The sequence below is a fragment of the Pseudomonas sp. R45(2017) genome, from assembly GCF_002112305.1.
Lineage (GTDB): Bacteria > Pseudomonadota > Gammaproteobacteria > Pseudomonadales > Pseudomonadaceae > Aquipseudomonas > Aquipseudomonas paraglycinae.
In genome coordinates, this window is the sequence record NZ_NEHH01000005.1 from 57672 (window position 1) to 288357 (window position 230686).

The following is a 230686-nucleotide window of genomic DNA, read 5'->3' on the forward strand; positions in this document are numbered from 1 at the left end:
ATTCCAGGGGTTGGCCCGGGCCTGCTTCAGCGCCTGCAAGCCGGCAGCATTCGCAACCTGGAGATGCCCTTTCGTCGCAACAATGGCCAGGTGTTTACCGGGCTGATTTCCGCCGAGCCCTTCGAGCTCGACACCACACCGGCGCTGGTCGTGGTGGTGCGCGACATTACCCAGCTCAAGGAAACCCAACAGCAACTGCAAACCTCAGAAGAAAAGTTCGCCAAGGCCTTCCACGCCTCGCCAGACGGCCTGCTGTTGTCGCGCCAGAGCGATGGCCTGCTGCTGGAGGTCAACGAAGGTTTCAGTCGTATCACCGGTTTCAACAGCGCGATGTCGGTGGATCGCTCGGCGCTGGACCTGGGAATCTGGGTCAACCTCAACGAACGCAAGCAAATGCTCGACCTGCTGCACCGCGACGGTTTTGTCCGCGATTTCAGCTGCCACATCCGCCGCAGCGACGGGCAGATCCGCCTCTGCGAAGTGTCCAGCCGTCCGCTGCCGATCGGCGACGAAGATTGCATGCTGACCATCGCCCGGGACATCACCGAACGCCACCTGATGCAGGAAAAACTGCAACAGGCTGCGACCGTGTTCGAGAGTACTGCCGAAGGCGTGCTGATCACCGACACCCAGCAACACATCAGCGCCGTGAACCGGGCGTTCACCGAAATCACCGGTTACAGCGAAAGCGAAGCGCTCGGTCACACTCCGCGCCTGCTTGCGTCCGGCCTGCACGACAGCGCGTTCTACGCGGCGATGTGGCATCAATTGACCGACGAAGGCCACTGGCAGGGCGAAATCTCCAACCGGCGCAAAAATGGCGAGCTGTACCCGAGCTGGCTGACCATCAGTGCCGTGCGCAACCGCGACAAGTTCATCACTCACTTCGTTGCGGTGTTCGCCGATATCTCCAGCCTCAAGCACGCCCAGGCCAAGCTCGACTATCAGGCGCATCACGACCCGCTCACCGGCCTGCCAAACCGCACGCTGTTCGAAAGTCGCCTGCTGATGGCACTCAACAGTCAGCAGGAAAACGGCGGTCAGGGCGCAGTGCTGTTCCTCGACCTCGACCGTTTCAAGCACATCAACGACAGCCTCGGTCACCCGGTCGGCGATTTGCTGCTCAAGGGCATCGCCGTGCGCCTCAAGGAGCAACTGCGCGATATCGACACCGTTGCGCGGCTGGGGGGCGACGAATTCATCATTCTGCTACCTGGCCTGCAGCAGCCCGGCGATGCCGACAACATTGCCACCAAACTGCTGAACTGCTTTGGCGCACCGTTCCAGGCCGGTGAGCATGAGTTCTTCATCAGCGCCAGCATCGGCACCAGCCTTTACCCGCGCGACGGCTGCGATGTCGCGACCCTGATCAAGAACGCGGACGCAGCGATGTACCGCTCCAAGGCCAAGGGCCGCAACCGGGTCGAAAGCTACACCCGCGACCTCACCGCGCAGGCCAGCGAGCGTGTGGCGCTGGAGCACGAACTTCGCCGGGCCATTGAGCGCGAGGAGCTGTACCTCTATTACCAACCGAAAATCAGCCTCGACGATCACAGCCTGGTCGGCGCCGAAGCCCTGATCCGCTGGCGTCATCCGAATTTCGGCGATGTGCCGCCTGAGCACTTCATCCCGCTGGCGGAAGAGAACGGGATGATTCTGCAAATCGGCGACTGGGTGCTGGAAACCGCCTGCCGGCAGATGTTCGAGTGGGGCCAGATCTACGAATCCCTCGGCCCGCTGTCGGTGAACCTCGCCGGCGCACAACTGCGCCAGCCGAACCTGCTGGGACGCATCGAGCAACTGCTCAAGGACAACCGCCTGCGACCGGAATTACTGCAACTGGAAATTACCGAAAACTTCATCATGAGCCAGGCTGAAGAAGCGCTGGCGGTGCTGCATCAGCTCAAACACCTGGGCGTGCAACTGGCCATCGACGACTTCGGCACCGGTTATTCCTCGCTGAGTTACCTCAAGCGCCTGCCTCTGGACATCCTCAAGATCGACCAGTCTTTCGTTCGCGGACTGCCCGACGACCCGCACGACGCGGCGATCGTCCGCGCCATCATCGCCCTGGGCCGCAGCATGCAATTCACCGTGATCGCCGAAGGCGTGGAAACCCAGGCCCAGCAACAATTCCTCGCCGCCGAAGGCTGTGAACAGATCCAGGGCTACATCGTCAGCCTGCCGCTGCCACCAGAAGAGTTTGCCGCGACGTTTCTTCGCATAGCCGTATCAGATTTTTCGGATAGCACAGCCGAGAAACCGTCGCTATAATCCGCGGCCTACTGAGGGCCTATAGCTCAGTTGGTTAGAGCAGAGGACTCATAATCCTTTGGTCCACGGTTCAAGTCCGTGTGGGCCCACCAAACATGAAAAAGCCGCGCTTATGTGCGGCTTTTTCGTTTCTGTCTTTCCCGCCACGAGGCCGTCGTCCCATCTCCCTTCAAAGCGTGTGACTTCTGAAAGCGTAAACAGGGCTTGCCTCATGCCCGTCTAAATCGACAACTAACCATTTCGTTACACCATATGTCCTGGCACCCAAAGCCGAGGCTCATCTGATGATTCGAAAAAGGAATTTTTATGGTTGATGTCACTCGCCGTTCGCTGATGGGAATCGCCGCAGCACTTCCCCTGCTCGCGCAGTCATCCTGGGGGCAGGCGCAACGTCAGGATGCACCGGCACCAGTACCCGGCGATGAGGTACTGATCAATTTCAACGAGAGCCCCTGGGGACCGGCGCTCGCCGCCCGACAGGCGATGCAGGAAGGTATTGCACTGTGCGGGCGTTATCCCTACAAGATCCAGTACCGACTCAACGCCCTGTTTGCCCGCCAACAAGGCATACCGGAGGAGTATGTTCAGACTTTCTGCGGCTCCAAACTGGCCTTGCAGCATGCGGTTCACGCCTTCACTCGACAGGGTAGCCTGGTCGTTGCGTCGCCCTCTTATGAAGACCCTGTCGAGGCGGCTCGCGGCAGACAGGTCGCGGTCCACGAGATAGCACTGAATCCTGATCATGCCCATGATCTTCCACACATGCTGGCGGCCGATCCGCAGGCGGGACTGATCTACGTCTGCAATCCGAATAATCCGACCGGTACTGTGACGCCACACGCAGATATCCTGCTCGCGCTGGCGAACAAGCCAAAAGGAACGATTCTGTTGGTGGACGAGGCCTATATCGACTTCTCGAATGCGCCGACCTGCATTCCGCTGGTCAAGGATCATCCCGAACTGATGGTGCTGCGAACTTTCTCGAAAATCTATGGCATGGCAGGCGCCCGTCTGGGTATCGCGATAGCCAACCCCGCCCTGCTGGAGCAACTGGAGGTGTTCGGCAATTACAACGTGCCGGCGGCCCCTTCGCTGTTGGGCGGCATAGCCAGTCTCGAGGACACGCAGTTGCTGCCACAGCGCAAGCACACCAACACGAGGCTGCGTGACGAGACAATCACCTGGCTGACCGCTCGCGGTTTTCGCTGCACGGTGTCGCAGGCCAACTGCTTCATGGTCGACGTGAAACGTTCTGCCAGGGAGGTGGTGCAGGCGTTGGCCGATCGCCGGGTCAAGGTGGGCCGGGTATGGAAAGAGTGGCCGACGTGGATTCGGGTCAGCGTTGGTACGGAAGACGACATGCGACGGTTTCGTGAGGCATTTGCCAGCGTCTGATATCAAGACAGTCCCTATGGAAAACCGCGCGAGTATCGCCCACAAGCTTACCGCCGGCCGAGCCTGTAACATGCGCAACCAAAGATCCGCCCATGGAGACGCCCCTTGTCCGACATCCGCCCACCCGTGCTTGATGAAATTGACCGACAGTTGATCGCGGCCCTGCAAATCAACGCCCGCGAGAGCGTGGCGATGCTGGCCCGGCAATTGGGGATCGCCCGCACGACCGTGACTTCGCGACTCGCGCGGCTGGAAAAGGCCAAGGTCATCACCGGCTATGGCGTGCGTCTGGGCCAGCGTGTGGTGGATGGCGGATTGCAGGCTTACGTCGGAATCAAGGTGCAGCCACGCTCCGGCAAAGAGGTGTTGCGCCGGTTGAGCGCGATGGCTCAGGTGCAGCAATTGTGCGCTGTTAGTGGTGAATTCGATTATGTGGCGTGGCTGCGGACCGATTCGCCGGAGCAGCTCGATCAGCTTCTGGATCAGATCGGCAGCGTAGACGGTGTGGAGAAGACCACGACGTCGATCATCCTCAGCAGCAAGATCGATCGCGGGCATCCAGTTTGACCATAGCTTTCGTCATATCGCAGTACTAACGCTCAAAACGACGACATTCTGCGTCTTATTAACGTGTTCTACGCTCCCTAGAATGGCTGGCATCTTTTCCTATACTCAGACGCGCATCCAGCGTCGGGTCGCCAGCAAGGTCAGCCATGAACAAGAACAATCGCCATCCTGCAGACGGTAAGAAACCGATCACCATTTTCGGTCCGGACTTTCCTTTCGCCTTCGACGACTGGATCGAACACCCGGCCGGCCTGGGTAGCATTCCCGAGCACAACCACGGTGCCGAAGTGGCAATCGTGGGTGCTGGCATCGCCGGTCTGGTGGCGGCTTATGAGCTGATGAAACTCGGCCTGAAACCCGTAGTGTACGAGGCCTCGAAGCTTGGCGGTCGCCTGCGCTCCCAAGCGTTCAACGGCACTGACGGCATCGTCGCCGAGCTCGGCGGTATGCGCTTCCCGGTGTCGTCCACCGCGTTCTATCACTACGTCGACAAGCTCGGCCTCGAAACCAAGCCCTTCCCCAACCCGCTGACGCCGGCCTCCGGCAGCACCGTGATCGACCTGGAAGGCAAAACCCATTACGCACAGAGCCTGAAGGATCTTCCTGCACTGTTCCAGGAAGTGGCTGACGCATGGGCCGACGCTCTGGAGGCCGGTTCGCAGTTCGCCGATATCCAGCAAGCGATTCGCGACCGTGACGTGCCACGCCTCAAGGAGCTGTGGAACACTCTGGTTCCGCTGTGGGACGACCGCACCTTCTACGACTTCGTTGCCACCTCGAAAGCCTTCGCCAAACTGTCGTTCCATCACCGCGAAGTGTTCGGCCAGGTCGGTTTCGGTACCGGTGGCTGGGACTCGGATTTCCCCAACTCGATGCTGGAAATCTTCCGCGTCGTGATGACCAACTGCGACGATCACCAACATCTGGTCGTCGGCGGTGTGGAACAAGTGCCACAAGGTATCTGGCGTCATGCGCCGGAGCGCTGCGTACACTGGCCGCAAGGCACCAGCCTGAAATCGTTGCACCACGGCGCACCGCGCTCCGGGGTGAAGAAAATCGCCCACGCACCTGACGGACGTTTCGCGGTCACCGACAACAACGGCGACACCCGCGAATACGCCGCCGTACTGACCACCTGCCAGAGCTGGCTGCTGACCACCCAGATCGAATGCGACGAAAGCCTGTTCTCGCAGAAGATGTGGATGGCGCTGGACCGCACTCGCTACATGCAATCGTCGAAGACCTTCGTGATGGTCGACCGCCCGTTCTGGAAGGACAAGGACCCGGAAACTGGCCGTGACCTGATGAGCATGACCCTCACAGATCGCCTGACCCGTGGCACCTACCTGTTCGACAACGGCGACGACAAGCCGGGCGTGATCTGCCTGTCGTACTCGTGGATGAGCGATGCGCTGAAGATGCTCCCGCACCCGGTGGAGAAACGCGTGAAACTGGCGCTGGATGCGCTGAAGAAGATCTACCCGAAAGTCGACATCGCCGCGCGGATCATCGGCGATCCGATCACCGTGTCGTGGGAAGCCGACCCGCACTTCCTCGGCGCGTTCAAGGGCGCCCTGCCCGGCCACTATCGCTACAACCAGCGCATGTACGCGCACTTCATGCAGGACGACATGCCGCCGGAGCAGCGCGGGATTTTCATCGCCGGCGACGACGTGTCGTGGACGCCGGCCTGGGTCGAAGGCGCGGTACAGACCTCGCTCAACGCGGTGTGGGGAATCATGAAGCACTTCGGCGGGTCCACACATAAAGAGAACCCCGGCCCGGGTGATGTGTTCAAAGACATCGGCCCGATCGCCCTGCCCGAGTAAGAGGAATCTTCGATGCGTGTAGCCCTTTACCAATGTCCACCGCTGCCACTGGAACCCGCCGCCAACCTTCAGCGCTTGCATCAACTGGCGATGGAGGCCAAAGGCGCCGACCTGCTGGTGGTGCCGGAGATGTTCCTGACCGGCTACAACATCGGCAAGGAGGCGGTTGCGACATTGGCCGAGGTCTATAACGGCGAGTGGGCGCAACAGGTCGGACGAATCGCCAAGGCTGCCGGCCTGGCGATTCTCTACGGTTATCCTGAGCGCACCGCCGAAGGACAGATCTACAACGCTGTGCAGTTGATCGATTCGAACGGCGAGCGCCTGTGCAATTACCGCAAGACGCATCTGTTCGGCGATCTGGACCGTTCGATGTTCAGCCCCGGCGATGGCGAGTTTCCCATCGTCGAGCTCAACGGCTGGAAGCTCGGTTTCCTGATCTGCTACGACCTGGAGTTCCCGGAAAACGCCCGGCGCCTGGCCCTTGAAGGCGCCGAGCTGATTCTGGTGCCGACGGCGAACATGATTCCTTTTGATTTCATTGCCGATGTTTCCGTGCGCTCCCGCGCCTTCGAAAACCAGTGCTACGTGGCTTACGCCAACTACTGCGGCCACGAAGGCGACATTCATTACTGCGGGCAAAGCAGCATTGCCGCGCCGGATGGCAGCCGCATCGCCCAGGCCGGACTGGACGAAGCCTTGATCGTCGGTGAGCTGGATCGTCAGTTGATGGTCGACTCGCGCAACGCCAACCGCTACTTCAACGACCGCCGCCCCGAACTTTACGACGCGCTCAACAAGCGCTAATCCGCTAGCATTGGCACTTCACTGTTCTGGAAGTGCCCATGCCTGCGTCGACTCACCCCCGCCCCCACACCGAAACCCTGGCCAACGGCTTGCGCGTGACCCTGCGCCACACGCCCGGTCTGAAGCGCAGCGCCGCCGCGTTGCGGGTGGCTGCCGGCAGTCATGACGTGCCGTTGGCGTGGCCGGGGCTGGCGCATTTTCTTGAGCATTTGCTGTTTCTCGGCACCGAGCGTTTTCCTGCACAGCAAGGGCTGATGGCCTACGTGCAAGGTCACGGCGGTCAGGTGAATGCCAGCACCCGCGAGCGCACCACCGATTTCTTCTTTGAGTTGCCGCCAACGTCCTTCAGAGGTGGACTGGAGCGTCTGTCGGACATGCTCGCTCATCCGCGTATGAATCCGGACGATCAGTTGCGGGAACGGGAAGTGCTGCAGGCGGAGTTTGTTGCGTGGTCGCAGGATGCTGCGGCTCAGCAGAAAGAGGCGCTGTTTGAGGGATTGTCGGCAGCACATCCTTTGCGCGGCTTTCATGCCGGAAACCGCGACAGTCTGCCGATAGAGCAAGCGGAGTTTCAGCAGGCGTTGAAAGACTTCCATCAGCAGTTTTACCGCACCGGGCAGATGACTCTGAGTCTGGTCGGGCCGCAAAGTGTTGAAGACCTGAGAACGCTGGCAGAACAGTTTGCCGCCGCGCTGACAGCTGGGGATAAAACTTCACAGGCAGCCCCCGTTCGCTTGATGGACACTCCACAGAAAAGTTATCAACAGGTCGGCGAGCGGCACGGCAATCTGCTGTTTGCGTTAGAGGATTTGCCGGAGTCGTCGGCCGAGGCACTGGCGTTTTTCTGTCACTGGTTGAACAGCGCCAAACCCGGTGGGCTGCTCGCTCACTTGCAGCAGCAGGGATTCGCGGAAGACTTACAGGCCTGTGTGCCTTATCAATTTGCTGGGCAGGCTTTTCTACATCTTCAGTTCACTGGGGCATCCGGGTCACTCGACGCCATCCGCGCACAGTTTCTCGACTGGTTGAGCTTCTTCGCAGCGCAGCAGGACTGGCCGGCACTACGCGAGGAATATTCGGCACAGCTTCAACGTCAGCAGCAGGTCAGCGGTGCGTTGCAACTGGCGCGACTCGACAGCGAACAACTCGAAAGCGGCCTCTCCGAATCGGCCGTTGCAGCGCTCAAAGTGATTCTCGGCAAAATCGGCACTGTGGATAACTTCAGCAGTCACTGGCATCTGCCCGCTGCCAATCCGTTCCTGCGCGTAGCCGAACCGCTGGCCAACGCCGGCCTGATCCGCGGCCAAACCAGCGCCCACCGTGGGCTGCGCACGTTCGCTCAGGATCGCTCGCGCAGCCGACGCGAACGTTCGCCGATGCAATTCAGCCAGGCGCTGTCGGATAACGGTGACGAAGGTGCGGTGTATGTTCGCTGGCAGACGGAAGCAGCGGCCACGGCCGAGCTGCAAGCGAAACTGCAACGCAGTCTGCGGGAGATTTCTGACGACGCGCGTCAGGCCGGGGTCGAGTTGTCCTTCAGCGCCGCAGCTGATCAGTGGCTGCTGAAACTCACTGGCCTGCAGGACACGCTGCCCGTTGTCCTGGAGCACGCACTGAAATCTCTGACACAAGTGGGCGCCGATTCCGCGAAAGGCGAGCCGCAACCTGCGCTGATACCGATCCGCCAGCTGCTCAAAGTACTGCCGGAAAAATGCCTGCCAGCGGTAGGCAAATCCGATGACGCCGCCCACCTGTGGACAACTTCCCGCTGGGACGGCCTGGCTTTGAGGCTAAACCAACAAACCCAATCAGCCATGGGCCTGGCCCTGAGTCGCATCCCCGGCATCCCGGACAATCAAATTCCCGCACCGTCGGCAATCAACGCCGGATACCGGTGGAGTCAGATCGACAGCGCGTCCAGCGAACACGCCTTGCTGCTGTTCTGCCCGACCGCCAGCCACGAAATCGCCGACGAAGCCGCGTGGCGCCTGCTCGCGCATCTGTGCCAGACACCGTTCTACCAACGCCTGCGCGTCGAACTGCAACTGGGTTATGCGGTGTTCAGCGGGCTGCGTCAGCTCCACGGCCAGACCGGATTGCTGTTCGGTGTGCAATCGCCCACTGCCACCGCCGCGCAATTGCTCGGTCACATTCAGCAGTTTCTCGATAACCTGCCAGCCCTTGTCGAACGACTCGATGACGCGAGCCTCGCCCGGCAACGCCAGACGCTTGTCGATCAGTTCGATGACAGCGTCCTGTCCGGCAAAGATGCGGCCGAACTCCTGTGGCAGGCCCGCCTCGCCGGCCACTCGTCGGATTATCTGGCCCATCTGCGCAGCGCCATCGCCCAACTGGATCGCCCGGCATTGCTGGCCGCCGCACAACGTCTGATCCGCGCCGAGGGCGGCTGGCACGGCCTCTCCAACGCCGCTTCGCCGGACGCGCCATGGCAAGCGGCAAAATGATCATTACCGGGGCTGCAAGGAGCTTTCTCAAAGATTCACGGGCAAAGCCCCTGAGATTTTGAGTAACATAGCCACCTAACTATTTGGAACATCCCCGCGCTGCCGTGGACTATACCTATGGATAGCGCTATCCCACCCACCTGAAAAAGGAGTCACCCGATGGCTTGGACCAAACCTGCTTACACCGACCTGCGCATCGGCTTCGAAGTCACCATGTACTTCGCCAGCCGCTGAGTCCTGCCTCAAGCAGAACACTGCAGTGCAACGCCTCGGCTCGCCGGGGCGTTTTATTTTCAGCGTTGAAATGATGGAGCGTTCATGTTCGTCCAGATTCTGGGTTCGGCCGCCGGTGGCGGTTTTCCGCAGTGGAACTGCAACTGCGTCAATTGCGCCGGTTTTCGCGACGGCAGCCTGAATGCCCAGGCCCGTACCCAATCGTCCATCGCGATTTCCGATGACGGCGTGAACTGGGTGCTGTGCAACGCCTCGCCGGACATCCGCGCGCAGCTTCAGAGCTTCGCCCCGATGCAGCCGGGCCGTGCCCTGCGTGACACCGGCATCAGCGCGATCATCCTGATGGACAGCCAGATCGACCACACCACCGGCCTGCTCAGCCTGCGCGAAGGCTGCCCGCATCAGGTCTGGTGCACGGACATGGTCCACGAAGACCTGAGCACCGGTTTCCCGCTGTTCACCATGCTCAAGCACTGGAACGGCGGGCTGGACTGGAACCGCATCGAACTTGACCAGAGCTTCACCGTCGCCGCCTGCCCGAACCTGCGCTTCACCCCGCTGCCGTTGCGCAGCGCGGCACCGCCCTACTCGCCGCACCGCTTCGACCCGCACCCAGGCGACAACATCGGCCTGATCGTCGAAGACCTCAGCACCGGCGGCAAGCTGTTCTATGCCCCAGGCCTGGGCAAGGTCGACGCGCCGCTGCTGGAAATCATGTCCGGCAGCGACTGCGTGCTGGTAGACGGGACGATGTGGGACGACGATGAAATGCAGCGCCGTGGCGTCGGCACCCGCACCGGCCGCGAGATGGGCCACCTGGCCCAGACCGGCCCCGGCGGCATGCTCGAAGTGCTGGAACAGCTTCCCGAGCAACGCAAGGTGCTTATCCACATCAACAACACCAACCCGATTCTCGACGAAGACTCGCCGGAACGCGCGGAACTGGTTCGGCGCAATGTTGAAGTGGCGTATGACGGCATGAGCATCGTCCTGTAACGAATGGCCCGGAGAACCGCAATGACCGACACCCCGCTGTCCCCCGCCGAATTCGAAGCGGCCCTGCGCGCCAAGGGCGCCTATTACCACATTCATCACCCGTATCACGTGGCGATGTATGAAGGCCGGGCCACCCGCGAGCAGATCCAGGGCTGGGTCGCCAACCGCTTCTACTATCAGGTGAACATCCCCCTGAAAGACGCGGCGATCCTCGCCAACTGCCCGGATCGCGAGATCCGCCGCGAATGGATTCAGCGCCTGCTCGACCACGACGGCGCGCCCGGCGAAGACGGCGGCATCGAAGCCTGGCTGCGTCTGGGCCAGGCCGTCGGTCTCGATCCGGATCAATTGCGTTCGCAGGAACTGGTGCTGCCCGGCGTGCGTTTCGCCGTCGATGCCTACGTCAACTTCGCCCGCCGCGCCAGTTGGCAGGAAGCTGCCAGCAGCTCGCTGACCGAGCTGTTCGCGCCGCAGATCCACCAGTCGCGTCTCGACAGCTGGCCGCAGCACTACCCGTGGATCGACCCGGCCGGCTACGAATATTTCCGCACCCGTCTCGGTCAGGCCCGGCGCGATGTCGAGCATGGTCTGGCCATCACGCTGGAGCACTACAAGACCCGCGAAGGCCAGGAGCGCATGCTGGAAATTCTCCAGTTCAAACTGGACATCCTTTGGAGCATGCTCGATGCCATGAGCATGGCCTACGAACTGAACCGCCCGCCGTATCACAGCGTCACTGATCAACGGGTCTGGCATAAAGGAATCGCCTTATGAGTTTCGACCGCAGCAAGACCCCGACCTGGCGTCCCGGCTACCGTTTCCAGTACGAACCGGCGCAGAAAGGCCACGTGCTGCTGTACCCGGAAGGCATGATCAAACTCAATGAAAGTGCCGCGCTGATCGGCGGCCTGATCGACGGTGAACGGGATGTCGCGGCGATCATCGCCGAACTCGACAGACAGTTCCCCGGCGTGCCCGAGCTCGGTGACGACATCGAGCAATTCATGGAGGTTGCCCGTGCGCAGCACTGGATCACCCTTGACTGATCTGCCGCCCAAGCCTGAGGTCGGCCTGCCGCTGTGGCTGCTCGCCGAGCTGACTTACCGCTGCCCGCTGCAATGCCCGTACTGCTCCAATCCGCTGGATTTCGCCGAGCAGGGCAAAGAGCTGAGTACCGAGCAATGGATCAAGGTGTTCCGCGAAGCGCGGGAGATGGGCGCGGCGCAACTGGGCTTCTCCGGCGGCGAACCGCTGGTGCGCCAGGACCTCGCCGAGTTGATCCGTGAAGCGCGTCAGTTGGGTTTCTACACCAACCTGATCACCTCCGGCATCGGCCTGACCGAACAGAAGATCAGCGACTTCAAAAAGGCCGGGCTCGATCACATCCAGATCAGTTTCCAGGCCAGCGACGAGCAAGTGAACAACCTGCTGGCCGGCTCGAAAAAAGCCTTCGCGCAGAAACTGGAAATGGCCCGCGCCGTGAAGGCCCACGGCTATCCGATGGTGCTGAACTTCGTCACCCATCGGCACAACATCGACAAGATCGACCGCATCATCGAGCTGTGCATCGCGCTGGAGGCCGACTTCGTCGAACTCGCCACGTGCCAGTTCTACGGTTGGGCGCAACTCAATCGAGTCGGCCTGCTGCCAACCAAAGAGCAACTGGTTCGCGCCGAACGCATCACCAACGAATACCGCGCCAAGCTGGAAGCCGAAGGGCATCCGTGCAAGCTGATTTTCGTAACCCCGGACTATTACGAAGAGCGCCCGAAAGCCTGCATGAATGGCTGGGGCAGTCTGTTTCTGACGGTCACACCAGACGGCACCGCCCTGCCCTGTCATGGCGCCCGACAGCTGCCGGTACAATTTCCCAATGTGCGCGACCACAGCATGCAGCACATCTGGTACGACTCGTTCGGCTTCAACCGCTTCCGCGGCTACGACTGGGTGCCCGAGCCATGCCGCTCCTGTGACGAAAAGGAACAGGACTTCGGCGGCTGCCGCTGCCAGGCCTTCATGCTCACCGGCGACGCGAGCAATGCCGACCCGGTGTGCAGCAAGTCCGAACATCACGGTGTGATCCTCAAGGCCCGCGAAGAAGCTGAGCACGCCACCCAGACCATTGAACAACTGGCCTTTCGCAATGAACGAAACTCGCGCCTCATCGCCAAGGGCTGAGCCTTTCAGCGCCACCGCCGCGGTTGCTGCCGGCGTGGATTTTGCCGAGCTGCAACTTGGCACCCATGGTTTGTTCTGGAATGAATATCGCCCGACAGACGCCGCGTGCCGGATCTGGCACTGGCGCGATGGTGTGGCGAAATGTCTGACGCCTACGGGTTTCAGCGTGCGCAGCCGGGTGTACGAATATGGCGGTGGGGCGTTTTGCCTGACGCCTGACGGGGTGGTTTTCGTCAACGAGGCGGACCAGCAGTTGTACCGACAGACGTTGGACGGCGAGCCCGCGGCATTGACCTCCGGAGATTGCCGATATGGTGATCTGCACTTTGCCAACGGGCAGGTGCTGGCCGTTGAAGAGAACGGTGATCGGCATCGGCTGGTGGCTATCGATCTGGCGAATGGCGACCGCCATAGGCTGATTGAAGGCGCGGATTTTTATGCATCGCCGATCATCAGCCCGGACGGCCAGCGCTTGGCATGGATCGAGTGGAGCCGTCCGCATCAGCCGTGGACATCCACCCGACTGATGCTCGCCGAGCGCTCGGATAGCAGGTTTTCCGTCCCACGCTGTGTGGCGGGTGAAACCCTTGAAGAGTCGATCCAGCAACCGCGTTTTGATGCCAATGGCCGACTGGGCTGTCTGACCGACCGTGGCGGATATTGGCAACCGTGGGTCGAGTCGGCAAATGGTTTGCAACCGTTAGCTAGCGCCGAAGCCGATCACGCGCCAGCCCCATGGCAACTTGGCGGCTGCACCTGGTTGCCCACCGACGAAGCATTCCTGGCAAGTTGGAGCGAAGGCGGTTTCGGTCGTCTGGCGCTCAATGGTGAAGACTTCACCGGCGACTACAGCCGCTTCCGCCATCTGGCTGTCGATGATCAATTCATTTACTGCATTGCCGCTTCACCGATCAGCCCTTCAGCAGTGATCACCATCGATCGCGAATCTCGTGAAGTGAATGTCCTGGCCGGCGGTGTTGCACCGCTGCCCGCCGAGCGCATCAGCCGCCCGCAAACCCTGCGCTACCCAAGCGGTGCGGGTGAAGCACACGGCTTCTTTTACCCGGCCACGAATGGCGATGTGAAACCGCCGTTGGTGGTGTTCATCCACGGCGGCCCCACCTCCGCCTGCTACCCGATGCTTGACCCGCGCATCCAGTACTGGACGCAACGCGGCTTCGCCGTCGCCGATCTCAACTACCGAGGCAGCAGCGGTTATGGCCGGGAGTATCGACAGGCTCTGCACCTGAGCTGGGGCGCAGTGGATGTCGAAGATGCCTGCGCAGTGGTGGCCTATCTGGCCGAACGCGGCATGATCGACGGCGAGTGTGCGTTTATCCGTGGCGGCAGCGCCGGTGGTTACACGACGTTGTGTGCCCTGGCGTTCCATCACGTGTTCCGTGCAGGCGCCAGCCTTTATGGTGTCAGTGACCCGGTCGCCCTGGCCCGCGCGACACACAAGTTCGAAGGCGATTATCTGGACTGGCTGATCGGCGATCCGGAGCAAGATGCCGAACGCTACGCCGCCCGCACGCCGTTGCTGCACGCAGGCAACATTCGCGTACCGGTGATTTTCTTTCAGGGCGAACTGGACGCCGTGGTCGTGCCGCAACAGACCCGCGACATGGTCACGGCTCTGGAGCAAAACGGCATTGAGGTCGAAGCGCATTACTACGCCGATGAACGTCACGGCTTCCGCCGGGCCGCCAACCAGGCCCATGCGCTGGAGCAGGAATGGCGGTTTTACCGGCGGGTGATGGGTTTGACGGACTGACCCTCAGCGCTTGGCGATGATGTACACCGCGTGCACGATCCCCGGGATATAACCGCACAACGTCAGCAGAATGTTCAGCCAGAACGCGCCGCCGAACCCGACTTGCAGAAACACACCCAGTGGCGGCAACAGAATGGCGATGATGATGCGGATAAAGTCCATGGGGCAGCTCCTGATTGGGGGTTGGCTCACCTGAGCCATACAAGCTAATCGACCTGTGCCGTTTGTCAGGGTTCAGTGCAAACCGCAATCTCGCCATCTGATCGCCATTACACGGCCACAAAAAAAACGCCCCACGCCAAAAGAATCAGGCGTGGAGCGTGCGTTATACCGCGAGACGGTTCTTGAATTCGGGTGGGAAACTTCAGACGGCAATCCCTTTGCGGCATTGCAGCTGCGCGGTGCGTACCCGGGAGAAGGCGCGGGCCAGACGCAGGAGCATTTCGTCGATGTTGGCCTTGCTGACGTTGAGCGCCGGGGTGAAGCGCAGGCAGTTGGCCTGTGGGGCGTTGAGCAGCAAGCCTTCATGCAGCGCGGCTTTGACGACGGCCTCGGCGGAGTCTTCCGACAGGGTCAGTCCCCAGAACAGTCCTTGCCCGCGCAACTCGCCGTGTTCATAACGATGGGCCAGACGGGCGAGCCCTTCGCGCAGATGCTGGCCGTTGTCCCGGATTTGTTCGAGGAATGCGCGGTCTTGCACGCTGTCGAGCACCACCAGCCCTGCGGCGGTCATCAGCGCGTTGCCGTGATGAGTGCCGCCCAACTCGCCAGAGTCGAAACAGCAGGCCTTGCCTCGCGCCAGCAGCGCCGCCAGTGGCACGCCACCACCGAGGCCCTTGCCGAGCACGACGATATCGGCGCGCACGCCGTAGGATTGTTCGGCGAGCAAGGTGCCGCAACGGCCGATGCCGGTCTGAACCTCATCGAGAATCAGCAGAATCCCCAACTCACGGCACAAGCGCTCGACACCCTTGAGGTAATGCTCGGTCGCTGGAATCACCCCGGCATCGCTCTGGATCGGTTCGAGCATGATTGCCACCGTCTGTGCATCGACTGCCGCATGCAGCGCTGGCAGGTCGTTGAACGGCACCAGATCGAAACCCGGCAGCAACGGTGCGAAGCGGTTGTGCAGGTTGCAACTGTCCGATGCCGAAATCGTCGCCAGACTACGCCCGTGACAGCCTTGTCTGGCGACAATGATCCGCGAGGCGCCGCCGCGATGCAGCTGGCCCCATTTACGCGCCAGTTTGATCGCCGCTTCACAAGCTTCACTGCCACTGTTGAGCAGGTAGGCCTGATCGCTGGCAGTACTGGCGCACAAGCGCTCGGCGAGGCTGAGCATGCCGCGGTTGTGCAGATTGAAGCCGGGATTGATCAGAGCCTGGGCTTGATTGGCGATGGCCTTGACCAGCGCCGAAGGGCTGTGGCCGAGGCTGTTGGCGCCACCGGCCTGGGAAAAGTCCAGGTAGGCGCGATCATTGCTGTCCCATAGCCAGGAGCCCTGGCCGCGAACGAATACCTGTTGTGGGCGCTCGACGCTGGGCATGAGACGTTCGGCATTCAGGCCATCAGAAACGTCCGATTCCTGGGTTTCAAAAGCCAGGTCATCGAGGCTCGGCGTCTGGCGCCGCAAACTGAACAGATTCATTGAAAAAAACCTCGATCGAGGTTTTTTGAACTGCCTATGCAAACACTTTCAAAACAAACGCTGGTCATTGCGCTTTCCGGCCCTGTAAGCCTTGTGAATGCGGTTAGACTAGGCCTGTTCCTGCCTTCGAGCCATTTCGATTTCCCAGCATTTTCGATAAGTATTACTTATGGATTTCAAACAACTGCGTTATTTCGTCGCGGTCTACGAAGAAGGTCATGTCGGACGCGCCGCCGAGCGCCTGTCGATCTCTCAACCCGCGCTGTCCCAGCAGATTCGCCAGCTGGAGCAGAACCTCGACGTTACCCTGTTCGAGCGCAGCAGCAAACGCCTGTTGCCGACCCTCGCCGCCCACACCTTGTACAACCACGCCTTGCCACTGCTCGACGGCCTGCAGCGGGCGCGTGAGGCGCTGGGCAACTTCAAGGGTCAGGCACTGCGCACATTGGCGATCGGCGTGCTGCAAACCGTGCACACCAGCCTGGTGCCGCAAATGCTGGAGAGAGTGCGCAAGGCCCAGCCGCATCTGGTGGTGCAGATTTATGAACTGACGGGGCTTGAGATCGAGCGGCGACTGCTCAACGGCTCACTGGACATCGGCATCAGCTATCTGCCGCCACGCCAACCGGGTCTGCACGGCGTGATGTTGTACGAAGATGAACTGACGCTGGTCATCCCGGCGGATCATCCGCTGCGGGAATTCAAGAAAGTCTCGATGAGTCAGGCCGCTGAATTGCCGATGTTGTTGCTGGGTGAGGAATTTCAGATCCGCCAGATCTGGCAGGCGCAACTGGCCAGCCTCGGACGACGCCCGCAAGTGCAGGCCGAATTGAACAATATGGTGGGAATTCTCGACAGCCTTCCGCATACCCGTCTGGCGACGGTGCTGCCCGGTCGTTCGCAAAAAGAGTACGACGATCAGGACCTGCTGTGGAAACCATTGAGTGAGCCGCGCGTGCCGTTGAAGGTCGGGCTGGTGTGTCGCGATGTGCAGCGCCAGCAGGCGCCATTGGCCTTGCTGCGAACGTTGCTGGAAGAGGTGATGCAGCGTGAGGACAAACCGCTGAAAGGGGCACCGCCGCTGGACGCGTTGAGCTGAAAACTTTTCTGCGGGCATAAGAAAACCCCGCCGAAGCGGGGCTTTGCAGACTGTTTCCCTGACATCCATTTCACTCCGCCACCCTGGCAGAATCCTACGTGTCCGTGTTGTTGCTTTGCGCTTCCTGCGCGACGTCCATGGAAAGTAGATTAGCTCTGGATCCAATCTACGCCTATGGGAGAACAGCAGCACGTCATGTAAGAGATCGCTTACATGACGTTACATCATCAGAACTGCGCAGCGTCCAGCAGGAACAGCGACTCGCTGCCGGCCTTGACCGACGCGCTCAGCGAGTGAATCCGCGGCAGCAGACGGGCGAAATAGAACCGAGCCGTGCCGAGTTTGCTCGCATAGAAATCGTCCTGCGCCTCTTTGCCCAGCGATGCCTTGGCCATCAGTGCCCACATGTAGGCGTAAGCGGTGTAGCCGAACACTTGCAGGTACTCGACCGACGCCGCGCCGATTTCGTTCGGGTTGGTTTTCGCCCGGTCCAGCAACCACGAGGTCAGCTCGTCGAGGGTGTCGACGGCGTCATTCAGCGGCTTGGTGAACTCGCCCAGATCGGCACTGGCGGTGGCGGTGAAATGGCGGATCTCGTCGGCGAACAGCTTGTAGAACGCGCCGCCGCTGCCGACGATCTTGCGACCCACCAGGTCCAACGCCTGAATGCCGTTGGTGCCTTCGTAGATCTGGGTGATGCGCACATCACGCACCAGTTGTTCCTGACCCCACTCGCGGATGTAGCCGTGGCCGCCGAAGATCTGCTGGCCGTGGACGGTGGTTTCCAGACCCAGATCGGTCAGGAACGCCTTGGCCACTGGCGTCAGCAACGCCACCAGATCTTCCGCACGTTTGCGGGTGGCGGCGTCTTCACTGAACTTGGCGGTATCGAGTTGCATCGCCACGTAAGTGGAGAACGCACGGCCGCCTTCGTTCGAGGCTTTCATGGTCAGCAACATGCGACGCACGTCCGGGTGAACGATGATCGGGTCGGCGACCTTGTCCTTGTTCTGCGCGCCAGTCGGCGAGCGGCTCTGCAGGCGGTCGCGGGCGTATTCGATGGCGTTCTGGTAGGAACGCTCGCCGGTGGCCAGGCCCTGAATGCCGACGCCCAGACGCTCGTAGTTCATCATGGTGAACATCGCGGCCAGGCCCTTGTTCGGCTCGCCGACCAGGTAACCCACCGCTTCGTCGAAGTTCATCACACAGGTGGCCGAGGCCTGGATGCCCATCTTGTGTTCGATCGAACCGCAGTTCGCCGGGTTGCGCGCGCCCAGGCTGCCATCGGCATTGACCATGAACTTCGGCACCAGAAACAGCGAAATGCCCTTCGGCCCAGCCGGTGCGTCCGGCAGTTTGGCCAGCACCAGGTGGATGATGTTTTCAGTCAGGTCGTGCTCACCGCCAGTGATGAAGATCTTGGTGCCGCTGACCTTGTAGGAGCCGTCGGCCTGAGGTTCGGCCTTGGTACGGATGATGCCCAGGTCGGTGCCGGCATGCGGCTCGGTCAGGCACATGGAGCCGGCCCAGACACCGGCGTACATGTTCGGCAGGTAAGCGGCTTTGAGCTCTTCGCTGGCGTGGGCATTGATCGACAGGCACGCGCCGGCGGTCAGCATCGGATACAGACCGAAGGACAGGCTGGCGGAGTTGACCATTTCTTCAACTTGAGCGGAAACAGCTTTTGGCATACCCATGCCGCCGTAAGCCGGATCACCACCAACACCGACCCAGCCGCCTTCGGCATAAGTCTGATAGGCCTGTGGGAAACCGGCCGGCGTGGTGACGGCACCGTCGGCCCAGTGGCAGCCTTCTTCGTCGGCGGCACGGCTCAGGGGCGCGATGCTTTTGCTGGTGACCTTGCCGGCCTCTTCGAGAATGGCTTCAACGGTTTCCGCGTCCACGGTCTCGGCCAGGGCCGGCAGTTCGGCCCAGAGTTTGGCGACTTCGAACACTTCATTGAGGACGAAGCGCATATCGCGCAGCGGCGCTTTGTAGTCAGCCATGGCAAACCTCGCAAAGATCTAAACAGGTGATTCGTGGAAGGGTGTTTTCGTTGAGTTGGAGTGTAACCCAACAACTTTTGCGACACATAGGGTCAGTCGGTGACTGTTTTGTTATTTTTAGTCACTGACAATCAACCATAAAGAAGCCCGCAATCTGCGGGCTCTTTTGTTTAACAGTGGCGTGTTACAGGGAGAACAACTGGGCCGGCAGTTTCATCAGGCAATCGCTGCCCGCCTCGATCGCCGAACGATGCGCCGCGGTGCGCGGCAACAGACGCTTGAAGTAAAACTCGCACGTCGCCAGTTTGCCCTGGCAGAAATCGCCGTCCCCCTCGCCCGACTCCAGCTGCGCCTGGGCAACCAGCGCCATGCGCAGCCACAGGTAGCCGAGAACGATGTAACCGCTGTACATCAGGTAATCCGACGACGCGGCGCCGACTTCATCCGGGTTCTTCATCGCGGCCATACCGACCTTCATGGTTAGGTCGCCCCACTGCTGATTGAGGCCATCGAGCTGCGCGACAAACTCGCCAAGTTGCGGATGCCCGGCGTTGGCCGCGCAGAATTTGTGGACGATCTTGGTGAAGTTGCGCAGCAGCTTGCCCTGACTGCCCAGCACTTTGCGCCCGAGCAGATCCAGCGCCTGAATGCCGTTGGTTCCCTCATAGATCGGCGCGATCCGGCAATCGCGAACCAGTTGTTCCATGCCCCACTCGCGGATAAATCCGTGGCCACCGAACACCTGCATGCCGTGGTTGGTCACTTCCAGCCCGGTGTCGGTCATGAACGCCTTGCAGATCGGGGTCAGGAACGCCAACAGGTCTTCGGCCTCCTGACGCGCCTGGGCGTCCGCGCTCAGGTGCGCGACATCGAGCATCTGCGCGGTGAAATAGGTCAGCGCGCGGTTGCCTTCGTTGAAGGCTTTCATGGTCAGCAGCATGCGCCGCACGTCCGGGTGGACGATGATCGGGTCAGCCGGTTTGTCCGGAGCTTTGGCACCAGTCAGGGCACGCATCTGCAGACGGTCGTTGGCGTATTTGATTGCGCCCTGGAAACTCGCCTCGCCCAGACACAGGCCCTGCATCCCGGTGCCGAGGCGCGCGTGGTTCATCATGGTGAACATGCAGTTCAGGCCCTTGTTCGGCTCGCCGATCAGGAAGCCTTTGGCGTCGTCGAAGTTCAACACACAGGTGGCCGAAGCCTTGATGCCCATCTTGTGTTCGATCGAACCGCAGGAAACGCCGTTGCGCTCGCCCGCCTCACCGGATGTGTCCGGGAGAAATTTCGGCACGATGAACAGCGAAATCCCCTTGGTCCCGGCCGGGGCGTCCGGCAGTTTGGCCAACACCAGATGAATGATGTTGTCACTCATGTCGTGCTCGCCGGCGGAGATGAAAATCTTGCTGCCGGTCACTGCATAACTGCCGTCGGCCTGAGGCACGGCGCGGGTCTTGATGATGCCCAGATCGGTGCCGCAATGGGCTTCGGTCAGGCACATGGTGCCGGTCCACTGGCCCGCCGTGAGTTTGCGCAGATAGGTGTTTTTCTGTTCTTCGGTGCCGTGGGCGTGGATCGCCGACATGGCGCCGTGGGTCAGGCCCGGGTACATGCCCCACGAGGTGTTGCTGGAGGCGACCATTTCGCTGATCACCAGCCCCAGCGAACTCGGCAGGCCCTGGCCACCGTAAGCCGGATCTGCCGCCAGACCGTGCCAGCCACCTTCCACGTATTGTGCGAAGGCCTGCTTGAAGCCTGTAGGCGTTGTCACCACGCCATTATCGAAATGGCAGCCCTCTTCGTCGCCGCTGCGATTGAGCGGTGCCAGAACGTTCTCACAGAACTTCGCGCCCTCGTCGAGGATCGCGTTGATCATGTCCGGGCTGGCGTCGTGGGCGCCGAGGGCCGCGTACTGAGTGTGGAAGTCAAAGACGTGGTCGATCAGAAAGCGCATGTCGCGCAGGGGAGCTTTGTACTCGGGCATGGTGGCTTCTCCTTCAGCAGATTGCTTCAACCTACTGCCGGCCACCCTGCCCCACAATCACTGTCCAGACGCTGAATGCGCCGTCATCACTCAACCTGCGGCGTTGTCCATGCGCACCGCGCCACGGCGGTTCTGACCGAACGCCATCACGCAGTTACGGCCTGCGCCCTTGGCGCTGTAGAGGGCCTGGTCGGCGGATTTCAGCACCTCTTCCGGGGTGCGCTGTTCCAGGCGTTCGGCCACGCCGATGCTGACGGTGACCGACACGCTGGACGCGCCCGACCCCGAGCGACGCTGACGGCCCTGCTGATCATCCTGCGGGCGGCTTTCCTGATTTCGCAGCTGAATGTTGTAGGACGCAATCGACTCACGGATGACTTCCAGGTGCGGCATGCACTCTTCGAGGGTCTTGCCCGCAAACACCAGGGCGAATTCCTCGCCACCGTAGCGATACGCCCTACCGCCGCCGCTGATTTTGGACAGCTTGCTGGCGACCAGACGCAACACCTGATCCCCCACGTCGTGGCCGTGGGTGTCGTTGAATTTCTTGAAATGATCGACGTCACTCATCGCCAGCACATAGTTGCGACCCAGACGCTGCATGCGCTCGTTGAGTGCGCGGCGGCCCGGCAAACCGGTAAGTTCGTCGCGGAAGGCCATTTGATACGCCTCGTGCGCTACCGCTGCAGCAATCATCAGCATGACCTGGCTGCACATGATGTTCAGGGTGAACGGCAGGATGAAGGTTTTCGGCAGCATCCAGAACACCCCGAGCAACCCCACCAGTTGCGCCGCGTGCAGCGGCCGCGGGTTGCGCCAGTATTGCCAGGCCAGCAGCAGGAACGCCGAGATGAACACCGGATACGACAACTGGATCAGGCTCATCCACGCGCCGTGCAGCGCCGGCCAGCGGATCTCGGAAAGCCACATGAGCAACGCCTGCGGGTAACTTTGCTCAAGCCCCAGCGCCACGCTGCCAAAGGCCAGCAACACGGCGAAGCGTGCGACCATGTCCTGAAACAGATGCGTGCGTTCCTGCCATGCGGCGAACAGACCGAACAGCAACGGCAGCAACAGACAGACCAAGTGGAACACCACGGCCGCATCTTCGCGCACCTTGCCGTTGTCACGGTAATAGTCGGTCTGGGTGTCGAGCAGGAAGTAGGCGATGTACACCGTGACCATCAGAAACAGCTCGCGCTGGCGTCGGTAAACCGCACAGTACGAACCGCCCAACAGCAGCACCAAGGTCGGCAACACGTTAAACAGCGAGGTGAAGAACACGTTGAGGTCTTTAACGTACGCAGCCGCCAACCCCGCGAGCAACAACAGCAGTGAAGGTAGGAAATGACTGAAACGTACAGCGGAAGAACGCGGCAAGGGTAAAAGCTCCGACCCGTCATGGCAAAGAGATGGCATTGTGCCTGCAATGTGGCCAGTTAAGCACACACAATGTGATCCAGATCACAGGCTGTCTCTTTAACGGCCGAAATCGGCGGTTGCTGAGGGACCTAGTCAGGTTTTTTACGCAATGGCCGCAAGACGGCCACCATGGCCATCATTCTTGATGGCCATGGTATGTTTTTATGCTCAGAGATCGTTGTAGAACGGCTGTAATGGCCCCTCTGCCGCCGGCCGGCCTTCAGCACCGTAAGGCTTGAGATTGAGCGATGCGTCCATCGCCTGACGGGTCGTGACTTTCGGACTGGCCGGGCGCTGGGTCACGGCATTCTCGTCGCCGATATGGCCCTGCGGGATCACCAGCGATGGATGATCGAACGGTGCGCGTTCCCAGGCCACGCGCGGATCGGTCAGGCCGACTTCCATGAATTTCACCACGGCATCGATTTCGGCAGGCGTCAGGTTCAGCGCCGTCATGTCCGGATCGAGGTTGGAAGTGTTGTGCTGGTTCACCGCCGGATGCTCGAAACCGCTGGTGTTGTTGGCGTCTTCGCCGCGCCGGTCACCGCCACGGTTGTAGAACTCCATCACCTGTTTAAGCGTCGAGCGGCTGCCGTTGTGGAAATACGGGCCGGTCAGGGCGATGTTGCGCAGGGTCGGCGTCTTGAACGCGCCATCGACCGAGTCGCGGAAACCGACATTCGGTTTGAGCGTGGCATCGCACGGAATCGCCGCACTCAACGGTGCCTCAAACGTGCAGACATCGACGTCCAGCGGATCCACCGACCGGCCGCCCTGCAACACACTGTTGTACTGCCGGGTGAACGACCATGGATTGCCCCAGGCATCCGCGCCGCCGAGGGCCAGGTCTTCCGAGGTCGGGCGCACACCGGTGTTGTAGAAGCCGTTGTCGTAAAGAGTGGTCAGGTTGTCGGCCATCACCATCCGTTCGATGCGTTCGCGCGGATGCATCAGCAGGCGGCTGGCGGCGTTGGTCAGCTCCGGCCCGCCGTGGCAATTGACGCATTTGCCCTTGCCGAGAAACAGGTTCATGCCCTCGACCTGTTGCGCGTTCATCGCGGTGTGATCGCCCTGCAGGTAGGCATCGATCGGCGCCTGATCGGACACCAGCGTGGCCTCATACATCTGGATCGCCAGGCCGAAGAACAGCGGGAAGTTGGCCTCCATCTGGGTGTACGGCGCACCGCCCACCAGAACGTTTTGCGTGGCGTTCCACAGCCTAGGCTGGAAGGCGTTCTTGATCAGCTCGCGATAGGTCGGCCGCCGCGCGCCGGATACCGGAGCCAGCACCGAGTCGGTAGACGAAATTCGTTGCTGCTTGAGCATCAACGTGTCGAGCATCCTGCGACCGATGTCGGCAAAGGTACGGCCACCGCAGGACATTTCCACCGGGCTGCCGGGCGGGCCGACGGCTTGCGAGGCGGCAGAGGCGTCGTTGAGCGCCAGCCGCACTTTGGTCGCAACCGTGCTGCGTTCGCTGGTCACGTAGATCCCGGCATCCGGATCGCGATTGCCGAACGGCGAGAAACCGTTGAAGACGTTATTGGCCCGACCGTCCCAGAAGTTGCGCACGTTGAACGCGGCATTGATTACCGACGGCGCGTTGCGCCCGGTGCTGCGACGCACGTTGATGCCACCGACCTGGAAAATACCGTCCGGCTGCTGAGTACATTTGTCGAAACGCGCCTGATTGGGTTTGACGAAGTTGGCGTCGAACACGCCTTGCGAGCCGACCACATCGTCCGTCGAGTACACGATGGGCGAGTTGCGCTCCAGCGGATTGCTCAGCACGTGGGTCGGGAAGTCAGTTTTCTTCAGCGTGTAGTTCGGGCCGCCCTTGCCTCCGGACAACGTCGCGTAGGACGCCACATCACCGGGAATGTCCGAGGCTACAAACGGCTTGTTGAAGATCGACGCGACATTGGCGTTGGTATGGGCCTGGCCGGGGTTGAGCTGGTTGGTGATGCGGTGGTCGACGCCGGCGTGGTAGTGGCAGGAAGCGCATGCCGTGGAGCCGTCGCTGCCGATCTCCATGTCCCAGAACAACGCCTTGCCCAGCAAAATCGCAGCCTGGCGATTGAGCACGTAGTCGGTCATCAAGTCGACCTTTCGACCTCCTTCTGTCCCGGACGGATCGGGGGGCACCATCCCGCGCAACGATTGCAGCGAGGGAACCTCCGGCACGGGAGGATCGACTTCGGCGGGGTCGGCGGCCCATGCGCTTTGGACTGATAGCGCAACAGGTAACCAGAAGGTCAAACGAGCGAGTCGACTGATGTTCATAGGCTTCACCCTGACTGTTGTTGTTAAGTGCCGGGCGTCTTGCTTCTTTGAGCAGGCAGTTCTGGTTAGCACCGGTAAATCGGGCAGTGCAATTAATTGGCCACTCTTCTGGAAACATTTTGAATCAATAACCGCAAGGGGTCGGCTGAGCAGCGCCCTCATCAATGCTGGGGAATCAGCCCCGGGATTGGGGAAATCCGGGCACAAAAAAAACCGCTGCCCCCGAAGAGCAGCGGTTTTTTTGAAAGACTGCGTTAAGGCTTAGTAGCCCAGTGCGAAGTCTTCTTCTTTCATGTCCATCAGGTTGTTGGCGCCCGACAGCATGGTGGCCACGTGCGTACGGGTACGCGGCAGGATGCGCTGGAAGTAGAAGCGCGCGGTTTGCAGCTTGGCGGTGTAGAACGCCTCGTCGGTGGTGCCGGCAGCCAGTTTTTCGGCAGCCAGACGCGCCATGTCAGCCCAGAAGTAGGCCAGGCAGGCGTAACCGGAGTACATCAGGTAGTCCACGGAGGCCGCGCCGACTTCTTCGCGATCTTTCATGGCGGCCATACCGACCTTCATGGTCAGTTCGCCCCACTCTTTGTTCAGTGCAGCCAACGGTGCGACGAATTCTTTGACGGCTTCGTTGCCTTCGTTGTTCTGGCAGAACTTGTGGACGATCTTGGTGAAGCCTTTCAGAGCCTCGCCTTGAGTCATCAGCACTTTACGGCCCAGCAGGTCGAGTGCCTGGATACCGGTGGTGCCTTCGTACAGCATCGAGATGCGGCTGTCGCGAACGTTCTGCTCCATGCCCCACTCGGCGATGAAGCCGTGGCCGCCGTAGATCTGTACGCCGTGGTTGGCGGATTCGAAACCGACTTCGGTCATGAACGCTTTGGCGATCGGAGTCATGAAGGCCAGCAGTGCGTCGGCTTTCTTCTTCTCTTCTTCGTCCACGCCGTATTTGACGATGTCGACCTGCTTGGCGGTGAAGTACACCATCGCACGGTTGCCTTCGGCGAATGCTTTCATGGTCAACAGCATGCGGCGTACGTCTGGGTGAACGATGATCGGGTCAGCGGCCTTGTCCGGCGCTTTCGGGCCAGTCAGGGAACGCATTTGCAGGCGATCGCGAGCGTACTTCAGGCCGCCCTGGAAGCCGATTTCGGCGTGGGCCAGACCTTGCAGCGCGGTACCCAGACGTGCGGTGTTCATGAAGGTGAACATGCAGTTCAGGCCTTTGTTCGCCGGGCCGATCAGGAAACCGGTCGCGCCGTCGAAGTTCATCACGCAGGTCGCGTTGCCGTGGATGCCCATCTTGTGTTCGATCGAACCGCAGGTCACGGCGTTGCGTGCACCAACAGTACCGTCAGCGTTTGGCATGAACTTCGGAACGATGAACAGGGAAATGCCTTTGGTGCCGGCCGGTGCGTCCGGCAGGCGGGCCAGCACGATGTGGACGATGTTGTCGGCCATGTCGTGTTCACCGGCCGAGATGAAGATCTTGGTGCCGGAAACTTTGTAGGAACCGTCGGCCTGAGGTTCGGCCTTGGTGCGCAGCATGCCCAGGTCGGTGCCGCAGTGCGGCTCGGTCAGGCACATGGTGCCGGTCCACTCACCGGAGACCAGTTTGGTCAGATAGGCTTCTTGCTGTTCTGGGGTGCCGTGCTCGGAGATGGTGTTCATCGCGCCGTGCGACAGGCCTGGGTACATGCCCCAGGACCAGTTGGCTTCGCCGACCATCTCGCTGACTGCCAGACCCAGCGACTCAGGCAGGCCTTGACCGCCGTGCTCGACGTCATGGGCCAGGCTTGGCCAGCCGCCTTCCACGAATTGCTTGTAGGCCTCTTTGAAGCCGGTCGGGGTTTTCACGCCGGACTCGCTCCAGGTGCAGCCTTCGGTGTCACCCACGCGGTTCAGCGGTGCCAGCACCTGCTCACAAAACTTGGCGCCCTCTTCGAGAATGGCGTCAACCATGTCCGGCGTTGCGTCTGCGCACGCTGGAAGGCTCTGATAGTGCGCTTCGTAGCCGAGCAGTTCGTCACGAACGAAGCGAATATCACGCAAGGGGGCCTTGTAGTCAGGCATAGCGATAACCTCTGCTGATGTAACCGGGAATGAACGACCGCGTTGATTTGTTGTGACGGTCAAACAGTTGTTTGAAACATACGTTTACGCCGAAATCTTGTCAAGCGTCGTTCTTTTGCCATTCGTCATCACATTTTCCGAACGCCGGACACAGCAACACGACATGCGCCCGACCGAGCCATGTGCACTGAAAAAAGATTAGTTGAGGGAGAAGGACTTACAACGAAAAACGCCGCGAACAGTCGCGGCGTCTGGCAAAGCGCAGATCAAAAAATCAGGCGAAGGTATCGATGATCGTACCGAGCATTTCATCGGAAGCCTTGGCGACTTTCACGCCCAGTTCCGCCTGAAACTTGCCTTGAGCCATCTCGACCATGTTGCTTGCCAGATCCGATTGCTGGGCGCGATCCACGGAACGCAGACGATCGACCTGTACTTCCGAAGATTGGCTGGTGACCGAACGCTCGATGGTGCTGCTGGCAATCTGGCTGGCGGCCTGATCGACGCGGTTCTGCCCGGTCTGAATGGTACTCAGACCTGCATAAAAAGCTGTGTTTCCGGAGATTTCCATGGGAGCTCTCATCCTTGGGAAGGATCAATGGGTGCCATTGAACCAGAGGCGTCAGAAAAACACCCGTCAAAAACACTAATGGCACAGTGCCTTGTCATAGCCAAAATCAGTCGAGCAGATCCAGTTGCAAGTGATCGGCGACCGCTTCGGCGCTGACCGCCTTGAGTTTCGGCACCCGCCCCAGGCACGGCGCCGGAATCCGCTCGGCCAGTGTCGCCAGGTTTTCCTCCAGCCGCGACGTCTTCGGATCAATGATATTCGCCACCCATCCCGCCAGTTGCAGCCCGTCCCGGGCAATCGCCTCGGCCGTCAGCAACGCATGGCTGATGCAACCCAGACGCACGCCGACCACCAGAATCACAGGCAGCTTCAGCGCAATCGCCAGATCCGACAGATTGTCCTGATCCGCCAACGGCACCCGCCAGCCGCCCGCGCCTTCGATCAGCGTGAAGTCGGCATTCATGGCCAGAATCTCGCGCATCGGCGCCAGCAACGATTGCACGGTCAGTGCCACACCCGCCTCGCGCGCTGCCAGATGCGGCGCGATCGCCGGCTCGAACGCCACCGGATTGACCTGTTGATACGTCAGCGGCAACGAGCATTCGGCCTGCAACGCCAGCGCATCGGAATTGCGCAAACCTCTGGGCGTCACCACACAACCGGACGCCACCGGTTTGCCCGCCGCCGTACTCAGCCCCGCCGACCGCGCAGCGTGCAGCAACCCGGCGGCGACGGTGGTCTTGCCAACGTCAGTGTCGGTTCCGGTGATGAAATAGGCTGCGCTCATAAGGGTTTCTCCAACACGGCGTAGACCACCTGATAAGTCGCCGGCAAGCCCTGCGGCTGACGGAACTGCTCATAGGCTTCGACCAGCCCCACAATCCGCGCCCGACCGGTCAATCCGCCCGGCCGGCCGGGGTTCAGGTTATGCGCACCCAAGGCCTTGAGTTCATGGGTCAGGCTGCGCACATCCGGGTAATGCAGCACATGCGGCCGGTTCTCCAGACAAACACTGCGCAAACCACTGGCCGAGCACAATTGCTCGTAGCGGGCGAACTCGCGGAAACGGTTGACGTGCACCAGACCATCGACCTGACGCCAGCTGTCGCGCAATTCGTACAGCGTCCCTGCACAAAGACTAGCAAACGCGAAAATCCCCCCCGGTTTCAGCACCCGAAACGCTTCGCCGAGCACAGCTTCGAAGTCCGCGCACCACTGCACGGCGAGGCTGGAGAAGATCAGATCACACGTAGAATCCTGCAACGGTAAACGTTCGGCATCGCCAGCAATGAAGTGCGTGGCCCCGCCCAACGGCCGCGCGTGATTGAGCATGCCCTCCGCGATATCCAGCGCCAGCCCCTCACCAAATCGCTCGGCCAGTGCCCGAGTGAAATACCCGGTGCCGCAGCCCAGATCCAGCCAGCGTGCCGGCCGAAAATCCACCGGCAAGCGATTCATCAACTGCGCACCGACATCGCGCTGCAACTCGGCGACGCTGTCATAGCTGGCCGCTGCGCGAGAAAAAGAAGCCGCGACCTGGCGCTTGTCAGGCAAGCCGCCGGGCAACGCCGCAACAGACAAATCAGTCATCACCGCACTCACTTAAAAACGCCTGGATCGCACCGGCCACACCGTGGGGATCTTCCAGAAGAAACGCATGGCTGGCCTGCTCGATCAGACCGACCTCGACATCTGCCAGCAACGCGAACAGCTCGCCCGCGGCCTCCGCCGGCACCAACCCGTCCAGCCCGCCAAACAGATGCAATTGCGGACCACGAAACGCCTGCAAGGCATCGCGCGTATCGATCTGGGCCAACAGTTCAAGTCCCGCCATCAACGCGGCCGGCGAGGTATTCGGCGCGCCGCCGAGCAACAGCCGCGACAAGCCGCGCGCGTCTTGCGCGCCCTGGGCGCACAGCAGAGAGAATCGCTTGAGGGTCGTGCGCGGATCGACGCTGCAGCCGGCCAGAAACGCATCGAAGGTCTCGCCGGGCATCGCGCTCGGCCACTGTTCATGAGCGACAAACGAAGGATTGCTCGCCAGGGTCAGCAAGCCGCAGCAATGTTCGCCACGCCGCGCCGCCAGCTCGGACGCGAGCATGCCTCCCAGTGACCAGCCACCGAGCCAGGTATCTTCGGAGATGCGCTCATCGAGCTCGTCGAGCCAGTCTTGCAGATCGCTGGAGTCCAGCTCCGGCAGCGGCTCAATGTCGACCTGCAGGTGTTCGTCGAGTCCGCGCAACGCAGCGACCAGCGGCTCCAGCGGCGAAACGCCGAGCCCCCAACCCGGTAGCAGAATCAGGCGATCACGCATGGCTTGGCTCCGATTTGAGTTGAGCAAAGCAATCGGCCAGTCCTTCTAACAATAGCTGCACCTGCGCCTCGCTGTGGGCGGCGGTCAGCGTCACCCGCAACCGCGCGCTGCCGGCAGGCACGGTCGGCGGACGGATCGCGGTGACCATCAGCCCACGCTCGCGCAGCATCTGCGACAGACGCACAGCGCGACCGGCATCGCCGATCAGGATCGGCTGAATCGGCGTGAAGCTGTCCATCAGTTCCAGACCTATCTGCTCGGCGCCATAGCGGAACTGGCGGATCAGCGTTTGCAGATGCTCTCGACGCCAGTGCTCGCTGCGCAGCAGCTCCAGACTTTTCAAGGTTGCGCAGGCCAGGGCCGGCGGTTGGCTGGTGGTGTAGATGTATGGGCGGGCAAACTGGATCAGGCTTTCGATCAGCTCTTCACTGCCGGCCACAAAGGCGCCAGCCGTACCGAACGCTTTGCCGAGCGTGCCGACCAGCACCGGCACGTCTTCCTGGCTCAAACCGAAATGCTCGACGATTCCGCCACCGTTTGTCCCCAGCGGACCGAAACCGTGAGCGTCGTCAACCATCAGCCACGCACCTTTGGCCTTGGTTTCCCGGGCCAGCGCCGGCAGATCGGCGAGGTCGCCGTCCATGCTGAACACGCCGTCAGTAACCACCAGCGTATTGCCGGTGGCTTTCTCCAGACGCTTGGCGAGGCTGTCGGCGTCGTTGTGCAGATAACGATTGAAGCGCGCGCCGGACAACAATCCGGCATCCAGCAAAGACGCATGGTTGAGCCGGTCTTCCAGCACCGTATCGCCCTGCCCGACCAATGCGGTGACCGCGCCAAGGTTGGCCATGTAACCGGTGGTAAACAACAGCGCGCGGGGCCGCCCGGTGAGGTCGGCCAAGGCTTCTTCCAGTGCGTGATGCGGGCCGCTGTGGCCGATCACCAGATGCGAGGCACCGCCACCGACGCCCCACTTCGACGCACCGGCGCGCCAGGCTTCGATCACTTGCGGATGATTGGCCAGGCCCAGGTAATCGTTGTTGCAGAACGCCAGCAACGGCTGACCGTCGACCACCACTTGCGGCCCTTGTGGGCTTTCAAGCAGCGGTCGCTGGCGATAGAGATTTTCGGCACGACGGGCAGCAAGGCGTGCGGCGAGATCGAAAGACATGCAAGCCTCACGGGTGGCAAATGAGTCAGCAGGCGCCGCCCGAGGCAGCGCCTGAGAAGAACGGGCGATCAGACCGCCGCGTTGTAGAACTGCTCGCTGCTCTTCTGCTCCACCAGCGCCTGCTCGATGGCAGCCTGATGCACTTCGTCGGCATGCTCTTCGCGGGCTTCCGGCTGAATGCCCAGACGTGCGAACAGCTGCATGTCCTTGTCGGCCTGCGGGTTGGCGGTGGTCAGCAGTTTGTCGCCGTAGAAGATCGAGTTGGCGCCGGCGAAGAACGCCAGGGCCTGCATCTGCTCGTTCATCGCTTCGCGGCCGGCAGACAGGCGCACGTGGGATTGCGGCATGAGGATGCGCGCCACGGCGAGCATGCGGATGAAGTCGAACGGATCGATGTCGTCGGCATTTTCCAGCGGCGTACCGGCGACTTTCACCAGCATGTTGATCGGCACCGACTCCGGATGCTCCGGCAGGTTGGCCAGCTGGATCAGCAGGTTGGCGCGGTCATCGAGGGACTCGCCCATGCCGAGGATGCCGCCGGAGCAGATCTTCATCCCCGCGTCGCGCACGTAGGCCAGGGTCTGCAGACGCTCGGCATAGGTGCGGGTGGTGATGATGCTGCCGTAGAACTCCGGCGAGGTGTCGAGGTTGTGGTTGTAGTAGTCGAGCCCGGCCTTGGCCAGCGCTTCGGTCTGATCCTGATCGAGACGACCGAGGGTCATGCAGGTTTCCAGGCCCATGGCCTTCACGCCTTCGACCATCTTCAGCACGTACGGCATGTCCTTGGCCGACGGGTGCTTCCACGCCGCGCCCATGCAGAAACGGGTCGAACCGATGGCCTTGGCGCGGGCAGCCTCTTCGAGGACCTTCTGCACTTCCATCAGCTTTTCTTTTTCCAGCCCGGTGTTGTAGTGACCGGACTGCGGACAATATTTGCAATCTTCCGGGCAGGCACCGGTCTTGATCGACAGCAGGGTGGAAACCTGGACGCGGTTGGCGTCGAAATGCGCGCGGTGCACCGTCTGCGCCTGGAACAGCAAGTCGTTGAATGGCTGAACGAAGAGTGCTTTGACTTCGGCCAAAGTCCAGTCGTGACGCAGGGTGGCAGTGGTGCTGGCGCTCATGGGCGTTTCCTTGGTTATGCTTGGCTGGCGCCTGGGGAAACGGAATACCCACAGGCACGACACGGATGTTCGGCATATTTAAGGAAGAGTCATGCGCTGTCAACCACACTACGAAAGGCCGGTTTACATCTGGTTAAAAAACAAACAGAACTGTTTATTGTGCGATGAACCGGCAGACGCGCAAATCCCGATCTGCACCGCCTGCGAAACCGATCTGCCGTGGCTGGGCGATCAATGCCTGACCTGCGCCCTGCCCTTGCCCGCTGGCGGCCTGACCTGTGGGGGCTGCCTGAACGATCCACCGGCCTTTGAACAGGTGGCCGTGCCATGGACTTACAGCTTTCCGGTGGACACGCTGATCACCCGCTTCAAGCACAACGCCAAATGGCCGCTTGGCCACTTGCTCGCCGACGTTCTCGGCGAGTTCCTGCAACATCGCTTCGAAGAAGACCTGCCTCGCCCGGACGCATTGCTGCCAGTGCCGCTCGCACCAAAACGCCTGCGCCAGCGCGGCTTCAATCAAGCGGCGATGCTGGCGCAGTGGCTGGGCAAGTCACTCGACCTGCCTTGCGAGGAACACAGCCTTTTGCGCGTGCAGGATACCGACGCCCAGCAGGCCCTGAACGCCAAGGCGCGTAAACGCAATCTGCGTCACGCCTTCGCCTTGAGCCCCGATGCCCAGGTGAAAGGCCGGCACCTGGCCCTGGTCGACGACGTGCTGACCACCGGCGCCACCGCCCAGGCGCTGGCCCGGTTGCTGATGGACGCCGGCGCCGCGCGGGTGGATGTTTACTGCCTGGCCCGCACGCCAAAACCCGGCGACGCGGCTTGACGGATACGCCTCGAGCCGCCAACGTCCTCCCTCAACCTTTCAGCACAAAGCGTCCGCCATGTCCCTGCCCTCTCTGTTGTCCCAGCACATCGTCCGCCGTCCGCAGCGCATCGCCTTGCTGCAACACATCGCCGAACAGGGTTCGATCACCCGCGCCGCAAAAAGCGCCGGTCTGAGTTACAAGGCGGCGTGGGATGCCATCGATGAGCTGAACAACCTCGCGCAAAAGCCTCTGGTCGAGCGCGCGGTCGGCGGCAAGGGTGGCGGTGGCGCCAAACTGTCGAGCGAGGGCGAGCGGGTGCTGCGCCTCTATCAAAAGCTGCAAGCCTTGCAGGCCCAGGTGCTGGAAGCGGCCGAGGACGCCAGCGATCTGGACCTGCTCGGTCGGCTGATGCTCAGGACCAGCGCGCGCAATCAACTGCACGGCAAAGTCGTGCTGATCGAAGGTCAGGGCCGCAACGACCTGATCCGCCTCGAACTCGCCGAAGGTCTGTCGATCGATGCGCAGATCACCCACGACAGCACCGTGCATCTGGAGCTGCAACCGGGCACCGAAGTGGTGGCGCTGATCAAGGCCGGCTGGCTCGAACTGCTCGCGCCAGAGGCCACGCCTGCCGTCGGCCACAACCTTTTGAGCGGTCGGATCGATGCGATTCTCGACGCCGAGGACGGCCCGAGCGAAGTGCGCATCGCCCTGCCCAATGGCCAGACCCTGTGCGCGCTGGCCGAACCGCTGGACTTGCGCACCCGTGGCCTGACGGTCGAGCAAGCGGTGCAGGTGCAGTTTTCCCCGTCCAATGTGCTGCTCGGAACACCGCTCTAAACAGCGCTGCAACGAAAGCGTCATCGACCCGCATTAAGGTGGCTGCCAAAACCATGCAGGGAGCCTGATGTGAGCCTATTAGAAGAAAACCAATCCACAGACCTGGAAAAAATGGTCGGCCTGAGCCGTCGCGGTTTCATCAGCGCCGGCGCGCTGTGCGGCGCGGCGATGTTCCTCGGCGGCAACCTGCTGAGCCGCAGCGTACTGGCCGCCAGTGTCAGCGCCGGCAACAGCCGTCTGCTCGGCTTCGACAGCATTCCGGCTGCCACCACCGACACCATCAGCCTGCCCAAGGGCTACAAGTCGTCGGTGCTGATCAGCTGGGGCCAGCCGCTGCAAAAGAACGGCCCGGCCTTCGACCCGAGCGGCAACGGCACAGCGGCTGCGCAGGAAGTGCAGTTTGGCGACAACAACGACGGGATGAGCCTGTTTGAATTCCCGGGCGAGAAAAACCGTGCGTTGATGGCGATCAACAACGAATACACCAACTACCGCTACCTCTATCCGCACGGCGGCATGCCGCAATCGGCCGAAGACGTGCGCAAGGCTCTGGCCTGCGAAGGCGTGTCGGTGATCGAAGTGCAGCGCAAGAACGGCCAGTGGCAGTTCGTCCAGGGCTCGCGCTACAACCGACGCATCCACGGCAACACGCCGATCCGCCTCAGCGGCCCGGCCGCCGGTCATGAGCTGATGAAAACCAGCGCCGACAAGCACGGCAAAAAAGTCCTCGGCACTTTCCAGAACTGCGCCAACGGCAAGACACCGTGGGGCACTTATCTGACTTGTGAAGAAAACTTCACCGACTGCTTCGGCAGCAGCAACGCCCAGCAACAGTTCGACCCGGCGCAGAAACGCTACGGCGTGTCGGCCGCCAGCCGCGAGATCAACTGGCATCCGTTCGATCCGCGCTTCGACATGGCGAAGAACCCGAACGAACTCAACCGTCACGGCTGGGTCGTGGAAATCGATCCGTTCGACCCGCAATCAACCCCGGTCAAACGCACCGCGCTGGGCCGCTTCAAACATGAAAACGCCGCACTGGCCGAGACCGACGACGGTCGCGCCGTGGTGTACATGGGCGACGACGAACGCGGCGAGTTCATCTACAAATTCGTCAGCCGCGACAAGATCAACCACCGCAACGCCAAAGCCAACCGCGACATCCTCGATCACGGCACGCTGTACGTGGCCAAGTTCGATGCCGGCGACGGCAATCCGGATCATCCGAAAGGCCAGGGTCAGTGGATCGAACTGACCCACGGCAAGAATGGCATCGACGCCAGCAGCGGTTTCGCCGATCAGGCTGAAGTGCTGATTCACGCACGTCTCGCCGCCAGTGTGGTCGGCGCCACGCGCATGGACCGTCCGGAATGGATCGTGGTCAGCCCGAAAGACGGCCAGGTTTATTGCACCCTGACCAACAACGCCAAGCGGGGCGAAGACGGCCAACCGGTGGGCGGGCCGAACCCGCGCGAGAAGAACGTCTACGGTCAGATCCTGCGCTGGCGCACCGACCGCGACGATCACGCGTCGAAGACTTTCGCCTGGGATCTGTTCGTGGTCGCCGGCAACCCGGGCGTCCACGCCGGTACGCCGAAGGGCGGTTCGTCGAATATCACTCCGCAGAACATGTTCAACAGCCCGGACGGCCTCGGTTTCGACAAGGCCGGACGGTTGTGGATTCTCACCGACGGCGACTCGAGCAACGCCGGTGATTTCGCCGGGATGGGCAACAACCAGATGCTCTGCGCCGATCCTGCAACCGGTGAGATTCGCCGGTTCATGGTCGGGCCGATCGGGTGTGAAGTCACCGGGATCAGTTTCTCGCCGGATCAGAAAACCCTGTTCGTCGGGATTCAGCACCCGGGCGAGAACGGCGGTTCGACCTTCCCCGAGCATTTGCCGAACGGCAAGCCGCGGTCATCGGTGATGGCGATTACCCGTGAGGATGGCGGGATCGTCGGCGCCTGATCGGGCGACGCTCTGATCGTTCCCGTGCGCTGCGCGGGAACGATCCCACTCAAGACAGCCCGTCTGCGCTACCATGCTGAGCCGGACGCGGCAGCCTGCTGCGCGCAGGAGTCAGCATGGCCCACCCGTTTGAAACCCTCACCCCAGACCTCGTGCTCGATGCCGTCGAAAGCATCGGCTTCCTGAGCGACGCGCGCATTCTGGCGCTCAACAGTTATGAAAACCGCGTCTATCAGGTCGGCATCGAAGACTCGGAACCGCTGATCGCCAAGTTCTATCGCCCGCAGCGCTGGACCAACGAAGCAATCCTGGAAGAACACCAGTTCACCTTCGAACTGGCCGACGTCGAAATCCCGGTGGTGGCGCCGTTGATCCACAACGGTGAAACCCTGCACGAACACGCCGGTTTTCGTTTCACCCTGTTTCCCCGTCGTGGTGGCCGGGCGCCGGAGCCGGGCAATCTCGACCAGTTGTATCGCCTCGGCCAGTTGCTCGGGCGCATGCACGCGGTCGGCGGCACCAAACCGTTCGAGCACCGCGAAGCGTTGGCCGTGAAGAACTTCGGCCATGACTCGCTGACCACCCTGCTGGAAGGCAACTTCATTCCCAAGAGCCTGCTGCCGGCCTATGAGTCTGTCGCCCGCGATCTGCTCAAGCGTGTGGAAGACGTCTACGCCAACACGCCGCACCAGAACATCCGCATGCATGGCGACTGCCACCCCGGCAACATGATGTGCCGCGACGAGATGTTCCACATCGTCGACCTCGACGACTGCCGCATGGGGCCGGCGGTACAGGACATCTGGATGATGCTCGCCGGCGATCGTCAGGATTGTCTGGGACAGTTGTCGGAATTGATGGACGGCTACAACGAATTCCATGACTTCGACCCGCGTGAACTGGCGCTGATCGAACCGCTGCGCGCCCTGCGCCTGATGCATTACAGCGCGTGGCTGGCCCGACGCTGGGACGATCCGGCGTTCCCCCGCAGCTTTCCGTGGTTCGGCAGCGAGCGGTATTGGGGCGATCAGGTGCTGGCGTTACGTGAGCAACTGTCGGCGTTGAACGAAGAGCCGTTGAAGCTTTTCTGACACGACACGTCTATACAACTGCCCGTACAATCGCTGCTTTGTTAGCTGCCTAAGCAAGGATTCTGCATGCAAGCCGCCAACCCGCGTCGCGGGTACATTCTGGGCCTTAGCGCCTACATTATCTGGGGACTGTTCCCGCTCTACTTCAAAGCCATCGCTGAAGTGCCGGCGGTGGAAATCATCATCCACCGGGTGCTGTGGTCAGCGCTGTTCGGCGCGCTGCTGTTGATGGTGTGGAAGCATCCCGGCTGGTGGCAGGAACTGCGCGACAACCCGAAACGCCTGGCGATTCTTGCGCTCAGCGGCACCTTGATCGCGGCCAACTGGCTGACCTACGTCTGGTCGGTGAATAACGGCCGGATGCTGGAAGCGAGCCTCGGTTACTACATCAACCCGCTGGTGAACGTGCTGCTCGGCATGCTGATCCTCGGCGAACGCCTGCGGCGCATGCAGTGGCTGGCGGTCGGTCTGGCGGCGGTCGGCGTGGCGCAGCAGGTGTGGCAGGTCGGCAGCCTGCCGTGGGTGTCGCTGGTGCTGGCGCTGACCTTCGGTTTCTACGGGCTGATCCGCAAGCAGGCGCCGGTCAAGGCGTTGCCGGGGCTGGTGGTGGAGACCTGGATGCTGGTGCCGATCGCTCTCGCGTGGCTGTTGTTCAATCCGACCGCAACCAGTGCCCAGGCCGAGTTCTGGACCACTTCCGAAGCCTGGTGGCTGGTGGCGGCCGGTCCGGTGACGCTGGTGCCGCTGGTCTGCTTCAACGCGGCGGCGCGGCATCTGCCCTACACCACCCTCGGTTTCCTGCAATACCTGGCGCCTACTTTGGTGCTGCTGCAAGCCGTGTTGCTGTTCGGCGAGCACTTGTCGTCCAGCACGCTGATCGCCTTCATGTTTATCTGGGCCGGTCTGGCGGTCTACAGCGTCGATGCTTGGCTGAGCCTGCGCCGGCGCAGCTGATCAAAAAACGCACAAACCTCCACAGGCCACGGTTCTCGTGGCCTGTATCGTTCCTTCCCAAGGTTATCCACAGCGTGATCCCCGCCGTTTGTGCGCAAGTCACTGAATGCTGGCGTTTTTTTGATCAATCTTCGCCAAGCCACGGCGGACGTGGCCTGGCGGTCAGTCTCTACAGGTTATCCACAGGCAGGTGCACGTTTAAACTGGATAACCCGATCCCTCTTCACAGGTCGGTGCGCAGCACCAATTCCACCATCAAGTCATCGGCCAGGGTTTCCAGGCGCGATTGCAGCACGTCCAGCGACAGGGTCAGCGGCACCGCCAGAATCGCCTCGGCGTGGAACAGCGGCTCGCTGCTCATCGGTGCCGGGCGCACCTCGGTCACCAGCCGCTCCAGGTTTACGCCCTGCTCGCTCAGCAACCGGGTGATGTCACGCACGATGCCCGGGCGATCATTGCCCACCAGCTCCATGGCGATCGGCTTCCAGGTACAGGCCTGCTCGATACCGCTTTCGGCCACCAGCACGCGAATCCCCTGAGCCGACAAAGCTTGTAGGGCATCGACTAATTCGTCGTAAGCCTCCGCCGGCACGCCGACCCGCAGGATCCCGGCGAACTGCCCGGCCATGCGTGACATGCGGCTTTCCAGCCAGTTGCCGCCGTGTTCGGCGATGCATTGGGCGATGCGCTCGACCTGCCCGGGCTTGTCCGGTGCGAAGACGGTGAGTACGAGGTGATCCATGGCGCAGCCCTCTTGTCATGACTTTTGTTATAGAAAAGCAAGTATAGGCAAGCGTTCGACAGACGCCTCAGACGCGCGAAATCACAAATCGTGTACAACTTTTTATATTTAACTGGAACAATCCATTGGTTTTTTGAGAACATCCTGTTCCGCGCCGTGACCGCAATGCGTCATGGGGTCGCAGAACGACGTAATTAGTCTGATTTTCACAACCGCAACTCATCATGTAGTATGCCGCAGCGCGCACTACATAACGCTGGATCGATGTCTGCCCAAGGCACGTTCGCAACCCTGAAAGCCCCGTCAGCAAGGCCCCCAAGCCGTTGATTGGTCCCAGCCCAGCCGCCAGCGATGGCATGTACTGGTCGAGGGGTTTGTGGTTTAAATGGCCAGAGGCTTCATTGTTAAATTGAAGAGCTGAAAAGCGAAATAGCTGAGCAGAGTGAGGCAAGCAATGACTGAACACGTTCAAGTCGGTGGCCTGCAGGTCGCCAAAGTCCTGTTCGACTTCGTGAACAACGAAGCCATTCCCGGTACCGGCCTCACCGCCGACAAATTCTGGGAAGGTGCCGACAAGGTCATTCACGACCTGGCGCCAAAGAACAAAGCCCTACTCGCCAAACGCGATGACTTCCAGGCTCGTATCGATGGCTGGCACCAGAGCAGTGCCGGTCAGCCGCACGACGCCGTGGCCTATAAAGCCTTCCTGCAAGAGATCGGTTATCTGCTGCCAGAGGCGGCTGATTTCCAGGCAACGACGCAAAACGTCGATGACGAAATCGCCCGTACCGCCGGCCCGCAACTCGTGGTCCCGGTGATGAACGCCCGCTTCGCCCTCAACGCCTCGAACGCCCGCTGGGGCTCGCTGTACGACGCCCTGTATGGCACCGACGCCATCAGCGAAGCCGGCGGCGCGGAAAAAGGCAAAGGCTACAACAAGGTGCGTGGCGACAAAGTCATCGCCTTCGCCCGTGCGTTCCTCGACGAAGCCGCGCCATTGGCGACCGGCTCCCACGTCGATTCCACCGGCTACAAGATCGCTGACGGCAAACTGGTGGTCACCCTCAAGGGCGGCAGCACCAGCGGCCTGCGCAACGAAGCTCAGTTGATCGGCTTCCAGGGCGACGCCAATGCGCCGATCGCGATCCTGCTGAAGAACAACGGCCTGCATTTCGAAATCCAGATCGATGCCAGCACCCCGGTTGGCCAGACCGATGCCGCCGGCGTCAAAGACATCCTGATGGAAGCGGCGCTGACCACCATCATGGACTGCGAAGACTCCGTCGCTGCCGTCGATGCCGACGACAAGGTTGTGATCTACCGCAACTGGCTCGGCCTGATGAAGGGCGATCTGGCGGAATCCGTGTCCAAGGGCGGCCAGACCTTCACCCGTACCATGAACCCGGATCGCACTTACACCAAGGTCGACGGCAGCGAACTGACCCTGCACGGCCGCTCGCTGTTGTTCGTGCGTAACGTCGGTCACCTGATGACCATCGACGCGATCCTCGACAAGCACGGCAACGAAGTGCCGGAAGGCATCCTCGACGGTCTGGTGACTTGCCTGGCGGCGATGCACAACCTGAACGGCAACACTTCGCGCAAGAACACCCGCACCGGCTCCGTCTACATCGTCAAACCGAAGATGCACGGCCCGGAAGAAGCGGCGTTCACCAACGAGCTGTTCGGTCGCATCGAAGACGTGCTGGGCCTCAAGCGCAACACCCTGAAAGTCGGGATCATGGACGAGGAACGCCGTACCACGGTCAACCTCAAGGCCTGCATCCAGGCGGCCAGCGAGCGCGTGGTGTTCATCAACACCGGTTTCCTCGACCGCACCGGCGACGAAATCCACACCTCCATGGAAGCCGGCCCGATGGTGCGCAAGGCTGACATGAAGGCCGAGAAGTGGATCGGCGCCTACGAGAACTGGAACGTCGATATCGGTCTGAGCACCGGCCTGCAAGGTCGTGCGCAAATCGGTAAAGGCATGTGGGCGATGCCCGACCTGATGGCGGCGATGCTCGAACAGAAAATCGCTCACCCGCTGGCCGGCGCCAACACTGCCTGGGTTCCGTCGCCGACCGCCGCTGCGCTGCACGCGCTGCACTACCACAAGGTCGACGTGTTCGCCCGTCAGGCCGAGCTGGCCAAACGTGCCCGCGCTTCGGTCGATGACATCCTGACCATCCCGCTGGCGGTCAACCCGAACTGGACCCCGGAGCAGATCAAGAACGAACTGGACAACAACGCCCAGGGCATTCTCGGTTACGTGGTGCGCTGGATCGACCAGGGCGTGGGTTGCTCGAAGGTGCCGGACATCAACGACGTCGGCCTGATGGAAGACCGTGCGACGCTGCGTATCTCCAGCCAGCACATCGCCAACTGGCTGCGCCACGGCGTGGTGACCGAAGCGCAAGTGATGGAAAGCCTCAAGCGCATGGCGCCGGTGGTGGACCGTCAGAACGCCAACGACCCGCTGTACCGTCCGCTGGCCCCGAACTTCGACAGCAACATCGCCTTCCAGGCGGCGGTCGAACTGGTGATCGAGGGCACCAAACAGCCGAACGGCTACACCGAGCCGGTCCTGCACCGTCGTCGCCGCGAGTTCAAGGCTGCCAACGGCCTGTAACCCGCGCTGATGCCGGACATGAAAAAGCCCTGATCTTTCGATCAGGGCTTTTTTGTTTGCGCCGGATTGGCTAGGGCTCGATGCCCAGCTCATGTCTGACGAGACCGAGCAATTTAGCGGTATCAATCGGCTTGAGCAAAAAATCCACCACGCTCAAATGCATCGCCGCAATCGCATCCTTCACGTCGGCATCGCCCGAAACGATGATGATCGGCATTGCCGCCCGCACTGACTCGCGCACCTGGCGGATCAGCTCCAGGCCATCGACGTTGCCCATGCGCAGATCGGTGATCACCAACCCGATCGAAGGTTTTTCCGCGAGCATTTTCAGCGCGGTTTCGCCGCTGGCGGCGGTCATGCAACGGATACCGTCCAATCCCAGAATCTCCGACAACAGCTCCCGGGCGTCCTTGTCGTCATCGACGATCAATACACGCTGCGGTGGCAGATCGGGTTCGAGCATTACAGCGCTGAGCGCTTCCCGCTCGGCGTCGCTCAAAATATCGTGGTCGGACATGGCGTTCTCTACGTTTTCAAAATCGATCCCCTGGCACAGTGGTCAGACATCGCTGGGCAGAGCTTCAATGTGCACTTCGTCGGATTTTTTTCCAAGGGGCGAACCGAAGAATTTCCGACTGATTTTGTAGGGCATATCCGAAAACTACCCAACGGCATGCCCAACCTAGACTTACGTCCAATGGGCACCCCGCGCGATGGGGCCGACCATGGCTGCAACGATCCGACAACAACAATTCGAAAAAGACTGCGGTAATGGTTATGAGTAAAGCGGACGCCTTCACCCAGGCAGGGAAAACCGCGGTGTTGCAGAACATTCAGGGCACTTTGCAATTCCTCCAGCGCTTCCCCCCTTTCAATCAAATGGAACACGCCCATCTGGCCTATCTGGTGGAGCAATGCCAGCTGCGCTTCTACGGTCAGGGCGAAAGCATCATCAAACCCGCCGACGGGCCGGTCGAACACTTCTACATCGTCAAGCAGGGCCGGGTGGTCGGCGAGCGTCCGCACACGGCCAAGGGCGGCACCGAAACCACGTTTGAAATTACCACCGGCGAGTGTTTTCCCCTCGCCGCGCTGCTCGGCGAACGGGCGACCCGCACCGAGCATCTGGCCGGTGAAGACACCTTCTGCCTGCAACTGAACAAACTGGCGTTCATCAAGCTGTTCGCCCTCTCTAGCACCTTCCGCGATTTCGCCCTGCGCGGGGTCAGCAGCCTGCTCGATCAGGTCAATCAGCAAGTCCAGCAGAAAGCCGTGGAAACCCTCGGCACCCAGTATTCGCTGAACACCCGTCTCGGCGAATTGGCCATGCGCCATCCGGTGACCTGCAGCCCTTCCACCCCACTGCGCGAAGCGGTGAAGCTGATGCACGAACAACAGGTCGGCAGCATCGTCGCGGTGGACGAACACAAGGCGCCGCTGGGGATTTTCACCCTGCGCGACCTGCGCCATGTAGTGGCTGAAGGGGTTGGCGATTTCAGCGAGCCGATCGAACGGCACATGACGCACTCGCCGTTCCATCTGTCGCCGGATCACAGCGCCTTCGACGCCGCGATTGCCATGACCGAACGGCACATCGCCCATGTGTGCCTGGTCAAGGATCGACGCCTGTGCGGTGTGGTTTCCGAGCGAGACCTGTTCTCGCTGCAACGGGTCGATCTGGTGCATCTGGCGCGGACCATTCGCAGTGCCCAGCGGGTCGAACAATTGGTGACCCTGCGCGGCGAGATCGGCCAACTGGTGGAGCGCATGCTCGCCCACGGCGCGTCCTCGACCCAGATCACCCACATCATCACCCTGCTTAACGATCACACCGTGTGCCGGGTGATCGAACTGACCCTCGCCGAAAAAGGCGACCCCGGTGTTCCGTTCAGCTGGCTGTGCTTCGGCAGCGAAGGCCGGCGCGAGCAGACGCTGCACACCGATCAGGACAACGGCATTCTGTTCGACGCGCGGGATGCGGCCCACGCGGCGGAGATTCGCGGCAAGCTGCTGCCCATCGCCCAGCAGATCAATAACAGCCTGGCGCAATGCGGCTTCACCCTGTGCAAGGGCAACGTCATGGCCGGTAATCCGCAGCTGTGTCTGTCCCGCGCCGAATGGGCCCGACGCTTTGCCGCGTTCATTCGCGAGGCGACGCCGGAGAACCTGTTGGGCTCAAGCATCTATTTCGACCTGCGCGTGGTCTGGGGTGATGAACAGGGCTGCGAGCAATTGCGCCGCGGGATTCTCGATCAGGTCGGCGACAACCGGCTGTTCCAGCGGATGATGGCCGAGAACGCCTTGCGCAACCGTCCGCCGGTTGGCCGTTTCCGTGAGTTCGTGCTCACGAAAAAGAACGGCGAGAAAGCCACGCTGGACCTGAAAATCCAGGGGCTGACGCCGTTTGTCGACGGCGCGCGTCTGCTCGCGCTGGCCCATGGCATCGATGCCAACAACACCCTCGAACGCTTCCGCCAGCTTGTGGATAAAGACGTCATCGACCGCCTGGATGGCGCCGCGTACGAAGAGGCTTATCACTTCATCCAGCAGACGCGCATGCAGCAGCATCAACTGCAGACCCGGGAAAACCTGCCGTATTCGAACCGGGTCGATCCCGACAGCCTCAATCATCTGGACCGGCGCATCCTGCGTGAATCCCTGCGCCAGGCCCAGCGCCTGCAAAGCAGCCTGACCCTGCGGTATCAGCTATGAGCCTGTTCTCGTGGCTGCGTCCGGCCAGTCCCGTCGTGCCGGACGATCTGCAACAGCGCCTGGCGAAACTGCCGGCCATCGGTGAGCTGCGTGAATGCAGCCTCCGCGAACAGCGTTGGGTGGTACTGGATCTGGAAACCACCGGGCTGAACCTGAACAAGGATCGGGTGCTGTCGATTGGTGCGGTGGCGATTGAGGACGGTGCGATCGACTTTAGCCAGCAATTCGAACGCACCTTGCAATGCCGCGAGCTGAAACTCGGCCCGAGCGTGTTGATTCACGGTCTGGCACCGAGCGCGATTGCCGCCGGCAGCGAGCCCACCGAAGCCCTGGTCGAGCTGCTGGAGTTTATCGGCGACAGTCCGGTGCTGGCGTTTCATGCTTCGTTCGACCAGCACATGCTCGGGCGCGCCTTGAAGGAACATCTGGGGCACAAGTTGCAGACCGTGTTCCTCGACGTGGCGCAGATCGCCCCGCTGGTTTGCCCGCAGGCGCACATTCGCGAAGCGGGGCTGGACGAGTGGGTCGACTGGTTCAAGCTCGAAGTCTTTGAGCGTCACCATGCGAGCGCCGATGCTTTGGCCACGGCGGAACTGGCGCTGATCCTGTTCAGCCGGGCACGCCAGCAGCAGATCCAGAGCCCGCTGAATCTGCAGCAACGCTTGAGTCAGTGGAAACGCCGCCAGCAGACGCATTCGTTCTGAATCCGGGTTGTCGCCCGACAACCCGACCGGTGGCCAATTGCTAACCATTCCCACCTCTGCCACAATCGCGAACAATTCTCGTTAGTTAACACTTCCCAGTCGGTGTCGTCGTGTCTTCAGCCCAAAGCCCTCACAGTGAGCTCGTCGGTGCGTTGTATCGCGACCACCGCGGCTGGCTGCTGGCCTGGCTGCGCCGCAACGTGGCATGCCCGCAACGCGCCGAAGACCTGAGCCAGGACACCTTCGTCCGCCTGCTCGGCCGCGACGAACTGCTGACACCGCGCGAACCCCGGGCGTTTCTGGTGGCGATCGCCAAAGGCTTGTTGTTCGACTACTTCCGCAGGGCGGCGCTGGAACAGGCGTATCTGACCGAGCTGATGCTGATCCCCGAGGGCGAACAGCCCTCGGTCGAAGAGCAGCAACTGATCCTCGAAGACCTCAAGGCCATCGACCGCATGCTCGGCAAGCTGTCGACCAAGGCCCGCGCCGCTTTCCTCTATAACCGCCTCGACGGCCTGACCCACGCCGAGATCGCCGACAAACTCGGCGTGTCTGTCCCCCGCGTGCGCCAGTACCTGGCCCAGGGCATCCGCCAGTGCTACATCGCACTGTACGGTGAGCCCACATGAGCCCGGCCAGTTCCCGACCGGTCCCGGCCCATGTGCTGGACGCGGCGATTGCCTGGCAATTGACCCTCGATTCCAGCACGCCGCTGGAGCGCGAAGAGTTCGCCAAATGGCACGCGGCCAACGAAGAACACGCTCGCGCCTGGCGCCAGTTGGGCATGCTCGACCAGCGTTTCAGCGTGGCCAACGGCCCGGCACGCACCGCATTGCTGCAATCGCGCGAAGGCATCCGCCGCCGCGTGCGCAAGCTGGGCAGCGGGCTGGCCAGTGTCGTGGCGGTGGTCGGTCTGGCGCTGTTTGCCGGCGAACGTTATCTGCCGCTGGATTACTGGCTCGCCGATCAACGCACCGCCACCGGCGAACAGCGCACCGTGCGCCTGGCCGACGGCACCGTGCTCAACCTCAATACCCACAGCGCGGTGGATGTCCGCTTCGATGAGAAGCAGCGGCTGATCGTGTTGCAGGAAGGCGAAATCCTCGTCGAAACCGGTCACGGTGATGCGCGGCCGTTCATCGTCGAAACCGCCGAGGGCAGCATGCGCGCCCTGGGTACGCGGTTCCTGGTCAAGCGCGAAGACGCCGGCACGCGCCTTAGCGTGCTGCAATCAGCGGTGGCGGCGCATCCGCAATCCGATCCGCAGGAACAGATCCTGCGCGAAGGCCAGCAAGTGCTGATCCGCCACAACGGTCTGGATTCGGTAGTGGCGCTCAACCCCGGCGCCGATGCCTGGACCCGCGGCATGTTGGTGGTGGACAACGCGCGCCTGGAAGACCTGGTGCATGAACTCGGTCGCTATCGTCGCGGCCATCTGGGCATTGCGCCGGAAGTCGCCGACCTGCGCATCACCGGCAGCTTCCCGCTGCACGACACCGACAAGGCGCTGAACGCCCTGCTGCCGACCCTGCCGGTGCAGATCGAACAGCACACGCCATGGTGGGTGACCGTGGCCAAGGCTAATCCGAAGCCCTGACATTCAGCGCTTCCTGAGCAATCGCTGTCGCGAGCAGGTCGCGACAGCCCCCCCCATCACACCCCATGAAAACGGACTTTCTGCTGACTTGTGCAGCGTTGTTGTTCGTTAATCGAAATTATTTTCATCCAGCCCTATCACTTTTCGAATCTCGTCCGGCACACAGGCAATTGAGAAATATTTCCATTCAGGAGCCGCCGTATGTCCCGTTCGCTAGACACCTTGTTGCGCCCCAGTTTGCTGGCGGTCGCCATTGCCCTCTGCACCCCGCTGGCCAGCAGCCAACTGATCGCCGCTGAACAGGCGTCGAGCGTACGCGCCTACAACCTGCCGGCGGCTCCGTTGTCGACCACCCTGAACCAGATCGCCAGCCAGGGCGGCCTCACGCTGTCGCTGAACCCGTCGCTGGCGGCGGGCAAGACTTCGGCGCCGGTCAACGGCCAATATGACGCGGCCGGCGCCCTGCGCGCGGCCCTGCGTGGCACCGGTCTGCAACTGGAACAGAGCAGCGCCGGCACTTACACCCTAGTCGCCGTACCGGAAGGCGTGATGGCCCTGCCGGAAACTTCGGTGATCGGCGTGGAAAACTATGAAAGCGCCTGGGGCCCGGTCGAAGGCTACACCGCCACCCGCACCGCCGCCGGCACCAAGACCGACACCGCGCTGGTCGAAGCGCCGCGTTCGATTTCGGTCGCCACTCGCCAGCAAATGGACGACCGTGGCGTGCACAGCCTCGATGACGCCGTGCGCTACATGCCTGGCATCACCGCCAGCAGCTACGGCAGCGACACCCGTATCGACTGGCTGCGCGTGCGCGGTTTCGAACCGACCCAATTCCTCGACGGCCTGCCGTTGCCACGCGGCATCTACGCCAACCCGAAACCGGAAACCTGGAACCTCGATCGCCTCGCCCTGCTGCGCGGCCCGGCTTCTTCGGTGTACGGCCAGACCCCGCCGGGCGGCCTGCTGGACATGGTCAGCCGTCGCCCGAGCGATGTGCAAAGCAGCGAAATCCAGTTGCAGTACGGCAGCGACAATCACCGCCAGATCAACTTCGCCAGCACCGGCAAGATCGATGAAGCGGGTCAGTTTTTGTATGGCATCAGCGGCGTGGTGCGTGACAGCGACACGCAGATCGACCACATCGAAAACAAGCGCTACAACATCGCCCCGAGCCTGACCTGGAACATCGACGAAGACACCAAGCTGACCTTGCTCTCGCAGTTCACCCGCGACGATACCGGTGTCACCAGCCAGTTCTACCCGATCCAGGGCACCAGGATCGACATGCCGTTCGGCAAGATTTCCCATCACAAGAACCTGGGCGATCCTGACTACGACTTCTACGACCGTACCTACTACGCGCTCGGCTATGCCTTCGAACATCGCATCAACGACGTATGGCAGTTCAAACAGAATCTGCGTTACACCAAGTCTGATCTGTCGTTCCAGACGGTGACCGTCAACAGCTACAACCCATCCTTCGCCGGCTTCACCGTCGATGATCAGGGTAATGTCGGCCGCGGCACCACCAACGTCGATGAGGACATCAGCCAGTTCGCCGTGGACAACAACTTCCAGGCGGACTTCGCCACCGGCGATATCCGTCACACCCTGTTGCTCGGTCTCGATCATCAGCGCAGCAACGACAACTACACCTCGATCTTCGGCTCCGCACCGGACATCAACGTCAATAACCCGGTCTACGGCCAGACGATCATTCGTCCACCTCGTTCCTCGGCGTTCTATGACTACAACCAGAAAACCTACCAGAGCGGCCTCTACGTGCAGGACCAGATGGCCCTGGACCAATGGCGTCTGACCCTGGGCGGTCGTGAAGACTGGGTGCACACCAGCACCAAGTTCTTCAACAAGGGCGACGCCACCAACACCCAGCGTGACAAGGCGTTCAGCGGTAACGCGGCGATCAGCTACGTGTTCGACTCGGGTTTCGTGCCGTACCTGTCGTACGCCGAATCCTTCCAGCCAACCAGCGGCGCCGATGCCACTGCCACCGACTCGTTCAAACCGACCGAGGGCAAGCAATGGGAACTGGGCATCAAGTACCAGCCACCGGGCAGCAAGACCCTGCTCAGCGCAGCGGTGTATGACCTGACCCAGAAGAACGTCTCGGTCAACTCCATCGTCAACAACGTGACCATCACCAGCCAGACCGGCGAAGTGAAAGTCAAAGGCCTGGAGCTGGAAGCCGTCTCCGACGTTACCGACAACCTGAAAGTCATCGCCGCCTACACCCTGGCCAAGTCCGAAGTGCAGAAAGGCGTCGACAAGGGCAACCGTCTGCAACTGATGCCGAACCAGCAAGCCTCGCTGTGGACCGATTACACCTGGCACAGCGGCGTGCTCGACGGCTTCGGCATCGGCGGCGGCGTGCGCTACACCGGCAACACCTACGGCGACAAGGCCAACACCTGGCTGGGCAAGGCGGACGCCTACACCGTGTTTGACGCCGCCGTGCATTACGACCTCGGCCGTCTGGACAACAGCCTCAAAGGGGCGTCGCTGGCACTCAACGCGACCAACCTGTTCGACAAGGACTACATTTCCACCTGCGACGGTTTCTACTGCTACTACGGCGACCAGCGCAGCGTCATCGCCAGCGCCACCTACAAGTGGTAAGCGCCTGAGCTGAAACAGGCCCTGCAACCAGGCCGTCCCTCGTGGACGGCTTTGGTGTTTTTGAAGGTCATGAAATGAAAAGTAAAACAATTCGCCGCTGGTCCTTCGTCCACACCTGGACCAGCCTGATCTGCACCGTGTTTTTGCTGCTGCTGGCCCTGACCGGCCTGCCGCTGATTTTCCATCACGAGATCGACCACCTGCTGGGCGATGCGCCCGAGTTGCGGGTGATGCCGGCGGATACGCCGCATCTGAACCTGGCGCAACTGGTCGAAGCGGCGGAGAAGCATCGGCCCGGTGAAGTCGTGCAGTACTTCGGCTTCGAAGACGACGAACCGAATGCCGTGCTGACGATCATGGCCAAGACCGCCGGCACCGAGCCCAACTCCTCGCACACCTTCATGCTCGATGCGCGCACCGGCGAAGCCCTGGAAATGCCTTCGGCCAACGGTGGGCTGATGCTGTTCATCCTGCGCCTGCACGTCGACATGTTCGCCGACCTGCCGGGCAAGTTGCTGCTGGCGTTCATGGGTTTGCTGTTCGTGGTCGCGATCGTGTCCGGCACGGTGTTGTACCTGCCGTTCATGCGCCGCTTGAAGTTCGGCACCGTGCGCCAGGACAAATCCACCCGCCTGCGCTGGCTCGACCTGCATAACCTGATCGGCGTGGTCACCCTGACCTGGGCACTGGTGGTCGGCGTTACGGGAGTGATCAGCGCCTGTGCCGACCTGATCATCGCCGCCTGGCGCAGCGATTCGCTCAACGCCATGATCGCGCCCTATCGCGATGCCCCGCCGCTGACGCAACTGGCCCCGGCCACCCGGGTGCTGGACATCGCCGGCAGCGTCACACCGGGGATGAAACCGGACTTCATCGCCTTCCCCGGCACCCGTTTCTCCAGCGAGCACCATTACTCGGTGTTCATGAAGGGCGGCACCCACCTGACCTCGCACCTGCTGACCCCGGTGCTGATCGACGCCAGCACCCTGCAGGTCACGGCGGTGGCAGAACGACCGTGGTACATGGACGCCATGGGCATGTCTCAGCCGCTGCACTTCGGTGACTACGGCGGCATGCCGATGAAAATCCTCTGGGCCACGCTGGACGTGCTGACCATCATCGTCCTCGCCAGCGGCGTGTACTTGTGGGTGGTAAGGCGCAAGGCCGCGAAACCGGTACTGGAACCGGCGGAGGCCTCTGCATGAAGCCGCGTCAGTCGAATTTCTGGAAGGTCTTCAGCACACCGCTGGTGATCGCGCTGCTGAGTGCGGCGGGCCTGTTCGCCGCGCTGCTGGGCGACGGGATCTGGGATGGCTTGAGCTGGATTGGTCTGGGCGTTCCGGCCGCCATTGCCCTGCGTGGACTGCTGCAACGTCGCTGAACGGCTTGAGCCTGAAGGGCAACGCGCTATGCTGCCCGTCTTGCCCTTGACCGAGACCCTGCCAATGTCCGCTCCCAGCATGACCCTGTTTCACAACACCCTGTCCCCGTTCGTGCGCAAAGTCATGGTGCTGCTGCACGAGACCGGCCAGCAGGATCGCGTCGCGCTGCAGGACTGCGTACTCAGCCCTGTCAGCCCGGACGCCGCCCTCAACGAAGACAACCCGCTGGGCAAGATCCCGGCCCTGCGCCTGGCCGACGGCAATGTCATCCATGACAGCCGGGTGATCCTTGATTACCTCGACCACCAGCACGTCGGCAACCCGCTGATCCCTCGCGACGGCGCGGCCCGCTGGCGGCGCCTGACCCTGGCCTCGATGGCCGACGGGATCATGGACGCCTCGGTCATGGTGCGTTACGAGCAAGTGCTGCGTGCCCCGGAAAAGCACTGGGACGAATGGCTCGAGGCCCAGCGCGAGAAGATCCGCCGCGCCCTCGCCCTGCTGGAGCGCGACGCGATTGCCGAACTGACCTGCCACTTCGACGTCGCTTCGATCAGCGTGGCCTGTGCGCTGGGTTATCTGGATCTGCGCTTCCCGGATCTGGGCTGGCGTGACGCCAACCCGCAACTGGCCAACTGGTTCTTTGAAGTGAGCCAGCGGCCGTCGATGATTGCGACGATGCCGAAGGCTTGACGCACCGGGCGGGAGGCAACGACGCAAAGATCAGCGTCATCAACACTTCGGCCTCCCGCTGCTCCTCACGCAACCCCACAAACCGGCTCATTGCACCGCTCCGATATCGAACTCCAGCGGTTTGGCCGGTTTCTGCCCGATCCCGTACCAGTCCAGATTGCGGGTCAGCACCATGAACACACCCAGCAGACCGAACAGCAGCAGCGAGCCCATCAGCAGCGCGTAATCCTCGGCGCTCAGCAAGCCGTAGAGCAAACCGTACAACGCCGCCAGCCCCGCCGAAAAACTCAAGCCATGCCGCACGCTGCGCAGCACATGGCAGACGTAGAACCCGATCAACAACACACAACCGCTGGCCGACAACAGATACGCCAGGGCAAAACCGATGTGCTCCGACAACGACAGCAGCAACAGATAAAAGAACGCCAGCGCCACACCTACCAGCGCGTATTGCACCGGGTGCACTGCCAGGCTTTTCAGTACTTCGAACAGGAAGAAACCGGCGAACGTCAGGACGATGAACAACAACGCATATTTGATCGCCCGATCGCTCTTCAGGTACTGATCCACCGGATCGATGAAGCTCACGCCGAAACTGCGCCCGTTGAACGTCTCGCAATCATTGCCCGACACGCAGCGGCTCATCGCCTCTTGCAAATTGGTGGAGAAAAACGAGGTCTGCCAATCGGCGGTGAAACCCTGATCGGTGATCTCGCGTTTGGCCGGCAGGAAGTTACCGATGAAGCTTGGGTGCGGCCAGTTGGCAGCGAGGTTCACGCGGCTGGTCTTGCCCACCGGCAGCACCTGCAACGAGCCGGTGCCTTGCAGGCGCAGGTCGAAGCCGAAGGCCAGTTCCGTGGTCTTGCTGGTGTCCAGCGCCGGCAGCGTCACTCGCACACCCTCGCCCAGCCAGCCGACCTGAGTACCCGGAACGAAGTCCAGGCGTTGCGCGCCAAGCTCCAGCTTCAGCGCATTTTCGATACCGCGAATATCACTGATGCCGACCGCCAGGAACGGCGCATCGAAGGTGTAATCGGCAAAATCCTCCTTGATCCCCAACTGCGCCGGCAGCGAGAAATGCCCGCTGATACGGTTATCGGCATGGAACAGCCGCGCCTCGTAAATGCCACGGGCGCGCAGTTCGGTCTGCACCTGGCCGTCGAGTTCAAAACGCTCCGGCAGAAAATACAGGCGCCCGCGCTCTTCGCCGATTTCCTGGTAGCGCTCGTCGCTCTTCTCCTTTGTTTTCCAGGTGCGCACCACTTTGCGATACGGCACAACCATCACCGGCCCGCTGAGTTGCTGGCTGTAGCTTGAGCTTCTGGCAATGTCTTCCAGCACACCGTCACGCAGTTGCTGGCGATCGTCGATGATGCCGTCGATCATCAGCAGCGGCACCAGCAATACCAGGATCAGCAGGGCAATGGCCCCGAGTTTTATCGTCAGACTTTTGTTCATGGGACTCTCCCTGTTTCGATGGGCAGAGTCTGCAAAGGGGATGTGGGGGTTTTATGGGAGGAATGTGGAGTTTGTGTGGAAACTACAACTGCAGAACGACTTCCACCCCACCTTCAACGTTGCCGATGCGCATTGATCCACCGTGCAACTTGACCACCTCCTCGACGAAGTTCAGCCCGAGTCCGGTGCTTTTACGTCCGCTGTCCGGGCGTGGCAAGGAGTAGAAACGCTCGCTCAAACGGGGCAAGGCATAGTCGGGAATCGGCGTGGTTTCGTTGAACAGGCGAAGCTCGACCTGCTCGCCGATTCTCTCGGCACCAAAGCGCAGCAGACCGTGTGACGGCGTGAAATCCAGTGCGTTCTCCAGCAGATTGCCCAGCGCCTGTCGCAGCAGAAATGGCTCGCCGATCAACGCCAGATCCGCCGCGATGGTTTGTTCGATACGCAGTTGCCGGCCTTCGATGCGTGCCATTTGAGCCTGTAACAGCTCATCCACCAGCGCCGCCAATGGCACTGCGACGCGTTCCTCAAGACCCTGCCGCTGTTCGACCTGCGCAAGGTTCAGCAGGCGCTCGATCAACTGTTGCATCCGGGCACTTTCACTGTCGATGTTGCCGACAAAGCGCAATCGCTGATCCGCCGGCATCTCGCCCTGCAACAACTCGGCGGCACCGCGAATCGCCGCCAGCGGGCTCTTCAATTCATGGGTCAGGGTGTGCACATAACGCTCGACGTAGGCCTTGCCTTCGAGCTGGGTGCGCATCTGTTCCACGGCAGTGGCCAACTGTTCCAGCTCGCCGCCGCGATAGTGCGGCACCGCCACCCGACGGCCCTCGCTCACCGCCTGGGCGTACACGGTCAAGCGGTGCAACGCGCGGCTCAGCCACCACGACAGCACGGCGCCGAGCAGCAGGCCGAGGCCGATCAATCCGGCGCCGTAACCGAGCAAACGGCGTTCGGTGCGATCGACGTAGGGTTGCAGTGAACTGTTGGGCTTGGCCACGGTGACCACGCCAATGATCGCGCCGTTGTCGCGGATCGGCGCGCCGACGTGCATCACTGAAGAATTCGGATCATTCGGGTCACTGCGGCTGGAACGTGCGCCGTATTCACCGCGCAGGGTCAGGTAGACGTCGTTCCAGCGCGAGTAGTCCTGACCGACGGCCAGACCACTGGAGTCCAGGACCACGATGCCCTTGGCGTCGGTGACGTAGATGCGGTGGTTGACCTGGTTTTTCGCCAGTCCCCAGATCGTCGCCTTCGGCTGGCGATCGCCATAGGCGCGGAGCAGCTCCGGCCAGCGATTCTGGTTGAGGGTGCCGGCCTTGAAATCATCCCGCAGGATTTCCGCCATCAGGTTGGCGGTGTCGACCAGGGTTTCTTCGGTGGACTGGCGCACGCCGGGGCGGATTTCTTCCATCACTGTGTTGAGTACGAAGTAACCGGTGAGGCCGATGAACAGCACATACACCAGGAAAATCCGCAGCCCCAGCGACATCAGCTGTGCCCCGGGCTGTAGCTGTAGCCAAGGCCGCGATGGGTCTGGATCGGCTCGGCCTCGGCGCGCACCAGACGCAATTTGGCGCGCACGCTTTTGATATGGCTGTCGATGCTGCGCTCGTAACCGGCATCCGCCGCCACGCCCAGCGCATCGAGCAGTTGCTCGCGGCTGAACACCCGCTCGGGTTGTTCGAGCAGGCATTGCAGCAGACGGAATTCGTGGCGGGTGAGGCTCAGTGGTTGGCCGCGATAGCTGATCTGCACACGTTCGGGATCGACGCGAAACAGCGCCGAGGACGCCTCGATGACCGGACGTGGCGCCATGCGCTTGAGAATCGCCCGGACTCGTGCCGCCACTTCGCGCGGGCTGAACGGCTTGACCACGTAATCATCGGCGCCGATTTCCAGGCCCACCACGCGGTCGATTTCGGCATTGCGCGCGCTGAGGAACAGCACCGGCACTTCACTGAAGCGACGCAGCTGTTTGCAGGTCTCGAAGCCGCTGATGTCCGGCAGGCCGATGTCGAGGATGATCAGATCCGCCGGGTTCTGGCGCTGATGCTCCAGCGCCGCCGCGCCCAGGCTCAGCCAGGTCGTGGTGAAGCCCTCGCCCTGCAAGGCAAAAATCAGCGTGTCGGCAATCGCCGCTTCGTCTTCGACAATCAGGATATGAGGCATGGCGTCCGAGCCTGTGGGTTAAGTGCGCGAACGGTGCCCCAAGCCCGGCGTTACGTCAATGAGACCACTTGGTTTAGCAGTCCGGCTTGTCCGCCGTGAAGCGTCGCGCCGGGTTCACCGCCGCGCCGAATTCGCGCAGGGCCTTGGCCCCGATCAGCAACGGGTAGTTGAAGTTGCTGCGGTCAGTCAGGTTGACCTCCACGGTACGCTTGACGTCGCCCAGGCACAGCTCCAGATCGACCACCGGACGCTTGGCCACTTCGGTGCTTTCGCCCTCGTCTTCTTCATCCGAGCGACTCTTGATCTTGCTGATCCGCGCGACCTTGTGCTCGTACACCTTGTTGCTGGCGTCCTTGGTGGCCAGACGGAAACGCACCCAGTCTTCGCCGTCGCGGGTGAACGTCTCGATGTCCTTGGCCGACAACGAGGCGGTCAGCGCGCCGGTGTCCATCTTGGCCTTGAGCACTTCGCCGCCGATTTCCGGCAGCGCGATGTATTCGTAACGACCGTACAGCGTCGGTTCGGCGGCGAGCACCGGCAGGGCGACGAGGGAAAGCAGTGCAAGGAGGGATTTCACGTAAGGGGCTTCCTTGGGAAATGGGGACGTCAGACGCGAGATTTTAGACCGTTGTTTACTTGATCGTTCCCACGCAGAGCGTGGGAACGATCAGACTAACGCGCCACAGGTGAAACATTCGTCACCGGCGGATTTGGCCTGTCGGCCGAAGCCACTTATCATGGCGCGCCCATCCGTTTTCCAAGAGTTGCTTATGCGCCGCCTGCTCACCGGCTGTCTCGTCACCCTGCTGCTGTTGTCCAACACCCTCGTGCTGTTCGGCCCGCTGATGGTGTTCGCCCTGCTCAAGCTGATCCTGCCGGGACGCTTTCGCGACTACGCCTCGTGGGCGGTGATGTGGATCGCCGAAACCTGGGCGGAAATCGACAAGCTGATCTTCCGCCTGTGCATCCCCACGCAATGGGATATTCGCGGCGGCGAAGACCTGCGCAGCGACACCTCCTACCTGGTGATCAGCAACCATCAGTCCTGGGTCGATATCCCGGCACTGATCCAGACCCTCAACCGGCGCACGCCGTTCTTCAAGTTCTTCCTCAAGAAAGAGCTGATCTGGGTGCCGTTCCTGGGCCTGGCCTGGTGGGCGCTGGATTACCCGTTCATGAAGCGTTACACCAAGGCGTTTCTGGCGAAGAACCCGGAACTGGCCGGCAAGGATCTGGAAATCACCAAGGCCGCCTGCGAGCTGTTCAAGCGTCAGCCGGTGACGGTGGTGAACTATCTGGAAGGCACGCGTTACACCGCTGCCAAAAGCACTCAGCAGCAATCACCGTTCAGCCACCTGCTCAAGCCCAAGGCCGGCGGCGTGGCATTCGTACTGGCGGCGATGGGCGAACAGCTGGACGCGATTCTCGACGTGACCGTGGTTTATCCACAGCAGAAGATTCCGGGGTTCTGGGACCTGATCAGCGGCAACGTGCCGCGCGTGATCATCGACATCCAGACCCGCGAGCTGGATCCGGCCCTGTGGCAGGGCGATTACGAAAATGATCCGGTGTTTCGCGAGAAGGTCCAGAACTGGGTCAACCAGCTCTGGACTCTCAAGGATCAGCGCATCGCCGAACTCAAGGGCGAGCGCCGCTGAGTCAACCGTTGGTGCCGGTGCCCCAGATGCTGCCCAGGCTTTGCAGCAACGAACCGCCGACACCCTGCTGACCGAGGTATTGCAGGAGGATCGGGGCAAACTGGCCGACCATCCCGCTGTCCATGCCCAACGCACCGAAGGCGTTGTTCAGGTCATTGGTGTCCTTGACGTTGCCCAGCGCATTTTCCAGCCCGGCGGACTTGCCCGACGAGCCGAGCAAGCCGCTCAACGCCGCCAGATTACCGCTGCCGCCCGACAGCTTGTCGATGCCCGGCACTTCCTTGGCCAGCTCGGAATAGTCCGTGTTGCTCAGTTGGTTCTTCGCCAGGCCCAACATGGCACTGGTACCGCCGACCGCTTGCTGCGGCGTGACGTTCAGCGCGCTCAAGGCACTCAACAGACCGGCGGTTTCCGACGTCGGCGCCGCGGCGGCGGCCTTGTCCCCGCCCTGCATGCCCGATACCGCACCGGCCACGTCATTCAAACTGAAACCGGCAAACACCGGCCCTGCCGCCAGGGCCAGGAGCGATGCCAGGGCAAAACCGCGTGAAATCTTCATTCAGACATCCTCTTGTGGCGTGAAGACCTTCCGTCAAGGGAGGGTCAAACTGCCCGGTTTGACCGGGCATCCGCCGGCATGTTCCGGCGCGGGCCAGCCATTTTCATACCGAAGGCGTGCATGAAACGTGAAAGTCCGAACGCCGGGCGATGAATGGCAGATCCGCGGTTTTGGAACGCAGCACCCCTCATAAAAAACGGCGACCCAGGGTCGCCGTTTTTTTATTGCCTCACCGCTTACGCCGCACTGAACAACTTGTGCGGATCAATCACAAACTTCTTCGGCACGCCGGCATCGAACTCGCCGTAGCCTTCCGGCGCCTGGTCGAGGCTGATGACCTGCACGCCCACCACTTCGGCGATGTTGATGCGGTCCCACATGATCGCCTGCATCAGCTGGCGGTTGTACTTCATCACCGGGGTCTGGCCGGTGTGGAAGCTGTGGGATTTGGCCCAGCCGAGGCCGAAGCGAATGCTCAGGCTGCCCATTTTCGCGGCAGCGTCCACGGCACCCGGATCTTCGGTCACGTACAGGCCCGGAATGCCGATCTTGCCAGCTACGCGCACCACGCCCATCAGCGAGTTGAGTACGGTGGCCGGAGCTTCGGATTTGACGCCGTCGTGACCATGACCACGGGCTTCGAAGCCCACGCAGTCCACCGCGCAATCCACTTCAGGTTCGCCCAGCAGCGCGGCGATCTGTTCGTGCAGCGGGGTGTCTTTCGACAGGTCGACCACTTCAAAACCCTGAGCCTTGGCGTGGGCCAGGCGGATGGTGTTGACGTCGCCGATGATCACCACCGCCGCGCCCAGCAGACGGGCCGAAGCAGCAGCGGCCAGGCCGACCGGGCCTGCGCCCGCGATGTAAACGGTGCTGCCCGGACCAACGCCAGCGGTGACGGCGCCGTGGTAACCGGTCGGCAGAATGTCGGAGAGGCAGGTCAGGTCACGGATTTTCTCCATGGCCTTGTCGCGGTCCGGCAGTTTCAGCAGGTTGAAGTCGGCGTACGGCACCAGCACGTATTCGGCCTGGCCGCCGGTCCAGTCGCCCATGTCGACGTAACCGTAGGCACCGCCGGCGCGGGCCGGGTTGACGGTCAGGCAGACGCCGGTGTGTTGCTCCTTGCAGGAACGGCAGCGCCCGCAAGCCACGTTGAACGGAACGGACACCAGATCGCCGATTTTCAGGCTTTCGACGTCGCTGCCCTTCTCGATCACTTCACCGGTGATCTCGTGTCCCAGCACCAGACCGACCTGAGCGGTGGTACGGCCGCGCACCATGTGCTGGTCGGAGCCGCAAATGTTGGTTGAAACCACACGCAGGATGACACCGTGCTCGATCTTCCTGCCGCGCGGATCCTGCATTTTCGGATAGTCGATTTTCTGTACTTCGACCTTGCCAGCGCCGAGATACACCACACCACGATTGCCAGACATGCTTTCACCTCGCTGTTGTTTTTATGGAACCGCGCCGCCCAGGCAGGCAGCACGTTAAGTGCTCGGGTTATTGCTTGTTGGTTTTGCGTTGTTATGACTTAAAGAACGACGGTGCGATTGGCGTTCAGGAACACCCTCCGCTCAATGTGATACCCCACGGCCCGGGCCAGGGTCAGGCCTTCGATGTCGCGGCCCTTGGCGATCAGGTCTTCGGGGTAATGACTGTGATCCACGGCCTCGACGCCCTGGGCGATGATCGGCCCCTCGTCGAGGTCGTTGTTGATGTAGTGCGCGGTGGCGCCCACCAGTTTCACGCCCTTGTTGTAGGCCTGGTGATACGGCTTGGCGCCCTTGAAGCCCGGCAGCAGCGAGTGGTGAATGTTGATCGCCTTGCCATCGAGCTTGCGGCACAGCTCCGGCGACAGCACCTGCATGTAGCGGGCGAGGATCACCAGTTCGGCGCCAGCCTCCTCGATCACCTGCCACACCTGCCGCTCCTGGCCCGGTTTGTCGTTCGGGTCGAGGGGGAAATGGTAGTAGGGAATCTGGTGCCAGTCGGCCAGCGGCTTGAGGTCCGGGTGGTTCGACACCACCGCCGCCACGTCCATCGACAGCTGGCCGATGCGCTGGCGGTAGAGCAAGTCGTTGAGGCAGTGATCGGCCTTGGAGACCATTATCACGACTTTTGGCCGGTAGTTCGGCGCGGTCAGCTCGAAGATCATGCCGAACGCCTGACCGCGTTCGGCGAGGCCGGCGCGGAAGGATTGCTCGTCGAAACCGTCGGGCTGACGGAATTCCACACGAATAAAGAAACGCCCCGAGAGGCGGTCATCGAACGAGTGGTGTTCGGTGACGTAACAGCCCTGCTCGAACAGAAAACGCGTCACCGCGTCCACGGTGCCGAGAACGCTGGGGCAGTCGGCGGTCAGAATCCATGTGTCTGGGGCGCGGCTCATGGTGCGGTGACTCCTGTTCTTTGTGCGGGGTGTCAGGGAGTTTTCCCCTCACCCTAGCCCTCTCCCGGAGGGAGAGGGGACTGACCGGGTTGTTCTTTCGAGCTACGCCGACGTGAAATACCGAGCCGAACTCAGGCTTTGAAACCAACCGAGATCAGCTCCCTTTCCCCCTCGCCCCCTTGGGGGAGAGGGTTGGGGTGAGGGGGCAAAAATCTCAGGCCCTACACGCAAGCAAGATCGACGCAATTCACCTCAAGCCTGAACGCTAAGGCCGTATTCTGCGGACGCATCCTGCAACCACAACCACCAGTAATCCGAGAAGCTGCGACGGATAAGCAGTTCCCAGGTGTCCTCAGCGGTGTGGCGGATCATCAGCTGCGACTTGGCGAACACCGTGCCCACAGCCTTGCCGACCGGGAAGTTGTTCGGGTGCACGTCGTAGCTGGTGGATTTCATCAGTACCTGACGTACGTTCGGGCCGCTCAATTCAAGCACTTGCTGGCCGCCGCTGACGTTGACGATTGCGATGTGCAGATCGCCCAGCGCTTCGCGCAGTTTCTGCTCGGCGGCGAACTCTTCACCGCTCGGCACAATCAGCAGCCACTCATCCGGGCCCATCCATTGCAGGCTGGTTTCGCCTTTGACGATCACACTCAGGGCGCCCGGCAATTCAATGCCCAGCGCCTTGTGCACACCGGCGGCGAACGCGGCATTGTGGCCATCGCCACGGATGGTCAGATGGCCGAGGAGTTTCTTCTCGCGCACGGTCACGCCGGCGGTCTTGCGGCCCTTGCCGACCAGGCTGGCGAGGTCGGCGTGATGCAGCGACGACTCGGCCTTGGCCCCGGTGGTCGGGCGTTGTTGGTAAACGTTGGCTGCGGTCATAAAGCACCCTTCCTGAATTCGGTGTCGCTCCCGCGCCAGGCGCGGGAGCGATCAATTAGATGTTCTGGCGATCGCCTTTCGGATCGAAGAACACCGAAGAAACGATTTCCGCCTCGATCACGCTGCCATCCGCCAGCGGTGCGAACACCCGCTCGCCCATGCGCTTGAGACCGCCCTTCACCACGCCCATGGCAAACGAATAGCCGAGGGAGTTGTGCGCGTAGCTGGAGGTCACGTGGCCGACCATGGTCATCGGGATCGACTGCTTGATGTTGAACACCAGCTGTGCACCTTCCGGCAGCCATACGTTCGGATCGATCGGCTTCAGGCCCACCAGCTGTTTACGCTGGTCACGCACGCAGTCTTCACGGTTCATGCCGCGCTGGCCGATCCACGAGAACGGTTTGGTGCGACCGACGCACCAGCCCATGTTCAGGTCGTCCGGGGTCATCGAGCCGTCGGTGTCCTGGCCGACGATGATGAAGCCCTTCTCCGCCCTCAAGACGTGCATGGTTTCGGTGCCGTACGGGGTCAGGTTGTACTGTTTGCCCGCCTCGACGATTTTTTCCAGCACGCCCATCGCGTAGTCGGCCTGGACGTTGACTTCGTACGACAGCTCACCGGTGAACGAGATGCGGAACACCCGTGCCGGTACACCGCCGACCAGACCTTCTTTCCAGGTCATGAACGGAAACGCTTCGTTGGCCAGGTCGATGTCGGTCACGGCGCTGAGCAGCTTGCGGCTGTTCGGGCCGGACAGGGTCATGGTCGCCCAGTGATCGGTGACGGAGGTGAAGTACACCTTCAGGTCCGGCCATTCGGTCTGGTGGTACAGCTCCAGCCACTGCAGGACGCGAGCCGCACCGCCGGTGGTGGTGGTCATGACGAAATGGTTGTCGGCCAGACACGCCGTCACACCGTCGTCGAAGACCATGCCGTCTTCCTTGCACATCAGGCCGTAACGGGCCTTGCCCACGTCGAGCTTGGTCCAGGCGTTGGTGTACACGCGATTGAGGAACTCGCGGGCGTCCGGGCCCTGGATGTCGATCTTGCCCAGGGTCGAAGCGTCCAGCAGACCGACGCTGTCGCGCACAGCCTTGCATTCGCGTTTGACGGCGGCATGCATGTCTTCGCCGTTTTTCGGGAAGTACCACGGACGTTTCCACTGACCGACGTCTTCGAACTCGGCGCCGTTTTTCAGGTGCCATTGATGCAGTGCCGTGTAACGCACAGGTTCGAAGATGTGCCCGCAGTGACGACCGGCTACCGCGCCGAAAGTGACCGGCGTGTAGTTCGGACGGAACATCGTGGTGCCCATCTGCGGGATGGTCACGTTCAGCGAGCGGGCGGCAATCGCCAGGCCGTTGACGTTGCCGAGCTTGCCCTGATCGGTGCCGAAGCCCAGCGCGGTGTAGCGTTTGACGTGCTCGACCGACTCGAAACCTTCGCGGGTCGCCAGCTCGATGGCCGCGGCGGTCACGTCGTTCTGCAGGTCGACGAATTGCTTCGGCGCCCGCGAAGTGCCCTTCTCGTGCGGCACCTGGAACAGCGCCAACGTCGGCTCTTCCAGACGGCTCAGGGCTTTCGGCAACACGGCTTCAACGGCCTGAAAACCGGCTTCGGACGCAGCGCGCACGCCGCCTTCAAAACCGTCAGCCAGCGAATCGCCGAGACCGTAGACGCCGTTGATGCCACCGACGCAAACACGTTTCTGCGGTGCTTCGCCCGGTACGAAACCGAGGATGTCTTCGCGCCAGATCGGCTTGCCGCCGAGGTGCGACGCCAGGTGAACCACCGGGCTGTAACCGCCGGAGCTGGCGATCAGGTCGCAGTCGAGCCATTCGCCCGGGCTGGTGACCTTGTGGCCTTTGACATCGATCGCCGCCACGCGGGCAGCGGTGACGTGCTTGCTGCCACGGGCCTCGATCACGGCGCTGCCGGTGAGGATGCGAATGCCTTTGGCGCGCGCTTCTTCGACCAATGCGCCACGCGGATTGCTGCGGGCGTCGGCGATGGCGACCACTTGCAGGCTGGCATCGAGCCAGTCCAGCGCCACGCGGTAGGCGTGATCGTTGTTGGTCGACAGCACCAGCTTCTTGCCCGGCGCCACACCGTAACGGCGCACGTAAGTCGAGACTGCGCCGGCGAGCATGTTGCCCGGCACGTCGTTGTTGCCGTAGACCAGCGGACGCTCGTGAGCGCCGGTCGCCAGCACTACACGCTTGGCGCGGACGCGGTGGATGCGCTGACGCACCTGGCCGATCGGCGCGCGGTCACCGAGGTGATCGGTGAGGCGTTCATGAATGGTCAGGAAGTTGTGGTCGTGGTAGCCGTTGACCGTGGCGCGCGGCAACAGCAGCACGTCCGGAGTGCTCTTCAATTCAGCGATGACGCCGGCCACCCATTCCATCGCCGGTTTGCCGTCGAGGCTTTCGCGGGAGTCGAGCAGGCTGCCGCCGAACTCTTCCTGTTCATCGGCGATGATCACCCGGGCACCGCTGCGTGCAGCGGCCAGTGCTGCTGCCAGACCGGCCGGACCGGCGCCGACGATCAGCACGTCGCAGTGCTGGTTCATGTAGTCGTAGGTGTCCGGATCGACTTCGGTCGGCGAACGGCCCAGGCCGGCAGCCTTGCGAATGTACTTCTCGTAAGTCATCCAGAACGATTGCGGGTACATGAAGGTTTTGTAGTAGAAACCCGGCGGCATCAGCTTGCCGCCGACCTTGCCGAGAATCCCCATCATATCGTTGTTGACGCTCGGCCAGCCGTTGGTGCTGGTGGCGACCAGGCCCTGGTACAGCGCCTGTTGCGTGGCGCGCACGTTAGGGATCTGGGTGGCTTCGGTAGCACCGATCTGCAGGACAGCGTTCGGCTCTTCGGCGCCGGCGGCGAAGATGCCGCGCGGACGCGAATACTTGAAGCTGCGGCCAATGATGTCAACGCCGTTGGCCAGCAGGGCTGCGGCCAGCGAGTCGCCTTCAAAACCTTTGTAGGTCTGGCCGTTGAAGGTGAAGCTCAGCACTTTGTTGCGGTCGATCCGTCCACCGTTGGACAGGCGATTGGTCTGGCTCATACCTTCTCTCCCAGCGCCGTCGTGGCTGTTTTCGCAGTGTCAGCCTTGTCGGTGAATTGCGGCTTGGTGCCGATCTTGTAGGTTTCGAGAATCTCGTAGGTCACGGTGTCGCGGGTGACGTTGAAGTACTGGCGGCAACCGGCGACGTGATCCCACAGTTCGTGGTGCAGACCGCGCGGGTTGTCGCGGAAGAACATGTAGTCGCCCCACTCCTCGTCGGTGCAGCTGTTCGGATCCAGCGGACGCGGGATGTGCGCCTGGCCGGATGCGTGGAATTCCTCTTCGGAGCGCAGTTCGCCGCAGTGAGGACAGAAGATATGCAACATGGGGATTTCTCCTGTTAGTGGGCGACAGCCGCAGCGCCGTGTTCGTCGATCAACGCACCGTTGTGGAAACGGTCGATGGAGAAAGGTGCGGCCAGCGGGTGCATTTCACCCTTGGCCAGACTCGCGGCAAACACGTTGCCCGAGCCAGGAGTTGCCTTGAAGCCGCCGGTGCCCCAACCGCAGTTGAAGAACATGTTCGGTACCGGGGTTTTCGAAATGATCGGGCAGGCGTCCGGCGTGGTGTCGACGATGCCGCCCCACTGACGGTTCATGCGCACCCGCGACAGCACCGGGAACATCTCGACGATGGCCTGGATGGTGTGCTCGATCACCGGGTACGAACCGCGCTGGCCGTAGCCGTTGTAGCCGTCGATACCGGCGCCGATCACCAGGTCGCCCTTGTCGGACTGGCTGATGTAACCGTGCACGGCATTGGACATGATCACGCTGTCGATAATCGGTTTGATCGGCTCGGACACCAGCGCTTGCAGCGGGTGGGATTCGATCGGCAGACGGAAACCGGCGAGCTTGGCCATGTGCCCGGAGTTACCGGCGGTGACCACACCGACGCGTTTGGCGCCGATGAAGCCCTTGTTGGTTTCAACACCGATGCACACGCCGTTTTCCTTGCGGAAACCGATCACTTCGGTCTGCTGGATCAGGTCCACACCGAGGGCGTCGGCGGCACGGGCAAAGCCCCACGCCACGGCATCGTGACGGGCCACGCCACCGCGACGCTGAACGGTTGCGCCCATCACCGGGTAGCGGGTGTTTTTCGAGCAGTCGAGGTACGGAATTTCGTCCGCGACCTGCTTGGCGTTGAGCAGTTCGCCGTCGACGCCGTTGAGGCGGTTGGCGCTGACCCGACGCTCGGAATCACGGATATCCTGCAGGGTGTGGCACAGGTTGTAGACGCCGCGCTGGGAGAACATCACGTTGTAGTTCAGGTCCTGAGACAGGCCTTCCCACAGTTTCATCGCGTGTTCATAGAGGTGCGCCGACTCGTCCCACAGGTAGTTGGAGCGAACGATGGTGGTGTTGCGCGCGGTGTTACCGCCGCCCAGCCAGCCCTTTTCGACCACGGCCACGTTGGTGATGCCGTGCTCCTTGGCCAGATAGTAGGCCGTCGCCAGACCGTGCCCGCCGCCGCCGACGATGACCACGTCGTAGACCTTTTTCGGGGTCGGCGTGCGCCACATGCGCTGCCAGTTTTCGTGGTGGCTGAGGGAGTGTTTGAAGAGGCCGAAGCCCGAATAGCGTTGCATAGTCATGTACTCCAGAACGCTCAGCGATAAACCGGGAAGTCAGCGCACAGGGCCGAAACCTGCTGGGCGACGTTGGCCTCGACATCGGCATCGCCGAGGTTGTCGAGGATGTCGCAGATCCAGCCGGCCAGCGTCACGCACTGGGTCACCTTGAAGCCGCGAGTGGTCACCGCCGGGGTGCCGATGCGCAGGCCGGAGGTCACGAACGGCGACTGCGGGTCGTTCGGTACGGCGTTCTTGTTGACGGTGATGTGCGCGCGACCGAGGGCGGCGTCGGCGTCCTTACCGGTGAGGCCCTGACGGATCAGGCTGACCAGGAACAGGTGGTTGTCGGTGCCGCCGGACACTACATCGTAGCCACGTTTGATAAAGACGCTCGCCATCGCCTGGGCGTTGTCGATCACTTGTTGCTGATAGGCCTTGAAGCCAGGCTCCAGTGCTTCCTTGAAGCACACGGCCTTGCCGGCGATGACGTGCATCAGCGGGCCGCCCTGGGCGCCGGGGAATACTGCGGCGTTGAGCTTCTTCTCGATTTCTTCGTTGGACTTGGCCAGGATCAGCCCGCCACGCGGACCGCGCAGGGTCTTGTGAGTGGTGGTGGTGACCACGTCGGCGTACGGCAGCGGGTTCGGGTACAGACCGGCAGCCACCAGACCGGCGACGTGAGCCATGTCGACGAACAGCAGCGCACCGACCTTGTCGGCGATCTGACGGAAGCGCGGGAAGTCGAGGGTTTTCGAGTAGGCCGAGAAACCGGCGACGATCATTTTCGGTTTGCACTCGACGGCCAGACGCTCGACTTCGTCGTAATCGATCAGGCCGGTCTTGGTGTCGATGCCGTACTGCACGGCGTTGTACAGTTTGCCCGAAGACGAAACCTTGGCGCCGTGGGTCAGGTGACCGCCGTGGGCCAGGCTCATGCCGAGGATGGTGTCGCCTGCTTGCAGCAGGGCCAGGTACACGGCGCTGTTGGCCGAGGAACCGGAGTGCGGCTGGACGTTGGCGTAATCGGCGCCGAACAGCTGCTTGGCGCGTTCGATGGCCAGGGCTTCGACCTTGTCGACGTGCTCGCAGCCACCGTAGTAGCGCTTGCCCGGATAGCCTTCGGCGTATTTGTTGGTCAGGCCGCTGCCTTGCGCTTCCATCACGCGTTTGCTGGTGTAGTTCTCCGACGCGATCAGCTCGATGTGATCTTCCTGACGTTGCTCCTCGGCATTCATCGCCGCCAGCAGTGCATCGTCGTAACCCTGGATCTGGTCTTGCTTGCTGAACATCGCGTCTCTCCCAGCGGCATCTGTGCGCCATTCGTCTCGGTAAGGCACGGCGTTCAGCCAATGCCCTTTGATGCGATGGTATGGCCGGCGCAGGGAGGTCAAATGCCTACGGACGCCACGCAAAGGTGCGTTTACGACATGGCGGCGGCGACGGACTCAAACAAGCAGCTGGCGCAAGGCCAGAAGAACCACGAAATGCGCGGGATAGAGCGCATACGCCCAGCGCCGCATGGGTGGCGTGTGGAGGTAAGTGGCTTGTCGCAACAGGAACATTCCGAGCAGTGGCGCGATCAGGCAAGTCACAATCCCGAGGATGGCGACAATGTTGCCGAACTGCGCGGATTCGTAGAGCGTCCGCCATTGATTCGCGGCCAGACACAGCAGGCCCGGCAGCAGGCTGAAATACCAGGGTTTGCGAAACACCAGCAACATCGCCAGCGGCAGCAGGACGCCGAACAGACCGAACATCAGTCGCTCCGGGAACATCGCCGCCAACAGCAGCGCGCCGACGGCCAGCAATCGCGAAATCAGCGCTCGCGCCTGCCAGCCCCGCGCCACCAGCAGGCCCAGCGCCAGCGTCGGCATCACGTTCAACGTGTCGGGCTCTGGAATGTACAAACGGTAGGGAATCTCGCTGAGCAGGCTGAACAGCAGCAGCCAGCCCAGATAGCGCCATTCGGTCTTGCGCGCGCCGTCCCGCGCAAGATTCGCCGCCATCGCCAGGCAAAACCAGGGGAACGCCAGCCGCCCCGGCACATACAGCCAATCGGCGCTGATCCCGACATATCGCAGGTGATCGAGCAGCATGCTCAGCAGCGCCAGCCACTTGAGCAGATCGAGTGCGCCGTCGCGCTGGCTCAGGTGCATAATCGGCTCGCATCCTTGTAAAGTTCTGACAGCGACATCCCGTGTGCTCCCCGGATGATCTTCGGTAAAGTGCGCACCATCATTGACCAACGGAGCGCCACAAGCGCACCGACCACGGAAGCCGGCCATGACCGACAAGAGCCAACAATTCGCCAGCGACAACTATTCCGGTATCTGCCCTGAAGCCTGGGCTGCCATGGAACAGGCCAACCACGGCCACCAGCGCGCCTATGGCGACGATGAATGGACAGCCCGCGCCTCGGATGATTTCCGCAAGCTGTTCGAGACCGACTGCGAAGTGTTCTTCGCCTTCAACGGCACCGCCGCCAACTCGCTCGCGCTGTCGTCGCTGTGCCAGAGTTACCACAGCGTGATCTGCTCGGAAACCGCCCACGTCGAAACCGACGAATGCGGCGCGCCGGAATTCTTCTCCAACGGTTCGAAACTGCTGATCGCCGGGACTGAAAACGGCAAGATCACCCCGGCCTCGATCCGCGAAGTCGCCCTCAAGCGTCAGGACATCCACTACCCGAAACCGCGTGTCGTGACCCTGACCCAGGCCACCGAGGTCGGCAGTGTCTACACCCCGGAAGAAGTCCGCGCCATCAGCGACACCTGCAAGGAACTGGGCCTGAACCTGCACATGGACGGCGCGCGGTTCTCCAACGCCTGCGCCTTCCTCGGCTGCTCGCCGGCGGACCTGACCTGGAAGGCCGGCGTCGACGTGCTGTGCTTCGGCGGCACGAAGAACGGCATGGCGGTGGGTGAGGCGATCCTGTTCTTCAACCACAAACTGGCCGAAGACTTCGATTACCGCTGCAAACAGGCCGGGCAACTGGCCTCGAAAATGCGCTTCCTGTCGGCGCCGTGGGTCGGCATCCTGGAAAACGACGCCTGGCTCAAATACGCCCGCCACGCCAACCACTGCGCGCAACTGCTGGCCGAACTGGTCAGCGACATCCAGGGCGTGGAACTGATGTTCCCGGTCCAGGCCAACGGCGTGTTCCTGCAACTCTCGGAACCGGCCATCGCCGCCCTCACCGCGCGCGGCTGGCGCTTCTACACCTTCATCGGCAAGGGCGGCGCCCGCTTCATGTGCTCGTGGGACACCGAGGAAGAACGCGTACGCGAACTGGCACGCGACATCCGCGAAGTCATGTCGGCCTGATCGCCTCCTCCTTGATCGTTCCCACGCTCCGCGTGGGAATGCCTCCCGGGACGCTCCGCGTTCCTGCCGCACCACTGATGTAACGCCAGGCACCGTCATGACGCGGAGCGTCAAAGGCTGCATTCCCACGCGGAGCGTGGGAACGATCGGCGATCAGGCTCCCTCCCGTTTCAGCTCCATCGACTACATTGTCTGTCGAGCCATCGCTCACATAACAATAAGCAGGAGCTTGCGCATGTCGCTAAAAGGCAAAACCTTGTTCATCACCGGCGCCAGCCGTGGCATCGGGCGCGAGATTGCGCTGCGGGCTGCACAGGACGGGGCCAATATCGTGATCGCGGCCAAGAGCGCCGAGCCGCACGCCAAGTTGCCCGGCACCATCCACAGCGTCGCCGCGGAAGTCGAAGCGGCCGGCGGCAAGGCCCTGGCGCTGCAACTGGATGTGCGGGATGAGGAGGCGGTGCGACAGGCGCTGGCCCAGGCCAATCAACATTTTGGCGGGATCGATGCGCTGGTGAACAACGCCGGGGCGATCAAGTTGACCGGTGTGCAGCACATCGAACTCAAGCGTTTCGACCTGATGCATCAGATCAACACCCGCGCGGTGTTGCTGTGCAGCCAGGCCGCCCTGCCCTATCTGAAGAAGTCCTCCGGGCACATTCTCAACCTGTCACCGCCGCTGAATCTGGCCAGCAAATGGTTCGCGCAATACAGCCCCTACACCGTGACCAAGTACGGCATGAGCATGCTGACGGTGGGCATGAGCGAGGAGTTTGCCAACTACGGCATCAGCGTCAATTCGCTGTGGCCGCAGACCATGATTGCCACGGCGGCCATCGAGTTTCAGCTGGGCAATCGGGAGTCGTTCAAGCATGCGCGCACGCCAGCGATCATGGCGGATGCGGCGCATGTGATTCTGAGCAGCAGCGAGCGGCGGATTACCGGGCGGTTGTTGATTGATGAAGAGATCTTGCGCGAAAGCGGCGTGAGCGAATTCGACCACTATCGGTTTGAGCCGAAGAGTGACGCGAAGTTGATGACGGATCTGTTTATCGACTGAGCATTTTCAGAATAGACCTACACCAGGACCTACATAAACCAAACAGGCTTCGCCATAGACTGCCTGCTCCTTTTTCGAGGAGTGCTGACTATGGCGAACCCTGCCTACATGACCATTACCGGCAAGACTCAAGGCCTTATTTCAGCCGGGTGTTCGACCCCGGAATCGGTCGGCAACAAATACCAGAAAGCCCATACCGATGAAATCATGGTGTTCGCCTTGAGCCATGAAATGCGCCGCGACAACAACCTCGGCAAAGCCGTCCACCAACCGGTCATCATCACCAAAGCGGTCGACAAATCCTCCCCCTTGCTGGCCCAGGCGCATTCGAACAGCGAAGAACTCGAATGCACGATCAGCCTTTACCGAACCTCGCCTCAAGGTCAGCAGGAGAAGTTTTATTCAATTTCCCTCGATGGGGCCGTTCTGGCTGAACTCTCGCAGGAAGTGCCCCACGTCATTCTGCAAAACGACGCTCAACCTCAAGAACAACTGGCCATTCGTTACCGCGGCATCAGTTGGGTACACCACATTGCGGGCACCACCGGCCATACCTCGTGGGGCAGCCAGGATTGAACCCTCGACCACATGATCCCTGCGGCGTTGAGGATGCCGCCGGCAACTTGCTCGGCCAGGCGCTGACCGCCAGTGCTCGCCATCTGGCGTTCGGCATCGCGCGGGTGCAGTTCAATCAACAAGTCGCATATTTCGCCAAGCACATCACCGATGAGGTTGCCGCCGGACGCCTGACTCCGGAGCAGGGAATCCTTGCGCTTGTGCAGGAACAACACAACCTGCTGAACCAGTCTCGGATCCTGCAGCAAAACAGGCACGGAGCGATCACCGGCACGGCCAAGGCACGACGCTTGTCGATGCTCCCACAGCCTGCAGCAACTCCCGATCCGGAACGTCTGCTCCGGGCCGCTCACCAGCAGAACCTGAAAGTGACACGCCCGAACTCAGCCCCGCCCTCCTCTCCGCGTCCGGTCAACGACTTGCGAATGGTTCCCCGCGAGCATTGGCCGCAGGAGCTGCCGGCGCCCGAAGAGCCGGGGTTCTACATCGTGCCGAAAAGCGTGTCCGCCGAGAAACTTCAGGCGCAGCTGTTTGCGTCGCCAAACCCGAGTGTCATCGCCAAATTCAAAAGCCTCAATCAGCTGGACGACGTGGTGAAAGCCGGAACGCTGATTGTCCTGAGCGACCCGGACAATCAGCAATGCACCTATGAAGAATCACTGCTGATGGAAACCGCGCACATCGTCAGCATGGCGCTGGCGCCGTTGACGGTGGAAGAGGCGGACTTTTTTGCCCAGCACTATGAGGTCATCAGAAGGACGCTTTCAGATGGGTCAAAAGTTATTGGGGTTGGTACTGCCATGGCGGCTAATCATCTGGATGGCATAAAAGCCGCTTTGAAAGACATTGAGGCATTGCATATCAGCACTATCGAGACCAATGGCAGCCTGAACTCAAAAGCATTCAAAAAGCGGCGCGCCGAATTACTTCAACGGCTGGACGGACAGCTAACCGGATTGACGAAGAAAGTCATTGGCCTCCCTGATCACCCAAACCTCAAGATCGCTCTAGGAATCGAGCATCCGCACCTGGTGCACCGCTGGAGGAAGGCTGGCGGCATCGGCCAGCCGCCCGGGTACGCCACTCACATTCAAGGCGTGGTGAAAGCCTCGCAATACGTAAAATATGGCGGATGGATTGGTACGGCCGTGGCTGGCGGAGCCTCGGCAATGAAGGTTCAGGATGTCTGTACGAACGAGAACGCCGAGGAGTGCGAAAAGATTAAATTCACCGAAACCGGAAGTTTTCTGGGTGGAGCTGTCGGTTCTGCTGTAGGTGCAAGCACGGCCTCCACCATTTGCGTAGCACTCGGGGTATCCAGTGCAGGAATCGGTGGGGCACTGTGCGGGATCGTGGTTGCGGGAGCCGGATCCTTTACGGTCGGCTATATGGGCGAAAAAGGCGGCGAAATCGCCGGTGAATTGATTTACGAGAAAACCCGATGAGTTATGAAACTGCAAGAGATGCCTTTATCATTCTAAACATCATAAACGTCGCCGCACTCATAATAATCAACTGCATCGTTTTATATATCGCAAAAACAAAAATAGAACTAATAATGAACAGCCTTCAAAACAGTTCGATCGCCGGAGGCCTTATGATGCTATGGCATGGAGGCGTGCGGGGGCGGATCTACATGATGGGGGAAATTTTTAGCTTCCTGAAACGTCCAGAAATCTACCTTTACCAAGGGAAACTGAGCGCAAAAGATATTAAAAATTTTCCGCCAGACTTCAAACGCACGCTACTTACACTATATAAATATCAGAGAATTTCCGGCTTAACTTTTTTGCTCTTTGGACTTCTCGCCGCATTAGAAATTATTTAAAAACAGCAACTAATGACTTCATACGATCTCCCCTACGAGAGATCGCCCCCAAGCCTGCAAACTGAATTCAATATTCGATCCGAACATCCCCCTTCGGCACACTGCAGCAAGAAAGAATGTACCCCTCCGCCTCGTCGTCCTCGGTGATCCCGCCGTTGTGATCCATCTCCACCTCGCCGCCCAGCTTGAGTACCTTGCACGTCCCGCAGATCCCCATGCCGCAGGCTTTCGGGATCATCAGGCCGACCTTCGCAGCCGCCGCATGCACGGTCTCGCCCGGGGCCACACGGATGCTCTTGTCCGAAGAGGTGAATTCCACCAGGTGCAGATCCGCCGCCGGCACTTCCGGTGCTTCCGCCGCCTGTTCCGCCTGCTCCACCGCATCGGCGCGGGCTTCCGGTGGCGTGGCGCCGAAGGATTCCTCGTGATAGCGCTTCATGTCGTAGCCGGCGTTTTCCAGCAGGCGTTTGACCGCCGTCATGTACGGCGTCGGGCCGCAGCAGAAGACTTCGCGCTCGAGGAAGTCCGGCACCATCAGTTCCAGCATCTTGTGGTTGAGGTAGCCGCGATAGCCGGCCCACGGCTCGCCCAGCCCATGCTTTTCGCAGATCAGGTGCAGGCTGAAGTTGTCGATCCGCGACGCCATGTGTTCCAGCTCGCGGTGGTAAATGATGTCTTTCGGTGAGCGAGCGCTGTGAATGAACGTCATGTCGACGTTGCCGTTGGTGTCGTAGAACCAGCGCGCCATGGACATCACTGGTGTGATGCCGACACCACCGCTCAGGTACAGCACTTTCGGGCTCGGGAAATCGATGGCGTTGAACAGCCCGACCGGGCCGTGTACCGCCAGCTCCTGGCCTTCATGCAGCGTGTCGTGTAGCCAGTTGGACACCTTGCCCCCCGGCACGCGCTTGATGGTCACCGAAAAGCTGTACGGCACCGACGGCGAGCTGGAGATGGTGTACGAACGCATGATCGGCTGGCCTTCGATTTCCAGCTCCAGGGTCACGAACTGTCCGGGCTTGAAGAAGAACAGGATCGGCTGGTCGGCCATGAAACAGAAGGTGCGCACATCCCAGGTTTCCTGGATGACTTTGACGCAACGGACGATGTGTCGGCCATTGGCCCAGGTCTGGGTGGTGACCGGATTCAGGAAGCTGTTCGACATGCTGTTCTCCACGGCCGACTGTCGGCCTTCATGTGGCGATTCTGCGTATAGCGCGAACGCCCCGTTTACCTATCCGCGACATTGACATACTTATCGCGACCAGCCCCCAACCACCGGGGGTTGCGCGTCGGGAACAGATTGCACCATGTCGCCCATGGATAAGGTTCCGGGCAGCGGCGGCCCCACACTCGCCCCAACACAAACAGATTCTTTACACCTTGCGTAGCACCCCTTAGCCGCACACCCGATCAGCCACTTTCGCGGCCACGCAGATGGCCTTGAGGATTACATCGATGGACACCGCAAAAATCAGCCTGGGCGACCCGCTGGAACCCGCACGCAAGGCCACCGCACAAATGCTGCAGGAACGCGAGCGCACCTACTCCCTGCCGCAGCCGTTCTACAGCGACGAGCGGCTGTTCGATATCGACATGCAGGAGATCTTCCAGAAAGAGTGGTTGATCGCCGGCATGACCTGCGAAATCCCGGCCAAGGGCAACTACATCACCCTGCAGATCGGCAAGAACCCGATCATCGTGATTCGCGGCGCCGAAGGCGTGGTGCACGCGTTCCACAACGTCTGCCGCCACCGAGGCTCGCGCCTGTGCACCAGCGACAAGGGCAAGGTCGCCAAACTGGTCTGCCACTATCACCAGTGGACGTATGAGCTGGACGGTCGCCTGCTGTTCGCCGGCACCGAAATGGGCGCCGACTTCGACATGAAGCAGTACGGCCTCAAACCGGTGAACGTGAAGACTGCCGGCGGCTACATCTTCATCAGCCTGGCGGAGAACCCGCCGGCCATCGATGACTTCCTGTCGACCCTGAACCACTACATGGAACCGTACGACATGGAGAACACCAAGGTGGCGATTACCACCACCTTGATGGAAAAGGCCAACTGGAAACTGGTGCTGGAAAACAACCGCGAGTGCTACCACTGCAGCGGCTCTCACCCGGAACTGTTGAAAACCCTGCTGGAATGGGACGACGTCACCGACCCGCGTGCCGATCAGGCGTTCAAGGATCACGTCGCCGCCTCCGCCGCTGCCTGGGAAGCCGAGAAGATCCCTTACGCCCACGCCAGTTTCGGCCTGCGCAACCGCATCGTGCGCATGCCGCTGCTCAAGGGCACCGTGTCGATGACCATGGACGGCAAACAGGGCTGCGCCAAACTGATGGGCCGGATCAAGAACCCGGACCTGGGCTCGATGCGCATCCTGCACTTGCCGCACTCGTGGAACCACTGCATGGGCGACCACATCATCGTATTCACCGTGTGGCCGATCAGCGCTCAGGAAACCATGGTCACTACCAAATGGCTGGTGCACAAGGATGCGGTCGAAGGCGTGGATTACGACGTCGAACGCATGCGCAAGGTGTGGGACGCGACCAACGATCAGGACCGTCGTCTGGCCGAAGAGAACCAGCGCGGGATCAACTCCACCGCGTACCAGCCGGGCCCGTACTCCAAGACCTATGAGTTCGGCGTGGTCAATTTCGTGGACTGGTACAGCGAGCGGATGCTGAGCAATCTCGGCGCCGAGCCTGCGCCATACCTCAAAGGCGTGCCGGTCCAAGGCTGATTGCATCTGACCGATCATTCCCACGCTCTGCGTGGGAACGATCATGGCGTCCTTATAGCAACCGCATCATTGCGATGACCACCTTACCGAGCCATCCTCCCCGATAAACTCCTCGAAAATCTCCTCCCCCACCAACCTGATCTTCGCGTACCCATTCAACACCCGCAGCGGATAGTCCGGATCGTTCGCATCCTGCGTCTCCGAAAACAGCACCCGCGAATGCCCGTTCAGCTCGCTGGTGGTGCCATAGGGAATCGCTCCATGCCCGGCACAGCGCGCGTGCAGCCCACCCTGCGGCGCATAGACGATGCCATTGTGCAGATGGCCCCAGTACCAGTAATCCGGCTCGCGCCCCAGTGCATCGCACACCGGTTGATACAGCGCGGTCTTGTTGTGCCCGGTGATGTCGAAGCCCTGATGGTGGCTGAGCACCATGAGTTTCTTGCGTTTGGGCAGACCTTTCATCCACTCGATCTGCGGCTTGTTCAGGGTGCCATCCATGTACAGGTTCATGACGTCCGAGGCGTACGCCGTGTCCAGTCCGACAATCAGCCAGTCGTCGTTGATCAGGGCAAAGTAGCTGGTGCCCTGCTGCCCCGGAAAACGCGCGGCCAGTTCCTTGAAATAGCCGTGGGCGCCGCTGTACATCTCGTGGTTGGAATTGAGGGTGAACGAACCATGGGTGCCCATCGGCCAGCCCGCCATGTCGGTGTCCTCCTGGGAGTGGGTGCCGGCGTAATAAACATCCCCCAGGTGAATGGTGAAATCGGCATTGGCGAGTTGCATCTGGTTCGCCACCGACACCGCCGGCGCATGGCTGTTGAACGGCCCGGTGCCCCAGTCGCCGGCAATCGCCAGCGTCACTTCGCGATCCATTTTCACCAGCGCCGGATCGGTGCCGAAGGTCGCGTGATGGCGCAGGTTTTCGATCCACTTGAGCAGCGCCTCGCTCCACAACAGATCCAGCAGCTCCCATTTGCGACAGCCCAGCAGCGTGCCGTCCTTGAGTACCTTGGTCTGTAGTTGATCGGGCGATTGCGGCAGCGGCGTCGCGTTGCCGATACGCAGGATCGACAAACCGTGGGCCAACTCCCACGGCACGGCCGGCTCGTCGGTCGGCAACTCGCCGTGCTTGAGCACGTATTGCGCCTGATCGTGACCGCGCTGGAGCAACTTGATGATGGCTTGAAACTCCTGCGGCTCCAGCTCGCTGATGAGCTTCATCCAGGCCATTTCGATGCGCGTGAACAAGCCGTGCAGGCGCACCTTGACCTTGTCGTATTCGTGTTTCAGATGACCGACCGCTGACATGGCGTAATCCTCTATCCGTAGGGGGTTCACAGGGTTTTCATGAATTCGATCAGCGCACGCTTGTCGTCGTCCGACAGCGTCGTGCCGTACAGGTGACCGCTGTTGTGGTTGCCTTCCAGACGCGTGTCGTAGGTGAAGTCAGCCGAGGCCTTGGCCTGGGCGCCGCTGGTGACGAAGCCGACGTTGACCGGGTCGTAGACATCGGAGCCGGTGATGAACACCTGCGGACGTTTTTCCGGCGGTTGCAGCAAGTCCCACAAGGTCGGTACCGAACCGTTGTGCAGGTACGGTGCGCGCAACCAGATGCCGTCGGTGGGCGTGTTGCTGTAGCTCTGGGTCTTGCGGTAGGCGCCGAAATCGAACGGCGGTTTCTTGAAGGTGTGGAACGCTGCCACCAGCCCGGTGGTGAACGAGTTCAGCCGGTGCGGATCGGTGCCGAGCTGATCGATGTTGGTGGTCACCTGCCCGGTGTCGGTACGCCCGAAATCATGACAACTGGCGCAATTGGTTGCCCAGATCGGTTTGCCCTGGGCGACTTTGGCCTGATTCAGTGCCCATGGCCACGCTGGCGCCTTGTGCCCGAGCAGCCAGTTGGTCACCCGGTTGAAACTCGGCGGCAGCACCGATTCCGGCGTCGCGCCCACGGCCATCGCAGCCGCGTAGTTGCGCTCGTGGATCTTGTTGTTATTGCCGTCCCAGTGCAGGTACATCGATTCCCGGGGTTTCTGGTTCCACACTTGCGGCAGGTCGACGGTGCCGATGGTCGAGTCATCCGGGAAGCCGAACACCACCATTTTCGTCGGGTTGAAGGTGTCGGTGCGCCCCGGTCCCTGTTGCGGGCGCAGCTTCTGCCAGGCGTAGGCCTGCTTCTGTTTGAGCAGCGCGGTCTTGGCCATCGGGATGATCAGGTAGCGGTTGTAGAGCTTCTCGAAAAAGCCCAGCTGGAACTTGCTGTTGATCGCCGCCATCACCGCGTCGGTGGTGAATTTCGGATCGCTGGCGCAATCGTAGGCGAACCACTGGAAGGCCTGCAGTTGCAGGGTGTTGGCCGGTGCACTCGGCACGTTGACTGCGACGTCGCTGGCATTCGCCCGGTAGGAGCCGGTGTGGCACAGCGCGCAGTTCGGCTCGACGGTCGGGTAGCCGAGCTGTCGTTTGGCCATGCCGATCGGCAGGTCCTTGCCGTTCTCGAACAGGAAACCGAAGACTTCCCAGCCACCGGGTTTCGGCAGTTTTTCCGGGCACATCTGCGGCAGCACGGAGAACAGGTAATACGGAATTCGCGCTTCGATACCGAGACCGATGGCGGCGTATTTATAGTGATCTTCGTCGGAGGCGTAATCCTGCTCCGGCACCACGCGCAGCATCTGATACCAGGTCTGGTAACCGATGAACGCCAGCAGCGCCACCACGACCAGCGTGCCGACCTTGAACGCGTGACTCTGCCACTGCCGCGCCCATGCCGCGCGCCATTCGCGCCAGCCGTCACAGAGCAGCGCCAGCGGCCGGTTTTCAGGGGTGGTGCCGAGGTACAGCAGGATGCCGAGGATCAGGAAGAAACTCAGGTCGCCCATCAGCATCGGCACGAACACCGAGCCCTGGCTGCTGGTGTTGATCAGGTAGATCCAGAACGCCACGGCGATCAGCCGAGTCAGCACGCACAGCCAGGAATGCACCACGTAGCGCGGCGCGTTGAAGCCCGAAGGCATGTAGAACACGCTGATGCCCACCAGCAGCATCCCGGCGTTTTCCAGCCACGGGTCGGAGAGTTGCGGCGGCAGGCCGACCACCGATGTCAGCAACCCCGGCGCGAACAGCGCCGGGATCGCGAACACCATGTTCATCGCAATGCCGAGCCAGATGAAGCGTTGAAACCAGCGGATGTAGCTGTCCATATCAGTTCCCCAGATCGTTCCCCCGTCGAAGCGTCGAACCGTCCGCGAGGGAATGCATCTCGTGACGCTCCGCGTCACAAAAGCGGACGCAGAGCGTCCATGGCGGCGTTCCCACGCAGAGCGTGGGAACGATCGACACGATCGGGGCTATCCGAGGGCTGTTTTCTCCAGGTGTTCAAGGATGATCGGATACACATCGACCACCGCGTTCTTGCCGAACATGCAATCGATATGGCCGTAACCCGGCACCACATGCCGGCTGTAACGCTCCGGCCCGTACTTCTCACAAACCCGCTGATAGGTCTTGAGCGTGCTCTCCGGCAAATAACACTGGTTGTCGGCGCCGCTGATGAAGCAGATCGGCATGGTCAGCCGATCAAAGTGCGGCATGTACACGTCGCGCCCTTTGAAATCCACCAGATGCCCTTTGCGCACGATCAGCGCCAGGTGCTCGAAGGTCTCGATGTTCGACTCGCCGAACAGCTCGTGCAGGTTGTCGTGCAGGGTTTCGTTGAGGGTGTCGTGGCGATACAGCGAGGCGTACATGAAGGTGATGCGGTGACACACCGGGTTGGTGCAGTAGCCCTGGGCTTCGATCCGCGCGTAGCCGTTGAGCGCCTTGTCGTAGAGCCGGTTGAACCAGTTCTCCTTGCTGTCGGCATAGGCGGTCATCGACTTGATGCCGATCGCATCGAGCATCCCCGGCAAGTGCAGACCGGCCTTCAGCCCCGTTGCCGTCGCGACCACCGTGTCGGCGGCAATCTGCGAACAGACCACCGATCGCACGCCCTGCAAACCGGCGAGCAATGACATGAAGAAGGTCGTGGCGCCGTAGCAATGCACCACGCACTGCACGTCCCTGGCTCTGGTTTCCTGCTGGATCTGTGCGATGGCGGCCTTGAAGTCGTACTGGGCGATCTGGTCGCCGTTCCATTCCTTCTTGCTTGCCGGCAGCAGGATGCTCACCCGGAAATCCAGCAGCCACACGTCGTAGTCGTGCTTGCACAGAAACTCCAGCAGGTTGGTCTGGATCGTATCGGTCGAGAAGATATTCGAGCCCACACCCAGACCATGCACCAGCATCACCGGGCCTTTGCTGCCAGCCTGATAGCGGGTCAGGCGCAACTGCACGCCGTCTTCAGTAGGGAAGAAATGCACGGCCGGCGTCGGTGCATCCAGTGGCCGTTTCAGCCGTGGCGGCGCGTCGGGATTGAAGTATTTGTCACCGGCAAACACCCCGCCATAACTCTCCCAGAGAATCCCGGCGAAGAACTTGCCGAACCGCGCCAGCCCTTCGATGCGCTCACGCTCGTTGCGCGCATTGAGGACTTTCATGGTGGTCATCTGCTTGGCGAAATCGGTCGGTTTGATGTGCATCACACCCGAACCGATGACTTCGCCGGATTTGTCCGGCCCGCGATACAGCGTGACGTAGAGGGTGCTGGTGTCGTGCCAGATATTCAGCACGCCGTTGTCTTCCGGCACGGTCTTGAAGGCGCTGAAGAAGTAGTCGTTCCCGTCCTCGGCGGTCAGTTTCATGTCGTACTTCATGTGGCGCGTATCGACCTGCTGCTCGAACTGCTCGAACAGGTTGAACACGCCGTTGCTGGCGGTCAGCGGTTCCGGCGACAGCGCCGGGGCGATCACCGTGCCGACGATGGTCGCGGCGTGTTCCGGCTCCTTGATCATGCGGTTGAGGTCGTTGGCGGTGATGGTCAGGGTGAAGTCGATCGGCGAGTTGTCCGCCTCGCCACGTTTGGCGGCAGCTTCATAGACTTTGAGGTCGGTACTCTGCGCGGCGGTGAAAGCGCGAGAGAAGTAGCCCTTCATGGTTTCGGTGAACTGCACGCCAAGAGTCGGCGGCGCGGTCTGTTTGCGCGGCGCCGACGGCAGCGTGTAGTCGATCGTCCAGCCACGGTCGGCGGCCAGCAGGCCCATGTTGCGCTCGCTCACGGCGGAGATGGTCAGGAGCGGGTTGACTGCCAGTGACGTCGGGATCACCGCGCCGTCGGTCACGTAAAGGTTGGCGTAGACATCGGTGCCACTGGCGCCGCTGAACACCTGGCCCTTGTGGTTGACCACGCCTTGCGCGGCGTCTTCGCCCATCACGCAACCGCCCAGCGGATGCACCGAGACGATGCTGTGCTTGAGCAGCTTGGTCCAGATCGGATTCTCGACCCAGATCCCGCCCAGGGCCTTGGTGCTCTGGTACAGCCGCTCGTTGCCGATCTTGAAGTTTTCCTGCTCGCCGACGCCCGGCCAGTCGATGCGCAGTTGATCCTTGCTGTCGAGGACCATGCGTCCCTGGCCGCTATCGTGGCTCATGATCAGGTAGGTCTGCAGGTTGTGCAGCGCGCCGTGATACGGGCCACGCAGGAAGCTTTCGGCTTCGCGCTCCTTGTACTTCACCTTGCCGCTGAAGCTGTCGTCGGTGGGCTTGCCGATCATCTCGGCGAACCCGGCCATTGCCGGCACCATCGGCCGGCCAAGGGCGCCCGGGATCGAACCTTCCTCGATGACCATGCGACTGCTGCGGTCACCCTCGGTGCGCATGTCGATGATCGAGGTGATGCACGGGCCGACCGGTTGCATTTCCTTGGCCGAGTGCGCGCCGAAGCCGATGCCGTTGATGGTCTGCTCGCAGTTGTGACCGAAGCCGAGGATGTCGCCGTTGCCGCTCATGTTCTCGCCGAGCTGCCCGGACATCACCAGGCCTTTGTCCCGCGAGCGCAGCAAAATCTCGGTGGAACCGAGGGTGCCGGCAGAAACCACGACAATGTCGGCCTTCACGAACAAGGTCGGCGCGTCGAATTTCTCGCGGCCGCTGTCGAGGTACTGGAAGTGCACGATCCAGCCATTGCCGTCGCGCTCCAGATGCCGCACCTGGGCCTGGCAGAAAATCTCCGCGCCATGATTGGTGGCGTCCGGCAGGTAGTTCATCAGCGTGGTGTTCTTGGCCTTGTTGTTACAGCCCGAAACGCAGTCGCCGCAGTGGTTGCACGGCAGTTGCTCGACGCCGACGTGGTTGAGGTTGTTGGGCAGTTTGTCGAAGGTCACGTTGATCGGCGGCTTGTAGAAGTGCGCGCCTTGCTTGAGGAAATCTGCGGATTTTTTGTTGGCATCAAGCTTCGGCAGGTTCGGCGAGGTGCTCGGGTAGGGATTGGGCTTGAGCATCTCCCGGGCCTTGGCGTAACCCTCCTTGAGCAAGCCGTCGTGGTCCTCACGTACCACCAGTGGCCAGCGCGGATCCTGGAAAACATCGGCGGTCGGTTCCAGCGAGACGTTGGCATTGATCAGCGACGTGCCGCCGAGGCCGCAACCGACCACCACGTTCTGCTGCGCGTTGACGTGCAGGTCGAACAACCCGGTGCGCGAGCCGATGTGGCCGTCCGGATCGTGTACCTGCAACTCCTCGGTCGCGGCGATCATGGTGTTGGGGTATTCGCCGGGCTGGATCTCCCGACCGCGTTCCAGCAGACAGACCTTTTTACCGGCCCGGGACAGGCGCGACGCGGCAATGCCGCCGCCGTACCCGGAGCCGATGACGATCACGTCGTAGTGTTCCTTGATTTCGCTGATGGGCGTTGCGATCCGTGTCATGAGGTGGTTCCTCTCTCAGGCAGATGGGGCAACTCTGCGGTTGCCTGCAATCAATGGGCGAACGGGCACCTGGCCTCCGGGGAATCCCGACGGCAGTACAACGGTTTGGGCAGGAATCAGGCGCTACAGGCGGGCGTGCTGATTGGCGGCACGACGCAACGTGCGCTTTCGCGGCGAAGCTGCCGGTCGAGCGCGGAGCGTGCAGGGACTGAGGGGTAAGCGGTGTGGCTGGGTATCCATCACGCGTTCTCCCTGAACCAGATGTGGATAAGTGAAGGCTGTCCTTGTGCCATTGCAGTGAAGACAGGCACCGGATCGAAGTCAAGGCAGCCTCTTAGAACTGTATGAAATCTGATCAATTGCCTTTTGGACTAAGCCCGCCGGGGGTTGCAGGGTTTGGCGAACAAGTTATCCACATAGACACCCACAGCTAATGGGGACAACTGTGGATGATCTGGAAAAATAATCGGGATTTTGTGAAGAAAATTCGTGACTTATCCAGAAGCGGGGTTTCCATTGGCGATTGATTGTTTTTTGATCAACCGTCTACATGTCAAGGATTACGTGGCTTGTAGAGGATGGCGAACACCTTATCCACAGAAGCGCCAACAGAGTTCGGGGGTAACTTGTCGGGTGCTGTGGAAAAGCGCTGGAGGCGTTGATAAATAGGGGTTTGCGTGGGGATTGGCGGGTTAAAAGACTGAATTGAGCGTTTTTTGATCAGATCTTTGTAAGCCACGGTTTATATGGCTTGCAGCGTACAGCGAACATCTTATCCACAGAAGCGCCAACAGAGATTGGGGGCAAGTCTGGGAGTTAAGCTGGGGAAAAACTCAGAAAAAACCGCGAGTTAGGCTGGTTGTTTTTTGATCTGGGGGCTGAAGGGCTTGATTGGCGTGGGGTGTAGGGAGGGGCGAACACGTTATCCACAGATCCGCCAACAGAGATTGGGGGTAATTAGCAGATTGTGGAGGACCGCTGCCCTCACCCCAGCCCTCTCCCGAAGGGAGAGGGAGCCTACGGTGGTGATCTCGCGGGATACATCGACCTGAGCGTTTACCGCGACCTCAGGCTTAATCAAGCTAACGCCATATCAAGTGGTTAATGCTTGGCGAACCAAGGTCACCGCTCTGGTCGCAGGTCGATGTAAATGGCCTATACACCTCGGTCAGTCCCCTCTCCCTCTGGGAGAGGGCTAGGGTGAGGGGGCTTCTAGCGGACAACCCCCTCTTCAATCAACAACTTCAAAATCGCTTCCGCCCCGGCCTCAGCAGTCACACCCTTGAGCACTTGCCCACCACCGCCGCTAGCCTTGGCCGTCGCCGCCTTCATCCGGTCGGCCCCGCTCTTGGCCTTGATCACCTTCAACCGTTTCGGCCGGGGCTTGGCCGGTTGCAAGGTCGCCACCGACAGCAGTTCGTCATCCACCACTTCCACGTCCTCAGGCTGGAGAACACCACGTCGCGCCGGGCCGTAAGCACTCTGCCGAGGCTTGGGCGCAGCGTTATCCACAGTCGCCAGAAACGGCAGGCGCACCTTCAGCCGGCGCCGCTGCCCACGGGGCAACGCTTGCAGCACCAGCGCAGAACCGTCGTTGATCGATTCGACCTGGGCCAAACCAACGACCAATGGCCAGCCCAGCCCTTCGGCCAGCAGGAACGGCAGCATCCCCGAGCCTTCGCCGGTTTCCGCCTGGCTGCCGGTCAACACGACTTGTGCACCGGCATCACGCAGATACTCGGTCAACGCCGGCAGCGCATCGGCGCCCGCCGGTTGTTCCAGCACATGCATCTGCGCAAGTCCCATGCCCAGATAGGCGCGCAGCGCCGGTTCCGCGATGTCGCCGGCGTGCAGCACTTGCAGGTTATCCCCTGCCAGTTGCAGGCCGAGTTCCACCGCGCGTGCGTCCTGATCGGCGCGGCGCGGGCGGCCGGAGGTCGGGTGGGCGCCGATTGAAACCAGACTGATGATCTTTGTGCTCATAACCGTTCCTTAAGCCGCATCGCGCTTGGCTTCGTTGCGGTAAGCCTCTACCGCCGCGATCAAGGCCTGAAGAATTTCCGCGCTTTCGCCGATCACCGACAGGTCGGCACGCTTGATCATGTCGCAACCCGGATCAAGGTTGATCGCCACTACCTTGTCGCAGGCACCGATGCCTTGCAGGTGCTGGATCGCCCCGGAAATCCCCACGGCCACGTAAACCCGCGCGGTGACCCAGGTGCCGGACGCGCCGACCTGACGGTCGCGGGCCATGAAGCCATCGTCCACCGCCACCCGCGAAGCGCCTTCGGTAGCGCCGAGGGCGGCGGCCGTCCTGTGGAAAAGCTCCCAGTCCTTGACTCCGTTACCGCCGGAAAAGATGAACTCCGCTTCGGCCATCGGAATGGCCGCCGGATCCACCGCCACCGCACCCAGATCCTCGATCCGCGACAGGCTGCGTGCGACGGGTGTGGATAACTCAACCGGCAGCGCTTCGTGACGGGTTTCGCTGACCGGTTCTGCACATTCGGCGGACGCCAGAATCAAACGCGCCACCGGGCGGGCCAGATCCTGTAACCCCGCACCGGCGCGGCCGATGCACTCCTGATCCTTGACCTGCCAGACCCGTGTGGCCGGGCGCTCACCCAGTGCAGCGGCAAAGCGCCGACCGAGTTCGCCGCCACCGCTGCGACTGTCCGGCAGCAGCCAGTGACGCGGGTTGAACTGGTTATCCACAGCCCGCAGGCCCTGGATCCGTTGTTCCGGTGCATAACCGCTGAATTCTTCGCCTTCCAGCACCAGCAAGCGGTCAACGCCTGCGGTGGCGAAAGCGTTTTCCTTGTGCTCGCCGAACACCACGGCCAGTACCGCGCCGTCGCTGCCGGCCAGTTGATGGGCCAGGCCGAGCAAATCACGGTCGTGGCTGCTCAAGCGGCCGCCGACCATGTCCGGCACCACGCTGATGTAGAACGCCGGGGCCGGCACCTGATGCAGCGGCAATTGCACTTCGACCGCGGCCGAACGTTTGACCGCCCCGCCCTGTTGAGCGCCGCTGCGGTCGATGCGCTTGATGCCGTTAGGGCCGATGAAACCGATGCCGTGCGGATTCTTGCGGATGATCCCATTGGGCCCCATCCAGCTGTGTTGCGCCGGTTGCATGGCCGCGTGCAGCGGGTGCAGGCGGTTGCGTGCGATCCATTCGGCGCGGGGGTCGCGGCGGATAATGTCGCTCATCAGTGGGCCTCCGCAGGTTCACGTTTGGCCGGGGTGGCAGGCTTGTTCGGCGCGGCGTCTTCGAGCAGCGCGTCGGCCACCAGTTCGGCGATGTCCTTGATCAGCGGACGCGGTTCGACCACGCCTTCGAGCATCGCCGTGCACTGTGGACAACCCACGGCCACCAGCTCGGCGCCGGTCTCGCGGATGTCTTCCATGCGCATGTCGGGGATCCGCTGCTTGCCCGGAATGTCGGTGATCGGCGCCCCGCCACCGCCGCCGCAGCAGCGCGAACGGAAGCCGGAACGTTGCATTTCCTTGATCTCGATGCCGAGGGCGCGCAGCACTTCGCGCGGCGCCTCGTACTCGCCGTTGTAGCGGCCGAGGTAGCACGGGTCGTGATAGGTCACGCTGTTGCCTTTGTGCTGACCGAGGTTCAGCGCGCCGGCCTGGATGATTTCCGCCAGATAAGTGCTGTGGTGCTGCACGAGGTAGTTGCCATCGAACGCGCCGTACTCGTTTTTCAGCACATGGAAGCTGTGCGGATCGCAGGTGACGATGCGGTTGAAGCTGTATTTGGCCAGGGTCTGGATATTGCGTTTGGCGAGCAACTGGAAGGTCGCTTCGTCACCCAGACGTCGGGCCACGTCGCCGCTGTCGCGCTCTTCCAGACCGAGCACCGCGAAGTCGACCTTGGCCGCTTTCAGCACTTTGACGAACGCACGCAAGGTGCGCTGGTTGCGCATGTCGAAGGCTCCATCGCCGACCCAGAACAGCACGTCGGTGGACTTCTTCTCGCTGAGCAGGTTGAGGTTCAGGTCCGCCGCCCAGTTCATCCGTCCGCCCGGGGCGAAACCGCCGGGGTTGTCGGTGGCAATCAGGTTTTCCAGGACTTCGGCGCCCTTGTTCGGGGTCGCGCCTTTTTCCAGAGTCAGGTGGCGGCGCATGTCGACGATGGCATCGACGTGCTCGATCATCATCGGGCATTCCTCGACGCAGGCGCGGCAGGTGGTGCACGACCACAAGGTTTCGGCGTCGACCAGACCGTTGACGATCGGTTGATGTGGATTGCCGCCGTGTTCGCCCACCGGTTTGCCCGGATACGGGCTGCCGGCGAACTTGGCATCGGTGCCGCCGGCGAGGCCGACGACCATGTCCTGAATCAGCTTTTTCGGGTTCAACGGCTGGCCGGCGGCGAACGCCGGGCACGCGGCTTCGCACTTGCCGCACTGCACGCAGGCGTCGAAACCGAGCAACTGGTTCCAGGTGAAATCCTTGGGTTTCTCCACGCCCAGTGGCGCGGTCGGATCGTTCAGGTCCAGCGGTTTCAAACCGGTGGAACGACCGCCACCAAAACGTTCGGCGCGACGGTGCCAGGCCAGGTGCAGGGCCCCGGCGAAGGCGTGTTTCATCGGGCCGCCCCAGGTCATGCCGAAGAACAGTTCCGACACGCCCCACAACACACCGATGCCGAGAATCGCCGCCAGCACCCAGCCGCCGAAGTTCTCCGGCAGGATCCCGGCCACCGGCAAGGTCACCAGGAAGAACGAGGCCGAGAACGCCAGCAGGCTTTTCGGCAGGCGCATCCACGGGCCTTTCGACAGCCGCGACGGCGGGTTGAGCCGACGCCGATAAACGAAGATCGCCCCGACGAACATCACCGCCGTCATAAGCAGCAACGCGTAGCCGAGGATCCGGTTATGCAAACCGAAACCGTGCACCAGAATCGCCAGCACGATCGACGCCACCGCACCGCCCGCCGTGGCGACGTGGGTGTTGGCGATGTATTTGTCCCGCGCCACCACGTGGTGCAGATCGACCATGTAACGCTTGGGCATGGCGAACAGGCCGCCGATCAGATCGACCTTCGAGGCCCGGCCCCGGCGCCACATGGCCACCCGCCGCAACGCCCCCAGCACCGCAAGGGCCAGGGCTGCGAACAACAGGATTGGAAGAAGGGTGTTCAACATCAGAGTCACCTCTGGCGAGGTGCAAGCTACAAGCTACAAGCTGCAAGAAAGAGCAGTGGAAACTGCAGTGTTTTTACTTGCGGCTTGCAGCTTGGGCTCGCAGCTGAGCCGTCAAAAATCCTTACAGAGCCGGAGTGCGTCGTAGATGGCGGCGTGGGTATTACGCTGCGCCACGCAGTCACCGATGCGGAACAGCAGGTAACCGTCGCCATTGCTGCTCAGCGAAGGTTGCGGCTGGATCGCGAACAGCGCCTCGACATCGATCTGGCCCTTGTTGCGCGAGCCGTCCTTGAGGGCGTAGTAGATTTCTTCGTCCGGGCGCACGCCGTTCTCGACGACCACCTGATCCACCACCCGCTCCTCTTTGGCGCCGGTGTATTCGTTCTCCAGCACGGCAACGAGCTTGTCGCCTTCGCGGTAGACCTTCTCCAGCATCATGTCGCCGGTCATGATCACTTCTTTCGGGTACATGCTGCGGTAGTAGGTCGGGAACGACGTACCGCCGATGGCCACGCCCGGCTTGATGTCGTCGGTGACGATCTCGACCTGGCTGCCCTTGTCGGCGAGGAAGTCGGCCACCGACATCCCGGTGAACTCGCAAATGGTGTCGTAGACCAGCACGTTCTTGCCCGGCGCGACCTTGCCGTCGAGCACGTCCCAGCTGCTGACCACCAGCCCTTCGGCGGCGCCCCAGTGTTCGTTCTGCTCCAGGTACGGATGCCCGCCAACGGCCAGCACCACGATGTCCGGACGCAGGTCCATGATGGTGTCGGCATCTGCGGCAGTGCCCAGGCGCAGGTCGACTTTCAGCCGCGCCAGTTCCAGCTGGAACCAGCGGGTGATGCCGGCGATCTGGTCACGCTGCGGCGCTTTCGAGGCCGTAGTGATCTGGCCGCCGATGAATTCCTTCTTCTCGAACAGGGTCACGTCGTGGCCACGTTCGGCTGCCACGCGGGCCGCTTCCATCCCCGCCGGACCGGCACCGACGATCACCACCTTGCGTTTCGGCCCGGTGGATTTCTCGATGATGTGCGGCACGCCCATGTATTCACGGGAAGTCGCAGCATTCTGGATGCACAGCACGTCCAGACCTTGATACTGACGGTCGATGCAGTAGTTGGCGCCGACGCACTGCTTGATCTGGTCGATCTGGCCCATCTTGATCTTGGCGATCAGGTGCGGGTCGGCGATGTGGGCGCGGGTCATACCGACCATGTCGACGTAACCGCCCTCAAGAATCCGCGTGGCCTGGTTCGGGTCCTTGATGTTCTGCGCGTGCAGCACCGGAACCTTGACCACTTCCTTGATCCCGGCCGCCAGGTGCAGGAACGGCTCCGGTGGATAACTCATGTTCGGAATCACGTTGGCCAGGGTGTTGTGGGTGTCACAACCCGAGCCGACGACGCCGATGAAATCGAGCATGCCGGTGTCGTCGTAATATTTGGCGATCTGCTTCATGTCTTCGTGGGACAGACCGTCCGGGTGGAACTCGTCACCGCAGATACGCATGCCGACGCAGAAGTCGTCACCGACCTCGGCGCGAACGGCTTTCAGGACTTCCAGACCGAACTTCATCCGACCCTCGAAAGTGCCGCCCCATTCGTCGGTACGCTTGTTGACGCGAGGGCTCCAGAACTGGTCGATCATGTGCTGGTGCACGGCCGACAGTTCGACGCCGTCCAGGCCACCGGCCTTGGCGCGGCGAGCCGCTTGCGCGTAGTTGCCGATCACCCGCCAGATTTCTTCCGGCTCGATGGTCTTGCAGGTGGCGCGGTGCACCGGTTCGCGGATACCCGACGGCGACATCAGGGTCGGCCAGTGGAAACCGTCCCAACGGGAGCGACGGCCCATGTGGGTAATCTGGATCATGATCTTGGCGCCATGCTTGTGCATGGCGTCGGCGAGATTCTGGAAGTGCGGGATGATCCGGTCGGTGGACAGGTTCACCGAACTCCACCATTGCTGCGGGCTGTCGATCGCCACCACGGACGAACCGCCACAGATCGCCAGGCCGATGCCGCCCTTGGCTTTCTCTTCGTAATATTTGACGTACCGCTCGGTGGTCATGCCGCCGTCGGTCGCGTAGACCTCGGCGTGCGCGGTGCTGAGCACGCGGTTGCGGATGGTCAGTTTGCCGATCTGGATCGGCTGGAACATTGCTTCGAAAGCCATGGCGGGTTCCTCGACTTACAACGGCTTGACGGTGAACAGGCCGTCGTCGTGGCCTTCTTCGGAGCCACCGTAGACCTGCTCGGCCACGGTGCGGATCTTGCTTCCGCGAGCGGCGAGGATCTGGTCCATGGCACCGGCAAACCAGCCGGTGAACATGTAGTCGACCTTGCGCCCGACCTTGCCGTAGACGTAGACGAACGCCGAGTGTTCGAGCTTGACGCTGGCGGTGCCTTTGTCGAGGTCGATGTCCTGGATCTTGAACAGACCCCAGCCGCGCTGCGACAGGCGCTTCATGTAGTGCTCGAACACCGCGACGCCTTCCAGGCCGTGGCACTCGGCTTCTTTTTCACACCAGTGCCAGGCGGATTTGTAGCCGGCCTTGTAGAGGATTTCGGCATAGGCGTCAGCGCCCAGCACTTCCTCGATGCCCATGTGGTTGTTGACGAAAAAATGCCGTGGCACGTACAGCATCGGCAGGGCGTCGGAGGTCCAGACACCGGTCTCGCTGTCGACTTCGATTGGCAATTGCGGGGCGATCTTGGCCATGGAAACTTAACTCCAGAAAAATTTTGGTGTTGCCCCCGGCGCGGACGGCCGAGGGAAAGTATTCGGGAAGCGGCGGCTTATTCGCCCCAGACGTCCTTGAGGACGTTGACCCAGTTTTCGCCCATGATCTTGCGTACCACGCGCTCGGAGTGGCCGCGCTTGAGCAGGGTTTCGGTCAGGTTCGGGAACTCGCCGACGGTGCGGATGCCCAGCGGGTTGATGATCTTGCCGAAGTTGGTCAGACGGCGGGCGTAGCCCTTGTCGTGGGTCAGGTATTCGAAGAAGTCCTGACCGTGACCCTGGGTGAAGTCGGTGCCGATGCCGATGGCGTCTTCGCCGACGATGTTCATGGTGTATTCGATGGCTTCGGCGTAGTCGTCGATGGTCGAATCGATGCCCTTGGCCAGGAACGGCGCGAACATGGTCACGCCGACGAAACCGCCGTGGTCAGCAATAAACTTGAGCTCTTCATCGGACTTGTTGCGCGGGTGCTCTTTCAGCCCCGACGGCAGACAGTGGGAATAGCAGACCGGTTTTTTCGATTCGAGGATGACTTCCTCGGAGGTCTTGGAGCCGACGTGGGACAGGTCGCACATGACGCCGACACGGTTCATCTCGGCGACGATTTCGCGACCGAAACCCGACAGGCCGCCGTCACGTTCGTAGCAACCGGTGCCCACCAGGTTCTGGGTGTTGTAGCACATCTGCACGATGCCGACGCCGAGCTGCTTGAACACCTCGACATAGCCGATCTGGTCTTCGAACGCATGGGCGTTCTGGAAGCCGAAGAGGATGCCGGTCTTGCCCTGCTCCTTGGCCTTGCGGATGTCGGCGGTGGTGCGGACGGGGATCACCAGGTCGCTGTTTTCGCGAATCAGTTTCTGGCTGGCAGCGATGTTATTGACCGTGGCCTGAAAGCCCTCCCACACCGACACGGTGCAGTTGGCCGCCGTCAGACCGCCCTTGCGCATGTCTTCGAACAGCTCGCGGTTCCATTTGGCAATGATCAGACCGTCGATAACGATGCTGTCGGCGTGTAATTCGGCTGGGCTCATCAGGCGTCCCCTTATTGGCGATTCATGCGCCGAATCGTCTGCCGGCGCTTTGGGGCCAGCATATGCCTCGGTGCGCGACCAGCCGGGTGCAAAAACGACAGGGGAATTGCCGAAAGCGTCAATCCGCGACAAAGGGTCGCCAACCGGTCCGACCGGCCACCTGTTCAAGCCCGCGAGCTTGAGCCAGAATCTGCCGCATCCCGGAAACACCACTGGATTAGAGCGGCGACATCAATGAAATCGATCTTCCTGGCCCTGGCCCTGATTGCGACCGGCGTACACGCCGCCGAAGAGTCCGACAACAACCCGTGCGACGCGGTGGAAAACGACATCCAGACCCTGGAATGCTCGACCTACAGCCGCACCACCGCCGAAGACCTGCTCAAGGACAACTACGCCAGCCTGAACGAGCGCATGCAAACGGCCTACGGCAAGAACCCGGCACAACTGGCCGACATCACCGCCAAACTCAAGGCCGCCCAGCAACAATGGCTGAAAACCCGCGACGCCGACTGCGCCGTTGAAGCCTTCCCGGCGACGGACGGCAGCAAGGCGTTCAAGATTGCGCAGAATGACTGCGTGGCGCGTATGAGTGACGAGCGGTCGGAGTTTTTGGAGTCGATAGGACAGGAGTGAGGGCTTGAGCTGTAAGCTGCACCTCTTCAGCCAATCAAGGGATTCACATGAACATCTGCGGTATCGAAATCAAAGGCAGTGAAGCGATCATCGCCGTGGCGTCCCTCGACGGTTCGGTGTTGAGCCATGTCGCGCTGAGCACCAAGAAAATCGCCCTGGACGATGACGACGAGGCGGCCAACGTGAAGCTGTTCGCGGCTCAGTTGGCGTCGTTCGTGCGCGAGAACTCCATTGATCGCATCGCGATCAAGAAACGCAGCAAGAAGGGCGAGTTTGCCGGTGGGCCGACCACGTTCAAGATCGAGGGCGTGTTTCAGTTGCTGGACGGTTGCGAGGTGACGCTGCTGTCGCCGCAGACGATCAATGCCCAGGCCAAAAAGCACAATTTCGAGCTGCCGGGCACGCTGAACAAGTATCAGCATGAAGCCTACAAGGCAGCGTGCTCGGCATTGGTGAAGAAGTAACTAGCGCGTTTTACGCGCACTCAGCCAGTCACCGAAGGATTTGTCTTCCAGCGCATAGCCACCGCGGCTCGACTTCCACACCAGCTCCTTGTCACGCAGGGCATCGATGCAGGCCTGAATGGTCTGGGTGCCCGGCACCACGTCGCTGCCCATGTTTTCCAGTGCCTTGCCGACTGCCATGAGTGTGCTGTCAGTGAACGGTGCAAAAGGCTCGTTGTTCTGTGAGCGCTCCACCATCACCTCCAGCACGGCGCGCTGAGGGATGGTCAGAGCGTTCCAGGCGCTTTCGAACTCGGTCCACACGCCTGCGCGCAACAATTCGGCACGGCTTTGCAGCAACTGCCCCAGATTGCTGGCCTCGCCCAGTTCCAGCGCGACTTCGCCGATGATGGTGCGCAACATTTCCGGGCGCCGCCCCACCAACTCAAAGGCGTCGTCGATATCAGCCGCACTGAACTGGTTGGTCTCGGCCAGATGGGCGTTGAGGTGCAAGGTGTACGCTTGGGTGAACTCTTTTCCCAGCAGCGGAAAGGGCGTGATGCTCGAGCCGAAAAACGGTTGGCTCTTGCCCAGCACCAGATGGGCGAGTTTGTCGCGATTGGAACCGGTGAACACCAGATGCAAACCGCTGCCCTCGCCTTCACGTCCCTGGTTGAGCTGATCCCGCGCAGCCTTCAGGGCAAACATCGCGTTGATGCCCGCGGCGGTGGTGAGCGCGTGCTGAGCCTCATCGATCACCAGCACTACGGATTTTTCGGCGGCACTGTGGAGCAGTTCCAGCGCTTGAGTCAGGGTCGCGCCCGAAGGCAGTTGCGGCTTGGTGAAATCCCAGGACAAGGTGCGCAGAAAGCTGAGTTTTTCGATGCCGATATTCTTCGCCAGTTTGCGGATGCCCTTTTCAAAGGGGACCAACGCGCCTGCAATGGCACTGGCAATCAAGTCAGCAGGGTCTTTTTCCTTGTCGGCCCACAGGTCGACGTAAACCGTCAACCAGCCTCGGGCCTGGCATTCCGGGATCAGGTCCTCGCGCAGGAAGGTGCTTTTGCCTGTGCGACGCGGCGCTGCCAAAAAAAGGCCGGAGGTGAAATCCTGCAGACCTGCACCCACCAGACCATCGGCAACGCTGCGGGCCAGAGCGGGGCGGCGGAAAACGAAGCCGTTGTTTCGGGACATGGTTTTACACTCAATTATTCAAACGACTGTAATTTATACCTGAAAGTATAATTAACTATAATCGTCCGTCAAACGGCCTCCCGTCGCCGATCCTCCCGCGGACACCGGGCAAACTTCGCCCTGTAGCTGCGGGTGAAATACGACGGTGATTCAAACCCGCAGGCGATGCTGACTTCCAGCACGCTCATGTCGGTCTGGCGCAACAGCTGTCGGGCCTTTTCCAGTCTCAAGCGCAGATAGAAATTGCTCGGCGTGTCGTTCAGGTGCAGGCGAAACAGGCGCTCCAGTTGCCGACGCGTCACCTTGATCGATTCCGCCAGCTCCAGCGTGGTCAGCGGTGGTTCGCTGTGCTGCTCCATCTCGCCGATCACATGCACCAGCTTCTTGTTGCTGATGCCGTAACGCGTGGCGACCTCCATACGCTGGTGGTCCTTGCGCGGACGAATCCGCCCCAATACAAACTGCTCGCTGACCTGGATCGCCAGTTGCGGGCCGTGGGCCTGGGCGATCAGGTCGAGCATCAGGTCGATGGACGCGGTACCGCCGGCAGACGTGATGCGCCGACGGTCGATCTCGAACAGCTCCTGGGTGACGCTGAGCTGTGGATAAGATTCCTTGAAGGCGTCGATGGCTTCCCAGTGCAGGGTCAGGCGATGACCATCGAGCAGGCCCGCCTCGGCAAGGACGAAGCTGCCGGTATCGATGGCGCCGAGGGTCACGCCTTCGTTGTCCAGCCGTCGCAGCCAGTGCTCCAGCGCCGGTGTGGCGAATTTCAACGGTTCGAAACCGGCGACCACCAGCAACGTCGCCCCTTTTTTCAGCGGCTCCAGCGCCGCATCCGCGTTGACCGACATTCCATTACTCGCCAGCACCGCCCCGCCATCGGCGCTCAAGACGTGCCAGCGGTACAGCTCGCCGCGAAAGCGGTTGGCCACTCGCAGCGGTTCGATCGCAGAGATGAAACCGATGGCGGAAAAACCCGGCATCAATAGAAAGTAGAAATCCTGGGACATGGCGCGCACTCGATTCGCGGGTAGCGTGCAACGTTGATACGCCAGTTGTCGGTGGCATTCAAGAGCACAGGTCGCTGCAGTGCAAGAGCTGGTCGCCGCAGTGCGCTTTCAAGGGCGTACAGCTGCGTAATTTGAGCATCACCGGCACGACAGATGCCGGAACCCACAATAACGACCTGCCGAGGAACCCGACATGAAACGACTGATCAGCAGCTGTGTTCTCGCACTCAGCGGTACCGCGTTTTTAAGCGCCAGTGTCATGGCGGCCGATTCCGCATCGTGTCAGAACGTGCGCATGGGCGTGGTGAACTGGACCGACGTGATCGCCACCAGTGCGATGGCCCAGGTTCTGCTCGACGGCCTCGGCTACAGCACCAAACAGACCAGCGCCTCTCAGCAAATCGTCTTCGCCGGCATCCGCGACCAGCGTCTGGATCTGTTCCTCGGCTACTGGAACCCGCTGATGACCCAGACCATCACCCCGTTCGTCGACGCCAACCAGGTCAAGGTGCTCGAAGCGCCAAGCCTCAAGGACGCCCGCGCCACCCTCGCCGTGCCGACCTACCTGGCGGACAAGGGCCTGAAAACCTTCGCCGACATCGCCAAGTTCGAGAAAGAGCTGGGCGGCAAGATCTACGGCATCGAGCCAGGCTCGGGCGCCAACACCCAGATCAAGGCGATGATCGCCAAGAACCAGTTCGGCCTCGGCAAGTTCCAGCTCGTGGAATCCAGCGAGGCCGGCATGCTCGCCGCCGTCGATCGCGCCGTGCGCCGCAAGGAAGCCGTGGTGTTCTTCGGCTGGGCGCCGCACCCGATGAACGTCAACGTGCAGATGACCTACCTGACCGGCAGCGACGACGCCCTCGGCCCGAACGAAGGCATGGCCACCGTGTGGACCGTGACCGCGCCGAAATACGCCGAACAATGCCCGAACGTCAGCCGCCTGCTGAGCAACCTGACGTTCACCGCCGAAGACGAGAGCCGGATGATGCAGCCGCTGCTCGATCACAAGGACGCTTTCGAATCGGCCAAACAATGGCTCAAGGATCACCCGCAGGACAAACAGCGCTGGCTCGAAGGCGTTACCACTTTCGATGGCAAACCGGCGGCTGAAAACCTCCAGCTCACCAGCAAATAAACCGCAACGAACGAACCACTTCGCAGCCCGCCACGGGCTGCGAACAGACCCATCACGCCTGAAGGAAAACGCACCATGAACCACGACGTCATCATCACCTGCGCACTCACCGGTGCTGGCGACACGACCGCCAAGAGCCCTCACGTGCCGGTCACCCCGAAACAGATCGCCGCAGCCGCGGTGGAAGCGGCCAAGGCCGGCGCCACGGTCGTGCACTGCCACGTCCGTGACCCGCAGACCGGAAAGTTCAGCCGCGACGTGGCGCTGTACCGCGAAGTCATGGAGCGCATCCGCGAAGCCGACGTCGACATCATCGTCAACCTCACTGCCGGTATGGGCGGCGATCTGGAAATCGGCCCGGGCGAGAACCCGATGGAGTTCGGCCCGAACACCGATCTGGTTGGCCCGCTGACCCGTCTGGCCCACGTTGAAGAACTGCTGCCGGAAATCTGCACGCTGGATTGCGGCACCCTGAACTTCGGCGACGGCGACACCATTTATGTCTCCACCCCGGCCCAGCTGCGGGCTGGCGCCAAGCGCATCACCGAGCTGGGCGTGAAGGCGGAGCTGGAGATTTTCGACACCGGCCACCTGTGGTTCGCCAAACAGATGATCAAGGAAGGCCTGCTCGATAACCCGCTGTTCCAGCTGTGCCTGGGCATCCCGTGGGGCGCGCCGGCCGACACCACCACCATGAAAGCCATGGTCGACAACCTGCCCGCCGACGCGGTGTGGGCCGGCTTCGGCATCGGCCGGATGCAGATGCCGATGGCCGCGCAAGCGGTGCTGCTTGGCGGCAACGTGCGGGTCGGCCTGGAAGACAACCTGTGGCTGGACAAAGGCGTGCTGGCGACCAACGGCCAACTGGTCGAACGCGCCACTGAAATTCTCAGCCGCCTCGGTGCCCGCGTGCTGACCCCGGCTGAAGGTCGCAAGAAGATGGGCCTGACCCAGCGCGGCTGAAATCACCCTTTCCCCCGGTGGGCGGGCCATTGACGCCCACCGTTTTTTTGCCTCATTCCAGGAAGTGACCATGAGCTTTATCACCGAAATCAAAACCTTCGCAGCACTGGGCAGCGGCGTCATCGGCAGCGGCTGGGTCGCCCGCGCCCTCGCCCACGGCCTCGACGTGGTGGCCTGGGACCCGGCGCCGGGTGCCGAAGCGGCGCTGCGCAAACGCGTGGCCAACGCCTGGGGCGCACTGGAGAAAAACGGCCTGGCGCCGGGCGCGTCGCAGGATCGCCTGCGCTTTGTCGCGACCATTGAAGAATGCGTGCGCGATGCGGACTTCATCCAGGAAAGCGCCCCGGAACGCCTCGAACTGAAACTGGAGCTGCACAGCAAAATCAGCGCGGCGGCCAAGCCGAATGCATTGATCGGTTCCAGTACTTCGGGCCTGCTGCCGAGCGAATTCTACGAGAGCTCGACCCACCCGGAACGCTGCGTGGTCGGTCACCCGTTCAACCCGGTTTACCTGCTGCCGCTGGTGGAAGTGGTCGGCGGCAAGAACACCGCGCCGGAAGCGGTTCAAGCGGCGATGAAAGTCTACGAATCCCTCGGCATGCGCCCGCTGCATGTGCGCAAGGAAGTGCCGGGCTTCATCGCCGACCGCCTGCTCGAAGCGCTGTGGCGCGAGGCGCTGCACCTGGTCAACGACGGGGTGGCGACCACCGGTGAAATCGATGATGCGATCCGCTTTGGCGCGGGGCTGCGCTGGTCGTTCATGGGCACGTTCTTGACCTACACCCTGGCCGGTGGCGATGCCGGTATGCGCCACTTCATGTCGCAGTTCGGCCCGGCGTTGCAGTTGCCGTGGACGTACCTGCCGGCACCGGAACTGACCGACAAGTTGATCGACGATGTGGTGGATGGCACCAGCGATCAACTGGGTCGGCACAGTATTTCGGCGCTGGAGCGCTATCGTGATGATTGCTTGCTGGCGGTGCTTGAGGCGGTGAAGACCACCAAAGAAAAGCATGGAATGAGTTTCAGCGAGTGATGTGTCTGGCTTGAGACCGCTGCCCTCACCCTAACCCTCCCGAAACGTCGGACCGCCCAAGGGGAGAGGGGACTGACCGCGGTGAATGTACGAGCTACGCCGATCTGAAAATCCCAAGTCGAACTCAGCTCTCGAAAAGCTTGAAGATCGGCTCCCTTTCCCTCTCTCCCTGAGGGAGAGGGCTGGGGTGAGGGGGTAGCTTTTGATCTTGAACACCAACTTCCAGCGGAACCCAATCATGCCCACCCTCACCACCTACCAGACTCGCATCATCCCCGACTGGGTCGACTACAACGGCCACCTGCGCGACGCCTTCTATCTGCTGATTTTCAGCTACGCCACCGACGCCCTGATGGATCGTCTCGGCATGGACAGCAACAACCGCGAAGCCTGCGGTCACTCGCTGTTCACCCTCGAACTGCACCTCAACTACCTGCACGAAGTGAAGCTCGACGCCGAAGTCGAAGTGCGCACGCAGATCATCGGCCACGACCAGAAACGCCTGCACCTCTATCACAGCCTGCACTTGGCCGGCGGTGACAAGGAGTTGGCCGGCAACGAACAGATGCTGCTGCACGTCGACCTCGCCGGGCCGCGTTCCGCGCCGCTTACCCCGGACACCCTGAGCCGTCTGCAAGCCATCGTCGCCGAGCAGGCCGACCTGCCCGCCCCGGCTTACATCGGCCGGGTCATCGCCCTGCCCCCAGCCCGGTAAACTCATCCATCGCAAGGAGCCACTATGCAAACCGCCGCCGCAGTTGCCGATTTCCGTACTTATCCGTTGATCAGCGCGCTGAACGGCGTGCAGAACCTGGCGGATCGCGTCCTGATCGAATGGGCCGACGGGCGCGTCAGCCCGTTCCACCACGTGTGGCTGCGGGACAACTGTCCGTGTCCGCACTGCGTCTACAGCGTCACCCGCGAGCAGGTGTTCGAGATCGTCGATGCGGCGCAGGATCTGTCGCCCTCCGCCGCGCACATCGACACCGATGGCTGCCTGCGCATCGACTGGCAGGACAGCCACCTCAGCCGCTTCGACGCCGGCTGGCTGCGAGCCCACGCCTATGACGACGAATCCCACGCCGAACGCCTCGCCGCCAAGCCGAAACCCTTCCTGTGGCGCAGCGATTTGCAGTTGCCGGTGTTCGACTATGCGGCGCTGATGAACGACAACGCAGCACTGCTGCAATGGTTGCTGGCGGTACGCGACATCGGCCTGACCCAGGTACGCGGCGTACCCACCGAATCCGGTTCGCTGAAGCTGATCGCCCAGCGCATTTCGTTCATCCGCGAGAGCAATTTCGGCGTGCTGTTCAACGTGCAATCCAAGGCCGACGCCGACAGCAATGCCTACACCGCATTCAACCTGCCATTACATACGGATCTGCCGACCCGCGAGTTGCAACCGGGCCTGCAATTTCTGCATTGTCTGGTGAACGACGCCGAGGGTGGCGAGAGTATTTTCGTCGACGGTTTTGCGATTGCCGAAGCGTTGCGCCAGGAGGATCCCGCGTCGTTTCAGGCGCTGTGCGAGATCCCGGTGGAGTTTCGCAACAAGGACCGCCACAGCGATTATCGCTGCCTGGCGCCGATCATCGCCCTGGACGCGTTGGGCCGGGTCGCGGAAATCCGCATGGCCAACTTTCTGCGCGGGGCGTTCGACACGTCTGTGGAGCAAATGCCCTTGCTGTATCGCGCTTACCGGCGCTTCATCGCCATGACCCGCGAGCCACGTTTCCGGGTCATGCAACGACTCAATCCGGGCGAGCTGTGGTGCTTCGATAACCGGCGTACCCTGCACGCGCGCAATGCGTTCGACCCGACCACTGGGGCCCGGCATTTTCAGGGCTGCTACATCGACCGAGACGAGTTGCTGTCGCGGATTCTGGTGTTGCAACGCTAGACCGCATCATCGTAATTCGCAGGCAAAAAAAGCCCCGATACAAGCCGTGACAGGATCGGGGCGAGGGTACTGTTGAGGAGCTGCCGTGGCGAGGGTGACCAAACCTTCGTGAAGCGAGCTGGGTCCAGTGTGCCCACTCCCCTTGCCGGCAAGTTAGCCGAAAACGACATGCTCATAGCCAATGTGGACACTGCGACAAATCGCCCTTGCCGTGCCTGGGCAGGCCTACCAGAATCGAGCCACGACCTCCGTTGCCGAAGAAGGATTCGCGTCATGATGTATGCAGATTTGATCGATCAGGAAGACCTGTTGGGCCAGCTCAAGTCGTTGGGATTCGAAGTACCGTCGGGCTCCACCGCCCAGCAGGCCTGCGAGTGCGCGGTGCGGGGTCTGGACGATGTGCGGGCCAACACGCTGCGCACCATGGTCAAGCAGATGTACACCAGCAGCGCGAGCATTCAACCGACCGTGCGCGAAGCCATCGACAAGCAGTTGCTGCCGGCCCTGGCGCAGTATCAGCAAACCCGCGCCTGACATCTGACCGAAAAAAAAATCGCAGCCTGCGACAGTGCCTTTCCTGAAGGTGCTGTCGCAGGCTGCGATCTTTCGTTTTAGAGGCGCACGCTGGCGAAGGTCGACTCGTTGCGTGCCTGGCTCAACGCCGACATCGGCCCGGACAACGGCGACATCACGATGGCCTGCGGCAGCGGCATCATCGCCACCTGCTGGGTGGTGTTGGAGCCGACGCGCTCGTCACGCGGCGGAATGCCGAAGTACTCGCGGTAGCACTTGGAGAAGTGCGGTGTCGACACGAACCCGCAGACCGACGCCACTTCGATGATCGACATCGGCGTCTGCTTCAGCAGTTGCCGCGCGCGGATCAGGCGCAGCTTGAGGTAGTAGCGCGACGGCGAGCAATGCAGGTATTTCTGGAACAGGCGCTCGAGCTGACGACGGGACACGGCGACGTACACCGCCAGTTCGTCGAGGTCGATCGGCTCTTCCAGGTTGGCTTCCATCAGCGCGACGATTTCCTGCAGTTTCGGCTGGTTGGTGCCGAGCATGTGCTTGAGCGGCACACGCTGGTGATCCTGCTCGTTGCGGATACGTTCGTAGACGAACATTTCCGAGATCGCGGCGGACAGTTCACGGCCGTGATCGCGGCTGATCAGGTGCAGCATCATGTCCAGCGGCGCGGTGCCGCCGGAGCTGGTGAAACGGTTACGGTCGAGGGTAAACAGGCGGGTGCTCATCGCAACACGCGGGAAAGCTTCCTGCATCGCCGCCAGACATTCCCAGTGCACGCTGCAATCGAAGCCGTCGAGCAGGCCGGCGCAGGCCAGGGCCCAGCTGCCGGTGCACACGGCGCCGAGGCGACGGGACTGACGCGCCTGGCTTTGCAGCCACGAGACGTGTTCACGGGTAACGGTGCGCTGAATGCCGATCCCGCCGCACACGATAACGGTGTCGAGGGCCGGGGCTTTGTGCATGGAGGCGTCGGGGGTGATCTGCAGACCGTCACTGGCCCAGACCTGGCCGCCATCGACAGTGAGGGTGGTCCAGCGATACAGCTCGCGACCGGACAACTGGTTGGCCATGCGCAGGGGTTCGACTGCGGATGCCAGGGAAATCAGCGTGAAATTGTCCAGCAGCAGAAAGCCGATGGATTGAGGCGCACGGTTCTGGGGTTGAGCCCCGGAGTTGAACGACGTCATCGCGGTATCTCCTCACACAAAGCGGGTGATGGCCTCAGGCGGAGGCTCTTGTTATTGCCATCGTTCTCTTGCGTGAGACGGGCTTTGTTATGACAGAGCAATTGCCATGCCTAAAATTGAATGGCTGTTCAATAACTCCTGAAAACGACGTCGCGACGCGTCTATACAAGCGCTCCGACGGAGGGTAATTCGAAGTGCCATCAGCGGCCGCGAAAGCCCTGCCCCGGAGCGTGTGAGCAAATCGGTAGCACTTGTGGGAACTGGCCTGCGCGCGATTGTCCTACAGTGTCACCGCAGGCACGGGTGACGGACGGTAGCGCCTGCAAATCAGGCGCTGGAGGTGGGAAAGACTCTTATCTGATAGCGACGCGCCAAAAGGTGGCGCGTTTTATTGCCAATGCTCACTTGGTGCGCAGTTTTGACTGGTCCGAGGTTATCGAAGGAATCAGCATTCAACCGCGCTGACCGCCAACCCGCCCCGCGATGTCTCTTTATATTTGTCATGCATGTCGGCGCCGGTATCGCGCATGGTGCGGATCACCCGGTCCAGCGAAATAAAGTGCTGACCGTCCCCGCGCAAGGCCATCTGCGCCGCGTTGATCGCCTTCACCGCCGCAATCGCATTGCGCTCGATGCACGGCACTTGCACCAGGCCACCCACCGGATCGCAGGTCAGACCGAGGTTGTGTTCCAGGCCGATTTCCGCCGCGTTGCACAACTGCTCAGGGCTCGCACCGAGGATTTCCGCCAGCCCTGCCGCCGCCATTGCGCAGGCCGAACCGACTTCACCCTGACAGCCGACTTCAGCGCCGGAAATCGAAGCGTTCTTCTTGCACAGAATCCCCACCGCCGCCGCCCCGAGGAAGTAATCGACCACGTTGGCGTCGGTCACCGCCTCGCTGAATTTCATGAAGTAATGCAGCACCGCCGGAATGATCCCCGCCGCGCCATTGGTGGGCGCCGTTACCATGCGTCCGCCAGCAGCGTTTTCCTCGTTCACCGCCAGGGCGAACAGGTTGACCCACTCCATCGCGCTGAGGGTCGAGCCGATCACATTGGGCTTGTTCAATTCCTGAAGACTGCGGTGCAACTTCGCCGCGCGGCGGCGCACGTTGAGGCCGCCGGGCAGGATGCCTTCGTGCTTGAGGCCCTGCTCGACGCAATCCTGCATCGCCCGCCAGAGTTTCATCAGGCCGGCGCGGATTTCCTCTTCGCTGCGCCAGACCATCTCGTTGGCCATCATCAGTTCGGCCACGCGCAGGTTGTGGGTCTTGCACAGTTCCAGCAGTTCCACCGCGCTGGAAAAATCGTAAGGCAACTCGGTGCGATCCAGATCCACCACACCGCTGGAGGCTTGCGCCTCGTCCACCACAAAACCGCCGCCGACCGAATAGTAGGTGTCGCGATGCAGCTCGCCGTGATCGCCTTCGGCAACCAGGGTCATGGCGTTGGGGTGGAACGGCAGGTTCTCGTCGATCAGGCGCATGTCGCGGCCCCATATAAAGGGCACCGACAAACGACCGTCGAGCAACAGCGTGTGGGTTTCACGCAAGGCCTGGATCCGCGGGCAGATCTGCGACGGGTCGATCGCGTCCGGCCACTCGCCCATCAGGCCCATGATCACCGCGTTGTCGCTGCCGTGACCGACCCCGGTGGCCGACAGCGAACCGAACAGCTGCACCTCGATGCGGCGCACCTGCTCCAGTAGATGTTTGTCGCGCAACGACTCGACGAACAGGGCCGCGGCGCGCATGGGCCCGACGGTGTGGGAACTGGAAGGGCCAATGCCGATTTTGAACAGGTCGAAAACGCTGATAGCCATTGCTGCAGAGCTCCTGAGAGTGCCGGTCCGGGGCGTGAAGCGCCCGCTGGCGGAGCTGCTACGCTCAAGCTGCGATCCGCCGGAATGCCCGCATCATCGGGCTTTTCCCGGGTCGTTCGGCGTCTGACACCGACGTACTCATGCCCACTAACGCCGTGCCGGTTTCAGCCCGTGTTTTCGCCGTTTTTATGCGGTTCAGATGGCCAGACAGGGCAGAAAAAAGCTGTAAACGACGTCACTGACACTGGATGCGACCATCCCTGTACTGGATACGACGCACCCTGTAGGCGTCAGATTTTCACTGGTACATGATCGTATCGACTCGATTGCAAGGCGCTGCGGTAGAGCTGTCTCCAGAACGCCATCCAACCGCAACCCATAAGTGCGGTGGTCCAATCGGAACACTGCCAAAAAAAACACCAAGGAGTCCATTCATGAAAGGTTCCCCGTCGTTGTTGTTGGCCGCCATGCTGAGTCTGCCGTTACTGGCTCAAGCCGCAGAACCGGCGCAGTGCAGTACCGTGAACTTCTCCGATGTCGGCTGGACCGACATCACCGCGACAACCGCCACCACCTCCGTCGTGCTTCAGGCCCTCGGCTACAAGACCAAGACCACCATGATTTCCGTCCCCGTGACCTACAAGTCGCTGGCCGACGGCAAGAACATGGACGTGTTCCTCGGCAACTGGATGCCGACCATGGAAAACGACATCAAGGCCTACCGCGACGCCGGCACCGTGGAAACCGTGCGCACCAACCTCAAGGGCGCCAAGTACACCCTCGCCGTTCCGCAAGCCTTGTATGACAAGGGTCTGCACGACTTCGCCGACATCGCCAAATTCAAGAAAGAACTCGACGGCAAGATCTACGGGATCGAGCCGGGCAACGACGGCAACCGTCTGATCCAGAGCATGATCGACAAGAACGCCTTCGGCCTGAAAGACGCCGGCTTCAAGGTCGTCGAATCCAGCGAGGCGGGCATGCTGTCGCAGGTCGACCGCGCGCAGAAACGCGACACCGCCGTGGTGTTCCTCGGCTGGGCGCCGCACCCGATGAACAAGCGCTTCAAGATTCAGTACCTGACCGGCGGCGATGACTTCTTCGGCCCGGATTTCGGCGCCGCCACCGTGGCGACCAACACCCGCAAGGGCTACGCCGAGGAATGCAGCAACGTAGGCCAGCTGCTGAAAAACCTGGAGTTCACCGTCGACATGGAAAGCGAACTGATGGGCAACATCCTGGACGACAAGATGAAGCCTGACGCGGCCGCCAAGGCCTGGCTGAAAAAGAATCCACAGGTGCTCGATACCTGGCTCGCTGGCGTGACCACCATTGACGGTAAACCTGGCCTGGAGGCCGTGAAAGCCAAGATTGCCCAGTAATCGCTTATGCCGGGCGGGCTAGTCCCGTCCGGGCTGTTTATTTCCTTGCATGCGGACGTTCACTACCATGCTGATTGATCAGAAAATCCCTTTAGGCCAGTACATCGCGGGCTTCGTTGAATGGTTGACGCAACACGGCGCCAACACCTTCGACGCAATCGCCGTGACACTGGAAACGATGATCCACGGCGTGACGTTTGCGCTGACCTGGTTCAACCCGCTGGTGCTGATCGGCCTCATCGCCCTGCTGGCCCACTTCATTCAACGCAAATGGGGCCTGACCGCGTTCGTGGTAGCCTCCTTTCTGCTGATCCTCAACCTGGGGTACTGGCAGGAAACCATGGAAACCCTCGCCCAGGTCATGTTCGCGACCCTGGTCTGCGTGGTCATTGGCGTGCCGCTGGGCATCGTCGCCGCGCACAAACCGATGTTCTACACTTTGATGAGGCCGGTACTCGATCTGATGCAGACCGTACCGACCTTCGTTTACCTCATTCCTACCCTGACCCTCTTCGGGCTGGGTGTGGTGCCGGGCCTGATCTCGACGGTGGTGTTCGCCATCGCCGCGCCGATCCGCCTGACCTACCTGGGCATCCGCGATGTCCCGCAAGAACTGATGGACGCCGGCAAGGCCTTCGGCTGCTCGCGTCGCCAACTGCTTTCACGGATCGAACTGCCTCACGCCATGCCGAGCATCGCGGCCGGCATCACCCAGTGCATCATGCTGTCGCTGTCGATGGTGGTGATCGCGGCACTGGTGGGCGCCGACGGACTCGGCAAACCGGTGGTCAACGCACTGAACACTGCTGATATCGCCCTGGGCTTCGAAGCGGGCCTGGCGATCGTACTGCTGGCGATCATGCTCGACCGTATCTGCAAACAACCCGACGCCAAAGTAGGGGGTGACGCATGAGCATAATTCGCTTCGATAACGTTGACGTGATCTTCACCAGGGATCCGCGCGAAGCACTGAAACTTCTCGATCAAGGCCTGACCCGCAGTGAGATCCTGAAAAAGACCGGGCAGATCGTTGGCGTTGAAAAGGCCAGCCTGGACATCAACAAAGGCGAAATCTGCGTGCTGATGGGCCTGTCCGGCTCCGGCAAGTCGAGCCTGCTGCGCTGCATCAACGGCCTCAACACCGTGAGCCGCGGCAAGCTGTTCGTCGAACACGAAGGCAAGCAGATCGACATCGCCTCCTGCACCCCGGCCGAGCTGAAAATGATGCGCACCAAACGCATCGCCATGGTGTTCCAGAAGTTCGCTCTGATGCCGTGGCTGACGGTGCGCGAGAACATCAGTTTCGGTCTGGAAATGCAGGGTCGCCCGGAGAAGGAACGGCGCAAGCTGGTCGATGAAAAACTCGAACTGGTGGGCCTGACCCAATGGCGCAACAAGAAGCCCGACGAGCTGTCCGGCGGCATGCAGCAGCGTGTCGGCCTGGCCCGCGCGCTGGCGATGGACGCCGACATTCTGCTGATGGACGAACCGTTCTCGGCCCTCGACCCGCTGATCCGTCAGGGTCTGCAGGATGAACTGCTGGAACTGCAACGCAAGCTGAGCAAGACCATCGTATTCGTGAGCCACGACCTCGACGAGGCGCTGAAACTCGGCAGCCGCATCGCGATCATGAAAGACGGCCGGATCATCCAGTACAGCGTGCCGGAAGAGATCGTGCTCAACCCGGCGGACGATTACGTGCGCACCTTCGTCGCCCACACCAACCCGCTGAACGTGCTGTGCGGTCGCAGCCTGATGCGCACCCTCGACAACTGCAAACGCATCAACGGTTCAGTGTGCCTGGATCCGGGTGGCGATTCGTGGCTGGACCTGGCCGAAGGCAACACCATCAAGGGTGCGCGGCAGAACGGTTCGGTGCTGAACCTGCAGAACTGGGCACCGGGGCAAGCCGTGGAAGGGCTGGAGCGCAAACCGACGCTGGTGGACTCGAACATCGGCATGCGCGACGCCTTGCAGATCCGTTACCAGACCGGCAACAAACTGGTGCTGCACGACAACAACCATGTGGTGGGGATCCTCGGGGACAGCGAGCTGTATCACGCACTGCTCGGCAAGAACCTGGGGTAAGGCGGGATGAAAAAAAGGGATCGCGGTGAGCGATCCCTTTTTTATTGGGTCAGGGAAAGTCCCCTCACCCTAACCCTCTCCCAGAGGGAGAGGGAACTGATTGGGGGATGCTGCAGATATACGTCGACCTGATCTTGCTTCACCGAATCCATAATCGACTCGATTTTTCAGGTCGATGTACAACGCAAGACACCTCGGTCGGCTCCCTCTCCCCCCGGGAGAGGGCGGGGGTGAGGGAGCTTTTGACTTTAGCTATACACCCGGCCAAGGAGCTGCCGATGGCTTTCAAACTGATCGAGCACATCGCGTGTGATCTGATCCTGTGTGAAGCCCATCAGGTCGTAGTCCTGGCTGCCGTTGTGCAGGTACACCTCGGCGCGGTAGAAACGCTGGCGCGCTTCATCGGACTGGACCGACTCGCTCGGGGTCGCCAGGTAGCCGTCCAGGCTCACTTCGTAGACAAAAGGGTTGCCCTCTTCCATCTCGACCCGCACGCCCATGCAGCGCTTGGATTTGCCCAGCAGCGTCTGCACTTCCAGACCCTGTGCACGCATCTGCGCAGCGGCATCTTCCAGCGCCGGGCTGACGTGTTTGTCCATGAAGCGCTGAACCACCGACTGGCTCGGTTGCAGATCCAGCTGGGTCAGGCGCTCGCTGAAACCACGACGACCGCGTTCAGCCAGTTGCGCCTGCTCCTGTTCGATCTGCATGTCCTGGCGCATCGCCTTGTGCAGGCCGAACATGAAGCACACCAGGACCACCGAGAACGGCAGACCGGCCAGCACCACCATTGTCTGCATGGCTTCGAAGTTACCGGCGAACAGCAGGCCGATGGTCACCAGCGTGATCACGACCGACCAGAAGATCCGCAGCCAGTGCGGGGCGTCTTCGTCGACGTTGCCGCCCTTGCAGGACAGGTTCGCCATCATCACCGCGCCGGAGTCGGCCGGGGTCAGGAACAGCACGAAACCAACAAAGATCGACACGCCGATGACGACTTTCGACGCCGGGTAGTGTTCAAGCAACTGATAGATCGCCATCGACGGCTGTTCCAGCGCCGTCTTGCCGAGTTCCACCGCACCCTGGTTCATCACCAGATCCAGCGCCGAGTTACCGAAGATCGACAGCCACGCCAGGGTGAAACCCAGCGGAATCAGCAGCACACCAGCCACCAGCTCACGCACGGTACGACCACGGGAAATACGCGCGATGAACATGCCGACGAATGGGGCCCAGGAAATCCACCACGCCCAGTAGAACAGAGTCCACAGGCCCAGCCAGCGGTCGGATTTCTCGCTGTCGCCTTCATAGACGTACAGGTCGAAAGTCTTCAGCACCACGCCGTTGAGGTAGTCGCCGATGTTCTGCACGAAGCCGTTGAGCAAGTGCAGGGTCGGGCCGAACAGCAGGACGAAAATCAGCAGGCCACTGAACAGGATGATGTTCAGGTTGGACAGACGACGGATGCCGTTTTCCACACCGGACACGGCAGCGATGGTCGCCACGGTGCTCATCACGATGATCACGATCAGCAGGTTGGTGTTGCTGTGTTCCATGCCGAACAGGTTTTCCAGGCCCGAGGACACTTGCAGCGAGCCGATCCCCAGGTTGGTCACCAGACCCAGCAGGGTCACGAACATGCCGAAACCGTCCACCGCATGACCGGCAGCGCCTTTGACCCAACGCTCGCCCACCAGCGGGTACAGCGCCGAACGCAGGGCCAGCGGCTGGTTATGACGATAAGCGAAATAAGCCACGGCCAGACCGACCAGCGCATAGATCGCCCAGCCGTGCAGGCCCCAGTGCAGGAAAGTCAGCTGAACGGCCTGACGTGCCGCCATGTTGGTCGCGGACGCACCTTCCGGCGGATTGAAGTAGTGATCCAGCGGCTCGGAGGCGCCGAAGTACAGCAGCGAAATACCGATACCCGACGAGAACAGCATCCCCGCCCAGGCACCGTAGCTGAAATCCGGGGTGTCGTCTTTGCTACCCAGTTTGAGTTTGCCGTAGGAGGAAAACGCCAGGCCGACCACGAAAACCAGGTAAGCGGCGATCACCACCATGTAGTACCAGCCGAAGCTGCGGGACAACCAGGCCTGAGCCACTCCCAGCATTCTGCCGGCCTCTTGCGGGGCGATGATCAGAATGGCGGTCAACAACAGAATCAGCGCGGTAGAGGTGTAGAACACCCAACCGTTGACCGTCACCTTCTCGGGCGGGGTCTTTATAAGCGAGGCAGAACTCATGGCACAAATGCTCCAGGCAGTGCGAGAGAAGAACACAAGGCAACACGGAACCCGACCAATCGGTTAGTTGGCAGCCGACCGGCGGGTGATATAAAGACACCCCGAAAAAAGCCCGAACCTGCAGAGATGGCATCGCGAATCGCCGTCGTGGCCGAGGCATGGACGTTCATCCGAAACCTGGCCTTGAGCGTCTTGCCCATTCAACACGTCCATCGAACGTCGAACCGCGCCTTGCCCCGCGCAGGTTTCGAGCCTTTTCGGATGTCGGTCTTATCGCCACTTACACGTAGGAAAAATCTGTAGGCAGCGACGATTTGTCGCAGATCTTATTCTTTGTTGATTGAACGTTCAATCAAAACAAAATAGACTGGCCCTCAATCCGATAGGCGTCATTCGCCCGTCGGAAGGCCTAAGGAGATGTGCAAGATGCCCAAGGTCGGTATGCAACCCATCCGCCGCCAACAACTGATCGAAGCCACTTTGCAGGCGGTTGATCAGGTCGGAATGGGGGACGCCAGCATTGCGCTGATCGCCCGTTTGGCCGGTGTCTCGAATGGCATCATCAGTCACTATTTTCAGGACAAGAACGGCCTGATTGCCGCCACGATGCGGTATCTGATGAGCGTCCTCAGCGAGAACGTCACCGCGCGCCGTCAGGCGCTGGCAGACAGCAGCCCCCGGGCGCATCTGCAGGTGATCATCGAAGGCAACTTCGACGCCAGCCAAGTCAATGGCCCGGCAATGAAAACCTGGCTGGCCTTCTGGGCCACCAGCATGCACCAGCCGTCTTTGCACAGGTTGCAGCGGATCAACGATCACCGTCTGTATTCCAACCTGTGCTGCGAGTTCCGCCGTGTGTTGCCGCTCGAAGATGCGCGCACCGCCGCCCGTGGACTGGCAGCTCTGATCGACGGTTTGTGGTTGCGCGGCGCGCTGTCGGGAGACGCTTTCGACACTGCGCAGGCGCAACAGATCGCTTACGAATACATGGATTTCCAATTGGCCAAGCAGGTGAGCTAGAGCACAGAGAAAACGCTCGGCCCCTGAACTGTCACCGACCAGTGATGCCACAGCTATATGGCTCACCCGGTGACCAACGCCAACCACTAATGCACTTGCGAGGACACTATGGCCCGTTTCGAACTGCAAAAACTCTACATCGATGGCGCGTACTCCGACGCCGGCAGCGATGCCACCTTCGAAGCCATCAACCCGGCTAACGGTGAAGTCCTCGCACAAGTGCAACGTGCGACCAAGGAAGACGTCGAGCGTGCTGTGGTCAGCGCCGAAAAGGGCCAGAAAATCTGGGCCGCGATGACCGCCATGGAGCGTTCGCGCATCCTGCGTCGTGCCGTCGACATCCTGCGCGAGCGCAACGATGAACTGGCTGCCCTGGAAACCCTGGACACCGGTAAAGCCTTCTCCGAAACCAAGTACGTCGACATCGTCACTGGCGCCGACGTGCTGGAATACTACGCAGGCCTGGTGCCCGCCATCGAAGGCGAGCAGATCCCGCTGCGTGACACTTCCTTCGTCTACACCCGTCGCGAGCCGCTGGGCGTTGTCGCCGGTATCGGCGCGTGGAACTACCCGATTCAGATCGCTCTGTGGAAATCCGCTCCAGCCCTGGCGGCCGGTAACGCGATGATCTTCAAGCCAAGCGAAGTCACCTCGCTGACCACCCTGAAACTGGCCGAAATCTACACCGAAGCCGGCGTTCCGAACGGCGTGTTCAACGTGCTGACCGGCAGCGGCCGTGAAGTCGGCACCTGGCTGACCGAGCACCCGCGCATCGAGAAGATCTCCTTCACCGGCGGCACCGACACCGGCAAGAAAGTCATGGCCAGCGCTTCGGCTTCGTCGCTCAAAGACGTGACCATGGAACTGGGCGGCAAGTCCCCGCTGATCATCTGCGACGACGCCGACCTGGATCGCGCCGCCGACACCGCCATGATGGCCAACTTCTACAGCTCCGGTCAGGTCTGCACCAACGGCACTCGCGTGTTCGTGCCGAGCCACCTGAAAGCCGCTTTCGAAGCCAAGATCGTCGAGCGCGTTGCGCGCATCCGCGTTGGCAACCCGGAAGACGAAAACACCAACTTCGGCCCGCTGGTCAGCTTCCCGCACATGGAAAGCGTGCTGGGCTACATCGCCAAAGGTAAAGAAGAAGGCGCCCGCGTTCTGTGCGGTGGCGAACGTTTGACCGACGGCGAATTCGCCAAGGGCGCGTTCGTGGCTCCGACCGTGTTCACCGACTGCACCGACGACATGACCATCGTCCGTGAAGAAATCTTCGGCCCGGTAATGGCGATCCTGACCTACGAAACCGAAGAAGAAGTGATCCGTCGCGCCAACGACACCGACTTCGGCCTGGCCGCCGGTATCGTCACCCGCGACCTGAACCGCGCCCACCGCGTGATTCATCAACTGGAAGCCGGTATCTGCTGGATCAACGCCTGGGGCGAGTCCGACGCAAAAATGCCGGTTGGCGGTTACAAGCAGTCGGGCGTCGGCCGTGAGAACGGCATCAGCTCGCTGAACAACTTCACTCGCATCAAATCGGTACAGGTCGAGCTGGGCGATTACGTCTCGGTGTTCTAAGACCCGCCATCGTGTGCTGCCCGCGAAGCCGCCTTCGCGGGCAAGCCCGCTCCCACAAGGGAAGCGCTGGCTGTCTGACCTGACCAACTTCAAAGAGGGTGCATTCAATGTCCCAAGAATTCGATTACATCATCGTCGGTGCCGGCTCTGCCGGTAACACCCTGGCGACCCGTCTGACTGAAGACGAAGGCGTCACCGTCCTGCTGCTCGAAGCCGGTGGCCCGGACTACCGTCTCGATTTCCGCACGCAGATGCCGGCAGCCCTGGCATTCCCGCTGCAAGGCCGTCGCTACAACTGGGCGTACGAAACCGATCCTGAGCCACACATGGACGGTCGCCGGATGGAATGCGGTCGCGGCAAAGGCCTCGGCGGTTCCTCGCTGATCAACGGCATGTGCTACATCCGCGGCAACGCAATGGACTACGACGGCTGGGCGAAACTGCCAGGCCTGGAAGACTGGTCCTATCTCGATTGCCTGCCGTATTTCCGTAAAGCGGAAACCCGCGACATCGGCCCGAACGACTACCACGGTGGCGACGGACCGGTCAGCGTGACCACGCCGAAAGCGGGCAACAACCCGCTGTTCCACGCCATGGTTGAAGCTGGCGTGCAAGCCGGTTACCCGCGCACCGAAGACCTGAACGGCTACCAGCAGGAAGGCTTCGGCCCGATGGACCGCACCGTGACGCCGAACGGCCGTCGTGCTTCCACCGCCCGTGGTTACCTGGACGTGGCCAAGAAGCGTTCGACCCTGACCATCGTCACCCACGCCCTGACCGACAAGGTTCTGTTCGAAGGCAAGCGTGCCGTTGGCGTGCGTTACCTGGTCGGCGCCGCTGAAGAACGCGTTGAAGCCCGCGCCCGTAAAGAAGTCATCGTCTGCTCCGGCGCGATCGCTTCGCCGCAACTGCTGCAACGCTCCGGCGTCGGCCCGGCAAAACTGCTGGAAAGCCTCGACATCCCGGTCGTTCACGATCTGCCGGGCGTCGGTGAAAACCTGCAGGATCACCTCGAGCTGTACCTGCAATACGCTTGCACCCAACCGGTCTCGCTGTACCCGTCGCTGCTCTGGTACAACCAGCCGGCCATCGGTGCCGAGTGGCTGTTCAACGGCACCGGCATCGGCGCCAGCAACCAGTTCGAAGCCGGCGGTTTCATCCGTACTCGCGAAGAGTTCGAATGGCCGAACATTCAGTACCACTTCCTGCCGGTCGCGATTAACTACAACGGCAGCAACGGTGTGAAAGAGCACGGCTTCCAGGCGCACATGGGTTCCATGCGTTCGCCGAGCCGCGGTCGCATCCAGGTCAAATCCAAGGATCCGCGCCAGCACCCGAGCATCCTGTTCAACTACATGGCCACCGAGCAGGACTGGCAGGAATTCCGCGACGGCATCCGCCTGACCCGTGAAATCATGCAACAGCCTGCACTGGACGCCTTCCGTGGCCGTGAAATCAGCCCGGGCATCGAAGTGCAAACCGATGAGCAGCTGGACAAGTTCATTCGCGAGCACGCCGAAACCGCGTTCCACCCGTCCTGCTCGTGCAAGATGGGCACCGACGAAATGGCAGTAGTGGACGGCGAAGGCCGCGTGCATGGCATGCAGGGTCTGCGTGTGGTCGATGCTTCGATCATGCCGATCATCACCACCGGCAACCTGAACGCGCCGACGATCATGATCGCCGAGAAAATCGCCGACAAGATCCGTGGCCGCCAGCCATTGCCGCGCAGCAACGCACCTTACTACGTCGCTGGCGATGCGCCGGTGAAAGGCAAGGCACTGCGTGATGTGAGTGCTGTTGCTCAGTAAACCGTAATACCGCGTCACGGCTAATCGCTGGCAAGCCAGCTCCCACAGGTTTTGCGTCGTTCACAGATTCTGTGACCACCAAAAAACCTGTGGGAGCGGGCTTGCCCGCGATGAGGCCATGCAATTCACCGCAAATTCTCCTGCTTCACAGTAAATCCTCCGACACCCCCTCTTCACTTGATCCTACCCCCTCGCAGGCCTACTCTAGTCCTCGCCCAATCGTTTCACCCCCTCCCCGCCGAATCCGCTTCGCCGTTTCTCCCATAACAAGGAGGTTTCCCTGATGTTCGATTTCCACCCCCAGCTCAAGCAGCGCTTCGCTGCCTTGCGCACGGGCGCCGAGTTTTTTTCCTTGCGGTATGTGCGCGAGTCCGGCCAGTACCTGTCGGTGCGCAAGAATGTCGCCGAGCCGCCGAGCCTGAGCCGCGACGAAGGCGCGATGCTCACCGTCCGGGTCAACGGCGTCGAAGCCTACGCCGCGACCAATGACCTGTCGCAACAAGGCCTGCAAGCCGCCCTCGAGCGCGCCGAGCAGCAGGCCCGGCGGATCAAGCCCCACGCCCTGCTCGACCTGAGCCAGCAGCCGGTGTCCAGCGACCGCGCCGATTACTTTTCACCCAATCTGGAACAACCCTTTCCGTCCCTGAGCGAATGCTTCGAGCTGCTCGGCGCGGAATCCGCCTCGGTGCCAAAGGATGAGCGCCTGGTGAACTGGGAAGTGAGCATCGGCATCACCCACGTCGAACAGATCTATTTGAGCAGCGCCGGCGCCGAATTGCGCCAAGCCCAGCGCTTCGTCTATCCGGGCCTGGACGTCACCGCCTACGACGGCAACGACAGCCAGACCCGCAGCCTCGGCCGCGAGAACTTCGGCCAGCAGGGCGGCGCCGACGTGATCAGCCGCTGCGGTTTGATCGGTGCTGGCCCGCAAGTCGCCGATCAGGCGCTGCAACTGCTGCTCGCACCGAACACCCCGCAAGGCCCGCGTGATTTGCTGCTGATGCCCGACCAGATGATGTTGCAGATCCACGAGTCCATCGGTCACCCGCTGGAGCTCGACCGGATCCTCGGCGACGAGCGCAATTACGCCGGCACCAGTTTCGTCAAAGCCTCGGATTTCGGCAGCCTGCAATACGGTTCGAAACTGCTCAACGTGACGTTCGATCCGGGCATTCCCGAAGAACTGGCGAGTTACGGTCACGATGACGACGGTTCCAAGGCCAGCAAGCAATTTTTGATTCACGAAGGCCTGCTGGTCCGTACGTTGGGCGGCGCACTGTCGCAGTTCCGCGCGGGGCTGGACGGCGTCGCCAACAGCCGCGCCTGTGGCTGGAACCGCCCACCGATCGATCGCATGGCCAACCTCAACATCGAGCCGGGCGACCAGCCGCTGGAGCAACTGATCGGCGGCATCGAAAACGGCATTCTGATGAGCACCAACCGCTCATGGTCGATCGACGATGCCCGCAACAAATTCCAGTTCGGCTGCGAATGGGGCCAGTTGATCGAAAACGGCGAACTCAAGGGCGTGGTGAAAAACCCGAACTACCGGGGCATTTCCGCGCACTTCTGGAAGAGTCTGCGCGCCGTCGGCAACGCCGGCACCACTCAGGTGCTGGGCACGCCGAACTGCGGCAAGGGCGAACCGAACCAGGTGATCCGCGTCGGCCACGCTTCACCGGCCTGCGTGTTCAGCAATGTTGATGTGTTTGGGGGAGACGCCTGATGAGTATTTCCAAGAGCCAGTCCGAGGCGTTCAAGCTGCTGGTCAACTGGCTGCACGATGCCGTGCGCGAGCCGGAACAGTTCACCCTGAGTTACGACGCCGAATCGTCGGCCTTCGTCCGTTTCAACCACGCCAAGGTGCGTCAGGCCGGGCAGGTGCAGCAAGCCGGTATCGGTCTGAAACTGATCGACGATGGTCGCCATGCGGACCTGCACATCACCTTGTCCGGTGAGCAGGCCACCGACCTGCAACGCCTCGCCGAAGGCTTGCAGCAACTGCGCAAAACCCTGCCGCTGCTGCCGCAGGATCCGTACCTGTTGCTCAACCACAACGGCTGGCAAAGCAAGAATGTGCAGGAGCATCCGCTGCCGGACACCGAGCAGGTTGTCGCTGAAATCGCCCAGGCGGCCGAAGGACTGGATCTGGTCGGCTTCTACGCTGCCGGCCCGATCAGCCGTGGTTTTGCCAGTTCTTCCGGTGCGTTCGGCTGGCATCAGGCCAACAGCTTCAACTTCGACTTCAGCCTGTTCCACGAGAACGGCGAAGCGGTGAAGGCCAGCTACGCCGGGCATGACTGGAACAGCGAAGACTTCGCCAAACGCATCCAGCAGGCCCGCGAACAACTCGAGTTTCTCGGTCGACCGCTGCGCACCTTGCCGCCCGGCCAATACCGCGCCTATCTGGCGCCCGCAGCCCTGGAAGAAATCATGGGCATGCTGTGCTGGGGCGGTTTCTCGGCGCAGTCGATTGCCAGCAAAAGCAGCCCGCTGCAGAAGCTGTATGCCGGCGATCAGGCATTCAGTCCGCTGGTGTCCCTCGACGAGAAAGTCAGCGACTCGCTGAGTCCGGCGTTCTCCGGCGAAGGTTACCCGCGCAGCGATCTGCGGTTGATCATCGAAGGCAAAGCGGGTGATCAGTTGGTGGGTTCGCGCAGTGCCGCCGAGTACGGTCTGACGGCCAACGGCGCCGGCGGTGGCGAATCGCCGAGCGCGCTGAACATGGGCGCCGGTGATCTGCCGCAGGCCGAGATCCTCAAGCAGTTGGGCACCGGGTTGTACATCAGCAATCTGTGGTACCTGAACTTCTCCGATCAACCGGCGGCGCGACTGACCGGCATGACCCGGTTTGCCACCTTCTGGGTCGAGAATGGCGAGATTCAGGCGCCGGTCAGCACCATGCGTTTCGACGACAGCGCCTACAGCCTGCTGGGTTCGCAGCTGGAAGCGTTGACTGCCGAGCGCGAGTTGCTGCTGTCGGCGAGCACCTACAGCCAGCGCAATACCTCGTCGGCGCTGCTGCCGGGGGCGCTGGTGAGCCGATTGACCCTGACCCTGTAAATCCCGGACCTGATCGTTCCCACGCTCTGCGTGGGAACGATCAATCAACCCACAAGAGGTTCCATGCCCAACCGCCCGCCTCTCGATGCCGTCACCGCCCGCTGGTTGCCGTGGGTCGTCGCCATCGCTTTCTTCATGCAGTCCCTCGACGGGACCATCCTCAACACCGCCCTGCCGGCCATGGCCAGGGATCTGGCCGAAGACCCGCTGCGCATGCAGGGCGTGATCATCGCCTACATGCTCACCGTGGCCCTGCTGATTCCCGCCTCGGGCTGGATCGCCGACCGCTTCGGCACCAAGAAAATCTTCTTCGGTGCGATCCTGCTGTTCAGCCTTGGCTCGCTGCTCTGTGCCTTGTCGAGCAGCCTGAGCATGCTGATCGGCGCGCGCGTGATCCAGGGCCTCGGCGGTGCGCTGATGCTGCCGGTCGGGCGTTTGGTGGTGCTGCGCGCCTACCCGCGCTCGGAACTGGTGCGGATCATGGGTTTCATCACCATTCCCGGCCTGCTCGGCCCGCTGATCGGCCCGACCATGGGCGGCTGGATGGTGGAATACCTGACGTGGCACTGGATCTTCCTGATCAACCTGCCGGTCGGCGTCATCGGTTGCTACGCGGTGTGGAAATTCATCCCCGACCTGCGCGGCACCGAGCGCACGCGCTTCGATAGCCTGGGTTTCCTGCTGTTCGGCGCGGCGATGGTGCTGATCACTATCGCCATGGAAGGCCTCGGCGAACTGCACCTGCCGCACCTGCGGGTGATGCTGTTGCTGTTCGGCGGCATGGCGTGTCTGGCGGCGTACTGGCTGCGCGCCGGGCACATTGAAAACCCGCTGTTCGCGCCGTCGCTGTTCAAGACCCGCACCTTCGCGGTCGGCATTCTCGGCAACCTGTTCGCCCGTCTGGGCAGCGGCGCCCTGCCGTTTCTGGTGCCGCTGCTGCTGCAAGTGGCGCTGGGGTATTCGCCGTCCCAGGCCGGGATGAGCATGCTGCCGCTGGCCGCAGCCGCGATGGTCGCCAAGTGGGGCGCGCGGCCACTGATCGAGCGTCTGGGCTATCGCATCGTGCTGACCGGCAACACCCTGTTTCTAGGGATCATGCTGGCGAGCATGGGCCTGGTCAGCGAGCAGACGCCGTACTGGCTGCTGCTATGCCTGCTGGCGGTTCTCGGGGCGATCAACTCGCTGCAATTCACCGCGATGAACACCGTGACCCTGATCGACCTCGACGACGCCAGCGCCAGCAGCGGCAACAGCCTGCTGTCGGTGGTGGCGCAGTTGTCGCTGAGCCTTGGCGTGGCGTGTGCCGGTGCGCTGCTCGGCGGCTTTACGGCGGAGATCGGCAACGATGGCGTCGAGACCGTGTTGGGCGCTTTCCAGCTCACGTTCGTGACCGTCGGGATCATGGCGATGCTGGCGGCGACGATTTTCTCGCAGCTCTCGAAAGAGGACGGACGGCGCGCCAAGCGCCGGGAAGAACACATCGAGCATTGACCGGGGTCTGCGTGGCGAGGTTACCGGCCCTCGTCACAGGCTTTGCGTTCGTCCAGAACTTTCGAGGAAAGTGGCCAGAGGCTGCTACACTGCGCGACATTTTGTTTTGCAGGCCAGTCCCGTGACCACCATCGCCACCGCTTTTAATACTTTGCCGCTGTCCGCCGCCATGCTGGCTAACCTCGACTCCCTCGGTTATGCCCAGATGACGCCGATCCAGGCGCAAAGCTTGCCGGTGATCCTCAAGGGGATGGACCTGATCGCCCAGGCCAAGACCGGCAGCGGCAAGACCGCCGCGTTCGGCATCGGCCTGCTGAACCCGATCAATCCGCGCTACTTCGGTTGCCAGGCGCTGGTGATTTGCCCGACCCGTGAGCTGGCCGACCAGGTCGCCAAGGAAATCCGTCGTCTGGCCCGTGCCGAAGACAACATCAAGGTCCTGACCCTGTGCGGCGGCGTGTCCTTCGGCCCGCAGATCGGCTCGCTGGAGCACGGCGCGCACATCATCGTCGGCACCCCGGGCCGCATCCAGCAGCACCTGCGCAAGGGTTCGCTGGTTCTCGACGGCCTCAACACGCTGATCCTCGACGAAGCCGACCGCATGCTCGACATGGGTTTCTACGACGCCATCGAAGACATCATCGAACAGACCCCGGCCCGTCGTCAGACCCTGCTGTTCTCGGCCACCTACCCGGTGGGCATCAAGCAACTGGCGTCGAAGTTCATGCGCGATCCGCAAACGGTGAAAGCCGAAGCGTTCCACGACGACACCCAGATCGAGCAGCGCTTCTACGAGATTTCCCCGGAAGAGCGCATGAGTGCGGTGACCAAGGTTTTGCACCACTTCCGGCCGGCCTCCACTGTGGCGTTCTGCTTCACCAAGCAGCAGGTGCAGGAAACCGTCGACCACCTGACCTCCAAAGGCATTTCCGCCGTCGGCCTGCACGGCGACCTGGAACAGCGCGACCGCGATCAAGTACTGGCGATGTTCGCCAACCGCAGTACTTCGGTACTGGTCGCCACTGACGTTGCCGCCCGTGGTCTGGACATCGATGCACTGGACATGGTGATCAACGTCGAACTGGCCCGCGACTCGGAAATCCACATTCACCGCGTCGGCCGCACCGGTCGTGCCGGCGAGAAAGGCATCGCGGTCAGCCTCGTTGCGCCGTCCGAAGCGCACCGCGCGCAAGCCATCGAGCAACTGCAGAAAACCCCGCTGAACTGGGATCAGGTGGACAACCTCAAGTCCCAGGGCGGTGCCCCGCTGCAACCGCCGATGAGCACGCTGTGCATCGCTGGCGGGCGCAAGGACAAGGTACGTCCGGGCGACATTCTGGGCGCACTGACCGGTGAAGCCGGCATTCCGGGCGCCCAGGTCGGCAAGATCGCGATCTTCGACTTCCAATCGTATGTGGCCGTCGAGCGCACCGTGGTCATGCAGGCACTGCAGCGCTTGAACAACGGCAAGATCAAGGGCCGTTCGCTGCGCGTTCGCGTTTTGTAAGAACGCTTGATCGTTCCCACGCTCTGCGTGGGAATGCATCCTGTGACGCTCCGCGTCACGATTCAAAAGCGGACGCAGAGCGTCCATGGCGGCATTCCCACGCAGAGCGTGGGAACGATCTACGTGATGATTGTGTGAGGACACCGTTTTGCGCTCTACCGAAGTCGTGATCATTGGCGCTGGCGCCGCAGGGTTGATGTGTGCACTGACCGCCGCCGGGCGCGGGCGTCAGGTGATGCTGCTCGACCACGCGAACAAGGCCGGCAAGAAAATCCTGATGTCCGGCGGTGGGCGCTGCAACTTCACCAACATGTACACCGAACCGAGCAATTTCCTCTCGCAGAATGCGCACTTCTGCAAATCCGCGCTGGCCCGCTACACCCAGTGGGATTTCATCGGCATGGTCGCCAAGCACGGCGTGCCGTACCACGAGAAAAAACTCGGCCAACTGTTCTGCGATAACAAATCCAGCGACATCCTCGGCATGCTGCTGGACGAGTGCGATCAGGTCGGCGTCAACCTGCACCTCGACACCTCGATCCAGACCATCGAGAAAATCGAGGGCGGTTACCTGCTCGACACCACCCTCGGCCAGATCCAGTGCCAGTCGCTGGTGATCGCCACCGGCGGGCTGTCGATCCCGACGCTGGGCGCGACCGGTTTCGGTTATCAAGTCGCCAAGCAATTCGGCCACGACCTGCTGCCGACCCGCGCCGGTCTGGTGCCGTTCACCATCACCGATCAGCTCAAGGACTTGTGCACCGAACTGTCCGGCACCTCGGTGGATTGCCTGGTCAGCTGCAACGACCAGAGTTTTCGCGAGAACATCCTGTTCACTCACCGCGGCCTCAGCGGCCCGGCGATTCTGCAGATTTCCTCGTTCTGGGAGCCGGGCGACACGGTCGAAATCAACCTGCTGCCCGATCATGACGCCGCAAGCTGGCTGCAACAGCAGACCGCCGAGCGCCCGAACAGCGAACTGAAAACCCTGCTCGGCGAGATCTTCACCAAGAAGATGGCCAACCTGCTGGCGGACAACTGGTTCGTCTCCAAACCGATGAAGCAGTACACCCACGCAGAACTGGCGGACATCGCCGAGAAGCTCGGCAGCTGGAAAGTCGTCCCGGCCGGCACCGAGGGCTATCGCACCGCCGAAGTCACCCTCGGTGGCGTCGACACTCGTGAAGTGTCGTCCAAGACCATGGAATCGCTGAAAAGCCCGGGCCTCTACTTTGTCGGCGAAGTGCTCGACGTCACCGGACATCTGGGCGGATTCAACTTCCAGTGGGCGTGGGCCTCTGGTTACGCTGCCGCGCAGTACGTCTGACCCAGGTTTTTTTAGATTTGAAATGCAATCCCTGTGGGAGCTGGCTTGCCAGCGATGGCGGCCTGACAGTCAGCAATGATGTTGGGTGTACTGGCCTCATCGCTGGCAAGCCAGCTCCCACAGGTTTGTGTGCAAGATTCAAAATTTGAAGTCGGCGCAGGAACCCAAAGGAACACTTTTTGCTGTCAGATGTGATCGGCGCCATTGCGTCGGCGTCATTACTGGCTCAATTTAGCGGCATCGCCTCGGAAGGCCTTCGCACTTCATGTCCTCGACCTCGTTTCGTCAGTCTTTGCGGCGCCTGTGGGCGCTGGATAAATTCAGCTACAGCGTGCGGGTATTCATCGCCCTGACCGGCAGCATGGCGCTGTGCTGGTATCAGGATGAAATGGGGCTGCTGATCCCGCTGTTCCTCGGGATTATCGCCAGCGCCCTGGCCGAGACCGACGACAGTTGGCAGGGCCGCCTCAACGCACTGGCGGTGACGCTGGTGTGTTTCAGTGTCGCGGCGCTTTCCGTGGAATTGCTGTTCCCCTACCCCATCGTGTTCGTGATTGCGTTGGCACTGGCCAGTTTCAGCCTGACCATGCTCGGCGCGCTCGGCGAACGTTACGGGGCGATTGCTTCGGCGACCCTGATTCTTTCCGTCTACACCATGATCGGCGTCGACCAGCGCGGCGGCGCGGTCACGGATTTCTGGCATGAGCCGATGCTGCTGGTGGCGGGTGCCGCGTGGTACGGCCTGCTGTCGGTGCTGTGGCAGGCGATGTTTTCCAATCAGCCGGTGCAGCAGAGTCTGGCGCGGCTGTTCCGCGAACTCGGCTATTACCTGAAGCTGAAATCCTCGCTGTTCGAGCCGATCCGTCAGATGGACGTGGAGGCGCGGCGACTGGAACTGGCCCAGCAGAATGGCCGGGTCGTCGCAGCCCTGAACAGCGCCAAGGAAATCATCCTGCACCGGGTCGGCAACGGTCGTCCGGGCTCGAAAGTCAGCCGTTACCTGAAGCTGTACTTCCTCGCCCAGGACATTCACGAGCGGGCCAGCTCTTCGCACTACCCGTACAACGCCCTGGCCGATGCGTTCTTCCACAGCGACGTGCTATTCCGCTGCCAGCGCCTGCTGCGCCAGCAAGGCAAGGCCTGCCGGGCGCTGGCCGAGTCGATCCAGATGCGCCAGCCGTTCACCTACGACGCGAGTTTCGCCGAAGCCCTTAGCGACCTGCACGCCTCCCTCGAACACCTGCGCATCCAGAGCAACCCGGCCTGGCGTGGCCTGCTGCGTTCACTGCGGGCACTGGCGGCCAACCTCGGCACCCTCGACCGTTTGCTCAGCGATGCGAGCAACCCCGACGCCTTGGCCGATGCCACCGACAGCAGCCTGCTCGACCGCTCGCCGCGCAACTTCAAGGACGTGTGGATTCGTCTGCGCACGCAGCTGACGCCGACCTCGCTGCTGTTCCGTCACGCCCTGCGTTTGCCGCTGGCGTTGAGCATCGGCTACGGCATGGTGCACCTGATTCACCCGTCGCAGGGTTACTGGATCATCCTCACCACGCTGTTCGTCTGCCAGCCGAACTACGGCGCCACCCGGCGCAAACTCGGTCAGCGGATTTTCGGCACGGCGATCGGCCTGACGATTGCCTGGGCGCTGTTCGATCTGTTCCCGAATCCGCTGGTGCAGTCGTGCTTCGCCATCGCCGCCGGCGTGGTGTTTTTTACCAACCGCACCACCCGCTACACCGTGGCCACCGCCGCGATCACGATCATGGTGCTGTTCTGCTTCAATCAGGTCGGTGACGGCTACGGGCTGTTTGTGCCGCGGTTGTTCGATACCTTGCTCGGCAGCCTGATCGCCGGGCTCGCGGTGTTCCTGTTCCTGCCGGATTGGCAGGGTCGGCGCCTGAACAAAGTGCTGGCCAACACCCTCACCTGTAACAGCATTTACCTGCGCCAGATCATGCAGCAATACGCCGCCGGCAAGAGCGACGACCTCGCCTATCGCCTGGCCCGGCGCAACGCGCACAACGCCGACGCGGCACTCTCCACGACGCTGGCGAACATGCTGATGGAGCCGGGGCATTTCCGGAAGGAAGCCGACGTGGGCTTTCGCTTCCTGGTGCTGTCGCACACCTTGCTCAGCTATCTGTCAGGGCTTGGCGCGCACCGGGAAACCCAGCTGCCGGCCGAGGTGCGCGAACACCTGATCGACGGCGCCGGCGTGAGTCTGGCGGCGAGCATCGATGAAATCGCCCAGGGGCTGGCGAGCAAACAGCCGATTGCGATTCAGAGCGATGAGGAAGAAGCGCTGGCCAACGAGCTTGAGCAGATGCCGGACGAAATCGACGAAGGCCAGCGGCTGGTGCAGACGCAACTGGCGTTGATCTGCCGTCAACTCGGGCCGTTGCGCACGCTCGCGGCGCATCTGATCAAAGACACAGCCGAAGACTGAGCCGCCTCACATTCCATGCTGCCTGAGCAGCTTGTCATAGCTGCCATCGGCCTTCATCGATGCAATCGCCTTGTCGAACCCGGCCACGATCTGTTCGTGCTGCGGGTTCTTCAGGCTGACCAGAATATGCAGGCTGTTCTCGCTCAGCGGCTTGGGCAGAAACTCCACTGCGTTGCGTACCTTCGGTGATTCCCGGGCCAGGTAATAGCGGGCCACGTATTCGTCTTCCAGAGTCAGCTTGACCCGGTCCGCCGCGAGCATGCGCACGGCCATGGCGAAGTTATGCACAGGGACTTTCTGCAACGCGGTGTCGGCATCGAACGGCGCCGAATAGGCGTAGCCGCGCACGACCGCAACCGGATAGGTGTGCAGTTCCTGCAGGTTGTTGTATTCGATGGGCGCGTCTTTGCGCTTGAGGAAGCGCACGCGATTGAGCAGGTACTCAGCGGAAAACTGCCCGATCTTCGTGCGCTCGTCGTTGTACCAGGCGTTGACCAGCACGTCGTAACGTCCTTCGCCAACCCCCATCAACGCCCGCGCCCACGGCACCTGCTCATAACCGCTGGCATAACCGGCACGGGCCAGGGCCGTGCTGACGATGTCGGTCGCCAGCCCACCGTTGACCAGTGTGTCATCGGTAAAGGGCGGCCAGACGTCGAACACCAGACGCAATTTCTCCGCTGCCGCGCTTTGACCCAGCAACAGCAATCCGATCAAAGCAAAGGCTCGATGCAATCGCGGCATGCTTGAAAATCCTTAGCGGGCGGGCCGCCCGGCGTGTTTTCAGTCAAAACCCCAAGGCCCCTTACCGGCGAATCCCAGGCCCTAACCTTAGCTCATTGAAGCCATCGCACAGCGCTTCCCAGCAGATTACACAAAGTACGGCGGGCCGCGATATTGGAATGATGGCATTTTGGCCTTTGTCACAGATTTCTCAGCCATACAGACATATTTCGGCGGGGCGCTTAGTATCGGGCGACGTTGTTCAAGGAATCGGAAGATGACAATCGAGTGGGTCTGCAAACATCACAGCGATCTGGGACTGGAGCAGCTGTACGCCATTTTGAAATTGCGCTCGGAAGTGTTCGTGGTCGAACAGCGCTGCGCTTACCTGGATCCGGACGGCCAGGATCTGGACGGTGACACCTGCCATTTGATGGGTTGGGACGATGATCAGCTGGTGGCGTACCTGCGCCTGCTGGACCCGGAATCCCAGGGTGGCGACGTGGTGATCGGCCGCGTGCTGACCGCACCGGCCGGGCGTGGCAAAGGACTGGGGCATGAAATGATGGAGCAGGCGCTGAAACAGGCCGAGAGGCGTTGGCCGGAAGTGCCGATCTATCTGTCGGCCCAGGCGCATTTGCAGGGGTATTACGGGCGGTATGGGTTTGTGGTGGCGGGTGAGGAATATCTGGAGGATGACATTCCGCACATCGGGATGCGGCGTTCCTGAAAAGCCCCCTCACCCTAACCCTCTCCCGGAGGGAGAGGGGACTGATTGGGGAATATTCGGGAGATACAACGACCTGAACGAGCGTTGTTGAATCCATAATCGCCACACTTGATCAGGTCGATGTATGACGCAAGACACCTCGGTCAGCTCCCTCTCCCTCCGGGAGAGGGCTGGGGTGAGGGCAACAATCTAAAGGCGAACACCCAAACTCAGGGATATTCGAGAACAGCCTTGATCTGCCGCAAATTCCGCTCGATCCACCCCCGATCAATCGCCCCCCACTCACGAATCCGATAGCGCCCCGCATGATTGCGCGCGCCTTCTTCCTGTTCGAACTCGCAGACGATATCCAGATCCGCCAGCGCCGCAATCGTGTCCTGCGCCGTACGCCGGGGCATGCCGGTGACCTCGGTCAGCGCCGGCACGCTGCTCGCCAGGCCGCTGTCGATCAGGTACGCCACGTACAAGCGCCGGTAGAAACTGCTCTTGGTCTTGCTTACGTCCATGCATGCGCTCCGTTGTTTGATGTCTTATTGCATGTCGCGCCACGTCAGGTACACCCGCAGGTCGAACTCAACCTGGTGGTAGCCCGGCAGCATGTGCTCACATAACTTATAGAACGCCTTGTTGTGATCCGACTCCTTGAAGTGCGCCAGCTCGTGCACGACGATCATCTTCAGAAACTCCGGCGCGGCGTCCTTGAACAGCGAGGCGATGCGGATTTCTTTCTTGGCCTTGAGCTTGCCGCCCTGCACCCGCGACACCGTGGTGTGCAGGCCGAGGGCGCGATGAGTCAGGTCAAGGCGGTTGTCGAACAGGACCTTGTCGATGGCCGGGGCGTTGCGCAGGTATTCCTGCTTCAGGTCCAGCGCGTAGCCGTACAACGCCTTGTCGCTCTGCACATCGTGGCGACCCGGATAGCGTTGGCTCAGGTAATCACCGAGGCGGTTGTCGGCGATCAATTGGCGCACCTGATCCTGCAATTGCGCGGGATAGGCCTGGAGGTATTTCAACGCAGTCATGGGGCGGCACAGGTCATGAAAAGGCCGCCAGTGTAGCGAATTCAACCGGCCAACGCGCTCCAGTCGAACGGCTCGGTAAAGCGTGCGGTGTCCTCGGCGACCAACGGCCGCGCCACCAGGAAGCCTTGCACGTACTCGCAACCATGGGCTTGCAGCCACTGGTATTGCTCGACGGTTTCCACGCCTTCGGCAATCACCAGCAAGCCGTATTCCTTGCATAAGTCGATGACCGTGCGCACTAGCGAAGCGTCGCGGGACGAGTCCGGCAATCGGGCAATCAGGTGGCGATCGAGTTTGAGGGTATCCAGTTCCAGATCGCGCAAATGCGCCAGCGAGCAGGCCCCGGAACCGAAATCGTCCAGCGCCACCCGCACCCCGAGATTGCGCAGCAGCTTCAGCTGCTTGCGGGTCTCGTCCGGGTTGATCGTCAGCGCCTCTTCGGTGACTTCCACTTCCATCTGGTGTGGCTGCAAACCATGGCGCTCCAGCACTTGGCGCAATTCAGTGACCAGATTCGGCAGGCCGAACTGGGTGTTGCTCAGGCTCACGCCGATCACCAGATCCCTGGAGAACTCGGACTCCCAAGCCTTACGCTGCCCGGCGCTGCGATGATAGATCCAGCTGCCGAGCCGGCTGATCAGCGTCGCCTCCTCCAGCAACGGCAGGAACAACCCCGGCGGCACATCGCCGACGCTCGGGTGCTGCCAGCGCAGCAACGCCTCGAAACCACGAACGCGACCATCGCCAATGGCCACCTGCGGCTGATACACCAGATTGAAATCGCGGTTCTCGATGGCATTACGCACGCTTTCTTCCAGCATCAGCCGCGACCGCGCACGGCCGTTCATTTCATGATCGTAGAAACGATATTGCTGACGCCCGGCACGCTTGGCCTCGTACATGGCGATGTCCGAGGCGCGCAGCAGACCGTCGAGGTTGTTGCCGCAGTCGGGGTAGGTGGCAATGCCGATACTCGCGCCCAGAGCAATATCGAGGCCTTCGATCTGCTGACAGATCGACACCCGCTCGATGAGTTTTTCAGCAATCTTCGCCGCTTGTTCGGGGAATTCCAGATCCAGCAGCGCGGTGAATTCATCGCCGCCCATCCGCGCCAGAATGTCGAATGGCCGCAGGCACGCTTTCAATTGTTCGGAGACCCAGCGCAACACCCGGTCCCCGGCATCATGGCCGAGGGAATCATTGACCCTCTTGAAACCGTCGAGATCGAGATACATCAACACCCAACTGCTATCCGTGCGCTCGCCGCGCAACAGCAGGTTTTCCACAGTCTGGTAAAAACCCCGGCGATTGAGCAGCCCGGTCAGCGGGTCGGTGACAGCCTGAAATTCCAGCTGCTGATGCAGATGACGCACCACCGACATGTCCAGCACCGTCACCACCATCGCATGTTGTTCACTCGGCAGCGGCGCGCAGGACAAGGCCACTGGCACCTGCTGCCCCGGTGCGGTGCGCAGCGACGCATCGTGTAGACGCAGCGTCTCGCCACGTTTGTACCCGGCGTAAAACTCGGAATCGGCCCACAGCGGAATGTGCGGTTTCTGCAGATAATCGAGAAACTCCTGCCCTTCCAGCTCCTTCACCGGCGCATTGAGCAACCGGGAAATCGCCGGGTTGGCAAAGCGGATCAAACCATCCTCGCCCAACACCAGAATGCCTTCGGCCGCGTTATCCAGCACCGAGGCATTGAAGGCCCGCGCCGATTCCAGATCCTGACTCAAACGCTGCAAGGCCCGGCGATTGCGCTGGTGCTCGAGCAACGCCTGGACTTTCGGCTTGAGAATCTGCGGATCGAACGGTTTGAACAGGTAATCCACCGCACCGCTGGCATAACCCTTGATCACGGCGTCCTGGGACTGCTCGTTGGCAGTGAGGAAAATGATCGGGGTCAGGCGCGTGCGCTGGCTGCCGCGCATCAGCCGCGCGACTTCGAAACCGTCCATGCCCGGCATCTGCACATCCAGCAGCACCAGGTCGATGTCGTGTTCGAGCAACAGGTTGAGGGCTTCGTAACCGGAAGCGGCGGTCAATACCTGCCAGTCCTGGCGCTGCAGCAACGCGCGCATGCTGATCAGGTTTTCAGGGTAATCATCAACGATCAAAAGGACTGAGCTGCCTTCACCTGGCTGGGGTTGCGCGCATTCCATGCTGCTTCTCTTGTCGGGACAACTCGTGTCGGGGCATCTCGGGTCAGTGTTCCGGGCGGCTTCTCGTGAAAACCATACAGTCACCGAGTCTTCACTCTAGTCCGGGATCTGTAAAAGCAATAGCTGTCATCCAGCCATCATTTAACCAAACCGATAGGCAGCCGACTAACGGTCACCGCTGAAGCCCCCGAAAACCGGGAAAGATGGCATTTCGACAGGATGTTGACGCCAATCATCCGCCAGACGGCCGTTAACAAAAAATCCCTCTACGCTTATAAAGGCCGCCCCCAAGAGGCGCGGGCTAGAGCTTCTGGCACGCGCGTGCAAGAGAAATAGAGTGGAAGAACCGACATGATTGATCTCGCAACCTGGAACCTCAGCGTTCCCGTTGGCAGCCCGCCCTACACCGTCGAAACCTCCAAACTGGTGAACGGCTTCAAGGATCAGTACTTCCATTCCGACACCGGCACCCTGTTCTTCTGGTCCCCGGTGACCGGCTCGAAAACCGAAAACGCCATCTACCCGCGCACCGAACTGCGTGAGACCTACAGCAACGGAACATTGCGCAACTGGTATTACCCCGACGCCGACAACCTGCTGCGCGCGACCCTTTCGGTCAACAAGGTGCCCAGCTCCGGCAAGATCGTCATCGGCCAGATCCACGCCTATGAAAGCCAGAAGCCGATGCTCAAGCTTGAATACCAATACAAAGAAAAAACCGAGACCGGCAACCTGGTGATCAAGCTGCGCACCCATCCGGATCAGGACGAAAGCCGCGTCATCACCCTCGCCACCGGGATCAAACTCAATCGCGAGTTCAACTACCTCATTCACCTGAGCCCTGGCGGCGCATTGGGCGTGAGTGCGGCCGGGTATCAGTGGGATTCGCAGATCAGCGCGACGTGGCGCAACAAACCGCTGTATTTCAAGGCTGGCGTGTATGTGCAGGACAACACCGGGTACACCAGTGAGGGTGGGCAGGTGACGTTCAGCAAGCTGGATATCGATCACGATAAATAGCAGCCGCGCGACCGTTTAAGGCTTCTGTTTAAAGGCAGTGCGCGTAACGTCCCGAAGCCTACAACGGCTTGCGTCGCTGCCTACCGGTACGCCAGAATCCGCCGGCTTGTGCGCCTGGAGGGCCATCGGTAACTTGATTCGGGTCACTGATTCGCAGTGATCGGGTTTAGTAGCCCGAGGGTTCGAGCTTGTGCACAAGCATCTGTCAGTCAGGAATTTCGATTCCTGCACCTGATGGCGACTGTGCGCAGGGCATCTTCGGGTGCGCCGGCTTGCTCGAAACCCCGGTCTACTAACCTGCGTACAGTTGCCTCCACTTTGATTAGTAGCCAGAGCGGGGGCACTCCATTCAGGTTTCGAGCAAATGATTAAATCTACGCCTCATCCGCCGGTCACAGACCCGGCCTCTCCCTACGATTCCATCGACCCCAAAAAACTCAACGAAGCCGCCGAGCACGCCCTCGACCACTACCTCTGCCCCGGCGCCCGCATCATGGCCACGGTCAACGAACCCGACCGCATGTACTTCGCCAACCCCGCCTACAACACTGAATCCCTGCTGGCCAATGCCAGCGAAACCCTCGACTCCGCCAGCGAAATGCTCAACAACTTCGCCGCCACCCTCGCCCCCGCCGACCGCAAAACCGCGATAGGCATTGCGCAGTTGGTAATGCTGGGGGAACTGGCGGTGAATCAGGCGCTGGATCACGTCGAGTTAAAGGAATAGCCACCCATAACGGCTCGCTCATCGCGGAATCTCAGAAATGTCCGTAATTGGCGACGTTCTTGCCCCTTACCGATAGGCCATCGCCTACAAGAAATCCGCGCCATAGCGGGTTTCTTAAATGAACGAGTTACACTCGGATCAATTGACTTTGCAGGGAAGAGGTGGAGCTAGAAAAGCCGACTACTGCAGCGCCGATGCCCGGCCTGAGACATTGAGGCGCCCCGCGCTTGGCGCAGGCCCCTCAGAAATAACACCTACCAAGTAAAAGAAGGAACGACTGAACATGACTTATAGCTTTGCAAGCGAACAAGAAGCAGCACGGGCCATGCTGCTGGAAGTAGCCGGGTTACTAAATCGTCAAACTATCGACTACGCGGTGATTGGTGGATGGATTCCTTACCTGTTTAACTCCAAGCCCATTCCCCACACGGGCACCTATGACGTCGACATCATTCTGAATGCGGCGCTGAGTAAAGAGCATGTTATTCGGGCTCTGGACTCAATGGTTAAGGACTCGGGGTACATGCGGGCGCCAAAGAATGCGTTCCAGGTGTACAGAAAGCTGGTGGTCAATGATGAACCAATGATTTTTCATGTGGATTTCCTGCACAGGAAATATGCAGATGATTCAGCCGACCTGATTATGCAGTGGGGGCGTTATGAGTCCATCGCGACCCCGGGAACGGACGTGATCTTCACTGAAAAGGAAGCCAGGCATCAGTTGATATCGGGGCAGGCCATGGACGGTACGGAGACCTCGCTGAAGATCCCCTTCGCCACCGAAGCTGGCTTCCTTTCTGCCAAGGGGCGCTCGGTTGGTTTTGGGAAACGCTTGCGGGATGCCTTCGATATATTCCTCGTCATCAATCAGTCGAACAACATCACTGAACTGACGGAACACAGTAAGCAATTGATGAAGAGCTCAATATTCGCAGCGTCAATGAGTCGTTTGGAGAACGAGTTCAATAATAAATCTGCAGCAGATGACGCCGCTGCATTTATCGTCAAACTTGCTCCCGAACATATTCCGGGCTTTATCGAGGGCGCAGGCGAAGCGCCGTTGGCAAATACTCAAAAGGCCAAAGAGTGGGTTTTAAAAGTGATCAATGATTTTTTGACTGCGATAAAGCCAGTGCGCCGCGCAAGCTGATTCCACTCCGACATCAATCAGAGGGACAGATTTATTTATCTGCTGCTCGATTAAATCAATCTGCCCCCGCTTTCCTTTATTTTCAACTCGACCTACGTATATCAAATACGGGTCGTGCCGACTGGCTTTCGCTTCATTCCTGAGCCGACGGAGTCATTCAACGCCACTACCCGCCCCGCATCCCATTCCCGCTGCAGATCTGCAAACAACTCGCCATTCACTCGCCCCTGATGATTCGCCAACGCTTGAGTCATCGCCTCAGCAATACGCTCGATGATCAAGGCTGGCTTCTCCACTGAACAATGCTTGCGACCAAACTCGATCAGTTGCTGGCGATCCGGATAGGTTTTCACCTTGTTCATCTTGATTGCCAACGTGCGATCAACCAAGGAACGGCCTGATTTGGGACTGTAGTTTTCGTAGACCGTTGTGGTGGTGACATCAAAAACGGGAGCCAATTGCACAGTTTCCAGAGCTTCTGGATGGGTATAAATCACGCCGAAGTTCTTCAGATGCGCATCGCCGTTTCGAACCATGACCGAAAGGCAGACCGAAGCGAAAAAACGCTCCAACTCCCGAAGCGCATCACCATGCCGACAGACCTGGCCAATCACGGCCGCGAGAGTTTCGTAGCTCTGCGAATACTTGTAGTTGTCATGGGGATCCTTATTTAGTCCCAACAGAACCGCCATGTCTTCGAACCCGAGGCGACCGGCCTCGGTCAGGTCAAAACGCTCCATCACAAACAAATCGCCGTTTTCGGACAACCAGAACGGCGGTGTTTCAAGTCCGGCGATGCGAGCCGCTTCCAAGCAGAGAAACTCGTTCTGAGCCAGATGTGCGTACTCATCCGCGCCTGATTTGACGATCAGGTCGGAGCTGAGCATGGTTTTTCGATTGCCGGTGAGCTTGTCCAGGTCCGGAACCAGCACCTTGGGCTGTACACCTGAAATGCCCGACTCGAAATAGGTGTCGACCAGAAACTCGAAAACGCCCTGCGAAACATCGGCAGACAGGATCTCCTGCAATCCAACTTGCGCACGCACGGATACCGGAGTTTCTATCGGATTCTGGTAGGTGAGGCGTCCGATCTGGTTCCCGCCGATGACCGATAACAGGCGCATCTCATCGACTTGCATGTGCTTGGCCATCCGGCGCTTGATCTGATCCGCCAGAAACCCTTCAGGCACATTCATATCGAAGATCGGATGCAGCACGTTGCTCACCGAGGGCGTCGGGTCATAGGGCATGACCAGTGAGACTTCCCTTGTTGCATCGGCGGTTTCATAAACAAAGGAAAACTGCGATCCCTTGGACAGCGCACCAGCGAAGCCTTGCGGCGTGGTGACGTTGAGCCTTTTGACTTTACTCATCGTGCTCTACCAGATCGGCCAGGGATTTGAGGTCAATGCGGTTATCAACAATTTCCAGCGCCATGCCCAGCGCTGCCAGCACCCTGAACGCGGTGTAGAGCGCGACATTCTCGCCGGCCTCAAGGTCAATGATGGTTTTGCGGCTGCATTTGGCTCTGTGGGCCAATATCGCTTGGCTGTAGCCTTTGGCCCGACGCAATTGCCGAATTCTTTCACCGAAAACAGCGGGATTGGGGAGCAGCATAAATGTCACCCATATGGGACTTTTTATAATCTGGAATCGATTATGTCCGTTATGGGTGACATTTCAAGCGCCTTACGTCAGTCGACTGCTTGATAAAACTCCAGGCAAAAAAACCCGCCTCACGGCGGGTTTCTTTCAAATCAGTTCAACACCCAGTCTCAATTGACCTTGGCGTTCAACTCACCCTTCAGATAACGCTGATACATGCTTTCCAGCGAGATCGGCTTGATCTTCGAAGCGTTGCCGGCAGTACCGAAAGCTTCGTAACGAGCGATACATACATCACGCATCGCCTTCACGGTTTCGCCGAAGAATTTACGTGGGTCGAACTCGCTCGGGTTGGTGGCCATCAGGCGACGCATGGCGCCGGTGGATGCCAGGCGCAGGTCGGTGTCGATGTTGACCTTGCGCACGCCGTGCTTGATGCCTTCGACGATTTCTTCAACCGGTACGCCGTAGGTTTCTTTGATGTCGCCGCCGTACTGGTTGATGATCGCCAGCCACTCTTGCGGAACCGACGAGGAACCGTGCATCACCAGGTGGGTGTTCGGGATGCGCTTGTGGATTTCCTTGATGCGGTCGATCGCCAGCACGTCACCGGTAGGTGGCTTGGTGAACTTGTAGGCGCCGTGGCTGGTGCCGATGGCGATGGCCAGGGCATCAACCTGAGTCTTCTTGACGAAGTCAGCGGCTTCTTCCGGGTCGGTCAGCATCTGGCTGTGATCCAGAACGCCTTCGGCGCCGATGCCGTCTTCTTCACCGGCCATGCCGGTTTCCAGCGAACCCAGGCAGCCCAGCTCGCCTTCAACCGAAACGCCGCAGGCGTGAGCCATGGCGACGGTTTGTTGGGTCACGCGGACGTTGTATTCGTAGTCGGTCGGGGTCTTGCCGTCTTCGCCGAGGGAGCCGTCCATCATCACCGAGCTGAATCCCAGCTGGATCGAGCGCTGGCAGACGTCAGGGCTGGTGCCGTGGTCCTGGTGCATGCACACCGGGATGTGCGGGAATTCTTCGATCGCCGCCAGGATCAGGTGACGCAGGAACGGGGCGCCGGCGTATTTGCGGGCACCGGCCGAAGCCTGAACGATCACCGGGGAGTCAGTCTTGTCAGCGGCTTCCATGATGGCGCGCATCTGCTCAAGGTTGTTGACGTTGAAGGCTGGAACGCCGTAGCCGAACTCGGCTGCGTGGTCCAGCATCTGGCGCATGCTGATAAGTGCCATTGTGTGTGTCTCTCCCGGTTTGGGTCGTTAATCGTGCCAGCCTGCCGGAGCGGCGGCGGCTATTCAAGTGATTGCAGATCGGGGGTTGAGGCCCGGCCTGGTGATTCGATAAAGCAAATTCTGTTTTATTCGGCTTTGCAGCCCCGACCGATCAGATCATTGGTGGCGACCCAGTAAACCAGGCCTTCATTACCTTTGATGTGAAACGCCAGCATGTCGTCGCTGTACAACGCGCCCGAGGCGCCCGGCTCTTCTTTCAGGCGATAGACCTGATCACCGCCTCCCAGGCGCACATCGACTTCCTTGCGGGCGGCATCGGTGAAGCGCCACAGCACCTTGGCCTGGCTGTCGCAGGTCCAGGTGGTCCAGTTATCTACAGGCGCGGACGACTGGAACGGGTTCCACTGCGCACAACCACCCAACAATCCCAGTGCCGCAACGGCGATCAAGCCTTTCATCCGTGTTCCTCGACCGGCAGCGCACGCCGCCGGACTTGAGTAAAGAGTCAGACCGGTCAAGGACAACCATGTTCCTTGGCCGGGGTTTGCGTCTCGTATTTGTCCAGACCGTCCGGGCCCGAGCGCTTGTTCAGCACCGGGTTGGTTTCGGCCTGCCAGTCGGCCTGGTAACAGCCTTTCTGTGCCTCGCCGGGTGCCGGCTCCGGCGCAGCCTTCGGGTTACTCCCGCAGGCTGCCAATGTACCGGTCAGCAACAACAGCGCTAACGACTTGACCATCTGAACACTCCTTTGCCTGGCCAATCGGGCGGCCTCAGGCCTTGGCCCGGCTTTCCAGGACTTCAACGGCCGGCAGCACCTTGCCCTCGACGAATTCGAGGAACGCGCCACCGCCGGTGGAAATGTAGGAGATCTTTTCCGCCACGCCATATTTATCGATGGCCGCCAGGGTGTCGCCACCACCGGCAATCGAGAACGCCGCGCTTTCGGCGATGGCTTCGGCCAGCACTTTGGTGCCGTTGCCGAACTGGTCGAATTCGAACACGCCGACCGGGCCGTTCCACAGGATGGTTTTCGACGACTTCAGCAGTTCGGCGAAGTTGGCCGCGGTTTGCGGGCCGATGTCGAGGATCATGTCGTCGGCAGCGACGTCAGCGATCAGCTTCACGGTCGCTTCAGCGCTTTCAGCGAATTCCTTGGCAACTACCACGTCGACCGGCAGCGGCACGCTGACCTTGGCGGCAATGGCGCGAGCGGTGTCCAGCAGGTCCGGCTCGTACAGCGACTTGCCGACCGGGTGACCGGCCGCAGCGAGGAAGGTGTTGGCGATGCCGCCGCCGACGATCAGTTGATCGCAGATCTGGCTCAGGCTGTTCAGCACGTCGAGTTTGGTCGAGACCTTGGAACCGGCAACGATGGCCGCCATCGGCTTGGCCGGGGCGCCCAGGGCTTTGCCCAGTGCGTCGAGCTCAGCAGCCAGCAGCGGGCCGGCAGCGGCGACCTTGGCGAACTTGGCAACGCCGTGGGTCGAGCCTTCGGCGCGGTGAGCGGTGCCGAAAGCGTCCATCACGAACACGTCGCACAGGGCGGCATATTGCTGGGCCAGTTCGTCGGCGTTCTTTTTCTCGCCCTTGTTGAAGCGCACGTTTTCGAACAGCACGATGTCGCCGGCCTTGACGTCAACGCCGCCCAGGTAATCAGCCACCAGCGGCACTTCGCGGCCCAGAGCCTTGCTCAGGTAATCGGCGACAGGCTTGAGGCTGTTCTCGGCGGAGAATTCGCCTTCGGTCGGACGACCCAGGTGCGAGCAGACCATCACGGCCGCGCCTTTTTCCAGGGCCAGCTTGATGGTCGGCAGCGAAGCCAGGATACGCGCATCACTGGTGACAACACCGTCCTTGACTGGGACGTTGAGGTCTTCGCGGATCAATACGCGCTTACCTTGCAGATCGAGGTCGGACATCTTCAACACGGTCATGGGTCGCACTTCCTACGGTTTTTTTGAAGTCGCTGTTTGCAGATAGTGCTCTGCAACATCCAGCATTCGGTTGGCAAAACCCCATTCGTTGTCGAACCAGGCCAGGATGTTCACCAGCCGTGGGCCGGAAACGCGGGTCTGACTGGCATCGACGATGGCCGAATGTGGGTCATGGTTGAAATCACAGCTTGCGTGAGGCAATTCGGTGTAGGCCAACAGACCTTTGAGCGGGCCGCTGGTGGCGGCGTCGCGCAGGATCCGGTTGACCTCGCCGGCGTCGGTGTCGCTCGCGGTCTGCATCGTGATGTCGAGGCAGGACACGTTGACCGTCGGCACGCGTACGGCTTTGGCCTGAATTCGCCCGGCAAGTTCCGGCAGCAGGCGCTCGATACCACGCGCCAGACCGGTGGACACCGGGATCACCGACTGGAACGCCGAACGGGTGCGGCGCAGGTCTTCGTGGTGATAGGCGTCGATCACCGGCTGATCGTTCATCGCCGAGTGAATCGTGGTGATCGATACGTAATCCAGGCCGACCGCCTGATCCAGCAGACGCAACAGCGGCACGCCGCAGTTGGTGGTGCAGGAGGCGTTGGACACCAGCAGTTCGTCGCCGGTCAGGCAATCCTGATTGACGCCGTAAACGATGGTGGCGTCGACATCCGCCTCGCTGGCCATCGGCTGCGAAAACAGCACACGCGGCGCGCCGGCGTCGAGGAAACGCTGGCCGTCTGCGCGGGTGTGCCAGGCGCCGGAGCATTCGAGCACCAGATCGACGCCCAGCGACGCCCAATCGATGCCTTCGGGAGTGGCACTGCGCAGGACCTTCACGCAGTCGCCATTAATATGCAGACAATCGCCGTCGACCTTCACCTCGCCCGGAAACCGGCCGTGAGTGGAGTCGAAGCGTGTCAGGTATTCGATGCTGGCCATGTCGGCCAGATCGTTGATCGCGACAATCTCAAACCCGGCCTTCTCGCCTCGCTCGAACAACGCACGCAAGACGCAACGACCAATCCGGCCGTAGCCGTTGAGTGCAACTTTGTAGGGACGCGGTTGAGGCATGGGGTTCTCGATTACCGTGGTGTATCAGTCAAAGCGATGTTGCCTGACCGACCGCCATCGCGGGCAAGCCCGCTCCCACAGGGATCTACATCGCCCATGTGGGAGCGGGCTTGCCCGCGATGGCGTCAGTTAAGACGACACCTGATCTGGATCAGTCTTCCAGCAGCTCTTCAGCCTGACCCAGGATGTTTTCCAGGGTGAAGCCGAACTCTTCGAACAGTGCCGAAGCCGGAGCCGATTCGCCGTAGGTGGTCATGCCGATCACGCGACCTTCCAGACCCACGTACTTGAACCAGAAGTCGGCATGGGCCGCTTCGATCGCGATACGTGCGCCAACCTGCAACGGCAGGACCGATTGCTTGTAGCTGGCGTCCTGAGCGTCGAACGCGCTGGTGCATGGCATGGAAACCACGCGCACCTTGCGGCCCTGCTCGGTCAGTTTGTCGTAGGCCTGAACGGCCAGACCGACTTCCGAACCGGTGGCGATCAGAATCAGCTCAGGCTCGCCTGCGCAGTCCTTCAGCACGTAACCACCACGACGGATGTCGGCGATCTGGCCGGCATCACGGGTTTGGTGCTGCAGGTTCTGACGCGAGAAGATCAGCGCCGAAGGGCCGTCCTTGCGCTCCAGCGCGTTTTTCCAGGCCACGGCCGATTCAACGGCATCGGCTGGACGCCAGGTGTCGAGGTTCGGCGTGCTGCGCAGGCTGGTCAGTTGCTCGATCGGCTGGTGCGTCGGGCCGTCTTCGCCCAGACCGATGGAGTCGTGGGTGTAGACGTGGATCACACGCTGCTTCATCAGAGCGGACATGCGCACTGCGTTGCGGGCGTATTCCATGAACATCAGGAAGGTCGCGCCGTAAGGGACCAGACCGCCGTGCAGGGCAACGCCGTTCATGATGGCGGTCATGCCGAATTCGCGCACGCCGTAGTACATGTAGTTGCCGCTGGCGTCTTCGGCGCTGACGCCTTTGCAGCCTTTCCACAGGGTCAGGTTGGAACCGGCCAGGTCAGCCGAACCGCCCAGCACTTCCGGCAGCAGCGGGCCGAACGCGTTCAGGGCGTTCTGGCTGGCTTTACGGCTGGCGATGGTTTCGCCTTTGGCCGCAACGTCGGCGATGTAGGCATCGGCCTTCTCGGAGAAGTCGGCCGGCAGCTCGCCGCTCAGGCGACGGATCAGTTCGTTGGCTTCGGTCGGGAACGCGGCGGAGTAAGCAGCGAAACGCTGATCCCACTCGGCTTCGGCGGCGCGGCCTTTCTCCTTGGCATCCCACTCGGCATAGATGTCGGCCGGGATTTCGAACGGACCGTGGTTCCAGTTCAGCGCCTGACGGGTCAGGGCGATTTCCGCGTCACCCAGCGGGGCGCCGTGGCAATCTTCCTTGCCTTGCTTGTTCGGCGAACCGAAACCGATGGTGGTCTTGCAGCAGATCAGGGTCGGCAACGGGCTCTTGCGAGCGGTCTCGATGGCGGTCTTGATCTCTTCCGGGTCGTGACCGTCAACGTTGCGGATCACTTGCCAGTTGTACGATTCGAAACGCTTCGGCGTGTCGTCGGTGAACCAGCCTTCGACTTCGCCGTCGATGGAAATGCCGTTGTCATCGTAGAAGGCGATCAGCTTGCCCAGGCCCAGAGTGCCGGCCAGGGAAGCGACTTCGTGGGAAATGCCTTCCATCATGCAGCCATCACCCAGGAACACGTAGGTGTGGTGGTCGACGATGTTGTGGCCAGGACGGTTGAACTGCGCGCCCAGTACTTTTTCTGCCAGGGCGAAGCCCACGGCGTTGGCCAGGCCCTGACCCAGCGGGCCGGTGGTGGTTTCAACGCCCGGGGTGTAACCGAATTCCGGGTGGCCCGGGGTACGGCTGTGCAGTTGACGGAATTGCTTCAGGTCGTCGATCGACAGGTCGTAGCCGGTCAGGTGCAGCAGCGAGTAGATCAACATCGAGCCGTGGCCGTTGGACAGCACGAAGCGGTCACGGTCGGCGAACGATGGATTGCTCGGGTTGTGCTTGAGGTAGTCGCGCCAAAGCACTTCGGCGATATCTGCCATACCCATAGGGGCACCGGGATGGCCGCTGTTGGCTTTTTGCACGGCATCCATGCTGAGGGCACGAATGGCGTTGGCACGCTCACGACGGCTAGGCATCGCTGATCTCCTGGGTGTGAATAGATTGAAACGGAAAAAAGGAGGGCATTTTCCCTCACCCGAGCGCCTCGGGGCAATGACAGATAGTCATCCGGAGGCGTTTTTCCAATGGATAACACCGGTTTCGGTTGGTGAAACCTTTCCGCTGTTCGTTTGTAGAGTTAACCGGGCGGTGAGAAGTGCAATCGAATGCGCCATCCATCGAGCAATATCAAAACTTTTTGATATAGACCTTGCGATGCCTTCAGGCCGTCACTAGACTGCCAGCCCTATGAACTTACGCGTGCCTTCCATTCGCCATGACGATTGCGACGAGCTGGCGGCCCTGTGCAAGGCCGGCGGCGATCCGCTGCGGCTGAATGTATTGCGCGCCCTGGCCAACGACTCGTTCGGCGTACTGGAACTGGCGCAGATTTTCGATATCGGCCAGTCCGGCATGAGCCATCACCTTAAAGTGCTGGCGCAGGCGGATCTGGTGGCGACTCGCCGCGAAGGCAATGCGGTGTTCTATCGCCGCGCCCTGCCCCACACCGAGTTGCTGGGCGGCAAGTTGCACGCGGCATTGTTAGAAGAAGTCGACAATCTGGCGCTGCCGGCTGACGTGGAAACCCGGATCGCACAGGTTCACGGGCAACGTGCGGCCAACAGCCAGGACTTTTTCGCCCGGGTCGCAGAGAAATTCCGCGCCCAGCAGGATTTGATTGCCGGCCTGCCGCAGTACCGTGAAAGCGTGCTGGCCCTGCTCGACAAACTGAACTTCAATGGCGCTGCCACGGCCATTGAAGTCGGCCCCGGCGATGGAGCTTTCCTGCCGGAACTGGCGCGTCGCTTCGGCACCGTAACCGCACTGGACAACAGCGCGGCGATGCTCGAACTGGCCCGTCAGGTATGTGAACGTGAACAGCTGGCTAACGTCAGCCTGCAATTGGCCGATGCATTGAATGGCGTGAGCCTTCAGGCCGATTGCGTGGTGTTGAACATGGTGTTGCACCATTTCGCCGCGCCGGCCGAAGCGCTCAAGCACATGGCCAGCCTGCTGCAACCGGGCGGTAGCCTGCTCGTGACAGAGTTATGTAGCCACAACCAGAGTTGGGCCAGGGAGGCCTGCGGTGATCTGTGGTTGGGGTTTGAACAGGACGATCTGGCCCGTTGGGCCACCGCTGCGGGACTCGTTCCCGGGGAAAGCCTCTATGTAGGCTTACGTAATGGTTTCCAGATCCAGGTCCGCCATTTTCAGCGACCGGCTGGCGACACTCACCATCGGTAAATTCAGGAAAACATCGAGATGAGCGAATACTCCCTCTTCACCTCCGAGTCCGTGTCTGAAGGACATCCGGACAAAATCGCCGACCAGATTTCCGATGCAGTGCTGGACGCCATCATCGCCCAGGACAAGCACGCACGCGTTGCCGTGGAAACCCTGGTCAAGACTGGCGTGGCCATCGTTGCCGGTGAAGTGACCACCAGCGCCTGGGTCGACCTGGAGCAGATCGTTCGTGACGTGATCTGCGACATCGGTTACACCAGCTCCGAAGTCGGCTTCGACGGCGCTACCTGCGGCGTGATGAACATCATCGGCAAGCAGTCCCCTGACATCAACCAGGGCGTTGACCGTGCCAAGCCTGAAGATCAGGGCGCCGGCGACCAGGGCCTGATGTTCGGTTACGCCAGCAACGAAACCGACGTGCTGATGCCGGCACCGATCACCTTCTCGCACCAACTGGTTCAGCGTCAGGCCGAAGCCCGTAAATCGGGTCTGCTGCCTTGGCTGCGTCCGGACGCCAAGTCCCAAGTGACCTGCCGTTACGAAGGCGGCAAGGTTGTGGGTATCGACGCTGTTGTTCTGTCGACCCAGCACAACCCTGAAGTGTCGTACAAAGACCTGCGCGAAGGCGTGATGGAGCTGATCGTCAAGCACGTGCTGCCTGCCGAACTGCTGAGCAAGGACACCCAGTTCCACATCAACCCGACCGGCCAGTTCATCATTGGCGGCCCGGTAGGTGACTGCGGTCTGACCGGTCGCAAGATCATCGTCGACAGCTACGGCGGCATGGCCCGTCACGGCGGTGGCGCGTTCTCCGGTAAAGATCCATCCAAGGTTGACCGTTCGGCTGCCTACGCTGGCCGTTATGTTGCCAAGAACATCGTGGCTGCCGGCCTGGCCGAGCGTTGCGAGATCCAGGTTTCCTACGCGATCGGTGTGGCCCAGCCTACTTCGATCTCGCTGAACACCTTCGGCACCGGCAAGATCAGCGATGACAAGATCATCAAACTGGTCCGCGAAGTGTTCGACCTGCGTCCATACGCGATCACCACCATGCTGGACCTGCTGCACCCGATGTACCAGGAAACCGCAGCCTACGGCCACTTCGGCCGTGCTCCGCAGACCAAGACTGTTGGCGAAGACACCTTCTCCACGTTCACCTGGGAAAAAACCGACCGCGCCGACGCTCTGCGTTCCGCCGCCGGCCTGTAATTTTCCTGGCGGTACGAGAAGCCCCGCACGGTTCGCCGTGCGGGGCTTTTTCATGGCCGCGAAACAACCGGCAAAACAGCCGCCCGGCCCACTTCAAAATCCCGGCTAGCCTTCAGGTATCTCCCTGAGCAAGGACGCTCACAATGCTTGCCACACTGCGCCTGTTTCTGTTTTTCCTGCCGTTTTTCCACCTCAACACCTTCGCTGCCGACTGCCCCGACTGGACCGCCGCCCGGGCTTCGAGCGAAGTCGTCGCCCTGCAGCAACAGATCGACCGCTGGGACGACGCCTATCATCGCGAAGGCCGCTCGGTGATCGCCGATGAGCTCTACGATCAGTCCCGCTTGCGTCTGAACCAATGGCGCCGGTGCTTCAAACTTCCCTCACCGCCCGAGCCGTTGCGCACCGCATCAGGCCCGGTTGCGCACCCGGTCGCTCACACTGGCCTGGACAAACTTCATGACGCGGCGGACATCGCGACCTGGCTGCGCGACCGAAAGGATGTCTGGGTACAACCCAAGGTCGATGGCGTGGCGGTGACGTTGATCTATCGCAACGGCCGACTGCATCAGGCGATCAGTCGCGGGGACGGCGTTCGCGGGCAGGACTGGACCGCGTCGGCAAAAAAGATCGGAGCCATTCCGCAACAGCTGACGCAACCGCAGGATCTGCTGGTGCAAGGCGAACTCTACTGGCGCTTGAACGGACACATGCAGGCACGTGCCGGCAGCGCCAATGCTCGAGCCACCGTGGCCGGGCTGCTGGGGCGCAAGGATCTCGACGCGGAACACGCTGCCGGCATCGGGCTGTTTGTCTGGGACTGGCCGCAAGGGCCGAAGGACTTGCCGGAGCGAATCGCGGCGCTGACGCAGTTCGGTTTTCCCACCACCGAGCCCTACAGCCAGGCCGTCGCCAGCCTGAACGAAGCGCAACACTGGCGCGATCACTGGTATCGCTCGCCATTGCCATTCGCCACGGACGGAGTGGTTCTGCGCCAGAGCCTGCGACCGCCCGCCGAACGCTGGCAGGCTCGTCCGCCCTACTGGGCCGTCGCCTGGAAGTACCCTTTCGCCCAGGCGCTGGCCGATGTGCGCAAGGTGAACTTCAAGATCGGCCGCACCGGGCGCATCACGCCGGTGCTTGAACTGTCGCCGGTTATGCTCGATGACCGGCAGATCAAACGGGTCAGCGTCAGTTCGCTCAGGCGTTGGCAGGAGCTGGACATTCGGCCCGGCGATCAGGTCGCAATCAGCCTGGCCGGGCTGACGATCCCGCGCCTCGACAGCGTGGTACTGCGGAGTACCGAACGCGCCGATTTGACCATTCCGCTCGCCAGCGACTTTCACGCCCTGAGCTGCTGGCAACCGACGCCAGGCTGCGAAAGCCAGTTCCTCGCACGCCTCACCTGGCTGAGCGGCAAGCAAGGTCTCGCCCTACCGCATGTCGGTCGCGGCACCTGGGAGAAACTTCTGGAAACAGGCCGCCTGAACAGCCTGCTGGATTGGTTGACCCTCGACGGGCCGGAGCTTGCTAACATTGCCGGTCTCGGCGAGCGCAGCAGTGCCCGCCTGCTGCACAGTTTTCACAGCGCCCGCCAACGGCCGTTCCTGCAGTGGCTCAAAGCCCTGGGGCTGCCACCGACCGGTCAGGCAACACTCGCCGATTCATGGCAGGCGCTGGCACAACGCAACACCGAACAATGGCAGGCAGAAGCCGGAATCGGCCCGGGCCGCTCGGCGCAATTGAGCGCCTTTTTTCGCGACCCGCAGGTACTGGCCCTGAGTGAAACCCTGCAAGCCGCCGGCGTCGACGGCTTCTGAACACGCAATCCCCGGCCCGCCGGGAACCCAATGTCCGCCGGAGCGCTCCAACAGCGCAGTGCTTCACCGACCCGATTGCCTTTGCACATGGAGCTTTTATGAAATTTCTCGCACCGCTCGCCCTGCTGTCTTTCTGCGCAGTCCTCGCCGCCCCCGTGATGGCCGATGAAGACGCGCCGGGCCTGACCGGTTGTGCCGCCAAGAAGCAGGGCATCATCAACCAGATCGAACAGGCCAAGTCCCGCGGCAACGCCGACCAGCAGGCCGGCCTCGAAACCGCCCTGCGCGAAGTCACCGAACACTGCACCGACGCCGGCCTGAAGAAAGAACGCGAAAACAAGGTGCTCGACGCCAAGCATGAAGTGAGCAAGCGTCAGGCTGATCTGGACAAGGCCATGAAGAAAGGCGATCCGGAGAAGATCGACAAGCGCAAGAACAAGCTCGCCGAATCGCGCAAGGAATTGCAGGACGCGCTGGACGAACTCGACAAGTAAGAAAGCCGGGGATCACAGCCAAAAACCGTGATCCCTTGAACATCAGTGGTCGCGAAACTCTTTATGGCAGGCACTGCAGGCATCTTCGACTTTCTGCACGGCCGGCCCCAGGTTGCTGGCCTTGTAAGGTTGAACCTTGCTGGCGATCACCAGTTCACCGGTGGCCGCTTCAAGGGTGCGGGCCATTTCCTGGAAGCGGGCCTGTTTCTGCCAGACATCGTCCTTGGCGCTGGTGTGATCTTCCTCACGCACCTGCGGGAAATGTTTCCACGGCTCATGGGACAACGCATCGAGCTTGACCGCACCTTCCGCAAATTTCGGCCCGTCGAAGGCGATGCGTCCGCGCAGCATGCCGCCCAGGTCTTCGCCGGTCTTGAGCATCTGCTTGAAGATCGCCTTGCGCTGACCCAGCGGGGAATTCGGGTCGACACCGCCACAGGCGGACAAGGTCAGACAGGCCAGCAATACAACAGAAATTCTTTTAAGAGTCATGGTGGCTTCAGGTCACGGAAATCGGCGGCCAGTATCCTCGGGTCACCGCCAAACACCAATAGCCCTATTAACAATAAGGGTTGCTTGAGCGCATGGAGCACTTCTGCAACCGGCACAGGAAATTCTCCATGAACAGCCGTTTCAAGGCCTGGCGTCATCCGCTCATCGCGACCCTCCCGCTGCTGGCGATCCTCGCCGGCTGCACCGGTGGCGACAGCGCCAAGCCGAAAACCCACGCCCTGGCCACGTACTCCAGCGCCACCTGGGAAGCATTGCCTGCGGTGTCCGATAGCGACCTGGTGGCCGGTTTCGGTTCGTGGCGCAGCGCCTGCACCCGGCTCAAGGCTGACCCGGTCTGGGGCGCGACCTGTGCGGCAGCCGCCAACGTGCCGCAAAAAGCCGGCGACATTCGCACGTTCCTCAAGCAGAACCTCGACGTCTTCGGCCTTCGCGCCGAGAACGACAACCCCAACGGTCTGATCACCGGCTATTACGAACCGGTCTATCCCGGCAGCCTGACGCAAACCGCCACCGCCAACGTGCCGGTGTATGGCGTGCCCGAGGACATGATCATAGTCTCGCTGGACAGCATTTACCCTGAACTCAAAGGCAAGCGCCTGCGCGGCCGCCTCGAAGGTCGTGTGCTGAAGCCTTACGACGACGCGGCGACCATCGAGAGCCAGGGCGTCAAGGCGCCGGTCGTGGCGTGGCTGACCGACCCGATGAACCTGCAATTCCTGCAGATTCAGGGTTCGGGGCGGATCCAGACCGATGACGGTCGCCAGCTGCGCATCGCCTACGCCGACCAGAACGGTCATCCGTACCGGCCGATCGGCCGCTGGCTGGTGGAACAGGGCGAGCTGAAAAAAGAAGAAGTGACCATGGGCGCGATCAGCAACTGGGCCAAGGCCAACCCGTCGCGCATTCCGGAACTGCTGGCGAGCAATCCGAGCTACGTGTTCTTCACCCGCAACCCGGACAGCAACGAAGGCCCGCGCGGCTCGCTGAACGTGCCGCTGACCGCCGGTTACAGCGCGGCTGTGGACCGCAAGGTGATTCCGCTGGGCAGCCTGTTGTGGCTCTCGACCACCCGCCCGGACGGCACGGCGCTGGTACGCCCGGTCGCTGCGCAGGACACCGGCGGCGCGATTGCCGGCGAAGTTCGTGCGGATCTGTTCTGGGGCACCGGCGATGCCGCCGGGCAACTGGCCGGCGACATGAAGCAGCAAGGGCAGATCTGGATGCTCTGGCCAAAAGGCGCGGCACTGCCGCAAGTACCGCAGGTGGCCGACAAGCCGTAAGTACAATGCAAAAGATCGCAGGCCTCGTCAGCCTGCGATCTTTTCAGGTTCAGACCGAAACGAAGAAGAAGCTGGCAATCAGCACCATCCCGACAAACCAGACCAACGAGCGCAAAGCCGCCCAGTCCGCCAGATAGCAAATGATGTAAAGCAGGCGACTGGTGATGAACAGCACCGCCAGCACATTGACCGTCACCAGCTCTGCCGTGCCCACCAGGTGCGCGACGATCACCGCCGCCGCAAACGCCGGGGTCACTTCAAAACTGTTCAGTTGCGCCGCATGGGCACGGCGCGCCACGCCATCCACGCTGTCCAGAAAGTCCCGGGGATCATGATTGTCCCGCAGTCTGAAACCACCCGAGGCCTTGGCCACGACGGTGCACAGATAGGGCAGAAAGATCGCGATCAACACACACCACAAAGCCACCGTCATAACACCGTCCTTCTTTCGAGTTTTAGAGTTGCCGGGCGCTCAGAACTTCATCACCAGCATGCCGATCAGCACCAGCCCACAGGCTAAGAGCCGCGGCCGGCCGAAAGGTTCTTTCAGGTAACGCATACCGAACAGCACCACCAGAATCACGCTGATTTCACGCAACGCCGCCGCTTCGGCAATCGAGCCCAACTGCATCGCCCACAGCACCAGAGCGTAGCTGAACAACACGCAGAACCCGACCGCCAGTCCCAGCTTCCATTGCTCGCGCCAGAACAGCTTGAACGCCGGACGCTTGGCCACCCACGCCAGCATCGGGAAAGGCCAGGCACTGAGCAGCGTGACCCAGACCAGGTAATCCAGCGGATGCGACCAGCGCCGCAGCGCCTGGCCATCGATGTAGGTGTAGCAACCGATGCACAAGCCGATCAGCGCCACCACCGGCAGCATCGACCACGGCAAGTGTTTCCCGCCGCCGCCCTGCCAGAGCAGGCAAGCCATGCCCAGCGGGATCAGCAGGATCCCGAAGATCTGCTGGGTGGTCAGCACTTCACCGGCGAAGATCAGGGTCAGCGCCAGCACCACCAGCGGCGACAATCCGCGCATCAACGGATAGACCAGCCCCAGATCGCCGACCCGATAGGCCTGGATGAGCAGATAACGATAGAGCAGCTCGAACGCCGCCGACGCCAGAATCCAAGGCCAGATTTCCGGCGGTGGCAGGCTGATGAAAGGGAACGCCAGCGCGACGAACAACAGCGCCACGGTGTCCATGCAGGCCACCACCAGCAGCCGCTCGGCGCTGAACTTGATCAACGTATTCCACGCTGCGTGCAACAGCGCCGCCACCAACACCAGAGCTGTCGCCAGCACGTGCCACTCCTTGATTCTTGTTGTTGAGCCTGAGCCAATTAGTCAGATTATTGATTCGCGATGTGTCAGCAGCTGTTTATACTGCAAGCGACCACGCCGCACTCAGTTGCGCACAGATAAATTCCAATAATTCCTGCCTGCCCCGTTCTCGTCCGAGACCGGTCGCCGGCCTGCGTATGCCTGATCAAAGCGTCAAGACTACCGACAGAGACCTTGCGCATGCCACTCGCCTTGCTTGCACTCGCTGTTGCCGCTTTCGGCATCGGCACCACTGAATTCGTCATCATGGGCCTGCTGCCCGATGTCGCCCGCGACCTCGCCGTGAGCATTCCCCACGCTGGCCTGTTGATCACCGGCTACGCCCTGGGCGTAGTGTTCGGTGCGCCGATCCTCGCGATCGGCACCGCCAACATGCCGCGCAAGGCCACGTTGCTGGGCATGACGCTGATGTTCATCCTCGGCAACGTGCTGTGCGCACTGGCGCCGAACTACGCAACGCTGATGGCGGCGCGGGTGGTCACCGCGCTGTGCCACGGCGCGTTCTTCGGCATCGGTTCGGTGGTGGCCGCCGGGCTGGTCGCGCCGAACAAACGGGCGCAGGCGATTGCCATGATGTTCACCGGTCTGACCCTGGCCAACGTTCTCGGCGTACCGCTGGGCACTGCGCTCGGCCAGTACGCCGGCTGGCGTTCGACCTTCTGGGCGGTCTCGGTGATCGGTGTGATCGCCGCCCTCGCCCAATGGCTGTGGTTGCCGAAACATATCCCGATGGACAAGGCCAACCTCGCCAGCGAATTCAAGGTGCTGGGCAAGGTCAACGTGTTGCTGGCGCTGGGCATGAGTGTGCTGGCCTCCACCAGCCTGTTCAGCGTGTTCACCTACATTGCGCCGATTCTGCAGGACATCACCGGCGTCAGCCCTCACGGCGTGACCGTGATGCTGCTGTTGTTCGGCGTCGGCCTGACCGGCGGCAGCATGCTCGGCGGGCGCCTGGCCGACAGCCGTCTGTTGCCGTCGCTGGTGGGTGTGGCGCTGGCGGTGGTGGTGATTCTGGCGGCGTTCAGCCAGACCAGTCGTTCGGTGGTTCCGGCGGCGATCACGCTGGTGCTGTGGGGGATTTTTGCCTTCGCCCTGTGCCCGATCCTGCAACTGCTGATCATCGATCAGGCGCATGAAGCACCGAACCTCGGTTCGACCCTGAACCAGAGCGCGTTCAACCTCGGCAATGCCGCCGGTGCTTGGATTGGCGGGCTGGTGGTGGCCAGCGGCGCGGACCTGGCGGACTTGCCTTGGACGGGCGCGCTGGTGGGTGTGCTGACCGTGCTGACGGCGCTGTTTTTCATCTACCTGCAACGTCGGGGTGTCGCTGCGGTCAATGTGTCCGGCTGATTTTCCCGGGGGACACAATTGTGTCCCCACCCGGCGTCAGCCCATCCAACCCTTGCGTCCATGAACGGGCGCGCTGTCTTTCCACCCCCCATCCAAAGGACCCCGGATGCTTGAACTCGTCGCCGCTTTCATCTGCCTCACCACCCTCCTCACCTTTGTGAATTTCCGCTTCATCGGCCTGCCTCCGACCATCGGCGTGATGGTTACCGCGCTGATGTTTTCCCTGTTGCTGCAAGGCCTGAGCCTGCTCGGCTACCCCGGCCTCGAAGAGCGCGTGCAGCAATTGATCGGCCAGATCGACTTCGGCGATCTGCTGATGAACTGGATGCTCTCGTTCCTGCTGTTCGCCGGTGCCTTGCACGTGAACCTCAACGACCTGCGCAGCTACCGTTGGCCCATCGGCCTGCTGGCAACCTTCGGCGTACTGATCGCCACCGCCGTGATCGGCAGCCTCGCCTATTACATTTTTGCCCTGTTCGGCTGGCACGTGAGCTTCCTCTACTGCCTGTTGTTCGGCGCGCTGATTTCCCCGACCGACCCGATCGCGGTACTCGGAGTGCTGCGTACGGCCAACGCCTCGAAGCCGCTGAAGACCACCATCGTTGGCGAATCACTGTTCAACGACGGCACCGCCGTGGTGGTGTTCACCGTGCTGCTTGGCATCGCGCAACTGGGCGAAACCCCGACCGTCGGCGCCACGGCCATGCTGTTTGCCCACGAAGCCATCGGCGGCGTGCTGTTCGGCGGGCTGATCGGTTATCTGGTGTACCTGATGATCAAAAGCATCGAGCAGCACCAGATCGAAGTCATGCTGACTTTGGCGCTGGTGATTGGCGGTTCAGCGATGGCCACCGAGCTGCACGTCTCGGCACCGATTGCGATGGTGGTCGCCGGTCTGATCATCGGTAACCTCGGTCGCAACCTGGCGATGAACGACATGACGCGCAAATACCTGGACGGTTTCTGGGAATTGCTCGACGACATGCTCAACGCGCTGCTGTTCGCGCTGATCGGGATGGAGCTGTTGCTGCTGCCGTTCAACTGGTTGCACGTGGCGGCAGCAAGTCTGCTGGCGCTGGCGATTCTGCTGTCGCGCCTGCTCACCGTGGCCCCGGCCATCGTCCTGTTGCGCCGCTGGCGCACCGTGCCTCGCGGCACTATCCGGATCCTGACCTGGGGTGGTTTGCGCGGCGGAGTTTCGGTGGCACTGGCACTGGCCCTGCCGCTGGGCCCGGAGCGCGATCTGCTGCTGAGCATCACTTACATCGTGGTGCTGTCATCGATCCTGTTGCAGGGCCTGACCATCGGCAAACTGGTCAAGCACGCAACGCGCGACGAGCCGGCGAGCGCTGCCGAGCCCGTGCACCATTGATCATTTCTTGATCTGCTGCGGATCGGGCTTTTCGGCCTGATCCGCAGACTCTTTCGGAGCGCCGCTTTCACTGCGGATCTGCGCATGACTGATCAGGGCGAAGATGAAACTGCCGCCGATGATGTTGCCCGCCAGGGTCGGCCCGGCAAACACCGCCCAGAAATCACTCCACGGCAACTCGCCGGCAAACACCAGATACGACACCTCCGCCGACCCCACCACGATATGAGTGAAATCGCCCAGTGCCATCAGATAGGTGATGAGGATGATGATCCACATCTTCGCGCTCTCCATGGACGGAATCATCCAGACCATGGTGGCAATCATCCAGCCCGAGACAATGCCCTTGGCGAACATCTGGCTGGCGTGGTTTTCCATGACCTTGCGGCCGATTTCGAGGAAGGCTACGTCAGTCTTGCTGTCGAAGATCGGCAGTTCGAGCATCACGTAGGCCACCAGAATCGTCCCGCACAGGTTGCCGAACAGCACCACCGTCCAGAGCCGGATCAACCGACCGAAATTGGCCAGGGTCGGTTTGGTCATCACGGGCAGCACGGCGGTCAGGGTGTTTTCGGTGAACAGTTGCTGGCGGGCGAGGATCACCGCGAGAAAACCCGCGCAGTAGCCGAAGCTGGCGATCACCTTGAATTCGTCGCCCTCGGGCAGACGCGAGTTGAGCAGGCCCATGCCCATCAGCGAGAGGCCCATGGTCAGCCCGGCCGCGAGCGCCGACCACCACAACGCGGCGATGCTGCGCTCCAGTTCCTGGTCGCCCTGTTTGCGGATGATTTCATGCAGAACCGCCGCGCGGGGCGGCTGGTTTTTCTCGACTTCGTGCTGTTCCTTGGCCGAGAGATCGGGGGTCTTGCCGTCTGTAGGTGTGGTCATGGCGGGAAACCGGTGGCGGGGTCATAAGGCTACGACACGCGCCGCTCGGCTTCCGTTCGCCGGTGTGACGCGATTACTCGGTAACGGGCACGTCATCCTTGAACTGGTCTTTGACATACCTGATCTCGGTTCGCCCGTGCGGCGCCGGCAAGCCGTCTTCGCCGAGGTTGACGAAGACCATCTTCTCGACGGTCAGGATGCTCTTGCGGGTGATCTTGTTGCGCACTTCGCAGGTCAGGGTGATCGAGGTGCGGCCGAACTCGGTGGCGGTGATGCCCAGTTCGATGATGTCGCCCTGGCGCGAGGCGCTGACAAAGTTGATCTCGGAAATGTACTTGGTCACCACGCGCTGGTTGCCCAGTTGAACGATGGCGTAGATCGCCGCTTCTTCGTCGATCCAGCGCAGCAGGCTGCCGCCGAACAGGGTGCCGTTGGGGTTGAGGTCTTCGGGTTTTACCCACTTGCGGGTGTGGAAATTCATCTTCACTCCTGAGCGTCTTGCCGAATGATGGCGCCATCTTGGCAGACTGAGCGGTCATGCTCCATGAGGCTTCTACTATGGTCGCGATTGGCGATCTTCATCTGGCCGACAGAAACCCTTTGGAAGATCAGTCTAGACGGCTATAATCGCCCCCGTTTCAAAACGGTAACCTTCACTTGGTACCGTTTTCCCGCCACCTGTCCGAGGGGCGCTGCAGCAGGTTCAACCTGTCAGGCTCGGATGGGGCGTTGACCGGCTCAGGCCGGACACTAAACGCACAACGGCGCCCATTCGCATACATTACGAATGGAGGCTCTTCATGAGCGCTGTTATCACGCCTGCAGATTTTAACGATTACAAAGTTGCCGACATGTCCCTGGCTGCCTGGGGCCGTCGCGAAACCATCATCGCCGAGTCGGAAATGCCGGCCCTGATGGGTCTGCGCCGCAAGTACGCTTCCGAGCAGCCGCTGAAAGGCGCAAAAATCCTCGGCTGCATCCACATGACCATTCAGACCGCCGTGCTGATCGAAACCCTGGTTGCCCTGGGTGCCGAAGTGCGCTGGTCGTCCTGCAACATTTTCTCGACTCAGGATCAGGCCGCCGCTTCCATCGCCGCTGCCGGCATCCCGGTATTCGCCTGGAAAGGCGAGACTGAAGAAGAGTACGAGTGGTGCCTGGAGCAGACCATCCTGAAAGATGGCCAGCCATGGGACGCCAACATGATCCTCGACGACGGCGGCGACCTGACCGAGCTGCTGCACAAGAAATACCCACAGGTTCTGGACCGCGTTCACGGCGTGACCGAAGAAACCACCACCGGCGTGCACCGCCTGCTGGACATGCTGGCCAAAGGCGAGCTGAAAATCCCGGCCATCAACGTCAACGACTCGGTGACCAAGTCCAAGAACGACAACAAGTACGGCTGCCGTCACAGCCTGAACGACGCCATCAAGCGCGGCACCGACCACCTGCTGTCCGGCAAGCAAGCGCTGGTCATCGGCTACGGTGACGTGGGCAAGGGCTCGGCCCAGTCCCTGCGTCAGGAAGGCATGATCGTCAAGGTTTCCGAAGTTGACCCGATCTGCGCCATGCAAGCCTGCATGGACGGTTTCGAACTGGTTTCGCCGTTCATCGACGGTATCAACGACGGCACCGAAGCAAGCATCGACAAAGCGCTGCTGGGCAAGATCGACCTGATCGTGACCACCACCGGTAACGTCAACGTTTGCGACGCAAACATGCTCAAAGCCCTGAAGAAGCGCGCCGTTGTCTGCAACATCGGTCACTTCGACAACGAAATCGACACCGCTTTCATGCGCAAGAACTGGGCATGGGAAGAAGTGAAGCCACAGGTACACAAGATCCACCGTACCGGCCCGGGCGCTTTCGACGCTCAGAACGACGACTACCTGATCCTGCTGGCCGAAGGCCGTCTGGTGAACCTGGGCAACGCTACCGGTCACCCAAGCCGCATCATGGACGGTTCGTTCGCCAACCAGGTTCTGGCGCAGATCTTCCTGTTCGGCCAGAAGTACGCCGACCTGTCGCCAGCCCAGAAAGCCGAGCGTCTGACCGTTGAAGTACTGCCGAAGAAACTCGACGAAGAAGTGGCCCTGGAAATGGTCCGCGGCTTCGGCGGCGTGGTCACTCAACTGACCAAGCAACAGGCTGACTACATCGGCGTGACCGTCGAAGGCCCGTTCAAGCCGCACGCTTACCGCTACTAAGACAAGAGCAGCTGCGAGCTACAAGCTTCAAGCGGCAAGCAAGGTCAAAAGCCGGACTTGCCGTACGAAGCTTGAGAGCTCTGCCCCTATTTCAGAACAGTTTCAGGCAGTAGGTTTCACGCACGAGAGATCAGCGCACCTCCGCTTCTCTCGCAGCTTGTAGCTTGCCGCTCGTAACTGGAGGCTTCCTCCATGTCCCAAGAACGTCGCTACAGCTTCGAGTTCTTCCCGACCAAGACCGATGCTGGGCATGAAAAACTGCTCGCCACTGCCCGTCAGTTGGCCACCTACAACCCTGACTTCTTTTCCTGCACCTACGGCGCGGGCGGTTCGACCCGTGACCGCACGCTGAACACCGTTCTGCAGCTGGAAAGCGAAGTCAAAATCCCCGCCGCCCCGCACCTGTCGTGCGTCGGCGACAGCAAGGACGACCTGCGCGGCCTGCTGAACGAGTACAAGGCCGCCGGCATCAAGCGCATCGTCGCCCTGCGCGGTGACCTGCCATCCGGCATGGGCATGACCAGCGGCGAGCTGCGTCACGCCAATGAACTGGTTGAATTCATTCGTGAAGAAACCGGCAATCATTTCCACATCGAAGTCGCCGCCTACCCGGAGATGCATCCGCAAGCGCGCAACTACGAAGACGATCTCGCCAACTTCGTGCGCAAGGCCCGTGCCGGCGCCGACAGCGCGATCACCCAGTACTTCTTCAACGCCGACAGCTACTTCTACTTTGTCGACCGGTTGCAGGCGCTGGGCGTGGACATTCCGGTCGTTCCGGGCATCATGCCAATCACCAACTACAGCAAACTCGCACGCTTCTCCGATGCCTGCGGTGCGGAAATCCCGCGCTGGATCCGCAAGCAACTGGAAGCCTACGGCGATGACAGCCAGAGCATTCAGCGCTTTGGTGAACAGGTCGTCAGCGAGATGTGCGAACGCCTGCTGCAAGGCGGCGCGCCTGGCCTGCACTTCTATTCCATGAACCAGGCGGAACCGAGCCTGGCGATCTGGAATAATCTGAAGTTGCCGCGCTAAACGATTCAAGACAGTAAAAAGTGCCCTCTTCAGAGGGCCTTTTTACATTTAAAAGTACCAATGGAATATTGTCGTCAATGATCTGCGATTCTTCGAACCCACGCCCTCAACTCGTCTACCTGGTTTTTGGCTCTGAAACCTATCACCAGGAAGCCGTGTTCAGCATCGCGAGTGCCCTGGCCTGGCTTCGTGAATCACCGGATGTGACGATTGATATCCAGGTGTTCAGTGACAATCCGCAGCCTTACGAAAAACTCCCGGTACGAGTGCGTCCCCTCGATGCTGCCACCCGTCAGCGCTGGAGCGAACCTCACGGCTACCACTTCCGCACCAAACACGTTGCCTTGCGAACGGTGCTCGAAGAGTCCGAGACAGCCTTGCTGATCGACACCGACACTTTTTTTCATTGCTCGCCAGTCAAACTGTTCGAACGGGTGCAACCCGGCACGCTGCTGTGCAATGACTACTACTTGCAATACGGCACCAACAAGGAAAACCTGCTCTACAGCGCTCTGTCGAAAACCCTGCTGGAGAGAGGCCTGGCTGACGATCAAATGATGCTGCTCAACTCTGGCGTCATCGGCCTGCATCGCCAGGATGCGCAAGTGCTTGATCGCTCGATTGCGCTGATCGACGAGCTGTTCCCGCTCGCCCAAGGTGCCTACACCCTGGAAGAGTTCTGCCTGTCAGTGGCAGCCTATCGCACACTGGACATCAAGAAGTGTCCGGACCTGATTCATCACTACTGGAGCCGCAAGCAGCTGTTCAGGGCCAAGGTTCAGGCCTGGGTCGCCAAGCATGGCGACAACCCGACCTGTCAGGCTGCACTGGATGACACCCGTCTCGTTTCCGCGCGACTGCCACGTCCGCCACGTATGCAGCGCATGCTTTACAAAGTCATCACCCTGATGCTGCCCGCGCACCTTCGCCAGTTCATTCGCGAAATTCTCTACGGTTGCTATAAGCACCCCAACGAATTCGACCAGGCCTGCGCACCGGTGTGGTGGGAAAAGGCACTGAAAAACCAGCAGGAAAGGATTGGCAAGAAAGTTTGTCAGCATTTGCTGGAAGAATGGTTCAGCAGAAGACTGGTCAGACTGGTTCTGGGCTCGCGCTACACGACAATTCATCAGCACCTGCTCAATTCATCCGGCAAATAGCGGCATCGCATCGAAACTCTTCGCTTGCAGCGTTAAACATGCATGCCAGAGCTTCTCATCAGGCGATTCGCGTACTAACCTCAGGCCATGCCTGTCATTGTCCAGTTGCTGAGTGTTTTGCTGTTTACTTGCCTGAGCTTCGCTGCTCGGGGCGAGAAGTTGCGCATTGTCACCGAGCCATGGGCGCCGTATGTCTATGAACAAGGCGGCAAGAATCTCGGGCTGGACTACGAAACCACTGCCATCGTATTCAAGCGCTTGGGCATCGAAGTCGAATGGCAGTTTTTGCCCTGGAAACGTTGCCTGTCGATGCTCGAAACCGGCCAGGCCGACGGCGCGCTGGACATCTTCCACAGCGACGAACGCGACGCCACCCTGCTCTACCCTAGCGAACCGCTGTCGGACGTCGAGTTCGTGATGTTCTACGCCAACGAGCGTCCGCACCCTTTTCACAGCCTTGAAGACCTCAAAGGCCTGACGGTCGGCACCTCGCCGGGCTATCTGTACAGCCCCGACTTTCGCGAATCGACCCTGTTCACCCGCGAGCCGGCCCCGACCCACGAAGCCAATTTCGGCAAACTGGTGCGCGGGCGCATCGACCTGCTGATCACTGATCGCCGCGTGGGTCAGCATTTGCTCGATGAACTGGGCATTCGCGACAAGATCACGGAAAACCCCACGGTCATCAGCCGCCAGAGCCAGTTTCTGGCCGTGCGGCGCAATGCCGGGATGGATTTGCTGGTGCAGCGCTTCGGCGCCGAACTCAAGCGTTTCAAGCGCGAACCGGCCTATGCCGAGCTCAGCGCCCGCTACGGCGCGGCCCCCGCCCTGACGGCGCCACTGGGCAGTGCAACCGCCAGCGGCAAAACCGTTGAGCAGCAGGAAAGCGGCGCGCAGTGATTGCTCTGTTATACTCCGGCGTTCCCGCCAGGCTCACGCCCGGACGCCCGGAACCGTAACAGGCCTCCCGACCCGCTACAGCGCAGCTTTTCAGCCCGCGCGAGCGCTCCGGACGTGCCTTCGGAACCGCAGCAGGACCGGACGGGATTGCGTCCTCTTAAACGCCATTCGCGCCAGGCAAGACTCCCATTGGGCCAAGCCCTAACTGAAACAGGATTACTCATGTCCTTTGCTTCCCTCGGTCTCTCCGAGGCTTTGGTCCGCGCTATCGAAGATGCGGGCTATACCGAGCCTACTCCGGTGCAACAGCGGGCCATTCCCGCCGTGTTGCAAGGTCGCGACCTGATGGTTGCGGCACAGACAGGTACCGGTAAAACCGGCGGCTTCGCCCTTCCGATCCTGGAGCGGCTGTTCCCCAACGGCCACCCGGACAAATCCCAGCGTCACGGCCCGCGCCAACCGCGCGTGCTGGTCCTGACCCCGACCCGCGAACTCGCGGCCCAGGTTCACGACAGCTTCAAGATCTACGCCCGTGACCTGAAATTCGTCAGTGCCTGCATCTTCGGCGGCGTCGGCATGAACCCGCAGGTTCAGGCCATGTCCCGTGGCGTGGACGTCCTCGTTGCGTGCCCGGGTCGTCTGCTCGACCTGTGCGGCCAGGGCAGCGTCGATCTGTCCCACGTTGAAATCCTCGTGCTCGACGAAGCCGACCGCATGCTCGACATGGGCTTCGTCCACGACGTGAAGAAAGTCCTCGCGCGTCTGCCGGCCAAGCGTCAGAACCTGCTGTTTTCGGCGACCTTCTCCAAAGACATCACGGATCTTGCCGGCAAGCTGCTGCACAACCCGGAACGCATCGAAGTGACGCCGCCGAACACCACGGTCGAGCGCATCGAACAACGCGTATTCCGCCTGCCAGCCAGCCACAAGCGTGCGCTGCTGGCCCACCTGATCACCGCCGGCGCGTGGGAACAGGTGCTGGTGTTCACCCGCACCAAGCACGGCGCCAACCGTCTGGCCGAGTACCTGGACAAGCACGGCCTGCCGGCTGTAGCGATCCACGGTAACAAGAGCCAGAACGCCCGCACCAAAGCTCTGGCCGACTTCAAGGCCGGTGAAGTGCGCATCCTGGTTGCCACCGACATCGCGGCGCGCGGTCTGGACATCGACCAGTTGCCACACGTGGTCAACTTCGAACTGCCGAACGTCGATGAAGACTACGTGCACCGTATCGGCCGCACTGGCCGTGCCGGTCGTTCGGGCGAGGCGATCTCGCTGGTCGCACCGGACGAAGAAAAACTGCTGAAAAGCATCGAACGCATGACCAAGCAGAAAATCGCCGACGGCGACCTGATGGGTTTCGATGCCAGCAACATCGAGGCCGAGAAGCCCGAAGCCCGTGAACGTCCGGACATGCGCAACCCGCGCAACGCCCGTGGCCCACGCGGCGACGGCCCGAATGGCGGCGGCGGTGGCGGTCGTAAAGACAAAGGCAAAGACAAGGGCAAGGAAAAACCGGCCGGCGAACGCGGTGAGCGTGGCGAGCGTCCAGCCCGTCAACAAAAGCCGCGTGAAGGCACCCCGGCCCGCGAACAGCGCCAGCCAAGCCAGCCGCCACGCGCCGCTGCTGACCGTGCTCCGGACGAATTCCTCGACGACGATATCGATAACTTCGGTAACCGCGTCGATTACGTGCCGAAGCAGGCTCCGGCCGGTGGTCGCAACCGTCGTCCAGGCGCTCCGGCGCAAGGCGCAGGTTCGGGCGCACCCCGCGGCGGTCAGCCACAAGGTCGCCAGAACGGCCCACGCAACAGCAACGGTTCGAGCACCGGCACTCCGCCAGGCAAGCGCAGCGGCCCACGCAACGGTGCTCCGCGTGACGGTCAGGGTCGTCGCGATGAAAACCCGCGCAACCGCCGCCCGGCCCGTGACGATCAGCAACGCGCTGAACCGGCCGTGCAGAACCCGCGCAGCAGCGGGCCGAAGATCATGCACAAGGAATCGAAAGCCGACCGCTTCCCGACGCCTGAGCAGCTGGATCAACTGCCAAGCCGCCCACGCGGTGAAAAACCGGCCTTGCTGACCCGCAATCGCTGAGTTTTCCACCGCAATGAAAAATGCCCCGGCCTGAAAACCGGGGCATTTTTTTGCGCGTTGCTCAGACGAGATTTACGACAAGCAATAAAAAACGCCCCCGATCGCAAGACCGGGGGCGTTTTTGTGTGGCCGGCGAAAATTACTTCGCTTTCACACCTTCAAACGAAACGTACAGCTCGACCGCGTCGGACTTCGGACCCAGGTCTTTCTGCTTGCCGAAATCGGAACGCTTGATGGTGGTGGTGCCTTCGAAGCCGGCACGGTAGCCACCCCATGGATCCTTGCCTTCGCCCAGGAAGGTCGCCTTCACGACCACTGGCTTGGTGACGCCCAGGATGGTCAGGTCGCCGGTCACGTCAGCGGTGTTGGCACCGGTGGACTTGACGCTGGTGGAGACGAAGGTCGCCTTGGCAAACTTGCTGGCGTTCAGGAAGTCAGCGCTGGCGATGTGCTTGTCGCGCTCGGCGTGGTTGGTGAACACACTGGCGGTGTTCACGTTGAACTCGATCTTGCTGTCTTCAGGCTTGGCAGCGTCGAAGCTGAACTTGCCATCGATGTCCTTGAAGGTACCGGTGATGAAGCTGTAGCCCAGGTGGCTGATCTTGAAGTCGACGAAGGCGTGCTGGCCTTCTTTGTCAACCACGTAGTCAGCGGCCATCACGTTGGCGGACAGGACGGCAGAGCCGATTGCCAGAGCGGCCAGAGTCTTTTTCAACATGCTTTGTTTTCCTTTGGAGTCGAGGTTGAACATCAGGCTTTGCGCCCCAGCATTCGTGTCAGGGTCGCATCACGATCGATAAAGTGGTGCTTCAATGCTGCCAACGCATGAAGGCCGGAAAAAATTACCAGCGCCCATGCCAGCCAGAGATGAATCACACCGGCGGTATCTGCCTGATCCGGTAGTCCGGAAACCAGTGCAGGAACTTCAAACAGGCCAAACACCGGGATCCCGACACCGTCTGCGGTGGAAATCAGGTAACCGGCAATCATCACGGCGAACAGCGCAAGGTAGAGGAACCCATGGCCAAACTTCGCACCGATGCGGGTCATGCGGCTGTAGCTTTGCAACGTTGGCGGCGGTGGACTGACAAAGCGCCACAACACCCGCAACACCATCACACCCAGCAGCACCAGACCGATGCTCTTGTGCAGATCCGGCGCGTCTTTGCGCCAGGTGCTGTAGTAATCCAGCCCCACCATCCACAGACCCAGCGCGAACAGCCCGAAGACCACCAGCGCCACGCCCCAGTGCATGAAGATGCTGACCCAACCGTAGCGCGAAGAAGAGTTACGTAGCTGCATTGCCCAAATCCTGTGAGAACTGCGAACCAAGACTAGCGAGTTATCTATCGAATTAAAGCGGAAAATTTCGCTTTGAAATATCGAGAAATACGATCAAGAGTCTTGAACAGGGGAGTTAAGGAAAGATTAAAGACAAAAGTGTGGCGGGATGTTGTGAATCACGGGCAAAAAAAAGCGCGGCCTGAAAGCCGCGCTTTTTCATTTACCGCAAAGCCTTACTGCGCTTTGGTCTCGGTGGTTGCCGCCGGTTTAGCCGCTGGCTTCGCCGGTTCAGCTTTTTTCGCCGCTGGTTTGGCCGGAGCTTTTTTCGCTTCGGTCTTCGCCGCCGGTTTCTTCGCTGCTGGCTTGGCTGCCGCTTTCTTGGCTGGCTCGGCTTTTACCGGAACTGCTGGCTTCGGTGCTTCCACCGGGGCTGGCGCAGGAGCCGGGGTCGGTGCAGGCGCTGGGGCGGCTGGAGCAGGTGCCGGCTCTGGCGCTTTTACCGGTTCCGGTTTCTTGTCGTCGTCCGAACCGCCGAACAGGTTGGTGAAGAAGTTGCCTTTCTTCGCCGCCACTGCCGCACCCGCTGCACCTGCCGCTGCGGCGGTGGCTGCTGCCGGGCCGACTTTGGCCGGTTCGAAGGATTTGCCCGCCGCCAGGTCTTCAACCTGACTGGCCGCGCGCTGACCGGTGCGCAGTGCGCCTTCCAGCGTGCCCGGGTACAAGGTGTCGGTGTGTTCGCCGGCAAACGCTACGCGCTGCAGCGGACGCTCCCACAGGCGCCAGAATTTGCTGATCTGGCCAGGGCCGAAGGCCAGGTAGGAACCACCGGTCGATGGATCGGTGCTGTAGCGACGGATTTCATAACCGGTGAACGAGCCACGGGCCTGTGGATAAAACGTGTGCAGACGAATCAGCACCTGATCGACCATCTGCTTGTCGCCGAAGGCCTGCATGACGCGGGCGTTGTCGCCGGACAGGTTGATCACCACGTTCGCGCCGCCCTTCAGGGCTGGCTCGATCCACAACATGCCCAGGCCGGTGTTGCTATAGATCTCGCCGGACATCCGCGCCTTGCTTTCCCATACCGGCGTCTTGAACTTCAGCATGATCTGGTCGCGCCAGCCGTAGTTGGTGCCTTTGATCGCGGCCAGGTGCTGGGCGTCCAGCGCCGGAGTCAGCTGGATCTTGTTGAGGGCGCGCAACGGCACCGCCAGCACAACGTAATCGGCCTGGTAGCCAACGCTGCCGACCTTGACGGTCACGCCGTCCTTGTCCTGGGTGATGGCAGATACTGGCGAGTTGGTCTTGATGGTTTTCAGCTGTTTGACGAAGGCCTGGGCCAGCACCGGGCTGCCACCGACCAGACGCGAAGCGCGCAGGTCACGGTCGGACACGCCGCGATACACCCGGCTCTGCTGCGCGAAGTACAGCAGCGACAGGCGCGAAGGCTCGTCGTAGTGGGTGCGGATGTCCTGGTTGATCAGCTGACGTGCGGTGGCCGGCAGGTTCTGCTTGTCGAGCCAGCTCGAGACGTTGATCTGGTCCAGAGCGTGCAGGGTGTTGGTCGCCGCCGGGTTCTGCGGATCGTCGATCGAGCGCGCCAGATCGTCACGGGTTTTCTCGTAGCGCTTCAGCGCTTCGGCCGTGGCAGGCTGTTTGGCGGTCAGGTCGGCGGCGGAAAAATACTCGCCGTCGATCAGGTAACCCGGAGTCCGTACGAATTCAGGCGCCGGCGTGGTGTTCAGCTTGAAGGTCGATACGTATTTGTTCAGCACCGGTTGAGTCTTGTCGTTGCCGATCCACTCGCTGGTGGCCATGCCCGAGCGACCGCCCAGGCTCGGTTTGGCTTCGAGCAGCGTGACCTGCCAGCCCTTGTTCTGCAGTTCGTAAGCCGCCGTCAGGCCCGACAGGCCGCCGCCGATCACGATTGCGGTTTTATCCTTGGCCAGCGCCGTAACGCTAAACAGCCCCAACACCACTAGCGCACAGGCGCGCAGCCAACCGACAGACATTCAGCGAACTCCGGATAAACACGTAGGAAAATGCAGTTTTGCGGGTCAGACGACCCAAAGAACCGCGAAGAATACGTCAGCCATCAAAACGCCGCCAGCGACGTCTATCGGCCCATACAAAGTAGCTCAATCGACACAATGGGTTGTCCCGGCGCGACGCATTGCATAGGCTTGCGCGATTGTTTGCCCGCGCCTGACGCGAGCCGCCTCGAGGAGACTGAACATGGGCTTGAACAACCAGTGGATGCAACGCGATCTCGCGGTGCTGTGGCATCCCTGCACCCAGATGAAAGACCACGAACAGCTGCCGCTGATTCCGATCAAGCGCGGTGAAGGCGTCTGGCTGGAAGACTTCGAAGGCAAGCGTTATCTGGATGCGGTCAGCTCCTGGTGGGTCAACGTGTTCGGCCACGCCAACCCGCGCATCAACCAGCGCATCAAGGATCAGGTCGATCAGCTGGAACACGTGATTCTGGCCGGTTTCAGCCATCAGCCAGTGATCGAGCTGTCCGAGCGTCTGGTGAAGATGACGCCGGAAGGCCTGAACCGGGTGTTCTACGCCGATAACGGTTCGTCCTGCATCGAAGTCGCGCTGAAAATGAGCTTTCACTACTGGCTCAACCGCGGCCAGCCGAACAAGAAGCGCTTCGTGACCCTGACCAACAGCTATCACGGCGAAACCATGGCGGCGATGGCGGTCGGTGACGTGCCGTTGTTCACCGAAACCTACAAAGCCCTGCTGATGGACACCATCAAGGTGCCGAGCCCGGATTGTTACCTGCGCCCGCAGGGCATGAGCTGGGAAGAGCATTCGCGCAACATGTTCGCGGCCATGGAACAGACGCTGGCCGAGAACCACGACAGCGTCGCTGCCGTGATCGTCGAGCCGCTGATCCAGGGCGCCGGCGGCATGCGCATGTACCACCCGGTCTATCTCAAGCTTTTGCGCGAAGCCTGCGACCGTTACGGCGTGCATCTGATTCACGACGAAATCGCCGTCGGCTTCGGCCGCACCGGGACGATGTTCGCCTGCGAGCAGGCCGGCATCCGCCCGGACTTCCTGTGCCTGTCGAAAGCCCTGACCGGCGGTTATCTGCCGTTGGCGGCGTGCCTGACCACCGACGAGGTGTACAGCGCCTTCTACGACGATTACCCGACCCTGCGTGCCTTCCTGCATTCGCACAGCTACACCGGCAACCCGCTGGCCTGTGCGGCGGCATTGGCGACCCTGGATATTTTCGAGCAGGACAACGTGATCGAGAACAACCGGGCGCTGGCCCAGCGCATGGCGTCGGCGACAGCGCATCTGGTGGATCATCCGAATGTTTCGGAAGTGCGTCAGACCGGCATGGTCCTGGCGATCGAGATGGTCAAGGACAAAGCCACGAAAGAGGCTTATCCGTGGCAGGAACGTCGCGGTCTGAAGGTGTTCCAGCATGCGCTGGAGCGTGGCGCGTTGCTGCGTCCGCTGGGCAGCGTGGTGTATTTCCTGCCGCCGTACGTGATCACCCCGAAGCAGATCGACTTCCTCGCCGAAGTCGCCAGCGAAGGCATCGACATCGCCACCCGTGACAGCGTCAGTGTGGCGGTGCCGAAGGATTTCCATCCCGGGTTCCGTGATCCGGGCTGATCTAACTTACTTGAGTTGAAGGCTCGTTCCCACGTCGAGGCGTCGAACCGTTTGCGTGGGAATGCCTCACCGGACGCTCTGCGTCCGCTCTTGGGACGCAGAGCGTCCCGAGCTGCATTCCCACGCGGAGCGTGGGAACGATCTAATCAGAGAGACCCGAAATGAGACTGTCCCGCTTCTTTATCGACGCCCCGCTCAGCACCGGCGAACACGAACTGCCGGAAGCCCAGGCGCATTACATCAGCCGCGTGCTGCGCATGACCGAGGGCGATGCGGTGCAGATGTTCGACGGCTCCGGCCACGAGTTTCGCGGATCGCTGGTGGAAGTCGGCAAGAAACGCGTGGTGGTGCAGATCGACGAGCAGTTCGCCGGTCAGGTCGAATCACCGCTGCAAATCCACCTCGGCCAGGGCCTGTCCCGGGGCGAGCGGATGGACTGGGCAATCCAGAAAGCCACCGAGCTGGGCGTGACTGAAATCACCCCGATCTTCAGCGAGCGCTGCGAAGTCCGCCTCAAGGACGAACGCGCCGACAAACGCCTGCTGCACTGGCGTCAGGTGGCGATCAGCGCTTGCGAGCAATGCGGTCGTTCGCGAGTACCGGTGATTCATCCACCACTGTTGCTGGCCGACTGGCTGAAACAGACGCAAGCCGAACTGAAACTGGTGCTGCACCCGGTGGCCGAGCCGCTGGTCAGCCATGCCAAACCATCGACCCTGGCGTTCCTGATCGGCCCCGAAGGCGGCCTGTCCGACACCGAAGTCGAGCAAGCCAAGGCCAACGGTTTCCACGCCGCCCGCCTCGGCCCGCGCGTGCTGCGCACCGAGACTGCGCCGGTTGTGGCGCTGGCGGTGGCGCAGCAACTGTGGGGTGATTTCTAACCCGTCACTGCACCGGATCACTGGTTGGTCTGGCAATGATTGCCTTGAGTTCGCTGGTCATCGGGAACTCAAGGTTCAGGCCCTTCGGCGGGATCGGCTGTTCGAACCACTTGCGGTAGATCCCGTTGATCTCCCCCGAGCTGTACAGGTCGGCCAGCACACCGTTGACCAGCGCGAGAAATTGCGGATCATCCTTGCGCACCATGCAGCTGTAGATTTCCCGCGACTGCTCCTCCCCCACCACGACCCAGTTGTGCGGATCGCGCGCCTTGGCCCGTTCGCCGTAAAGCAGCGCATCGTCCATGTAGAACGCCGCCGCGCGTCCCGATTGCAGCATCTGGAACGCCTCGCCGTGATCCTTGGCGCTAATCACGAACATTTTCAGTTTGTGGTCGAGGTTGTAGCTCTTCAGATAACGCTCGTTAGTGGTGCCGGCGGTGGTCACCACGTTCTTGCCGCGCAGGTCGTCGAAGCTGTGGATGCCGCTGTCCCTGGCGGTCAGCAGCTGCCCTTTGACGTAGATGAAACCGTAGGAAAACGCGACCTGTTTCTGCCGTTCGGCGGTCACTCCGGTGGAGCCGCATTCAAGGTCGACCGTGCCGTTCTGCACCAGCGGAATCCGCGTCTGCGACGTCACCAGGTTGTACTTCACCTTCAGCTCCGGCAACGCCAGTTGCTGCTGGATGCGCTCGACGATCTTGTCCGCCAGTTCCACCGAATACCCCATCGGCTGACCGGTGTGATCGCCCACATACGAGAACGGCACCGACGCATCGCGATAACCCAGGGTGATGCTGTTGGTGCTGGCAATCTTGCCGAGCGTACCGGTCAGCGGCACTTCATTGGCCTGCGCCTGAGCGCCGAAAACCAGCGCCAGAGTGCAGCCGAGCAACGTGATTTTTTGCATTGTTATTCTCCGTTGTGGGTGGGGTGTTTTAGCAGAAACCGTCACGCCGCACGGGGATTGAACCCGTGCAGATCAATGGATGTGCGCTGCTGGCCGATCAGTTCGCTGAGCAACTGCCCGCTGCCGCAGGCCAGGGTGAAACCCAGCGCGCCGTGGCCGAGGTTGAGCCACAGATTGCGATACGCCGTGGCGCCCAGCAGCGGAACGCCGGTGGGGGTGGCCGGGCGCATGCCGGCCCACTCCACGGCCGCGTCGTAGTTGCCGGCGTCGGGAAAGGTGTCGCGGGCCTGACGTTTGATCAGCGCCAGCCGCTCAGGATCCACCGCCGGGTCGAAACCGACGATGTCGACCATCGCCGCTACGCGCAGTTGTTCGCCGATACGCGCGTAGACGATCTTGCGGTCGTAGTCGGTGATGCTCACGTCCGGTGCTCGATGCTCGTCGCCGATCGGCACGGTCAGGCTGTAGCCCTTCAGCGGGTACAACGGCAGGCGCAGGCCGGGAAGCGCCAGCAACGGGCTGCGATGGCCGGCGGCGATTACCAGTTGTTCGACCGGCAGGGTTTCGTCGTCAAGCTCAATCGCCGTGACGACGCCGTGGCTGTGACGAATGCCGGTGACTGCCTGACCAAGGCGAAACTCGCAGCGACCCGACGCCTTCAATCGCGCCGCCAACTGCTGGCAGAAGCCGTGACAATCGCCGACTTCTTCATCCGGCGTGTAGATCGCGCCTACAAACGGCGCATCGGCCAGTGCCGGTTCCAGTTGCGCACATTCGGTGGCGGACAAAACCTGCTGTTGCTGCGGATCGGCCAGGCCTTTGCGTGCATGCTCGAAGCTGGAGGCGTTGCGGAAGGTCACCAGTTTGCCGTTGCGCCGCCAGTTGAAACCGACCAGCCCGTCGTCCTCGCGCCAGCGTTTCAGGGTGCTCTGGCTGAACAGCGCCAGACGCAACAGATGCGCGGCGTTTTCGCGGTTGACCGAGGTGCGGCACGCGGCGAGAAACGAGGCCATCCAGCGCCATTGCGCCGGGTCCAGGCGTGGGCGCAGCTTGAGCGGTGAATCGCCGCGCAGCATCCAGCCGATCGCCTGCAGCGGCACGCCGGCATCGGCCAGCGGTGCAACGTAGCGATAGGACAACTGGCCGCCATTGGCGAAGCTGGTTTCACTGCCCAGCGACCGCCGCGCCTCGACCACCGTCACCTCGAAGCCGTCGCGCACCAGCGCCCAGGCCGTTGCCAGCCCGATCACGCCGCCGCCGATGATGCACACACGCTGAGCCATGTCCGTCCTTAACAGTTCTTGAAGACGAGGCCGAGGTTAGGGTGAGGTGACAGGCGCCGAACAATGAATAAAGATGCCAGACCTATAAACAAAGGTTATGGGATCGTCATGCGCCTTCGTCACATCGAGATTTTCCAGGCCATTCGCCAGACCGGCTCGGTCAGCGCTGCTGCGCAGTTGCTGCATGTCTCGCAACCGGCGGTGACCAAGGTGTTGCAGCACGCCGAGCAGCAGTTGGGTTTTCCATTGTTTCTGCGAGTGCGCGGAAAGTTGCAGGCGACCCCGGAAGCGCTGGAGCTGGAGCGCGAAGTCGACAAGGTCACCGAAAGCCTGCAAGGCGTGCGGCGTCTGGCCCAGAGCCTGCGCCGCGAGCCCGGCCACAGCCTGCGGATCGGCGCGACCCCGGCGCTGGCGCTGTCGTTGCTGCCGCCGGCGATCCAGCAATGGACGGCGCAATTCCCGGACATCGCCTGCGAACTGTCGAGCGCCCACAGCCGCGAGCTGATGCAGAACCTGCTGATGCGCGAAGTGGACGTGGCGCTGACGTTGCAGTTGCCGGACCATCCGGGGCTGAAGGCCCAGGCATTGGCTTCGGGGGTGCTGGTGGCGCTGGCGCCGAAAGGTTATTGGCCGGAGGAAGATGCCGGTCAGCCGTTGCCGCTGATGGCTCTGGCCGGGGCGCCGCTGATCGGCCTGTCTAGCGCCGATCCATTGGCCGCCCGCCTCGATAGTTATCTCGAAGCGGTCGAACCGCCGCCGCGTGTGCGGATCGCCGTGCAGACGTATTCGCTGGCGCGAGCGATGGTGGAGTCTGGCGCTGGTGTCACGGTGATCGATCCGTTCACCGCGCTGGGTGCCTCACCGGCCACCACCACTATCCGCCCTCTCGCCCCGCCGCTGCCGATCACGCTGTACGCCGTTACCCGCGCCACCGAGCCACCGCCGCATACGCTGCATGATTTGCTGCAGATCTTCAGTCAGCGCGCCGGCGAACAACTCGGTCGGCTGATGGGCGCTTAAAGGACGTAAAACAGAATCGCCACAAAATGCAGCAGGCTCCCGGCGATCACGAACAGATGCCAGATCCCGTGGGCATGTCGCAACCGGTGATCAAGGGCAAAAAAGATGATCCCCACGGTGTACAGCACACCGCCCGAGGCCAGCCAGGCAAACCCCGCCGTCCCGAGCGCTGCTATCAGCGGCTTTACCGCCACCAGCACGATCCAGCCCATCACCGCGTAGATCACGATCGACAGGATCCGCGCCTCCGAGCGCGGCTTGATCTCTTGCAGAATGCCTATCAGCGCCAGCCCCCAGACAATCCCGAACAACGTCCAGCCCCACGGCCCGCGCAAAGTCACCAGGCAGAACGGCGTGTAACTGCCGGCGATCAGCAAGTAGATCGAAAAGTGATCGACCTTCATCATGATCGCTTTCTTGCGCCCGCGCACGCTGTGGTAAACGGTGGACGCGCTGTAGAGCACCAGCAAGGTGAAGGCGTAAATCGCCACGCTGACGATCTTCCACGGGCTGCCGTCGAGGCTGGCGATCACCAGCATCCAGACGCCTCCGACAAACGCCGCTACCGCACCGACCAGATGCGTCCAGGCGTTCAGTTTTTCTCCGTGATACATGTGTCGCACACCTCGATTTCGTTACCGCAACACGCAAGGCTCGGGCCTTGAGCGTAAAAGCGCAATGTTTCCGTTCAACGCGGGCCTGCGTCTGTCCTGATATTTGGGCACAATCGACCGATACCAAGAAGAGTCCGCGCCATGCTGATCGACGAAGAATTGACCCTGAAGAAACTCGAGGTGTTCCTCGCCTTCATGCGTACCGGCAACCTCGCCCGCGCCGCCGCCGAGTTGCAGACCAGCAACGTCAGCGTGCACCGCGCGATCCATTCGCTGGAAAGCGCCCTGCGCTGCCCGTTGTTCAAACACGAAGGACGCAACCTGACGCCGCTGGAGAGTGCCTACGTGCTCGAAGAGCGGGCGCAGAAACTGATTCAGGACGTAGTCGAAAGCGTGCGCCTGACCCGCGAAGCCGCCGGGTTCTCGGCCGAGCGCTTCAAGCTCGGCTCGCTGTATTCGCTGACAGTGAAAACCGTGCCGCAGCTGATCATGGGTTTGAAGATCCGCCGCAGCGAACTCAACATCGACCTGATCCTCGGCTCGAACATCGACCTGCTCTACAAGCTGAAAAACATGGAAGTCGACGCGATCCTGGTGTCGCTGGACGACACCGTCAACGACCCGGACTGCGAGCAGATTCCGCTGTTTTCCGACGACATCTTCCTCGCCACCCCGGCCGATTCCCGCTTCGCCCAACGCAGCGAAGTGGATCTGGCGGAGGTGCGCGACGAAACCTTCATCACCCTCACCCAAGGCTTCGCCACCCACCAGGACGGCATCCGAGTGTTCCGGCAGGCGGGGTTCGAGCCGAAGGTAGCGATGCAGGTCAACGACATCTTCACCCTGCTGAGCATGGTCAGTTCCGGGGTCGGTTACGCGTTGCTGCCGGGGAGGATTGCGGCGGTGTACGAGAACCGGGTGAAGCTGATTCCGTTGCAGGAGAAGTACCGGTTGCAGCAGCACATCGGGGTGGTGTTTTTGAAGGCAAAAGAGCGGGATCCGAATTTGCTGGCTTTGCTGGCGGAGTGTCGGATGTATGCGAATCGCCAGTTGGCGGTGTGATTAAAAGCAGATCAAAAGCTTACCCCCTCACCCCAGCCCTCTCCCCCAAGGGGGCGAGGGGGAAAGGGAGCAGATCTCCATCGGTTTCGAGTCCTGAGTTCGACACGGAAATTTCAGGTCGATAAAGCTGACCCATCCAACTCGGTCGGTCCCCTCTCCCTCCGGGAGAGGGTTAGGGTTAGGGTGAGGGGCTTTTGACGTTCAGCCAACAATCCCGCGAACGATGAAGAACAGCAGCGATGGCCCAAGCAGGCACCCAAGTCCGGTGTGGAAGGTCGCGGTCAACGCCCCATAAGGCACCAACCGCCGATCCGTCGCCGCCAGCCCCGCCGTCACGCCACTCACGGTCCCAGCCAGCCCGCCGAACACCATCGCCGAGCGCGGATTGTCGAGGCCCATCCAGCGCGCCGCCACCGGCGTGCCGACCATCACCAGAATCGCCTTGATCAACCCGGTGGCAATCGACAGCGCCATCACATCCGAAGTCGCGCCAATCGCCGCACCAGTCACCGGCCCGACGATGTAAGTCACCGCACCGGCGCCGATGGTGGTCATGCTCACCGCATCGCGATAACCGAACGCGTAAGCCATGCACGCGCCGACAATGAACGGCAGGATCGTGCCCAGCAGCAGCGCAATCACGCCGATCATCCCGGCCTTCTTCGCCTCGGTCGCCTGCACTTCAAACGCCGTGGCAACGATCGCGAAATCCCGCAGCATCGCGCCGCCCATCAGACCGATGCCGGAGAACAGCGTCAGATCCGCCAGCCCCTTCTGCCCGCCCGTCATCGTCCCGCCGACCCAGGCCAGCACCAGGCCGATGACGATGGCAATCGCCGAGCCGTGAATCCGCCCGAAGGTCAGGCGTTTGGAGAGAATCACCGAGACCCACATGATTACGCCGACGAAGGCGAACGCGGTGATCAGACCGTTGTGTTCCAGACCTTTTTCAATGAGATCCCACATATCAGCGACCTCCTACCGGCGTGCCGACCGGGGAGATTTCCGCCGGTTCGTCGGGCAATGGCTCGCCCTTGTGGGTGCGGCTGATCAAGGCAATCGTGCAGCCACAGACCACCACCGAACCGATCGCCGCCAGCACCGCCACCGGGCCGCCGTGCAGGGCGGTGACGACGTTCTGTTGCGCGGCCATAGCCACCACCACCGGAATGTACATGGCGCCCCAGAAGCCGACGCCCATCTCGCAATCCTTGGTCATGCCGCCGCGTTTCTGCATCCACAACCGCGCGCAGATCAACAGGATCATGGCGATGCCGACCCCGCCGACGTTGGATTTGACCCCCAGCAGCACGCCGAGCAGGTCACCCATGATCACCCCTGCCAGCGTACAGATCGCCAGCAGCGCCACACCGTAAATAATCATTGTTGTAGTCCTCAAAGTGCATCGTCGAATTGTTTTTGTTGTTCGAAGCCTGAGTCGGTGATTTAGGGTCGTCGGCCCTCCTCTTCACGCAACAGCGCCTGCAAGGTGTCGAGCCGGGCACTGTCGAAGGCAGTGACAGTCCCCTGTTCGAACACCCGGCGCGCCAGCCCGGTCAGCACCGCACCGGGCGACAGTTCGATCTGTAGACGTACGCCGCGCTCGTAAGCGCTTTGCACGGTGCCGCGCCAGTCCACCACGCGGCACATGTTGAAGGCGAGGTCGTCGCGCAACGCTTCTACCTGGGTCACAGGCCTTGCGCGGCTGCCGCTCAGGTAAGCGATTTTCGGTGTTTTCAGTTCTACCCTGGCGAACGCTTCGGCGAGGGTTTGCGCAGGCTCATCCAGTAACGGGCAGTGCGACGGCACGCTGACCGCCAGACGTTTTGCCAGACCGGCGCCACGACCGCGCGCCAGCTCGGCGACCGCTTGCATCGCCTGGTCACTGCCGGCAATCACCACCTGGTTATCGGCGTTGATGTTGGCCAGGTACACCGGTGTTTCTGCGCCGTGCACCTGTGCCAGCAGCGTTTCGACTGTGGATAATTGCAGGCCGATGATCGCGGTCATGCCGAAGCCCTGTGGATAAGCCTGCTGCATCAACTCGCCGCGCAGGCTGACCAGATGCAACGCATCGCTGAAGCGCAACGCTCCGGCGACCACCGCTGCCGGGTAGGCACCGATGGACAGACCGGCGACGTAATCGGCGGTGAGTCCGCCCTGCAACAACTGCCGCGAGGCTGCGACCCCGGCGATCAGCAGGCAGAGCTGAACCGCTCGGGTGCTGCGCAACGCTTCGCTGGAATCCAGCCGCAAGACATCTTCACCGAGCACATCGCTGGCCTCGATCAGCGTTTCCCGAGGCAAACGCTGGAGCATGCCGGGCTGCTGCGCGCCCTGACCGGGAAACACCAGCAGGCTGCTCACGCTGCCTGCTCCTGCGGGTTCCACGGATCAGACACCAGACAGGCTTCATGGGCGTGTTTCAGCAGCACCCTCGAAGCATTTCCGGCCCATTCGCGCAGGGCAACGGCACCGAATGGTGTCTGCAATTGCAGGTCGACCCGGCAGATCGCCTGATCGAAAACCGCGATCAATTTACGTGCCTGATTACGGGTGATGAGTTGTGGCGTACGCAGGATCAGATCGAGATCACTGGCCTCGTGCATGGCTGCAAACCCGCTCGCCAATTCAAACCCGGCACTGCCACTGACACCCCAGATCCAGCCGCAATCATCGAGCACCGGCCGCAGTTGCCGGAGCGCGTGCATGACCGGCAAATCACGTTCGCTCTCGACCTGACAAAGCGCTTCCGGACTGACCCGGCAGGCAATCGAATCGATCGCCATGAACGCCGCCAAACGCTGCTCGCGCAACAGACCGCGCACGCCCACCGCCACGCATCCGTCTTCACTCAACGCCCGCCGCACCACCACCGGTTGCCCGGCAGCCAGCGAATCAATCGCCCACTGCGGCGCATCCGCCGGCAACTGCGCTGGCGTCATGCCCCACAGCAGGTCGTGGGCCAGAGGCGTGTTCACCACTGCGCCCTCAGCAATTCACGTACACGGCTGGAGGCTTCGCGATTTTTCGCGCCGAGACGATTGCTCAAATCAGTCGCCGAAATATCGCCGATGGCTTGCTTCAGGCATTCGCTGACTCGCGCCAGATCCTCCGCCGTCGGCTGTTCGATCTGCTGCACCGACAGGGTTTCCCAGAGCAATCCGAGGCTGGCGTAGCTGTCGATGTCATAGGCCATCGGCGGCACGCTGGACGCCAGGGCTTCCAGTTCTTCAACGCTGCGCAAGGTCACCCGCGCCGCCGACGCCTTGCCCATCGCATGCACCATCACCCCCGGATCACGCAGGGCGATCAAGCGATTGGCCTGATATCCGTGAGCGAGAAACGCCCCGGACATGGCCTTGCCCACCAGCAGCGCAATCACCGGACGCCCGGCCAGACGCGCGCGGGCATAAGCGTCCGCCGCACCGGCCAGAGCCTGATGAATGCCGAGGGCTTCTTCGCGGCGACCGTAGGCCTGGCTCGGCACATCGACGATGGCGATCAGTGGGCGCTTTTGCGTTCTGTCACGGTCAGCGGTGATCGCGTCATCCACAGCCTTCGCCAGCCCCCAGCCTTCGAGCAAACCGACTTCGCCATTGCGCGCGCGAGGGAAACGGTTTTGCGGATCGGCGACCACGGCGATAAAGCGTCCAAGTGGCCCGTCGGCAACCCTCAGCGATGGCGGCAAACCTTCAACCACATTCGCGCCAGCGCTCAAGGCGTTGAACCAGTTCAAACCGCGCACGGAATAACCACTCATGAGCGCTCTCCTTGATACAGATCGCGAACCACCGAAGGCTCGATTTGCTTGTCAGTGTCCAGGCTCGTCAGGCGTTGCAGGAACCACTCGGCCCGCTGACTGCGCGGTTGCGCCGGCAAGCCTTGTTGCAGCAACTCGCCGATCTGCTGGCGAATCTGCGCCACGTCATCGGCGACATAGCGGTCCACCAAGCCACTGGCGAAACGTTGCTCTCCACCGGTCAGGCTCCAGATGAAGGGCCGGTCGCGGGAGTCGTATTCCTCGATCCCGGCTTCCTGCTCGATCACCTGCGGGCCGTTCAGGCCGAGGCGTGCTTCCTGGGTCACCAGCAAATAGCTGCACAGCGCGGCGGCAATCGACATCCCGCCAAAGCAACCGACGCTGCCGGCCACCACGCCGACCACCGGTTGGTACTGCTGCAGATCGACAATCGCCGCGTGGATATCGGCAATCGCCGCCAGCCCGAGGTTGGCTTCCTGCAAGCGCACGCCGCCGGTTTCCAGCAGCAGGATGGCGCGGGTCGGAATACCTTTGCGGTTGTCCTCGGCGGCCAGTTCCAGCGCGCCGGCGATCTTCGCGCCGCCGACTTCGCCGAGGCTGCCGCCCTGAAACGCGCCTTCAATCGCCGCGATCACCACCGGCAAACCATCGAGGCGGCCCTTGGCGATCACCACGCCGTCATCGGCCTGCGGCACGACGCCCTGACGTTCCAGCCACGGCGACATGACGCGTTGAAACGGGTCGAGCAATTCGCGGAAGGTGCCGGTGTCGAGCAAGGCTTTCGCCCGCTGCCGGGCGCCGAGTTCGACGAACGAATGTTTGTGCAGAAGCGCTGAGGCATCAGTCATGACCAATCTCCTCGAAACCTTGTTCCAGCCGCAGGCGCACCACGCCGGGTGTCGCGCCAAAATCGTGGATATCGATGGCCATCGCCGGCGGTATGGTGCCGTCGAACATCCGCGCGAACAGATGCTGCCAGCGCTGCTCGGCGCCATTGACCGAGGTCTGCACATTGATCGTCAGCTTGCCGGCCAGGCCCGGTTCGATCAGCACTTCCAGATCACCGGAACCGACACAACCGACCAAAGCCCGACCGCGCGGCGGCTGCCCGGCGGGGAATTCAAAGGATAAGGTTTCCATCAAAACGCTCCCTGAAGGATGTCGTCGCGCTCGATTCGATCAAGCAGCAGAGTGGCGGCGAGCAAGTCGGCGGCGCCACCGGGCGAGGCATTCAATGCGATGAGTTGTTGATCCAGTTCGTGCAGGCGGCGGCGACCGATAAGGCTGGCGCTGCCACCGGCGTCGAGCACTGCCTGGGCGCCGTGCTGCATGGCGTGCAGGCCCGGTTCGCCGGCGCGGTACAGCACGCAGGTGTCGGCGAGGTCGGTCATGATTGCGAGCAAGGCGTCGAGCCTAGCGTTCTGTTCGCCATGGCCGGCGGCGCGGCTGCGTTTGAGCTGCGGCAGACCGCGTTGCACCACGGACGGGAAGCCGAGTTGCGCTTCTTCCCGGGCACCGCGAGCGCCGTAGCGTTGGGCGACTTGCGCGCCATGACTCAGCGGACGCGGCGCATAACGGTCATCGAGCAATGCCAGACGCGCAGCGCGCAGAGTGACGGCGCTGGCACTGGTGTATTTGGTGTCCAGCGCAGCAGCCGTGACCAGCAGGCCCAACGCCCAGATCGCCCCGCGATGGGTGTTCACGCCATTGGTGGTGGCGAGCATCGCCTGTTCACCTTCTCGTCCGATGCAGCCGATGGCTTCGCGCAGCGGCAAGCCGATTTCGCCGAACTCAAGCGCGGCCTCGGCCATTTCCTTGAACGCCGGCCACAACGCCAGCGCCGAGGCATGCATCAATCCGAGGTGCAGATCGGTGTGCGCACCGTTGCCGCGACGGTCGACCAGCGCCGGTTTCGGCGACAGGTCGGCTTCGTCGATCAGCGCGTCCACGGCCAGATCCGCCAGCCGTTCGGCGAGGGTGATGGTTTTGGGTTGCAGGTTGAGTGCGTGCATTACCAGCTCCTGAACTTGGCGGGCGGGTTGTAGAGGCCGCCGGACCACTCGACCAGATCGGCCACGCTTTTCGCCGCGAGCAATTCACGGGTGGCGTCGGTGCGACGGATGCCGAGGTCTTCGGGCAAGGCGATCAGGCCTTCACGGCGCATGCGTTCGGTGTCTTTCGGGTTGTGGCGCAGGCCGATGGCGGTGACGCCGGCGACCGCAGCGATCATTGCCTGACGCTCTTCCAGCGAGCGCGCCTTGTACAGGTAGGCGATGCCTTCTTCCGTCAGCAGGTGGGTGACGTCGTCGCCGTAGATCATGATCGGCGCCAGCGGCATCCCGCTTTTCTTCGCCACCTCCACCGCGTCGAGGGTTTCGACGAAGGTCGGTTTGCCGCCCTCCTGGAACGTCTCGACCATTTGCACCACGAGTTTCTTGCCGCGCTCGAGCATCGGTTGCTGCGAATCATCGTGGCGCATATCGAGCCACGCCGGAGTGCCGTGACGCCGACCGCGTGGGTCGTGCCCCATGTTCGGTGCGCCGCCGAAACCGGCGAGGCGACCTCGGGTGACGGTGGAGGAATGACCATCGCCATCGACTTGCAGGGTCGCGCCGATGAACAGGTCCACCGCGTACTGCCCGGCCAGTTGGCAGAACATCCGGTTGGAACGCAGCGAGCCGTCACGCCCAGTGAAGAACACATCAGGCCGGGCGGCGATGTAGTTTTCCATGCCCAGTTCGGTGCCGAAGCAATGCACGCTTTCGACCCAGCCGCTTTCGATGGCCGGGATCAGGGTCGGGTGCGGATTGAGCGTCCAGTTACGGCAGATCTTGCCCTTGAGGCCGAGGGATTCACCGTAGGTCGGCAGGATCAGTTCAATGGCGGCGGTGTTGAAACCGATGCCGTGGTTCAGCGACTGCACGTTGTGTTTTTCATAGATCCCGCGGATCGCCATCATCGCCATCAGCACGTGCACAGGCTTGATGTGGCGCGGGTCGCGTGTGAACAGCGGTTCGATGTAGAACGGCTTGTCCGCCACCACCACGAAATCCACCCACGATGCCGGAATATCTACGCGAGGCAGTTCGCTGACGTCGTCCACCAGTTGATTGACCTGGACGATGACGATGCCGTCGCTGAACGCGGCTGGTTCGATCAGCGCCGGGGTGTCTTCGGTGCTCGGGCCGGTGTAGATGTTGCCGGCACGGTCGGCCATGAACCCGGCCGAGAGCACGACGTTGGGGATCAGGTCCACCACCAGCCGGGCGTAAAGCTCGATGTAGGTGTGGATCGCACCGACCTCCAGCAGACCGTCTTCGAGCAACTGGCTGATGCGCAGGCTCTGGGTACCGGCGAAGGAGAAATCGAGCTTGCGGGCGATGCCGCGTTCGAACAGGTCGAGATGTTCGGAGCGACCGACGCTGGGCATGATCATGTGCAGGTCGTGGAGCTTTTCAGGATCGGCCTTGGCCAGAGAGCGCGAGAGGAAATCCGCCTGCTTCTGGTTGTTGCCCTCCAGCACCACACGGTCGCCCGGATGGATCAGCGCTTCGAGTGCCGCAACGATTTTGTCGGTGGGCAACACCGCACCGTCGGCCAGCCCGCGCACCTTGTCGAGGCGCCGCTGCTTCTCGTCACGCCGCCGCGTCCAGCGCGAGTCGGGGGAAATGGTTGTTGTCATGCTCACTCCACGGGGTTCGCTGTCGTGGAGCTACCTTAGGAGGGTGATCGAGGGGCATCAATCAAGCGCAGTGGCGAACCGTTACGGTGAGCGTAATGAATGCTGGCCTCATCGCTGGCAAGCCAGCTCCCACAGTGAGTGTGGTGATACAAGCTTTTGTGAACGACCTAGAACTTTGTGGGAGCTGGCTTGCCAGCGATGAGGCCAGTGAGATCGCCGCAGACCCTGGTTCAGTGAACCAGTCCGGCATCCACCAACAATTTCTCCAATGCCAGCAAATCCGGCACCTTCGCCACCTGCTCCCCGACCTGCACCGCCGCCTGCTCCAGCGCACACAACGGCACATCGACATAACTCAACTGGCTGTCGAGCTTGTACGAGCGCGGAATCCCCTGCACCAGCAGCGCGATGAACTTCAACTCCGGCCGCCCGCCCAGGGCATTGAGGATGACGATCCGTGCCCGTTCGCCGATGACGATCTTGTTGCCGCACGCCGACTCGAAACTCAGCAGCGGGATCTGCCGCTCGCGCCAGGTCACCCGACCGAGATACCACGGCGGTGTGTCGAGATCGAAGGCGCTGGACTGGTAGTCGATCAGCTCGGCGACGGCGACGTTGGGCAGGATCAGGTTGCGATCCGCCAGCGGCAGCAGCAGCCCGGTGAGCTGACTGGCGCGTTGATTGTGCTGGCGCTCATGCATGTTTTTTGCTCCACAGGGCGATGCTTTCGAGCAGCACCGATTCCTGGTACGGCTTGCCGAGGTAGTCGTTGACGCCGATGGCCATCGCGCGGTCGCGGTGTTTCTGGCCGGTGCGCGAGGTGATCATGATGATCGGCAGGTGTTGCAGGCGTTCGTCGTGGCGTACCTGGGTCGCCACTTCGAAGCCGTCCATGCGCGGCATTTCGATGTCTAGCAGCATCAGGTCCGGCATGTGTTCTTCCAGCAGCAACATCGCATCGACCCCGTCCTTGGCGGTCAGCACGTTCATGCCGTGGCGTTCGAGCAGACGGCTGGTGACTTTGCGCACCGTGACCGAGTCGTCGACCACCATCACCAGCAACGGCTTCTGCGGTTCGCTCTCCATTTCGTGACTGGTCGGACGCTGCGGCAACCGCGCCTGCATCGCACGGATCGGCGCCAGCAGGTCGAGAATCAGCACCACCCGGCCATCGCCGAGAATTGTCGCCCCGGACACGCCCTGCACCGATGCGAACTGCGGGCCGAGGCTCTTGACTACGATTTCGCGGGTGCCGGCCATCGTGTCGACCTGCACCGCGATGTGCCGGTCGTTGCACTGCACCAGCAAGACCGGCACCGGCAGGCTCTGGCCGGACAGTTTTGGCCGGGGAGCGGTTTTCAGCAGCTCGCCGAGGTAGCACAGTTCATAACGCTGGCCGCCGTACTGATAACTCGGTGGGTCGAGACGGAAATGTCCGTCCAGTTCATTCGGCAGTACGCGGACGATGCCGTCGATGGTGTTCAGCGGAATCGCGTATTGATCTTCACCACACTGCACCATCAGCGCACGGTTGACCGACACGGTGAACGGCAGGCGAATGCGGAAGTGCACGCCCTGCCCCGGCACTGAGTCGATGCTCATGGTGCCACCCAGTTGCCGGACTTCTTCGTGGACCACGTCCATGCCCACGCCGCGCCCGGAAATCTGGGTGATTTTCTCGGCCGTGGAAAAGCCTGGCTGGAGGATGAACTGCAACACTTCGCGGTCGCTGATGTCGGCGTCCGGCGCCAGCAGGCCACGCTTGATCGCCTTGCGCCGCACGGCATCCAGCGGCACGCCGGCGCCATCGTCGCGGATGTCGAACACGATGTCGCCGCCCTCGCGGGACAGGTCGAGGCTGATCTGCCCCTGCGCCGGTTTGCCCGCCGCCAGCCGGACTTCGGCGGACTCCAGGCCATGGTCGACGGCATTGCGCAGCATGTGTTCCAGCGGCGCCGCCATGCGCTCGAGGACGTTGCGGTCCATCTCGCCTTCGGCGTTGCCGACGCTGAACGCCACGTCCTTGCCCAGCTCTTCGGCGACCTGGCGGACGATGCGTTTCAGACGCGGCAACATGCGCTCGAACGGCACCATGCGCGTGCGCATCAGGCCTTCCTGCAACTCGGTGTTGATCCGCCCCTGCTGCTGCAACAGGTTCTCGGCGTCGTGCGTGCGCCGGTCGAGGGTTTCCTTCAAGTCCAGCAAGTCGGAAGCGGACTCGAACAGCGCCCGTGACAGTTGCTGCAACTGGGAATGACGGTCCATTTCCAGCGGGTCGAAATCTTCGTAGCCGAGGCGCTCGGCATCCACTTGCTGACGGCTGAGGATCCGCCCCTGGGTTTCGGTGTCGAGCCGGCGCAACTGATCGCGCATGCGTTCGATGGTGGTTTCCATCTCGTGCAGGGCGGTCTGCGCATCGCTGACTTGCTGTTCGATACGCCCACGGAAAATCGAGGTTTCGCCGGCGAGATTGACCAGGTCATCCAGCAACTCGGCGGAGACCTTGACCATGTCTGCCCCGGCCTCGGGCGCCGGGGCGGCAGGCTCGGCCTTGACCGCCACCGACGGCACGGGCGCCGGGGTTTGCACGACCAGCGGATGGCTGAAATTCTGGATCGCGCTGATCAACCGGTCTGCCGGTGGGCACGGCTGGCCGGCGCGCACCGCGTCGAGCATCTGCGCCAAGCGGTCCTGGCCGCGCTGCAACAGCGCGAACAGTTCGGCGCTGCCTTGCAGGGTGCCGGCGGACAAGCTTTCGTAAAGGTTTTCCAGCTCATGAGCGAGGTCGCCAATCGGGCCGATTTCCACCATCCGCGCGCCGCCCTTTAGGGTATGCAGGTCACGCAGCAGGGTTTCCACTTCCTGGCGATTGCCGGGCTCGGCCTGCCAGCGCAGCAGCGCGGCACCGGAGTTTTCGATGATGTCGAAACCTTCCTCGAGGAAGATCTCCAGCAGCTCCGGATCGTGTCCGGGGCCGTCCTGCGTGACAGTGGCTGATGGCGTTTCGGGACTGGCGCTCGGACCCTGGCGAAAGCGGCGGATCGCCTCGATCAGGTCCTGCGCCGGATCCAGCGGCTGGTGCCGTTGCAACTGTTCGAGGAACAGCGCCAGGCGCTCGTGGCTCTGGCGCAACAACCGACCCAGAGCTTCGCTGTGGCTGTAACGCCGATCCACCAGCCCTTGGTAAAGGCCTTCCAGCTCATGGGCCAGATCGCCGACCGCTGCAACCTCGGCCATCCGCGCACCGCCCTTGAGCGTGTGCAGATCCCGTTGCAGCGACGACAGCGGTGCGCCGTTTTCCGGGTCCTTCAGCCAGCGCTGCAAGGCTTGGCCGGCGCTGTCGAGAATGTCCACCGCCTCTTCGAGGAAGATCTCGACGATCTCGTCGTCCGGCCCGCTATCGACGCTGTGTTGTTGCAGTTCGGCGGTGGCGCTGCCCAGTTCGCGGATGCTCAAAGTACGGCTGCCGTCGCTGCGGATCAGGCCCATGGCCGACGGATCGAGGCTCTCGTCGAGCAGTTCGTGCAAGGCGCGGATGCGTTGCGGTTGCGGGGTGATTTCCTGGCCGGCCGCCAGTTCGTCGAGCATGTTGATCAGCGCTTCGTGGGCCTGCTGCGCTTCATGGAAAAACCGCTCGCTGACCGCCAGGCTGCTCTCTTCGACGGCGCCGTACAGGTCGAGCAAGGCTTCACACAACACATCCACCGGCAGCAGATCGGCGAGGTGCGCGCCTTCGCCCAGGGTGGTCAGCTCATCCAGCAATGCACTGAGTTCCTGACGTTCACCGGGGTGCTGCTGCCAGCGCTGCAAGAGGTTTTCGGCGTCGAGCAGGATGTCCATGCCCTGGGCCAGGAAGTTGTTGATCAGTTGCGGATCGCGCTTGACCCGCACCGCACTGCTCGGGGCATTGAGGATCGATTCCAGACGCTCGCCGAGCAGGGTTTCGGTGCGTTTGATCAGTGACTGCGCACCGACAATCGGCGCCAGTGGATCGTGTTTGAGCTGACGCAGACCGACACGGAACAGGCCCTCGGCTTCGAGCAGCAGTTCCACTTCGTCCAGATCCAGCGCCAGCTGATGGGCCTTGAATTCCCGGGCCAGCTTATCGAGCGGCGCCGCCAGTTCGGCAATCGGCGACACCCCCGCCATCGAGGCGCTGCCCTTGAGGGTGTGCAGCGCTCGCTGCAATTCGTCGCTGGCCTGTAACGGCACATGCTCGGCAGCCTGATCGAGAAAACGGTTGAGACTGGCGAGGTGGGTTTCGGCTTCGTTGCGGAAAATCTCCAGCAACAGCGGATCGAGGGCCGCGACGTCTTCCACGTCTTCGGCCGGCAGCGGCGTGTCGCCCTTGGCCAGCGCGTGGGCGCGAGCCGCCAGTTGATCGACATCGTGGCGCTGACGCTGGCCGTTGGTGGCGAATTCTCCGATCAGGTCCGGCAACAGCAGCAGCGTGTCGGCCAGCAACTGGCGCACCGCCGGGCCGGGTTCAACGCTGTGTTCCAGCACGCGGTTGAGCAGGTTTTCCACCGCCCAGGCCAGCTCGCCGAGGACCAGCGCGCGCACCATCCGGCCGCTGCCCTTGAGGGTGTGGAAAGCGCGGCGCAGTTCACTCAAGGCGGCGCGGTCATCGGGCTCGGCAGACCAGCGCGGCAGGTATTCGCTCAGCACTTCGAGCACTTCCGCGGTCTCTTCGAGGAACACTTCGCGCAGCTCGTCATCCACCGGTTCTTCATCGGCCGGTGGCGGCAGCAGGCTGCCCGGCGTGGTCTGCGCCGGCGGGTTGACCGCCGACACCGGACTGGCCAGCACTTCGGCCAACGACTGCACGATCTGCGGGTCGTCCAGCTCCTGCAAATCCTGCATCACCAGCGCTTCGCTGGGGCTGAGCACATCATCGAGCACCGGCACATGCGGCTCGCCGGGCTGTTCGTCAGGAAAGAAGCCGAGACTGGCGAGGCTTTTCTGCGCGATATCCAGCAAGTGTTCGCTGGGTGCCTGCGGGTCGTCGGTCAGGCGTTCGAGGTAGTACTCGAGGCTGGTGATAGCGTCGGCGAGGCTGTCGAGTTGCTGCCAGCCCGGCTCGTGCGGATCAAGCAACAGGTGCTCGCGGATAAATCCGTTGCAGGCTTCGAGCAGGCTGGCCGCCCGCGCCAGCGGAATCATCGCCAGTGCGCCGCGCACCTGGGTCAGCAGTGCCGGCAGGCTTTGCAGTTGCTGGCGATCCCAGTCGGCGTCGATGTAGTCGACGATCATGTCCTTGGCCTGTTGCAGGCAGATGCGCGCTTCCTTGATCACGATCTGATGGATCTGCGTCAGGTCGGTGGTCGGCAGGCGCGAGTCTTCCGGGCTCTCCGGTTCCACCGTGCCAACCATCCCGGCCAGGGTCGCTTCGACGTAGAGCAAGGCGCCAGCGACATCCATCAACGTGGCGTCGTTCGGTTCGCGCTGGCCTTGCGCGAGGCTGAGCACTACCGCCAGTTGATCGATGATCACCTTGCGCGGCTGGCCGAAACCGAGCACCGCCAGGGTGTCGGCGATCTGCCGCAGCGGCGCCAGCAGGCTATCCAGATCCGAAGCGTGCTGGCGGTCGCTGCGCACGAACAGGTCGAGGCGCTCCTTGACCCGCACCAGCTCTTCGCACAGCGCCGCGAGCACCGAGCGCATGGCATCGCGGTCGGGGCCGGCCAGGCGCGCGCGTTCTTCGTCGACCATCGCGCTGTCGGGCAGCGCGTCGTCCAGGGAGTAGCGATCTTTCATGGTCAGCATCTGCCCGGTGGGATGTTCGGCTTTGGCGATATAAAACAGCAGGCTTTTCAGCAGTTCAGGCGGTGGCGGCTGGTTGAGGCCGGGCATGCCCTGTTCGAGCAGGCGCTTGAGTTCCTTGTCGGCGTCCTTGAACAGGCTGCGCAGGGCCGGGCTGTTGGCGATCCGGCCTTCGCGCATGCCTTCGACCAGCGCCGAAGCGACCTGCCACAACGGGCTCAGCGGCGAGTTATCGCTGAGTGCTTCAAGCCGGGTAAACACCTTGGCCAGATAAGCGAGGTGCGTCTGGTCGTCCTGTTCGCGGAGCAATCCGACCAGCGCCATTTGCAGCATCTGGCGCAATTTGCGCAGCACGTTCGGCAGCTCCGCCGGTTCCAGCAGCGCCAGGGTTTCCTCGCCCAAAGGCGCAAGCTCAGGCAACTGCGGGCTGAACAGGCTGGTTTCCGACAACAGGCTTTCGCCCCGGGCGCTGCGCAAGTCGTTGATCAGCGGCAGCACCACCAGCGGCAGATCACGGCGGGCGCCCTGCACGCGGTCGAGGTAGATCGGCAACTGACCCAGCGCCTGCAACAGCAAGTGCAGCGCTTCGTCGCGGTGGCTGACGCGGTCGTTCTGCAACGCTTCGACCAGGTGTTCCATTTCTTCGGCGAGCAATGCCGCGCCGTAGAACTCGACCATCTGCAGGCTGCCGTGCACCTGATGGATGCAGGCCAGGCATTCGTCCAGCCCGGGCACCGACTGCGGATCGTCGAGCACGGCTTCGATGGCCTGATGCGCCTGCCTCAGCGTCTCGGCGATTTCACCCTTGACCCATTCGAGGGCCACGTAATCGTGCCGGTCACCCATAACCACTCCGCTCGACATTGCCTCGCCCGCAGGCCTCACGCCTTGTCCGCGACGGGCGCAGGCGCCGCCGGCAAGGTGAACCCGGACACCGAGCGACGCAACTGGCTGGCCATTTTCGCCAGGTTGCCGATGCTCTCGGCGGTGGCCGTGGAGCCGGACGAAGTCTGCGAGGTGATCTGCTGGATCACGTTCATCGTCAGGGAAATCTGCCCGGCCGAAGACGTCTGCTGCTGCGCCGCGTTGGAAATGCTCTGGATCAGCGCCGCGAGTGTCTTGGACACGCCTTCGATTTCTTCCAGGGCCACACCGGCATCCTGCGCCAGCCGCGCGCCGCGCACCACTTCGGTGGTGGTCTGCTCCATGGAAATCACGGCTTCGTTGGTGTCGGTCTGGATCGCCCGCACCAGCGTTTCGATCTGTCGGGTCGCGGCGGACGAGCGCTCGGCCAGCCGTTGCACTTCGTCGGCAACCACGGCAAAACCGCGCCCGGCGTCACCGGCCATCGACGCCTGAATTGCCGCGTTGAGGGCGAGGATGTTGGTCTGGTCGGCGATGTCGTCGATCAGGCTGACGATGTCGCCGATTTCCTGGGACGACTCGCCCAGACGCTTGATGCGCTTGGCGGTGTCCTGGATCTGTTCGCGAATGTTGTCCATACCGTGGATGGTGTTGTGCACCACCTCGTTGCCCTTGTTGGCGATCTCCACCGAACGCTCGGCAACCGCCGAGGATTCAGCGGCGTTGGCCGACACCTGATCGATCGACTGGGCCATGTCGCTGATCGCGGTCGAGGCTTCGGAAATCTGCTGGGCCTGATGCTCCGAGGCCTGGGCCAGGTGCATGGCGGTGGCCTGGGTTTCCTGCACCGCAGCGGCCACCTGGCCGGCAGTGAGGTTGATGGTGGCGACCAGATCGCGCAGCTGGTCGACCGAATAGTTGATCGAGTCGGCGATGGTCCCGGTGAAGTCTTCGGTCACTGAGGCGGTCACGGTCAGGTCACCGTCGGCGAGGTCTTCGATCTCGTCGAGCAGGCGCATGATCGCGTTCTGGTTGCGCTCGTTCTTCTCGGCGGTCTCGCGCAACTGACGGTTGGTTTCCCGGACCATGACCATGCCGATCAGGATGATCGAAGCCAGCGCCAACAGACCCAGCACATAACCGCCAATGGTGTCGGTATTGCGCCCGCCGGCGAGGTTTTCGAAACGGCTGGCCAGGTGCGAGGCTTCGTCAAGCAGGGTCTGCGACAGGCTGAAGATGTTGGTGGCGGACTCACGAACCTTGAACAGCTCCGGCGAGGTTTCGAGGATTTCATCTACCGAACCGGAGACAAACTGGAACAGTTCGGAAATCTCGCTCAAGCGAGCGCGGGCGTCGCGGTCTTCGACCTGGCTGATCTTCAGCGCCGGGTTGCCCTGCAGCATGCCGTTAAGCACCTGACCAAAGCGTGCGGCATCGCGACCGAAGGCATCGGCGGCCTGCTGGGAGTTTTCATCGCCGGAAAGCACGGTGTTCACCGCGCCGAGAATCCGCTCGGCCAGCAGCGACTGACGCTGGGCCATCGCCACCTGCGCCGCCGGCGCACCGCGTTGCAGGAGGATTTCCACGACCTTTTCGTATTCGATCTGCAATTGCGGCACGGTTTCGGCCAGGGTCGCGGCCACCTGATGCAGGGACAGCACGGTCTGTTCGCTGGAGAGAATCGCGTCGGTGTTTTTCAGCAGGCGTTCCCAGTCCAGCTGCACGGCGCGCATTTCCGGGCGCACGACGGATGGAGCCGGCGGCAGGCCGGTGGCCGGGTCGCCTTTCTTCAGGTAACCCCAGCGCTGGGCAAAATCGTTGCGCGCATCGCTCAACAGCTTGAACGCGGCGGCCTTGCCGGCGGCAGCCTCGGTGGCGTTTTTGGCGATCCGCTGCGACAGCACCCGCAGCTCGCCGGCGTGGCCGATGTACTGCTTGTCGTAGTTGGCCTGGGTGTTGAGGTAAGCGAAGTTGGCGAACAGCAGCATGATGAACACGATCAGTGCGATGAACAGCACGATGATCTGTGAGCGGCTGCGCGAGCCTTCTGCGGGCTTGCCTGTTTTTGCTTTGATCATCGGTCCTCGCCTGTTAAACCGCGACGTGCATGAAACTCGGTGACTGCGCCAGCGCAAACAGGCTGAACACCCGCCAGTTCTGCTCGCGCCGGAAATAGCCCTTGATGAACTCGCCCTTGGAGCCTTGCCGTTTACTGATCGAGACGGATTCGAAACTGTCCTGCTCGAAGTGCTGCAGGCCGAAGACTTCATCGACCAGCAACCCGGCAAACACGTCCTGATGCTCTACCACCAGTACCCGCCGCTGTTTGCGCATCGGTGACAGCTCATGGCCGAAGAAGCCGCACAGGTCCATGACCGGCAGCAGCCGTCCGCGCAGGTTGGCCACGCCCTTGACCCACGGCTTGACGCCCGGCAACTGGGTGACACGCAGTTCGGGCAGCACTTCGCTGACTTCGCCCATCGGCGTGACGTACCAGTGCTCGCCCAGACGAAAGCCGATGCCGCTCCAGCGATCCTGGCGCGCCGGTTGCGACGGCAGGTCCGCCGCCAGCAGGCGACAGCGCTGGTCGATCTGCCACAACAGTTCGAACGCGGTCAGCGACTCGCTCATGGCGGCGCGATCAACCGGCCAGCACGTTGTTCAGGGTCTTGATCAGCGTGTCTTCGTCGACCGGTTTGGTCAGGTAGTCCTTGGCGCCCTGGCGGGTGCCCCAGACCTTGTCGGTCTCCTGATCCTTGGTAGTAATGATGATCACCGGGATGTGGCTGGTTTCCGCATCCTTGGTCAACTGACGGGTGGCCTGGAAGCCGTTGAGGCCGGGCATGACGATGTCCATCAGTACCGCATCGGGTTTTTCCTGACGGGCCAGGGCCACGCCGTCGGCGCCGTTTTCGGCTTTCAGCACTTCGTGCCCGTGCTTTTCCAGCATGCCGGTGAGTTTGTACATTTCGGTCGGCGAATCATCGACGATCAGGATACGTGCCATGGTCTTCCCCATTTTTCTTGTCGACACCGGGCCCGCTGGCCGAGCGTCTCTGTGCGTGTCTTACTGCGGCAAAGCGGCAGCGAAGCCCGGAACATGGGCCGAAATCGCGTCGAGCAGTTCTTCCTTGCTGAAAGGCTTGGTCAAAAATTGATCGGAACCGACAATCCGCCCCTTGGCCTTGTCGAACAGCCCGTCCCGGGACGACAGCATGATCACCGGCGTGCCCTTGAACGCATTGTTGTTCTTGATTAAAGCGCAGGTCTGATAACCATCCAGACGCGGCATCATGATGTCGACAAAGATGATCCCGGGATGGTGGTCGGCGATCTTCGCCAGGGCGTCAAAACCGTCGATCGCGGTGATGACTTCGCACCCTGCATTTTTCAACAGGGTCTCGGCGGTGCGACGAATCGTTTTCGAGTCGTCGATCACCATGACCTTCAAGGCGCTGGACTGCTGTTCCATAAGGGGGCTCTACCGTCGCCTTTGCGAATCAATTTGTCCGTTTTGCGATGCGTAATGGCTGGAAACCCTTGATGTTCAAGGGCCAGCACGACATGGCAGCCTTTTTAGCACAGTCTCCTGATCCAATCTATCGACGGGTTTTTCCTTGACCGAAAACCCGCCCGGCGCCACTCTGGCGGCACTTTTTTCATACCGATCCGGTAGCCAATTTTCGAGGAAAACCCAATGAGCGTTCGCGTCGGGATTGTCATGGACCCTATCGCCAGCATTTCCTATAAAAAGGATAGCTCGCTGGCCATGCTGCTGGCGGCGCAAAAGCGCGGCTGGGAACTGTTCTATATGGAACAGAAAGACCTTTATCAGGGTGAAGGCCAGGCACGGGCGCGGATGAAGCCGCTGAAAGTCTTCGCCAACCCGGAAAAATGGTTCGAACTGGGGGCCGAACAGGATTCGCTGCTGAGCGACCTGAACGTGATCCTGATGCGCAAGGATCCGCCGTTCGACATGGAGTTCGTCTACTCCACCTACCTGCTCGAACAGGCCGAAGCCGCCGGGGTGCTGGTGGTCAACAAGCCGCAGAGCCTGCGCGACTGCAACGAAAAACTGTTCGCCACCCTGTTCCCGCAGTGCACGCCGCCGACCGTAGTCAGCCGCCGCGCCGACGTGCTGCGTGAATTCGCCGCCAAACATGGCGACGTGATCCTCAAGCCGCTGGACGGCATGGGTGGCACCTCGATCTTCCGTCATCGCGCCGGCGATCCGAACCTGTCGGTGATCCTGGAAACCCTGACCGCCCTCGGCGCCCAGCAGATCATGGGTCAGGCCTACCTGCCGGCGATCAAGGACGGCGACAAGCGCATCCTGATGATCGACGGCGAGCCGGTGGATTACTGCCTGGCGCGGATTCCGGCCCAGGGCGAAACCCGTGGCAACCTCGCGGCCGGTGGTCGTGGCGAAGCTCGTCCGTTGACCGACAAGGATCGCTGGATCGCCGCCCAGGTCGGCCCGACCTTGCGCGAAAAAGGCCTGCTGTTCGTCGGCCTGGACGTGATCGGCGAGCACCTTACCGAAATCAACGTCACCAGCCCGACCTGCATCCGCGAAATCGACAATGCCTTCGGCACCGACATCGGCGGCCTGCTGATGGATGCGATCGAAGGCAAGCTGCAAGCGTCGAGCCGCAAGCCGCAAGCTTAAAGCCAGTGGTGTGCAGCTTGTCGCTTGAGACTTCAAGCTTGCAGCTAAAAACCAACATTGCGTTATCATGCCGAGCCCGTAAAAACGCGATGTTGGTTTTTCTCAAATGACACTTCCGTCCGATCTGCCCGCTGAACTCGCCCATAAAGGCGTGCGCCCGGTCGATCACCTCGGATTTACCCTGTTTCTCGCGGCGCTGATCCATCTGGCGCTGCTGCTCGGCGTGGGTTTCACCATGGTCGAGCCCAAGCAGATCAGCAAAACCCTGGAAATCACCCTCGCTACCTTCAAGAGCGAAAAGAAGCCGGCGAAGGCCGATTTCCTCGCCCAGGAAAACCAGGAAGGCAGCGGCACCCTCGACAAGAAGGCGATCCCCAAGACCACCGAGGTCGCGCCGTTTCAGGCAAACGAAGTCAAGAAAGTCACCCCGCCACCGGCCGCCAAGCCGGAGGTGCAGGAAGCCGCGCCCAAGGCGGCCGTGACCACCGTCGCGCCGAAACCGAAAAAGGCGCCGACCAAGAAAGAAGAAGCCAGGACCGAGACCAAACCGACGGTCGACGCCCCGACCTTCGACAGTTCGCAGCTCTCCAGCGACATCGCCAGCCTTGAAGCCGAACTGGCCAACGAACAACAGCTGTACGCCAAGCGCCCGCGTATCCACCGCCTCAGCGCCGCCTCGACCATGCGCGACAAGGGCGCCTGGTACAAGGACGAGTGGCGCAAGAAGGTCGAGCGCATCGGCAACCTCAATTACCCCGACGAAGCCCGGCGCAAGCAGATCTACGGCAATCTGCGCCTGATGGTGTCGATCAACCGCGACGGCTCGCTGTATGAAGTGCTGGTGCTGGAGTCTTCCGGCCAGCCACTGCTGGATCAGGCGGCGCAGCGGATCGTGCGTCTGGCGGCACCGTTTGCACCGTTTACCGGGGACCTGTCGGACATCGACCGACTGGAAATCATCCGCACCTGGAAATTCGCCCGGGGCGACCGGTTGTCCAGTAACTGAGTCGATCTTTTGCCCGCTCCAGCTTGTCAGTTCGCCCCCCGAACGCCACACTAGCGCACATGAAAAACGTCAGCCCCAGCTACCTCAAGCATCACTTCCTGATCGCCATGCCACACATGGCCGACCCGAACTTTGCCCACACCTTGACCTACATCGTCGAGCACACGGCCAATGGCGCCATGGGGCTGGTGGTCAACCGACCGCAAGAGCTGAATCTGGCCGACATCCTCGAACAACTGCGCCCGGACATCGATCCGCCGGCGCTGTGCCAGCATGTGCCGATCTTCATCGGCGGCCCGGTGCAGACCGATCGCGGTTTTGTCCTGCACCCGGCGGGCAAGACGTTCCAGGCTACCGTTGAGCTGGAGGGCGATCTGGCCCTGTCCACCTCGCAGGATGTGCTGTTCGCCATCGCCGACGGCGTGGGCCCGGCCAAAAGCGTCATCACCCTCGGTTATGCCGGTTGGGAAGCCGGTCAGCTGGAGGCCGAACTGGCCGACAACGCCTGGCTGACCTGCCCGTACGACGCCGACATCCTGTTCAACACCAGCAGCGAACTGCGCCTGGAAGCGGCGGCCAAGCACCTGGGGATCAACCTCAGCCTGCTGACCAGCCAGGCAGGACACGCCTGATGGCCCTGCGCCTGATCCTCGGCTTCGACTACGGCACCAAACAGATCGGCGTGGCAGTCGGCCAGGTGATTACCGGCCAGGCCCGCGAACTGTGCACCTTGAAGGCGCAAAACGGTGTGCCGGACTGGAATCAGGTCGAAGCCCTGATAAAGGAATGGAAGCCCGACGCCGTGGTGGTCGGCCTGCCGCTGAACATGGACGGTACGCCCAGCGAGATGTGCGCCCGCGCCGAGAAATTCGCCCGCCGCCTCAACGGCCGCTTCAACCTGCCTTTCTATACCCACGACGAACGCCTGACGACCTTCGAAGCCAAGGGCGAGCGACTGGTGCGCGGTGGGCAGAAAGGCAGCTACCGCGACAACCCGGTGGACGCCATCGCCGCCGCCCTGCTGCTGCAAGGCTGGCTCGACGAAAACACCGCACTATTTGAATCCTGACAAGCGCTACGGCGCTTTTCTTTTGGTTACAACCCGAGCTCCGGTTCGCGAGAACCGGCTCGACCCCGAGAAGGAGCAACCATGAGCCTGCCCAATCCCGCCGATCTGATCAGCCAGATGGCGACCCGCCTCAAGGCGCACCTTGCCCAGCGTGATATCAGCGAACCGCGTTACATCGGCATCCGCACCGGCGGCGTCTGGGTCGCCCAGGCCCTGCTCAAAGAGCTGGGCAGCGATGCGCCATTGGGCACGCTGGATGTTTCCTTCTACCGCGACGACTTCAGCCAGAACGGCCTGCACCCGCAGGTGCGCCCGTCCGCCCTACCCTTCGAAATCGAAGGCCAGCATCTGGTGCTGATCGACGACGTACTGATGAGCGGCCGGACCATCCGCGCCGCCATGAACGAACTGTTCGACTACGGCCGCCCGGCCAGCGTGACGCTGGTCTGCCTGCTGGACCTGGACGCCGGCGAATTGCCGATCCGCCCGAACGTGGTCGGCGCGACCCTGTCGCTGGCCGCCCACGAGCGGGTCAAGCTGTCCGGGCCGGAGCTGGCCCTCGAACTGCAAGACCTTGCCCTTTAATCCGCCCTATTGAGAGTCCCCCTCGCGATGACGCCTCTAGATACCAAGCGCCCGCTGCAGCTCAATGATCAGGGCCAGCTGCGCCACTTCCTCTCGCTCGACGGCCTGCGCCGCGAGTTGCTGACGGAAATCCTCGACACCGCCGACTCGTTCCTCGAAGTCGGCGCCCGGGCCGTGAAGAAGGTCCCGTTGCTGCGCGGCAAGACCGTGTGCAACGTGTTCTTCGAAAACTCGACCCGCACCCGCACCACTTTCGAACTGGCGGCCCAGCGCCTGTCGGCGGACGTGATCACCCTGAACGTGTCGACTTCGTCGGCCAGCAAGGGCGAAACCCTGCTCGACACCCTGCGCAACCTGGAAGCCATGGCCGCCGACATGTTCGTCGTGCGCCACGGTGACTCGGGCGCCGCGCACTTCATCGCCGAGCATGTCTGCCCGCAAGTGGCGATCATCAACGGCGGCGACGGCCGGCACGCGCACCCGACCCAAGGCATGCTCGACATGCTGACCATCCGCCGTCACAAGGGCGGTTTCGAGAACCTCTCGGTGGCCATCGTCGGCGACATCCTGCACTCGCGGGTGGCGCGCTCGAACATGCTCGCCCTGAAGACCCTCGGTTGCCCGGACATCCGCGTGATCGCACCGAAAACCCTGCTGCCGATCGGCATCGAGCAATACGGCGTGAAGGTCTACACCGACATGACCGAAGGCCTGAAAGACGTCGACGTGGTGATCATGCTGCGCCTGCAGCGTGAGCGCATGACCGGCGGCCTGCTGCCGAGCGAAGGCGAGTTCTACCGCCTGTTCGGTCTGACCACCGCGCGCCTGGCAGGCGCCAAGCCCGATTGCATCGTCATGCACCCGGGGCCGATCAACCGTGGTGTGGAAATCGAGTCGGCGGTGGCCGACGGCCCGCACTCGGTGATCCTCAATCAAGTCACTTACGGCATCGCGATCCGTATGGCCGTGCTGTCGATGGCCATGAGCGGGCAAACGGCGCAACGTCAATTCGAGCAGGAGAACGCCCAGTGAAGCTCAGCATTCTCGGCGCCCGCGTCATCGATCCGAGCAGCGGCCTGGATCAAATCACCGATATTCACGTTGAAGCCTGCAAGATCGTCGCCCTCGGCGCTGCACCGGCCGGCTTCACCGCCGTCGAAACCATCGACGCCCAAGGTCTTGTCGCCGCTCCAGGCCTCGTAGACCTGAACGTCGCCCTGCGCGAGCCGGGCTACAGCCGCAAAGGCACCATCGCCAGCGAAACCCGCGCGGCTGCGGCCGGCGGCGTGACCAGCCTGTGCTGCCCGCCGAAAACCAGACCGGTACTCGACACCTCGGCCGTGGCCGAACTGATCCTCGACCGCGCCCGCGAGGCCGGCAACACCAAGGTGTTCCCGATCGGCGCGCTGAGCAAAGGTCTGGATGGTGAACAGCTCGCAGAACTCGTTGCCCTGCGCGACGCCGGTTGCGTGGCGTTCGGCAACGGCCTCGAGAGCTTCCGCAACACCCGTACCCTGTGCCGGGCGCTGGATTACGCGGCGACCTTCGACCTGACAGTGATCTTCAACTCGCAGGATCACGACCTGGCCGACGGTGGCCTGGCCCACGAAGGCGCCACCGCCAGCTTCCTCGGCCTGCCGGGCATTCCGGAAACCGCTGAAACCGTGGCGCTGGCCCGTGATCTGCTGCTGGTCGAGCAGACCGGCGTGCGTGCGCACTTCAGCCAGTTGACCAGTGCTCGCGGCGTGGCCCTGATCGCTCAGGCCCAGGCCCGTGGCTTGAAAGTCACGGCGGATGTCGCCCTGTATCAGCTTATCCTGACGGACGAAGCGCTGATCGACTTCAGCAGCCTGTATCACGTGCAACCGCCGCTGCGCACCCGCGCCGACCGCGATGGTCTGCGCGAGGCGGTGAAGTCCGGCGTGGTCTCGGCGATTTCCAGCCATCACCAGCCCCATGAACGCGATGCCAAACTGGCACCGTTCGGCGCGACCGAGCCCGGCATCAGCAGCGTCGAGCTGTTGCTGCCGCTGGCGATGACCTTGGTCGAGGACGGTCTGCTGGACCTGCCGACCCTGCTGGCCCGTCTGAGCGCCGGTCCGGCCGAGGCCCTGCGCCTGCCGGCAGGCAAACTGGCGGTGGGTGGCGCGGCAGATATCGTGCTGTTCGATCCGAAGGCTTCGACCGTTGCCGGCGAAACCTGGCTGTCTAAGGGCGAGAACTGCCCGTTCCTCGGCCATAGCCTGCCGGGTGTGGTGCGTTACACGCTGGTGGATGGCCGGATCAGCCACCAGGCGTAACAAAAATGGCGAGGGAGCCAGCTCCCTCGCCATCACTTACTGAAAGGCACCCCGCCCTTCGGCGTTACGCACCGACACCTGATCGTTCAGCGTCCAGAAGTCATACAGCACCCCCAGAAAGAACAACCCGCCGGTCAGCAGGTACAGCAAACCTGTGATCCACTTGCCCTGATACATCCGGTGCACGCCGAACGCGCCGAGAAAGGTCAGCAGAATCCACGCCACGTTGTATTCAATAGGGCCCGCCACGAAACGCAGGTCGGCTTCTCGATCCATCGCCGGGATCAGGAACACGTCGATCAGCCAGCCGATCCCCAGCAACCCGAAGGTGAAAAACCAGATCGTGCCGGTCACCGGTTTGCCGTAATAGAAGCGGTGAGAGCCTGTGAAACCGAAAATCCACAACAGGTAGCCGATCATCTTGCTATGGGTGTCTTTTTCCTTCACACGGGGCAGCTGATAGCCGTTCATTAAGACCTCGATTCACGCGATAGATAAATATTCTTTAATTCTTTGTGACTTTTTTACAGGTAGCCGACGTATGGCAAATGCTACCGTGTCTCCCGTCAAAGCCTTATAGCACCGGACTTCTGTCCGACAATTGCGTCTTTTTGCCGCTTATTTGGTTCCGTTGGCACCCGATTGAATCGACCAACGGCCTCGGAAGTGACAAAAAAGCTGTTATAAAGTTGCGCGCTAACACACCAAGAGCCCTGCCTAATGCGTCCATTTTTCAAGACATGGCTAACCATTTGCCTATTAATGCCACTGGCCGCCCACGCCACCAATCGTGAGCAACGTCTTCCAAACGTCAACGGTTTCACCCCTAAATCCCATGCCTCTGCTCCTTCGAACAAAGGCAAACAGGTCAAACACACCACGCTGAGCAGCAACGGCCGCAGCAAGCTGGTGCCACCGATGGCGACCAAGGAAAGCAGCAACGTCCTGAGTCGCGCGGTAAACGTCCTCGGTACACCCTACCGTTGGGGCGGCAGCAGCCCGAGTAAAGGCTTCGACTGCAGCGGTCTGGTGAAATACGCGTTCAACGACGCCACGTTCGACCTGCCACGCACCTCGAACGCCATGGCCAGCGGTCACGGCGAGAAAGTCGAACGCAAGGACCTGAAACCGGGCGACCTGATTTTCTTCAACATCAAGAGCCGTCGGGTCAATCACGTTGCCATCTACTTGGGCAACGATCGTTTCATCCATGCGCCACGGCGCGGCAAAGCGGTGAGCATCGACACACTGAACAAGCCGTACTGGGAAAAGCATTACGTGGTGGCCAAACGCGTATTGCCGAAAGAACAGGGGCAGATGCGCGTCGTTCAGCGCTGATTGTTCAGGTACAAAAAAACGCAGCCCACGGGCTGCGTTTTTTTTGCCTAAAAGTTATCCGGCGTGCGCGCCTTCTCCCGCGCATGTTCACGGCTGATCAAGCCCTTGGTCACCAGATCCTTCAGGCACATGTCGAGTGTCTGCATCCCCAGTGAGCCGCCGGTCTGGATCGCCGAATACATCTGCGCCACCTTGTCCTCACGGATCAGGTTACGGATCGCCGACGTCCCCAGCATGATCTCGTGCGCCGCCACCCGGCCACCGCCGATCTTCTTGATCAGCGTCTGCGACACCACCGCCAGCAACGATTCCGAGAGCATCGAGCGCACCATGGATTTTTCGTCCCCGGGGAACACGTCCACCACCCGGTCGATGGTCTTGGCTGCCGACGTGGTGTGCAAGGTGCCGAACACCAGGTGCCCGGTTTCGGCGGCGGTGAGTGCCAAGCGGATGGTTTCCAGATCACGCATCTCGCCCACGAGGATCACGTCCGGGTCTTCGCGTAGCGCTGAACGCAATGCGGTGGCGAAACTGCGGGTATCGCGATGGACTTCGCGCTGATTGATCAGGCATTTGCGTGATTCGTGGACGAATTCGATCGGATCTTCAATGGTCAGGATGTGGTGATGGCGATGGGTGTTGAGGTAATCGATCATTGCCGCCAGGGTTGTGGACTTGCCGGAACCGGTCGGCCCGGTCACCAGCACCAGCCCGCGTGGCGCATCGGTGATCTTGCGAAAGACGTCGCCCATGGCCAGGTCTTCCATGGTCAGCACTTTTGACGGGATGGTCCGGAACACCGCCCCGGCGCCCCGGTTCTGGTTGAAGGCATTGACCCGAAAGCGCGCCACGCCGGGGACTTCGAAGGAAAAGTCGGTTTCCAGATGTTTCTCGAAGTCCACCCGCTGGGTGTCGTTCATGATGTCGTAGATCAGCTCGTGCACTTGCTTGTGATCCAGCGCCGGCAGATTGATCCGCCGCACGTCGCCATCCACGCGGATCATCGGCGGCAGACCGGCCGACAGGTGCAGGTCGGAAGCGCCCTGTTTGGCGCTGAAGGCCAGCAGTTCAGTGATATCCATAGCGTCCCTCAATTCCAGTAGAATGCCGCGAACCTTCAGACCGCTGGCGCCTCTTGATGTCCACGATAGCAGACAACATTCTCCAGGTTAGTTCGCGTATTCATGCCGCCACCGCTGCCGCCGGACGCGATGAAAACAGCGTCCAGCTGCTGGCCGTGAGCAAGACCAAACCGGCCGAAGCCCTGCGCGAAGCGTACGCCGCCGGCCTGCGCGACTGTGGCGAGAACTACCTGCAAGAGGCCTTGGGCAAACAGCTCGAACTGGCCGACCTGCCCTTGATCTGGCACTTCATCGGCCCCATTCAGTCGAACAAGACCCGCTCGATCGCCGAGCATTTCGCCTGGGTGCACTCCGTGGATCGTCTGAAAATCGCCCAACGCCTGTCCGAACAACGCCCGGCGGATCTGCCGCCACTGAACATCTGCATTCAGGTCAACGTCAGCGGTGAGGCCAGCAAGTCCGGCTGCACGCCGCAAGACCTGCCGGCGCTGGCCCAGGCCATCAGCGCCCTGCCACGCCTGAAGCTGCGCGGGTTGATGGCGATTCCCGAACCGACTGAAGACCGCGCCGAGCAGGATGCTGCATTCGCCGCCGTTCAGAAGTTGCAGGCCAGCCTCGATCTGCCGCTCGACACACTTTCCATGGGCATGAGCCACGACCTCGAGTCGGCCATTGCCCAGGGCGCGACCTGGGTCCGTATCGGTACGGCCCTGTTCGGCGCCCGCGACTACTCCCAATCTTGAACATTTCCAGATAAGGACCTGACATGAGCAACACGCGTATTGCCTTTATCGGTGCCGGCAACATGGCCGCCAGCCTGATCGGCGGCCTGCGGGCCAAGGGTCTGGAAGCTGCACGGATTCGCGCCAGCGATCCGGGCGAAGAAACCCGCAACCGGGTCAGCGCCGAACACGGCATCGAAACCTTCGCCGACAACGCCCAGGCCATCGACGGCGCCGACGTTGTCGTGCTGGCAGTCAAGCCACAGGCCATGAAAGCCGTGTGCGAAGCGATTCGCCCGAGCCTGAAACCGAATCAACTGGTGGTCTCTATTGCCGCTGGCATCACCTGCGCCAGCATGACTGCATGGCTGGGTGAGCAGCCGATCGTGCGCTGCATGCCGAACACCCCGGCACTGCTGCGTCAGGGCGTGAGCGGCCTGTATGCCACCAGCGCAGTGAGCGCCGAACAACGCCAACAGGCTGAAGAACTGCTGTCCGCTGTGGGCATCGCCCTGTGGCTGAACGAAGAGCAGCAACTGGACGCGGTCACCGCCGTTTCCGGTTCCGGCCCGGCGTACTTCTTCCTGCTGATCGAAGCCATGACCGCCGCCGGCGTCAAACTCGGCCTGCCGAAGGAAACCGCCGAGCAGCTGACTTTGCAGACCGCTCTGGGCGCCGCGCACATGGCGGTGTCCAGCGACGTCGACGCCGCCGAACTGCGCCGCCGCGTGACCTCGCCGGCCGGCACCACGGAAGCTGCGATCAAATCGTTCCAGGCCGGCGGCTTCGAAGCCCTGGTGGAAAAAGCACTCGGCGCCGCCGCGCACCGCTCGGCCGAAATGGCCGAACAACTGGGCAAATAAGGAGCCTTACATGATTGGATTGAACACCGCAGCGGTCTACGTGCTGCAAACCCTCGGCAGCCTGTACCTGCTGATCGTGCTGCTGCGCTTCGTCCTGCAACTGGTGCGGGCGAACTTCTACAACCCGCTGTGCCAGTTCGTGGTCAAGGCCACTCAGCCGCTGCTCAAGCCACTGCGCCGGATCATTCCGAGCCTGTTCGGCCTCGACATGTCGTCGCTGGTACTGGCGATCCTCGTGCAACTGGCGCTGATGGCGCTGACCCTGCTGCTGACCTACGGCACCACCGGCAACCCGCTGCAACTGTTGATCTGGTCGCTGATCGGCGTGACGGCGCTGTTCCTGAAGATTTTCTTCTGGGCCATGATCATCAGCATCATCCTGTCCTGGGTCGCACCGGGCAGCCACAATCCGGGCGCCGAACTGGTGAACCAGATCTGCGAACCAGCCCTGGCGCCGTTCCGCCGCATCCTGCCGAACCTCGGTGGTCTGGACCTGTCGCCGATCTTCGCCTTCCTCGTGCTGAAGCTGATCGACATGCTGGTGATCAACAACCTTGCAGCGATGACGATGATGCCGGAAATCCTGCGCCTGCTGATGTGAGCTGGTTTCGCTGGGACGGTGACGACCTGATTCTGGAATGTCACCTGCAACCGGCCGCCCGCAGCGATGATTTCTGCGGGCTGCACGGTGATCGCCTGAAGATCCGCCTGACCGCGCCGCCGGTCGAGGGCAAGGCCAATGCCTATCTGATGGGGTTTCTGGCCAAGGCTTTTGGGGTTTCCAAAAGCCAGGTCAGTTTGCTCAGCGGCGAGTTGAACCGGCAGAAGCGGGTGAAGATCTGCTCGCCGAAGAAGTTGCCGGATCTGCCCGGACTAGTCAGCTGATCGTTCCCACGCTCTGCGTGGGAATGCATGCCGGGACGCTCCGCGTCCCCCGCCGAAGCGGACGCGGAGCGTCCAATGAGGCGTTCCCACGCGGAGCGTGGGAACGAGCGCAAATCAGGCCTGATCGTTGCTTGCCGCTAACCCCACCGGTCTTTAGACTTACGCCTCATTTCAACGAGAGCAGGGTCGATGCCAGCTGCCTTTCCCCCCGATTCTGTTGGTCTGGTGACGCCGCAAACGGCGCACTTCAGCGAACCGCTGGCCTTGGCCTGCGGCCGTTCGCTGGCCGATTATGACCTGATCTACGAAACCTACGGCACGCTGAACGCGCAAGCGAGCAACGCCGTGCTGATCTGCCACGCCTTGTCCGGCCACCACCACGCTGCGGGTTATCACAGCGTCGACGACCGCAAGCCCGGTTGGTGGGACAGCTGCATCGGCCCCGGCAAACCGATCGACACCAACAAGTTCTTCGTGGTCAGCCTGAACAACCTCGGCGGTTGCAACGGCTCCACCGGCCCGAGCAGCCTCAACCCGGAAACCGGCAAGCCGTTCGGCGCCGACTTCCCAGTGCTGACCGTGGAAGACTGGGTGCACAGCCAGGCACGTCTGGCCGACCTGCTCGGCATCAGCCAGTGGGCCGCAGTGATCGGCGGCAGCCTCGGCGGCATGCAGGCGCTGCAATGGACCATCACGTATCCGGATCGCGTGCGCCACTGCCTGGCCATCGCCTCGGCCCCGAAGCTGTCGGCGCAGAACATCGCCTTCAACGAAGTGGCGCGCCAGGCGATCCTCACCGACCCGGAATTCCACGGCGGCTCGTTCCAGGAACAGGGCGTGATCCCCAAACGCGGCCTGATGCTGGCGCGGATGGTCGGGCACATCACCTACCTGTCCGACGACTCCATGGGCGAGAAATTCGGCCGCGGCCTGAAGAGCGAAAAGCTCAACTATGACTTCCACAGCGTCGAGTTCCAGGTCGAAAGCTACCTGCGTTATCAGGGCGAAGAGTTCTCCGGGCGCTTCGATGCCAACACTTATCTGTTGATGACCAAGGCTCTGGACTACTTCGATCCGGCAGCGAACTTCAACGATAACCTGGCGAAAACCTTCGAAGGTGCGAAAGCCAAGTTCTGCGTGATGTCGTTTACCACCGACTGGCGCTTCTCCCCGGCCCGCTCGCGGGAACTGGTGGATGCGCTGATGGCTGCGCGCAAGGACGTCAGCTACCTGGAAATCGACGCGCCGCAGGGCCACGACGCCTTCCTGATTCCGATCCCGCGTTATTTGCAGGCGTTCGGCAATTACATGAACCGCATTACGTTGTGAGAAAGCCATGAGAGCTGATCTGGAAATCATCCAGGAATGGATCCCCGCCGGCAGCCGCGTGCTCGACCTCGGCTGCGGTGACGGCGAGTTGCTGACCTGGCTGCGCGACCACAAGCAGGTCACCGGCTATGGCCTGGAAAACGACCCGGACAACATCGCCGAGTGCGTGGCCAAGGGCATCAACGTCATCGAGCAGGACCTGGACAAGGGCCTGGGCAACTTCGCCAGCAACAGCTTCGACATCGTGGTGATGACCCAGGCACTGCAAGCCGTGCACTACCCGGACAAGATCCTCGACGAAATGCTGCGGGTCGGTCGCCAGTGCATCATCACCTTCCCCAACTTCGGTCACTGGCGCTGCCGCTGGTACCTGGCGAGCAAAGGCCGGATGCCGGTGTCGGAATTTCTGCCGTACACCTGGTACAACACGCCGAACATCCACTTCTGCACCTTCGAAGACTTTGAAGAACTTTGTCGCGAACGTGAGGCGAAGGTCATTGATCGGCTTGCCGTGGATCAACAGCACCGCCACGGGTGGGCCAGTAAGCTATGGCCTAATCTGTTAGGTGAGATCGGTATCTACCGCGTCAGCAGCCCGGGGCTTGCGGATCACAGAATCGCGGTCTGAACCACGACATTGCGAGGAGAACGAACATGGGACGCTTGATTACCGCGCTATTGGCCGCCTGCCTGAGCCTGTCGGCCGTGGCCGCCGATGCCATCAAGGGCGAACGCAAGGAAGTGTTCGGTGATGTCACCGTGCATTACAACACCTTCAACTCGACCTTCCTGACGCCGGACATCGCCAAGGCAGCCGAGCTGATCCGCAGCAAGAATCAGGGCGTGATCAATGTCTCGGTGATCAAGGACGGCAAACCGCTGATCGCCCAGGTCACCGGCACCGTCAAAGACCTGACCAGCCAGAGCGTGCCGCTGACCTTCCGCCAGATCACCGAACAAGGCGCGATCTACTACATCGCCCAATACCCGGTGGAGCAGCAGGAAACCCGCACCTTTGAAATCAAGGTGCAGACCGGCGACAAGATCAACACCCTCAATTTCAACCAAGAGCTTTTCCCTGGCCAATGATCAATCTCAAGCAACTCGTACTGGCCAGCCATAACGCCGGCAAACTCAAGGAACTCCAGGCCATGCTCGGCGAATCGGTGCAATTGCGCTCGATCGGCGAATTCAGCAGTGTGGAGCCGGAAGAAACCGGTCTGTCGTTCGTCGAGAACGCGATCCTCAAGGCGCGCAATGCCGCGCGCATCTCCGGTCTGCCGGCGCTGGCCGACGATTCGGGCCTGGCGGTGGACTTCCTCGGCGGTGCGCCGGGCATCTACTCGGCGCGCTACGCCGACGGCAAGGGCGACGCGGCGAACAACGCCAAACTGCTCGACGCCTTGAAGGACGTGCCGGAAGCCGAGCGTGGCGCGCAGTTCGTCTGCGTGCTGGCGCTGGTGCGTCATGCCGACGATCCGCTGCCGATCCTCTGCGAAGGTCTGTGGCACGGGCGCATCCTGACCGCTGCCAGCGGTGAGCACGGTTTCGGCTACGACCCGCTGTTCTGGGTGCCGGAGCGTAACGTGTCCAGCGCCGAGCTGAGCCCGAGCGACAAGAACCAGATCAGCCACCGCGCCCGTGCAATGGATCTGCTGCGCCAGCGTCTGGGCTTGAAATGACCGATAGCTCCTGCGCGTCGTCGCTGATTATCGGCGGCGCTGCCTCCCCGCCTCGGGCGCCGTTGCCGACGCTGCCGCCCCTGGCGCTGTACATCCACATCCCGTGGTGTGTGCGCAAATGCCCGTATTGCGACTTCAACTCCCACACCGCCAGCCCGGTGCTGCCGGAACAGGAGTACGTCGATGCGATGCTGGCCGACCTCGATCAGGATCTGCACGCGGTGTACGGCCGTGAGTTGAGTTCGATCTTCTTTGGCGGCGGCACGCCGAGCCTGTTCAGCGCCGAAGCCCTGGGTCGCCTGCTGGACGGCGTGAAACAACGCATCCCGTTTGCCGATGACATCGAAATCACCCTGGAAGCCAACCCCGGGACTTTCGAGCAAGAGAAGTTCGTCGCCTACCGCAAACTGGGGATCAATCGCCTGTCGATCGGCATCCAGAGCTTTCAGCAGGAAAAGCTCAAGGCCCTCGGCCGCATCCACAACGGCGACGAAGCGGTACGCGCCGCCGGCATGGCGCGCCAGGCCGGGTTCGATAACTTCAACCTCGACTTGATGCACGGCTTGCCGGACCAGTCGCTGGACGATGCCCTGAGCGATCTGCACCAGGCGATCGAGCTGAAGCCGACGCACATTTCCTGGTATCAGCTGACACTGGAGCCGAACACCGTGTTTTGGAACCAGCCGCCAGTGCTGCCGGAAGACGACACGCTGTGGGACATTCAAGAGGCCGGACAGGCGCTGTTGGCCGAGCACGGTTACGCGCAGTACGAAGTTTCGGCCTATGCCCAACCGGGTCGCCCGGCGCGGCATAACCTCAATTACTGGAGCTTCGGCGACTTCATCGGCATCGGCGCCGGCGCCCACGGCAAGCTCAGTCACCCGGACGGGCGCATCGTGCGCACCTGGAAGACGCGCCTGCCGAAGGACTACCTCAACCCGGCCAAAAGCTTCCAGGCCGGCGAGAAAGCCCTGACCAACGACGAGATGCCGTTCGAGTTTCTGATGAACGCCCTGCGCCTGACCGCCGGCGTCGAATCGCGCCTGTACCCGGAGCGCACCGGCCTGCCGCTGGAGAGCCTCGACGAACACCGGCGCGAGGCCGAACAAAGCGGTCTGTTGCAGGTCGAACCGTCACGTCTGGCGGCCACCGAACGCGGACAACTGTTCCTCAACGACTTGCTGCAGAAATTTCTGAGCTGACCGCTCTTAAGGAAACCGCATGGATTTGATACTCGACCTGCTTGCCACCGTGTCCCGCTGGAGCCGCAGCAACCTCTCGGAAATCGCGCTGGCCCTGGTGGGCTGCCTGCTGGTGCTGTTCGGCGCTGACTTCAAGGCCTGGGTCGAGCAACGCCTGGGCAGCATCGCCGGCGCCCTGCGCGTCCCGTTGATGGCCCTGCTCTGCCTGATCGGCAGCGGCGCAGCACTGATCTACGCGACGCCTTGGGTAGTGAAGGGGCTGAGCCAGTTCAACAACTACAGCCTGGCGCCGGTGTTGTTGGTGGTGCTGGTGTTGATTGGCGTGGTCGCGGATCGCCGCTGATTTTCAGCTACTACCCAAAACAACTGTGGGAGCCATTGGCTCCCACAGTTTTTTATTGCGTAACGTTTAAGCGAGCTTTTCGAACTTCAGATCCCACACGCCATGCCCAAGACGTTCGCCGCGGCGTTCGAACTTGGTGATCGGGCGTTCGGCCGGGCGAGGTACGCACTTGCCGTCTTCGGCGAGGTTGCGATAGCCCGGGGCGACGTTCATCACTTCCAGCATGTATTCGGCGTACGGCTCCCAGTCGGTGGCCATGTGCAGAATGCCGCCGACTTTCAGCTTGCTGCGCACCAGTTCAGCGAAGGACGCCTGAACGATGCGGCGCTTGTGGTGGCGGCTCTTGTGCCACGGATCCGGGAAGAACAGCATCAGGCGATCGAGGCTGTTGTCGGCGATGCAGCGGTTGAGCACTTCGATCGCGTCGCAGTCGTAGACCCGCAGGTTGGTCAGGCCCTGAGTCAGCACGCCGTTGAGCAGCGCGCCGACACCCGGACGGTGAACCTCGACACCGATGAAATCCTGTTCCGGCGCAGCGGCGGCCATTTCCAGCAGCGAGTGGCCCATGCCGAAACCGATCTCCAGCGAACGCGGCGCGGAACGGCCGAACACCTGGTCGTAATCCACCGGCGCATCGGCCAGCGGCAGCACGAACTTCGGCGCGCCCCGATCCAGGCCGCGCTGCTGGCCTTCGGTCATGCGCCCGGCGCGCATCACGAAACTCTTGATGCGGCGGTGTTGGCGCTCGTCGCCTTCTTCCGTCTGGATTGGCGTGTCGTTCGATTCAGTCATCAATAGCTCTTACTTGATCAGACCATCCAGCGGCGAAGAGGCGCTGGCATAGAGTTTTTTCGGCATGCGGCCGGCGAGGTAGGCCAGGCGGCCCGCGACGATCGCGTGTTTCATGGCTTCGGCCATCATGATCGGCTGCTGGGCGTGGGCGATGGCCGAGTTCATCAGCACGGCGTCACAGCCCAGTTCCATCGAGATGGTCGCGTCGGAAGCGGTGCCGACACCGGCATCCACCAGCACCGGGATCTTGGCTTCTTCGAGGATGATCTGCAGGTTGTACGGATTGCAGATCCCCAGGCCCGAACCGATCAGACCGGCCAGCGGCATGACCGCGATGCAGCCGATTTCCGCCAGTTGCCGGGCGATGATCGGGTCATCACTGGTGTAAACCATCACGTCGAAGCCTTCCTTGACCAGCACTTCGGCGGCCTTGAGGGTTTCGATCACGTTGGGGAACAGGGTTTTCTGGTCGGCCAGCACTTCCAGCTTCACCAGATTGTGGCCGTCGAGCAGCTCACGGGCCAGGCGGCAGGTGCGCACGGCTTCGACCGCGTCGTAGCAACCGGCGGTGTTCGGCAGGAAGGTGTAGCGATCCGGCGACAGCACTTCGAGCAGGTTCGGCTCGCCTTCGATCTGGCCCAGATTGGTGCGGCGCACGGCGAAGGTGACGATCTCGGCACCCGAGGCTTCGATGGCCAGGCGGGTTTCTTCCATGTCACGGTACTTGCCGGTACCGACCAGCAAACGCGACTGGTAAGTACGACCGGCCAGAACAAAAGGCTTGTCGCTACGAACGATGCTCATGGGGAATCCTCTGTTGGGGTGAGGGTCTTGCAGAATTCTCGGCCCATACAGGCCTGGCGATCAGCCGCCGCCGATCGCGTGCACGACTTCGACATTGTCGCCGTCGTTCAAAGTGGTGTCGGCATGCTGGCTGCGCGGGACGATATCCAGATTGAGTTCGACCGCGACGCGGCGTCCGGTCAGATCCAGACGCGTCAGCAGGGCCGCAACGGTTTCACCGTCGGGCAGTTCAAAGGATTCACCGTTCAACTGAATGCGCATGCGCAACGCCGCCATCACTTTTTAGGGGGTGGCATTCTAGCCCGATCATGACCTAAAGGTCAGCACCAAGCGTCAAGCGGTTGGGTGCAGGCGCCAGGCGGCGAGTCCGAGGCACAGCCAGCCGATCAGGAACGCCAGGCCGCCGAACGGGGTGATGATGCCGAGCTTGCCGATGCCGAGGGTGGTCAGCAGGTACAGACTGCCGGAGAACAGCAGAATACCGACGGTGAACGAGATGCCGGCCCAGGCGACCAGACGCCCCTGAAGCTGCGTCGCCAGCAGCGCCACGCCGAACAGCGCCAGCGAGTGCACCAGTTGATAGGTGACGCCGGTGTGGAAGATCGCCAGATACTCCGGGGTCAGGCGGTTTTTCAGGCCATGTGCGGCGAATGCGCCGAGGCCAACACCGGTGAAACCAAAGAAGGCGGCCAGCATCAGAAAGCTACGCAGCATGTAGAACTCCAGTCAGACTCGATCGGCAGGGTCTGTATAATGGCCCGCTCAAACGGTTCGGCCAAGCCATCTCTATGCTGCGTTTATTTCTCCGTCGTTTCACGAAGGCCCTGCTCTGGTTCGCGGGCGGCAGCGTATTGCTGGTGTTGGTGTTTCGCTTTGTGCCGCCACCGTTCACGGCGCTGATGGTCGAGCGCAAGATCGAATCCTGGGTCGACGGCGAGCCGATCGATCTGCAACGCACCTGGAAACCGTGGGACGAGATCTCCGATGACCTGAAGGTCGCGGTGATTGCCGGCGAAGACCAGAAATTCCCCGAGCACTGGGGTTTTGACCTGAGTGCGATCAAGGCCGCACTGGCCCACAACGAACTCGGCGGTTCGATTCGCGGCGCCAGCACTTTGAGCCAGCAAGTGTCGAAGAACCTGTTTTTGTGGTCTGGCCGCAGTTATCTGCGCAAAGGGCTGGAAGCGTGGTTTACCGCGCTGATCGAAGTGTTCTGGCCCAAGCAGCGGATTCTCGAGGTGTACCTGAACAGCGTCGAGTGGGATGACGGCGTGTTTGGTGCCGAAGCGGCGGCAAGGCATCACTTTGGCGTAGGCGCCAGGTCGCTGTCCCGGCAACAGGCGAGTTACCTCGCAGCCGTGCTGCCGAATCCCCGCGTCTGGAGCGCCAGTCATCCGACCGCTTACGTGTCGCGCCGTGCCGGCTGGATTCGCCAGCAAATGAGCCAGCTGGGTGGCGACAGCTATTTGTTGACACTCAATGATTCGCGCCGCGCGCCCTGGGCCCAATGACTGCCTGACAGGCAAACAAAAACGCCCCGATCATCACTGATCGGGGCGTTTTTTATTGCCGGACTGCCGGTTATGCGGCAATCGACAACTTGAGCTTGTTCATCGCGCTCTTCTCGAGCTGACGGATCCGCTCGGCCGACACGTTGTACTTCTGCGCCAGGTCGTGCAGCGTGGCTTTCTCTTCTGCCAGCCAGCGCTGGTAGAGGATGTCGCGACTGCGTTCGTCCAGCACTTCCAGCGCTTCGTGCAGGTTGTGATTGGAGTTGTCGCTCCAGTCGGCATCTTCCAGTTGACGGGCCGGGTCGTACCGGTGGTCTTCCAGGTAGTTGGCCGGCGACTGGAAAGCGCTGTCGTCGTCTGCTTCCGCAGCCGGGTCGAAGGCCATGTCATGGCCGGTCAGGCGACTTTCCATCTCACGCACTTCACGCGGCTCGACGCCGAGGCTTTCCGCCACACGGTGGACTTCCTCGTTGTTCAGCCAGGCAAGACGTTTCTTCTGGCTGCGCAGGTTGAAGAACAGCTTGCGCTGGGCCTTGGTGGTCGCGACCTTCACGATCCGCCAGTTGCGCAGGATGAACTCGTGAATCTCGGCCTTGATCCAGTGCACCGCAAAGGACACCAGACGCACGCCCATTTCCGGGTTGAAACGCTTCACGGCCTTCATCAGGCCGACGTTACCTTCCTGGATCAGGTCAGCCTGAGCCAGACCGTAGCCGGAATAGCTACGGGCGATGTGTACGACAAACCGCAGGTGGGCGAGCACCATCTGCCGAGCCGCCCCCAGATCCTGCTCATAGTAGAGACTCTCGGCCAGTTCACGCTCCTGCTCCGGCGTCAGCAATGGAATGCTGTTGACGGTGTGCACGTAGGCTTCCAGGTTTGCGCCTGGAACCAATGCATACGCAGGTTGCAAAGAATTGGACATACGGAAAAACCTCCGACTTACATACTCATGCTTTTCAGCATTGCGAAAAATTGACCGGAAACTCAAATGAAAGTTTCCTTAACCACTGAAAGGTCAATCACGCGCAAAAAAGATTCTACTTCGGCGCCAGCTCCCTGAGATGACGTGCGACTGCAATCCATGCACCGATATAACCCAACAGCACCGCGCCAAGCAAGAGCGACAGACCATCGGCAACTGGCACTCCAGCCAGTGCGAAATCACTGCCGTACAAGCCGGCCAGCCCGACCACCGCGTCGTTCAGCCAATTCAGGCCGAACGCCAAAACACCCCAGGACAGCAGACCCGCACCGAAGCCATACAGCGCGCCCATATAAAGAAAGGGACGACGCACATAGCTGTCGGTGCCGCCGACGAGTTTAATCACTTCTATCTCGGTGCGGCGGTTTTCAATATGAAGACGAATGGTATTGCCTATCACCAGAAGTAATGCGGAAACCAGCAACACCGTCAGACCGAACACGAAACGGTCGCCGAGCTTGAGGATGGCGGCCAGACGCTCGACCCAGACTAGATCAAGTTGCGCCTGTTGTACCTTGGGCAGCTCGGAAAGTTTTTGTCTTAATGCTTCCAGGGTCGACTTGTCGACCTCGTTCGGCGTCACCAGTACCACGCCCGGCAGCGGGTTTTCCGGCAGCTCGCGCAGGGCTTCGCCCAAGCCGGACTGCTGCTGGAACTCTTCCAGCGCCTGGTCGCGGCCGACATATTCAGCATCAGCTACGCCCGGCATGCCTTTGATCTGATCACGTAACGCTTCGCCCTGAGCCGGACTGGCCTCGAGCTCCAGGTACAGCGAGATCTGCGCCGCGCGCTGCCACGAGCCGCCCAGGCGCTCGACATTGTTCAGCAACAACGAAAGGCCCATCGGCAGACTCAGCGCAACTGCCATCACCATGCAGGTGAAGAAGCTGCCGATCGGCTGCTTGCCGAGACGGCGCAGGCTGTCGATCCAGCTGGCGCGATGGCTTTCGATCCAGGCACGGAACAACGTGGCGAAATCCGGGCCGTCGTCATCGTCGTGCTTTTTCTTCTTTGGCGGTTGCGGATCGGCGGCCTTCGGGGCCACGCGCTCGGAAACCTTCGGACTGCGTGTTGCACTCATACGCCGGCCTCCCCGTCGCCGATCAATCGGCCGCGTTGCAGGGTCAGCATGCGATGGCGCATGCGCGCGATCAGCGCCAGGTCGTGACTGGCGATCAGCACGCTGGTGCCCAGACGGTTGATGTCTTCGAACACGCCCATGATCTCGGCCGCCAGACGCGGGTCGAGGTTACCGGTCGGTTCGTCCGCCAGCAGCAGGGCCGGACGGTGAACGATGGCCCGGGCAATGCCGACGCGCTGTTGCTGACCGGTGGACAGGTCGCCCGGATACAGCTCGGCCTTGTCCGACAGCGCCACGCGCTCCAGCGCCGAGTCGACGCGCTTGGCGATCTCGACCTTGGACAGCCCGAGAATCTGCAACGGCAGCGCGACGTTGTTGAACACCGTGCGATCGAACAACAGTTGATGGTTCTGGAACACCACCCCGATCTGCCGACGCAGGAACGGAATCTGCGCATTGCTGATGGTGCTCAGGTCCTGCCCGGCCAGCAGCAGTTTGCCGCTGGTCGGACGCTCCATCGCCAGCAACAGGCGCAACAACGTGGATTTACCGGCACCGGAGTGGCCGGTGACAAACAGGAACTCGCCGCGACGGACTCGAAAGCTCAGCTCATGCAAGCCGACGTGACCGTTCGGGTAGCGCTTACCGACCTGTTCGAAACGAATCATGAACGCTCCCGCTCGGCAAACAGTGCCTGGACAAAGGGTTCGGCTTCAAAGGTACGCAGATCGTCGATGCCTTCACCGACGCCGATGTAGCGGATCGGCAGGCCGAACTGCTTGGCCAGGGCGAAAATCACCCCGCCCTTGGCGGTGCCGTCGAGCTTGGTCAGCGCCAGGCCGGTCAGTTCGACGGTCTGGTTGAATTGCTTGGCCTGGTTGATGGCGTTCTGGCCGGTGCCGGCGTCGAGTACCAGCAGCACTTCGTGCGGCGCATCGGCGTCGAGCTTGCCGATCACCCGGCGAACCTTCTTCAGCTCTTCCATCAGGTTATCTTTGGTGTGCAGACGACCGGCGGTGTCGGCGATCAGCACGTCGATGCCACGGGCCTTGGCGGCCTGCACGGCGTCGAAGATCACTGAAGCCGAGTCCGCGCCCGTGTGCTGGGCAATCACCGGAATCTTGTTGCGCTCGCCCCAGACCTGCAACTGCTCGACAGCCGCGGCACGGAAGGTGTCACCGGCAGCGAGCATGACTTTCTTGCCTTCCAGCTGCAGTTTTTTCGCCAGTTTGCCGATGGTGGTGGTCTTGCCGGCGCCGTTGACGCCGACCACTAGAATCACGAACGGCTTGTTCTGGGAAGCGATCTTCAGCGGCTGCTCGACCGGTTTGAGCATTGCGGCCAGCTCGGCCTGCAGGGATTTGTACAGGGCGTCGGAATCGGCCAGCTCTTTACGTGCGACCTTCTGGGTCAGACGCTGAATGATCACCGAAGTCGCCTCGACACCGACGTCGGCAGTCAGCAGGCGGGTTTCGAGGTCGTCGAGCAGATCGTCATCGATGGCTTTCTTGCCGAGGAACAGGCTGGCCATGCCCTCGCCGATGCTGGCACTGGTCTTGGACAGGCCTTGCTTGAGACGGGCGAAGAAGCCGGCCTTGGTTTCTTCGGTGCGCGGGGCCTCGACCGGGGTTTCAACCTGGATTTCCACAGGAGCGACTGGCGCGACTGGCGCTACGGCGACCGGTGCAGGTGCAGGTGCAGGTGCAGGTGCAGGTGCAGGTGCAGGTGCAGGCTCGGGCGCTTCGACAATCGGGGCAACCGGAGCAACCACAGGTTCTGGAATGACCGGAGCAGCTTCCACCACCGGCGCCTGAACAGGCTCGGGGGCGAACGCAACCGGCGCAGGAATCGGCGGCGTAACGTGCGGAGCAGCCTCTTCAACCAGCGCCACCGGCTCTTCCGCCACTGGCAAGGTCAGCCACGGCTCGCTGGCCGGGGTCAGCGGCAACTCAGCGGCAGCCGGCGCTTCAGGCTCGGCCTCGACCACTGGTTGCAGCACCGGCTCGGCGATCGGCAGCACAACCGGTGCCGGCGCTTCTTCTATTACCGGAGCGGGCGCGGGGGCCGGCTCAGGAATGGCAGTCGGCTGTTCGACGACGGGTTCCTGCGGTTTCTTGCGCAGCCATCCGAACAGGCTTTTCTTCTCGCCAGCCGCAGCTGGGGTCTTCTTGTCGTCGTTGGAACCAAACATGGAGGACGGCTATCTCACGGTAGCGACGCGCCACAGGGGCGCCCCGGCAAATAAATATTCGATGCAGAACAGACTGTGTTTCACCCAGCTTGTTCACGCGCAACATTTTGTCGAGGCGCCAAAAGCACCTCAAAGGTCATTAAATACGAAGGACTGGAACGGCATCGTCGGCGAAAACGCAGAGTTTAGCTGAGAAACTCAAAGCTTCTGCCGGTAACCCGTACAACCTATAGACCGATCAGTGGCCTGATAGGCGTGGCCGCCAGTAAAACGGATCAGTATCCTAGCACCCTCTCGCCCGCCGACGCTAAGACCAAGCGGGCAGCCCAACAGGTTTAAAAACGAATGAATGCTCTAGCCCGCCGCGCCGCAGGCCTGCTGCTCAGCACAGTCTGCCTGCCCCTTTCGGCCCTGGCGGCCGACCCGCAACCGACCCACGAATTCACCCTCGACAACGGCTTGAAGGTCGTCGTGCGCGAAGACCATCGCGCGCCGGTGGTGGTGTCGCAGGTCTGGTACAAGGTCGGTTCCAGCTACGAAACCCCGGGCCAGACCGGTCTGTCCCACGCCCTCGAGCACATGATGTTCAAGGGCAGCGAGAAAGTCGGTCCCGGCGAAGCCTCGCTGATCCTGCGCGACCTCGGCGCCGAAGAGAACGCGTTCACCAGCGACGACTTCACTGCTTATTACCAGGTGCTGGCCCGCGACCGTCTGGGCGTGGCCTTCGAACTGGAAGCCGACCGCATGGCCAACCTGCGCCTGCCGGCTGACGAGTTCGCCAAGGAAATCGAAGTCATCAAGGAAGAGCGCCGCCTGCGCACCGATGACAAGCCGATGGCCAAGGCCTTCGAGCGCTACAAGGCCATGGCCTATCCGGCCAGCGGTTATCACACGCCGACCATCGGCTGGATGGCTGACCTGGAGCGGATGAAAGTCGAAGAGCTGCGTCACTGGTACCAGTCCTGGTACGTGCCGAACAACGCCACGCTGGTGGTGGTCGGCGACGTGACTCCGGACGAGGTGAAGACCCTCGCCCAGCGCTACTTCGGGCCGATCCCGAAACGCGACGTGCCGCCGGCGAAAAAGCCGCTGGAACTGGCCGAACCCGGCGAGCGCCAGATCACCCTGCACGTGCAGACCCAGCTGCCGAGCCTGATGCTCGGCTTCAACGTCCCGAGTATCGCCACCGCCGAAGACAAACGTTCGGTCAACGCCTTGCGCCTGATTTCGGCATTGCTGGACGGCGGCTACAGCGGTCGCATCCCGACCCAACTGGAGCGCGGTGAAGAGCTGGTATCCGGCGGCTCGTCGAGCTACGACGCCTACACCCGCGGCGACAGCCTGTTCACCCTGTCGGCCACACCGAACACCCAGAAGAAAAAAACCATGGCCCAGGCGGAAGCCGGCTTGTGGAAACTGCTGGAACAGCTGAAAACCACCGCACCGTCCGCCGAAGAACTGGAGCGCGTGCGTGCGCAGGTCATCGCCGGTCTGGTCTTCGAGCGCGACTCGATCACCAGCCAGGCCACTGCCATCGGCCAGCTGGAGACCGTCGGTCTGTCGTGGAAACTGATGGACACCGAACTGGCCGATCTGGAAAGCGTCACCCCGCAAGACATCCAGAACGCCGCCAAGCTGTATTTCACCCGCGAACGTCTCAGCGTCGCCCACGTCCTGCCACTGGAGACGACTCATGAGTGAGCGCAAAACCCCACGCCTGCTGCTCGGCCTGATCGCCGTGGCCATCATCGGCTCCGCCGCGTTCTATCTGGTGCCGAGCGACAACACCAAGGCCAGCGAAGCGCTGGATAACGCCAAGTCCAGCCAGAAGCTGCAATCGCTGGCCGAACTCGACGGCAAGGCCCCGGCCAGTCGCAAGCTCGACGTGCAGACCTGGAACACCGCCGAAGGCGCCAAGGTGCTGTTCGTCGAAGCCCGCGAACTGCCGATGTTCGACATGCGCCTGATCTTCTCCGCCGGCAGCAGCCAGGACGGCAACGCGCCGGGGCTGGCCCTGCTGACCAACGCCATGCTCAACGAAGGTGTGGCGGGCAAGGATGTCGGCGCCATCGCCCAAGGTTTCGAAGGCCTGGGTGCTGATTTCGGCAACGGCGCCTATAAAGACATGGCCATCGCGTCGCTGCGCAGCCTCAGTGCTGCCGACAAACGCGAGCCAGCGCTGAAGCTGTTCTCGGAAGTGGTGGGTAAACCGACCTTCCCGGCCGACTCCTTCGCGCGCATCAAGAACCAGATGCTCGCCGGTTTCGAGTACCAGAAACAGAACCCCGGCAAGCTCGCCAGCCTGGAACTGATGAAGCGCCTGTACGGCGATCACCCGTACGCCCATTCCAGCGACGGCAACGCGCAAAGCGTGCCGAAGATCACGCTGGCGCAACTGCGTGAGTTCCACGCCAAGGCCTATGCGGCCGGCAACGTGGTGATCGCGCTGGTGGGCGATCTGTCCCGCAGCGAAGCCGAGGCGATTGCCAATCAGGTGTCCGCTGCGCTGCCAAAAGGCCCGGCGCTGGCGAAGATCGCCCAGCCGCAGGAACCGAAGGCCAGCGTCGGTCACATCGAGTTCCCGTCCAAGCAGACCAACCTGATGATCGCGCAACTGGGCATCGACCGTGACGACCCGGACTACGCCGCGCTATCGATGGGCAACCAGATCCTCGGCGGTGGCGGTTTCGGCACCCGGTTGATGAGCGAAGTTCGCGAGAAGCGCGGCCTGACCTACGGCGTGTATTCGGCGTTCAGCCCGATGCAGGCTCGCGGCCCGTTCATGATCAACCTGCAGACCCGCGCGGAAATGAGCGAAGGCACCCTGAAACTGGTGCAGGACGTGCTCGCCGACTACCTCAAGACCGGCCCGACCCAGAAAGAACTCGACGACGCCAAGCGCGAACTGGCCGGCAGCTTCCCGCTGTCCACCGCGAGCAACGCCGATATCGTCGGTCAGCTCGGTGCCATGGGTTTCTACAACCTGCCGCTGAGCTATCTCGATGACTTCATGCGTCAGTCCCAGAGCCTGACAGTCGAGCAGGTTCGCGACGTCCTGAACAAACACTTGAGCACGGACAAACTGGTCATCGTCAGCGCTGGCCCGACCGTGCCGCAAAAGCCGTTACCGGCCCCATCTGATAAACCTGCCGAGCAGCCGCTCGGGGTTCCGGAGCATTAATGGCCAGTCCAAAGAAACCTGTACAAAAACTGCACAACGGTGTGAACCAGTTGCGCATCATCGGCGGCGAATGGCGCAGCCGAAAGCTGAGCTTTCCTGATGCGCCGGGTCTGCGCCCGACGCCAGACCGGGTGCGCGAAACCCTGTTCAACTGGCTCGCGCCATACGTCGCCGGGGCCAAGGTGCTCGATCCGTTCGCCGGCAGCGGCGCACTGTTTCTGGAAGCGCTGTCCCGAGGCGCGGCAATGGGTCAGGCGCTGGATGCCAGCCATGTCGCGGTCTCCAGCCTGAAAGAACACCTCGGCACCCTGCGCTGCACCAACGGCCACGTGCAAACCGCCGACGCGCTGCGCTATCTGGAAACCCAGACCGCGACCGCGTTCGACCTGGTGTTCCTCGACCCGCCGTTCAACCAGAACCTGCTGCCCGCCGTGTGCACGCTGCTGGAAGAGCGCCAATGGCTGGCCGATGATTCGTGGATCTACACTGAAAGCGAAACCGCGCCATCGACCCTCGGCCTGCCAGGCAACTGGCGCCTGCACCGCGAGCAGAAATCCGGGCGGGTGTATTACGCGTTGTGGCAACGTATGGCAGTGATCGCCGGTTAACCGACGGCCTGAAAAAGCGGCGAGTCTCAGCCGAGGCTCGCTGCACTGCATCGAGAGCAATCGTGTCCCCTTCGTCAAAACCGTTCATCCCCGCCTTCGGCCTCGGCAATCCGCACCTGCAAACCTTGTGGGGGCCGTTGTGGCGCAAAACCGTGCACCTTGATCGCCAGCGCGAACGACTGTGGCTGGACGACGGTGACTTCCTCGACCTCGACTGGCACGGCCCGCACAGCGCCGAGGCGCCATTGGTGTTGGTACTGCACGGGCTGACCGGTTCTTCCAATTCACCTTACGTGGCCGGGATCCAGGCAGCGCTCGCCGCGCAGGGCTGGGCCAGTGTTGCGCTGAACTGGCGCGGCTGCTCGGGCGAACCGAACCTGTTGCCACGCAGCTACCATTCCGGCGCCAGCGAAGACCTCGCCGAAACCATCCGCCACCTGAAAGCCAAGCGGCCACTGGCGCCGCTGTATGCGGTCGGCTATTCCCTGGGCGGTAATGTGCTGCTCAAGCATCTGGGGGAAACCGGCAGCGCCAGCGGCGTGCTCGGTGCAGTGGCGGTGTCGGTGCCGTTTCGCCTCGATCAATGTGCCGATCGTATTGGCCAGGGTTTCTCGAAGGTCTATCAGGCGCACTTCATGCGCGAGATGGTCGCCTACATCAAGAACAAGCAGCGCCAATTCCAGCACGACGGCCGCGAGGACGGTCTCGCCGCACTGGCCGCCCTCGGCTCGCTGGAAAACATGCGCACCTTCTGGGATTTCGATGGCCGGGTGACCGCGCCGCTGCACGGTTTCGCCGATGCCGAGGATTACTATCGCCGCGCATCGAGCCGCTATTTTCTCGGTGAGATCCGCACGCCGACCCTGATCATTCAGGCGGCGGACGACCCGTTCGTATTTCCCCACAGCCTGCCGCAGGCCAGTGAGCTGTCGGCCACGACGCAATTCGAATTGCAGAACAAGGGCGGACACGTCGGTTTCGTTGACGGCACGCTCCGCCAACCGGGTTATTACCTGGAGCGACGGATTCCGCAGTGGCTGGCCGACGCGGGGCGCGGGTGAAGTCATGAGCGATCAGGGCGAGTCGATCCGTTTCTGGCAGGCCGCGCCTCTGGCCGGGGTCGAGCTGTTGACCGCGCGCTACATCGAGCATCGTTTCGCCCCGCACGTCCACGACGGTTATGTGATCGGCATGATCATGGCCGGCGCCCAGCGCTACCGTTATCGCGGCGCCGAACACCTGGCGGGCAGCGGTACGCTGGTGCTGATCAATCCGGACGAAGTGCATAACGGCCACAAGGGCACCGAGGACGGCTGGCTGTACCGGGCGTTTTATCCCGACACAGGGCAGATCGTCGCGCTGCTGAATGAGCTGGAACTGCCGACCGCACCGATGCCGGCTTTCGGCGCGACGCTGTATCGCGATCCGGACCTGGTCAACGGTTTCTGTCAGTTGCATCGCTTGCTGGAAAGCCCCGCCACCGCGCTGCAACAGCAAACGGTGTGGCGCGAAATGATGATGTTGCTGTTACAGCGTCACGCAGCGGTGCAGATCAACGGCAATCCCGGCAAAGAGCACCGCGCGGTGGCGATGGCCAAGGAGTTGCTGCACGCGCAACTGGCGGCGCCGCCCTCGCTGGAAGCACTGGCGGCGGCCGTGAACCTCTCGCCCTTCCACTTTGCCCGGGTGTTCCGTCGCGCCACCGGCATGCCGCCGCACAGCTGGCTGATGCAGCAGCGGATCGCCTGCGCGCGTGGCTTGTTGCAGAGCGGCTGCCTGCCGGTGGAGGTCGCCACGCAGCTGGGATTTGCCGACCAGAGCCATCTGAGCCGGCAATTCAAACAGGTTTACGGCGTGGGGCCGGCGGCCTATCGCAGCGCGCGGCTGGATCGCTGAGCGATTACTCGCCCGTAGCGATACCGCGCGCAGGATCGTTGATCCACTCGCTCCACGATCCGGCATACAGCGAACCCAACGGATAACCCGCCAGGCACAGGGCGAACAGGTTGTGACACGCCGTCACCCCGGAGCCGCAGTAAGCCACCAGATCGTTCGGGGAACGCTCGCCGAGTTTCGCGGCGAAACGCTGCTTGAGCTGATCGGCCGGCAGGAAACGCCCGTCGCTGCCCAGGTTGTCGGTAAACGCCGCGCATTGCGCGCCGGGAATGTGCCCGGCGATCGGGTCGATCGGTTCCACTTCACCCTTGAAGCGCGGCAAGGCGCGAGCATCGAGCAGGGTCAGGGCCGGCTGGCCGAGGCGCTGCTGCAATTGCTCGGCGCTGAGCAGCAGGCTCATGTCCGGCTGGCCGCTGAAATTACCCCGGGCCGCTGACGGTGGATCAAGACTCAACGGCAGCCCCGCCGCATGCCAGGCCTTGAGCCCGCCATCGAGAATGAACACGCCGTCACGCTTGCCTAGCCACGCCAGCAACCACCAGGCCCGCGCCGCATAGGCGCCCGGGCCGTCGTCATACAAAACCACGTCGCTGTCGTTATTGATGCCGAACGCTTGCAGGCGTTCGATCAGCGCCGCCGGCTCCGGCAGCGGATGGCGACCGGTCACACCCTTGGTCACCGGGCCGCTGAGGTCGCGTTCAAGATCGGCGAAATGTGCCCCGGCAATGTGCCCCTCGGCGTAGCTGCGCTGGCCGTAATCCGGGTCTTCGAGGGCAAAACGGCAATCGAGAATCACCAGCCCCGGTTGCGCCTTGCGGGCATCCAGTGCGGTCGGGCTGATCAGTTGCGCAATCGGCATAGCGAACGACTCCAGTGAGGAAATGGAATTACGGTCTTTCTTCGAGGGCCTGGGCCAGCGGCACGTAGAACTCTTCGAACAAGGCGTTGACCTCATCGCGGGCCTGCTCGGTGACGAACCCTGCTTCCAGCACCAGCACCTGATACACGCCACGCTTGATGGCCTGCTCGCTGAGGTGATTGGAATTCTCCCGGGTCGTGCACAGGAAGCGCACCCAAGAGGTGAGGATGATCCACGCGTTGAGGGTGAGGGATTCGATCTGCACGCGGTCCATCTTCAGGATCCCGGCGGCAACGAAGCCTTCGTAGATCGCCGCGCCCTGGATCACGCAGCGCTGGGAGAAGCGCCGATAACGCCCGGCCAGGTCCGGATCGCTGTCGAGCAGGTGCTCGAGATCGCGGTGCAGGAAACGGTAGCGCCACATCGCCGACAGCAGTTCCTTGAGATAGAAACGCTTGTCTTCGACCGTCGCGGCACGGCCCTGGGGCGGACGCAGGAAGCTGTCCACCAGGCTTTCGTACTCACTGAACAATACGGCGATGATCGCCTGCTTGTTGGGGAAGTGGTAGTACAGATTGCCCGGAGAAATCTCCATATGGGCGGCGATGTGATTGGTGCTGATGCTGCGCTCGCCCTGCTGATTGAACAGCTCGAGGCTGTTCTGCACGATGCGCTCGCTGGTTTTGATCCGTGGGGCCATGGCTTGAGCTTTAATTCAGAGTGCGTTGGGGGGCATCTTACGACCTATCCGGAGCGGGATAAAACCAGGATGCGCAAGGAAGCCATTTGACTTTCTAGAGCATAGACTCTAAAAAGTTCCTCAAAACAACATCTCCGGAGCTGCCAATGACTGCCGATATTGCCTACCTGCAAACGCTGCAACAGCCGCTGGAAGAGCTCAACCGGCTGTTCAACGCGCAGCGTGCCGCCTACGCCGCCAACCCGATGCCACCTGCAGCCCAGCGCCAGCAATGGCTCAAGGCCCTGCGCGATTTGCTGAGCAACGAACGGCAGGCCCTCATCGACGCGATCAGCTCCGATTTCAGCCACCGCAGCGCCGATGAAACCCTGCTCGCCGAACTGATGCCGAGCCTGCACGGCATTCACTACGCCAGCCGGCACATCAGCCAGTGGATGAAACCTTCGCGGCGCAAAGTAGGTGTGGCTTTCCAGCCGGCATCGGCGAAAGTGGTGTATCAGCCGCTCGGTGTGGTCGGCGTCATCGTGCCGTGGAACTACCCGCTGTTCCTGGCCATCGGCCCGTTGACCGGCGCGCTCGCGGCCGGCAACCGGGTGATGCTGAAACTCAGCGAATCGACCCCGGCCACCGGCCTGCTGCTCAAGGAACTGCTGGCGCGGATCTTCCCCGAAGACCTGGTGTGCGTGGTGCTCGGCGAGGCCGATGTCGGCGTGGCGTTTTCCAAGATGCGCTTCGACCACCTGCTGTTCACCGGCTCCACCAGCGTCGGCAAGCATGTGATGCGCGCAGCGGCAGAAAACCTGACACCGGTGACCCTGGAACTGGGCGGCAAATCCCCGGCCATCGTTTCCCACGACGTACCGCTCAAGGACGCCGCCGAACGCATCGCTTTCGGCAAGACCCTCAACGCCGGCCAGACCTGCGTGGCCCCGGACTACGTGCTGGTGCCGGAAACGCGCATCGGCGGTTTCGTCGAAGCCTATCGCCAGGCGGTGCGCGGGTTTTATCCGACGCTTGCCGACAACCCGGACTACACCGCAATCATCAACGAGCGCCAACTGGCGCGGCTCAACAGCTACCTCAGCGACGCCACCAGCAAGGGCGCGCTGCTGATTCCGCTGTTCGACCAGGGCCAGGGCCGGCGCATGCCGCACAGCCTGTTGCTGAATGTCAGCGACGAGATGACGGTGATGCAGGACGAAATCTTCGGCCCGCTGCTGCCGATCGTGCCGTATCAGGATCTGGATCAGGCATTTGCTTACATCAATCAGCGGCCACGTCCTCTGGCTCTTTACTACTTCGGCTACGACAAGCGCGAACAGAAGCGCGTACTCAGCGAAACCCATTCCGGTGGCGTCTGCCTCAACGACACGCTGCTGCACGTGGCGCAGGACGACATGCCGTTCGGCGGCATCGGCCCGTCTGGCATGGGCCATTATCACGGGCACGAAGGTTTCCTGACGTTCAGCAAGGCCAAGGGCGTGCTGGTCAAACAGCGCTTCAACGCGGCGAAGCTGATCTACCCGCCGTACGGCAAATCGATTCAGAAACTGATCCAGAAACTGTTCATTCGCTAACGTCACCGCCGGGTAATAACAACAATGCACCCAAGCCTGACCGAAACACCTGCCCTGTCGCGCCGTGGCCTGCTGAAATTCAGCCTGGGCGCCACGGCTTTTCTCGCCACCGCCGGCCTTGGTGCCAGCCTGAGTGGCTGTTCGTCGAGCGTATCGGCCAACGGATTCACCACGTTGCGCAGCGGTGATCTGCTGTTTCTGCGCGCGCTGATTCCGGTGATGCTGGATGGCGCCGTTGCTGCGGAAAAGCTGCCCGCCGCTGTCGATGGAACCCTGAAGTCGCTGGATTACAGCCTCGATCACCTGTCGCCGGAAATGCTCAAGCTCACCCGGCAACTGTTCGATGTGCTGGGCATGGCGGTGACGCGCGGGCCATTGACCGGAATCTGGGGCAGTTGGGAAAACGCCAGCCCCGAGGCGATCCGTCACTTTCTAGAACGCTGGGAAAACAGCTCGCTGAGCCTGCTGCGCATGGGCCACAGCTCATTGCTGCAAATGGTGATGATGGCCTGGTACACCCGCGCCGAATCCTGGGCCCATTGCGGTTACCCCGGCCCGCCCGCCGTTTGAGCCTGGCGACCCACGCAAAACAATAATAAGAGAACCTGATCGATGCCCGTACCCGACCCGTTTCGCGAAGGCCTTGCCCGTGGCTGGAAAACCTACAACGGCGCGCAACTCACCGATGACCTGACCCTGGAAGCCGACGTCGCCATTATCGGCAGCGGCGCCGGTGGTGGCACCACCGCGGAAATCCTCAGCGCCGCCGGCTATAAAGTGCTGCTGATCGAAGAAGGCCCGCTCAAGACCAGCAGCGATTTCAAACTGCTGGAAGACCAGGCCTACAGCAGCCTCTATCAGGAAGGTATCGGCCGCATGAGCAAGGATGGCGCGATCACCATCCTTCAGGGCCGCGCGGTCGGCGGCACCACGCTGATCAACTGGACATCGAGTTTTCGCACGCCCGAGCCGACCCTCGAACACTGGGCCAAAGAACACAACGTCAAAGGCCACAGCCCCGCCGACATGGCGCCGTGGTTCGAAAAAATGGAGCAGCGTCTCGGCGTCGCCCCGTGGATGGTGCCGCCCAACGCCAACAACGACGTGATCCGCAAAGGCTGCGAACAGCTCGGCTACAGCTGGCACGTGATCCCGCGCAACGTGCGCGGCTGCTGGAATCTCGGCTACTGCGGCATGGGCTGCCCGACCAACGCCAAGCAATCGATGATGGTCACGACCATTCCGGCAACGTTGGAAAAGGGTGGTGAGCTGCTTTATCTGGCCCGGGCCGAAAAGCTGTTGATCAGCGGCGAAAAGGTCACCGGCCTGCAATGCATGGCGATGGACGAACGTTGCGTCGAGCCGACTGGACGCACGATCACCGTCAAGGCGCGGCATTACGTGCTGGCCGGCGGCGGGATCAACAGCCCGGCGCTGCTGATGCGTTCGGATGCACCGGATCCGCACAAACGGCTGGGCAAGCGCACTTTCCTGCATCTGGTGAACATGTCCGCAGGGCGTTTCGACGAGGTGATCAACCCGTTCTACGGTGCGCCGCAGTCGATCTACTCGGACCATTTCCAGTGGAAGGACGGCACTACCGGCCCGATGGCCTACAAACTCGAAGTACCGCCGCTGCACCCGGCGCTGGCCGCCACGTTGCTCGGTGGTTTCGGTCAGGAAAGCGCGCAACACATGGCGAACCTGCCGCATACCCACGCGATGCTCGCCCTGCTGCGCGACGGTTTTCACCCGGATAGCCAGGGCGGCAGCGTCGAATTGCGCGGTGACGGCTCGCCGGTGCTCGACTATCAGGTGTCGCCTTACACCTGGGAGGGTTTGCGCCGGTCTTTCCACAGCATGGCCGAGATCCAGTTCGCCGGCGGCGCCAAAGCGGTGATGCCGATGCACGCCGATGCCCGCTACGTGAACAGCCTGGCCGAGGCCCGCTCGTTGATCGACACCCTGAGTCTGGAGCTGTATCGCACCCGCCTGGGCAGCGCTCACGTCATGGGCGGTTGCGCCATGGGCGAGGACCCGAAAACAGCCGTCACCGACAGCCTCGGCCGCCATCATCAACTGAGCAATCTGTCGATTCATGACGGCTCTTTGTTCCCCACCAGCATCGGCGCCAACCCGCAGTTGTCGGTGTACGGTCTGACGGCGCAACTGGCGACATCCCTCGGCGAACGGTTGAGAAACCCGTGAAAAAGGCGAAAATTCCGATCGTCTATAGTGCTTTCTTACCCAACAGGCGACTTTCCCGACCGGGACGGCTGCGATACCATCCGACTCCCCAACGGATTCCCGCCAGGACGACGCGATGAACCGAGTGTTGTACCCAGGTACCTTCGACCCTATTACCAAGGGCCATGGCGATCTGGTCGAACGCGCCTCGCGCCTGTTCGACCACGTGATCATCGCCGTCGCCGCCAGCCCCAAGAAGAATCCGCTGTTCCCGCTGGAACAACGGGTCGAGCTGGCCCGCGAGGTCACCAAACACCTGCCGAACGTGGAAGTGGTCGGCTTCTCGACGCTGCTGGCGCATTTCGCCAAAGAGCAGAACGCCAACGTGTTCCTGCGTGGCCTGCGCGCGGTGTCGGACTTCGAATACGAATTCCAGCTGGCCAACATGAACCGCCAGTTGGCCCCGGATGTGGAGAGCCTGTTTCTCACCCCGTCCGAGCGTTATTCGTTCATTTCCTCGACCCTGGTGCGGGAAATCGCGGCCCTGGGCGGCGATATCAGCAAGTTCGTCCACCCGGCGGTGGCCGAAGCTCTGACCCTGCGCTTCAAGAAGTAACGACCGTTCAAACGGCGCCCGCGTGCACTACGGGCGCCAATGCGGCACAATTGCGCGCATTGATTCATAGCGCCCGGGCTCCCCGCCCCGGCTGGAGTTAGCATGTCCCTGATCATCACCGACGATTGCATCAACTGCGACGTCTGCGAACCCGAGTGCCCGAACGCCGCCATTTCCCAAGGCGAAGAGATCTACGTGATCGACCCGAACCTGTGCACCCAGTGCGTCGGCCACTACGACGAGCCGCAGTGCCAGCAGGTCTGCCCGGTGGATTGCATTCCACTGGACGAAGCTCATCCGGAGACTGAAGAACAGTTGATGGAGAAGTACCGCAAGATCACCGGCAAGGCTTGAGCCACTGAATACGATCGCAGCTCCCGGCTGCGATCGCGTCATTCGCGCTGCTCGAATCCCTCCCCTGTGCAGCCCAGGCATCGCACGAACGCCGCTTTCGCCGGCGCCACCACCAGCGCCTCCCCCGCATCGCCAATCCCGCCACCCAGCGCGGTGAACGGCAACGACACCACGAACGCCCCGGCACCGATCACCGTTGCCACCACCAGCAATGGTCGGGCAATCAGCAGATCGCCGAGCATGGCGTAGGCCGGTGGATTCTGGATGGCGTAACGCGGATCACCGCTGCCGCCTTCCGTGGCCTGAACGGTCAGGCTGAAGCACAGCAGCAGGGCGACGATGAGGGTTTGCAAGGACTTCATGGCACGATCCTTCGAGCTGAACAGTGAGACAACTCACTATAGACCGTAGGACTTTTTCGGAGTCTTTGCTCAGCTCTGGCAGCGCGGGCACCAGACGCTCGCGCGCTGACCGAGCTTCATTTCCCGCAGGCCCGTTCCGCAGACCTTGCAGTGCTCGCCGCCGCGACCGTAGACAAACAGTTCCTGCTGGAAATACCCCGGCTGCCCGTCGCCACCGATGAAATCACGCAACGTGGTGCCGCCGCGCTCGATGGCGGCAGCGAGGATGCGTTTGATCTCGATCGCCAGCTTCAAATACCGCGCCCGGGAAATGCCTTTGGCTTCGCGACGCGGATCGATACCGGCGGCGAACAGCGCTTCGGTCGCGTAGATATTGCCAACCCCCACCACCACGGCGTTGTCCATGATGAACGGCTTGACCGCCATCGAGCGCCCGCGCGACAGCTGATACAAGCGCTCGCCATCGAACAGATCGGTCAACGGCTCAGGCCCCAGGCGAATCAGCAATTCGTGATTGAGCGGGTCGGTGCTCCAGAGCATCGCCCCGAAACGCCGCGGATCGGTGTAGCGCAGGGCCAGGCCCGACTCCAGTTCGATATCGACATGCTCATGCTTGGCCGCTGGCATCCCGACCTCAACCAGCCGCAAGTTACCCGACATGCCCAAGTGGCTGATCAGCGTGCCGACTTCGGCGTTGATCAGCAGATACTTGGCGCGCCGCTCGACCAGCACGATGCGCTGCCCGGACAGGCGCACATCGAGGTCTTCGGGAATCGGCCAGCGCAGCCGCCGGTCACGCACGATCACCCGGCTGACGCGCTGGCCCTCCAGGTGCGGGGCGATGCCGCGGCGGGTGGTTTCGACTTCCGGCAATTCAGGCATGGGGGTCTCGAATCAGTTTGCTAAATCAGTGTGCGCCAAGTTCGCGGATGGTTTGCTTCAACGTTTCGAAGTCGTAATCCGAGAGGCCGATGTATTCCAGCACCAGCGGCCCGACGGCCTGCCATTCGAAGTCTTCGGTCTGGTTGCCCAGCACCCGGTACGACGCGCAGATGTGCTCGGCCATTTTCAGGATCGCCAGCAGGTTTTTCATCTGGCTGTTGCGCGAAGTTTCATCGCTGAAGATCGCCAAGGCATTGTGGTGGTTGGCGATGGCCGCGCTGACATGCTCCGGCAGGCGCCAGGATTTGGCGGTGTAGTAACCGACCACCGAGTGGTTGGTGTTGTAGACATCGTTCTCGGTGTCCACGACCCGGCGCTCGGCACTCGCATTGGCATAGGCCGTCTCCAGCGTGGTCATGTAGTCGGGGAAACGCTGAAGCATCAGCGGCACGCCGCAATCATGGAAAAGACCCAAGGCATAAGCCTCGTCGCTCGCCTCGGTGCCAACGCGCTTGGCCAGGGTCAGGCAGGTCATGGCCACGTCCTGGGCGGTGTCCCAGAAACGGTTGAGGGTGACGATGGTGTCATCGTTCATTTCGCCCTTGATCGACATCGCGTTGATCAGATTGATGATCGAGCGACTGCCCAACAGATTCACCGCGCGCTTGATCGAGGTGATCTTGTTGCTCAGGCCGTAATAGGGCGAATTGACGATTTTCAGCAGCGAGCCGGACAGGCCAGGATCCTGGGAGATCAGCTTGGCGATCGTCTCCAGGTCGGGGTCGGGCATGTACTGCTCCATTTGCAGATCCACCATGATCTGCGGCTGCGCGGGCACGCTGATGCCTTGCAGGGACTGTTGAATCTGTTCGGTGGTCAGCTCTTGGGACATAAGTACACACTCTGGGACAGGCGGCGATTCTAACCTCTAAAAACCGACGGACGACACACCAGTGGGCAATTCGCAGGAACTTTCACTTTCCACCAGCCTTCGGAATCTGTAGTGCCCGGAGCAGTTCCCCATCTGTCGCGGGCAGTAATTCCAACAGACTCAGGAGCTTAACGATGGCGACTTCTCTCAGCGGCAAGCGCGTCGCTTTTCTGGTAACCGACGGTTTCGAGCAGGTTGAACTGACTGGCCCCAAAAAGGCACTGGAGCAGGCGGGAGCGCAGGTTGACATCCTCTCCGCCGAAGCCGGCAGCGTCAAAGGCTGGAATCACGATAAACCTGCGGACGACTTCAAGGTCGACCAGACCTTCCAGGGCGCAAGCATCGATCAATACGATGCCGTGGTGCTCCCGGGCGGTGTGCAGAACTCTGACACCATCCGCATCGACCAGGACGCCCAGCACCTGGTCAAGACCGGTGCGTCCGCCGGCAAGCCGATCGCAGTGATCTGTCATGGCAGCTGGCTGCTGATTTCGGCAGGGCTGGTCAATGGCAAGACCATGACCAGCTACAAGACCGTCAAGGACGATCTGGTGAATGCGGGGGCGAACTGGGTTGATCAGGAGGTAGTAAAAGACGGCCACCTGATCAGCAGCCGCCAACCGGACGATATTCCGGCGTTCAGCAATGCGCTGATCGACGCGCTGTCGGCATAGAGCATAAGCGTATGGATACGGGGCGGGCCTGCTCGTGATGAGGTCAGCCGCGTTTCATCGCACGCCAAACCCGGCATAAGGCGCAACACGGTATACTCCCGCTCTTTTTTCCGGAGCGACGTCATGTCCCTGCCTAGCTTGCGCCTCAAAGCCAACGCCGACCGTCGCCTGCGCGCCGGTCACCTGTGGATCTACAGCAACGAAATCGACGTGGCCGCGACCCCGTTGCACGGCTTCAAGGCCGGCGACCAGGCGATCCTCGAAGCCGCCGGCGGCAAGCCGCTGGGCATCGTCGCCATGAGCCCGAACAACCTGATCTGCGCGCGCCTGCTGTCGCGCGACATCAAGCTGCCGCTGGACAAGTCGCTGCTGGTGCATCGCCTGAACGTAGCCCTGTCGCTGCGCGAGCGCCTGTTCGACAAGCCGTTCTATCGCTTGGTCTACGGCGATTCCGACCTGCTGCCGGGTCTGGTGGTCGACCGTTTCGGCGACATCCTCGTGGTCCAGCTCGCCTCGGCGACCATGGAAGCCCATAAAGATGACGTGATCGCGGCGCTGACCCAGGTGCTCAAGCCAAGCGGCATCCTGTTCAAGAATGACTCCGCCGCGCGCGATGCCGAAGGCCTCGAGCGTTACACCGAAACCGTATTCGGCGTGGTGCCGGAGTGGGTGGCGCTGGAAGAGAACGGCGTGAAGTTCGAAGCGCCAGTGGTTCAAGGTCAGAAAACCGGCTGGTTCTACGACCACCGCATGAACCGCGCCCGCCTGGCCCCTTACGCCAAAGGCAAACGCGTACTGGACCTCTACAGCTACATCGGTGGCTGGGGTGTGCAGGCTGCTGCATTCGGCGCCAGCGAAGTGTTCTGCGTCGACGCATCGGGCTTCGCCCTCGACGGCGTTGAGCGTAACGCCGCACTGAACGGCTTCGCCGACAAGATGACCTGCATCGAAGGCGACGTGTTCGAAGCCCTGAAAGAACTCAAGGCCAGCGAAGAGCGCTTCGATGTGATCGTTGCCGACCCGCCTGCGTTCATCAAGCGCAAGAAAGACCTGAAGAACGGTGAAGGCGCCTACCGTCGCCTGAACGAGCAAGCCATGCGCCTGCTCACCAAGGACGGCATCCTGTTCAGCGCTTCGTGCTCGATGCACCTGCCGGAAGACGACCTGCAGAACATCCTGCTGACCAGCGCCCGTCACCTGGACCGCAATATCCAGCTGCTGGAGCGTGGCGGTCAGGGTCCGGATCACCCGGTACACCCGGCCATCCCGGAAACCCGCTACATCAAGAGCATCACCTGCCGCCTGCTGCCGAACAGCTAACGGTATCGATGCGTATAAAGAAGGGGAGCCTGGGGCTCCCCTTCTTTTTGCCTTTAACGTTGCTTTCCTACACTTATTGTCCTGCAGACTTGCAGGATATTTCCGCGAATACTTTATTTACTGAAATTTAACTTACACACCCATTTCCAGCCAAAGATCACTCCGACAAAATTACTGGATTATTCCTACTTAATATTTGCTTGCGATTAATCCATTACAAACTATTATTAAGTCGTCGCCACGGAGGTGACACCAATTAACCACGAAGCAGCAACGAACAAGGAGTTCAATCATGAAAGCAATTACTCTGGAATCCCGCACCCTCGCAAATCTGGCTTTTCTGGTCGCACCTAAAGCCCGTTAAGTAAGGTGGGCGCTGGGTATCGCCGGCTACCCAGCGCCTCTGACAAAGCACCTATCCAGAGCAGCGTGCCCCAACATGCATATAAATCCTTATTTATTCATACTGCCACGAACGCCCGGCCAGATAGTCTGGAACTACAAAGACCATACTCAACATGAACTTGATCTTGAATATTCCTCCCGACTGGCGCAACTTGTCCACAACCCTGACTTATACGACAACAGCAACATAATAGATACACAGCTTTTAAATGCAGGAATACTGACTTCTTATAAAATCCCGGCGCCTGCCTGGGGCTGGGATGAACTGTCCAGGATCTACCATATCGGGACTCGGGACATTCCTTGCGAACACACTCCCCGAAACATTCAGGAATGGTCCAGGCAATATCTCGAACACTGCAACAAAGTGCTTGCCACTCCCCCGCCAGCCGACATCCCTGTGGATACCCGTCCGAACGCACTCATCGCCCTGCCCAAGCCGCTGGCACTGAATGACGACAGCCTGTCGAATTCACTGACCCGGCGAAAGACCTGCCGATCCTTCACTGGCGCTGCCGTGCCGCTGGATGATGTGGGCACCTTGCTTTACCTGTCACTCGGTTACCTGGGAGAACGCGAAACCGACTGCGACGACAGCATCGCCGAAGGACTGGGCGCGCGGCGCAGCAGCCCTTCCGGCGGTGGCCTTAATGCCTGCGCCGGGTTCGTGTTTGTACAGAACGTCGACGGACTGGCACCCGGCGTGTATGCCTACCACCCCGCCGATCACGCCCTGAGCTTCATCAACCCTTTGCCCGACACCGCGCCCGGCAATCTGCTGGGGGGGCAGCATTTCATCAACAACCTGCCATTGGGGCTGTTCATCACCGCCCGCTTCGACCGGCTCTGGTGGAAATACCCGCACTCGCGCGCCTATCGAATGGCGTTCATCGAAGCCGGGCACCTTTCGCAAACGTTTCAACTGGTGGCGACAGCGCTCGGCATGAACACCTGGCTCACAGGCGCGTTTTCCGATGAGCAGGTCGAAGCGTTGCTGAAGCTCGAAAACAGTGCGGAACAACCCTTGTTCTTTGTCGGTTGCGGGGAAAGCGACGGTCAGGCGATGTGTCAGGAAATGCGTGACCTGCTGCGTGAGGCACAACCATGAGCGCCCTGGCCCCGGAACCGGTCTTTCAGTTCACCCTGAGCGACTGGAACAGCCGCGCCTCCGTTCGCGCCAGCCCCCACGATTACCGCTTGCCGGAAAACGTGCAGGAACAACTGGAGACCCGGCACTGGTTTCCGCCGGCATTCCTGCCTTACCTGGCCCACCCGGTGATTGAGGCTGCGGGCCGTTCGATGCTGCACCGGCTTACGGCCCGGCATCTGGTGCACTTTCTCGACTACACCACGCTGCTCGAACACCGGATCGTCAATCGCGCCGTCGAAACCATCGTGCATGGCGAACTGCCGGTCGAGGTACCGACGTCGATGAAAACCGCCGCGCTCCAGCTCTACACCGACGAGGGCTATCACGCCCTGTTTTCCAGTCAGGTGGCAGAGCAGATCGCCAGCCTCTACGCCATCACCGGGCGACCCGTGATGCCCAGACGCATCACCCGGATGAACCTGCTGGTCGCACGCACAAGGCAGGAGCAACGGCCGCTGGCGTGCTTTCTTCTGGGCTTCGTCTCGGAAACCATCATTGCCCGTGAACTGCTGGATGTCTGCCGCGACAGCCTGGTGTCCGGCGTCAACGACATGTTGCGCGATCACCTCACCGACGAAGCGCGCCACAGCCGCTATTTCACCGAAGTGTTCCACTACCTCTGGTTGCACCTGAACCCGCGACAGCGAACGTTCACCGCGACGACCTTGCTCGACATTCTGGAAATCTTCTTCGAAGTGGATGAGCACTGGCTGCAGGAAAGCCTCTGTGGCGCGGGCATTGCAAATACGACGGTGACGGACATTCTCGGCACGATGACATCGACCCAGGCCAGTCGACGGCGGGCACGCGCCGGCAGCCTCGCTACGTTGAACGCATTGAAGAAAGCCGGATTTTTCGCCGAACCTCAAAACCAGACACTATTTGCCAGGGCGGGACTGATCGATGGATGACGGACAATCTGTGGTGACCCGACGACAGCGGCGCGGGGCTGTCAGTCTTTTGCTGGCAATGGTGTTGCTCGGCGTCTTTCCACTGGATGTCCTGCTGCCTTCGTTCCCGGCACTGGCCGAACACTTTCGCCGCACCTCGGCGGACATCGCCCTGTCGATCAGCCTGTTTGCGGTCGGAATTGCCTTCGCCCAGTTGCTGATCGGCCCGCTGTCGGATGTGATCGGACGCAAGGGGCTGCTGCTCGCCGGCATGAGCGTTTCCATACTCGGCGCCCTCGGTTGCGTGATGACCTCGGACTATTCGCTGTTTCTGATGTTCCGGGTGTTGCAGGCGCTGGGCTGCGGTTGCTTCGTGCTGTCACAGGCGCTGGTGCAGGACCTGTTCGAAGGCGAAGAACGTGACCGCCTACGGATTTTAATGGTCACCGCCGGCGGGATTTTCATCTCGATATCGCCGCTGGCTGGCACCTTTCTTCAGGCGACGCTGGGCTGGCGCGGCAGCTTCTGGGTGTTCATCGCATTATCAGCCGCAGTGCTGCTCAAGGCCTGGCTGTTTCTGGAGAACACCCGACCTACCGCCACTGGCACACGTACGAACTTCCTCACGGCATATCGACGGGTTCTGGGAGATTTCGACTTCGTCGGCTACTGGCTGATTTCGGCATTTGCGTTCGCCTGCCACTTTTCATTCATCGTGATCTCGCCGCTGATCTTCATGGATCGGCTGCAACTGTCCGCTTACGAGTTTTCGTTGATCCTGCTGATCTACGGTGCGGCTTACGTCACCGGGGGTATCCTCGCCAGCGTGCTGAGCAGGCGCATCAACAGCGGCCAGCAGATGGTCGTCGGCCTGAGCCTGATCCTGTTCGCCGGCGTGACCATGCTGTACCTGTCGTCGAACTTTGCACTGGCTCCGGCGACCGTGCTGATCCCGATGCTGATCTGTACCGCCGGCACCACCATTGCCCGACCGGCGGCCACGTCCCGGGCCATGAGTCTGTTTCCGGAAAACGCCGGCACGTCGGCCTCGGCCGGCAGCACGATCATTTTCATCTGCGGCGGCTTGATCAGTGCCTTGATCAGCCTGAGCCCGACCAATCTGCAATCCACGCTGGGCTACAGCTTCGTAATACTTAGCGGGGTGGCACTGGCGTTGAATGCGCGGATCAGTCGGCGCAACGATCTGGTGGGGCAACCGGACAGCGATTAATCCTGCCGGTCGTCATCCCGCACGTTTCGTCAGTACTGGAACAACGCTTTGCGCCATTCCCTCCTGACGCCAGCGGTGTAGAATCGCGAGATTCATCGCCATTCATCCCCGGCGGGTTTATGAGCTCAGGCTGAGACCAGCGGCGATCCCGCAACGTCATCGGCAACATCAGGACACACGGCCATTTCTGAGTGTTCCAGACGTCAATAGAAGCTCACTCCCTTTTGATACCTGATTAGCCGCCCGGAGTGCTCCATGCCAGATTACCGCTCGAAAACATCCACCCACGGCCGCAACATGGCCGGCGCCCGCGCACTGTGGCGCGCCACCGGGATGAAAGATGACGACTTCAAGAAGCCGATCATCGCCATTGCCAACTCCTTCACTCAGTTCGTACCGGGCCACGTTCACCTGAAGGACCTGGGCCAACTGGTTGCCCGTGAGATCGAACGCGCTGGCGGCGTTGCAAAAGAATTCAACACCATCGCGGTTGACGACGGCATCGCCATGGGCCACGACGGCATGCTCTATTCGCTGCCGAGCCGCGAGATCATCGCCGACTCCGTCGAGTACATGGTCAACGCCCACTGCGCCGACGCCATCGTCTGCATTTCCAACTGCGACAAGATCACCCCGGGCATGTTGATGGCGGCCTTGCGCCTGAACATTCCGGTGATCTTCGTGTCCGGCGGCCCGATGGAAGCCGGCAAGACCAAACTGGCCAGCCACGGTCTCGACCTCGTCGACGCCATGGTGATCGCCGCCGACTCCAGCGCTTCTGACGAGAAGGTTGCCGAGTACGAGCGCAGCGCCTGCCCGACCTGCGGTTCGTGCTCCGGCATGTTCACCGCCAACTCGATGAACTGCCTGACCGAAGCCCTGGGCCTCGCACTGCCGGGCAACGGTTCGACCCTGGCCACCCACAGCGATCGCGAGCAGCTGTTCCTGCAGGCCGGCCGCACCATCGTCGAACTGTGCAAACGCTACTACGGCGAGAACGACGAGTCGGTACTGCCGCGCAACATCGCCAACTTCAAGGCGTTCGAGAACGCGATGATGCTCGACATCGCCATGGGCGGTTCGACCAACACCATCCTGCACTTGCTGGCCGCGGCCCAGGAAGCCGAGATCAACTTCGACCTGCGCGACATCGATCGTCTGTCGCGCAAGGTGCCGCAGCTGTGCAAGGTCGCGCCGAACATCCAGAAGTACCACATGGAAGACGTGCACCGCGCCGGCGGCATCTTCAGCATCCTCGGTTCGCTGGCCCGTGGCGGCCTGCTGCACACCGACCTGCCGACCGTGCACAGCCGCAGCATGGAAGAAGCCATCGCCAAGTGGGACATCACCCAGACCGACGATGAAGCCGTGCACCATTTCTTCAAGGCAGGCCCGGCCGGCATTCCGACGCAAACCGCGTTCAGCCAGTCGACCCGTTGGGAAACCCTGGACGACGACCGTGAAAACGGTTGCATCCGCAGCTTTGAACACGCCTATTCGAAAGAAGGCGGCCTGGCCGTGCTGTACGGCAACATCGCCCTGGACGGCTGCGTGGTGAAAACCGCCGGTGTTGACGAGTCGATCCACGTGTTCGAAGGCAACGCCAAGATCTTCGAAAGCCAGGACAGCGCCGTGCGCGGCATCCTCGCCGACGAAGTGAAGGAAGGCGACATCGTCATCATTCGCTACGAAGGCCCGAAAGGCGGCCCGGGCATGCAGGAAATGCTCTACCCGACCTCGTACCTGAAATCCAAAGGCCTGGGCAAAGCCTGCGCCCTGCTGACCGATGGCCGTTTCTCCGGCGGCACTTCCGGTCTGTCCATCGGCCACGCTTCGCCAGAGGCTGCGGCCGGCGGCGCGATCGGTCTGGTACAGGACGGCGACAAGGTGCTGATCGACATTCCGAACCGCTCGATCAACCTGTTGATCAGCGATGAAGAACTGGCGGCACGCCGGGTCGAGCAGGACAAGAAAGGCTGGAAACCGGTCGAACAGCGTCCACGCAAAGTGACCACCGCCCTCAAGGCCTACGCCCTGCTGGCGACCAGCGCCGACAAGGGTGCCGTGCGCAACAAGGCGATGCTCGACGGGCTGTGATGCTTAACCGTCGCGCATAAAAATGCCCCGCCAAGTGCGGGGCATTTTTTTGCCTTCAGGTTTTGATCGTTCCCACGCTCCCGCGTGGGAATGCCTCAAGGGACGCTCTGCGTCCAGTGACGCGGAGCGTCACGGGCTGCATTCCCACGCAGAGCGTGGGAACGATCGTCGCGCTCTGCTCGGGAGCGATCACCGTAGCAATTACTGGATTTCTTCAGGTTTGACGATCACCCAGTTCTTGTCCGCCGTCACCGGCAAACCTTCTTTCGCCTGGGCCGCCGCGTGCTTGGCCATCATGCCCTGAATCTGGGTCATGTACTTGTCCTTGCGATTGACCCACAAGTGAATGCCACCCTTGGCCACGTCCACATCGTGGAACAGCATGTAGCCGTCGCTGGTCGGTGTGTCGCCACCCACCAGTACCGGTTTTTTCCATTCGTCGATATAGGTCAGGATTGCCGCGTGCTTGCCGGCCATCCAGGTTGCCGGAGTCCACAGGTAGGGTGTCAGCTCGAGGCCGAGGTTGGCCTTCTCGTCATATTTGCCGGCGGTGATCTGCTTGCGCGCGGTGGTCAGCTCGCCGGTCTCGCGGTTCTTCAGCAACGTGGTCACGCCGATCACGTTCTGCGGTTTGACGTTGTAACCATACTTCGGATCGGCCGCGACCATCCGCACCAGTTCTTCGGAGGCGGCGGTCATCACGTAGACTTCGATGCCGTTCTCCATCAGTTTGTTGTACAGCTCTTTCTGGCCAGTGAAGATCTTCGGCGGATTCACATCCAGATTCTTGACCACGTCACCTTCGTAATAAGTCGCCGGCACCGGTTTGCCCGAGGCCATCAGCTCATCGACGTAGCCCTTGAGTTCCTTGAGGGTGAAGCCGGAAAACACCTGCGCCACCCATGGGTAGCAGACCATGTCGTCGACTTCGCAGAGGCGGTAGTAGTAACTGAACAGGCTTTCCTTGTGGTCGGCGGTGTCCTTGAACGGCATCAGTTTCAGGGAGGGATCGAGCTTGTCCCGGGTGATCAGGCCCTTGTTTTCCATGAACGGCAGCAACGACTCTTCGAGGTCGTAGCGGTAACTGGTGTTGTCCATGTCGAACACCGCGTAGTTACCTTTGTTGGCGTTGGCGGCGATCATCGCGTCCAGTGCCTTGGCCTGATCCGCGGGCCAGTGTTTCAGGTCGGTGGCGAACGCCTGAGTGGCCAGGCCCATCCCCACAG

General features: G+C 61.6%; 206 protein-coding genes, 1 tRNA gene and 1 riboswitch (2 of these 208 only partly in view). Of the genes, 110 read left to right on the top strand and 97 right to left on the bottom strand.

The window, feature by feature from the left end; all coding sequences use genetic code 11:
• The 13 genes from CAF74_RS12815 to CAF74_RS12875 all read left to right on the top strand — a co-directional run.
• A protein-coding gene (locus CAF74_RS12815) for a bifunctional diguanylate cyclase/phosphodiesterase (protein WP_085746597.1) crosses the window boundary here: on the top strand, positions 1-2274 show its 3' portion. 1473 nt of this gene lie to the left of the window's left edge; only the last 2274 of its 3747 coding nucleotides appear in the window; the start codon falls outside the window, past its left edge; its stop codon occupies positions 2272-2274.
• Between the two features lie 15 nt (positions 2275-2289).
• Positions 2290-2366: transfer RNA gene (locus CAF74_RS12820), tRNA-Ile, on the top strand.
• A gap of 214 nt (positions 2367-2580) precedes the next feature.
• Positions 2581-3669: a pyridoxal phosphate-dependent aminotransferase gene (locus CAF74_RS12825; protein WP_085746598.1), complete on the top strand. Its 1089-nt coding sequence runs from the start codon at positions 2581-2583 to the stop codon at positions 3667-3669.
• Between the two features lie 105 nt (positions 3670-3774).
• Entirely contained in the window at positions 3775-4236 is a 462-nt protein-coding gene (locus CAF74_RS12830; RefSeq protein WP_064599860.1) for an Lrp/AsnC family transcriptional regulator, read from the top strand.
• 146 nt (positions 4237-4382) lie between these two features.
• Complete coding sequence (locus tag CAF74_RS12835; protein WP_085746599.1) at positions 4383-6065, top strand: NAD(P)/FAD-dependent oxidoreductase; 1683 nt, start codon at positions 4383-4385, stop codon at positions 6063-6065.
• Positions 6066-6077: 12 nt separating this feature from the next.
• Positions 6078-6872, top strand: a complete 795-nt coding sequence (locus CAF74_RS12840) for a carbon-nitrogen hydrolase family protein (protein WP_085746600.1) — start codon at positions 6078-6080, stop codon at positions 6870-6872.
• 38 nt (positions 6873-6910) lie between these two features.
• Positions 6911-9337 (top strand): pyrroloquinoline quinone biosynthesis protein PqqF, encoded by a 2427-nt coding sequence (pqqF, locus tag CAF74_RS12845; RefSeq protein ID WP_085746601.1) that lies wholly within the window; start codon positions 6911-6913, stop codon positions 9335-9337.
• Positions 9338-9496: 159 nt separating this feature from the next.
• Positions 9497-9571, top strand: coding sequence for a pyrroloquinoline quinone precursor peptide PqqA (gene pqqA, locus CAF74_RS12850; protein WP_003444522.1), 75 nt, complete (start codon positions 9497-9499; stop codon positions 9569-9571).
• A gap of 84 nt (positions 9572-9655) precedes the next feature.
• A complete protein-coding gene (pqqB, locus tag CAF74_RS12855; protein WP_085746602.1) occupies positions 9656-10567 on the top strand; it encodes a pyrroloquinoline quinone biosynthesis protein PqqB in 912 nt (303 codons plus the stop codon).
• Between the two features lie 21 nt (positions 10568-10588).
• The gene (pqqC, locus tag CAF74_RS12860; RefSeq protein ID WP_011336228.1) at positions 10589-11341 is read left to right on the top strand and encodes a pyrroloquinoline-quinone synthase PqqC; all 753 of its coding nucleotides are present in this window, start codon (positions 10589-10591) and stop codon (positions 11339-11341) included.
• Positions 11338-11613 carry a pyrroloquinoline quinone biosynthesis peptide chaperone PqqD gene (gene pqqD / locus CAF74_RS12865; protein ID WP_064380313.1) on the top strand — a complete coding sequence of 92 codons (276 nt, stop codon included), beginning with the start codon at positions 11338-11340 and terminating at the stop codon, positions 11611-11613. Before pqqC ends, pqqD begins: the two co-directional genes overlap by 4 nt.
• Positions 11606-12745: a pyrroloquinoline quinone biosynthesis protein PqqE gene (gene pqqE, locus CAF74_RS12870; RefSeq protein ID WP_371857336.1), complete on the top strand. Its 1140-nt coding sequence runs from the start codon at positions 11606-11608 to the stop codon at positions 12743-12745. The genes pqqD and pqqE overlap by 8 nt, the downstream gene beginning before the upstream one ends.
• A complete protein-coding gene (locus CAF74_RS12875) occupies positions 12711-14519 on the top strand; it encodes a S9 family peptidase (protein WP_085746604.1) in 1809 nt (602 codons plus the stop codon). Before pqqE ends, CAF74_RS12875 begins: the two co-directional genes overlap by 35 nt.
• Before the next feature lie 3 nt (positions 14520-14522).
• Here the strand turns inward: CAF74_RS12875 and CAF74_RS12880 are convergent, their stop codons facing one another.
• A complete protein-coding gene (locus CAF74_RS12880) occupies positions 14523-14681 on the bottom strand; it encodes a YqaE/Pmp3 family membrane protein (RefSeq protein WP_003228885.1) in 159 nt (52 codons plus the stop codon).
• A gap of 202 nt (positions 14682-14883) precedes the next feature.
• On the bottom strand, positions 14884-16167 hold the full coding sequence (locus CAF74_RS12885) for an aspartate aminotransferase family protein (protein ID WP_085746605.1): 1284 nt from the start codon (positions 16165-16167) through the stop codon (positions 14884-14886).
• Between the two features lie 169 nt (positions 16168-16336).
• On the opposite strand from CAF74_RS12885, the gene CAF74_RS12890 reads away from it, so the two are divergent.
• Complete coding sequence (locus tag CAF74_RS12890; RefSeq protein ID WP_085746606.1) at positions 16337-17266, top strand: LysR family transcriptional regulator; 930 nt, start codon at positions 16337-16339, stop codon at positions 17264-17266.
• A 227-nt stretch (positions 17267-17493) separates the two neighbouring features.
• Here the strand turns inward: CAF74_RS12890 and CAF74_RS12895 are convergent, their stop codons facing one another.
• From CAF74_RS12895 to bioB, 11 genes are all read right to left on the bottom strand, one after another.
• Positions 17494-19272 (bottom strand): acyl-CoA dehydrogenase C-terminal domain-containing protein, encoded by a 1779-nt coding sequence (locus CAF74_RS12895; RefSeq protein ID WP_011336234.1) that lies wholly within the window; start codon positions 19270-19272, stop codon positions 17494-17496.
• Between the two features lie 184 nt (positions 19273-19456).
• Positions 19457-21253, bottom strand: a complete 1797-nt coding sequence (locus CAF74_RS12900) for an acyl-CoA dehydrogenase C-terminal domain-containing protein (RefSeq protein WP_085746607.1) — start codon at positions 21251-21253, stop codon at positions 19457-19459.
• 90 nt (positions 21254-21343) lie between these two features.
• The gene (locus CAF74_RS12905) at positions 21344-22633 is read right to left on the bottom strand and encodes a GGDEF domain-containing protein (protein ID WP_007959861.1); all 1290 of its coding nucleotides are present in this window, start codon (positions 22631-22633) and stop codon (positions 21344-21346) included.
• A gap of 210 nt (positions 22634-22843) precedes the next feature.
• Entirely contained in the window at positions 22844-24958 is a 2115-nt protein-coding gene (locus tag CAF74_RS12910) for a cytochrome-c peroxidase (protein ID WP_085746608.1), read from the bottom strand.
• A gap of 261 nt (positions 24959-25219) precedes the next feature.
• A complete protein-coding gene (locus CAF74_RS12915; protein WP_085746609.1) occupies positions 25220-27025 on the bottom strand; it encodes a phenylacyl-CoA dehydrogenase in 1806 nt (601 codons plus the stop codon).
• A 274-nt stretch (positions 27026-27299) separates the two neighbouring features.
• Positions 27300-27596: a hypothetical protein gene (locus CAF74_RS12920; RefSeq protein WP_007959856.1), complete on the bottom strand. Its 297-nt coding sequence runs from the start codon at positions 27594-27596 to the stop codon at positions 27300-27302.
• A 106-nt stretch (positions 27597-27702) separates the two neighbouring features.
• On the bottom strand, positions 27703-28383 hold the full coding sequence (gene bioD, locus CAF74_RS12925) for a dethiobiotin synthase (protein WP_007959854.1): 681 nt from the start codon (positions 28381-28383) through the stop codon (positions 27703-27705).
• Positions 28380-29186 (bottom strand): malonyl-ACP O-methyltransferase BioC, encoded by an 807-nt coding sequence (bioC, locus tag CAF74_RS12930; protein ID WP_085746610.1) that lies wholly within the window; start codon positions 29184-29186, stop codon positions 28380-28382. Before bioC ends, bioD begins: the two co-directional genes overlap by 4 nt.
• The gene (locus CAF74_RS12935) at positions 29179-29910 is read right to left on the bottom strand and encodes an alpha/beta fold hydrolase (protein ID WP_085746611.1); all 732 of its coding nucleotides are present in this window, start codon (positions 29908-29910) and stop codon (positions 29179-29181) included. The genes bioC and CAF74_RS12935 overlap by 8 nt, the downstream gene beginning before the upstream one ends.
• Entirely contained in the window at positions 29903-31081 is a 1179-nt protein-coding gene (gene bioF, locus CAF74_RS12940) for an 8-amino-7-oxononanoate synthase (RefSeq protein WP_085746612.1), read from the bottom strand. The genes CAF74_RS12935 and bioF overlap by 8 nt, the downstream gene beginning before the upstream one ends.
• Positions 31082-31149: 68 nt before the next feature.
• A complete protein-coding gene (gene bioB, locus CAF74_RS12945; RefSeq protein WP_085746613.1) occupies positions 31150-32205 on the bottom strand; it encodes a biotin synthase BioB in 1056 nt (351 codons plus the stop codon).
• 91 nt (positions 32206-32296) lie between these two features.
• On the opposite strand from bioB, the gene CAF74_RS12950 reads away from it, so the two are divergent.
• The 5 genes from CAF74_RS12950 to rarD all read left to right on the top strand — a co-directional run bounded on the left by CAF74_RS12950 (position 32297) and on the right by rarD (position 37876).
• Positions 32297-33037 carry a ComF family protein gene (locus CAF74_RS12950; RefSeq protein WP_085746614.1) on the top strand — a complete coding sequence of 247 codons (741 nt, stop codon included), beginning with the start codon at positions 32297-32299 and terminating at the stop codon, positions 33035-33037.
• A gap of 58 nt (positions 33038-33095) precedes the next feature.
• Complete coding sequence (locus CAF74_RS12955; protein WP_085746615.1) at positions 33096-33860, top strand: TOBE domain-containing protein; 765 nt, start codon at positions 33096-33098, stop codon at positions 33858-33860.
• A gap of 69 nt (positions 33861-33929) precedes the next feature.
• Positions 33930-35831, top strand: coding sequence for a PhoX family phosphatase (locus tag CAF74_RS12960; protein ID WP_085746616.1), 1902 nt, complete (start codon positions 33930-33932; stop codon positions 35829-35831).
• A gap of 116 nt (positions 35832-35947) precedes the next feature.
• Entirely contained in the window at positions 35948-36922 is a 975-nt protein-coding gene (locus CAF74_RS12965) for a serine/threonine protein kinase (protein WP_085609068.1), read from the top strand.
• Between the two features lie 66 nt (positions 36923-36988).
• Positions 36989-37876, top strand: a complete 888-nt coding sequence (gene rarD / locus CAF74_RS12970; RefSeq protein ID WP_007959831.1) for an EamA family transporter RarD — start codon at positions 36989-36991, stop codon at positions 37874-37876.
• A 223-nt stretch (positions 37877-38099) separates the two neighbouring features.
• Here rarD and CAF74_RS12975 read toward each other — a convergent pair whose 3' ends face one another.
• On the bottom strand, positions 38100-38618 hold the full coding sequence (locus CAF74_RS12975; protein WP_011336250.1) for a glycine cleavage system protein R: 519 nt from the start codon (positions 38616-38618) through the stop codon (positions 38100-38102).
• A gap of 454 nt (positions 38619-39072) precedes the next feature.
• Between CAF74_RS12975 and CAF74_RS12980 the strand changes: the two genes are divergently transcribed.
• Entirely contained in the window at positions 39073-41250 is a 2178-nt protein-coding gene (locus CAF74_RS12980) for a malate synthase G (RefSeq protein WP_085746617.1), read from the top strand.
• Positions 41251-41320: 70 nt separating this feature from the next.
• On the opposite strand, the gene CAF74_RS12985 is transcribed toward CAF74_RS12980, so the two are convergent.
• Positions 41321-41767: a response regulator gene (locus CAF74_RS12985; RefSeq protein WP_085654016.1), complete on the bottom strand. Its 447-nt coding sequence runs from the start codon at positions 41765-41767 to the stop codon at positions 41321-41323.
• A gap of 254 nt (positions 41768-42021) precedes the next feature.
• Here CAF74_RS12985 and CAF74_RS12990 point away from each other — a divergent pair, with 254 nt between their 5' ends.
• The 8 genes from CAF74_RS12990 (at position 42022) to CAF74_RS13025 (ending at position 50978) form a co-directional block, all read left to right on the top strand.
• Complete coding sequence (locus CAF74_RS12990) at positions 42022-43962, top strand: putative nucleotidyltransferase substrate binding domain-containing protein (RefSeq protein WP_085746618.1); 1941 nt, start codon at positions 42022-42024, stop codon at positions 43960-43962.
• Positions 43959-44666 (top strand): PolC-type DNA polymerase III, encoded by a 708-nt coding sequence (locus tag CAF74_RS12995; RefSeq protein ID WP_085746619.1) that lies wholly within the window; start codon positions 43959-43961, stop codon positions 44664-44666. Before CAF74_RS12990 ends, CAF74_RS12995 begins: the two co-directional genes overlap by 4 nt.
• Positions 44667-44776: 110 nt before the next feature.
• Positions 44777-45295 (top strand): RNA polymerase sigma factor, encoded by a 519-nt coding sequence (locus tag CAF74_RS13000; protein WP_039768032.1) that lies wholly within the window; start codon positions 44777-44779, stop codon positions 45293-45295.
• Positions 45292-46263, top strand: coding sequence for a FecR domain-containing protein (locus CAF74_RS13005; protein WP_085746620.1), 972 nt, complete (start codon positions 45292-45294; stop codon positions 46261-46263). Before CAF74_RS13000 ends, CAF74_RS13005 begins: the two co-directional genes overlap by 4 nt.
• Before the next feature lie 201 nt (positions 46264-46464).
• Entirely contained in the window at positions 46465-48903 is a 2439-nt protein-coding gene (locus CAF74_RS13010; RefSeq protein WP_085746621.1) for a TonB-dependent siderophore receptor, read from the top strand.
• 74 nt (positions 48904-48977) lie between these two features.
• Positions 48978-50108 (top strand): PepSY domain-containing protein, encoded by a 1131-nt coding sequence (locus CAF74_RS13015; RefSeq protein WP_085746622.1) that lies wholly within the window; start codon positions 48978-48980, stop codon positions 50106-50108.
• A complete protein-coding gene (locus CAF74_RS13020) occupies positions 50105-50284 on the top strand; it encodes a hypothetical protein (RefSeq protein WP_085697754.1) in 180 nt (59 codons plus the stop codon). The genes CAF74_RS13015 and CAF74_RS13020 overlap by 4 nt, the downstream gene beginning before the upstream one ends.
• Before the next feature lie 64 nt (positions 50285-50348).
• Positions 50349-50978 carry a glutathione S-transferase gene (locus tag CAF74_RS13025; protein WP_085746824.1) on the top strand — a complete coding sequence of 210 codons (630 nt, stop codon included), beginning with the start codon at positions 50349-50351 and terminating at the stop codon, positions 50976-50978.
• An 87-nt stretch (positions 50979-51065) separates the two neighbouring features.
• On the opposite strand, the gene creD is transcribed toward CAF74_RS13025, so the two are convergent.
• The 4 genes from creD to CAF74_RS13045 all read right to left on the bottom strand — a co-directional run bounded on the left by creD (position 51066) and on the right by CAF74_RS13045 (position 55191).
• The gene (gene creD, locus CAF74_RS13030) at positions 51066-52436 is read right to left on the bottom strand and encodes a cell envelope integrity protein CreD (protein ID WP_085746623.1); all 1371 of its coding nucleotides are present in this window, start codon (positions 52434-52436) and stop codon (positions 51066-51068) included.
• A gap of 82 nt (positions 52437-52518) precedes the next feature.
• The gene (creC, locus tag CAF74_RS13035) at positions 52519-53934 is read right to left on the bottom strand and encodes a two-component system sensor histidine kinase CreC (protein ID WP_085746624.1); all 1416 of its coding nucleotides are present in this window, start codon (positions 53932-53934) and stop codon (positions 52519-52521) included.
• Positions 53934-54614, bottom strand: coding sequence for a two-component system response regulator CreB (gene creB / locus CAF74_RS13040; RefSeq protein ID WP_085746625.1), 681 nt, complete (start codon positions 54612-54614; stop codon positions 53934-53936). Before creB ends, creC begins: the two co-directional genes overlap by 1 nt.
• Positions 54615-54687: 73 nt before the next feature.
• On the bottom strand, positions 54688-55191 hold the full coding sequence (locus CAF74_RS13045; protein ID WP_064599935.1) for an ATP-dependent zinc protease: 504 nt from the start codon (positions 55189-55191) through the stop codon (positions 54688-54690).
• Positions 55192-55384: 193 nt separating this feature from the next.
• On the opposite strand from CAF74_RS13045, the gene CAF74_RS13050 reads away from it, so the two are divergent.
• The gene (locus tag CAF74_RS13050) at positions 55385-56272 is read left to right on the top strand and encodes an acyltransferase (protein ID WP_085746626.1); all 888 of its coding nucleotides are present in this window, start codon (positions 55385-55387) and stop codon (positions 56270-56272) included.
• Position 56273: 1 nt separating this feature from the next.
• On the opposite strand, the gene CAF74_RS13055 is transcribed toward CAF74_RS13050, so the two are convergent.
• The 9 genes from CAF74_RS13055 to CAF74_RS13095 form a co-directional block, all read right to left on the bottom strand.
• The gene (locus tag CAF74_RS13055; protein ID WP_085746627.1) at positions 56274-56831 is read right to left on the bottom strand and encodes a DUF2780 domain-containing protein; all 558 of its coding nucleotides are present in this window, start codon (positions 56829-56831) and stop codon (positions 56274-56276) included.
• A 236-nt stretch (positions 56832-57067) separates the two neighbouring features.
• A complete protein-coding gene (gene fdhA, locus CAF74_RS13060) occupies positions 57068-58267 on the bottom strand; it encodes a formaldehyde dehydrogenase, glutathione-independent (RefSeq protein WP_085746628.1) in 1200 nt (399 codons plus the stop codon).
• A 98-nt stretch (positions 58268-58365) separates the two neighbouring features.
• Positions 58366-59223 carry a formyltetrahydrofolate deformylase gene (purU, locus tag CAF74_RS13065; protein WP_085746629.1) on the bottom strand — a complete coding sequence of 286 codons (858 nt, stop codon included), beginning with the start codon at positions 59221-59223 and terminating at the stop codon, positions 58366-58368.
• Positions 59224-59475: 252 nt separating this feature from the next.
• Positions 59476-60108, bottom strand: a complete 633-nt coding sequence (locus tag CAF74_RS13070) for a sarcosine oxidase subunit gamma (RefSeq protein ID WP_085746630.1) — start codon at positions 60106-60108, stop codon at positions 59476-59478.
• Positions 60109-60163: 55 nt separating this feature from the next.
• A complete protein-coding gene (locus CAF74_RS13075; RefSeq protein ID WP_085746631.1) occupies positions 60164-63181 on the bottom strand; it encodes a sarcosine oxidase subunit alpha in 3018 nt (1005 codons plus the stop codon).
• Positions 63178-63507 (bottom strand): sarcosine oxidase subunit delta, encoded by a 330-nt coding sequence (locus tag CAF74_RS13080; protein ID WP_011336273.1) that lies wholly within the window; start codon positions 63505-63507, stop codon positions 63178-63180. Before CAF74_RS13080 ends, CAF74_RS13075 begins: the two co-directional genes overlap by 4 nt.
• A 14-nt stretch (positions 63508-63521) precedes the next feature.
• Complete coding sequence (locus tag CAF74_RS13085) at positions 63522-64772, bottom strand: sarcosine oxidase subunit beta (RefSeq protein WP_003206307.1); 1251 nt, start codon at positions 64770-64772, stop codon at positions 63522-63524.
• A 20-nt stretch (positions 64773-64792) separates the two neighbouring features.
• Positions 64793-66046: a serine hydroxymethyltransferase gene (glyA, locus tag CAF74_RS13090; protein WP_007959804.1), complete on the bottom strand. Its 1254-nt coding sequence runs from the start codon at positions 66044-66046 to the stop codon at positions 64793-64795.
• A 156-nt stretch (positions 66047-66202) separates the two neighbouring features.
• Complete coding sequence (locus CAF74_RS13095; RefSeq protein ID WP_085746632.1) at positions 66203-66913, bottom strand: TraX family protein; 711 nt, start codon at positions 66911-66913, stop codon at positions 66203-66205.
• A gap of 127 nt (positions 66914-67040) precedes the next feature.
• Between CAF74_RS13095 and CAF74_RS13100 the strand changes: the two genes are divergently transcribed.
• The 5 genes from CAF74_RS13100 (at position 67041) to CAF74_RS13120 (ending at position 71545) form a co-directional block, all read left to right on the top strand.
• Positions 67041-68081, top strand: coding sequence for a low specificity L-threonine aldolase (locus CAF74_RS13100; RefSeq protein ID WP_085746633.1), 1041 nt, complete (start codon positions 67041-67043; stop codon positions 68079-68081).
• Positions 68082-68316: 235 nt separating this feature from the next.
• A complete protein-coding gene (locus tag CAF74_RS13105; RefSeq protein ID WP_085746634.1) occupies positions 68317-69141 on the top strand; it encodes an NAD(P)-dependent oxidoreductase in 825 nt (274 codons plus the stop codon).
• A gap of 90 nt (positions 69142-69231) precedes the next feature.
• Positions 69232-69717, top strand: coding sequence for an Hcp family type VI secretion system effector (locus CAF74_RS13110; protein WP_011336278.1), 486 nt, complete (start codon positions 69232-69234; stop codon positions 69715-69717).
• Positions 69718-69764: 47 nt separating this feature from the next.
• Positions 69765-71162, top strand: coding sequence for a hypothetical protein (locus CAF74_RS13115; protein ID WP_256578375.1), 1398 nt, complete (start codon positions 69765-69767; stop codon positions 71160-71162).
• Positions 71159-71545: a hypothetical protein gene (locus CAF74_RS13120; RefSeq protein ID WP_085746636.1), complete on the top strand. Its 387-nt coding sequence runs from the start codon at positions 71159-71161 to the stop codon at positions 71543-71545. The genes CAF74_RS13115 and CAF74_RS13120 overlap by 4 nt, the downstream gene beginning before the upstream one ends.
• A gap of 67 nt (positions 71546-71612) precedes the next feature.
• On the opposite strand, the gene gbcB is transcribed toward CAF74_RS13120, so the two are convergent.
• Positions 71613-72713, bottom strand: a complete 1101-nt coding sequence (gene gbcB, locus CAF74_RS13125) for a glycine-betaine demethylase subunit GbcB (protein WP_011336281.1) — start codon at positions 72711-72713, stop codon at positions 71613-71615.
• Between the two features lie 293 nt (positions 72714-73006).
• Between gbcB and gbcA the strand changes: the two genes are divergently transcribed.
• The gene (gene gbcA / locus CAF74_RS13135; protein ID WP_085746637.1) at positions 73007-74299 is read left to right on the top strand and encodes a glycine-betaine demethylase subunit GbcA; all 1293 of its coding nucleotides are present in this window, start codon (positions 73007-73009) and stop codon (positions 74297-74299) included.
• 66 nt (positions 74300-74365) lie between these two features.
• Here gbcA and CAF74_RS13140 read toward each other — a convergent pair whose 3' ends face one another.
• The 9 genes from CAF74_RS13140 to CAF74_RS13180 form a co-directional block, all read right to left on the bottom strand.
• Positions 74366-75610, bottom strand: coding sequence for a metallophosphoesterase (locus CAF74_RS13140; protein WP_085746638.1), 1245 nt, complete (start codon positions 75608-75610; stop codon positions 74366-74368).
• Between the two features lie 26 nt (positions 75611-75636).
• The gene (locus tag CAF74_RS13145) at positions 75637-77505 is read right to left on the bottom strand and encodes a hypothetical protein (protein ID WP_085746639.1); all 1869 of its coding nucleotides are present in this window, start codon (positions 77503-77505) and stop codon (positions 75637-75639) included.
• Between the two features lie 147 nt (positions 77506-77652).
• Positions 77653-81105 carry a GMC family oxidoreductase N-terminal domain-containing protein gene (locus tag CAF74_RS13150; RefSeq protein WP_085746640.1) on the bottom strand — a complete coding sequence of 1151 codons (3453 nt, stop codon included), beginning with the start codon at positions 81103-81105 and terminating at the stop codon, positions 77653-77655.
• A 1212-nt stretch (positions 81106-82317) separates the two neighbouring features.
• Positions 82318-83088 carry an electron transfer flavoprotein subunit beta gene (locus tag CAF74_RS13155; protein ID WP_085746641.1) on the bottom strand — a complete coding sequence of 257 codons (771 nt, stop codon included), beginning with the start codon at positions 83086-83088 and terminating at the stop codon, positions 82318-82320.
• A 9-nt stretch (positions 83089-83097) separates the two neighbouring features.
• Positions 83098-84318, bottom strand: coding sequence for an electron transfer flavoprotein subunit alpha/FixB family protein (locus tag CAF74_RS13160; RefSeq protein ID WP_085746642.1), 1221 nt, complete (start codon positions 84316-84318; stop codon positions 83098-83100).
• On the bottom strand, positions 84318-86267 hold the full coding sequence (gene dgcB, locus CAF74_RS13165; protein WP_039768006.1) for a dimethylglycine demethylation protein DgcB: 1950 nt from the start codon (positions 86265-86267) through the stop codon (positions 84318-84320). Before dgcB ends, CAF74_RS13160 begins: the two co-directional genes overlap by 1 nt.
• A 111-nt stretch (positions 86268-86378) precedes the next feature.
• On the bottom strand, positions 86379-88439 hold the full coding sequence (dgcA, locus tag CAF74_RS13170) for a dimethylglycine demethylation protein DgcA (RefSeq protein ID WP_007959780.1): 2061 nt from the start codon (positions 88437-88439) through the stop codon (positions 86379-86381).
• 15 nt (positions 88440-88454) lie between these two features.
• Positions 88455-88985, bottom strand: coding sequence for a DUF5943 domain-containing protein (locus CAF74_RS13175; RefSeq protein ID WP_007926354.1), 531 nt, complete (start codon positions 88983-88985; stop codon positions 88455-88457).
• Between the two features lie 77 nt (positions 88986-89062).
• Positions 89063-90040 (bottom strand): dipeptidase, encoded by a 978-nt coding sequence (locus CAF74_RS13180; protein ID WP_007959776.1) that lies wholly within the window; start codon positions 90038-90040, stop codon positions 89063-89065.
• Positions 90041-90274: 234 nt separating this feature from the next.
• Between CAF74_RS13180 and CAF74_RS13185 the strand changes: the two genes are divergently transcribed.
• Both CAF74_RS13185 and CAF74_RS13190 read left to right on the top strand, forming a co-directional pair.
• The gene (locus CAF74_RS13185; RefSeq protein WP_039768003.1) at positions 90275-90676 is read left to right on the top strand and encodes a lysozyme inhibitor LprI family protein; all 402 of its coding nucleotides are present in this window, start codon (positions 90275-90277) and stop codon (positions 90674-90676) included.
• A 47-nt stretch (positions 90677-90723) separates the two neighbouring features.
• Positions 90724-91140, top strand: coding sequence for a DUF3010 family protein (locus CAF74_RS13190; protein ID WP_085746643.1), 417 nt, complete (start codon positions 90724-90726; stop codon positions 91138-91140).
• Here the strand turns inward: CAF74_RS13190 and CAF74_RS13195 are convergent, their stop codons facing one another.
• Together CAF74_RS13195 and CAF74_RS13200 are read right to left on the bottom strand one after the other, a co-directional pair.
• Positions 91141-92313 carry a hypothetical protein gene (locus CAF74_RS13195; protein WP_085746644.1) on the bottom strand — a complete coding sequence of 391 codons (1173 nt, stop codon included), beginning with the start codon at positions 92311-92313 and terminating at the stop codon, positions 91141-91143.
• A 68-nt stretch (positions 92314-92381) separates the two neighbouring features.
• Complete coding sequence (locus CAF74_RS13200) at positions 92382-93326, bottom strand: GlxA family transcriptional regulator (protein ID WP_011336294.1); 945 nt, start codon at positions 93324-93326, stop codon at positions 92382-92384.
• 193 nt (positions 93327-93519) lie between these two features.
• Between CAF74_RS13200 and choX the strand changes: the two genes are divergently transcribed.
• The 6 genes from choX to CAF74_RS13230 all read left to right on the top strand — a co-directional run bounded on the left by choX (position 93520) and on the right by CAF74_RS13230 (position 98900).
• A complete protein-coding gene (gene choX / locus CAF74_RS13205) occupies positions 93520-94464 on the top strand; it encodes a choline ABC transporter substrate-binding protein (RefSeq protein WP_007959767.1) in 945 nt (314 codons plus the stop codon).
• Between the two features lie 75 nt (positions 94465-94539).
• A complete protein-coding gene (locus CAF74_RS13210; RefSeq protein WP_064380223.1) occupies positions 94540-95427 on the top strand; it encodes a 3-keto-5-aminohexanoate cleavage protein in 888 nt (295 codons plus the stop codon).
• A gap of 70 nt (positions 95428-95497) precedes the next feature.
• Positions 95498-96463, top strand: coding sequence for an L-carnitine dehydrogenase (locus CAF74_RS13215; RefSeq protein ID WP_007959763.1), 966 nt, complete (start codon positions 95498-95500; stop codon positions 96461-96463).
• Between the two features lie 238 nt (positions 96464-96701).
• Positions 96702-97178 (top strand): thioesterase family protein, encoded by a 477-nt coding sequence (locus CAF74_RS13220; protein WP_085746826.1) that lies wholly within the window; start codon positions 96702-96704, stop codon positions 97176-97178.
• A 24-nt stretch (positions 97179-97202) separates the two neighbouring features.
• Complete coding sequence (locus CAF74_RS13225; RefSeq protein WP_085746645.1) at positions 97203-98366, top strand: gamma-butyrobetaine dioxygenase; 1164 nt, start codon at positions 97203-97205, stop codon at positions 98364-98366.
• Positions 98367-98639: 273 nt separating this feature from the next.
• A complete protein-coding gene (locus CAF74_RS13230) occupies positions 98640-98900 on the top strand; it encodes a hypothetical protein (RefSeq protein ID WP_007959758.1) in 261 nt (86 codons plus the stop codon).
• A gap of 77 nt (positions 98901-98977) precedes the next feature.
• On the opposite strand, the gene CAF74_RS13235 is transcribed toward CAF74_RS13230, so the two are convergent.
• Together CAF74_RS13235 and CAF74_RS13240 are read right to left on the bottom strand one after the other, a co-directional pair.
• Positions 98978-100081: a GlxA family transcriptional regulator gene (locus CAF74_RS13235; protein WP_011336300.1), complete on the bottom strand. Its 1104-nt coding sequence runs from the start codon at positions 100079-100081 to the stop codon at positions 98978-98980.
• A gap of 445 nt (positions 100082-100526) precedes the next feature.
• Positions 100527-101903 (bottom strand): L-serine ammonia-lyase, encoded by a 1377-nt coding sequence (locus tag CAF74_RS13240; RefSeq protein ID WP_085746646.1) that lies wholly within the window; start codon positions 101901-101903, stop codon positions 100527-100529.
• Positions 101904-102337: 434 nt separating this feature from the next.
• Here CAF74_RS13240 and CAF74_RS13245 point away from each other — a divergent pair, with 434 nt between their 5' ends.
• The 3 genes from CAF74_RS13245 to choV all read left to right on the top strand — a co-directional run bounded on the left by CAF74_RS13245 (position 102338) and on the right by choV (position 105373).
• Positions 102338-103285, top strand: coding sequence for a choline ABC transporter substrate-binding protein (locus tag CAF74_RS13245; RefSeq protein WP_085746647.1), 948 nt, complete (start codon positions 102338-102340; stop codon positions 103283-103285).
• Between the two features lie 67 nt (positions 103286-103352).
• On the top strand, positions 103353-104198 hold the full coding sequence (gene choW / locus CAF74_RS13250; protein WP_007959749.1) for a choline ABC transporter permease subunit: 846 nt from the start codon (positions 103353-103355) through the stop codon (positions 104196-104198).
• Positions 104195-105373 (top strand): choline ABC transporter ATP-binding protein, encoded by a 1179-nt coding sequence (choV, locus tag CAF74_RS13255; protein ID WP_085746648.1) that lies wholly within the window; start codon positions 104195-104197, stop codon positions 105371-105373. Before choW ends, choV begins: the two co-directional genes overlap by 4 nt.
• Positions 105374-105621: 248 nt before the next feature.
• On the opposite strand, the gene CAF74_RS13260 is transcribed toward choV, so the two are convergent.
• The gene (locus CAF74_RS13260; RefSeq protein WP_223290698.1) at positions 105622-107562 is read right to left on the bottom strand and encodes a BCCT family transporter; all 1941 of its coding nucleotides are present in this window, start codon (positions 107560-107562) and stop codon (positions 105622-105624) included.
• A gap of 483 nt (positions 107563-108045) precedes the next feature.
• Between CAF74_RS13260 and betI the strand changes: the two genes are divergently transcribed.
• From betI to yccS, 9 genes are all read left to right on the top strand, one after another.
• The gene (gene betI, locus CAF74_RS13265) at positions 108046-108639 is read left to right on the top strand and encodes a transcriptional regulator BetI (RefSeq protein WP_011336305.1); all 594 of its coding nucleotides are present in this window, start codon (positions 108046-108048) and stop codon (positions 108637-108639) included.
• Positions 108640-108747: 108 nt separating this feature from the next.
• Positions 108748-110220 carry a betaine-aldehyde dehydrogenase gene (gene betB, locus CAF74_RS13270; RefSeq protein WP_085746649.1) on the top strand — a complete coding sequence of 491 codons (1473 nt, stop codon included), beginning with the start codon at positions 108748-108750 and terminating at the stop codon, positions 110218-110220.
• Positions 110221-110327: 107 nt separating this feature from the next.
• On the top strand, positions 110328-112031 hold the full coding sequence (betA, locus tag CAF74_RS13275) for a choline dehydrogenase (RefSeq protein WP_085746650.1): 1704 nt from the start codon (positions 110328-110330) through the stop codon (positions 112029-112031).
• A gap of 283 nt (positions 112032-112314) precedes the next feature.
• Complete coding sequence (locus tag CAF74_RS13280; protein WP_085746651.1) at positions 112315-113757, top strand: TldD/PmbA family protein; 1443 nt, start codon at positions 112315-112317, stop codon at positions 113755-113757.
• Positions 113757-115094 (top strand): TldD/PmbA family protein, encoded by a 1338-nt coding sequence (locus CAF74_RS13285; RefSeq protein WP_085746652.1) that lies wholly within the window; start codon positions 113757-113759, stop codon positions 115092-115094. Before CAF74_RS13280 ends, CAF74_RS13285 begins: the two co-directional genes overlap by 1 nt.
• A 63-nt stretch (positions 115095-115157) precedes the next feature.
• Complete coding sequence (gene mdtD / locus CAF74_RS13290; protein WP_085746653.1) at positions 115158-116585, top strand: multidrug transporter subunit MdtD; 1428 nt, start codon at positions 115158-115160, stop codon at positions 116583-116585.
• A 121-nt stretch (positions 116586-116706) separates the two neighbouring features.
• A complete protein-coding gene (gene dbpA / locus CAF74_RS13295; protein WP_007959732.1) occupies positions 116707-118092 on the top strand; it encodes an ATP-dependent RNA helicase DbpA in 1386 nt (461 codons plus the stop codon).
• Positions 118093-118240: 148 nt separating this feature from the next.
• Positions 118241-119419 carry an NAD(P)/FAD-dependent oxidoreductase gene (locus CAF74_RS13300; RefSeq protein ID WP_085646935.1) on the top strand — a complete coding sequence of 393 codons (1179 nt, stop codon included), beginning with the start codon at positions 118241-118243 and terminating at the stop codon, positions 119417-119419.
• A 265-nt stretch (positions 119420-119684) separates the two neighbouring features.
• Positions 119685-121868: a YccS family putative transporter gene (gene yccS, locus CAF74_RS13305; protein WP_085746654.1), complete on the top strand. Its 2184-nt coding sequence runs from the start codon at positions 119685-119687 to the stop codon at positions 121866-121868.
• A 6-nt stretch (positions 121869-121874) separates the two neighbouring features.
• Here yccS and CAF74_RS13310 read toward each other — a convergent pair whose 3' ends face one another.
• Positions 121875-122612: an ABC transporter substrate-binding protein gene (locus CAF74_RS13310; protein WP_085746655.1), complete on the bottom strand. Its 738-nt coding sequence runs from the start codon at positions 122610-122612 to the stop codon at positions 121875-121877.
• A 256-nt stretch (positions 122613-122868) separates the two neighbouring features.
• On the opposite strand from CAF74_RS13310, the gene CAF74_RS13315 reads away from it, so the two are divergent.
• Positions 122869-123321 carry a GNAT family N-acetyltransferase gene (locus CAF74_RS13315; RefSeq protein WP_085746656.1) on the top strand — a complete coding sequence of 151 codons (453 nt, stop codon included), beginning with the start codon at positions 122869-122871 and terminating at the stop codon, positions 123319-123321.
• A 209-nt stretch (positions 123322-123530) separates the two neighbouring features.
• Here CAF74_RS13315 and CAF74_RS13320 read toward each other — a convergent pair whose 3' ends face one another.
• From CAF74_RS13320 to CAF74_RS13330, 3 genes are read right to left on the bottom strand one after another with little or no spacing between them, the layout of a single operon-like run.
• The gene (locus CAF74_RS13320; RefSeq protein ID WP_007894945.1) at positions 123531-123827 is read right to left on the bottom strand and encodes a helix-turn-helix domain-containing protein; all 297 of its coding nucleotides are present in this window, start codon (positions 123825-123827) and stop codon (positions 123531-123533) included.
• 24 nt (positions 123828-123851) lie between these two features.
• The gene (locus tag CAF74_RS13325; protein ID WP_085746657.1) at positions 123852-124343 is read right to left on the bottom strand and encodes a M48 family metallopeptidase; all 492 of its coding nucleotides are present in this window, start codon (positions 124341-124343) and stop codon (positions 123852-123854) included.
• Between the two features lie 41 nt (positions 124344-124384).
• Complete coding sequence (locus CAF74_RS13330; protein WP_085746658.1) at positions 124385-126508, bottom strand: bifunctional diguanylate cyclase/phosphodiesterase; 2124 nt, start codon at positions 126506-126508, stop codon at positions 124385-124387.
• Between the two features lie 351 nt (positions 126509-126859).
• On the opposite strand from CAF74_RS13330, the gene CAF74_RS13335 reads away from it, so the two are divergent.
• From CAF74_RS13335 to CAF74_RS13345, 3 genes are all read left to right on the top strand, one after another.
• Positions 126860-127528: a polysaccharide lyase family 7 protein gene (locus CAF74_RS13335; RefSeq protein ID WP_011336318.1), complete on the top strand. Its 669-nt coding sequence runs from the start codon at positions 126860-126862 to the stop codon at positions 127526-127528.
• A 364-nt stretch (positions 127529-127892) separates the two neighbouring features.
• Entirely contained in the window at positions 127893-128255 is a 363-nt protein-coding gene (locus tag CAF74_RS13340) for a DUF6124 family protein (RefSeq protein ID WP_085746659.1), read from the top strand.
• A 283-nt stretch (positions 128256-128538) separates the two neighbouring features.
• Positions 128539-129405: a hypothetical protein gene (locus tag CAF74_RS13345; RefSeq protein ID WP_085746660.1), complete on the top strand. Its 867-nt coding sequence runs from the start codon at positions 128539-128541 to the stop codon at positions 129403-129405.
• A gap of 101 nt (positions 129406-129506) precedes the next feature.
• On the opposite strand, the gene CAF74_RS13350 is transcribed toward CAF74_RS13345, so the two are convergent.
• The 8 genes from CAF74_RS13350 to tkt form a co-directional block, all read right to left on the bottom strand.
• A complete protein-coding gene (locus CAF74_RS13350; RefSeq protein ID WP_085746661.1) occupies positions 129507-130778 on the bottom strand; it encodes a type II toxin-antitoxin system HipA family toxin in 1272 nt (423 codons plus the stop codon).
• Positions 130771-131022, bottom strand: coding sequence for a helix-turn-helix transcriptional regulator (locus CAF74_RS13355; RefSeq protein ID WP_085746662.1), 252 nt, complete (start codon positions 131020-131022; stop codon positions 130771-130773). Before CAF74_RS13355 ends, CAF74_RS13350 begins: the two co-directional genes overlap by 8 nt.
• Positions 131023-131180: 158 nt before the next feature.
• Positions 131181-132245, bottom strand: coding sequence for a class II fructose-bisphosphate aldolase (gene fba / locus CAF74_RS13360; RefSeq protein WP_007959708.1), 1065 nt, complete (start codon positions 132243-132245; stop codon positions 131181-131183).
• A 125-nt stretch (positions 132246-132370) separates the two neighbouring features.
• Complete coding sequence (locus CAF74_RS13365; RefSeq protein WP_039767975.1) at positions 132371-132703, bottom strand: MliC family protein; 333 nt, start codon at positions 132701-132703, stop codon at positions 132371-132373.
• Positions 132704-132759: 56 nt separating this feature from the next.
• Positions 132760-132981 carry a hypothetical protein gene (locus tag CAF74_RS13370; protein ID WP_085697808.1) on the bottom strand — a complete coding sequence of 74 codons (222 nt, stop codon included), beginning with the start codon at positions 132979-132981 and terminating at the stop codon, positions 132760-132762.
• Between the two features lie 34 nt (positions 132982-133015).
• A complete protein-coding gene (locus CAF74_RS13375) occupies positions 133016-134179 on the bottom strand; it encodes a phosphoglycerate kinase (protein ID WP_011336326.1) in 1164 nt (387 codons plus the stop codon).
• A 12-nt stretch (positions 134180-134191) separates the two neighbouring features.
• Complete coding sequence (gene epd / locus CAF74_RS13380; protein WP_039767974.1) at positions 134192-135244, bottom strand: erythrose-4-phosphate dehydrogenase; 1053 nt, start codon at positions 135242-135244, stop codon at positions 134192-134194.
• Positions 135245-135395: 151 nt separating this feature from the next.
• On the bottom strand, positions 135396-137393 hold the full coding sequence (tkt, locus tag CAF74_RS13385) for a transketolase (protein ID WP_085608891.1): 1998 nt from the start codon (positions 137391-137393) through the stop codon (positions 135396-135398).
• A 271-nt stretch (positions 137394-137664) separates the two neighbouring features.
• On the opposite strand from tkt, the gene CAF74_RS13390 reads away from it, so the two are divergent.
• The 4 genes from CAF74_RS13390 (at position 137665) to CAF74_RS13405 (ending at position 142183) form a co-directional block, all read left to right on the top strand.
• Positions 137665-138660 carry a metalloregulator ArsR/SmtB family transcription factor gene (locus tag CAF74_RS13390; RefSeq protein WP_007959700.1) on the top strand — a complete coding sequence of 332 codons (996 nt, stop codon included), beginning with the start codon at positions 137665-137667 and terminating at the stop codon, positions 138658-138660.
• 18 nt (positions 138661-138678) lie between these two features.
• A complete protein-coding gene (gene metK, locus CAF74_RS13395) occupies positions 138679-139869 on the top strand; it encodes a methionine adenosyltransferase (protein ID WP_027610621.1) in 1191 nt (396 codons plus the stop codon).
• Between the two features lie 143 nt (positions 139870-140012).
• On the top strand, positions 140013-141689 hold the full coding sequence (gene ligB, locus CAF74_RS13400; RefSeq protein ID WP_085746663.1) for an NAD-dependent DNA ligase LigB: 1677 nt from the start codon (positions 140013-140015) through the stop codon (positions 141687-141689).
• 98 nt (positions 141690-141787) lie between these two features.
• Positions 141788-142183 (top strand): DUF1090 domain-containing protein, encoded by a 396-nt coding sequence (locus CAF74_RS13405; protein ID WP_007959697.1) that lies wholly within the window; start codon positions 141788-141790, stop codon positions 142181-142183.
• A 42-nt stretch (positions 142184-142225) separates the two neighbouring features.
• Here the strand turns inward: CAF74_RS13405 and CAF74_RS13410 are convergent, their stop codons facing one another.
• Positions 142226-142675, bottom strand: coding sequence for a cytochrome c (locus CAF74_RS13410; RefSeq protein ID WP_007959696.1), 450 nt, complete (start codon positions 142673-142675; stop codon positions 142226-142228).
• A 128-nt stretch (positions 142676-142803) separates the two neighbouring features.
• On the opposite strand from CAF74_RS13410, the gene CAF74_RS13415 reads away from it, so the two are divergent.
• Complete coding sequence (locus tag CAF74_RS13415) at positions 142804-143976, top strand: murein transglycosylase A (protein ID WP_085746664.1); 1173 nt, start codon at positions 142804-142806, stop codon at positions 143974-143976.
• Between the two features lie 49 nt (positions 143977-144025).
• On the opposite strand, the gene CAF74_RS13420 is transcribed toward CAF74_RS13415, so the two are convergent.
• The gene (locus CAF74_RS13420) at positions 144026-144409 is read right to left on the bottom strand and encodes an MAPEG family protein (protein WP_085746665.1); all 384 of its coding nucleotides are present in this window, start codon (positions 144407-144409) and stop codon (positions 144026-144028) included.
• 39 nt (positions 144410-144448) lie between these two features.
• Positions 144449-145282, bottom strand: coding sequence for an EamA family transporter (locus CAF74_RS13425; protein WP_085746666.1), 834 nt, complete (start codon positions 145280-145282; stop codon positions 144449-144451).
• A 219-nt stretch (positions 145283-145501) separates the two neighbouring features.
• On the opposite strand from CAF74_RS13425, the gene CAF74_RS13430 reads away from it, so the two are divergent.
• Positions 145502-146671: an MFS transporter gene (locus CAF74_RS13430; RefSeq protein WP_007959692.1), complete on the top strand. Its 1170-nt coding sequence runs from the start codon at positions 145502-145504 to the stop codon at positions 146669-146671.
• 106 nt (positions 146672-146777) lie between these two features.
• Positions 146778-148043, top strand: coding sequence for a sodium:proton antiporter (locus CAF74_RS13435; RefSeq protein ID WP_085746667.1), 1266 nt, complete (start codon positions 146778-146780; stop codon positions 148041-148043).
• On the opposite strand, the gene CAF74_RS13440 is transcribed toward CAF74_RS13435, so the two are convergent.
• Together CAF74_RS13440 and CAF74_RS13445 are read right to left on the bottom strand one after the other, a co-directional pair.
• Entirely contained in the window at positions 148044-148931 is an 888-nt protein-coding gene (locus CAF74_RS13440; RefSeq protein ID WP_085746668.1) for a formate/nitrite transporter family protein, read from the bottom strand.
• Positions 148932-149004: 73 nt separating this feature from the next.
• Entirely contained in the window at positions 149005-149412 is a 408-nt protein-coding gene (locus CAF74_RS13445) for an acyl-CoA thioesterase (protein ID WP_011336338.1), read from the bottom strand.
• Positions 149413-149609: 197 nt separating this feature from the next.
• Positions 149610-149708, top strand: a riboswitch (S-adenosyl-L-homocysteine riboswitch).
• 23 nt (positions 149709-149731) lie between these two features.
• Between CAF74_RS13445 and ahcY the strand changes: the two genes are divergently transcribed.
• From ahcY to CAF74_RS13470, 5 genes are all read left to right on the top strand, one after another.
• A complete protein-coding gene (ahcY, locus tag CAF74_RS13450; RefSeq protein ID WP_007961892.1) occupies positions 149732-151141 on the top strand; it encodes an adenosylhomocysteinase in 1410 nt (469 codons plus the stop codon).
• Positions 151142-151333: 192 nt separating this feature from the next.
• Positions 151334-152179, top strand: a complete 846-nt coding sequence (gene metF / locus CAF74_RS13455) for a methylenetetrahydrofolate reductase [NAD(P)H] (RefSeq protein ID WP_065261847.1) — start codon at positions 151334-151336, stop codon at positions 152177-152179.
• A 77-nt stretch (positions 152180-152256) separates the two neighbouring features.
• Positions 152257-153339 carry a hypothetical protein gene (locus tag CAF74_RS13460; RefSeq protein WP_085746669.1) on the top strand — a complete coding sequence of 361 codons (1083 nt, stop codon included), beginning with the start codon at positions 152257-152259 and terminating at the stop codon, positions 153337-153339.
• Between the two features lie 87 nt (positions 153340-153426).
• Positions 153427-154239, top strand: coding sequence for an ABC transporter substrate-binding protein (locus tag CAF74_RS13465; protein ID WP_085746670.1), 813 nt, complete (start codon positions 153427-153429; stop codon positions 154237-154239).
• Positions 154240-154461: 222 nt separating this feature from the next.
• A complete protein-coding gene (locus CAF74_RS13470; RefSeq protein WP_085746671.1) occupies positions 154462-156336 on the top strand; it encodes a DEAD/DEAH box helicase in 1875 nt (624 codons plus the stop codon).
• Between the two features lie 139 nt (positions 156337-156475).
• On the opposite strand, the gene CAF74_RS13475 is transcribed toward CAF74_RS13470, so the two are convergent.
• From CAF74_RS13475 to CAF74_RS13485, 3 genes are all read right to left on the bottom strand, one after another.
• Entirely contained in the window at positions 156476-157054 is a 579-nt protein-coding gene (locus CAF74_RS13475) for a YceI family protein (protein WP_045121911.1), read from the bottom strand.
• Positions 157055-157086: 32 nt separating this feature from the next.
• On the bottom strand, positions 157087-157638 hold the full coding sequence (locus CAF74_RS13480; RefSeq protein WP_007959675.1) for a cytochrome b: 552 nt from the start codon (positions 157636-157638) through the stop codon (positions 157087-157089).
• A gap of 215 nt (positions 157639-157853) precedes the next feature.
• Positions 157854-159632 carry a flavin monoamine oxidase family protein gene (locus tag CAF74_RS13485; protein WP_085746672.1) on the bottom strand — a complete coding sequence of 593 codons (1779 nt, stop codon included), beginning with the start codon at positions 159630-159632 and terminating at the stop codon, positions 157854-157856.
• 223 nt (positions 159633-159855) lie between these two features.
• Here CAF74_RS13485 and CAF74_RS13490 point away from each other — a divergent pair, with 223 nt between their 5' ends.
• Positions 159856-161262 carry an adenosylmethionine--8-amino-7-oxononanoate transaminase gene (locus CAF74_RS13490; protein WP_085746673.1) on the top strand — a complete coding sequence of 469 codons (1407 nt, stop codon included), beginning with the start codon at positions 159856-159858 and terminating at the stop codon, positions 161260-161262.
• 161 nt (positions 161263-161423) lie between these two features.
• Positions 161424-162143, top strand: a complete 720-nt coding sequence (locus CAF74_RS13495; protein WP_085746674.1) for a 16S rRNA (uracil(1498)-N(3))-methyltransferase — start codon at positions 161424-161426, stop codon at positions 162141-162143.
• 4 nt (positions 162144-162147) lie between these two features.
• Here the strand turns inward: CAF74_RS13495 and CAF74_RS13500 are convergent, their stop codons facing one another.
• Both CAF74_RS13500 and CAF74_RS13505 read right to left on the bottom strand, forming a co-directional pair.
• The gene (locus CAF74_RS13500) at positions 162148-163050 is read right to left on the bottom strand and encodes a transporter substrate-binding domain-containing protein (RefSeq protein ID WP_085746675.1); all 903 of its coding nucleotides are present in this window, start codon (positions 163048-163050) and stop codon (positions 162148-162150) included.
• A 41-nt stretch (positions 163051-163091) separates the two neighbouring features.
• Entirely contained in the window at positions 163092-164333 is a 1242-nt protein-coding gene (locus CAF74_RS13505) for a D-amino acid dehydrogenase (protein ID WP_085746676.1), read from the bottom strand.
• A gap of 108 nt (positions 164334-164441) precedes the next feature.
• Here CAF74_RS13505 and CAF74_RS13510 point away from each other — a divergent pair, with 108 nt between their 5' ends.
• Positions 164442-165353, top strand: coding sequence for a LysR family transcriptional regulator (locus CAF74_RS13510; RefSeq protein WP_085746677.1), 912 nt, complete (start codon positions 164442-164444; stop codon positions 165351-165353).
• Here the strand turns inward: CAF74_RS13510 and CAF74_RS13515 are convergent.
• Positions 165350-165967, bottom strand: a complete 618-nt coding sequence (locus CAF74_RS13515) for a hemolysin III family protein (RefSeq protein WP_085746678.1) — start codon at positions 165965-165967, stop codon at positions 165350-165352. The genes CAF74_RS13510 and CAF74_RS13515 overlap by 4 nt on opposite strands.
• A 141-nt stretch (positions 165968-166108) precedes the next feature.
• On the opposite strand from CAF74_RS13515, the gene CAF74_RS13520 reads away from it, so the two are divergent.
• Positions 166109-167029 carry a LysR substrate-binding domain-containing protein gene (locus CAF74_RS13520; RefSeq protein WP_064600041.1) on the top strand — a complete coding sequence of 307 codons (921 nt, stop codon included), beginning with the start codon at positions 166109-166111 and terminating at the stop codon, positions 167027-167029.
• A 201-nt stretch (positions 167030-167230) separates the two neighbouring features.
• On the opposite strand, the gene madM is transcribed toward CAF74_RS13520, so the two are convergent.
• From madM to pilG, 15 genes are all read right to left on the bottom strand, one after another.
• Entirely contained in the window at positions 167231-167995 is a 765-nt protein-coding gene (gene madM / locus CAF74_RS13525) for a malonate transporter subunit MadM (RefSeq protein ID WP_007953314.1), read from the bottom strand.
• Position 167996: 1 nt separating this feature from the next.
• Positions 167997-168413 (bottom strand): malonate transporter subunit MadL, encoded by a 417-nt coding sequence (gene madL / locus CAF74_RS13530; protein ID WP_007953315.1) that lies wholly within the window; start codon positions 168411-168413, stop codon positions 167997-167999.
• Positions 168414-168475: 62 nt separating this feature from the next.
• The gene (gene mdcH / locus CAF74_RS13535) at positions 168476-169396 is read right to left on the bottom strand and encodes a malonate decarboxylase subunit epsilon (RefSeq protein WP_085746679.1); all 921 of its coding nucleotides are present in this window, start codon (positions 169394-169396) and stop codon (positions 168476-168478) included.
• Positions 169393-170013, bottom strand: coding sequence for a malonate decarboxylase holo-ACP synthase (locus CAF74_RS13540; RefSeq protein WP_085746680.1), 621 nt, complete (start codon positions 170011-170013; stop codon positions 169393-169395). The genes mdcH and CAF74_RS13540 overlap by 4 nt, the downstream gene beginning before the upstream one ends.
• Entirely contained in the window at positions 170007-170792 is a 786-nt protein-coding gene (gene mdcE / locus CAF74_RS13545) for a biotin-independent malonate decarboxylase subunit gamma (protein WP_085746681.1), read from the bottom strand. The genes CAF74_RS13540 and mdcE overlap by 7 nt, the downstream gene beginning before the upstream one ends.
• Positions 170789-171640 carry a biotin-independent malonate decarboxylase subunit beta gene (locus tag CAF74_RS13550; RefSeq protein ID WP_085746682.1) on the bottom strand — a complete coding sequence of 284 codons (852 nt, stop codon included), beginning with the start codon at positions 171638-171640 and terminating at the stop codon, positions 170789-170791. Before CAF74_RS13550 ends, mdcE begins: the two co-directional genes overlap by 4 nt.
• Entirely contained in the window at positions 171633-171932 is a 300-nt protein-coding gene (locus CAF74_RS13555; RefSeq protein WP_085746683.1) for a malonate decarboxylase subunit delta, read from the bottom strand. The genes CAF74_RS13550 and CAF74_RS13555 overlap by 8 nt, the downstream gene beginning before the upstream one ends.
• On the bottom strand, positions 171932-172804 hold the full coding sequence (locus CAF74_RS13560; RefSeq protein WP_085746684.1) for a triphosphoribosyl-dephospho-CoA synthase: 873 nt from the start codon (positions 172802-172804) through the stop codon (positions 171932-171934). The genes CAF74_RS13555 and CAF74_RS13560 overlap by 1 nt, the downstream gene beginning before the upstream one ends.
• Complete coding sequence (gene mdcA / locus CAF74_RS13565) at positions 172804-174474, bottom strand: malonate decarboxylase subunit alpha (protein ID WP_085746685.1); 1671 nt, start codon at positions 174472-174474, stop codon at positions 172804-172806. The genes CAF74_RS13560 and mdcA overlap by 1 nt, the downstream gene beginning before the upstream one ends.
• A gap of 230 nt (positions 174475-174704) precedes the next feature.
• The gene (locus CAF74_RS13570; RefSeq protein WP_039767945.1) at positions 174705-175175 is read right to left on the bottom strand and encodes a chemotaxis protein CheW; all 471 of its coding nucleotides are present in this window, start codon (positions 175173-175175) and stop codon (positions 174705-174707) included.
• Positions 175168-181083, bottom strand: a complete 5916-nt coding sequence (locus tag CAF74_RS13575; protein WP_085746686.1) for an Hpt domain-containing protein — start codon at positions 181081-181083, stop codon at positions 175168-175170. The genes CAF74_RS13570 and CAF74_RS13575 overlap by 8 nt, the downstream gene beginning before the upstream one ends.
• A gap of 35 nt (positions 181084-181118) precedes the next feature.
• A complete protein-coding gene (locus tag CAF74_RS13580) occupies positions 181119-183179 on the bottom strand; it encodes a methyl-accepting chemotaxis protein (protein ID WP_085746687.1) in 2061 nt (686 codons plus the stop codon).
• A 13-nt stretch (positions 183180-183192) separates the two neighbouring features.
• On the bottom strand, positions 183193-183732 hold the full coding sequence (locus CAF74_RS13585; RefSeq protein WP_007953327.1) for a chemotaxis protein CheW: 540 nt from the start codon (positions 183730-183732) through the stop codon (positions 183193-183195).
• Between the two features lie 10 nt (positions 183733-183742).
• On the bottom strand, positions 183743-184108 hold the full coding sequence (gene pilH, locus CAF74_RS13590; RefSeq protein WP_007953328.1) for a twitching motility response regulator PilH: 366 nt from the start codon (positions 184106-184108) through the stop codon (positions 183743-183745).
• Between the two features lie 60 nt (positions 184109-184168).
• Positions 184169-184573 carry a twitching motility response regulator PilG gene (gene pilG, locus CAF74_RS13595; RefSeq protein ID WP_007953330.1) on the bottom strand — a complete coding sequence of 135 codons (405 nt, stop codon included), beginning with the start codon at positions 184571-184573 and terminating at the stop codon, positions 184169-184171.
• A 225-nt stretch (positions 184574-184798) separates the two neighbouring features.
• On the opposite strand from pilG, the gene gshB reads away from it, so the two are divergent.
• The 7 genes from gshB to CAF74_RS13630 all read left to right on the top strand — a co-directional run bounded on the left by gshB (position 184799) and on the right by CAF74_RS13630 (position 190730).
• Positions 184799-185770 carry a glutathione synthase gene (gshB, locus tag CAF74_RS13600; RefSeq protein ID WP_085746688.1) on the top strand — a complete coding sequence of 324 codons (972 nt, stop codon included), beginning with the start codon at positions 184799-184801 and terminating at the stop codon, positions 185768-185770.
• Positions 185771-185876: 106 nt separating this feature from the next.
• The gene (locus CAF74_RS13605; protein WP_085746689.1) at positions 185877-186776 is read left to right on the top strand and encodes an energy transducer TonB; all 900 of its coding nucleotides are present in this window, start codon (positions 185877-185879) and stop codon (positions 186774-186776) included.
• Between the two features lie 59 nt (positions 186777-186835).
• A complete protein-coding gene (locus CAF74_RS13610) occupies positions 186836-187408 on the top strand; it encodes a YqgE/AlgH family protein (protein ID WP_039767938.1) in 573 nt (190 codons plus the stop codon).
• Positions 187408-187845 (top strand): Holliday junction resolvase RuvX, encoded by a 438-nt coding sequence (ruvX, locus tag CAF74_RS13615; RefSeq protein WP_007953334.1) that lies wholly within the window; start codon positions 187408-187410, stop codon positions 187843-187845. The genes CAF74_RS13610 and ruvX overlap by 1 nt, the downstream gene beginning before the upstream one ends.
• Before the next feature lie 81 nt (positions 187846-187926).
• Positions 187927-188430: a bifunctional pyr operon transcriptional regulator/uracil phosphoribosyltransferase PyrR gene (pyrR, locus tag CAF74_RS13620; protein WP_039767937.1), complete on the top strand. Its 504-nt coding sequence runs from the start codon at positions 187927-187929 to the stop codon at positions 188428-188430.
• Between the two features lie 27 nt (positions 188431-188457).
• Complete coding sequence (locus CAF74_RS13625; protein ID WP_007913665.1) at positions 188458-189462, top strand: aspartate carbamoyltransferase catalytic subunit; 1005 nt, start codon at positions 188458-188460, stop codon at positions 189460-189462.
• The gene (locus CAF74_RS13630) at positions 189459-190730 is read left to right on the top strand and encodes a dihydroorotase (RefSeq protein WP_085746690.1); all 1272 of its coding nucleotides are present in this window, start codon (positions 189459-189461) and stop codon (positions 190728-190730) included. Before CAF74_RS13625 ends, CAF74_RS13630 begins: the two co-directional genes overlap by 4 nt.
• Positions 190731-190766: 36 nt before the next feature.
• Here the strand turns inward: CAF74_RS13630 and CAF74_RS13635 are convergent, their stop codons facing one another.
• Positions 190767-191201 (bottom strand): TM2 domain-containing protein, encoded by a 435-nt coding sequence (locus CAF74_RS13635; RefSeq protein WP_085746691.1) that lies wholly within the window; start codon positions 191199-191201, stop codon positions 190767-190769.
• Positions 191202-191450: 249 nt separating this feature from the next.
• Here CAF74_RS13635 and CAF74_RS13640 point away from each other — a divergent pair, with 249 nt between their 5' ends.
• Positions 191451-192068, top strand: a complete 618-nt coding sequence (locus CAF74_RS13640) for a C40 family peptidase (protein ID WP_011336371.1) — start codon at positions 191451-191453, stop codon at positions 192066-192068.
• Between the two features lie 47 nt (positions 192069-192115).
• On the opposite strand, the gene CAF74_RS13645 is transcribed toward CAF74_RS13640, so the two are convergent.
• A complete protein-coding gene (locus tag CAF74_RS13645) occupies positions 192116-193150 on the bottom strand; it encodes a type IV pilus twitching motility protein PilT (protein WP_039767934.1) in 1035 nt (344 codons plus the stop codon).
• 56 nt (positions 193151-193206) lie between these two features.
• Here CAF74_RS13645 and CAF74_RS13650 point away from each other — a divergent pair, with 56 nt between their 5' ends.
• The 10 genes from CAF74_RS13650 (at position 193207) to CAF74_RS13695 (ending at position 200176) form a co-directional block, all read left to right on the top strand.
• A complete protein-coding gene (locus CAF74_RS13650) occupies positions 193207-193893 on the top strand; it encodes a YggS family pyridoxal phosphate-dependent enzyme (RefSeq protein WP_085746692.1) in 687 nt (228 codons plus the stop codon).
• Positions 193894-193916: 23 nt separating this feature from the next.
• Positions 193917-194735 (top strand): pyrroline-5-carboxylate reductase, encoded by an 819-nt coding sequence (gene proC / locus CAF74_RS13655; RefSeq protein WP_007953353.1) that lies wholly within the window; start codon positions 193917-193919, stop codon positions 194733-194735.
• Between the two features lie 10 nt (positions 194736-194745).
• Positions 194746-195336: a YggT family protein gene (locus CAF74_RS13660; protein WP_011336374.1), complete on the top strand. Its 591-nt coding sequence runs from the start codon at positions 194746-194748 to the stop codon at positions 195334-195336.
• The gene (locus tag CAF74_RS13665) at positions 195333-195620 is read left to right on the top strand and encodes a DUF167 domain-containing protein (protein ID WP_039767931.1); all 288 of its coding nucleotides are present in this window, start codon (positions 195333-195335) and stop codon (positions 195618-195620) included. Before CAF74_RS13660 ends, CAF74_RS13665 begins: the two co-directional genes overlap by 4 nt.
• Before the next feature lie 189 nt (positions 195621-195809).
• Complete coding sequence (locus CAF74_RS13670) at positions 195810-196949, top strand: homoserine O-acetyltransferase (RefSeq protein WP_085605883.1); 1140 nt, start codon at positions 195810-195812, stop codon at positions 196947-196949.
• A gap of 7 nt (positions 196950-196956) precedes the next feature.
• Positions 196957-197577, top strand: a complete 621-nt coding sequence (gene metW / locus CAF74_RS13675; RefSeq protein ID WP_011336377.1) for a methionine biosynthesis protein MetW — start codon at positions 196957-196959, stop codon at positions 197575-197577.
• Positions 197578-197603: 26 nt separating this feature from the next.
• A complete protein-coding gene (locus CAF74_RS13680; protein ID WP_011336378.1) occupies positions 197604-198038 on the top strand; it encodes a DUF4426 domain-containing protein in 435 nt (144 codons plus the stop codon).
• The gene (gene rdgB, locus CAF74_RS13685; RefSeq protein ID WP_007953366.1) at positions 198035-198631 is read left to right on the top strand and encodes an RdgB/HAM1 family non-canonical purine NTP pyrophosphatase; all 597 of its coding nucleotides are present in this window, start codon (positions 198035-198037) and stop codon (positions 198629-198631) included. The genes CAF74_RS13680 and rdgB overlap by 4 nt, the downstream gene beginning before the upstream one ends.
• Complete coding sequence (hemW, locus tag CAF74_RS13690; protein WP_085746693.1) at positions 198628-199833, top strand: radical SAM family heme chaperone HemW; 1206 nt, start codon at positions 198628-198630, stop codon at positions 199831-199833. Before rdgB ends, hemW begins: the two co-directional genes overlap by 4 nt.
• 19 nt (positions 199834-199852) lie before the next feature.
• Positions 199853-200176, top strand: coding sequence for a DUF3392 domain-containing protein (locus CAF74_RS13695; RefSeq protein ID WP_007953368.1), 324 nt, complete (start codon positions 199853-199855; stop codon positions 200174-200176).
• A 66-nt stretch (positions 200177-200242) separates the two neighbouring features.
• Here CAF74_RS13695 and trmB read toward each other — a convergent pair whose 3' ends face one another.
• The 4 genes from trmB to CAF74_RS13715 form a co-directional block, all read right to left on the bottom strand.
• Positions 200243-200968, bottom strand: a complete 726-nt coding sequence (trmB, locus tag CAF74_RS13700; protein ID WP_085746694.1) for a tRNA (guanosine(46)-N7)-methyltransferase TrmB — start codon at positions 200966-200968, stop codon at positions 200243-200245.
• A gap of 9 nt (positions 200969-200977) precedes the next feature.
• Entirely contained in the window at positions 200978-201772 is a 795-nt protein-coding gene (locus CAF74_RS13705) for a thiazole synthase (protein ID WP_007953385.1), read from the bottom strand.
• 60 nt (positions 201773-201832) lie between these two features.
• A complete protein-coding gene (gene thiS, locus CAF74_RS13710) occupies positions 201833-202033 on the bottom strand; it encodes a sulfur carrier protein ThiS (RefSeq protein ID WP_007953386.1) in 201 nt (66 codons plus the stop codon).
• A 72-nt stretch (positions 202034-202105) separates the two neighbouring features.
• Entirely contained in the window at positions 202106-202486 is a 381-nt protein-coding gene (locus CAF74_RS13715) for a DUF423 domain-containing protein (protein ID WP_085746695.1), read from the bottom strand.
• A gap of 74 nt (positions 202487-202560) precedes the next feature.
• Between CAF74_RS13715 and mtgA the strand changes: the two genes are divergently transcribed.
• The gene (mtgA, locus tag CAF74_RS13720) at positions 202561-203283 is read left to right on the top strand and encodes a monofunctional biosynthetic peptidoglycan transglycosylase (RefSeq protein ID WP_085611980.1); all 723 of its coding nucleotides are present in this window, start codon (positions 202561-202563) and stop codon (positions 203281-203283) included.
• Positions 203284-203353: 70 nt separating this feature from the next.
• On the opposite strand, the gene rpoH is transcribed toward mtgA, so the two are convergent.
• From rpoH to ftsY, 4 genes are all read right to left on the bottom strand, one after another.
• Positions 203354-204208 (bottom strand): RNA polymerase sigma factor RpoH, encoded by an 855-nt coding sequence (gene rpoH, locus CAF74_RS13725; protein ID WP_007953393.1) that lies wholly within the window; start codon positions 204206-204208, stop codon positions 203354-203356.
• Positions 204209-204323: 115 nt separating this feature from the next.
• The gene (gene ftsX / locus CAF74_RS13730; RefSeq protein ID WP_085746696.1) at positions 204324-205349 is read right to left on the bottom strand and encodes a permease-like cell division protein FtsX; all 1026 of its coding nucleotides are present in this window, start codon (positions 205347-205349) and stop codon (positions 204324-204326) included.
• Positions 205346-206017, bottom strand: a complete 672-nt coding sequence (ftsE, locus tag CAF74_RS13735; protein ID WP_007953396.1) for a cell division ATP-binding protein FtsE — start codon at positions 206015-206017, stop codon at positions 205346-205348. The genes ftsX and ftsE overlap by 4 nt, the downstream gene beginning before the upstream one ends.
• Positions 206014-207540 carry a signal recognition particle-docking protein FtsY gene (ftsY, locus tag CAF74_RS13740; RefSeq protein ID WP_085746697.1) on the bottom strand — a complete coding sequence of 509 codons (1527 nt, stop codon included), beginning with the start codon at positions 207538-207540 and terminating at the stop codon, positions 206014-206016. Before ftsY ends, ftsE begins: the two co-directional genes overlap by 4 nt.
• 345 nt (positions 207541-207885) lie before the next feature.
• Between ftsY and CAF74_RS13750 the strand changes: the two genes are divergently transcribed.
• From CAF74_RS13750 to CAF74_RS13770, 5 genes are all read left to right on the top strand, one after another.
• On the top strand, positions 207886-209241 hold the full coding sequence (locus CAF74_RS13750) for a pitrilysin family protein (protein WP_064600101.1): 1356 nt from the start codon (positions 207886-207888) through the stop codon (positions 209239-209241).
• Positions 209234-210721, top strand: a complete 1488-nt coding sequence (locus CAF74_RS13755) for a pitrilysin family protein (RefSeq protein ID WP_085746698.1) — start codon at positions 209234-209236, stop codon at positions 210719-210721. Before CAF74_RS13750 ends, CAF74_RS13755 begins: the two co-directional genes overlap by 8 nt.
• On the top strand, positions 210721-211329 hold the full coding sequence (rsmD, locus tag CAF74_RS13760) for a 16S rRNA (guanine(966)-N(2))-methyltransferase RsmD (RefSeq protein WP_007953401.1): 609 nt from the start codon (positions 210721-210723) through the stop codon (positions 211327-211329). The genes CAF74_RS13755 and rsmD overlap by 1 nt, the downstream gene beginning before the upstream one ends.
• A gap of 62 nt (positions 211330-211391) precedes the next feature.
• Entirely contained in the window at positions 211392-212390 is a 999-nt protein-coding gene (locus CAF74_RS13765) for a hydrolase (RefSeq protein ID WP_085746699.1), read from the top strand.
• Between the two features lie 4 nt (positions 212391-212394).
• Positions 212395-213225, top strand: a complete 831-nt coding sequence (locus CAF74_RS13770) for an AraC family transcriptional regulator (RefSeq protein ID WP_085746700.1) — start codon at positions 212395-212397, stop codon at positions 213223-213225.
• A gap of 4 nt (positions 213226-213229) precedes the next feature.
• Here the strand turns inward: CAF74_RS13770 and CAF74_RS13775 are convergent, their stop codons facing one another.
• Both CAF74_RS13775 and CAF74_RS13780 read right to left on the bottom strand, forming a co-directional pair.
• Positions 213230-214084: a sulfurtransferase gene (locus tag CAF74_RS13775; protein ID WP_085746701.1), complete on the bottom strand. Its 855-nt coding sequence runs from the start codon at positions 214082-214084 to the stop codon at positions 213230-213232.
• A gap of 28 nt (positions 214085-214112) precedes the next feature.
• On the bottom strand, positions 214113-214784 hold the full coding sequence (locus CAF74_RS13780) for a TetR/AcrR family transcriptional regulator (RefSeq protein WP_007953407.1): 672 nt from the start codon (positions 214782-214784) through the stop codon (positions 214113-214115).
• 146 nt (positions 214785-214930) lie between these two features.
• On the opposite strand from CAF74_RS13780, the gene CAF74_RS13785 reads away from it, so the two are divergent.
• From CAF74_RS13785 to CAF74_RS13805, 5 genes are all read left to right on the top strand, one after another.
• Complete coding sequence (locus CAF74_RS13785; RefSeq protein WP_085746702.1) at positions 214931-216361, top strand: coniferyl aldehyde dehydrogenase; 1431 nt, start codon at positions 214931-214933, stop codon at positions 216359-216361.
• A 24-nt stretch (positions 216362-216385) separates the two neighbouring features.
• Positions 216386-216931 (top strand): twin-arginine translocation pathway signal protein, encoded by a 546-nt coding sequence (locus CAF74_RS13790; RefSeq protein WP_085746703.1) that lies wholly within the window; start codon positions 216386-216388, stop codon positions 216929-216931.
• A gap of 42 nt (positions 216932-216973) precedes the next feature.
• Positions 216974-218569: a GMC family oxidoreductase gene (locus CAF74_RS13795; protein WP_085746704.1), complete on the top strand. Its 1596-nt coding sequence runs from the start codon at positions 216974-216976 to the stop codon at positions 218567-218569.
• Between the two features lie 115 nt (positions 218570-218684).
• Positions 218685-219164 carry a pantetheine-phosphate adenylyltransferase gene (gene coaD, locus CAF74_RS13800; protein ID WP_007953414.1) on the top strand — a complete coding sequence of 160 codons (480 nt, stop codon included), beginning with the start codon at positions 218685-218687 and terminating at the stop codon, positions 219162-219164.
• A 102-nt stretch (positions 219165-219266) separates the two neighbouring features.
• Entirely contained in the window at positions 219267-219518 is a 252-nt protein-coding gene (locus tag CAF74_RS13805) for a YfhL family 4Fe-4S dicluster ferredoxin (protein WP_003195146.1), read from the top strand.
• 38 nt (positions 219519-219556) lie between these two features.
• On the opposite strand, the gene CAF74_RS13810 is transcribed toward CAF74_RS13805, so the two are convergent.
• The 3 genes from CAF74_RS13810 to CAF74_RS13820 form a co-directional block, all read right to left on the bottom strand.
• The gene (locus tag CAF74_RS13810) at positions 219557-219880 is read right to left on the bottom strand and encodes a hypothetical protein (RefSeq protein WP_007953415.1); all 324 of its coding nucleotides are present in this window, start codon (positions 219878-219880) and stop codon (positions 219557-219559) included.
• A gap of 69 nt (positions 219881-219949) precedes the next feature.
• The gene (mutM, locus tag CAF74_RS13815) at positions 219950-220762 is read right to left on the bottom strand and encodes a bifunctional DNA-formamidopyrimidine glycosylase/DNA-(apurinic or apyrimidinic site) lyase (protein ID WP_007953423.1); all 813 of its coding nucleotides are present in this window, start codon (positions 220760-220762) and stop codon (positions 219950-219952) included.
• 25 nt (positions 220763-220787) lie between these two features.
• Entirely contained in the window at positions 220788-221600 is an 813-nt protein-coding gene (locus tag CAF74_RS13820; RefSeq protein ID WP_166673436.1) for an HDOD domain-containing protein, read from the bottom strand.
• 227 nt (positions 221601-221827) lie between these two features.
• Here CAF74_RS13820 and CAF74_RS13825 point away from each other — a divergent pair, with 227 nt between their 5' ends.
• The 6 genes from CAF74_RS13825 to ilvD all read left to right on the top strand — a co-directional run bounded on the left by CAF74_RS13825 (position 221828) and on the right by ilvD (position 229460).
• Entirely contained in the window at positions 221828-222367 is a 540-nt protein-coding gene (locus CAF74_RS13825; protein ID WP_085746705.1) for a type 1 glutamine amidotransferase domain-containing protein, read from the top strand.
• Positions 222368-222490: 123 nt separating this feature from the next.
• Positions 222491-223687 (top strand): class I SAM-dependent rRNA methyltransferase, encoded by a 1197-nt coding sequence (locus CAF74_RS13830; RefSeq protein ID WP_085746706.1) that lies wholly within the window; start codon positions 222491-222493, stop codon positions 223685-223687.
• Between the two features lie 439 nt (positions 223688-224126).
• Positions 224127-225200 carry a SagB family peptide dehydrogenase gene (locus tag CAF74_RS13835; RefSeq protein WP_085746707.1) on the top strand — a complete coding sequence of 358 codons (1074 nt, stop codon included), beginning with the start codon at positions 224127-224129 and terminating at the stop codon, positions 225198-225200.
• Positions 225197-226153, top strand: coding sequence for a diiron oxygenase (locus CAF74_RS13840; RefSeq protein WP_085746708.1), 957 nt, complete (start codon positions 225197-225199; stop codon positions 226151-226153). Before CAF74_RS13835 ends, CAF74_RS13840 begins: the two co-directional genes overlap by 4 nt.
• Positions 226146-227363: a multidrug effflux MFS transporter gene (locus CAF74_RS13845; RefSeq protein WP_085746709.1), complete on the top strand. Its 1218-nt coding sequence runs from the start codon at positions 226146-226148 to the stop codon at positions 227361-227363. The genes CAF74_RS13840 and CAF74_RS13845 overlap by 8 nt, the downstream gene beginning before the upstream one ends.
• Positions 227364-227618: 255 nt before the next feature.
• The gene (gene ilvD, locus CAF74_RS13850; protein WP_085746710.1) at positions 227619-229460 is read left to right on the top strand and encodes a dihydroxy-acid dehydratase; all 1842 of its coding nucleotides are present in this window, start codon (positions 227619-227621) and stop codon (positions 229458-229460) included.
• A 201-nt stretch (positions 229461-229661) separates the two neighbouring features.
• Here the strand turns inward: ilvD and CAF74_RS13855 are convergent, their stop codons facing one another.
• On the bottom strand, positions 229662-230686 hold the 3' portion of the coding sequence (locus tag CAF74_RS13855) for a phosphorylcholine phosphatase (RefSeq protein ID WP_085605918.1). 37 nt of this gene lie beyond the right edge of the window; only the last 1025 of its 1062 coding nucleotides appear in the window; its start codon lies off the right edge, out of view; its stop codon occupies positions 229662-229664.

What these genes read in the sequence shown, in the direction of transcription:
- CAF74_RS12825 (WP_085746598.1), top strand. Translation starts at nt 2,581, where the DNA reads ATGGTTGATGTCACTCGCCGTTCGCTGATGGGAATCGCCGCAGCACTT.
- CAF74_RS12835 (WP_085746599.1), top strand. Translation starts at nt 4,383, where the DNA reads ATGAACAAGAACAATCGCCATCCTGCAGACGGTAAGAAACCGATCACC.
- CAF74_RS12840 (WP_085746600.1), top strand. Translation starts at nt 6,078, where the DNA reads ATGCGTGTAGCCCTTTACCAATGTCCACCGCTGCCACTGGAACCCGCC.
- pqqF (WP_085746601.1), top strand. Translation starts at nt 6,911, where the DNA reads ATGCCTGCGTCGACTCACCCCCGCCCCCACACCGAAACCCTGGCCAAC.
- pqqB (WP_085746602.1), top strand. Translation starts at nt 9,656, where the DNA reads ATGTTCGTCCAGATTCTGGGTTCGGCCGCCGGTGGCGGTTTTCCGCAG.
- pqqC (WP_011336228.1), top strand. Translation starts at nt 10,589, where the DNA reads ATGACCGACACCCCGCTGTCCCCCGCCGAATTCGAAGCGGCCCTGCGC.
- pqqD (WP_064380313.1), top strand. Translation starts at nt 11,338, where the DNA reads ATGAGTTTCGACCGCAGCAAGACCCCGACCTGGCGTCCCGGCTACCGT.
- CAF74_RS12875 (WP_085746604.1), top strand. Translation starts at nt 12,711, where the DNA reads ATGAACGAAACTCGCGCCTCATCGCCAAGGGCTGAGCCTTTCAGCGCC.
- CAF74_RS12880 (WP_003228885.1), bottom strand. Translation starts at nt 14,681, where the DNA reads ATGGACTTTATCCGCATCATCATCGCCATTCTGTTGCCGCCACTGGGT.
- CAF74_RS12885 (WP_085746605.1), bottom strand. Translation starts at nt 16,167, where the DNA reads ATGAATCTGTTCAGTTTGCGGCGCCAGACGCCGAGCCTCGATGACCTG.
- CAF74_RS12890 (WP_085746606.1), top strand. Translation starts at nt 16,337, where the DNA reads ATGGATTTCAAACAACTGCGTTATTTCGTCGCGGTCTACGAAGAAGGT.
- CAF74_RS12895 (WP_011336234.1), bottom strand. Translation starts at nt 19,272, where the DNA reads ATGGCTGACTACAAAGCGCCGCTGCGCGATATGCGCTTCGTCCTCAAT.
- CAF74_RS12900 (WP_085746607.1), bottom strand. Translation starts at nt 21,253, where the DNA reads ATGCCCGAGTACAAAGCTCCCCTGCGCGACATGCGCTTTCTGATCGAC.
- CAF74_RS12910 (WP_085746608.1), bottom strand. Translation starts at nt 24,958, where the DNA reads ATGAACATCAGTCGACTCGCTCGTTTGACCTTCTGGTTACCTGTTGCG.
- CAF74_RS12915 (WP_085746609.1), bottom strand. Translation starts at nt 27,025, where the DNA reads ATGCCTGACTACAAGGCCCCCTTGCGTGATATTCGCTTCGTTCGTGAC.
- CAF74_RS12920 (WP_007959856.1), bottom strand. Translation starts at nt 27,596, where the DNA reads ATGGAAATCTCCGGAAACACAGCTTTTTATGCAGGTCTGAGTACCATT.
- bioD (WP_007959854.1), bottom strand. Translation starts at nt 28,383, where the DNA reads ATGAGCGCAGCCTATTTCATCACCGGAACCGACACTGACGTTGGCAAG.
- bioC (WP_085746610.1), bottom strand. Translation starts at nt 29,186, where the DNA reads ATGACTGATTTGTCTGTTGCGGCGTTGCCCGGCGGCTTGCCTGACAAG.
- CAF74_RS12935 (WP_085746611.1), bottom strand. Translation starts at nt 29,910, where the DNA reads ATGCGTGATCGCCTGATTCTGCTACCGGGTTGGGGGCTCGGCGTTTCG.
- bioF (WP_085746612.1), bottom strand. Translation starts at nt 31,081, where the DNA reads ATGTCTTTCGATCTCGCCGCACGCCTTGCTGCCCGTCGTGCCGAAAAT.
- bioB (WP_085746613.1), bottom strand. Translation starts at nt 32,205, where the DNA reads ATGAGCGCCAGCACCACTGCCACCCTGCGTCACGACTGGACTTTGGCC.
- CAF74_RS12950 (WP_085746614.1), top strand. Translation starts at nt 32,297, where the DNA reads ATGCGCTGTCAACCACACTACGAAAGGCCGGTTTACATCTGGTTAAAA.
- CAF74_RS12955 (WP_085746615.1), top strand. Translation starts at nt 33,096, where the DNA reads ATGTCCCTGCCCTCTCTGTTGTCCCAGCACATCGTCCGCCGTCCGCAG.
- CAF74_RS12965 (WP_085609068.1), top strand. Translation starts at nt 35,948, where the DNA reads ATGGCCCACCCGTTTGAAACCCTCACCCCAGACCTCGTGCTCGATGCC.
- rarD (WP_007959831.1), top strand. Translation starts at nt 36,989, where the DNA reads ATGCAAGCCGCCAACCCGCGTCGCGGGTACATTCTGGGCCTTAGCGCC.
- CAF74_RS12975 (WP_011336250.1), bottom strand. Translation starts at nt 38,618, where the DNA reads ATGGATCACCTCGTACTCACCGTCTTCGCACCGGACAAGCCCGGGCAG.
- CAF74_RS12980 (WP_085746617.1), top strand. Translation starts at nt 39,073, where the DNA reads ATGACTGAACACGTTCAAGTCGGTGGCCTGCAGGTCGCCAAAGTCCTG.
- CAF74_RS12985 (WP_085654016.1), bottom strand. Translation starts at nt 41,767, where the DNA reads ATGTCCGACCACGATATTTTGAGCGACGCCGAGCGGGAAGCGCTCAGC.
- CAF74_RS12990 (WP_085746618.1), top strand. Translation starts at nt 42,022, where the DNA reads ATGGTTATGAGTAAAGCGGACGCCTTCACCCAGGCAGGGAAAACCGCG.
- CAF74_RS12995 (WP_085746619.1), top strand. Translation starts at nt 43,959, where the DNA reads ATGAGCCTGTTCTCGTGGCTGCGTCCGGCCAGTCCCGTCGTGCCGGAC.
- CAF74_RS13005 (WP_085746620.1), top strand. Translation starts at nt 45,292, where the DNA reads ATGAGCCCGGCCAGTTCCCGACCGGTCCCGGCCCATGTGCTGGACGCG.
- CAF74_RS13010 (WP_085746621.1), top strand. Translation starts at nt 46,465, where the DNA reads ATGTCCCGTTCGCTAGACACCTTGTTGCGCCCCAGTTTGCTGGCGGTC.
- CAF74_RS13015 (WP_085746622.1), top strand. Translation starts at nt 48,978, where the DNA reads ATGAAAAGTAAAACAATTCGCCGCTGGTCCTTCGTCCACACCTGGACC.
- CAF74_RS13020 (WP_085697754.1), top strand. Translation starts at nt 50,105, where the DNA reads ATGAAGCCGCGTCAGTCGAATTTCTGGAAGGTCTTCAGCACACCGCTG.
- CAF74_RS13025 (WP_085746824.1), top strand. Translation starts at nt 50,349, where the DNA reads ATGTCCGCTCCCAGCATGACCCTGTTTCACAACACCCTGTCCCCGTTC.
- creD (WP_085746623.1), bottom strand. Translation starts at nt 52,436, where the DNA reads ATGAACAAAAGTCTGACGATAAAACTCGGGGCCATTGCCCTGCTGATC.
- creC (WP_085746624.1), bottom strand. Translation starts at nt 53,934, where the DNA reads ATGTCGCTGGGGCTGCGGATTTTCCTGGTGTATGTGCTGTTCATCGGC.
- creB (WP_085746625.1), bottom strand. Translation starts at nt 54,614, where the DNA reads ATGCCTCATATCCTGATTGTCGAAGACGAAGCGGCGATTGCCGACACG.
- CAF74_RS13050 (WP_085746626.1), top strand. Translation starts at nt 55,385, where the DNA reads ATGCGCCGCCTGCTCACCGGCTGTCTCGTCACCCTGCTGCTGTTGTCC.
- CAF74_RS13055 (WP_085746627.1), bottom strand. Translation starts at nt 56,831, where the DNA reads ATGAAGATTTCACGCGGTTTTGCCCTGGCATCGCTCCTGGCCCTGGCG.
- fdhA (WP_085746628.1), bottom strand. Translation starts at nt 58,267, where the DNA reads ATGTCTGGCAATCGTGGTGTGGTGTATCTCGGCGCTGGCAAGGTCGAA.
- purU (WP_085746629.1), bottom strand. Translation starts at nt 59,223, where the DNA reads ATGAGCCGCGCCCCAGACACATGGATTCTGACCGCCGACTGCCCCAGC.
- CAF74_RS13070 (WP_085746630.1), bottom strand. Translation starts at nt 60,108, where the DNA reads ATGACCGCAGCCAACGTTTACCAACAACGCCCGACCACCGGGGCCAAG.
- CAF74_RS13075 (WP_085746631.1), bottom strand. Translation starts at nt 63,181, where the DNA reads ATGAGCCAGACCAATCGCCTGTCCAACGGTGGACGGATCGACCGCAAC.
- CAF74_RS13080 (WP_011336273.1), bottom strand. Translation starts at nt 63,507, where the DNA reads ATGTTGCATATCTTCTGTCCTCACTGCGGCGAACTGCGCTCCGAAGAG.
- CAF74_RS13085 (WP_003206307.1), bottom strand. Translation starts at nt 64,772, where the DNA reads ATGCAACGCTATTCGGGCTTCGGCCTCTTCAAACACTCCCTCAGCCAC.
- glyA (WP_007959804.1), bottom strand. Translation starts at nt 66,046, where the DNA reads ATGTTCAGCAAGCAAGACCAGATCCAGGGTTACGACGATGCACTGCTG.
- CAF74_RS13095 (WP_085746632.1), bottom strand. Translation starts at nt 66,913, where the DNA reads ATGCACCTGAGCCAGCGCGACGGCGCACTCGATCTGCTCAAGTGGCTG.
- CAF74_RS13100 (WP_085746633.1), top strand. Translation starts at nt 67,041, where the DNA reads ATGACCGACAAGAGCCAACAATTCGCCAGCGACAACTATTCCGGTATC.
- CAF74_RS13105 (WP_085746634.1), top strand. Translation starts at nt 68,317, where the DNA reads ATGTCGCTAAAAGGCAAAACCTTGTTCATCACCGGCGCCAGCCGTGGC.
- CAF74_RS13110 (WP_011336278.1), top strand. Translation starts at nt 69,232, where the DNA reads ATGGCGAACCCTGCCTACATGACCATTACCGGCAAGACTCAAGGCCTT.
- CAF74_RS13120 (WP_085746636.1), top strand. Translation starts at nt 71,159, where the DNA reads ATGAGTTATGAAACTGCAAGAGATGCCTTTATCATTCTAAACATCATA.
- gbcB (WP_011336281.1), bottom strand. Translation starts at nt 72,713, where the DNA reads ATGTCGAACAGCTTCCTGAATCCGGTCACCACCCAGACCTGGGCCAAT.
- gbcA (WP_085746637.1), top strand. Translation starts at nt 73,007, where the DNA reads ATGGACACCGCAAAAATCAGCCTGGGCGACCCGCTGGAACCCGCACGC.
- CAF74_RS13140 (WP_085746638.1), bottom strand. Translation starts at nt 75,610, where the DNA reads ATGTCAGCGGTCGGTCATCTGAAACACGAATACGACAAGGTCAAGGTG.
- CAF74_RS13145 (WP_085746639.1), bottom strand. Translation starts at nt 77,505, where the DNA reads ATGGACAGCTACATCCGCTGGTTTCAACGCTTCATCTGGCTCGGCATT.
- CAF74_RS13150 (WP_085746640.1), bottom strand. Translation starts at nt 81,105, where the DNA reads ATGACACGGATCGCAACGCCCATCAGCGAAATCAAGGAACACTACGAC.
- CAF74_RS13155 (WP_085746641.1), bottom strand. Translation starts at nt 83,088, where the DNA reads ATGAGCACAAAGATCATCAGTCTGGTTTCAATCGGCGCCCACCCGACC.
- CAF74_RS13160 (WP_085746642.1), bottom strand. Translation starts at nt 84,318, where the DNA reads ATGAGCGACATTATCCGCCGCGACCCCCGCGCCGAATGGATCGCACGC.
- dgcB (WP_039768006.1), bottom strand. Translation starts at nt 86,267, where the DNA reads ATGTTGAACACCCTTCTTCCAATCCTGTTGTTCGCAGCCCTGGCCCTT.
- dgcA (WP_007959780.1), bottom strand. Translation starts at nt 88,439, where the DNA reads ATGGCTTTCGAAGCAATGTTCCAGCCGATCCAGATCGGCAAACTGACC.
- CAF74_RS13175 (WP_007926354.1), bottom strand. Translation starts at nt 88,985, where the DNA reads ATGGCCAAGATCGCCCCGCAATTGCCAATCGAAGTCGACAGCGAGACC.
- CAF74_RS13180 (WP_007959776.1), bottom strand. Translation starts at nt 90,040, where the DNA reads ATGAGCCCAGCCGAATTACACGCCGACAGCATCGTTATCGACGGTCTG.
- CAF74_RS13185 (WP_039768003.1), top strand. Translation starts at nt 90,275, where the DNA reads ATGAAATCGATCTTCCTGGCCCTGGCCCTGATTGCGACCGGCGTACAC.
- CAF74_RS13190 (WP_085746643.1), top strand. Translation starts at nt 90,724, where the DNA reads ATGAACATCTGCGGTATCGAAATCAAAGGCAGTGAAGCGATCATCGCC.
- CAF74_RS13195 (WP_085746644.1), bottom strand. Translation starts at nt 92,313, where the DNA reads ATGTCCCGAAACAACGGCTTCGTTTTCCGCCGCCCCGCTCTGGCCCGC.
- CAF74_RS13200 (WP_011336294.1), bottom strand. Translation starts at nt 93,326, where the DNA reads ATGTCCCAGGATTTCTACTTTCTATTGATGCCGGGTTTTTCCGCCATC.
- choX (WP_007959767.1), top strand. Translation starts at nt 93,520, where the DNA reads ATGAAACGACTGATCAGCAGCTGTGTTCTCGCACTCAGCGGTACCGCG.
- CAF74_RS13210 (WP_064380223.1), top strand. Translation starts at nt 94,540, where the DNA reads ATGAACCACGACGTCATCATCACCTGCGCACTCACCGGTGCTGGCGAC.
- CAF74_RS13215 (WP_007959763.1), top strand. Translation starts at nt 95,498, where the DNA reads ATGAGCTTTATCACCGAAATCAAAACCTTCGCAGCACTGGGCAGCGGC.
- CAF74_RS13220 (WP_085746826.1), top strand. Translation starts at nt 96,702, where the DNA reads ATGCCCACCCTCACCACCTACCAGACTCGCATCATCCCCGACTGGGTC.
- CAF74_RS13225 (WP_085746645.1), top strand. Translation starts at nt 97,203, where the DNA reads ATGCAAACCGCCGCCGCAGTTGCCGATTTCCGTACTTATCCGTTGATC.
- CAF74_RS13230 (WP_007959758.1), top strand. Translation starts at nt 98,640, where the DNA reads ATGATGTATGCAGATTTGATCGATCAGGAAGACCTGTTGGGCCAGCTC.
- CAF74_RS13235 (WP_011336300.1), bottom strand. Translation starts at nt 100,081, where the DNA reads ATGACGTCGTTCAACTCCGGGGCTCAACCCCAGAACCGTGCGCCTCAA.
- CAF74_RS13240 (WP_085746646.1), bottom strand. Translation starts at nt 101,903, where the DNA reads ATGGCTATCAGCGTTTTCGACCTGTTCAAAATCGGCATTGGCCCTTCC.
- CAF74_RS13245 (WP_085746647.1), top strand. Translation starts at nt 102,338, where the DNA reads ATGAAAGGTTCCCCGTCGTTGTTGTTGGCCGCCATGCTGAGTCTGCCG.
- choW (WP_007959749.1), top strand. Translation starts at nt 103,353, where the DNA reads ATGCTGATTGATCAGAAAATCCCTTTAGGCCAGTACATCGCGGGCTTC.
- choV (WP_085746648.1), top strand. Translation starts at nt 104,195, where the DNA reads ATGAGCATAATTCGCTTCGATAACGTTGACGTGATCTTCACCAGGGAT.
- betI (WP_011336305.1), top strand. Translation starts at nt 108,046, where the DNA reads ATGCCCAAGGTCGGTATGCAACCCATCCGCCGCCAACAACTGATCGAA.
- betB (WP_085746649.1), top strand. Translation starts at nt 108,748, where the DNA reads ATGGCCCGTTTCGAACTGCAAAAACTCTACATCGATGGCGCGTACTCC.
- betA (WP_085746650.1), top strand. Translation starts at nt 110,328, where the DNA reads ATGTCCCAAGAATTCGATTACATCATCGTCGGTGCCGGCTCTGCCGGT.
- CAF74_RS13280 (WP_085746651.1), top strand. Translation starts at nt 112,315, where the DNA reads ATGTTCGATTTCCACCCCCAGCTCAAGCAGCGCTTCGCTGCCTTGCGC.
- CAF74_RS13285 (WP_085746652.1), top strand. Translation starts at nt 113,757, where the DNA reads ATGAGTATTTCCAAGAGCCAGTCCGAGGCGTTCAAGCTGCTGGTCAAC.
- mdtD (WP_085746653.1), top strand. Translation starts at nt 115,158, where the DNA reads ATGCCCAACCGCCCGCCTCTCGATGCCGTCACCGCCCGCTGGTTGCCG.
- yccS (WP_085746654.1), top strand. Translation starts at nt 119,685, where the DNA reads ATGTCCTCGACCTCGTTTCGTCAGTCTTTGCGGCGCCTGTGGGCGCTG.
- CAF74_RS13310 (WP_085746655.1), bottom strand. Translation starts at nt 122,612, where the DNA reads ATGCCGCGATTGCATCGAGCCTTTGCTTTGATCGGATTGCTGTTGCTG.
- CAF74_RS13315 (WP_085746656.1), top strand. Translation starts at nt 122,869, where the DNA reads ATGACAATCGAGTGGGTCTGCAAACATCACAGCGATCTGGGACTGGAG.
- CAF74_RS13320 (WP_007894945.1), bottom strand. Translation starts at nt 123,827, where the DNA reads ATGGACGTAAGCAAGACCAAGAGCAGTTTCTACCGGCGCTTGTACGTG.
- CAF74_RS13325 (WP_085746657.1), bottom strand. Translation starts at nt 124,343, where the DNA reads ATGACTGCGTTGAAATACCTCCAGGCCTATCCCGCGCAATTGCAGGAT.
- CAF74_RS13330 (WP_085746658.1), bottom strand. Translation starts at nt 126,508, where the DNA reads ATGGAATGCGCGCAACCCCAGCCAGGTGAAGGCAGCTCAGTCCTTTTG.
- CAF74_RS13335 (WP_011336318.1), top strand. Translation starts at nt 126,860, where the DNA reads ATGATTGATCTCGCAACCTGGAACCTCAGCGTTCCCGTTGGCAGCCCG.
- CAF74_RS13340 (WP_085746659.1), top strand. Translation starts at nt 127,893, where the DNA reads ATGATTAAATCTACGCCTCATCCGCCGGTCACAGACCCGGCCTCTCCC.
- CAF74_RS13345 (WP_085746660.1), top strand. Translation starts at nt 128,539, where the DNA reads ATGACTTATAGCTTTGCAAGCGAACAAGAAGCAGCACGGGCCATGCTG.
- CAF74_RS13350 (WP_085746661.1), bottom strand. Translation starts at nt 130,778, where the DNA reads ATGAGTAAAGTCAAAAGGCTCAACGTCACCACGCCGCAAGGCTTCGCT.
- CAF74_RS13355 (WP_085746662.1), bottom strand. Translation starts at nt 131,022, where the DNA reads ATGCTGCTCCCCAATCCCGCTGTTTTCGGTGAAAGAATTCGGCAATTG.
- fba (WP_007959708.1), bottom strand. Translation starts at nt 132,245, where the DNA reads ATGGCACTTATCAGCATGCGCCAGATGCTGGACCACGCAGCCGAGTTC.
- CAF74_RS13365 (WP_039767975.1), bottom strand. Translation starts at nt 132,703, where the DNA reads ATGAAAGGCTTGATCGCCGTTGCGGCACTGGGATTGTTGGGTGGTTGT.
- CAF74_RS13370 (WP_085697808.1), bottom strand. Translation starts at nt 132,981, where the DNA reads ATGGTCAAGTCGTTAGCGCTGTTGTTGCTGACCGGTACATTGGCAGCC.
- CAF74_RS13375 (WP_011336326.1), bottom strand. Translation starts at nt 134,179, where the DNA reads ATGACCGTGTTGAAGATGTCCGACCTCGATCTGCAAGGTAAGCGCGTA.
- epd (WP_039767974.1), bottom strand. Translation starts at nt 135,244, where the DNA reads ATGCCTCAACCGCGTCCCTACAAAGTTGCACTCAACGGCTACGGCCGG.
- tkt (WP_085608891.1), bottom strand. Translation starts at nt 137,393, where the DNA reads ATGCCTAGCCGTCGTGAGCGTGCCAACGCCATTCGTGCCCTCAGCATG.
- CAF74_RS13390 (WP_007959700.1), top strand. Translation starts at nt 137,665, where the DNA reads ATGAACTTACGCGTGCCTTCCATTCGCCATGACGATTGCGACGAGCTG.
- metK (WP_027610621.1), top strand. Translation starts at nt 138,679, where the DNA reads ATGAGCGAATACTCCCTCTTCACCTCCGAGTCCGTGTCTGAAGGACAT.
- ligB (WP_085746663.1), top strand. Translation starts at nt 140,013, where the DNA reads ATGCTTGCCACACTGCGCCTGTTTCTGTTTTTCCTGCCGTTTTTCCAC.
- CAF74_RS13405 (WP_007959697.1), top strand. Translation starts at nt 141,788, where the DNA reads ATGAAATTTCTCGCACCGCTCGCCCTGCTGTCTTTCTGCGCAGTCCTC.
- CAF74_RS13410 (WP_007959696.1), bottom strand. Translation starts at nt 142,675, where the DNA reads ATGACTCTTAAAAGAATTTCTGTTGTATTGCTGGCCTGTCTGACCTTG.
- CAF74_RS13415 (WP_085746664.1), top strand. Translation starts at nt 142,804, where the DNA reads ATGAACAGCCGTTTCAAGGCCTGGCGTCATCCGCTCATCGCGACCCTC.
- CAF74_RS13420 (WP_085746665.1), bottom strand. Translation starts at nt 144,409, where the DNA reads ATGACGGTGGCTTTGTGGTGTGTGTTGATCGCGATCTTTCTGCCCTAT.
- CAF74_RS13430 (WP_007959692.1), top strand. Translation starts at nt 145,502, where the DNA reads ATGCCACTCGCCTTGCTTGCACTCGCTGTTGCCGCTTTCGGCATCGGC.
- CAF74_RS13435 (WP_085746667.1), top strand. Translation starts at nt 146,778, where the DNA reads ATGCTTGAACTCGTCGCCGCTTTCATCTGCCTCACCACCCTCCTCACC.
- CAF74_RS13440 (WP_085746668.1), bottom strand. Translation starts at nt 148,931, where the DNA reads ATGACCACACCTACAGACGGCAAGACCCCCGATCTCTCGGCCAAGGAA.
- CAF74_RS13445 (WP_011336338.1), bottom strand. Translation starts at nt 149,412, where the DNA reads ATGAATTTCCACACCCGCAAGTGGGTAAAACCCGAAGACCTCAACCCC.
- ahcY (WP_007961892.1), top strand. Translation starts at nt 149,732, where the DNA reads ATGAGCGCTGTTATCACGCCTGCAGATTTTAACGATTACAAAGTTGCC.
- metF (WP_065261847.1), top strand. Translation starts at nt 151,334, where the DNA reads ATGTCCCAAGAACGTCGCTACAGCTTCGAGTTCTTCCCGACCAAGACC.
- CAF74_RS13460 (WP_085746669.1), top strand. Translation starts at nt 152,257, where the DNA reads ATGATCTGCGATTCTTCGAACCCACGCCCTCAACTCGTCTACCTGGTT.
- CAF74_RS13465 (WP_085746670.1), top strand. Translation starts at nt 153,427, where the DNA reads ATGCCTGTCATTGTCCAGTTGCTGAGTGTTTTGCTGTTTACTTGCCTG.
- CAF74_RS13470 (WP_085746671.1), top strand. Translation starts at nt 154,462, where the DNA reads ATGTCCTTTGCTTCCCTCGGTCTCTCCGAGGCTTTGGTCCGCGCTATC.
- CAF74_RS13475 (WP_045121911.1), bottom strand. Translation starts at nt 157,054, where the DNA reads ATGTTGAAAAAGACTCTGGCCGCTCTGGCAATCGGCTCTGCCGTCCTG.
- CAF74_RS13480 (WP_007959675.1), bottom strand. Translation starts at nt 157,638, where the DNA reads ATGCAGCTACGTAACTCTTCTTCGCGCTACGGTTGGGTCAGCATCTTC.
- CAF74_RS13485 (WP_085746672.1), bottom strand. Translation starts at nt 159,632, where the DNA reads ATGTCTGTCGGTTGGCTGCGCGCCTGTGCGCTAGTGGTGTTGGGGCTG.
- CAF74_RS13490 (WP_085746673.1), top strand. Translation starts at nt 159,856, where the DNA reads ATGGGCTTGAACAACCAGTGGATGCAACGCGATCTCGCGGTGCTGTGG.
- CAF74_RS13495 (WP_085746674.1), top strand. Translation starts at nt 161,424, where the DNA reads ATGAGACTGTCCCGCTTCTTTATCGACGCCCCGCTCAGCACCGGCGAA.
- CAF74_RS13500 (WP_085746675.1), bottom strand. Translation starts at nt 163,050, where the DNA reads ATGCAAAAAATCACGTTGCTCGGCTGCACTCTGGCGCTGGTTTTCGGC.
- CAF74_RS13505 (WP_085746676.1), bottom strand. Translation starts at nt 164,333, where the DNA reads ATGGCTCAGCGTGTGTGCATCATCGGCGGCGGCGTGATCGGGCTGGCA.
- CAF74_RS13510 (WP_085746677.1), top strand. Translation starts at nt 164,442, where the DNA reads ATGCGCCTTCGTCACATCGAGATTTTCCAGGCCATTCGCCAGACCGGC.
- CAF74_RS13515 (WP_085746678.1), bottom strand. Translation starts at nt 165,967, where the DNA reads ATGTATCACGGAGAAAAACTGAACGCCTGGACGCATCTGGTCGGTGCG.
- CAF74_RS13520 (WP_064600041.1), top strand. Translation starts at nt 166,109, where the DNA reads ATGCTGATCGACGAAGAATTGACCCTGAAGAAACTCGAGGTGTTCCTC.
- madM (WP_007953314.1), bottom strand. Translation starts at nt 167,995, where the DNA reads ATGTGGGATCTCATTGAAAAAGGTCTGGAACACAACGGTCTGATCACC.
- madL (WP_007953315.1), bottom strand. Translation starts at nt 168,413, where the DNA reads ATGATTATTTACGGTGTGGCGCTGCTGGCGATCTGTACGCTGGCAGGG.
- mdcE (WP_085746681.1), bottom strand. Translation starts at nt 170,792, where the DNA reads ATGAGTGGTTATTCCGTGCGCGGTTTGAACTGGTTCAACGCCTTGAGC.
- CAF74_RS13550 (WP_085746682.1), bottom strand. Translation starts at nt 171,640, where the DNA reads ATGACTGATGCCTCAGCGCTTCTGCACAAACATTCGTTCGTCGAACTC.
- CAF74_RS13555 (WP_085746683.1), bottom strand. Translation starts at nt 171,932, where the DNA reads ATGGAAACCTTATCCTTTGAATTCCCCGCCGGGCAGCCGCCGCGCGGT.
- CAF74_RS13560 (WP_085746684.1), bottom strand. Translation starts at nt 172,804, where the DNA reads ATGCACGCACTCAACCTGCAACCCAAAACCATCACCCTCGCCGAACGG.
- mdcA (WP_085746685.1), bottom strand. Translation starts at nt 174,474, where the DNA reads ATGACAACAACCATTTCCCCCGACTCGCGCTGGACGCGGCGGCGTGAC.
- CAF74_RS13570 (WP_039767945.1), bottom strand. Translation starts at nt 175,175, where the DNA reads ATGCATGAGCGCCAGCACAATCAACGCGCCAGTCAGCTCACCGGGCTG.
- CAF74_RS13575 (WP_085746686.1), bottom strand. Translation starts at nt 181,083, where the DNA reads ATGGGTGACCGGCACGATTACGTGGCCCTCGAATGGGTCAAGGGTGAA.
- CAF74_RS13580 (WP_085746687.1), bottom strand. Translation starts at nt 183,179, where the DNA reads ATGATCAAAGCAAAAACAGGCAAGCCCGCAGAAGGCTCGCGCAGCCGC.
- CAF74_RS13585 (WP_007953327.1), bottom strand. Translation starts at nt 183,732, where the DNA reads ATGAGCGAGTCGCTGACCGCGTTCGAACTGTTGTGGCAGATCGACCAG.
- pilH (WP_007953328.1), bottom strand. Translation starts at nt 184,108, where the DNA reads ATGGCACGTATCCTGATCGTCGATGATTCGCCGACCGAAATGTACAAA.
- pilG (WP_007953330.1), bottom strand. Translation starts at nt 184,573, where the DNA reads ATGGAACAGCAGTCCAGCGCCTTGAAGGTCATGGTGATCGACGACTCG.
- gshB (WP_085746688.1), top strand. Translation starts at nt 184,799, where the DNA reads ATGAGCGTTCGCGTCGGGATTGTCATGGACCCTATCGCCAGCATTTCC.
- CAF74_RS13605 (WP_085746689.1), top strand. Translation starts at nt 185,877, where the DNA reads ATGACACTTCCGTCCGATCTGCCCGCTGAACTCGCCCATAAAGGCGTG.
- CAF74_RS13610 (WP_039767938.1), top strand. Translation starts at nt 186,836, where the DNA reads ATGAAAAACGTCAGCCCCAGCTACCTCAAGCATCACTTCCTGATCGCC.
- ruvX (WP_007953334.1), top strand. Translation starts at nt 187,408, where the DNA reads ATGGCCCTGCGCCTGATCCTCGGCTTCGACTACGGCACCAAACAGATC.
- pyrR (WP_039767937.1), top strand. Translation starts at nt 187,927, where the DNA reads ATGAGCCTGCCCAATCCCGCCGATCTGATCAGCCAGATGGCGACCCGC.
- CAF74_RS13625 (WP_007913665.1), top strand. Translation starts at nt 188,458, where the DNA reads ATGACGCCTCTAGATACCAAGCGCCCGCTGCAGCTCAATGATCAGGGC.
- CAF74_RS13635 (WP_085746691.1), bottom strand. Translation starts at nt 191,201, where the DNA reads ATGAACGGCTATCAGCTGCCCCGTGTGAAGGAAAAAGACACCCATAGC.
- CAF74_RS13640 (WP_011336371.1), top strand. Translation starts at nt 191,451, where the DNA reads ATGCGTCCATTTTTCAAGACATGGCTAACCATTTGCCTATTAATGCCA.
- CAF74_RS13645 (WP_039767934.1), bottom strand. Translation starts at nt 193,150, where the DNA reads ATGGATATCACTGAACTGCTGGCCTTCAGCGCCAAACAGGGCGCTTCC.
- CAF74_RS13650 (WP_085746692.1), top strand. Translation starts at nt 193,207, where the DNA reads ATGTCCACGATAGCAGACAACATTCTCCAGGTTAGTTCGCGTATTCAT.
- proC (WP_007953353.1), top strand. Translation starts at nt 193,917, where the DNA reads ATGAGCAACACGCGTATTGCCTTTATCGGTGCCGGCAACATGGCCGCC.
- CAF74_RS13660 (WP_011336374.1), top strand. Translation starts at nt 194,746, where the DNA reads ATGATTGGATTGAACACCGCAGCGGTCTACGTGCTGCAAACCCTCGGC.
- CAF74_RS13670 (WP_085605883.1), top strand. Translation starts at nt 195,810, where the DNA reads ATGCCAGCTGCCTTTCCCCCCGATTCTGTTGGTCTGGTGACGCCGCAA.
- metW (WP_011336377.1), top strand. Translation starts at nt 196,957, where the DNA reads ATGAGAGCTGATCTGGAAATCATCCAGGAATGGATCCCCGCCGGCAGC.
- CAF74_RS13680 (WP_011336378.1), top strand. Translation starts at nt 197,604, where the DNA reads ATGGGACGCTTGATTACCGCGCTATTGGCCGCCTGCCTGAGCCTGTCG.
- rdgB (WP_007953366.1), top strand. Translation starts at nt 198,035, where the DNA reads ATGATCAATCTCAAGCAACTCGTACTGGCCAGCCATAACGCCGGCAAA.
- hemW (WP_085746693.1), top strand. Translation starts at nt 198,628, where the DNA reads ATGACCGATAGCTCCTGCGCGTCGTCGCTGATTATCGGCGGCGCTGCC.
- CAF74_RS13695 (WP_007953368.1), top strand. Translation starts at nt 199,853, where the DNA reads ATGGATTTGATACTCGACCTGCTTGCCACCGTGTCCCGCTGGAGCCGC.
- trmB (WP_085746694.1), bottom strand. Translation starts at nt 200,968, where the DNA reads ATGACTGAATCGAACGACACGCCAATCCAGACGGAAGAAGGCGACGAG.
- CAF74_RS13705 (WP_007953385.1), bottom strand. Translation starts at nt 201,772, where the DNA reads ATGAGCATCGTTCGTAGCGACAAGCCTTTTGTTCTGGCCGGTCGTACT.
- thiS (WP_007953386.1), bottom strand. Translation starts at nt 202,033, where the DNA reads ATGCGCATTCAGTTGAACGGTGAATCCTTTGAACTGCCCGACGGTGAA.
- CAF74_RS13715 (WP_085746695.1), bottom strand. Translation starts at nt 202,486, where the DNA reads ATGCTGCGTAGCTTTCTGATGCTGGCCGCCTTCTTTGGTTTCACCGGT.
- mtgA (WP_085611980.1), top strand. Translation starts at nt 202,561, where the DNA reads ATGCTGCGTTTATTTCTCCGTCGTTTCACGAAGGCCCTGCTCTGGTTC.
- rpoH (WP_007953393.1), bottom strand. Translation starts at nt 204,208, where the DNA reads ATGTCCAATTCTTTGCAACCTGCGTATGCATTGGTTCCAGGCGCAAAC.
- ftsX (WP_085746696.1), bottom strand. Translation starts at nt 205,349, where the DNA reads ATGAGTGCAACACGCAGTCCGAAGGTTTCCGAGCGCGTGGCCCCGAAG.
- ftsE (WP_007953396.1), bottom strand. Translation starts at nt 206,017, where the DNA reads ATGATTCGTTTCGAACAGGTCGGTAAGCGCTACCCGAACGGTCACGTC.
- ftsY (WP_085746697.1), bottom strand. Translation starts at nt 207,540, where the DNA reads ATGTTTGGTTCCAACGACGACAAGAAGACCCCAGCTGCGGCTGGCGAG.
- CAF74_RS13750 (WP_064600101.1), top strand. Translation starts at nt 207,886, where the DNA reads ATGAATGCTCTAGCCCGCCGCGCCGCAGGCCTGCTGCTCAGCACAGTC.
- CAF74_RS13755 (WP_085746698.1), top strand. Translation starts at nt 209,234, where the DNA reads ATGAGTGAGCGCAAAACCCCACGCCTGCTGCTCGGCCTGATCGCCGTG.
- rsmD (WP_007953401.1), top strand. Translation starts at nt 210,721, where the DNA reads ATGGCCAGTCCAAAGAAACCTGTACAAAAACTGCACAACGGTGTGAAC.
- CAF74_RS13770 (WP_085746700.1), top strand. Translation starts at nt 212,395, where the DNA reads ATGAGCGATCAGGGCGAGTCGATCCGTTTCTGGCAGGCCGCGCCTCTG.
- CAF74_RS13775 (WP_085746701.1), bottom strand. Translation starts at nt 214,084, where the DNA reads ATGCCGATTGCGCAACTGATCAGCCCGACCGCACTGGATGCCCGCAAG.
- CAF74_RS13780 (WP_007953407.1), bottom strand. Translation starts at nt 214,784, where the DNA reads ATGGCCCCACGGATCAAAACCAGCGAGCGCATCGTGCAGAACAGCCTC.
- CAF74_RS13785 (WP_085746702.1), top strand. Translation starts at nt 214,931, where the DNA reads ATGACTGCCGATATTGCCTACCTGCAAACGCTGCAACAGCCGCTGGAA.
- CAF74_RS13790 (WP_085746703.1), top strand. Translation starts at nt 216,386, where the DNA reads ATGCACCCAAGCCTGACCGAAACACCTGCCCTGTCGCGCCGTGGCCTG.
- CAF74_RS13795 (WP_085746704.1), top strand. Translation starts at nt 216,974, where the DNA reads ATGCCCGTACCCGACCCGTTTCGCGAAGGCCTTGCCCGTGGCTGGAAA.
- coaD (WP_007953414.1), top strand. Translation starts at nt 218,685, where the DNA reads ATGAACCGAGTGTTGTACCCAGGTACCTTCGACCCTATTACCAAGGGC.
- CAF74_RS13805 (WP_003195146.1), top strand. Translation starts at nt 219,267, where the DNA reads ATGTCCCTGATCATCACCGACGATTGCATCAACTGCGACGTCTGCGAA.
- CAF74_RS13810 (WP_007953415.1), bottom strand. Translation starts at nt 219,880, where the DNA reads ATGAAGTCCTTGCAAACCCTCATCGTCGCCCTGCTGCTGTGCTTCAGC.
- mutM (WP_007953423.1), bottom strand. Translation starts at nt 220,762, where the DNA reads ATGCCTGAATTGCCGGAAGTCGAAACCACCCGCCGCGGCATCGCCCCG.
- CAF74_RS13825 (WP_085746705.1), top strand. Translation starts at nt 221,828, where the DNA reads ATGGCGACTTCTCTCAGCGGCAAGCGCGTCGCTTTTCTGGTAACCGAC.
- CAF74_RS13830 (WP_085746706.1), top strand. Translation starts at nt 222,491, where the DNA reads ATGTCCCTGCCTAGCTTGCGCCTCAAAGCCAACGCCGACCGTCGCCTG.
- CAF74_RS13835 (WP_085746707.1), top strand. Translation starts at nt 224,127, where the DNA reads ATGCATATAAATCCTTATTTATTCATACTGCCACGAACGCCCGGCCAG.
- CAF74_RS13840 (WP_085746708.1), top strand. Translation starts at nt 225,197, where the DNA reads ATGAGCGCCCTGGCCCCGGAACCGGTCTTTCAGTTCACCCTGAGCGAC.
- CAF74_RS13845 (WP_085746709.1), top strand. Translation starts at nt 226,146, where the DNA reads ATGGATGACGGACAATCTGTGGTGACCCGACGACAGCGGCGCGGGGCT.
- ilvD (WP_085746710.1), top strand. Translation starts at nt 227,619, where the DNA reads ATGCCAGATTACCGCTCGAAAACATCCACCCACGGCCGCAACATGGCC.